Origin of the sequence: Gardnerella sp. DNF00038 (genome assembly GCF_049262855.1) — a bacterium.
Taxonomy (GTDB): Bacteria; Actinomycetota; Actinomycetes; order Actinomycetales; family Bifidobacteriaceae; genus Bifidobacterium; species Bifidobacterium vaginale.
The window spans coordinates 230,686-461,371 of sequence record NZ_CP058407.1; the positions used below are offsets into that span (position 1 = coordinate 230,686).

General features: G+C 41.9%; 170 protein-coding genes and 7 tRNA genes (2 of these 177 running past the window's edge). 136 read left to right on the forward strand and 41 right to left on the reverse strand.

All coding sequences use genetic code 11. The features are described from left to right. From HXT19_RS00865 to HXT19_RS00880, 4 genes are all read left to right on the forward strand, one after another. A protein-coding gene (locus HXT19_RS00865; RefSeq protein ID WP_101888051.1) for a homoserine dehydrogenase crosses the window boundary here: on the forward strand, window positions 1-276 show its final stretch. 1,113 nt of this gene lie to the left of the window's left edge; only the last 276 of its 1,389 coding nucleotides appear in the window; the start codon falls outside the window, past its left edge; it ends in the stop codon at window positions 274-276. Window positions 277-333: 57 nt separating this feature from the next. Continuing rightward, window positions 334-1,365: a homoserine kinase gene (gene thrB / locus HXT19_RS00870; RefSeq protein ID WP_422119711.1), complete on the forward strand. Its 1,032-nt coding sequence runs from the start codon at window positions 334-336 to the stop codon at window positions 1,363-1,365. Between the two features lie 33 nt (window positions 1,366-1,398). Continuing rightward, window positions 1,399-2,832, forward strand: a complete 1,434-nt coding sequence (locus HXT19_RS00875) for a Maf family nucleotide pyrophosphatase (RefSeq protein ID WP_101888049.1) — start codon at window positions 1,399-1,401, stop codon at window positions 2,830-2,832. A gap of 548 nt (window positions 2,833-3,380) precedes the next feature. Beyond that, window positions 3,381-4,241, forward strand: coding sequence for a KilA-N domain-containing protein (locus HXT19_RS00880; protein WP_004118091.1), 861 nt, complete (start codon window positions 3,381-3,383; stop codon window positions 4,239-4,241). A gap of 38 nt (window positions 4,242-4,279) precedes the next feature. On the opposite strand, the gene HXT19_RS00885 is transcribed toward HXT19_RS00880, so the two are convergent. Beyond that, a complete protein-coding gene (locus HXT19_RS00885; RefSeq protein ID WP_032837398.1) occupies window positions 4,280-4,465 on the reverse strand; it encodes a hypothetical protein in 186 nt (61 codons plus the stop codon). Window positions 4,466-5,018: 553 nt separating this feature from the next. Between HXT19_RS00885 and HXT19_RS00890 the strand changes: the two genes are divergently transcribed. Continuing rightward, window positions 5,019-6,386, forward strand: a complete 1,368-nt coding sequence (locus HXT19_RS00890) for a hypothetical protein (protein ID WP_422119712.1) — start codon at window positions 5,019-5,021, stop codon at window positions 6,384-6,386. Window positions 6,387-6,695: 309 nt separating this feature from the next. Here HXT19_RS00890 and HXT19_RS00895 read toward each other — a convergent pair whose 3' ends face one another. Further along, window positions 6,696-7,637: an AEC family transporter gene (locus HXT19_RS00895; RefSeq protein WP_246979338.1), complete on the reverse strand. Its 942-nt coding sequence runs from the start codon at window positions 7,635-7,637 to the stop codon at window positions 6,696-6,698. Between the two features lie 343 nt (window positions 7,638-7,980). Between HXT19_RS00895 and HXT19_RS00900 the strand changes: the two genes are divergently transcribed. From HXT19_RS00900 to HXT19_RS00955, 12 genes are all read left to right on the forward strand, one after another. Beyond that, a complete protein-coding gene (locus HXT19_RS00900; protein ID WP_246979491.1) occupies window positions 7,981-11,388 on the forward strand; it encodes an Rne/Rng family ribonuclease in 3,408 nt (1,135 codons plus the stop codon). A 181-nt stretch (window positions 11,389-11,569) separates the two neighbouring features. After that, on the forward strand, window positions 11,570-11,878 hold the full coding sequence (gene rplU, locus HXT19_RS00905) for a 50S ribosomal protein L21 (protein WP_004111933.1): 309 nt from the start codon (window positions 11,570-11,572) through the stop codon (window positions 11,876-11,878). Window positions 11,879-11,911: 33 nt separating this feature from the next. Further along, window positions 11,912-12,163 (forward strand): 50S ribosomal protein L27, encoded by a 252-nt coding sequence (gene rpmA, locus HXT19_RS00910; protein WP_004106248.1) that lies wholly within the window; start codon window positions 11,912-11,914, stop codon window positions 12,161-12,163. A gap of 94 nt (window positions 12,164-12,257) precedes the next feature. Beyond that, the gene (gene obgE / locus HXT19_RS00915) at window positions 12,258-13,922 is read left to right on the forward strand and encodes a GTPase ObgE (RefSeq protein WP_004115954.1); all 1,665 of its coding nucleotides are present in this window, start codon (window positions 12,258-12,260) and stop codon (window positions 13,920-13,922) included. Continuing rightward, window positions 13,923-15,068 (forward strand): glutamate 5-kinase, encoded by a 1,146-nt coding sequence (gene proB, locus HXT19_RS00920; protein WP_014554788.1) that lies wholly within the window; start codon window positions 13,923-13,925, stop codon window positions 15,066-15,068. A gap of 469 nt (window positions 15,069-15,537) precedes the next feature. After that, on the forward strand, window positions 15,538-16,800 hold the full coding sequence (locus HXT19_RS00925) for a pyridoxal phosphate-dependent aminotransferase (protein ID WP_101888074.1): 1,263 nt from the start codon (window positions 15,538-15,540) through the stop codon (window positions 16,798-16,800). Between the two features lie 164 nt (window positions 16,801-16,964). After that, window positions 16,965-17,040, forward strand: a tRNA-Trp gene (locus tag HXT19_RS00930). A gap of 38 nt (window positions 17,041-17,078) precedes the next feature. Then, window positions 17,079-17,294 carry a preprotein translocase subunit SecE gene (secE, locus tag HXT19_RS00935; protein ID WP_004111941.1) on the forward strand — a complete coding sequence of 72 codons (216 nt, stop codon included), beginning with the start codon at window positions 17,079-17,081 and terminating at the stop codon, window positions 17,292-17,294. Window positions 17,295-17,322: 28 nt separating this feature from the next. Further along, complete coding sequence (gene nusG, locus HXT19_RS00940; RefSeq protein WP_004118345.1) at window positions 17,323-18,177, forward strand: transcription termination/antitermination protein NusG; 855 nt, start codon at window positions 17,323-17,325, stop codon at window positions 18,175-18,177. A gap of 481 nt (window positions 18,178-18,658) precedes the next feature. After that, a complete protein-coding gene (locus HXT19_RS00945) occupies window positions 18,659-20,068 on the forward strand; it encodes a metallophosphoesterase (protein ID WP_101888073.1) in 1,410 nt (469 codons plus the stop codon). Window positions 20,069-20,156: 88 nt separating this feature from the next. Continuing rightward, a complete protein-coding gene (murA, locus tag HXT19_RS00950) occupies window positions 20,157-21,515 on the forward strand; it encodes a UDP-N-acetylglucosamine 1-carboxyvinyltransferase (protein ID WP_180947172.1) in 1,359 nt (452 codons plus the stop codon). Window positions 21,516-21,672: 157 nt separating this feature from the next. Next, window positions 21,673-23,652 (forward strand): serine/threonine protein kinase, encoded by a 1,980-nt coding sequence (locus tag HXT19_RS00955; protein WP_101888071.1) that lies wholly within the window; start codon window positions 21,673-21,675, stop codon window positions 23,650-23,652. Window positions 23,653-24,092: 440 nt separating this feature from the next. Here HXT19_RS00955 and HXT19_RS00960 read toward each other — a convergent pair. Together HXT19_RS00960 and HXT19_RS00965 are read right to left on the reverse strand one after the other, a co-directional pair. Further along, window positions 24,093-24,165: transfer RNA gene (locus tag HXT19_RS00960), tRNA-Ala, on the reverse strand. A 163-nt stretch (window positions 24,166-24,328) separates the two neighbouring features. Beyond that, window positions 24,329-24,976 (reverse strand): hypothetical protein, encoded by a 648-nt coding sequence (locus tag HXT19_RS00965; RefSeq protein WP_004111953.1) that lies wholly within the window; start codon window positions 24,974-24,976, stop codon window positions 24,329-24,331. A 377-nt stretch (window positions 24,977-25,353) separates the two neighbouring features. Between HXT19_RS00965 and HXT19_RS00970 the strand changes: the two genes are divergently transcribed. The 8 genes from HXT19_RS00970 (at window position 25,354) to HXT19_RS01005 (ending at window position 35,349) form a co-directional block, all read left to right on the forward strand. Then, on the forward strand, window positions 25,354-26,034 hold the full coding sequence (locus HXT19_RS00970; protein WP_009994439.1) for a DedA family protein: 681 nt from the start codon (window positions 25,354-25,356) through the stop codon (window positions 26,032-26,034). Between the two features lie 145 nt (window positions 26,035-26,179). Further along, entirely contained in the window at window positions 26,180-26,449 is a 270-nt protein-coding gene (rpsO, locus tag HXT19_RS00975) for a 30S ribosomal protein S15 (protein ID WP_004111957.1), read from the forward strand. Window positions 26,450-26,883: 434 nt separating this feature from the next. Next, window positions 26,884-29,628 carry a polyribonucleotide nucleotidyltransferase gene (locus tag HXT19_RS00980; RefSeq protein WP_004115946.1) on the forward strand — a complete coding sequence of 915 codons (2,745 nt, stop codon included), beginning with the start codon at window positions 26,884-26,886 and terminating at the stop codon, window positions 29,626-29,628. Window positions 29,629-29,757: 129 nt separating this feature from the next. Further along, a complete protein-coding gene (locus HXT19_RS00985) occupies window positions 29,758-30,615 on the forward strand; it encodes an aldo/keto reductase (RefSeq protein WP_422119713.1) in 858 nt (285 codons plus the stop codon). 54 nt (window positions 30,616-30,669) lie between these two features. Continuing rightward, a complete protein-coding gene (locus HXT19_RS00990; RefSeq protein WP_004115943.1) occupies window positions 30,670-31,635 on the forward strand; it encodes a polyphenol oxidase family protein in 966 nt (321 codons plus the stop codon). A gap of 31 nt (window positions 31,636-31,666) precedes the next feature. After that, window positions 31,667-32,338 carry a pyroglutamyl-peptidase I gene (locus HXT19_RS00995; RefSeq protein ID WP_101888068.1) on the forward strand — a complete coding sequence of 224 codons (672 nt, stop codon included), beginning with the start codon at window positions 31,667-31,669 and terminating at the stop codon, window positions 32,336-32,338. Window positions 32,339-32,447: 109 nt separating this feature from the next. Beyond that, on the forward strand, window positions 32,448-33,839 hold the full coding sequence (locus tag HXT19_RS01000; RefSeq protein ID WP_004111967.1) for a cell division protein: 1,392 nt from the start codon (window positions 32,448-32,450) through the stop codon (window positions 33,837-33,839). A 175-nt stretch (window positions 33,840-34,014) separates the two neighbouring features. Further along, window positions 34,015-35,349, forward strand: a complete 1,335-nt coding sequence (locus HXT19_RS01005) for a C1 family peptidase (protein WP_004118354.1) — start codon at window positions 34,015-34,017, stop codon at window positions 35,347-35,349. 191 nt (window positions 35,350-35,540) lie between these two features. Here HXT19_RS01005 and HXT19_RS01010 read toward each other — a convergent pair whose 3' ends face one another. Continuing rightward, window positions 35,541-36,494: a hypothetical protein gene (locus HXT19_RS01010; RefSeq protein WP_101888592.1), complete on the reverse strand. Its 954-nt coding sequence runs from the start codon at window positions 36,492-36,494 to the stop codon at window positions 35,541-35,543. 221 nt (window positions 36,495-36,715) lie between these two features. On the opposite strand from HXT19_RS01010, the gene nusA reads away from it, so the two are divergent. The 17 genes from nusA to rplA all read left to right on the forward strand — a co-directional run bounded on the left by nusA (window position 36,716) and on the right by rplA (window position 56,002). Then, complete coding sequence (gene nusA, locus HXT19_RS01015; RefSeq protein WP_065189770.1) at window positions 36,716-37,765, forward strand: transcription termination factor NusA; 1,050 nt, start codon at window positions 36,716-36,718, stop codon at window positions 37,763-37,765. A 254-nt stretch (window positions 37,766-38,019) separates the two neighbouring features. Continuing rightward, window positions 38,020-40,953 (forward strand): translation initiation factor IF-2, encoded by a 2,934-nt coding sequence (gene infB, locus HXT19_RS01020; protein ID WP_075038801.1) that lies wholly within the window; start codon window positions 38,020-38,022, stop codon window positions 40,951-40,953. A gap of 2 nt (window positions 40,954-40,955) precedes the next feature. After that, a complete protein-coding gene (gene rbfA, locus HXT19_RS01025; protein ID WP_101888066.1) occupies window positions 40,956-41,528 on the forward strand; it encodes a 30S ribosome-binding factor RbfA in 573 nt (190 codons plus the stop codon). Between the two features lie 36 nt (window positions 41,529-41,564). After that, on the forward strand, window positions 41,565-42,767 hold the full coding sequence (gene truB, locus HXT19_RS01030; protein WP_101888065.1) for a tRNA pseudouridine(55) synthase TruB: 1,203 nt from the start codon (window positions 41,565-41,567) through the stop codon (window positions 42,765-42,767). An 89-nt stretch (window positions 42,768-42,856) separates the two neighbouring features. After that, window positions 42,857-44,170, forward strand: a complete 1,314-nt coding sequence (ribF, locus tag HXT19_RS01035; protein ID WP_032841433.1) for a bifunctional riboflavin kinase/FMN adenylyltransferase — start codon at window positions 42,857-42,859, stop codon at window positions 44,168-44,170. 113 nt (window positions 44,171-44,283) lie between these two features. After that, window positions 44,284-45,543: a 3-deoxy-7-phosphoheptulonate synthase gene (locus HXT19_RS01040; RefSeq protein WP_422119714.1), complete on the forward strand. Its 1,260-nt coding sequence runs from the start codon at window positions 44,284-44,286 to the stop codon at window positions 45,541-45,543. A gap of 335 nt (window positions 45,544-45,878) precedes the next feature. Continuing rightward, on the forward strand, window positions 45,879-46,355 hold the full coding sequence (locus tag HXT19_RS01045; protein ID WP_020759970.1) for a hypothetical protein: 477 nt from the start codon (window positions 45,879-45,881) through the stop codon (window positions 46,353-46,355). 8 nt (window positions 46,356-46,363) lie between these two features. Then, on the forward strand, window positions 46,364-47,065 hold the full coding sequence (mtnN, locus tag HXT19_RS01050; RefSeq protein ID WP_004121411.1) for a 5'-methylthioadenosine/S-adenosylhomocysteine nucleosidase: 702 nt from the start codon (window positions 46,364-46,366) through the stop codon (window positions 47,063-47,065). Between the two features lie 283 nt (window positions 47,066-47,348). Continuing rightward, window positions 47,349-48,536 carry a phosphate ABC transporter substrate-binding protein PstS gene (gene pstS / locus HXT19_RS01055; protein WP_422119715.1) on the forward strand — a complete coding sequence of 396 codons (1,188 nt, stop codon included), beginning with the start codon at window positions 47,349-47,351 and terminating at the stop codon, window positions 48,534-48,536. A gap of 82 nt (window positions 48,537-48,618) precedes the next feature. Next, window positions 48,619-49,581: a phosphate ABC transporter permease subunit PstC gene (gene pstC, locus HXT19_RS01060; RefSeq protein WP_004121417.1), complete on the forward strand. Its 963-nt coding sequence runs from the start codon at window positions 48,619-48,621 to the stop codon at window positions 49,579-49,581. Then, a complete protein-coding gene (gene pstA / locus HXT19_RS01065; RefSeq protein ID WP_422119716.1) occupies window positions 49,578-50,594 on the forward strand; it encodes a phosphate ABC transporter permease PstA in 1,017 nt (338 codons plus the stop codon). Before pstC ends, pstA begins: the two co-directional genes overlap by 4 nt. Window positions 50,595-50,645: 51 nt before the next feature. Continuing rightward, window positions 50,646-51,425 (forward strand): phosphate ABC transporter ATP-binding protein PstB, encoded by a 780-nt coding sequence (pstB, locus tag HXT19_RS01070; protein ID WP_004111995.1) that lies wholly within the window; start codon window positions 50,646-50,648, stop codon window positions 51,423-51,425. A 293-nt stretch (window positions 51,426-51,718) separates the two neighbouring features. After that, entirely contained in the window at window positions 51,719-53,113 is a 1,395-nt protein-coding gene (locus tag HXT19_RS01075) for an NCS2 family permease (RefSeq protein ID WP_004118365.1), read from the forward strand. A gap of 449 nt (window positions 53,114-53,562) precedes the next feature. Next, on the forward strand, window positions 53,563-54,084 hold the full coding sequence (gene rplJ / locus HXT19_RS01080) for a 50S ribosomal protein L10 (RefSeq protein ID WP_004112001.1): 522 nt from the start codon (window positions 53,563-53,565) through the stop codon (window positions 54,082-54,084). A gap of 95 nt (window positions 54,085-54,179) precedes the next feature. Next, window positions 54,180-54,563 carry a 50S ribosomal protein L7/L12 gene (gene rplL / locus HXT19_RS01085; protein ID WP_004112006.1) on the forward strand — a complete coding sequence of 128 codons (384 nt, stop codon included), beginning with the start codon at window positions 54,180-54,182 and terminating at the stop codon, window positions 54,561-54,563. Window positions 54,564-54,859: 296 nt separating this feature from the next. Further along, window positions 54,860-55,291 carry a 50S ribosomal protein L11 gene (rplK, locus tag HXT19_RS01090; RefSeq protein ID WP_004112010.1) on the forward strand — a complete coding sequence of 144 codons (432 nt, stop codon included), beginning with the start codon at window positions 54,860-54,862 and terminating at the stop codon, window positions 55,289-55,291. 15 nt (window positions 55,292-55,306) lie between these two features. After that, a complete protein-coding gene (rplA, locus tag HXT19_RS01095) occupies window positions 55,307-56,002 on the forward strand; it encodes a 50S ribosomal protein L1 (RefSeq protein WP_004112012.1) in 696 nt (231 codons plus the stop codon). An 87-nt stretch (window positions 56,003-56,089) separates the two neighbouring features. Here rplA and HXT19_RS01100 read toward each other — a convergent pair whose 3' ends face one another. Both HXT19_RS01100 and HXT19_RS01105 read right to left on the reverse strand, forming a co-directional pair. Continuing rightward, window positions 56,090-57,379, reverse strand: a complete 1,290-nt coding sequence (locus tag HXT19_RS01100) for a helix-turn-helix domain-containing protein (RefSeq protein WP_020759975.1) — start codon at window positions 57,377-57,379, stop codon at window positions 56,090-56,092. Continuing rightward, window positions 57,376-59,514, reverse strand: coding sequence for a DUF6020 family protein (locus tag HXT19_RS01105; RefSeq protein WP_422119717.1), 2,139 nt, complete (start codon window positions 59,512-59,514; stop codon window positions 57,376-57,378). Before HXT19_RS01105 ends, HXT19_RS01100 begins: the two co-directional genes overlap by 4 nt. Before the next feature lie 109 nt (window positions 59,515-59,623). On the opposite strand from HXT19_RS01105, the gene HXT19_RS01110 reads away from it, so the two are divergent. Both HXT19_RS01110 and HXT19_RS01115 read left to right on the forward strand, forming a co-directional pair. Beyond that, window positions 59,624-60,628 (forward strand): biotin--[acetyl-CoA-carboxylase] ligase, encoded by a 1,005-nt coding sequence (locus HXT19_RS01110; protein ID WP_422119718.1) that lies wholly within the window; start codon window positions 59,624-59,626, stop codon window positions 60,626-60,628. A gap of 615 nt (window positions 60,629-61,243) precedes the next feature. Continuing rightward, window positions 61,244-62,455: a hypothetical protein gene (locus HXT19_RS01115; protein WP_422119719.1), complete on the forward strand. Its 1,212-nt coding sequence runs from the start codon at window positions 61,244-61,246 to the stop codon at window positions 62,453-62,455. 342 nt (window positions 62,456-62,797) lie between these two features. Here HXT19_RS01115 and HXT19_RS01120 read toward each other — a convergent pair whose 3' ends face one another. Next, on the reverse strand, window positions 62,798-63,637 hold the full coding sequence (locus tag HXT19_RS01120) for an ATP-binding cassette domain-containing protein (RefSeq protein ID WP_004112032.1): 840 nt from the start codon (window positions 63,635-63,637) through the stop codon (window positions 62,798-62,800). Between the two features lie 55 nt (window positions 63,638-63,692). Next, complete coding sequence (locus HXT19_RS01125) at window positions 63,693-64,871, reverse strand: ROK family transcriptional regulator (RefSeq protein WP_004112034.1); 1,179 nt, start codon at window positions 64,869-64,871, stop codon at window positions 63,693-63,695. A 271-nt stretch (window positions 64,872-65,142) separates the two neighbouring features. On the opposite strand from HXT19_RS01125, the gene HXT19_RS01130 reads away from it, so the two are divergent. The 8 genes from HXT19_RS01130 (at window position 65,143) to HXT19_RS01165 (ending at window position 74,526) form a co-directional block, all read left to right on the forward strand. Next, window positions 65,143-66,297, forward strand: coding sequence for a sugar-binding protein (locus HXT19_RS01130; protein WP_004117014.1), 1,155 nt, complete (start codon window positions 65,143-65,145; stop codon window positions 66,295-66,297). A 99-nt stretch (window positions 66,298-66,396) separates the two neighbouring features. Beyond that, window positions 66,397-67,941 (forward strand): sugar ABC transporter ATP-binding protein, encoded by a 1,545-nt coding sequence (locus HXT19_RS01135; RefSeq protein WP_004112038.1) that lies wholly within the window; start codon window positions 66,397-66,399, stop codon window positions 67,939-67,941. Window positions 67,942-67,948: 7 nt separating this feature from the next. Beyond that, the gene (mmsB, locus tag HXT19_RS01140; protein WP_004112039.1) at window positions 67,949-69,169 is read left to right on the forward strand and encodes a multiple monosaccharide ABC transporter permease; all 1,221 of its coding nucleotides are present in this window, start codon (window positions 67,949-67,951) and stop codon (window positions 69,167-69,169) included. Window positions 69,170-69,305: 136 nt separating this feature from the next. Next, window positions 69,306-69,536, forward strand: coding sequence for a CDP-diacylglycerol--glycerol-3-phosphate 3-phosphatidyltransferase (locus HXT19_RS01145; RefSeq protein ID WP_004115879.1), 231 nt, complete (start codon window positions 69,306-69,308; stop codon window positions 69,534-69,536). 73 nt (window positions 69,537-69,609) lie between these two features. Next, window positions 69,610-71,223 (forward strand): xylulokinase, encoded by a 1,614-nt coding sequence (locus HXT19_RS01150; protein WP_004112043.1) that lies wholly within the window; start codon window positions 69,610-69,612, stop codon window positions 71,221-71,223. Window positions 71,224-71,313: 90 nt separating this feature from the next. Beyond that, a complete protein-coding gene (locus HXT19_RS01155; RefSeq protein WP_004115871.1) occupies window positions 71,314-72,006 on the forward strand; it encodes an L-ribulose-5-phosphate 4-epimerase in 693 nt (230 codons plus the stop codon). A gap of 51 nt (window positions 72,007-72,057) precedes the next feature. Beyond that, a complete protein-coding gene (gene araA, locus HXT19_RS01160; RefSeq protein ID WP_174142727.1) occupies window positions 72,058-73,572 on the forward strand; it encodes an L-arabinose isomerase in 1,515 nt (504 codons plus the stop codon). 93 nt (window positions 73,573-73,665) lie between these two features. After that, window positions 73,666-74,526, forward strand: a complete 861-nt coding sequence (locus HXT19_RS01165) for an aldo/keto reductase (RefSeq protein ID WP_048730883.1) — start codon at window positions 73,666-73,668, stop codon at window positions 74,524-74,526. 294 nt (window positions 74,527-74,820) lie between these two features. Here the strand turns inward: HXT19_RS01165 and HXT19_RS01170 are convergent, their stop codons facing one another. The 3 genes from HXT19_RS01170 to HXT19_RS01180 form a co-directional block, all read right to left on the reverse strand. Then, window positions 74,821-75,645, reverse strand: a complete 825-nt coding sequence (locus tag HXT19_RS01170; protein ID WP_075038788.1) for an amino acid ABC transporter ATP-binding protein — start codon at window positions 75,643-75,645, stop codon at window positions 74,821-74,823. Continuing rightward, a complete protein-coding gene (locus HXT19_RS01175) occupies window positions 75,645-76,538 on the reverse strand; it encodes an amino acid ABC transporter permease (protein ID WP_004112052.1) in 894 nt (297 codons plus the stop codon). Before HXT19_RS01175 ends, HXT19_RS01170 begins: the two co-directional genes overlap by 1 nt. Window positions 76,539-76,691: 153 nt before the next feature. After that, window positions 76,692-77,561 carry an ABC transporter substrate-binding protein gene (locus HXT19_RS01180; protein WP_004116998.1) on the reverse strand — a complete coding sequence of 290 codons (870 nt, stop codon included), beginning with the start codon at window positions 77,559-77,561 and terminating at the stop codon, window positions 76,692-76,694. A 264-nt stretch (window positions 77,562-77,825) separates the two neighbouring features. Between HXT19_RS01180 and HXT19_RS01185 the strand changes: the two genes are divergently transcribed. Then, entirely contained in the window at window positions 77,826-78,716 is an 891-nt protein-coding gene (locus HXT19_RS01185; protein WP_101887910.1) for a 5'-methylthioadenosine/S-adenosylhomocysteine nucleosidase, read from the forward strand. A 12-nt stretch (window positions 78,717-78,728) separates the two neighbouring features. Here the strand turns inward: HXT19_RS01185 and HXT19_RS01190 are convergent, their stop codons facing one another. The 4 genes from HXT19_RS01190 to radA all read right to left on the reverse strand — a co-directional run bounded on the left by HXT19_RS01190 (window position 78,729) and on the right by radA (window position 83,863). Next, entirely contained in the window at window positions 78,729-79,277 is a 549-nt protein-coding gene (locus HXT19_RS01190) for a cupin domain-containing protein (protein WP_004575034.1), read from the reverse strand. Between the two features lie 77 nt (window positions 79,278-79,354). Further along, the gene (locus HXT19_RS01195) at window positions 79,355-80,776 is read right to left on the reverse strand and encodes an amidohydrolase family protein (protein WP_004116990.1); all 1,422 of its coding nucleotides are present in this window, start codon (window positions 80,774-80,776) and stop codon (window positions 79,355-79,357) included. Window positions 80,777-80,868: 92 nt separating this feature from the next. Continuing rightward, window positions 80,869-82,383, reverse strand: coding sequence for an adenosylhomocysteinase (locus tag HXT19_RS01200; RefSeq protein ID WP_101887909.1), 1,515 nt, complete (start codon window positions 82,381-82,383; stop codon window positions 80,869-80,871). Window positions 82,384-82,417: 34 nt separating this feature from the next. Then, entirely contained in the window at window positions 82,418-83,863 is a 1,446-nt protein-coding gene (radA, locus tag HXT19_RS01205; RefSeq protein ID WP_020760185.1) for a DNA repair protein RadA, read from the reverse strand. 93 nt (window positions 83,864-83,956) lie between these two features. On the opposite strand from radA, the gene HXT19_RS01210 reads away from it, so the two are divergent. After that, window positions 83,957-84,586 (forward strand): hypothetical protein, encoded by a 630-nt coding sequence (locus HXT19_RS01210; protein ID WP_004574955.1) that lies wholly within the window; start codon window positions 83,957-83,959, stop codon window positions 84,584-84,586. A gap of 126 nt (window positions 84,587-84,712) precedes the next feature. Next, window positions 84,713-84,802, forward strand: a complete 90-nt coding sequence (locus tag HXT19_RS01215; protein WP_004268639.1) for a 30S ribosomal protein bS22 — start codon at window positions 84,713-84,715, stop codon at window positions 84,800-84,802. A gap of 194 nt (window positions 84,803-84,996) precedes the next feature. Here the strand turns inward: HXT19_RS01215 and rpiA are convergent, their stop codons facing one another. The 4 genes from rpiA to HXT19_RS01235 form a co-directional block, all read right to left on the reverse strand. Beyond that, on the reverse strand, window positions 84,997-85,695 hold the full coding sequence (gene rpiA / locus HXT19_RS01220; RefSeq protein WP_415694579.1) for a ribose-5-phosphate isomerase RpiA: 699 nt from the start codon (window positions 85,693-85,695) through the stop codon (window positions 84,997-84,999). Between the two features lie 116 nt (window positions 85,696-85,811). Further along, window positions 85,812-86,873, reverse strand: coding sequence for a ribonuclease H family protein (locus tag HXT19_RS01225; RefSeq protein ID WP_004112073.1), 1,062 nt, complete (start codon window positions 86,871-86,873; stop codon window positions 85,812-85,814). 34 nt (window positions 86,874-86,907) lie between these two features. Next, window positions 86,908-88,581: a phosphoglucomutase (alpha-D-glucose-1,6-bisphosphate-dependent) gene (gene pgm, locus HXT19_RS01230; protein WP_009994669.1), complete on the reverse strand. Its 1,674-nt coding sequence runs from the start codon at window positions 88,579-88,581 to the stop codon at window positions 86,908-86,910. A 30-nt stretch (window positions 88,582-88,611) separates the two neighbouring features. After that, the gene (locus tag HXT19_RS01235) at window positions 88,612-89,745 is read right to left on the reverse strand and encodes a diacylglycerol/lipid kinase family protein (protein WP_004112079.1); all 1,134 of its coding nucleotides are present in this window, start codon (window positions 89,743-89,745) and stop codon (window positions 88,612-88,614) included. 257 nt (window positions 89,746-90,002) lie between these two features. Between HXT19_RS01235 and HXT19_RS01240 the strand changes: the two genes are divergently transcribed. From HXT19_RS01240 to HXT19_RS01260, 5 genes are all read left to right on the forward strand, one after another. Continuing rightward, on the forward strand, window positions 90,003-91,592 hold the full coding sequence (locus HXT19_RS01240; protein ID WP_032834287.1) for a L,D-transpeptidase: 1,590 nt from the start codon (window positions 90,003-90,005) through the stop codon (window positions 91,590-91,592). Window positions 91,593-91,656: 64 nt separating this feature from the next. Beyond that, window positions 91,657-92,976, forward strand: a complete 1,320-nt coding sequence (locus tag HXT19_RS01245) for an App1 family protein (protein WP_004115839.1) — start codon at window positions 91,657-91,659, stop codon at window positions 92,974-92,976. A gap of 68 nt (window positions 92,977-93,044) precedes the next feature. Beyond that, a complete protein-coding gene (locus tag HXT19_RS01250; protein ID WP_101887908.1) occupies window positions 93,045-95,546 on the forward strand; it encodes a S9 family peptidase in 2,502 nt (833 codons plus the stop codon). A 30-nt stretch (window positions 95,547-95,576) separates the two neighbouring features. Then, window positions 95,577-96,296, forward strand: coding sequence for a Crp/Fnr family transcriptional regulator (locus tag HXT19_RS01255; RefSeq protein ID WP_004112109.1), 720 nt, complete (start codon window positions 95,577-95,579; stop codon window positions 96,294-96,296). 52 nt (window positions 96,297-96,348) lie between these two features. Beyond that, complete coding sequence (locus HXT19_RS01260) at window positions 96,349-98,739, forward strand: transglycosylase domain-containing protein (protein WP_101887907.1); 2,391 nt, start codon at window positions 96,349-96,351, stop codon at window positions 98,737-98,739. 118 nt (window positions 98,740-98,857) lie between these two features. On the opposite strand, the gene HXT19_RS01265 is transcribed toward HXT19_RS01260, so the two are convergent. Continuing rightward, on the reverse strand, window positions 98,858-100,012 hold the full coding sequence (locus tag HXT19_RS01265) for a quinone-dependent dihydroorotate dehydrogenase (RefSeq protein WP_101887906.1): 1,155 nt from the start codon (window positions 100,010-100,012) through the stop codon (window positions 98,858-98,860). Between the two features lie 209 nt (window positions 100,013-100,221). On the opposite strand from HXT19_RS01265, the gene HXT19_RS01270 reads away from it, so the two are divergent. The 3 genes from HXT19_RS01270 to HXT19_RS01280 all read left to right on the forward strand — a co-directional run bounded on the left by HXT19_RS01270 (window position 100,222) and on the right by HXT19_RS01280 (window position 103,814). Continuing rightward, window positions 100,222-102,216: an ABC-F family ATP-binding cassette domain-containing protein gene (locus HXT19_RS01270; RefSeq protein ID WP_101887905.1), complete on the forward strand. Its 1,995-nt coding sequence runs from the start codon at window positions 100,222-100,224 to the stop codon at window positions 102,214-102,216. A gap of 86 nt (window positions 102,217-102,302) precedes the next feature. Next, the gene (rph, locus tag HXT19_RS01275; protein WP_004112121.1) at window positions 102,303-103,067 is read left to right on the forward strand and encodes a ribonuclease PH; all 765 of its coding nucleotides are present in this window, start codon (window positions 102,303-102,305) and stop codon (window positions 103,065-103,067) included. 54 nt (window positions 103,068-103,121) lie between these two features. Then, window positions 103,122-103,814 (forward strand): non-canonical purine NTP pyrophosphatase, encoded by a 693-nt coding sequence (locus HXT19_RS01280; protein WP_004116970.1) that lies wholly within the window; start codon window positions 103,122-103,124, stop codon window positions 103,812-103,814. Between the two features lie 57 nt (window positions 103,815-103,871). Here HXT19_RS01280 and rfbA read toward each other — a convergent pair whose 3' ends face one another. The 5 genes from rfbA to HXT19_RS01305 all read right to left on the reverse strand — a co-directional run bounded on the left by rfbA (window position 103,872) and on the right by HXT19_RS01305 (window position 109,106). Then, on the reverse strand, window positions 103,872-104,771 hold the full coding sequence (gene rfbA, locus HXT19_RS01285) for a glucose-1-phosphate thymidylyltransferase RfbA (protein WP_004112125.1): 900 nt from the start codon (window positions 104,769-104,771) through the stop codon (window positions 103,872-103,874). 14 nt (window positions 104,772-104,785) lie between these two features. Then, window positions 104,786-106,228, reverse strand: coding sequence for a sugar nucleotide-binding protein (locus tag HXT19_RS01290; protein ID WP_422119720.1), 1,443 nt, complete (start codon window positions 106,226-106,228; stop codon window positions 104,786-104,788). A gap of 98 nt (window positions 106,229-106,326) precedes the next feature. Continuing rightward, a complete protein-coding gene (gene rfbB, locus HXT19_RS01295) occupies window positions 106,327-107,361 on the reverse strand; it encodes a dTDP-glucose 4,6-dehydratase (protein ID WP_174191000.1) in 1,035 nt (344 codons plus the stop codon). A gap of 57 nt (window positions 107,362-107,418) precedes the next feature. After that, window positions 107,419-108,090: an ABC transporter ATP-binding protein gene (locus tag HXT19_RS01300; RefSeq protein WP_373271522.1), complete on the reverse strand. Its 672-nt coding sequence runs from the start codon at window positions 108,088-108,090 to the stop codon at window positions 107,419-107,421. Between the two features lie 152 nt (window positions 108,091-108,242). Continuing rightward, the gene (locus tag HXT19_RS01305; RefSeq protein WP_004125563.1) at window positions 108,243-109,106 is read right to left on the reverse strand and encodes an ABC transporter permease; all 864 of its coding nucleotides are present in this window, start codon (window positions 109,104-109,106) and stop codon (window positions 108,243-108,245) included. A gap of 315 nt (window positions 109,107-109,421) precedes the next feature. Between HXT19_RS01305 and HXT19_RS01310 the strand changes: the two genes are divergently transcribed. Together HXT19_RS01310 and HXT19_RS01315 are read left to right on the forward strand one after the other, a co-directional pair. Next, window positions 109,422-110,264, forward strand: coding sequence for an NAD-dependent epimerase/dehydratase family protein (locus HXT19_RS01310; protein ID WP_422119721.1), 843 nt, complete (start codon window positions 109,422-109,424; stop codon window positions 110,262-110,264). Between the two features lie 65 nt (window positions 110,265-110,329). Next, entirely contained in the window at window positions 110,330-111,301 is a 972-nt protein-coding gene (locus HXT19_RS01315; protein WP_004112145.1) for a glycosyltransferase family 2 protein, read from the forward strand. A 39-nt stretch (window positions 111,302-111,340) separates the two neighbouring features. Here HXT19_RS01315 and HXT19_RS01320 read toward each other — a convergent pair whose 3' ends face one another. Beyond that, window positions 111,341-113,035, reverse strand: a complete 1,695-nt coding sequence (locus HXT19_RS01320; RefSeq protein WP_422119722.1) for a glucosyltransferase domain-containing protein — start codon at window positions 113,033-113,035, stop codon at window positions 111,341-111,343. Between the two features lie 162 nt (window positions 113,036-113,197). On the opposite strand from HXT19_RS01320, the gene HXT19_RS01325 reads away from it, so the two are divergent. The 6 genes from HXT19_RS01325 to glf all read left to right on the forward strand — a co-directional run bounded on the left by HXT19_RS01325 (window position 113,198) and on the right by glf (window position 120,868). Next, entirely contained in the window at window positions 113,198-114,484 is a 1,287-nt protein-coding gene (locus tag HXT19_RS01325; RefSeq protein ID WP_020759986.1) for a glycosyltransferase family 2 protein, read from the forward strand. Between the two features lie 88 nt (window positions 114,485-114,572). Next, window positions 114,573-116,486, forward strand: coding sequence for a rhamnan synthesis F family protein (locus HXT19_RS01330; protein ID WP_004115812.1), 1,914 nt, complete (start codon window positions 114,573-114,575; stop codon window positions 116,484-116,486). Further along, window positions 116,479-117,576, forward strand: coding sequence for an acyltransferase family protein (locus tag HXT19_RS01335; protein ID WP_004575007.1), 1,098 nt, complete (start codon window positions 116,479-116,481; stop codon window positions 117,574-117,576). Before HXT19_RS01330 ends, HXT19_RS01335 begins: the two co-directional genes overlap by 8 nt. A gap of 1 nt (window position 117,577) precedes the next feature. Then, on the forward strand, window positions 117,578-118,459 hold the full coding sequence (locus HXT19_RS01340; RefSeq protein ID WP_004116962.1) for a glycosyltransferase: 882 nt from the start codon (window positions 117,578-117,580) through the stop codon (window positions 118,457-118,459). A 10-nt stretch (window positions 118,460-118,469) separates the two neighbouring features. Further along, window positions 118,470-119,597, forward strand: coding sequence for a glycosyltransferase family 2 protein (locus HXT19_RS01345; protein ID WP_004116960.1), 1,128 nt, complete (start codon window positions 118,470-118,472; stop codon window positions 119,595-119,597). 56 nt (window positions 119,598-119,653) lie between these two features. Beyond that, window positions 119,654-120,868 carry a UDP-galactopyranose mutase gene (glf, locus tag HXT19_RS01350; RefSeq protein ID WP_004115795.1) on the forward strand — a complete coding sequence of 405 codons (1,215 nt, stop codon included), beginning with the start codon at window positions 119,654-119,656 and terminating at the stop codon, window positions 120,866-120,868. A 215-nt stretch (window positions 120,869-121,083) separates the two neighbouring features. Here glf and serS read toward each other — a convergent pair whose 3' ends face one another. Beyond that, window positions 121,084-122,370, reverse strand: coding sequence for a serine--tRNA ligase (gene serS / locus HXT19_RS01355; RefSeq protein WP_004115791.1), 1,287 nt, complete (start codon window positions 122,368-122,370; stop codon window positions 121,084-121,086). Window positions 122,371-122,448: 78 nt separating this feature from the next. On the opposite strand from serS, the gene trxA reads away from it, so the two are divergent. The 3 genes from trxA (at window position 122,449) to HXT19_RS01370 (ending at window position 125,833) form a co-directional block, all read left to right on the forward strand. After that, window positions 122,449-122,835 carry a thioredoxin gene (trxA, locus tag HXT19_RS01360; RefSeq protein ID WP_004112182.1) on the forward strand — a complete coding sequence of 129 codons (387 nt, stop codon included), beginning with the start codon at window positions 122,449-122,451 and terminating at the stop codon, window positions 122,833-122,835. Between the two features lie 133 nt (window positions 122,836-122,968). Continuing rightward, on the forward strand, window positions 122,969-123,973 hold the full coding sequence (locus HXT19_RS01365) for a G5 domain-containing protein (protein WP_004137936.1): 1,005 nt from the start codon (window positions 122,969-122,971) through the stop codon (window positions 123,971-123,973). Window positions 123,974-124,174: 201 nt separating this feature from the next. Continuing rightward, window positions 124,175-125,833: an MDR family MFS transporter gene (locus HXT19_RS01370; RefSeq protein WP_004116956.1), complete on the forward strand. Its 1,659-nt coding sequence runs from the start codon at window positions 124,175-124,177 to the stop codon at window positions 125,831-125,833. 291 nt (window positions 125,834-126,124) lie between these two features. On the opposite strand, the gene HXT19_RS01375 is transcribed toward HXT19_RS01370, so the two are convergent. Further along, window positions 126,125-126,352 carry a hypothetical protein gene (locus tag HXT19_RS01375; RefSeq protein ID WP_420028117.1) on the reverse strand — a complete coding sequence of 76 codons (228 nt, stop codon included), beginning with the start codon at window positions 126,350-126,352 and terminating at the stop codon, window positions 126,125-126,127. Window positions 126,353-126,630: 278 nt separating this feature from the next. On the opposite strand from HXT19_RS01375, the gene HXT19_RS01380 reads away from it, so the two are divergent. Both HXT19_RS01380 and HXT19_RS01385 read left to right on the forward strand, forming a co-directional pair. Continuing rightward, a complete protein-coding gene (locus HXT19_RS01380) occupies window positions 126,631-127,431 on the forward strand; it encodes a DeoR/GlpR family DNA-binding transcription regulator (protein WP_004112186.1) in 801 nt (266 codons plus the stop codon). A gap of 269 nt (window positions 127,432-127,700) precedes the next feature. After that, window positions 127,701-129,494 carry a DEAD/DEAH box helicase gene (locus tag HXT19_RS01385; RefSeq protein WP_422119723.1) on the forward strand — a complete coding sequence of 598 codons (1,794 nt, stop codon included), beginning with the start codon at window positions 127,701-127,703 and terminating at the stop codon, window positions 129,492-129,494. Window positions 129,495-129,764: 270 nt separating this feature from the next. Here HXT19_RS01385 and HXT19_RS01390 read toward each other — a convergent pair whose 3' ends face one another. Then, window positions 129,765-130,187, reverse strand: a complete 423-nt coding sequence (locus HXT19_RS01390) for a DUF3052 domain-containing protein (protein WP_004112197.1) — start codon at window positions 130,185-130,187, stop codon at window positions 129,765-129,767. 283 nt (window positions 130,188-130,470) lie between these two features. Between HXT19_RS01390 and nrdD the strand changes: the two genes are divergently transcribed. The 10 genes from nrdD (at window position 130,471) to HXT19_RS01440 (ending at window position 142,766) form a co-directional block, all read left to right on the forward strand. Beyond that, window positions 130,471-132,924 carry an anaerobic ribonucleoside-triphosphate reductase gene (gene nrdD, locus HXT19_RS01395; RefSeq protein WP_004112200.1) on the forward strand — a complete coding sequence of 818 codons (2,454 nt, stop codon included), beginning with the start codon at window positions 130,471-130,473 and terminating at the stop codon, window positions 132,922-132,924. Window positions 132,925-133,140: 216 nt separating this feature from the next. Further along, complete coding sequence (gene nrdG, locus HXT19_RS01400; RefSeq protein WP_004112206.1) at window positions 133,141-133,848, forward strand: anaerobic ribonucleoside-triphosphate reductase activating protein; 708 nt, start codon at window positions 133,141-133,143, stop codon at window positions 133,846-133,848. An 851-nt stretch (window positions 133,849-134,699) separates the two neighbouring features. Continuing rightward, entirely contained in the window at window positions 134,700-136,550 is a 1,851-nt protein-coding gene (locus HXT19_RS01405; protein ID WP_004116953.1) for an ABC transporter ATP-binding protein, read from the forward strand. A 2-nt stretch (window positions 136,551-136,552) separates the two neighbouring features. Further along, entirely contained in the window at window positions 136,553-138,604 is a 2,052-nt protein-coding gene (locus HXT19_RS01410) for an ABC transporter ATP-binding protein (RefSeq protein WP_004115774.1), read from the forward strand. A 102-nt stretch (window positions 138,605-138,706) separates the two neighbouring features. Continuing rightward, window positions 138,707-138,780 (forward strand) — tRNA-Asp (locus tag HXT19_RS01415). 43 nt (window positions 138,781-138,823) lie between these two features. After that, window positions 138,824-138,896, forward strand: a tRNA-Phe gene (locus tag HXT19_RS01420). Between the two features lie 166 nt (window positions 138,897-139,062). Beyond that, entirely contained in the window at window positions 139,063-139,962 is a 900-nt protein-coding gene (gene trmB, locus HXT19_RS01425) for a tRNA (guanosine(46)-N7)-methyltransferase TrmB (RefSeq protein WP_422119724.1), read from the forward strand. 74 nt (window positions 139,963-140,036) lie between these two features. Continuing rightward, a tRNA-Glu gene (locus HXT19_RS01430) sits at window positions 140,037-140,108 on the forward strand. 270 nt (window positions 140,109-140,378) lie between these two features. Then, entirely contained in the window at window positions 140,379-141,791 is a 1,413-nt protein-coding gene (gene glmM, locus HXT19_RS01435) for a phosphoglucosamine mutase (RefSeq protein WP_004112216.1), read from the forward strand. Window positions 141,792-142,112: 321 nt separating this feature from the next. Then, a complete protein-coding gene (locus HXT19_RS01440; protein WP_004115770.1) occupies window positions 142,113-142,766 on the forward strand; it encodes a peptide deformylase in 654 nt (217 codons plus the stop codon). Window positions 142,767-142,835: 69 nt separating this feature from the next. Here HXT19_RS01440 and glnA read toward each other — a convergent pair whose 3' ends face one another. Then, a complete protein-coding gene (glnA, locus tag HXT19_RS01445; protein WP_004112221.1) occupies window positions 142,836-144,272 on the reverse strand; it encodes a type I glutamate--ammonia ligase in 1,437 nt (478 codons plus the stop codon). Between the two features lie 173 nt (window positions 144,273-144,445). On the opposite strand from glnA, the gene HXT19_RS01450 reads away from it, so the two are divergent. From HXT19_RS01450 to HXT19_RS01470, 5 genes are all read left to right on the forward strand, one after another. Continuing rightward, a complete protein-coding gene (locus tag HXT19_RS01450) occupies window positions 144,446-146,038 on the forward strand; it encodes an AI-2E family transporter (protein ID WP_410313925.1) in 1,593 nt (530 codons plus the stop codon). After that, entirely contained in the window at window positions 146,035-147,261 is a 1,227-nt protein-coding gene (locus tag HXT19_RS01455; protein ID WP_101887895.1) for a glycosyltransferase family 2 protein, read from the forward strand. Before HXT19_RS01450 ends, HXT19_RS01455 begins: the two co-directional genes overlap by 4 nt. A 508-nt stretch (window positions 147,262-147,769) precedes the next feature. Further along, window positions 147,770-148,648 carry an ABC transporter ATP-binding protein gene (locus HXT19_RS01460; RefSeq protein WP_004115766.1) on the forward strand — a complete coding sequence of 293 codons (879 nt, stop codon included), beginning with the start codon at window positions 147,770-147,772 and terminating at the stop codon, window positions 148,646-148,648. A 15-nt stretch (window positions 148,649-148,663) separates the two neighbouring features. After that, window positions 148,664-150,316, forward strand: coding sequence for a hypothetical protein (locus HXT19_RS01465; RefSeq protein ID WP_014554748.1), 1,653 nt, complete (start codon window positions 148,664-148,666; stop codon window positions 150,314-150,316). 146 nt (window positions 150,317-150,462) lie between these two features. After that, on the forward strand, window positions 150,463-152,247 hold the full coding sequence (locus HXT19_RS01470) for a D-alanyl-D-alanine carboxypeptidase/D-alanyl-D-alanine-endopeptidase (RefSeq protein WP_422119725.1): 1,785 nt from the start codon (window positions 150,463-150,465) through the stop codon (window positions 152,245-152,247). 188 nt (window positions 152,248-152,435) lie between these two features. Here HXT19_RS01470 and tilS read toward each other — a convergent pair whose 3' ends face one another. After that, entirely contained in the window at window positions 152,436-153,527 is a 1,092-nt protein-coding gene (gene tilS / locus HXT19_RS01475; protein WP_103013080.1) for a tRNA lysidine(34) synthetase TilS, read from the reverse strand. A 463-nt stretch (window positions 153,528-153,990) separates the two neighbouring features. On the opposite strand from tilS, the gene hpt reads away from it, so the two are divergent. The 7 genes from hpt to HXT19_RS01510 all read left to right on the forward strand — a co-directional run bounded on the left by hpt (window position 153,991) and on the right by HXT19_RS01510 (window position 168,359). Continuing rightward, a complete protein-coding gene (gene hpt / locus HXT19_RS01480; protein WP_064622846.1) occupies window positions 153,991-154,545 on the forward strand; it encodes a hypoxanthine phosphoribosyltransferase in 555 nt (184 codons plus the stop codon). A 191-nt stretch (window positions 154,546-154,736) separates the two neighbouring features. Beyond that, a complete protein-coding gene (gene ftsH, locus HXT19_RS01485; RefSeq protein ID WP_075038503.1) occupies window positions 154,737-156,992 on the forward strand; it encodes an ATP-dependent zinc metalloprotease FtsH in 2,256 nt (751 codons plus the stop codon). A gap of 97 nt (window positions 156,993-157,089) precedes the next feature. Further along, on the forward strand, window positions 157,090-158,151 hold the full coding sequence (locus HXT19_RS01490) for a dihydroneopterin aldolase (protein WP_004112237.1): 1,062 nt from the start codon (window positions 157,090-157,092) through the stop codon (window positions 158,149-158,151). Further along, window positions 158,151-158,660, forward strand: a complete 510-nt coding sequence (locus HXT19_RS01495; RefSeq protein WP_004112239.1) for a DUF3180 domain-containing protein — start codon at window positions 158,151-158,153, stop codon at window positions 158,658-158,660. The genes HXT19_RS01490 and HXT19_RS01495 overlap by 1 nt, the downstream gene beginning before the upstream one ends. Before the next feature lie 142 nt (window positions 158,661-158,802). Further along, window positions 158,803-160,479, forward strand: a complete 1,677-nt coding sequence (gene ettA, locus HXT19_RS01500; RefSeq protein ID WP_004122991.1) for an energy-dependent translational throttle protein EttA — start codon at window positions 158,803-158,805, stop codon at window positions 160,477-160,479. A gap of 70 nt (window positions 160,480-160,549) precedes the next feature. Beyond that, window positions 160,550-161,548, forward strand: coding sequence for a lipid II:glycine glycyltransferase FemX (locus HXT19_RS01505; protein ID WP_004112243.1), 999 nt, complete (start codon window positions 160,550-160,552; stop codon window positions 161,546-161,548). Between the two features lie 556 nt (window positions 161,549-162,104). Next, entirely contained in the window at window positions 162,105-168,359 is a 6,255-nt protein-coding gene (locus HXT19_RS01510) for a sugar-binding protein (RefSeq protein ID WP_422119726.1), read from the forward strand. 630 nt (window positions 168,360-168,989) lie between these two features. Here HXT19_RS01510 and HXT19_RS01515 read toward each other — a convergent pair. The 3 genes from HXT19_RS01515 to HXT19_RS01525 form a co-directional block, all read right to left on the reverse strand. Further along, window positions 168,990-169,820, reverse strand: a complete 831-nt coding sequence (locus HXT19_RS01515) for a carbohydrate ABC transporter permease (RefSeq protein ID WP_422119727.1) — start codon at window positions 169,818-169,820, stop codon at window positions 168,990-168,992. Beyond that, window positions 169,820-170,764, reverse strand: coding sequence for a carbohydrate ABC transporter permease (locus HXT19_RS01520; RefSeq protein ID WP_004112250.1), 945 nt, complete (start codon window positions 170,762-170,764; stop codon window positions 169,820-169,822). Before HXT19_RS01520 ends, HXT19_RS01515 begins: the two co-directional genes overlap by 1 nt. Before the next feature lie 143 nt (window positions 170,765-170,907). After that, the gene (locus HXT19_RS01525; RefSeq protein ID WP_004112252.1) at window positions 170,908-172,161 is read right to left on the reverse strand and encodes an ABC transporter substrate-binding protein; all 1,254 of its coding nucleotides are present in this window, start codon (window positions 172,159-172,161) and stop codon (window positions 170,908-170,910) included. Window positions 172,162-172,471: 310 nt separating this feature from the next. On the opposite strand from HXT19_RS01525, the gene HXT19_RS01530 reads away from it, so the two are divergent. The 7 genes from HXT19_RS01530 to HXT19_RS01560 all read left to right on the forward strand — a co-directional run bounded on the left by HXT19_RS01530 (window position 172,472) and on the right by HXT19_RS01560 (window position 181,729). Continuing rightward, window positions 172,472-174,091: a glycoside hydrolase family 31 protein gene (locus HXT19_RS01530; RefSeq protein WP_101887891.1), complete on the forward strand. Its 1,620-nt coding sequence runs from the start codon at window positions 172,472-172,474 to the stop codon at window positions 174,089-174,091. Window positions 174,092-174,185: 94 nt separating this feature from the next. Further along, window positions 174,186-175,298, forward strand: coding sequence for a LacI family DNA-binding transcriptional regulator (locus HXT19_RS01535; RefSeq protein ID WP_101887890.1), 1,113 nt, complete (start codon window positions 174,186-174,188; stop codon window positions 175,296-175,298). A 46-nt stretch (window positions 175,299-175,344) separates the two neighbouring features. Beyond that, complete coding sequence (locus tag HXT19_RS01540) at window positions 175,345-176,079, forward strand: hypothetical protein (protein WP_101887889.1); 735 nt, start codon at window positions 175,345-175,347, stop codon at window positions 176,077-176,079. After that, window positions 176,066-178,867 carry an HAD-IC family P-type ATPase gene (locus tag HXT19_RS01545; RefSeq protein ID WP_373271618.1) on the forward strand — a complete coding sequence of 934 codons (2,802 nt, stop codon included), beginning with the start codon at window positions 176,066-176,068 and terminating at the stop codon, window positions 178,865-178,867. The genes HXT19_RS01540 and HXT19_RS01545 overlap by 14 nt, the downstream gene beginning before the upstream one ends. 145 nt (window positions 178,868-179,012) lie before the next feature. Next, window positions 179,013-180,515 (forward strand): L-serine ammonia-lyase, encoded by a 1,503-nt coding sequence (locus tag HXT19_RS01550; RefSeq protein WP_101887888.1) that lies wholly within the window; start codon window positions 179,013-179,015, stop codon window positions 180,513-180,515. A gap of 260 nt (window positions 180,516-180,775) precedes the next feature. Continuing rightward, window positions 180,776-181,183, forward strand: coding sequence for an FKBP-type peptidyl-prolyl cis-trans isomerase (locus tag HXT19_RS01555; protein WP_004112263.1), 408 nt, complete (start codon window positions 180,776-180,778; stop codon window positions 181,181-181,183). A gap of 66 nt (window positions 181,184-181,249) precedes the next feature. Further along, window positions 181,250-181,729, forward strand: a complete 480-nt coding sequence (locus HXT19_RS01560) for a GreA/GreB family elongation factor (protein ID WP_004112265.1) — start codon at window positions 181,250-181,252, stop codon at window positions 181,727-181,729. Window positions 181,730-181,893: 164 nt separating this feature from the next. Here the strand turns inward: HXT19_RS01560 and lexA are convergent, their stop codons facing one another. Beyond that, a complete protein-coding gene (lexA, locus tag HXT19_RS01565) occupies window positions 181,894-182,613 on the reverse strand; it encodes a transcriptional repressor LexA (protein ID WP_101887887.1) in 720 nt (239 codons plus the stop codon). A gap of 171 nt (window positions 182,614-182,784) precedes the next feature. Between lexA and HXT19_RS01570 the strand changes: the two genes are divergently transcribed. The 3 genes from HXT19_RS01570 to nrdR are packed head-to-tail and all read left to right on the forward strand — an operon-like array spanning window position 182,785 to window position 183,893. Then, window positions 182,785-183,153 carry a LysM peptidoglycan-binding domain-containing protein gene (locus HXT19_RS01570; protein WP_019261457.1) on the forward strand — a complete coding sequence of 123 codons (369 nt, stop codon included), beginning with the start codon at window positions 182,785-182,787 and terminating at the stop codon, window positions 183,151-183,153. A gap of 45 nt (window positions 183,154-183,198) precedes the next feature. Then, window positions 183,199-183,390 (forward strand): hypothetical protein, encoded by a 192-nt coding sequence (locus HXT19_RS01575; protein WP_004122321.1) that lies wholly within the window; start codon window positions 183,199-183,201, stop codon window positions 183,388-183,390. 53 nt (window positions 183,391-183,443) lie between these two features. Further along, window positions 183,444-183,893, forward strand: coding sequence for a transcriptional regulator NrdR (gene nrdR / locus HXT19_RS01580; protein WP_004116911.1), 450 nt, complete (start codon window positions 183,444-183,446; stop codon window positions 183,891-183,893). 74 nt (window positions 183,894-183,967) lie between these two features. On the opposite strand, the gene HXT19_RS01585 is transcribed toward nrdR, so the two are convergent. Beyond that, a complete protein-coding gene (locus HXT19_RS01585) occupies window positions 183,968-186,244 on the reverse strand; it encodes a HelD family protein (protein WP_101887886.1) in 2,277 nt (758 codons plus the stop codon). Between the two features lie 229 nt (window positions 186,245-186,473). On the opposite strand from HXT19_RS01585, the gene mraZ reads away from it, so the two are divergent. From mraZ to tuf, 16 genes are all read left to right on the forward strand, one after another. Further along, a complete protein-coding gene (mraZ, locus tag HXT19_RS01590) occupies window positions 186,474-187,247 on the forward strand; it encodes a division/cell wall cluster transcriptional repressor MraZ (protein WP_101887885.1) in 774 nt (257 codons plus the stop codon). 11 nt (window positions 187,248-187,258) lie between these two features. Then, on the forward strand, window positions 187,259-188,320 hold the full coding sequence (gene rsmH, locus HXT19_RS01595; RefSeq protein ID WP_004112279.1) for a 16S rRNA (cytosine(1402)-N(4))-methyltransferase RsmH: 1,062 nt from the start codon (window positions 187,259-187,261) through the stop codon (window positions 188,318-188,320). Further along, the gene (locus HXT19_RS01600) at window positions 188,320-188,952 is read left to right on the forward strand and encodes a hypothetical protein (RefSeq protein ID WP_004112281.1); all 633 of its coding nucleotides are present in this window, start codon (window positions 188,320-188,322) and stop codon (window positions 188,950-188,952) included. The genes rsmH and HXT19_RS01600 overlap by 1 nt, the downstream gene beginning before the upstream one ends. Then, window positions 188,952-191,045, forward strand: coding sequence for a peptidoglycan D,D-transpeptidase FtsI family protein (locus HXT19_RS01605; RefSeq protein WP_004112286.1), 2,094 nt, complete (start codon window positions 188,952-188,954; stop codon window positions 191,043-191,045). The genes HXT19_RS01600 and HXT19_RS01605 overlap by 1 nt, the downstream gene beginning before the upstream one ends. A gap of 28 nt (window positions 191,046-191,073) precedes the next feature. Continuing rightward, a complete protein-coding gene (locus HXT19_RS01610; RefSeq protein ID WP_004112287.1) occupies window positions 191,074-192,318 on the forward strand; it encodes a hypothetical protein in 1,245 nt (414 codons plus the stop codon). Window positions 192,319-192,411: 93 nt separating this feature from the next. Continuing rightward, window positions 192,412-194,142: a UDP-N-acetylmuramoyl-tripeptide--D-alanyl-D-alanine ligase gene (locus HXT19_RS01615; RefSeq protein ID WP_180947144.1), complete on the forward strand. Its 1,731-nt coding sequence runs from the start codon at window positions 192,412-192,414 to the stop codon at window positions 194,140-194,142. After that, window positions 194,139-195,242: a phospho-N-acetylmuramoyl-pentapeptide-transferase gene (mraY, locus tag HXT19_RS01620; protein WP_004112289.1), complete on the forward strand. Its 1,104-nt coding sequence runs from the start codon at window positions 194,139-194,141 to the stop codon at window positions 195,240-195,242. Before HXT19_RS01615 ends, mraY begins: the two co-directional genes overlap by 4 nt. Before the next feature lie 77 nt (window positions 195,243-195,319). Beyond that, window positions 195,320-196,897 (forward strand): UDP-N-acetylmuramoyl-L-alanine--D-glutamate ligase, encoded by a 1,578-nt coding sequence (murD, locus tag HXT19_RS01625; RefSeq protein ID WP_101887883.1) that lies wholly within the window; start codon window positions 195,320-195,322, stop codon window positions 196,895-196,897. After that, the gene (locus HXT19_RS01630) at window positions 196,884-198,212 is read left to right on the forward strand and encodes an FtsW/RodA/SpoVE family cell cycle protein (RefSeq protein ID WP_009994541.1); all 1,329 of its coding nucleotides are present in this window, start codon (window positions 196,884-196,886) and stop codon (window positions 198,210-198,212) included. Before murD ends, HXT19_RS01630 begins: the two co-directional genes overlap by 14 nt. Before the next feature lie 132 nt (window positions 198,213-198,344). After that, window positions 198,345-199,571 carry a UDP-N-acetylglucosamine--N-acetylmuramyl-(pentapeptide) pyrophosphoryl-undecaprenol N-acetylglucosamine transferase gene (locus HXT19_RS01635; RefSeq protein WP_101887882.1) on the forward strand — a complete coding sequence of 409 codons (1,227 nt, stop codon included), beginning with the start codon at window positions 198,345-198,347 and terminating at the stop codon, window positions 199,569-199,571. A 2-nt stretch (window positions 199,572-199,573) separates the two neighbouring features. Continuing rightward, a complete protein-coding gene (gene murC, locus HXT19_RS01640) occupies window positions 199,574-201,085 on the forward strand; it encodes a UDP-N-acetylmuramate--L-alanine ligase (protein ID WP_004112295.1) in 1,512 nt (503 codons plus the stop codon). Window positions 201,086-201,149: 64 nt separating this feature from the next. Beyond that, window positions 201,150-202,283, forward strand: a complete 1,134-nt coding sequence (locus HXT19_RS01645) for a cell division protein FtsQ/DivIB (protein WP_415704998.1) — start codon at window positions 201,150-201,152, stop codon at window positions 202,281-202,283. Window positions 202,284-202,562: 279 nt separating this feature from the next. Continuing rightward, complete coding sequence (rpsL, locus tag HXT19_RS01650; protein WP_003813881.1) at window positions 202,563-202,934, forward strand: 30S ribosomal protein S12; 372 nt, start codon at window positions 202,563-202,565, stop codon at window positions 202,932-202,934. Between the two features lie 3 nt (window positions 202,935-202,937). After that, on the forward strand, window positions 202,938-203,408 hold the full coding sequence (gene rpsG, locus HXT19_RS01655) for a 30S ribosomal protein S7 (RefSeq protein ID WP_004112309.1): 471 nt from the start codon (window positions 202,938-202,940) through the stop codon (window positions 203,406-203,408). 42 nt (window positions 203,409-203,450) lie between these two features. Continuing rightward, window positions 203,451-205,580 (forward strand): elongation factor G, encoded by a 2,130-nt coding sequence (gene fusA, locus HXT19_RS01660; RefSeq protein ID WP_004112311.1) that lies wholly within the window; start codon window positions 203,451-203,453, stop codon window positions 205,578-205,580. Between the two features lie 170 nt (window positions 205,581-205,750). Then, window positions 205,751-206,950: an elongation factor Tu gene (tuf, locus tag HXT19_RS01665; protein ID WP_004112314.1), complete on the forward strand. Its 1,200-nt coding sequence runs from the start codon at window positions 205,751-205,753 to the stop codon at window positions 206,948-206,950. A gap of 774 nt (window positions 206,951-207,724) precedes the next feature. Here tuf and HXT19_RS01670 read toward each other — a convergent pair. Further along, window positions 207,725-207,798 (reverse strand) — tRNA-Lys (locus tag HXT19_RS01670). A gap of 437 nt (window positions 207,799-208,235) precedes the next feature. Here HXT19_RS01670 and HXT19_RS01675 point away from each other — a divergent pair. From HXT19_RS01675 to murI, 10 genes are all read left to right on the forward strand, one after another. Continuing rightward, on the forward strand, window positions 208,236-214,259 hold the full coding sequence (locus tag HXT19_RS01675; RefSeq protein ID WP_422119728.1) for a S8 family serine peptidase: 6,024 nt from the start codon (window positions 208,236-208,238) through the stop codon (window positions 214,257-214,259). 152 nt (window positions 214,260-214,411) lie between these two features. After that, the gene (gene xseA, locus HXT19_RS01680) at window positions 214,412-215,767 is read left to right on the forward strand and encodes an exodeoxyribonuclease VII large subunit (protein ID WP_101891856.1); all 1,356 of its coding nucleotides are present in this window, start codon (window positions 214,412-214,414) and stop codon (window positions 215,765-215,767) included. Window positions 215,768-215,876: 109 nt separating this feature from the next. Beyond that, window positions 215,877-216,185 (forward strand): exodeoxyribonuclease VII small subunit, encoded by a 309-nt coding sequence (locus HXT19_RS01685; protein WP_004112318.1) that lies wholly within the window; start codon window positions 215,877-215,879, stop codon window positions 216,183-216,185. A gap of 49 nt (window positions 216,186-216,234) precedes the next feature. Further along, window positions 216,235-216,307 (forward strand) — tRNA-Arg (locus HXT19_RS01690). 256 nt (window positions 216,308-216,563) lie between these two features. Further along, complete coding sequence (gene ileS, locus HXT19_RS01695) at window positions 216,564-219,974, forward strand: mupirocin-resistant isoleucine--tRNA ligase (protein WP_101891857.1); 3,411 nt, start codon at window positions 216,564-216,566, stop codon at window positions 219,972-219,974. 282 nt (window positions 219,975-220,256) lie between these two features. Beyond that, window positions 220,257-221,144, forward strand: a complete 888-nt coding sequence (locus HXT19_RS01700) for an ABC transporter permease (protein ID WP_004115676.1) — start codon at window positions 220,257-220,259, stop codon at window positions 221,142-221,144. Next, window positions 221,141-222,148 (forward strand): ABC transporter permease, encoded by a 1,008-nt coding sequence (locus HXT19_RS01705; protein ID WP_174142743.1) that lies wholly within the window; start codon window positions 221,141-221,143, stop codon window positions 222,146-222,148. Before HXT19_RS01700 ends, HXT19_RS01705 begins: the two co-directional genes overlap by 4 nt. A gap of 142 nt (window positions 222,149-222,290) precedes the next feature. After that, entirely contained in the window at window positions 222,291-224,039 is a 1,749-nt protein-coding gene (locus tag HXT19_RS01710) for an ABC transporter substrate-binding protein (RefSeq protein WP_020760559.1), read from the forward strand. A gap of 16 nt (window positions 224,040-224,055) precedes the next feature. Further along, a complete protein-coding gene (locus HXT19_RS01715) occupies window positions 224,056-225,681 on the forward strand; it encodes an ATP-binding cassette domain-containing protein (protein WP_004115670.1) in 1,626 nt (541 codons plus the stop codon). Window positions 225,682-225,731: 50 nt separating this feature from the next. After that, window positions 225,732-226,514, forward strand: a complete 783-nt coding sequence (gene murI, locus HXT19_RS01720; protein ID WP_004115668.1) for a glutamate racemase — start codon at window positions 225,732-225,734, stop codon at window positions 226,512-226,514. A 77-nt stretch (window positions 226,515-226,591) separates the two neighbouring features. On the opposite strand, the gene HXT19_RS01725 is transcribed toward murI, so the two are convergent. Then, a complete protein-coding gene (locus HXT19_RS01725; RefSeq protein WP_004115666.1) occupies window positions 226,592-227,296 on the reverse strand; it encodes a vitamin K epoxide reductase family protein in 705 nt (234 codons plus the stop codon). An 81-nt stretch (window positions 227,297-227,377) separates the two neighbouring features. Between HXT19_RS01725 and HXT19_RS01730 the strand changes: the two genes are divergently transcribed. After that, entirely contained in the window at window positions 227,378-228,265 is an 888-nt protein-coding gene (locus HXT19_RS01730; protein ID WP_004115664.1) for a PHP domain-containing protein, read from the forward strand. Window positions 228,266-228,273: 8 nt separating this feature from the next. On the opposite strand, the gene HXT19_RS01735 is transcribed toward HXT19_RS01730, so the two are convergent. Both HXT19_RS01735 and HXT19_RS01740 read right to left on the reverse strand, forming a co-directional pair. Beyond that, the gene (locus HXT19_RS01735) at window positions 228,274-228,498 is read right to left on the reverse strand and encodes a DUF3107 domain-containing protein (protein ID WP_004112344.1); all 225 of its coding nucleotides are present in this window, start codon (window positions 228,496-228,498) and stop codon (window positions 228,274-228,276) included. An 82-nt stretch (window positions 228,499-228,580) separates the two neighbouring features. Continuing rightward, window positions 228,581-230,116, reverse strand: a complete 1,536-nt coding sequence (locus HXT19_RS01740; protein WP_101891863.1) for a phosphotransferase — start codon at window positions 230,114-230,116, stop codon at window positions 228,581-228,583. Window positions 230,117-230,267: 151 nt separating this feature from the next. Here HXT19_RS01740 and HXT19_RS01745 point away from each other — a divergent pair, with 151 nt between their 5' ends. Then, window positions 230,268-230,686, forward strand: partial view of an ATP-dependent helicase gene (locus HXT19_RS01745; protein WP_020759874.1) — the 5' portion only. Its footprint extends 1,165 nt past the window's final position; only the first 419 of its 1,584 coding nucleotides appear in the window; it begins with the start codon at window positions 230,268-230,270; its stop codon lies beyond the right edge, outside the window.

Genomic DNA, 230,686 nt, shown 5'->3' on the forward strand with positions numbered 1-230,686 from the left:
GTGCGATGCAGCATGGAGGATACTTCACTTGCTCTTTGCAGCGAAGTGATGGATGTGTTTGATGCGCATGGAGTTAACGCGGAACGATTGCCTATGCTTTGCCAAACTCAATATGAGGGCGAGGGCGATTGCCCAGCTTGCGGAATCGGCGGTCCTGGCGATTTGCGCGTGCTTGTAAAAGATTGCACAGAGGCTGATTTGCGCGCAATTCTTGCTGATTTGCAAAAAGTGGATGTTGTGTGTGCAAAGCCTCTTGCATTGCGAATTATTGAGTAATTAAGTAATCGAATAATTAAGTAATTTAGTAGGCTGCTCGAGTGGAAAAGGTGCGAAATGAAACCAGTATGTAACAGTGTGTCAGTTTGCGTGCCAGCAACCAGCGCAAATCTTGGGTCAGGATTTGACGTTGCAGGAATTGCACTTGATTATGCGGATTCGCTAGTTTTTACGCTTGATGATTCGCTTGATGATTCGCAAGATGTTCGCGTGATTATTCATGGCGAAGGAGAAGATACGTTGCCCAAAGACGAGACTCATCTTGTTGTTCGCGCGTTCCGCAAAGCGTGCGAAGTGTTTGGCTTGCCGCATTTGCGCTTTACTCTAGAAGCGCATAATCGCATTCCTCAAGCGCGCGGAATGGGGTCTTCCGCCAGTGCGATTGTTTCGGGCGTAGCTGCAGCTTGGGCTTTTGCGCATAATGGAAATCTTAATAAGCAGGCGATTTTTGAGCTTGCATCTTCGATTGAAGGTCACCCAGATAATGTTGCTCCAGCGGTTTTTGGCGGATTGACAACCAGTTGGAAGAATGGCGATGAGTTCCACACTGTTCGATACGGCGTTTCTAAGCAAATTCGTGCAACGATTTTTGTGCCAAACTTTACTCTTTCAACTCAAATGGCTCGCCAAGCGCTTCCAGAAAAAGTGCCATATGTAGATGCCGTATTTAACGTTTCGCGCGCTTGCTTATTGCCGATTGCGTTTGGTGATTTTGGTGATTTTGGTGATTCTCGCGATTCTGCCAACTCTTGCGATTCTTGCGTAAAATCCACTCTTTCTAGAAACGATTTGCTTTTTACAGCTACTCAAGACGCTATTCACCAGCCATACCGAGCAAGTCTTATGCAACCAACTTGGGATTTAGTAAAAGCTTTGCGAGACAAGGGGTTTGCGGCTGCAATCTCGGGAGCTGGATCTTGCGCGGCGGTGTTCTATGAGGAAAAGTCGCCAGCAACCGTAGATGAAAATAACGCTACTAATATAAGCGAAAAAATAGAAAAAATTGCAGAACCGCTTTTAAGCGGCTGCGATTGGAAAGTTTTGCACGTGCATGTTGATTCTATTGGTGTTGCAATAACTCGCGAATAATTTGTGCGAAGTTGTAAAAAGGAAGAGTAAGGTATGACAGTTTCGTTGATTTTGGCTTCTCAATCGCCATCGCGTAGAGCAGTGCTGGCTGCTGCAGGCGTGATTCCTGTGATTCATGTGAGCGAGGTAGATGAGCCAGCGGCGTTGCGTAATGCTGCAAATGCGCAAGGTGTTAGCGTGGAGCAGATGAGCGCCGAGGAGCGCGTTTCGATTTTGGCGCAAGCAAAGGCTTTTGCGGTGTATGAGTCGTGGAAGCTTGTTGCAAATGCGGCGGCTTCGGCTAGTGGTGATTTGGTTGTGGGGTATCCGCTGGAGGCTGAGGCTGAGTCTGCAGAATCTGAATCTTCTGAAACTGCTAGTAGCGCTTTAGCAAGTGATTCGCAATCGCATATAACGCATAACGTAGATACTGCACAGACTCGCGATTTTTCGGGCGTAAAAGTTCCTACTAAGACTTTTGATATTCACGATTTTGCGCATATGAATGAATCTTGTAAAGATTGCAACAGCGTGCTTATTGTTGGCTGCGATTCCATGTTTTTGCTAGACGGCGAATGCTACGGCAAGCCGCATACTCCTGAAGTGGCATTTGAGCGGATTAAGCGAATGAGCGGAAAAACTGGAGAATTGTTTACTGGTCATTGCTTAATCGACGCAAAAAGCGGCAAAACCGTGTGCAAAGTGAGTCGCGCAAGCGTGACTTTTGCACATATGAGCGATGAGGAGATACGCGCGTACGTAGAAACTGGCGAGCCGCTGGAAGTGGCAGGATCCTTTACGCTAGAAGGCTTTGGCGGGGCATTTATTGAGGGAATTCAGGGCGATCCGCATGGAGTTCTTGGGATTAGCTTGCCGCTACTAAGGCAGATGGTTTGCGATTTTGGGTACGCTTGGCCAGATTTGTGGAATAGTCGCAAGTTAGAGGGAGAGGCGATTAAGGACGATCCTGCTTCCGCGCAAGTGCCTAAAGAAAACGTGCACCAGCCTGGAGACGGATGGGTTATGTGCGATTGCGGGCGCAAGCATTGGGGCCATAATGGCGCGGCTGGCGTGTTGCTCGCTAGGCGAGATGAGACCACTGGGCGCGTGACTCATGTTGTTATGCAACATCGCGCGCTTTGGAGCGCGGAAGGTGGAACGTGGGGGATTCCTGGTGGTGCAATATCTGATGGCGAAACTGCGATTGAGGGTGCGTTGCGAGAGTCGTTTGAAGAAGCGAACATAACATCTCAAGACATTGATGTTGTTGGAGCATATTGCGAAAGTCACGGAAATTGGCGGTATACAACGGTTTTCGCGTTTGAAAAGCCGGGTCATTGTGTGAATCCGTGCGCGCATGACGACGAGAGCATGGAAATCAAGTGGGTGCCGATTGATGATGTGCCAAAGCTGAAGTTGCTTACGGCAATGCGCACTGATTGGCCGTCTTTCCGTGCGCGCCTTGATTCTCTTGCCTCGCAAAGGTAGCGTCGCAAGGCTGGCATTGCGACGGCCTGCCTTTTCGTTTAGAGTGCTCGAGCGCTTTCCTATTTGGTGTTGCGCGAGGTTTGAGTATTTCTCTCCTCGCAAGTCCCGTCGCTACGCTCCTCTTTTATTGCTCGTAGAGAAATACATCAAACCTTCTGAATGTCTAGAACTTTTACGTGATTTTCATCGCCGAGATTCTCGATTTTTCTTGCTACTTCAGCGAATCACCATTTCATGCTGAGGTTCGCTTCATCCGCTGCGAAAAATCTCGAATCTCTACCTCAATTGGTGTGACCTATGCAACCTTGTAGTGTGTTTGTATCATAATCCGAGTTTGTTGATTCTTATCTGTGAAATCTTATAGAATTATGTTTATGTGCTGATGCATGCTAGTTTTCTACTAGTTGTTAGATGTTATATGGCTTGTGCTTGATTTTGTAATTTTGCTTGTGATTCATGGGTTTTGTGTTAAGCGCATAGAAATAAAGTAAACAAATCAAATAAAGCAACTATTTGCGTAGATTTGCGTAAAAATTAGGGGGGAAATTATGTCTAATGCGTCAAATATTAAAAAAGATATTATTAAGGCAAAAGGCTTTACAATACAGGTTTATACGGAAGATTTTAGGAATGATTACGTTAGTTTAACCGATATTGCGAGATATAAAAACAAAGAAGAGCCTAATGTGGTTGTTGCAAACTGGATGAGAAATTACAGTACAATAGAGTATTTAGGCATATGGGAGAGACTAAACAATCCGAATTTTAAACCCGTCGAATTCGAGGGGTTTTTGAAAGAAGCTGGTAGCAATGCTTTTACACTATCTCCTAAAAAATGGTCAGAAATCACGAATGCAATAGGTTTACTTGTAAAATCCGGTAGAGGTGGTGGAACTTACGCTCATAAAGATATAGCATTTAAGTTTGCGGCTTGGATTTCAGCAGAATTTGAACTATATATTATCAAAGATTATCAAAGACTTAAATCTGATGAGAACTCAAGGCTTTCGCTGAATTGGAATTTGAATCGTGAGATTTCGAAGATTAATTACAAGATTCATACGGATGCTATTAAAGAATATTTGTTGAAGGATTTGACTCCTGAGCAGTTGATGTATAAGTATGCAAATGAAGCAGATTTGTTAAATGTTGCACTGTTTAATAAGACTGCTAAACAATGGAGAGATGCAAATCCTAAGTCAAAAGGCAACATTCGAGACGAGGCGAGTATTAATGAACTTCTTGTATTGGCGAATATGGAAAGCTATAACGCTGTTTTGATTTCTAAGGGTTTGCCACAGGCAGATCGAATGGTGGAACTTAGAAATTTGGCGCGAACGCAGATTTTATCTCTTGAGAATTTGAATAATTCTGGAATAAAGAGTTTGGATTCCGCGCTAAAAAATTGAGTTTAATCACTTTTTAATTCTGCGCTTAATACTGATATTTACCTCGTTTTAGTGTATGCGTGCAGTACAGTTTCTGCGCGCTGATCGATTTCTTGCCTGGATTCGCTAGTTGCGCGACGACCTGCCTTATCGAGTTCAGCGAATTGAAGTGACTTCTCTTGTTTTGTTTCTTTTTGCCCGAGTTTGTTTCCAAAATCGCCAAATGCGTAAACAATCTCGGGCAAAAAGAAACAAACACGGGCAAGTGTTCCCGCTTTTGTTTACCAAAACACCAAAAATGGGAACAAACGCGGGAATTTAATTGGGTGCGATTATCTTGTAGCGTGGCATTTGATGTGGTGTCGGTGTGGCGCCGGCGTGGTGTTGGTGTGGCGCTGTGTGGTGTCGGCGTGTTGCGTGTGTGGGTTGTGTGGAATGTTGATTTTTCAATGGTTTAGTAGTGCTAGTGTTCTTGTCTGAGTAGTTTCCTGAGAAAAGTCTGGGAAAATTCTTTAAAAACCTTGAAATAATGTGTTTTTACGGTTTTATTAGTGTTAATCCGCAAATATTATGGTGAAAATAGTTTTTATTGTGGATTAGTTTGTGTGTGACATTATTTTTTTCTGTTTGTTTTATGTGGTTGCCTCTTGACTTTTTTAAACGGGGGGGGGGTATGTTAATAACAGCTGCTAGCTAGATGCTCTAGATGGTGGTTATCCACAATGTTTTGAATGTTGTTGGATGTTTAAGATTTTTCTTCGTGTACCTGCGCGGAGGAGAAGAAGAAAGGAAATTAAAATGATGAATAAGAAGGCTATCGCCGCTTTCGCTGCTGGCGCAACTTTGCTTGCCGGCTTCGCAATGGCAACCCCAGCAATGGCTGCAAAAGTTCCTGCTACTGATACTGAGCGTACTCAGTTAGCTCAAGAGGCAGAACAGCGTGGACTTGGTTTTGTAACAAATAATATTCGCACCTCTAAAACAAGCTCTTACCAAGAGCTTAAAGCCATGTTGCAAAAAGCTGAGGATGAACAAGACGCTGCAGAATCTCACCGTCTTCTTGATTATCCAAACGATACATTGAATAATTCTTCTGCTGAGGGCGTTGCTGCTGAAGCTCGTAAGCGTGGTATTGCGAATCCTACGGTAGATGAGTTCCAGCCTGATTTGCTTGCTCAGTATGCTGGTACTCGTGCTGAGAAGCTTGGTAAGGCATACAATGATTTGCTTGATGGCAAGATTACTGAGGCTCAGTATCAGGCTGTGAAGAAGGCTGTGTTTGGTAGCAGCGAGTACACTGAGGATTCATTGGATTCAAAGCAGGACGACAAGCAGGCTCCTAAGAAGGATGATAAGAAGGACGATACTACCACTCCTGATCAGAAGATCAAGGATCTTGGTAAGTTGAACTTGTCTGATGCTGCTAAGAAGAAGCTTGCTGTTCATTACGTGTATAAGGCTAAGCTTGCTTTGGATGAGGCTGATAATAATCTTGCTGAGAAGAAGGCTGATTATGCTGCTAAGAGGAAGACTCTTGTTGAGACTATGACTGAGCTTGCTGCTCGTAAGGCCGCTGCTGAGAAGGCTAACCAGGATTTGACTGATTTCTTGGCTTCTGGTGAGAATAATTCTGCTAAGGAAACTGCTCTTCGTGATGCTTTGAACCGTGCTCATGCTCATGAGCAGCGTGCTTTTGACGCTGAGCAGAAGGCTGAAGCTGAGTTTAATGCTGCTCGTGATGCTGCTTTCGCTGCTGTTGCTGCTTATAACAAGGCTTTGGCTGAGTATAAGGATGCTTATAACGATGCAGTTCGTTTGGGTGTGAATCCTGCTGCTCTTCCTCCTGTTGTGACTTCTGATCCTTTGGCTGCTGATTTCCCAGCTGTTCCTGGTACGAAGCAGATTTATGCTGATGCTTTGAATGGTAAGTTTGGTCCTGCTGCTCAGGCTTCTGCTAAGAAGACTGAGGCTGCTAAGGCTCAGGCTGCTGCTCCAGCCGCTGCTGGTAAGGCTGCTGCTAAGGGTGAGCTTGCTGCTAAGGGTGCTAAGGGTCATGGTAAGGCTGGCGAGAAGCTTGGTAATGCTGGTGTTGGTGTTGCTTTGACTGCTTTGGCTGCTTCTATGCTTGCTGGTATGGGTGCTGCTGTTCGCAAGATGCGTCACTAAGCATTATTTACCACCTTATTTAGGGTTTGCGCTCAACGACTGGTGTGGTGTTTTGTAGGGAAGCATCACACTGGTTTATTCCCGATTCTCTTTGGTTTTATTGTTTTAACATTGGTTTGCTATTGTTTTTCTTTTCTTCCCAGTGTTGATTCGTTTAGCTTGTTGGGTTTGGGTGTTGAGTGTTGTTGCTTTCGGTTTTGTTTGCTACTAGGGGCTTTCAAAACCGGAAGCATTTTTTTGTGTTTGTTTATTTTTGCCAGTGTTTGTAGTTATATTTGCTTAAATAGGGAACAAATGCGGGAGGATTAGTCACCCTAAAACTGCTGCGATTAACGCAATACAAATCGGACTCGTAACCGTAGAAAACAGGATTCCATCGCGCGCAAAACTCAAGCCAACATTGTATCTTGCAGCGTAATTGTACACGTTTTGACCAGTCGGCAGCGCCGCCAGCACAACACACGCGTAAAGAGTGGCACCTCGGAAACCCATAACAAAATAAGCCAATAAAAACGCAATAATTGGCATAATCAAGTTTTTCAGAATAGCAACAGTCGCAATAGCAGCACGATTAGAATCTTTTTGTAGCGGCTTGCTGCCGTAAAGTGACATTCCAAAAGCCATTAAAATCATAGGAACCGCTGAATCGCCAATCATTTTAATCGGGTCATAAAGAAAATTCGGAACAGGAAAATAGCCAATTTTTGCGGAAATTGCCGAAATAATAATTCCTCCAAGTGAACCAATTAAAAGTGGTTGTTTAAGCGGCTGTTGAGCAATGCGTTTAAGCGAGCACTTTCCAGTAGTTGTAACATCTAAAACCGTTAGTCCAACAGGCGTAAAAACAGCTTGCTGCATAACTAAAATTGGGGCAACAAGTGCAGGGTTTCCAAGAATATAAGTTGCAACAGGCAAGCCAATGTTGTTTGAGTTTAAGTAAAGCGAGTTAAGCGCGCCAATTGTGCAATCCGCAGCAGGAAGGTGGAAAAACAGGCGATTAAGCAGAATAAATGCAACGCCAACAATCATTGCGGAGAAAAACGCAACAAAAATTGACGAGTGGAAAATCTCAAAAATTGGCTCTTTTGCAAGGATTGCAAACATTAAACAAGGACTAGATACGAAGAAACTCACGCGATTAAGCACCATTTGTGCTTGCAATCCGCCGATGCGAAGACGCGCGGTTACGTACCCTGCGGCAATGACGATGCCAATTACGCAAAAGCCTTGCATAGCACTGATTAAACCCATGAAAACGATTTTAGCGCTGATTTTTGGATTGTGGGTAATGCGCAATCGACTTTTATTGGCGTATGTTACTTTTATTGGCGCATGTTATTTGACGTTGCAATATGGCATACTAGAAAACGGTGGCGCTGCAAGCCGCCAGAGCATTCGACGGCGTCGATCCCCTCACGTGATTTTCACGCATGATTTTGGGCGAGGCTGGTGTCCGCTGTCGTGCAGCTAGACTTTATTGATAGCCTTAGGGGTGGCTCGCATAAGCGTGTGCATTCTTCAGGCTAAGAGCGCGAAACTATTGCAGAGTTTCGCTAGGAGCATAGTGCCCAGAGTAACACGAGAAGGCTTCACCGTGCCCGAAGCCAATAATGATAAAAATGAAGATAAAAATCTTTCATTCGTAGCAGCAAATTCAAGCGCGAACGAATCTACTAACGCAGCTGACGATCAAAGATCAGCAGCTGCTTCAACTGTTACATCACCCGTTACAGCAGGTGTTGTCAATGTGGTTTCAGGTTCGCAAGACGCAGCGTCAAGCACAAGACGCAGGCGTGCTGGAAGACGCGTTGTAAGAGTTGCAGGAGCAGCTGGCGAATCGATGAAACTACACGTACAAGGCGGAAACGATTACGATACACGCTCTGAGGAAACTGAATCTGAAAGTGTTGTTGAGCACCAAACTCCTGTAAGGCCGATAACATCGCTACTTTTTCAGGAGCCTGTTTTACCTCATCGTTTGCCTGAAAACAATAGTCGTATGCGCGATTTAGATTACGACGATGATGCAAATGAAAGCGATAGAGAAAACAGTCGAGATGATTTAGACAAAGACAATAGTCGCAGTTCACGAAAGTTGCGTAAAACGCGTTCTGGCAGGAATGACAGGAAGAATCGTAATGAAGACGAGGATTTAAGTAGAGTACGTAGTCGCAAAAATCGCAATAATCGTAACAATTTTGACGATAACTATGATTCTGAATCTGACGATGATACACGTGTTATTCGTGTGCGTTCTAGAGTAAATCGTGCAGATCGCACAGATCGATCCAATCGTGCAAATCCTGAAGATTTAAACGAAATTGATAATAGAAGCGATAGCAGAATAAGTAGAAATAATCGAGATTATCTGGATAAGGATAGCTTGGATAAGTCTAATTTTGATAAAGCTAACCTTGACAAAGATAATGGTGACAAATATAGCGAGAATAACAATAATGGTCGTAAGAATCGTGACAATCAGGATAATTACGATGATCAAAATCATAGAAAGTCACGCAAGAATCGCAGACTAAACGCTGCCGAAAGACGCGCCGCCGCAGAAGTCGAGCAAATAGAAGAAGACCTTGAATACGACGACATAGTTTATTCTCCAATCGATGATGTAATTGACGAAAGAATTGAAAATAGTGTTGAGTCAGATAATGATGTAGATTCTAAATCAACCCGCAAGTATACAAAAACTTCTGATTTAGAAAATAATGATGATGAAGACGGAGAAATGATAACCCGTCGTCGCCGTCGTCGCAGACCGTCTCGCGCAGATAAGGAAGATAGGACAGATAAGTCTGATAGATCAAGCCGTAGAACAACATCCGGCCTATCTTCGGATGATTCTTCATACGCTGACGATTATGACATAAACGAAATAGAAGTTTCTCAAGAAGACCGCGATTTAATTCCAGATCCAGACGAGTTGCGATCTCAAGATGACGAGGAAGTGTACACTCGTCGTCGCCGTCGTCGCAGGTCGAAATCTTCTGACGATTCGTCTCAAAGTTCCTCAAGTTCGCAAAGTTCGCAAAATTCACAAAGCACACAATCGCGTTTTGTGTCAATAGACTCCGATTCATCTAGTCGAAGATCTAGAAAACAGCAGTATATTGATGAGATTACGGATATTGAAGGTTCTACGCGACTTGAAGCCAAAAAGCAGCGTCGTCGTGACAATCGCAGGGAGCGTAATCGCCAAAACTTGCTTATGGAGCAAGACTTTTTGGCAAGGCGTGAAAACGTTGACCGACTTATGGTTGTGCGTGAACGCGATCGTCACACGCAAATTTCTGTAATCGAAGACAATATTCTTGTAGAACACTATGTTTCTGATATTCAAGAAGTTGCAACAGTAGGAAATATTTACCTTGGTCGTGTACAAAATGTGCTGCCAAGCATGGAGGCTGCATTCGTAGACATTGGTCAAGCCCGAAACGGCGTGCTTTACGCTGGCGAAGTCAACTGGGATACAACCCGATTAGAAGGACAGCCGCGAAGAATGGAGCTTGCGTTTAAGGCAGGAGACCCTGTTTTAGTGCAGGTTACTAAGGACCCTATAGGCCATAAGGGTGCGCGACTAACATCTCAAGTAACGCTTGCTGGTAGGTTCCTTGTGCTTGTTCCGTCTGGAGCTATGACGGGCGTAAGTCGCAAGCTATCCGACCGTGAACGCAGCCGACTTCGCGCAATCGTAAGCAAAATCGCGCCTAAAGACATGGGCATAATCATTAGAACCGCCGCAGATGGTGCTAGTGAAGATGCGATTGAAAAAGACCTTGAATCGCTTGTAAAACAGTGGGAACGAATCGAAGCGAAGCGAGAAGAGTTCTTGCATGGCAAGCGGCCAAAGCTTTTGCAAGGCGAGCCAGATGTGGCAATTCGTGTTGTTCGAGACATATTTAACGATGACTTCCAAAAGATGATTGTGGAAGGCAAGGGCGCGTATGACCGCATTTGTGAATACTTGGAGATGATGGCTCCTGATTTGCGCAGCAAGATTGAGTATTGGGATCCTGCTGAGCATGAAGGCAAAGACGTGTTCGACAAGTGGCAAATCGACAGCCAGCTTAGAAAGGGCATGGAGCGCCAGGTTTATCTTCCTGCAGGCGGTTCGATTGTTATTGACCGAACGGAGGCAATGACAACGATTGACGTAAATACGGGTCGTTTTATTGGTCGCGGTAAGTCTTTGGAAGAAACTGTGACTCGCTGCAATTTGGAAGCTTCCGAGGAGATTGCGCGTCAGCTGCGACTTCGCGATATTGGCGGCATGGTTATGATCGATTACGTTGACATGGTTATGCCAGCGAACCGCGATCTTGTTTTGCGCCGTCTTGTTGAGTGTCTTGCGCGCGACCGCACAAAGCATCAGGTTGCGGAGGTTACATCTCTTGGTCTCGTCCAAATGACTCGTAAGCGCGTTGGACAGGGTTTGGTCGAGGCGTTTTCGGAGGAGTGCCCGACTTGCAAGGGTCGTGGGTTTATTCTTCACGACGAGCCGACTGTGTCTTCGGAGTATGCGGATCCTTACGCGCTTAAGGGCGGTGATCCGTTTATTAAAACCAATAAGCATGGTCATGGAAGTATTGCGGACCCTATGCCTGTGGTTAAGCAGGAGTCCAGTGCGGATGTTCGCGCCAAATTAGCGCGTATTGCTGCCGCTGCAGCGTCGTCGGCTTTCTTGGAGGAGTCTTTGCGTAAAAGTGACGAAAAAGACGGTAACGATAATAAAGACGATAACAATAATGATGTGAATGCTGTAGCTGCAGATGACGTTGCTAATAATGGCGATGCAGGTGATAGTGTTGTTGACAGTGTTGACAGTGTTGATGAATCTTCGGTTGCTGGCGACTTTTCTGCAGTAGATGCGAGTAATGAATCTGCAGAAAGCAGTGAAGAATCGCAGGTAGTCGGGAAAATTGAGGAATCTGATGATTCGCAAGAATCTCAAGAATCCACAGAAAGCTCTCAAGAATCTAGTGAAAACTAAAAAATAGACGCAAAGTATACGGCTCGAGTACAATAATGTCTATTGCTTATTTCGACTTTATGAATTAAGACTTGACGTTAGTACAGGGGTCGGTGTAATTTTGATAGTCGGTGTCTTGCCGCAGGTTCAACGCTGCGCGTGAGGCAATAGTAAAGCTTTCAATTTAGCTAAGGAACGAATTATGTACGCGATTGTGAAGGCCGGTGGCCATCAAGAGAAGGTTGAGGTTGGAGACGCCATCCTCGTAAACCGTCTCGATGCAAAGAAGGGCGATACCGTGGAATTCCCGGTCGCGCTCGTTGTTGACGGTGCTAAGGTGACCTTAAGCGCTAAGGATCTTGCAAAGATCACAGTTAAGGCAGAAGTTCTTAACGACGAAGCTAAGGGTCCAAAGATTAGCATTATGAAGTATAAGAACAAGACTGGCGTGGCTCGCCGCAAGGGTCATCGTCAGAAGTTGACTCTCGTCAAGATCACGGCCATCGCCTGATTGACGGTGTTATAAACCTGAAAGGACAGCAAGATGGCACATAAGAAGGGTGCGTCTAGCTCGCGCAACGGTCGCGACTCACAGGCGCAATATCTTGGCGTTAAGAAGTTCGGTGGAGAAGCTGTTGTGGCTGGAAACATTATTGTTCGCCAGCGCGGCACCAAGTTCCATGCAGGACAGAACGTTGCTTTGGGTAAGGATCACACGCTGTACGCTTTGGTGGACGGCAATGTGAAGTTCGGCATTCGTCGCGATCGCAAGGTTGTAGACGTAGTTACCGCCTGAGTAACTCATTAATCTTCTAGCCGCACCCCGTTCGGTGCGGCTTTTTTGTTTTTGCAAATCTGGCGAGTATTGAGCATCAAGTAAGGTAAAAGTTATGAGCGATTTTGTAGATCGAGTAACAGTACACGTTAAAGGCGGCGACGGCGGCAACGGATCCGCAGGCGTGCGCAGAGAAAAATACAAGCCACTTGCAGGTCCAAACGGCGGAAATGGCGGAAATGGCGGAAGCGTTATATTCGTAGCCGATCGCAACGCTAACAGCCTACTCGACTACCGATTCATTCCACATCGCGTAGCGCAGAGTGGCACAATGGGTTTAGGTGATACAAAGGACGGCTCCAAAGGAGAAGACCTTATGTTGCCAGTGCCAGTCGGAACCGTAATTTTTGAGGCGAAGGGTGCATCGGGCGCGCAAAAAAAGCCAGGCAATGTTTTGGCGGATTTGCAACATGTAGGCGACACATTCGTAGTCGCAGCAGGAGGTGCTGGAGGCCTTGGAAACGCCGCTCTTGCCAATAAAACTCGCCGCGCTCCAGGTTTTGCACTACTAGGCGAACCTGGCGAAGAACGAGACGTAATCCTAGAACTAAAGTCGATAGCAGACGTCGCGCTAGTGGGCTTCCCGTCTGCAGGAAAGTCAAGTCTTGTAGCTTCAATCAGCGCTGCAAAACCAAAAATCGCAGATTATCCGTTTACAACGCTTGTTCCAAACCTTGGTGTAGTCAGCTTTGGTGAATACCGCTACACAATCGCAGACGTGCCAGGATTGATTCCAGGAGCTTCCGAAGGAAAAGGGCTTGGTCTAGAATTTTTGCGCCACATTGAGCGCACGGAAATAATCGCCCACGTAATCGACTGCGCAACGCTTGAACCCAATCGCGATCCAATCAGCGATTATAAGGCTTTGGAACACGAGCTTTCGCAATACGCAAACAAGTTGGATTTGCCGCTTGGAGCAATTCCGATTCCAGAGCGTCCGCGAATTATCGTGCTAAACAAGATTGATGTGCCAGAGGCAAAAGAGTTGGCAGAATTTGTGCGAAGCGACTTTGAAAAAATGGGCTTTCCAGTTTTTGAGATTTCTACTGCGTCTCACGAAGGCTTGAAAGAGCTTGGTTTTGCGCTTGGAAAGATGGTGGCTAGTATGCGCGAAAAGCTTGCTGAGCAAGAGGCAGCGCGAGAAGAAGAGCGAGTTGTTATTCAGCCGCTTGAACAGCCAGCATTGAGACGACGCAGAGATGATGGCCGCGGAAGTGCTAGCGACTTTACAATCGAGCGCGAAGAAGACAAAAATGGCGACTTCTGGTTTACTGTTACGGGCGCTAAGCCAGAGCGTTGGGTTGTGCAAACAAACTTCGACAACGACGAGGCAGTTGGCTATTTGGCGGATCGCTTAGCAAAACTTGGTGTGGAAGACGAGTTGCGCAAGAAGGGTGCACGTCCAGGAGACGAGATTAGGATTGGTCGCGGAAACCGCATGGTTTGCTTCGACTGGGATCCAAGCATTGCAGCAGGTGCGGAAGGTTTGGACGGCGCTAGCTTGGGCGCGCGTGGAAAAGACTTGCGACTTGAAGCAAATGACCCTAGAGGTGCAAGACGCACGAATGCGGAGCGCAGACGCGATTATCACATGATGATGGATGCAAAGAGCGCTGTGAGAGATGCGATGATGGCGGAGAGAAAGCAAGGTCATTGGGCAGATCCATCGGTAGATGACGACAAACACGATGAGCAGAGTTTATTTGGACGTGGTGAGTAAATGATTAATAAGGCAGTTGAGCCTACCGAAGATGAGATTCGGCGTTCAATTAGCAATGCGAACACAATAGTCGTAAAAGTTGGCTCTAGCTCGCTTACAGACTTATCTGGTCATTTAGACGTGCAAAAATTACGTGCTCTTGTTACGGCTATTAGCCGTGCTCAAATGTCTGGAGCTAATGTAGTTTTAGTATCTTCTGGTGCTATCGCAGCGGGATTTGGACTACTTGGTTTTAATGAACGTCCTAAAGATGTGCCTACTCAGCAAGCAACAGCATCAGTTGGACAAGGCTTGCTCATGTACCAATATGAGTCAGCATTTGCGGAATTCGGCATAAGAGTAGGGCAAATGCTACTAACGGCAGACGTTACTATAAGTCCTTCGCGTTACCGTAATGCCCAACGCACAATGCTTAGGCTGCTGGAATTAGGCGTTGTGCCAATCGTAAACGAAAACGATGCTCTGTCTAGCAACGAAATACGTTTTGGTGATAACGATAGGCTTGCGGCGCTTGTGGCGAACATTGTGCGAGCAGATGCGCTGGTTCTTTTAACAGATGTTGACGCGCTTTACACGGCTCCGCCTAGCGAACCAGATGCTAAGCGGATTGGTTTTGTTCCCGATGTTACGCGCGCGTTAGATGATGTTAAAGTTGGCTCCAGCATTTCGGGTGTAGGCACAGGCGGAATGATAACCAAGATGGATGCAGCGCACGTTGCTGCTGTTTCTGGAATCCCAACGCTTTTGACATGTGCTAGTAACGCGGAGGGCGCACTATCGGGGAAAGCAGTTGGAACCGTGTTCGCGCCACTAAATTCGCGCGCGTCTTCCAGAAGACTTTGGATTGGTTTTGCGTCTAATCCGCATGGCTCGATTATTGTAGATTCTGGTGCAGCTGCAGCTGTTCGAGGAGGGAAAGCAAGCCTGCTGGCTGCTGGAATCGTAGGGGTTGCTGGTGACTTTTCTGCAAGTGATCCAGTGTGGATTGATGACGAGCATGGCAATCATTTAGCCAAAGGGCTAGTTGCATTTGATTCAGATGAGATACCGCAGGTAATGGGGCTTACAACAGACGATTTAGAGGCGACTTTGGGGCGGCAATACGCGCATCCTGTGGTGCATCGCGACAATCTTGTGCTTTTATAATCTTCTACTTGCTAATCGATTTGCATGTGCGCTTAAAGCTTCGCCAAGTGAGGTGGAGATTCGAGATTTTTCGCCCTGAATGAGATGAACCTCAGCATCTTTGATGGTGATTCATCGAATGAAGAAGAAAAATCGAGAATCTCGGTGATTAAGTGGTACGCAATTGTTAAGACTTGTAAGAGGGATGGGTGATTCTTGGTCGAACAATATAAGAGCGGCAGCCGATACCAAATAATCCAATGAGTCACCACTACAAACAAACTTCAACCCAAAAACAAAATTAAAGACAAAACGGAACAACCGCAACAACAAGCAACGCGTAAGAGGCAGAGCGTTGTGAGACAAGAATTAGCCAGCCCTCGCGCAACACCAAACAAGGAAATGCCTCGATTCGCCCGCGTTTGTTTCCCAAATTGCAAAATATGGGAACAAAATCGGGAAATAACGTGTAATGGTTACACTGTAGAGTATGGCAGAAAATATCGCAGCAAATACGGCAGCAAACGCATCAAACTCTCAATGGCGCTCTATGAGCAATCGCATTAACAAAGTGGCACCGAGTGCAACGCTTGCTGTAGATGGCAAAGCAAAAGCAATGAAAGCCGCAGGAATCGACGTTATTAGCTTCGGCGCAGGCGAACCTGATTTTCCAACGCCGCTCTACATTGTTGAAGCCGCAGCCGCCGCATGCAAAGACCCAAAAAACTACAAGTACACGGCTACAGCTGGTCTTCCAGAGCTTCGCGAGGCGATTGCGCGCAAAGTCAAGCGCGATTCTGGCTACGATGTTTCCCCAAATCAAGTTGTTGTAACGAATGGCGGCAAACAAGCTGTTTACGAAGCATGCCAGATTTTGTTAAACGATGGCGATGAAGTTATAATCCCAGCGCCATATTGGACAAGCTACCCAGAGGCAGTAAAACTTGCAGGTGGCGTGCCTGTGCCTGTTATGTCTGGCGCGGATCGCGGTTTTGAGCCAGATATTGAGGCGATTGAGGCGGCTCGTACCCCACGCACGCGTGCGATTATTGTAACTTCGCCTTCTAATCCAACAGGCGCTATTTGGAGCGCACAAACGATTCGCGCGATTGGCGAATGGGCTGTAAAACACCATATTTGGGTGCTTTCCGACGAGATTTACGAGCACTTGCATTACGACGGCGTAAAAACGTCGTATATTGGCGTAGAAGTGCCAGAAGTGCGCGACCAGCTGCTTGTTTTGAACGGTGTTGCTAAAACGTACGCAATGCCAGGTTGGCGTGTTGGCTGGATGGTTGCGCCGCTTGATGTCGCAAAAGCTGCGATTAAGCTTCAAAGCCACATGACGTCTAACGTTTCCAATATTTCACAGCGAGCAGCTCTTGCAGCGGTTGGTGGGACCTTAGATGAAGTTGCAAAAATGCGTGATTCCTTCGATGCTCGTCGCAAGGCTATTGTGCAGGCGTTAAACGATATTGATGGCGTGACTTGCCCTCTTTCGCACGGAGCTTTCTACGCGTTTGCAAACGTTGAGGCACTACTTGATCGCCCGATGGGCAAGGATTCTAAGATTCCAGGCACGTCGTCTGTGCTTGCGCAAATGCTTCTTGATGAAGCGCATGTTGCCGCTGTTCCTGGAGAGGCTTTTGGTGCGCCTGGCCACTTGCGATTCTCGTGTGCTTTAGCAGACAGTCAGCTTGCCGAAGGTATGAGGCGTATGAAGCAGTGGATTGAAGGCGGCAGTGCGTTTTAAAGGCGCCAGCGCGTTGTTTACGCGCGCAAAAGTCGCCAGCAACCGCGCGTTTAGCGACACTCGCTAATCATAATAAAACCCTTAAATCTTGCCCTTCCGCTAACATATCTATTTGGCGGTTTTGCCAAGTCAATCTTTTTAAGGTATGATTAGCAAGTTCACCTAGGGATGTGGCGCAATTGGTAGCGCAACGGTCTCCAAAACCGTAGGTTGTGGGTTCGAGTCCCGCCGTCCCTGCCAGTTTTATTGTTAACAATTTTCAAACGAAGGATTCAAGCATGGCCAAGGCAAAAGAGAAGAAGCCGAATTTGTTCATGCGTATTGGCATGTTCATTAAGCAAACTATTGATGAGACTCGCAAAGTCGTTGCTCCTCACGGCAAGGAATTGTTTGCTTGGTCAGCTTCCGTGTTTATTTTTGTTATTTTCTTGATGGTTTTCGTCACTGTTATGGACTTCGGTTTGGGTAAGTCTGTTATGTGGCTGTTTGGCTGATTTCAACGAATTTTGAGGGTGTGCGAATATGACTGACGAGTTGAATCTCGAAAATGTTGATTCTGTGAATGATCTTGCGGATTTTGACGCAGCTGATATTTCGGTTGATGCTGCAAATGTTGAGAACGCAGATGCTGCAGATACTGTTGTCGTAGAAGATGCTTCTGAAAATAGTGAAAACGTAGCTGGTGAGACCGAGTCTCCTGCTGAGCCTGCTGAAACGGTTGCTGGCGATTCTTCCGCTGCGCAAGAAGTTGATCCTACAGATGCTGGTGCTGCCGCTGTTGCGGAATTCTCTAAGACTTTGCGCACTCTTGAAGGCAAGTGGTACGTTCTCCACACCTATTCTGGCTACGAGAAGCGCGTTAAAACTAACGTTGAATCTCGTGTACAAAGCTTTGGTTTGGAAGATAAGATTTTCCAGATTGAAGTGCCAATGGAAGAGGTTGAAAAGCACACCGACAAGGGTAAGAAGGTTATTACCCGCGTTCGCGTTCCAGGTTATGTGCTTATTCGTATGTGGCCAGATGAGAATGCTCGTCGTATTGTGCGCGAAACTGAAGGCGTTACTGGTTTTGTTGGCCCATCTAAGGAGCCTGCTCCTCTTAGCCGTAAGGAAGTTATCGATATGATGGCTCCTATGATTGCGTCTGAGGCTTTGAAGAAGGCTGGAGATAAGCCTGCTGCGGCTCGTAAGCGTACCGTTGAGGTGGCTTACAAGGTTGGCGATCAAGTTACAGTTACCGATGGCCCATTTGCGACTATGGCTGCCGTGGTATCGGATGTGGATCCTACAACGCAGAAGCTTACGGTTCTTGTTTCTATCTTCGGTCGCGAAACTCCTGTGGAGCTTGGATTTAACCAGGTAGAGCCTATTGTTTGATTTTTAATGCGCGTTTTGTGATTGTTGCGCGTATCTGATTTTATCAGTGCATAAGTCGGGGTGTGGTGTTTGCTGCATCCCGACTTTTGTTTTGCTTTGTTTTTTTTGGGGGGGGGATAATCCGTAATTTTGTAATGTAATTTTTTATAATGTAATCAAAAACCCCGAGCTATTAACCCGGGGTTATGAAAGAGAAGAGAAGAAGAGAGGTTCAGTTATTAGTTCTTGCAAATCATTCGTTATGTTGATTTGCTTTTTCCTTGATGTCTCTATAATAGGCATCCTTTACTTAAGACAAAGATGTTATTGCCTGTGAATTACCTGAAAATCTTGTAAAAAATCTCTACGTTTCGCCATTTTTGTGTATATTTCTTTATTTTTCTGTAGTTCGAGTGCAGTCTTAATAATTTCGCGTTAAATTCTTTGAATTTTGTTAAATCTTTTGTTGATACTGTTCTCTGATGTGCCGTATGCTTGAATCATGTCAGAAATTGCAGAATCTACGAATAGCGATGAGTCTAAAGTTTTACCCACTTCTGAATCGGCTAATTCTTCTGAATTGGCTAATTTGCCGATGTCTATTTCTGCACGATTAGGTAAATTGCAATTCCATCTTTCTGGCAAATTTCGTGTTTTGCAGTTTGCAGATGTTCAGGATGCTCCAAAAATTAGCAAAGATACAATTAGGCTTATAGAGTCCGCTTGTGATGCTGTTAAGCCAGATATTGTGATTTTTACGGGTAATCAAATTGCTGGATATGTTAAAGATTTTGCGGATACATTTGTACGCAGACGCTGGTCTTCGGAGGCTTTCGACTCTTCCTCAGGACGATTTTCTGATAATTACTCGCCTAAGGATGAGTCGTATGCAGAAAAACTAGATGCAACGCGAAAAAAAGTTATTGAGCACATTAAGCGTATGGTGAAGCCTTTGGAAGATCGTTCAATTCCATGGGCGCTGACTTACGGAAACCATGATTTTCAATGTGGGTTAAGCAATGAAGAATTGGATTCTTTGTATCAAGAGTTTAAGGGTTGCATGAACCGTTCTTCGCAAAACAAGTCGAATAATTATGATTCTTCTAGTTGCAATGTTGCAGCTTTGCAATCTACTAAATGCATATTGCCAAATCAAATTATTTTTCCTTGTGAAGCTGGTACGTTTGCGCTTCCAGTTATGGATGTGAATCAGGAAAATGTTATATTTTCATTAGTTTTGGTTAATTCTGGAGACTATGAGAAGAGTGGAGGTTATGGGAAACCTTCGGATAAGGCACTTGATTTTTTGAGAAATTTGCCAAAGTTATCGCCTCCAAAATTCTGTGTTTTCCAGCATTTTCCTCTTCCTCAATACTATGGTTTAATGCGTGAAGTTTCTAAAGATTATGCGTCTCAGGAACATGCGATCGAGGGGTACAGGCGTTTTGCTGGGAGATATTATGCTTTAGACGATAATCGCATTTTGCCAGATGGTTATCTTGGAGAAGGTGTGAGTTGCCCAGATAAAGACAGTGGGGAATATGATATTTTGCAAAAGATTGGCACTTTCGCTTTCTGCGCAGGGCATGATCACAGAAACGCGTTTGCTGGACGTTGTAAAGATTCGGATATGCTACTTATGTCTACTGCAACGTGTGGTTTTGGATCTTATGGGCCAGCTGCATCTAAATGTGGTGCAAGACTTATCGAATTTGACATACGTCACCCATACGAGCCTAGAACGCAAATGCTTGAATTTGGTGATTTAGTTGGAAAACCTTCGTCTAAAAAGGCGTATACTTATGGTCTAAACGCGGATTGCGATCACGATTTGCCAGAAGTAGATTTATTGCAAAAACCTTCGCTTTTTGCAAGGCTATTGAGAAGATGGCGGTCTCGCGCAGCAAAGTAGCTTGGTTAATGCTCGAATTGGTATGTGTTATTGGCACGCATGTCGGTATTATAGTGATTAGTTTTAGTTGCAAACGAAAGAGGTAAATGTGTCTGCGCATAATACGGCTGAACAGAACGAAAGTGGCATTGACGCTGCAGACGTTTTGCATGTAGAAGGTGGCAAGCCGCTTAACGGAGCTATTAAAGTTCGTGGTGCAAAAAACTTTGTTAGTAAAGCAATGGTTGCAGCTTTGCTTGCTCCTGGGAAATCCGTGTTAAAGAATGTTCCAGAAATCAGAGATGTTCACGTTGTTTCTGATTTGCTGCGTTTGCATGGAGTAAACGTAGATGTCGATGGTGCTGCAGGCGTTGTTAGTATTGACGCAAGCAATGTTCAGCTTGCTGATGTTGCAGACGTAGATACATTATCTGGATCTTCTAGAATACCTATTCTCTTCTCTGGTCCGCTTCTTCATAGACTTGGTGAGGCTTTTATCCCAGCTTTAGGTGGGTGCAATATTGGAGGGCGTCCAATAGATTTCCATCTTGAAACTTTGCGTAAACTTGGTGCGAATGTAGATAAAGATCATGAGGATGGTATTCATATTACTGCTCCTAACGGCTTGCATGGCACTAAAATTCATCTACCTTATCCATCGGTTGGTGCCACTGAGCAAACTCTTCTTGCAGCCGTGCTTGCAGAAGGTAAAACAGAGCTTTCGGGTGCTGCAATTGAGCCAGAAATTATGGATTTGGTGGCTGTTTTGCAGAAAATGGGCGCTATTATTTCTGTTGACGTTGATCGCACATTTAGGATTGAGGGTGTTGATAAGCTTCAAGGCTACAATCATACGGCTTTAACAGATAGGATTGAGGCAGCATCTTGGGCTTCTGCTGCGCTCGCAACTCATGGTGACGTGTTTATTAAAGGGGCTACTCAGCCGGAGATGATGACCTTCTTAAACGTGTTCCGTAAAGTTGGTGGTCAGTTTGACGTTACTGATAACGGTATTCGCTTCTGGCATCCGGGTGGTGATTTGCATCCTGTTGCTATTGAAACCGATGTCCATCCTGGTTTTATGACTGATTGGCAGCAGCCTATTGTTGTTGCTTTAACTCAAGCTAAAGGTTTGAGTATTGTTCACGAAACTGTTTATGAGAATCGTTTTGGGTTTACAAAACCACTTGTTCAAATGGGCGCTATGATTCAGTTGTATCGCGAGTGCTTAGGTTCTCTTCCTTGCCGATTCCAGCAGCGAAATTACAAGCATTCTGCTGTGATTTTTGGTCCGACGCCTCTTACTGGTCAAGATATTGATGTTCCTGATTTGCGAGGCGGTTTTAGTCATCTTATTGCGGCTCTTGCAGCTAAGGGTCCATCTAATGTTAAGGGTATTTCGCTTATTGACCGTGGTTATGCAGATTTCCGCGGTAAGTTGACTGCTCTTGGCGCGGATATTGATTGAGCAATGTGAGCAATGTGGATAACTTTTCCCTTATTTTTCTAGGGTTTTGATGGCTTTGGTACACATTGTTCTATAAGTATTTTCAATACGCAAATTAGTCTATAAAGTTTGCAGCACAGGATTATTGTCATTTTGATTTTATGAAAGTGCGGCAAATATGGTTTGTGTGGGCGGAAGATATCAGATTCTCGGAAAACTTGGAGCTGGAGGAACATCTACTGTTTATCTTGCGGTAGATAATGTTCTTCATAAGCAGTGGGCTATAAAAGAAACTGCTACTGATTTTGATGACGATAAAAAAGCCTTGATTTTGCAGTCTTTGCGCGCAGAAGTTGAGGTTTTAAATCATTGCAATCATCCTTCTATACCTAGAATTGTTGATTTTTTTGAGGAGAATGGCAGAGCATACGCTGTTCGCGACTATGTTGACGGATTTTCTTTAAAATCAATGATTTTACAAGAAGGTGTTATGAGTCCTGCCGAAGTGTGTAATTTAGGTATACGATTGTGTGGCTTATTGCAATATCTTCATTCACTTAATCCTTCTATTGTTTATTGTGATTTAAAACCATCTAACATTATGCTTTGTGCGGATTCAAAAGTTTATTTAATTGACTTTGGATCTGCATTAGAAATTAAAAATAAAGATGGTGTGTTGGTGCAACCAAGCAGATTTAAACAAGATGCGCGTTTTGCTACTCGTGGATTTGCTGCTCCAGAACTTTTTAAGCCTGAATCCAAAATAGGCGTTTTTACTGATGTGTATTCTCTTGGTGCTACATTGTGGTTTGCTCTTACGGGTAAATGTTTTTCTGATAATAAGACTATAGACTCAGAAAACTCAGAGCATTATGATGCTACAAAGCACTTTACTAACTTCGACTTAGCTGATGGTGGTTTTGCTAACGATCTTCAAGCTGTTTTAATGCGCGCCATGTTAGAAAATCCTTTGGAGCGTTATGCGGATTGTAAAGAATTTGCTCAGTCGTTAGAGGATTGCTTAGAAAATTATTTAGGTGACAATTTAGATTCCGACGTAGAGGGTATAGAAAATATCAGGTCGCGTGTAAATCATTATAAGAATAATCGTCGCGATAGGCGTAAGAGTAGCCGTAGGAGTATCCGTAAAAATAGTCATAAAAAGAGTAGTGGAAATACTCATCGAAATATTGTAATCAAAATTATTTGCTGCATACTAATGGTGATTATTGGCTGCTTTTTGATAGGAACATCGTTGCATTCTTTAACATCAAATAGTCAAATAAATAGTCGAAAAAATGATTATGCGCGAGTGGCTCGTGACAATCGTGAAAAAAGAAACAAGAATGCTATAGAGAAAATAAGTGATGTTGAAAAATATAAAAACTACATGAGAACAGCGGCAAAATCAATGGATTCTAAGCAGGTGATTCAAAATGTTAAGCAAGCCATGCGATTGCAAATAAAACTTTTTAATGCCAATATTCAGCCGCTTTCCATTCAACCAATACTCAGACTTTTAGTGCATCAAATTGAAGATTTTCGGTGGACTCTTGATGAAAGAGAAGATTTTACAGCATTGATCAATGAGTATAAAAACATGCTTAAAAAATCTGAAGATTGGTATGAGTTGTGCTTATCCGTGGGCAAAGCATATTGGTACTATAGCGTTGAAAACGGGGAAGAAGTTAGTGATTCAAATAGAAAAACTCGCATAACAGCAGCGTCTGAATGGTTTAAAGAAGCGTTAAAAGGTGTTAAATCAAGAGACTATGAGTTGGCATCAATGTATTATTCGATTGGAAGTGAGTATTTAGGCTTTGCATCTTATGCGGAAGGAAAATACAAGCCGCAAAATGTTGATTATATTACGAAATTGCATAATTTTATTGAAAATGCTAAGAAAAATCAGAACGAGATTGTAAAAATAGATGCGTGTGAACTTGTTTTTAATTCGCTAAAATCGTGGATTAGTTTATTTAAGTCTTATGCTGTTAGTCAAGATAGTATTGAAAATATTTTTGACGACGCGTTAGATTTAGCGCGATCTATAAAGTCGCAAAATAAAAACGTTGACAATAGAGTTAAGCAAATAATGAGCCAAGCAGATCCGTTAATTGATTCAATTGAAAATATATTTGACAATGGCGATATTTGATGTTTAAGGATTCACTAGGTGCGGTGGAGATTCGAGATTTTTTGCAGCGAAAGAGGTGTATCGCTCGCGCGTTACAGCGCGCTCACGTCTTCGCTTGCGTTGAAAGCACACTGTGCTTTCAACTTTGAGCAAGCTCAGCGAATCGAAGTGCATTCGCGCGCTACGCTTTAAGCGCTCATGCAGATCGATTCGCAGCATGAAATGGTGATTCGCTGAAGAAGCAAGAAAAATCGAGAATCTCGGTGATGAAAGATACGCAAAAGTTTTAGATATTCAGAAGGTTTGATGTATTTCTATACGAGCAATAAAAGAGGAGCGTAGCGACGGGACTTGCGAGGAGAGAAATACTCAAACTTCGCGCAACAGCAAACAAGGAATCGCGCAATAGTAAGTAAGAAAAGAAAAAGCCCACTGCGGTGGAATGAATGCAGTGGGCTTAGTGGAGCTAATGGTAATCGAAACCACGACCTCTTCGATGCGAACGAAGCGCTCTACCAACTGAGCTATAGCCCCATTGTTCTACAACAACTCTGCACACTGTACTACAAGGTGCGTAAAAGTACAATGCTAAACCAGTATGGAGTGTTGCAAAAAACGTTTAAATGTCAATAATAATGCGCCTAATGCTTATTTGTATTTTCATATAGTGCACACATTTAGTATGCATATGTGGAAGCTACATTGCTGTCATAAATCCGCCAAAAATCACCACAAGAATCGCTAAGACTTCAATAGTATAGAACATTATAAATGATGCCCAGCTGCAAGTCAGCACATTTAAGCGTGATGTTTTAGGCACTATTACAAGTAGTCCTACGAATAAAACAGCGTATACAGCAACGCCAAATCCTGCAGATATTATTCCAAGGTTTGCTGCATTAGCTAGTCCAGCTGCAGACCCATAAACGACGTATGTTGAGTACCAAAAGCTTAGTCTTAGCAAGCATAAGCCGCTTATAAATTGTTCAATCGTTAGAAAAATAACGAATAAAAATCTCCACAGCCATTTTTTAGACTCTATTAATGCCATTGCTAGTGTTGTAGCTGTTGCAACGGTTGTAACCCATGCTATAAACACAACGCCTTGTGGTGTTAAACCAGAATAATGTTGAACAACCCATGAAGTGTGTTGTACTGCTAATGTTCTACCTATCCAATATGGAATGACTATTGCTGCTAGAAGCACTGCAAAGTAGAGTATCCAGCGTTTAGGATTAGAGTGACGTTTGGAAATATCTGCTATCGATAGCTCAGATTCCAATTCGTTAGGTGATTCAAGTGTTTTATCTGCGTTAGCATCAGTGTTTGCTTTACGCTGATCCATCTTTTGCCACTCTCCTTTAAACGCGTTAAACACTTTAAAGCTAGATCAAATTTGTAATATCAAATTCTCAATGACTACATTACCAGCAAAATAAAATATACGCGAAAAACGCCTGATTGTCTGTAAAAAATCTCGAATCGTTAGCTTGTTAATCATCTTGTTAATCAGCATGTTTAATCGTTAGTCTGTGTTGCGTGTGCACGGTAAGTGCGCTAGCGTTCTTGGTTTTGTAGTCAAATATCGGTTTTAAGGAAACAAATTCAGGATTCAAATCATAATCTCATAATCTAAAGCGTGCAATATAATTGTTAATCCGCGCAAAATGCGTGCATAAAAAGTGCAACACGGCACTACAAAACAGGATTTTAGGTATTCTTATGGGATTTATTCATTTTATTCTTAATCTTCTTAAAGACCCGCGTTCAGCTATAGCTGGTTGGATTGCTATAGGTACAGCTCCTGCTTTGGGATTGATATTCTTAATCGTTTTTATTGAAACAGGCGTTGTGTTTTTCCCATTTTTGCCTGGAGATTCTTTGCTTTTTGCAGCAGGATTCTTTGCTGCTCCAGATTCGCAAACTGGTAAAAGTTCTCTTCCGCTTATGCTTTTGCTCGCGGTTGTGTGGATAGCACCTATTGTTGGCGACCAGTGCAATTATTTCATCGGACACTTTTTCGGCAGAAGAATTGTTGAATCTGGTAAAGTTAAGGCATTGACTCCAGAACGCGTTGCTAAAACAGAGAAGATGATTGATAAATGGGGTCCTCTTGCTGTGTTTTTAGGTAGGTTTTTCCCGTTTATACGAACTTTTATGCCTTTTATTTCGGGTATTTCTGGAATGCGTTGGACTCGTTTTACTCCTTTCTCGATTCTTGGTGGAGTGGTATGGTCGTCGCTTTTTACAATGCTCGGATATTTCTTCGGCAATATTCCTTTTGTTCAGAAGAATTTTGAGCTTGTTATAGTGGCGATTCTGCTGATTTCTCTTGTACCAACGTTTATTGGACTTTATAAAGCTCATGCTGCTAACAAAGCTAAGAAATGTTTGGAGAAGTAGGGTATTAGTAGAATTACGAGTATTCAATCGAATTAATCTTGTTAACACGTTGTTGTAGAATCAACACTTGGCGTGTAACGCCCGCGGATTGAGAGCGCTGCATCATAAGGTTGCAGCACCGCGCAGTGATATTAAGGAGGACGCCGTGGCATTGACGGCTGAAGATAAGAAGAGCATCATCAACGAATACGCGACACATGAGGGTGACACGGGTTCCCCAGAGGTCCAGGTTGCTTTGTTGAGCAAGCGTATTGCTGACCTTACTGATCACTTGAAGGAGCATAAGCATGATCACCACTCTCGTCGTGGTATGATGCTCATGATTGGTGATCGTCGTCGTCTTCTTGATTATTTGAAGCGTGTAGACATCAACCGTTATCGTTCTTTGATCGATCGACTCGGATTGCGTCGATAAGTCTTTTTTGCCCGGGCATAAGCTCGGGCTTTTATATTTTCATGATGAATATTTTCATTATGTATTTATCGGGTTTATCGGTTTTAGTGGGTTTGAAGTAGAATAGAAAAGCTTGAATTAAATCTATTAGTTTTAAACAGACTTATAGTGTCTAATTTGTAGAGTTATGGAAAAACTATAGAAAATATTGTAGAGACTTATATTTTTGGATTTTAGAATTTAGGATTCATAAGATTTATAACTGAAGATTTAGAAGCATAATTGAATATGGATGATTGAAGTAGCCGAAACAAAAAACACTACGAAAAGAAACATTGGCATATGCAAATTTGCAAATTCGCGTGGATGTTAGAGGTAAACAAATAACAAAAGCGAAGTTGTCAATGTTATTACGCATGTTGGTTGATTAGGTAAGTTAAGAAAAGGAGGAACCCGTGGAGGGTCCCGAAATTAAGGCTGTAGAAGCCGTTATTGATAATGGTTCATTTGGAAAGCGTACGCTACGCTTTGAAACTGGTCGCCTTGCTCAGCAAGCAGACGGTGCTGTTGCCGCATATTTGGATGATGATTCCATGATTTTGTCGACGACGACTGCAGGATCTAGCCCAAAGGAAAATTACGATTTCTTCCCATTAACTGTTGATGTGGAAGAAAAAATGTATGCTGCTGGAAAGATTCCAGGATCTTTCTTCCGCAGAGAAGGACGCCCGTCAAATGAGGCAACACTTGCGTGCCGTATTATTGACCGCCCATTACGCCCATTGTTCCCACACACTTTGCGTAACGAAGTGCAAGTTGTTGAAACAATTTTGGCAATTAATCCAGATGATGCATACGATGTTATTGCTTTGAATGCTGCATCTGCATCTACTATGATTTCTGGATTGCCATTTGAAGGCCCAGTTTCTGGTGTGCGTTTGGCTTTGATTGATGGTCAGTGGGTTGCTTTCCCACGTTGGAGTGAGCGCGAGCGTGCAGTATTTGAGATTGTTGTTGCTGGTCGTGTTATTGAAAATGGCGATGTTGCTATTGCAATGATCGAAGCTGGCGCTGGCAAGAACGCTTGGAATTTGATCTATAACGAGGGTCAAATCAAGCCAGATGAGGAAGTTGTAGCTGGTGGTTTGGAAGCTGCAAAGCCTTTTATTAAGGTTATTTGCGACGCTCAGAATGAGTTGAAGCGTATTGCAGCTAAAGAAACCAAGGAATTCCAGCTGTTCCCAGAATACACTGACGAACTTTATGCAAGAATCGATGAGATTGCTCATGCTGATTTGAACGAGGCTCTTTCTATTGCTGAAAAGCTTCCACGCCAAGACCGCATTGCGGAGATTAAGGAAGGCGTGCGTGCTGCAATCGCAGAAGAGTTTACTGATATGGACGATGAGGAGAAGGAAAAGGAACTTGGTAACGCCTTCAAGGAGTTGCAGCGCCAGATTGTTCGTCGTCGTATTTTAACGGAAGATTACAGAATTGATGGTCGCGGTTTGCGCGATATTCGTACGCTTAGTGCAGAAGTTGATATTGTTCCTCGCGTTCACGGTTCTGCGCTATTCCAGCGTGGTGAAACCCAGATTTTGGGCGTAACTACTTTGAATATGCTTAAGATGGAGCAGCAAGTGGATGCGCTTTCTGGTCCGCAGACTAAGCGCTATATGCACAATTACGAAATGCCTCCATATTCCACTGGTGAAACTGGTCGCGTTGGATCTCCAAAGCGTCGCGAGATTGGTCATGGTGCTTTGGCGGAGAAGGCTTTGGTGCCAGTTTTGCCAAGTCGTGAAGAGTTCCCATACGCTATTCGTCAGGTGTCTGAAGCTATTGGTTCTAACGGTTCCACTTCTATGGGATCTGTTTGTGCTTCTACGCTTTCTTTGCTCGCCGCTGGTGTGCCTTTGAAGGCTCCAGTTGCTGGTATTGCTATGGGCTTGGTTTCGGGAGATGTTGATGGAAAGCATATCTTCAAGACTTTGACCGATATTCTCGGTGCAGAAGATGCTTTCGGAGATATGGACTTTAAGGTTGCTGGTACTTCCGAGTTCATCACTGCTTTGCAGCTTGACACTAAGCTTGATGGCATTCCAGCTGATATTTTGGCTGCCGCTTTGCAGCAGGCTCACGAAGCTCGTGCAACGATTCTTGAAGTTATCAACGAGTGCATTGATTGCCCAGCTGAGATGAGCCCATTTGCTCCACGCATTATCACAACTACGATTCCTGTAGATAAGATTGGTGAAGTAATCGGACCTAAGGGCAAGATGATTAACCAGATTCAAGAAGAAACTGGTGCCGAGATTGCCATTGAAGATGATGGTACTGTTTATATTTCTTCTGAAGGCGGCGAAGCTGCTCAGAAGGCGAAGGAAATCATCGACTCTATTGCAAATCCTCGTATTCCAAAAGCTGGTGAAACTTTTACTGGCAAGGTTGTTAAGACAACGAGCTTTGGTGCTTTCGTAAACTTGACTCCTGGAAGTGACGGATTGCTGCATATTTCTCAGATTCGTAACCTTGCTAATGGCGAGCGCATTGATACTGTTGAAGATGTGCTTAAGGAAGGCGATAACGTAGAAGTAATCGTACAAAGCGTGGATGAGCGCGGTAAGATTTCTTTGGCTATTCCAGGTTTTGAGAATCAGGAATCTTCTGCTCCAGCGCCTCGCGAAAACCGTGGTCGCGCTCCTCGCGAAGATCGTGATGATAGGGATGATCGCAGAAGCGATCGCCGACGCGCTCCACGTGACGATAGGGATGATAGGGGCGATAGGGATGAGCGCCCTCGCCGCCGTAATGTTCGTGATGATCGTGATTCGCGTTATGACGATAGGAATGATCGAAACGATAGAAGCGATCGTTCTGACCGTTATGAGGATCGTTCTTCCAGAAGGGATGATCGCAGGGATAATCGTTACGATAACAACGATTTTGAAGATCGTCCTCGCCGACGCGCTCCACGTGAAGATCGTTATGATGATAGGGATGATCGCAGGGATAATCGCGATGATCGCCATGAAGATAGGTCTGCTCATCGCAATGCCGATCGTCGTGGAAACGACCGTAATCCACGTTACGCAGCTGATGACGATCACTATGATGAGTATCGCGCGTCTCGCGAAGAGCGTTCTGAGCGCCCTCGTCGTAGGATCCGTCGCGATTTTGACCCGTTTGACGAGGATTAATCTTAAGTCAAATAGATGAACGCACAAAAGCGTAGTCGCATAAAATAAAAATAATTCTAAATGCCTTCAAGTAGCTTTTGCACTTGGGGGCATTTTAAAACGGCTTAAAATAAGGGAAATATTAATATTATGGATCGCACTTTAGGGTCATTTAAAACCACTTCTATTGGTTTTGGTGAAATGCCATTGACGATTGAAAACAATCTTGGACACGATATGGGTATCGAAACTATTCATGCAGCTCTTGATGCAGGCTGCACTCATATCGATACAGCATGGGCATACTATTGTTCTGGCGGCGAGGAACAAACTGGAGAAAAGCTTGTTCGCGAAGCTTTAGAAAGTTGGAATGGAGACAAGTCCTCTATTTTAGTTGCAACAAAAGTCGGACACTTCCGCAACTTTACTGACGGACGACCAACATGGGGTAAAGATGGTAAGCCAGAGCATTTGATTGCGCACGCTAAAGAGTCAGCAATGGCTCTTGGCGTAGATACGATTGATTTGCTTTACTTCCACAGGCCAGATCCAGAAGTTCCATACAATGAGTCGATTGAAGCAATGCAACAGCTGCTCGATGAAGGAGTTGCGCGCGAAATTGGCATTTCTAACGCATCTGTTGAGCAGATTGACATTGCGCGCGGAATTCTTGGAGAAAAGCTTGTGGCTGTGCAAAACCAGTATTCTCCAGTGCATTTAGAGAATGAAGACACGTTGCAATATTGCAAGCAGCTTGGAATTGCGTTTGTTTGCTGGAGTCCTCTTGGAGGGTTCCGTCACCCATATGACGAGCATCTTTTTGACCCATTCCGCAAAGTGGCAGATGCTCATAAAGTTAGCTATCAGCAGGTTGTTTTTGCTTGGGAGCTTGCTAAGGGAAATAACGTTTTTGTTATTCCAGGCGCTCATAGACCAGCTACAATATTGGATAGTCTAAAAGCTGCGGATTTGCAGTTAAGCGATGAAGAATTAGCTTATTTGGGCTAACTTTTACGGCAAATAACTTGTTACAGCAAATAAAACAAAACGAAAGCGAATAATATGCAGGAAACTAGCGTAGCAGGAATGCCACTTGCTCATGAAGACGAGCATGGGTTGCCAATTCCAGTGACAATTCCAGTGCCATTGGGATCGCACGCTCACGCCGTTTTTACAACACGATTAGGTGGCATTTCCGAAGGTGATTTTGCGTCGCTTAACCTAGGTGGCAAAGCTGGCGACGATGCTAAAGCTGTGTTTAGCAACCGTTGTGCTTTGCAAAATACTCTTAAAGCCGACTTGTGTCTTGTTAGCCAAGTGCATGGAAATAGCGTATTTGATGCAGATTCAATAGTTGATTCGTGGAACACTCAGTACGGTTTCGATGCAACAGGTTTTGCAGATTCAAAAGTGCGAATTGAGGCTGATGCGCAAGTTTCAACAGCATGCTCACTCGCTTTAGGAATGTTTGCTGCAGATTGCCTACCAGTTTTACTTGCCGATAGTGAATCTGGAGTAATAGCTGCAGCGCATTGCGGACGAAAAGGCTTAATGGCTGGAGTACTTGATTCTACCATTGAAGCAATGTGTGAAAAAGGAGCCGAACGCTCGAATATAACAGCTGTTCTTGGACCATGTATTTGTGGCGATTGCTATGAAGTTGGCGAAGAAATAGCTAGCGACTTTGAGCGACGCTACCCACAGACTGCAACGCAAACGCGTTTTGGTGGAGTGGGAATTGATATTGCTGAAGCTGCCCGCATTGATTTAGCGCTGGCAGGAGTTGCAAACGTTGTTGACGCTTTGCCGCGAGTTACAGCTGCAACTCAATATTTGGCAGAAGACGAAGAATTGAGTACAGTTTGCGATGTTGATTGCGAAGGTGGAACGCTGAAAAGTCGCCTTCAGGCGTTGCAAAACCCAATGTGCACGTTGGAAAATCCACTCTGGTATTCTCATAGACGCGCAGGTCTTGCTGGAAAATCACATGAAGGACGATTGCTTGCGCTTATAGTCAAAGATAAGTAAAAAGCAAAGCTATTCGTAGAAAGCTATTGTTATGAAGCAAATTAACGTAGTTATTTCAGGATTTGGACCATATGTTGATCTTAGCGTAAACCCGTCTTACGAAGTGCCATTGGCTTTAGAACAATATTCAAGTCAGGAGCTTGATCTTCCAGAAGATGTTAGCGTAAATATCAAGTCTGTAATGCTGCCGATTAGCTTTGCAAACGCATGGCCTCAGCTTTTAGAAATGATTAATGCGCAAGATGCGGATATTGTAATAGCAACAGGGGTAAAACATACTGCTCGCGGAGTGCAATTAGAACGGTGCGCCACAAATATTATGGATGCAACTAAACCAGACGTAGATAACCACACTCCACAAAGTGTACAAATTGTTGAAAATGGACCATCTGCATATTGGACTAGGTTGCCATTGCGAATGATTCTGAACGATTTTGCTCACGACGCAATAGCGTCAACACTAAGTTCGGATGCAGGAACATACGTTTGCAACTCACTGTTTTATAGGCTATTAAATTGGGCGTCCAATAATTCTAAAAAGCAGATAATCGCAGGATTTGTAAGTTTTCCTCCAGTTGTTGCAACTCATGACGCTAGGCATGGGCTGCCGTTAGATTCGCAAATAAAAGCTGGTCAAAACATAATTCGTGAAGCCGTAAAATACTATATGAAACCTTCATCTTTAAGCATATTGCTCGAGTAGTTCGCTCGACACGCCCGAGTGTTTTTGCGTCTAAAGTGATAGCGTTATTGCTGATGGAGTGTGCACGATAAGTTAGTGAATCGTGCGGGGGTTTGTGAAAGGAAAAACTATGGTGCCAGATCGTTTCCCAACTGCTTTGCGCGGATACGACAAAGATAAAGTCAACGAAGCCTTTTCTAACTACGAGCGCACAATATCGCGTCTGCGTGAACAAGTGCGATCTAGTGACGAATCTATTCTTCAATTGCAAGCACAATTGCAAGAAGAAAAAAATAATGTTAAACGTGCAAAAAGCGGGAATACTTTTGCATCTTTGGGTGCAAATGCGCAACAGTTACTTGCGTCGGCAGAACAGACGAGTTCGCAGCTAATTGAACGCGCAAAGCAAGACGCTGCGTCGATTAAAAAAACTGCTCAAGCGCAAGCAGGAACCTTGCTAAACAATGCAAAATTAGACGCAGAGCATTTGCTGCAAGAAGCTCAAACAAAAGCGGATACGCTGCTTTCTACAGCAAGCAACAAGGCAAGCCAGATGACGAGTGCGGCAAAAGAAGACTCGCAGCGTTTGCGTGAAACAACAAACAAAGATGTTACTGCACAAAGAGATGCTGCAACGCTGGAAATAAACAACGCTAGAGAAGAACACACGAAGCGAATGGCATCCGAAAAATCCGAGCAGGAGCGAGCAATTGCACAGCTAAAAGCGGATGCAGCGCAGAAAATCGCGGAACAGAGGTCTGCGGCAAACGCGGAAATTGCTCATGCTAAAGCAGAGACAAATGATCAGATTGAGTCGGCTTTGGCAGAAGCAAACAAGAAACTTGCAGACATGCAGGAGCGAGCAACAAAGATGATGGCGGATGCGCAGCGCAAGGCTGGAGAAATTACAGATGCTGCTGCTGCGAAAGCCCAGGAGATTGCAGACGAAGCGCAAGTTGAGCGCACGCGCACGCTAAGCCAGGTTAGTGCAGAAGTTGAGCAAATTAGAAACGATATTGCAGCTCAGCAAGAAGAAGCAACAAAAAAGGTGAACGAACTTATATCTGGATTGAAAGAGCGAGAACACGCTGCTCAAGAAGAGGCTGATGCGCTTGTTGCTAGGGCAAAAACTATTCATCAGGATGCGGATAATTATGCTGCACAGGCGCATAAGGATGCGGATGCTCAGGCTGCACAAATCGTTCGTAAAGCTATGCAAGATGCTACGGCTCAAGTGGAAGAGCGTAGGGCAGCAGCTCAGCAGGAGCTGGATGGTATGACGGCGCGCCTAACACAGCTGCAGCATAGGGAAGCGCAAATTACGCAACGTGTTACCGAGCTTAGGTCTTTGTTTGCAAACGCTTTTTCTGGATTTGATTTTGGTGATGCTGTTTCTGGACAGGGGCATTCTGGCGATTCTGCAGATGCGGATGCTTCGGATAATAGCGATGCTGATGCTCAAAAACAGGCGAGGAAAGACGCACAAGCCCAAGTTGAAGAAGCTATCGCTCAGGAATCCTGAGTGGCGAGTTGTGAGTAGCGAATTGTGCTGTGTGGTGGATTTATAGAAAACTCATAAAGAAAAGTAGTAAATAGATTCCACGGAAAAGTCGCAAGCATCCGAAGATTTGCGTAAAAAGCTAAAATAAACTATAAAAAATAAAGATAAAATAAGGAAAAACAAGAAAGGTTAGACAGTGACTGAGATCTCTGAATTAAGTGCCGAGGCTTTGCAAGGTTTGCGTGACGATTTTGACGCAAATCCATTGAATCGTTTAGCAATGAACGGTGTTACTGCCGCTGGAATCGACAAGGTAGCGCGCAACTATGACCGCGCGCGTTTATTGCAGCGCCGATTCTCAACGGTTGTGGATAATGGTGACGCAAGGCATCAGGATCATTCTGGTCGCTGCTGGCTATTTAGCTCTTTGAACGTTGCGCGATTTGTGGCTAAAAAAACGCTTAAAGTTAAGGATTTTGAGTTTTCGCAAAATTACGCAATGTATTTCGATAAACTTGAGCGAATCAACTATTTCTTAAAGGATGTTGCTGCTCTTGTTCGCTCTGGTGAACCAGCTGATTCTAGACTAGTACAGCATTTGTTGCACGACGTTATGGGTGACGGCGGTCAGTGGACAATGGCTATGAACGTCTATAAGAAGTATGGTGCCGTGCCTAAAGACTTGTATCCAGAAACGGAGTCGTCTAAAGATACGGACGCTATGAACACTCAGCTTCGCCGTTTGTTGCGAACGGCTGTTGCACACATGTACGCTAATGCTGCAGATATTGACGACATAATTGCGGAAACTACTGCTGCAGGTCATAGGATTCTTACAATCCACTTGGGTGAGCCGCCAAAGAGCTTCGACTGGGAATGGACGGATGAGGACGGAAAGTTCCATCGCGATGGCGAGATTACGCCAGTTGAGTTTTGGAAGAAGTATGTTACGGCTGGGCTGGAAGATTACGTTTGCTTAGTAGACGATCCGCGTGCGGAGCATCCAAAGGGCAAGAAGATTGCGATTGAGCACTTGGGTAACGTTGCTGGTGGAGACGCTACGGAATATTTGAACGTACCAAATCAGTTTATGAAGGATTGTGTGCGTAAGATCCTCGTTGAGCAGGGCATTCCAGTTTGGTTTGGTGCGGATTGCCATCCTATGATGGATCGTGTAAACGGTGCTTGGGCTACGGATTTGTTTGAGTATGATCGCGTTTATGGCGTTGATTTTGATTTAAACAAGGAGCAGCGTGTGCGTTTTGCTGATTCGGCGATGAACCATGCGATGGCGTTTGCTGGGGTTGATGTTGCGGAAGATGGCACGACTACTCGCCGCTGGCGCGTTGAGAACTCTTGGGGCGCGGATATTGCCGACAAGGGTTACTTTACTATGAGTGACGATTGGTTTACTGAGTACGTGTATGAGGTTGCTGTGCCTAAGGCGCTTTTGCCAGAGGAGTATCGTAAGGCGCTTGAAGAGCCAGCAATTGTTTTACCGGCGTGGGACCCAATGGGCGCTTTGGCTTAACGCGAAGCTGCATAATGCGCTTCGCGTTAAGCCAAAGCGCCCGAGCTGCTTAGGGCAGAAGCATTGCTTCTGCTGCAGCGAAGACATTCGCGCGCTTAGACCGCGCGAATGTTGTAGCTTAGGTTAATTTCACTAGGAAATTAGCCTACTCGAGTGCGCCTAGCTTGCTCGAAGTTGCTAGGTTAGTGCGCTTATTGTTCAAAGATTGCAGAATCGTCAGTTGGATATCCGTTTGAATACGCGCTTATTATGTGTGAAACTACGATATCTGCAAGTACACCTATAAAATCTTGATTTTCGATACTTGCAATCGCGTCATTGTTGATTTTTTCATCTTTGTTTACTGGGAAAATCATTTGATTTAACGCGTCTAGTTCTTCTCTTGCACAATCCATATAGGCTATTGCAACAATAGGGAGTTCTTTTCCTGTGGCGTTGTCTTTAGCAACTCCTGATTCCAGGTTTTGCTGAGGTATCTCATAGACTTTTTGACGCAAGTCACTTCCGTTTGAAGCAAAATGCATAAGTGTGTTTGAAATTGTAGCCGTCATGTCACTTTGTCGAAGTGAAACGTTTTTTGCATCTCTAGCAGCTAGCGTTTGCAATAGAAATGCGAGTTTATCTTGTGCTACAGCTGCTTTTGCTAGCGGATCATGATTCCAGTATAGGTTTTTGTTATTGTCTGCAAAGTCTTGGATTTTTTTGTAAGCGTTTAATTCTAGTTGCTCAGCTAGCTTAATTGTTTCAGCATTTCCAGTTTGATTTAAATTGGCTAATTTCCAAATGTTTTGGGCACTGAACACAACGCCTTGAGCGAATCTACTGTTACATTGAACTGCGACTTTTTTCCATGTGTCAGAAGCATTCTTTAAGTCTTTAGATGTTAAGTTATTTATTTTTTTATCCACTTTTTCTTGGCTTGATTTTGCTTTTTGCATAATTTTGTAGCAAGGTTCGTGGTTTTGCAAAGAATGCAGATTGTTGTTTTTTAATTCTTTTGTACTAGAACATGCACTGAAAAGCATTGTTATTGTCATTAATGCTGCAACTATTAAAAGATGATTTTGCGTATGCTTTTGGTTGCGCTTTTGATTGTGTTTTGTGCGCTCTAATAGGCTTCTTAACAAAACAAACTGTGTCTGCATAATCTACTAAAATAGTCCGTGACTGTGACCAATGTTTGCTTGTTTTGCGTTTGGCATTGTATGCTTAACATTTTCAATTGCAGTCATAAGATTTTGTGCTTTACAACCGTTGTTAGATTTAGATTTTAACGCGTTTGTTGTGTGCTAATCGCGATAAAAGAAAAATAAGTTAATTTTATAAGTGAATTTATAAATGAATTTTCAACAGGAGGACATGCACGATGGAATTGGATTTGGCGGGAATGCATCAGCTTGCGGCGCAGCAGGGGATTAATGCCGAGGAGCTGGACGAGGCACTCGCCGAGGCCTTGCGTCTTGCATACATGAAGACTTCTCACCCAGCTAGGCATGCTCGCGTTGAATTAGATGAGCGTGCTGGCAGCTTTACAGTGTGGGCAAAAGACGAGATTCCTGGAGTTCCTACGGAAGATAATCCTCATCCAGCACCAACTCTTGGCGAAGAATACGATGATACACCTCGTGATTTTGGACGTCTTGCTGCTGCTACGGCACGTCAGGTTATTACTCAACTTTTCCGTAAGGTAGAAGATGACCGCGTATTTGGTGCTTTTTCTGGACAAAAAGGAAAGTTGATTAACGGTATTGTACAGCAGGATTCTAAAGATCCTTCTAACATTCATGTTGCTGTTGGAGATGTTGAGGCGATTTTACCGCGTCGTGAGCAGGTTCCAGGCGAAAGATATCGTCATGGTGAGCGTATTCGTGTTTACGTTGTGAACGTTGCTCGTGGTTTGCGTGGTCCAGAAATCGTTGTTTCTAGGTCTCATCCTGATCTTGTTCGTAGACTTTTTGAGCGTGAAGTTCCAGAACTTGTTTCTGGAGCAGTTTCGATTATGGCTATTGCTCGCGAAGCTGGCGCTCGCACTAAGATTGCTGTTCGTGCCAACACGGAAGGTGTTAATCCAAAGGGTGCTTTGATCGGTCCTGGTGGTTCTCGTGTTCGTGCTGTTATGGAGAATCTTGGTCCAGAAAAAATAGATATTGTTGATTGGTCGGAAGATCCAGCGAAGTTTGTTGCCGCTGCTCTTTCTCCAGCAACAGCAACACAGGTTCATGTTGTTAGTGAAAAGAGCCAGACGGCTGTAGCGTTTATTCATGATTCTCAGCTTTCTCTTGCTATCGGTAAGGAAGGTCAAAACGCAAGGCTTGCAGCAAAACTTACTGGTTGGAAGATTGGTATTGAGTCTGCGGAAGAACATGCTAAGAAGCAGGAAGAAATGAATGCTGATTCTAAGGTTTCAGCAGAGTAACATCCCGTGTATTAGCATTAGCGACACTCCCGAGAATCCAACGTTTCGAGTATGCTGAAAGCTGCAATTTGGGCTTATGCGCAGCTTTCTGCCTAGTGGGAACGAGGTACGGAAAATCATGGTTGAAATCATGGTCGCACGATGAGATATCGCGTTATGAGGTATCTCACTAAAGAGCATAAGAATAAGAATCTTATAAAAATATAAAGTGGCTGCGTTCGTTTTGCGCTGCCACAGACTGAGGAGAACACTGAGTGGTAAAAAAGCGCGTATACGAACTAGCTAAAGAGTTTGGTGTAGACAGCAAAACCGTGTTGGAGCGGTTGAAGAGCATGGGCGAATTTGTTAAGTCCGCGTCTTCAACAGTAGAGGCTCCTGTTGCACGTAGATTAAAAACAGAGTTTGCGTCCGCTGGATCATCTTCTGGATCGTCTGCTGCAAAGAATGATGCGAAACCTGCTGCAAATAAGAATGCTGATAATTCTTCGAATAAGACTAATCATTCTTCTAATAAATCGGAGTCGTTGGCTCAGAATAATGCTGAAAAACGAAATTTGGATAAGTCTTCAGAAAAAGCTTCGGAAAAACAGCATTCTTCGCAAAAGCCACATGATAATCATGATAATAGTGACAATAAAGAAAATCATTCATCTTCCACTCCAAATGGTGTAATTCCTAAGCCTTCTGCTGGTCACGTAAAGCCACATGCTATCGCTAACGCTGATTCTAAGCGTGGAGGCGATAAGCGTGGCGAAAATCGTAACGATGCACGAGGCGATAAGCGCGGCGAAAATCGTTCTTCTAAGTCAGATCGTTCTTCTCAGATGCCTCCACGCCCTCGTCCGCATCAGGGTGCTGGTTCTGGTTCTGCTCCTCGTCCAGGTAACAATCCGTTCAGCCGAAAGCAAGGTATGCGCGCGCCTACACCTGGTGATATTCCTCGTCCTCACCCAATGTCACGTCCAGGCGCTGCTGCAGAAAATTCTCGTGGAGCAAAGCCTGGTCAGGGCGGCGGTAATGGCAACGGCGGTGGTCGCGGTCGCGGTGGTCGCGGAGGCGCTCGTCAGGGCGGCGGTAATGGTTCGAACCGCTCTTCGCAGTGGTCTGGTTCACATCGTCAGGGTGGCGGTAATGGCGCAAGCTCTCGTCCGTCTGCAGAATCGCGCTTTAATGCAAATCAGGCTGCAAGCTTCCAAGCTGCAGCTGCTGGCGCTCCAAATGCTGGTCCATCTCGTGGCAGTGGTCGCGGTCGCGCAGGTGCTGCAGGCGCATTTGGTCGTCAGGGTGGAAAGTCTTCTAAGGCTCGCAAGAATCGTCTTGCAAAGCGCAGAGAATACGAAGAGCTTAAAGCACCAGTGATTGGCGGCGTGCGTATTCCTTCTGGAAATGGCGCTACGATTCGACTTCGTCAAGGTGCAACGCTTTCTGATTTGGCAGAAAAGATTGATGTAAATCCAGCTGCTTTGGTGACTGTTTTGTTCCATCTTGGAGAAATGGCTACAGCTACTCAGTCTTTGGATGAAACAACATTCCAGATTCTTGGAGAAGAAATCGGTTGGAATATTAATCTCGTTTCTGCAGAAGAAGAAGATAAAGAGCTTCTTCAACAGTTCGACATTGATTTGGATGAAGAGGAACTTCAAGAAGACGATAATCTTGTAACTCGTCCTCCAGTTGTTACCGTTATGGGTCACGTTGACCATGGTAAAACTCGCTTACTCGATACTATTCGTAAGTCGAATGTTGTAGCTCGAGAAGCTGGTGGAATTACTCAGCGTATTGGCGCTTACCAGGTTACGGTTACTTTAGACGGAGACAAGCGCAAGATTACGTTCTTGGATACCCCAGGCCACGAAGCATTTACTGCTATGCGTGCTCGTGGTGCAGAGCTTACAGACGTTGCAATTCTTGTTGTTGCAGCAGACGACGGCGTTATGCCTCAAACTGTTGAGGCAATCAACCACGCTCAGGCTGCTCATGTGCCTATTGTTGTGGCTGTAAACAAGATTGATGTTGCTGGAGCAAACCCAGATAAGGTGCGCGGTCAGCTCACAGAGTACGGTCTTGTGCCAGAAGAATACGGCGGCGACACAATGTTTGTGGATATTTCTGCAAAGCAGGGAACTAACGTAGATAAGCTTCTTGAGGCTGTTCTTTTGACAACTGACGCTGAGCTTGATCCTAAGGCAAATCCAAACATGGATGCTCGTGGTGCAACCGTTGAAGCTCGACTCGATAAGGGTCGTGGTGCTGTTGCTACTGTTCTTGTTCAGCAAGGCACTCTTAAAGTCGGAGATTCTATTGTTGCAGGTACGTCTTATGGTCGTGTTCGCGCAATGCTCGACGAAAATGGCAACCACTTGCAAGAGGCAGGTCCTTCTACGCCAGTTCAGGTGCTTGGTTTGACTTCTGTTCCAACTGCAGGAGACTTGTTCTTGGTTACTTCCGACGATCGTTCCGCTCGTCAGATTGCCGAAAAGCGCCAGGCTACAGAGCGCGCGGCTCAGCTTGCAAAGCGTCGTAAGGTTGTGTCTCTTGAAAGCCTTAAGGAACAGTTTGCTAAGTCCGAAGTGGATATGCTCAACATTGTTATTAAGGGCGATTCTTCTGGTTCTGTTGAGGCTTTGGAAGATTCCTTGATGAAGATTGAGGTTTCCGACGAAGTTGGAATTCAGGTTATTCACCGCGGTGTTGGTGCAATTACTCAGAACGATGTGAACTTGGCAACAGTTGATAAGGCTGTGATTATTGGATTCAATGTGCGTCCAAACCGTCAGGTTGCCGATTTGGCAGACCGCGAGGGCGTGGAAGTCAAGTACTACTCGGTTATTTACAAGGCTATCGAAGATATTGAAGCTGCTTTGAAGGGTATGCTTAAGCCAGAGTTTGAAGAGGTTGTTACTTCTCACTCTGAGATTCGTGAAATCTTCCGTTCTTCCAAGTTCGGCAATATTGCTGGTGTTATGGTTCAAGACGGCGAAGTCAAGCGCGGTACAAAGTGCCGTATCTTGCGCAACGGTGTCGCTACTGTCAACGATCTTGAAATCTCCAGCTTGCGTAGATTCAAGGATGATGTGCAATCCGTCAGCGAAGGCTACGAGGCAGGTATCAACCTTGGCAGCTTTAACGACATTGAGCTTGGCGATATAATCGAAACCTTTGAAATGAAGCAGATTGAGCGCAAGTAATTATGGCAGGAACAAACCCTAGAGCCGCGCGAATTGCGGCTCTGATTCACAGAGTAATTGCGTCCAACATGGAGGCTCATTTACACGATAAGCGACTAGTTAATGTGACTATTACAGAAGTGAGAGTTACTAACGACTTGCAAATCGCTAAAGTGTATTGGACACAGCTTGGTACTGTTGGCAAAGAGCAGGGTGAACGTCAGCGTGCAGCCCAAGCTTTGCAGCAAGCTAAGGGGCGTTTGCGCACTCTAGTTGGAGCTAAGGCTGGCTTGCGTTTAACTCCTCAAATCCAATTTGTTTACGATGAGGTTCCTAGTGAAGCTCATGAGATTGAAGACATTTTGGTCGCCGCGCGTAAGCGTGATGAGGAATTGGCTAAAGCGCGAGAAAATGCTCGCTACGCTGGTGAAGAGGATCCGTATAAAAAGCCTCGTGAAGATGAGGATTTTGACGATTTCGATGATTCTGATGATTTTGACGAGTATGAGGATTATGAGAACAGCGAAAACGATTTTGTAGAAGATAAGTCGCCAGCAACCGACGATTTAGATGATTCTGCTCATTTGGAATTATAGTTTTAAATCAAATAATTAATCAAATAAAATTTAGTAATGAGTAGTTCTCAAACATCATCTTCAGGCATTTTATTAGTAGATAAGCCGAAAGGCGTTACCAGCCATGACGTTGTGTCTTGTGCAAGAGGATTGTTGCACACTAAACGCGTAGGTCATGCGGGAACGCTTGACCCAATGGCTACAGGATTGCTGATTCTTGGTTTTGGTAACGCCACTCGCTTGCTTAACTATTTGCTTGGTCACGATAAGACTTATGAGGCTGTGATTCGTCTTGGCGAATCAACCAATACGGATGATGCAGACGGTGATGTCGTTTCAAGTGTTGATGATGAAAATAGCATTCTAAACTCTGCAAATACTGATGATATTCTTAAAGAATTGCGTTGCGTAATCGCTAAGAATTTTACTGGGCACATTATGCAAACTCCAACGGCTTTTTCGGCTATCAAAATAAACGGTGTGCGTGCTTATGACTTAGCGCGTGAAGGTAAAGATGTTCATTTAGAGCCGAGAGAAGTTGTTATTCATGACTTTTCGCTACTGGATGCGCGTTTTAATGTGGGTGTAAGCGGTGCAAAAGTTGTTGATGTGCGTGCGAGTGTTTCTTGTTCTAGTGGCACGTATATTCGCGCACTTGCTCGCGACTTAGGGCGTGTTCTTGGTGTAGGAGGACATTTAGTAAGTCTTAGGCGAACGCGGATTGGCGAATTTTCGGTAGAAGATAGTAGGGTTCTTAAGCTTGAAACTAGGATTCGTACATTTACGGACAAGAATGGCGTTACTCAGACTCGCGCAAAGGCTGTTGTAGCTGACAGACACGATAGTGTTTCTGACTATTTTTCTGACAGTGTTTCTAACAGTTCGGTTGCTGGCGACTTATCTGGAGATGCTTCTTGCAGAAAATCTGCACAAAAAAATTATGATTTACAAAATCGTGTTCTAAGTATGTTTGAATCCGCAAAATTAACCATGCAAACAGTTGAAATCAGCGAAAATCAGGCTAAAGACTTGCGTTTTGGTAGAAAAATAGTGATTCCTGCGATTAGCGAAAAAAATACTATTGCATACGTAAAAGCCGAAAAAGATGATCAAAACGATGTTGTTGCAGTTCTGGAAACCGCTGAAAAGTCGCCAGCAACCGCAGAGGGGAGCAGTACGTTCTCCAAGTCACAAGAAAAAAATGAAAAAAACATAAATCAAATAGAAGCTAAACCTATTGTGGTATTTGTACAAAGCTAGTTTGCTGGTAAAATAGTTAATAGTGTGAAAATAAGGGTTCGCGGCAGGAATGCTGCTTATTTCGGATAGTTGCGAATAGTAAGGATATGATGAAGGTCATCAACATTCGACCAGATGCCAACGGCATGATTAATTGGCCAACATTAAGTGCTCAGCGTAAGGCGATTGTTACGATAGGTGTGTTTGACGGCATGCACCTAGGGCATAGAAAAGTTATTGAACGCACCGTTGATCTTGCTCGCAAAAACAATGCGTTTTCTGTGGTTATAATGTTTGATCCGCGACCAAGCGTGGTTCATGAAAACCCAGATTTATTCGACGATTTTGGAGATAACGCGCAGATTCCAGTGGATTCGCAGGCGTTAACAAGTGTTCGTCAGCGTCTTAGGGTTTTGCAGCAGCTAGACGTGGATCATGTGATTATTGTTCGATATAGCTTAGCTTTTGCTGCAAAATCATACAGATTCTTCCTAGGGCAGCTTGTTGGAAAACTTGGTATGCGTGCACTTGTACTCGGGTCGGATGCAGCCCTTGGAGCGCGTAGAGCTGGGAATGTTCATGCGATTAAGGAGCTTGCGCAAGCTACCGGCGTTTTTGATCTAGTTGTGGTAGACGATTTTGGTCCAGGGGATGTTCGTGTTCCAGACCCAATTGTGCCAGAAGTTCCGTCTGAAGATGGAGAGCCAAAAGACCCTGCAGATGGTATGAACAAGGCGGAATATCGCGCTTGGAGTAAAGGTATGCCGAATAAGAAGGTTCGTGCTTGGAGCTCTACGAATGTGAGATGGATGCTCGCGAATGGTAGGGTTCGCGATGCTAGGGATGTTCTTGGTCAGCCGCATAGAGTTGAGGGTATTGTGGTTCATGGTGCCGAGCGCGGTCGCGAAATCGGTTTCCCAACAGTGAATTTGGGTGAGCGTATTGATGGGTATGTGCCTGTTGATGGAGTTTACGCTGGTTGGATTGTTGATTTAGATGCGGACGAGGCTAGTGCTGATAATTTGCATTCTTCTAGTATTCCGAGTGTTGGCGTTTTGCGTAAGGATGAGTTGCATCTTGGAGTTCATTCGCCATGGCGTTGGGCTGCTGCGATTTCAATTGGAACTAAGCCAACTTTTGCTGAGTCGAATGAGAGTGCTTCTGCTAACGGTGTAGTTTCTGGTGATTTTATCTCTGATTTTGGCGCAGATTCTTCTACGTATCCTAATGATAGTGAAAATCGTGTGGTTGAAGCTTATGCTTTAACGGATAAGTGGCAGGATTTGTATGGTCATCGCATTTGCATTGAATTTGCGCAATTCTTACGTCCTCAACATGCTTTCGATTCTGTTGAGACTCTTAAGGATGCCGTTAGACACGATGTTGAGAAAGTGCGAGAAATAACTGATGCTGAAAACCGATAAGCTGGTTTAGATTAGTTTAGGATGATTTTTCTTGATCTAGCTTGATTGGAATCTGATTTAATCAGATTATTGGCTACAGCTGTGGTGTTTTGTGCTTAAGATTGGCGGTGATTATGGAGTTGGATATTAATAGCAGCGATATTAGCGGCATCGAACCTAGTACAAGTGATCTTAATTGTAAATCGTTTAACGGCAATGCTTTAAATCACTCGGATGCTCGTGCTGTTAAAAAAGCTGTTGAAGAAGGGAAAAATCCACTCGATTCATCCAAATTCGAGCGCTGGGAAGACCAGGTTGGAGTAGATCGTATAATCAACCGTCGCGTGTTGGAGTTGGAGCCGCTTCCCACTCCTGCGCAAGTTCTTGGTGAGTTGCCACTTTCTCCGTATGCGCAAGATATTGTTGCCGAGTCACGCGATGAAATCCGCAGATGCCTTAATGGAGACGACGACCGCTTGCTTGTAATCGTTGGACCTTGTTCGGTTCACGACCCTGCTGCGGCTCTTGACTACGCGTCTCGCTTGGCAGATTTGCGCGCAAAGCTCGAAGGCGAGCTTTTGATTGTTATGCGCGTTTACTTTGAAAAACCGCGCACAACAGTTGGTTGGAAAGGTTTGATAAACGACCCAGATATTGACGGTACGCACGATATTCACAAGGGTTTGCTTTTAGCGCGTCGCACACTTCTCGGCGTACTAGACGCTGGTTTGGCTGCAGCAACCGAGTTTTTGGAGCCGACTAGCCCGCAGTTTATTGCGGATGCGGTTAGCTGGGGGGCGATTGGCGCGCGAAACACGGAATCGCAAATTCATCGCCAGCTTGCTAGCGGTCTTTCTATGCCAGTCGGATTTAAAAACGCAACGGATGGCTCTGTTACGGCCGCCGTCAATGGATGTTTGGCTGCTAGCCAGCATCACACTTTCTTTGGAATCGACCATCTTGGACGCGCTTGCGCTGTACAAACACTTGGAAACCCTGATTGTCATGTTGTTTTGCGTGGCTCTAGCAAGGGTCCAAACTACGATGCGGCTTCTGTTGCTGCTGCTGTTGCATCGGTTCGTCTGAGGCTCGGCGCGGATTGCGTGGCGTCTAATGGCGTTGTAATCGATTGCTCGCACGGAAATTCGGGCAAAGATGAGAATCGCCAGATTCAAGTTGTGCGAGATATTGCGGATCGTTTTGCGCACGGGGAAAAAGGCATTAAAGGCGTTATGATGGAAAGCTTCTTGCAAGGCGGAAACCAAGATCCTGCGCCTTTGAGTGAGCTTGAGTACGGAAAGTCGATTACGGATCGATGCATTTCTTGGGAAGATACCGAGCAATTGCTTAACACTCTTGCGCAGTCTGTTTCTTCTCGCCGACTTAAGTCTTGATTTTCCCGAAAATGTTGCTTTAATCGGCGTGTCGAGCTACAAAAAGCGGAACCAATTGACGCACTTTGTATCACATTCGACCCAAAACACGTACAAAAAGCGGAATAGAAGATCATGTCGTTAGCGCGGTCTAAGCGCGCTAACGACTTCGCTTGCGTTGAAAGCACACTGTGCTTTCAGCCTTAAGCAAGCTCAGCGCTCCGAATTGCCTTTTCGCGCTACGCTTTAAGCGAAAAGGCAGGTCGTCGCGCCCGCGCATTATGCAGCTCGAAGTCGTCGATTCGCATTACAATAAATCCTCAAATATGCAGCATTTTTGAACAAAGGAGTGCAAAATGTGCGAATCGCCAGCCCCCGAGCGTAACAGTCTTCCCCAAGATAAAAGCGTTTTAAGCCGCGCCCTGACGATCGCGCGATACGCGATTTTTGCGCTTCTGTTTGTTGGCGCGTTTCTTCTGGCGTTTGCGTGGTATCGTGGAACTCACAGCAAAGGCTACACTGTTGTTACCTGTTCTGCACTATGGTTTAGCGTTATTGTTCCGTTTATTACGTTGATTGTGCTTTGCGTTTTTGTGCGCGGATGGCGTCTTGTTGTTGGCTCTATAATTTGCGTTTTGCTAATAGCATCTTTCTTCGGGTTTATGGCGCTTCAAGATCAAATCATGGAGTTTTTGAATGTTCCTGTTACAAATCCTTGGTTTGAATTCACGTGCAGCTCTTTGCTAAAAATCGCAACCGCGTCTTTTGTTATTATGTGTTATGTAAGCGTATTTTTGATTAAACGCAATGCAACACACAAGATTAAAGGATGATTTGACGAATGCCTAAATTTACAAAAATTGCCATTATTGGCGCTATGGAAGAAGAAGTTGCGCACATTGCCGCTTCTCTTAGCAATGTTAAGCACGATAAGGCGGCTAGCCTTGACGTATCTTGCGGTGTGCTTGAATGCGAAGATGGTGGAAAAATCGAAGTTGCTGCAACAGTTGGCGGAATGGGACTTGTAAATGCCGCTGCAACAACGCAGTATTTAATTGATGCGTATAAGCCGCAGGCTGTAATCTTTTCTGGAATTGCAGGAAATCTCAATAAAAATTTGCATACGAATGATGTTGTTCTTGGAAAAACATTAAGATATTTAGACACCGACATGCGCATGATTAGTCAGTGGAAACCGTTTACAAACGAGTATCATTCAGACGATTATCTTCTTAAAACAGCAGACAATGTTTTAACAAAGATGGGCATTAATCACATTTTAGGAACAATTGCCTCTGGTGGATATTTTGTAGACACGCCCGAAAAAGTGGCGGAAGTAATTGAGGCGACTCAAGCGGATGCTGTAGAAATGGAAGGTGCTGCGATTCTTCACGTTGCTGCAAGAAACGACATTCCAGCGTTAGTTGTGCGCGCAATGAGCGACAATGCAGACACAAAATACGAAGAGTTTCACACTTTCGACATATCCGAATACGCGGATACAGCCGCAAAAATGACGGTAAATATTGCTAGAAATTTGTAGAATGCAACACGCCGATGTGGTCGCCGACGCGTTGCATTGTCAATCAAAAGGCGAGTAGCGCTAAATGCCGCCATTTTTTAGGTGTAACTAGATTTTGGCGGCAAGGTTTTTACCCCCCTCTTAATATTGGCATCGTTAATAGAAGAAAAAGGTAATAAGAAATAAAAGATGCCAGTTTTGAACATTAGTTTAATTAATTTAAGAGGAAAGATTTGCGGTAGGTTATACGAGAAACGCGAATCGACTGGCATAATGGCAATTCTTCTTGAAAGGAATGAAGAATATGCGTAAAAATGCAGTAAAAAATGCAGTAAAAAATCAATCAATAAAATCTAACACAAAGTGGAATATGCGCGCGGTTGCAGCAGGATTGTTAGCGTCCGCAACTTTAGTGAGCTTTGCAGCTTGCGGAGATAATATTCCTGCAAGTAGTTCACAATCCTCCACAAATTCTTCTGCAAAAATCGTAGGAAACTTCCAAGGATCTGGTGCATCTTCCCAGCAGGTTGCTGTAGAAGCGTGGATTGCAGGATTCCAATCTAAAAATCCTGGCGCCAAAATCGCCTATAATCCAACTGGCTCAGGCGCAGGAGTAACAACATTTATGACGGGAGCCACAGCATGGGCTGGATCCGATAAATCGCTAAGCGATGATGAGCTAGAAAAATCAAAGTCGGTTTGCGCTAATGGCACTACAGCTTTCGACGTTCCAGTATACGTTTCTCCAATCGCAGTAATCTTTAATCTAAAAGGCGTTTCGGATGCTGGAAAACACATAAATATGGACGCTTCTACAATCGCAAAAATCTTCGACGGCAAGATTACGCGTTGGAATGATGATGCGATTAAATCGCAAAATCCAAAGCTAAAGCTTCCAGATAAGCCGATTACAGTTGTTCACAGGTCCGATAAGTCTGGTACAACGCAGAACTTCTTAAGCTACATAAAAGACGTTGCTCCAAGCGATTGGTCCTACAATCTTAGCGAAAATTGGCCAAATAGCGTGGGTCAGGGCGCAAAAGGCACGTCTGGCGTTGTTTCCACAATCCGCATGGCAGACGGAGCGATTGGATACGCGGACTTCTCGCAAGTTGGAAAGCTTGGAACTGTGGCAGTAAAAGTGGGAGATTCTTACAACGAGATTAGCCCAGAAGGTGGTTCTATAACCGTTAATGATTCAAAGATTGACGAAGATGCTGCAGCAAAAGCAAAGCACCGCGTTGTTGTTAAAATAAACCACAAAACAGAAGAAAAAGGCGCCTATCCGATTGTGCTAGTTTCTTACGATATTGTGTGCAATGCGTACAAAGACGCTGCAACAGCGCGATTTGCAAAGTCGTGGCTTAGCTACGTTACTAGCAAAGATGGTCAGGCTGCGGCTCAAGGTGCTGCTGGAACCGCGCCTTTGCCAGAAAAACTTATGGGCAGGATTAACAAGTCGATTCAGTCGATTCAGTCGATTGGCAAGTAAAAATAGTATTTTGCCAAGATTTTAGAGTAGTCAATATATTGCTACTGATAGCATTTATATAATGACTACAAAAGGAGCATGAGTGAGTTCTAAACAGAGAACTGAAATCAGTAAAGATGCGCACAAAAGTGGCCATTTTGCCGACCGCGTGTTCAAAAGCGTAGCGCTTTTATGCGGATTGCTGATTTTAATGGTGCTTACAGCTGTGGCGCTGTTCTTGCTGTTTCAAGCGTGGCCGATTCTAGGCGCAAACAAAAGCCAAGTAAGTCAAGTATTTTTGGACTTTACGGGTGGCAAAGCGCATGATTTTCTGAGCTACGTAGCGCCGATGGTTTTTGGAACTGTTCTTATGTCTGCACTCGCTCTGCTCCTTGCATTCTTTGTTTCGATTGGAATCGCGCTGTTTATAAGCCACTATGCTCCGCCAAAAATAGTGCCATTTTTAAGCGGTGTGGTTGATTTGCTTGCTGCAATTCCGTCCGTAATCTACGGTCTTTGGGGCGGATTGGTGTTGGTTCCAGCAGTATACCCGTTCTGGAAGTTCATTTCGCACATTTTTGGCTGGATTCCGCTTTTTGCAGGCCCAGCGGCAAGTCCTTCGCGTAGTGCTGCAACCGTTAGTATTGTTCTTGCTGTTATGATTTTGCCGATTATAACTTCTATGGCTCGAGATATTTTCCAGCAAGCTCCGCGATTGCAGCAAGAAGGCGCGCTCGCTCTTGGTGCCACAAAGTGGGAGATGATAAAGCTAGCGGTTTTGCCGTTTGCAAAGTCGGGAATTGTTTCCGCGTCTATGCTTGGTCTTGGTCGCGCGCTTGGCGAGACAATGGCAGTTCTTATGATTTTGTCTCCAGGATTCACCTTTAAATTCAACATTTTGCAAGCTTCACAAAACCAGACGATTGCAGCAAACATAGCAGCGCAATACCCAGAAGCCAACGGATTGGGTGTTAGTGCGCTTATTGCTACAGGTTTGGTGCTGTTTGTTATTTCATTCGCTGTAAACCTTATTGCTCGCAAAATCACGGGAAAGGCGAGTGCATGATGCAAAATTCAGAATCGTTACAAGTTGGGGTTGATCAGGCTATTGGAGACAGCTGCGAATCTCCAAAAATCGACTTTAACAAGTTCCGCCCAACGCGCTCTAGAATCGCAAGTCGTAAGCGAAAAGACGCGTTTATGCGCGTGTTAATCTTCCTGTCTTTTGTAGTTGCGCTAATTCCGCTTCTTTCTTTGCTTTTTACGACTATTGTAAACGGCATTAAGCGACTAAACCTTGACTTTTTAACGCATAATATGACGTATGTAGTTGGTGGTGCGGCCACTGGCACAGGCGGTTATGGCGGTATTTTGCACGCAATTATTGGAACGTTGGAGATTACTCTTGGCGCAATGCTGATTTCGATTCCGATTGGAATTATGTGCTCCGTGTATTTGATTGAGTACGCGCGAGGAAGTCGCTTAGCTAGGGTGATTAATCTTGTTGTAGACGTTATGAGCGGAATTCCTTCGATTGTGGCTGGCTTGTTTGCGTTTTCTAGCTTTACGATTTTTGTGGGTCCTGGCACAATCAACGGTTTTGAAGGGTCGGTTGCGCTTTCGCTGCTTATGTTGCCAACTGTTGTTAAGTCGTGTCAAGAAATGCTAAAAATTGTGCCGAATGATTTGCGAGAGGCGGCTCTTGCTCTAGGAGTTACAAAGCAGCGCATGATTACAAAAATCGTTTTGCGCACTGCTTTGCCTGGCATTGTTTCTGGCTGTATTCTTGCTGTTGCGCGCGTGATTGGAGAGACGGCTCCGCTTTTAATGGCAGCTGGGTTTATTGCGTCTACGAATTTCAATCTTTTTGACGGACAAATGACCACTTTGCCAGTGTACGTTTACCAAGAGTATTCAAAGCTTTCGGCGAATTGCCCAGCTAACGCGCCATCTTCGTGCGTTACTACGATTCCAATGGAGCGCGCGTGGGCGGCAGCTCTTGCCTTGATTGTGATTGTTTTGCTATTGAATATTGTTGGGCGAGTTGTGGCTCGCGTGTTTTCAGTAAAAGCAAAATAGAGCGAAATAAGTCGAAATAGAGCGAAATAGATTTTAGAAAGTGAGGCGCAAATGGGTCAGCGCATTGATGTTAAGCATTTGAACATTTACTATGGCGATTTTCTAGCAGTAGAAGACGTTAACATAAGCATTGAGCCAAACAAGGTTACGGCTTTTATTGGACCTTCGGGATGTGGAAAATCAACGGTTTTGCGCACTTTAGATCGCATGCACGAGATTACTCCAGGCGCTCGCGTGGAAGGTCAGGTGTTGCTTGAAGGCCGTGATTTGTATGGCAAAGACGTGGATCCTGTGGCAGTTCGCCGAGATGTTGGAATGGTGTTCCAGCGCCCAAATCCTTTCCCAACAATGTCTATTCGCGAAAACGTTCTTGCAGGAGTTCGCTTAAATAATCGCCATATTTCAAAGCAAGATGCCGACGACCTAGTTGAGTGGGCTTTACGCGGCGCGAATTTGTGGAACGAAGTTAAAGATAGACTAGATAAGCCAGGAATCGGGCTTTCTGGCGGTCAGCAGCAACGACTTTGTATTGCGCGAGCAGTGGCTGTGCATCCGCAAGTGCTTCTTATGGACGAGCCTTGCTCTGCTCTTGACCCGATTTCTACTCTTGCTGTAGAAGATTTGATTAACGAGCTTAAGCGCGATTACACGATTGTGATTGTAACGCACAACATGCAGCAGGCAGCGCGCGTTGCCGACTACACTGCGTTCTTTAACCTTAAGGCGGTTGGAAAACCAGGGCATCTTGAGTATTTTGCAGATACAACCACTATGTTCAACAATCCGCGCAACACGGAGGCGGAGCGCTACATTTCTGGCCGCTTTGGGTGATTTTTGCATTCGTGCGATCCGCTACACGTTTTCTTTGCATGGTTCTTTACATGATTTTCTTTGGTCAGCACGTGCGCGTAAGGTCGAACCTGTTCGGTTGTTCAAAGTTCTATAAGTCGTTTCAAATTTCGTGAGTTTTCTAGCGTGTTTATTCGGCTTTTGCTTTGTGCGTCGAGCGAGTCGCAGTAACCTCTGCGTGAATGCCCAAATGTAATTGCGTCCGCGATTGCTCAAGTGCTCTCGCCGCGCTTTTTATGGTCTTTTGCGCTGTAAAACCAAGGAACAGAGAGTTTATGGAAAAGTTCTTCCATCTCAAAGAAAACGGCACGAATGTATCAACGGAGATCACTGCAGGTCTCACTACATTCTTTGCAATGTCGTATATTATCGTCGTAAACCCAATGATTTTAAGCCAAACTGGCATGCCTAAGGGTGGCGTTTTCCTCGCTACAATCATCGCAGCAATTATTGGCACGCTTGTTATGGGCTTGTTTGCCAATGTGCCTTACGCTCAAGCTGCTGGCATGGGTCTTAACGCATTCTTCACATACACAGTTTGCTTTGGCTTGCATTTTACGTGGCAAGAAGCCATGTGCATGGTGTTCTTGTGCGGTTTAATTAACATTATTATTACCGTTACTAAGATTCGTAAGATGATTATTCGCGCCATCCCAACTTCGTTGCAACACGCGATTGGTGGTGGCATTGGTTTATTCGTTGCATACGTAGGCATTATGAGCGTTGGCTTAATAACCTTTACTTCCAAGGATCCTGCTGCCGCTGCTAAGAGTAAGCCAACCGCTGCTATTCCAGGTCTTGCAGTTATTAACAATCCTGTTTTGTGGCTATTCCTTATTGGACTTGTTTTGGCTATTGTTCTTACTGTTCTTAAGGTTCGCGCAAGCTTGCTTATTACGATTATTGCAACCTCTTTGATTGGTATTCCGCTTAGCTTGACTTCGTTAAATAACGCTGTTTCTGTTACAGATGCTTTTGCTCAGCTTCCAACCACCTTTGGTGCTATTTTTGGTCCGCAAGGTTTCCCTGCTCTCTTCTCTAATCCAGCACGCATTCCGCTTGTTTTGGTAACTATTTTCGCCTTCTCTATGTCGGATACTTTCGACACTCTTGGCACGTTTATTGGTACTGGCCGTCGTACTGGCATTTTCTCTGAGGCGGATGAGAAGGCTTTGGAAAACGGTTCTGGATTTAGCTCCAAGATGGATCGCGCGCTGTTTGCTGATTCGATTGCAACTTCGGTTGGCGCAATTTGCGGTACTTCTAACACCACTACTTACGTTGAGTCTGCTGCTGGTATTGGTGCTGGTGGTCGCACTGGTTTGACTTCTGTAGTTGTTTCTGTGTGCTTTGCACTTTCGATTGTGCTTGCGCCTTTGGCTAGCGCTGTTCCTGCTGCTGCTACGGCTGGCGTGCTTGTAGTTGTAGGTTGCATGATGGCAAGCTCGTTGAAGGAGATTGCTTGGGATGATATTTCTGAAGCTATTCCTGCGTTCTTCGCCGCTGTGTTTATGGCGTTCTCTTACTCGATTTCTTACGGCATCGCCGCTGGATTTATCATGTATTGCTTAGTTATGACTTGCAAGAAGCGTGCTAAAGACGTTCATCCAATGCTTTGGATTGTTTCGCTTTTGTTCATTCTTGATTTTGTTGCTAACGCAGTTTTGTAAATCTGTTAGTTTGTATTAGTTAAGTTAGATATTAGTTAGATATTAGTTAGATATTAATTTAATTAATTATTTTAAGAGCGTATTTGGTGCGTACGGTTGCTTTCGACTTTTCCGCGTTAGTTTGGGATAAGTCGCCAGCAACCGCGCGTGTTGAGTACGCTCTTAAATAATCTTAAATAAAAATAAATTATAAAGTTTGCGAAAAATATTGACATTGTCGCGTGTGGGTATTAAACTTGCCCAACGTAAACCACAGACCGTTGGTGGAGTCGTAAGATTCCTGAAAATGATGTGTCATGCCAGCACAGGTTGAGCAGTGATTGTTGCAATTTATTTGCGATTTTTCACAAACTTTTTAACACTATGTGTTTTTTGGATGCTCTGCCGTGCGCAGGGCTTTTTTTTGATATGTTATTTCCATTCCGACGGCCAATTTAGGAAGGAACGCCATGAAGAGGCCCGAAAAGGAAGCGGTAGTTGCAGAGCTTACGGATTTGTTCCGTAACGCCGACGCTGTCTACCTTACCGAGTACCGCGGGCTTACAGTTCCGCAGATTTCTTCTCTGCGCGAAAAGCTAGGCCGCGATACTTCCTACTCTGTGGCTAAGAACACGCTTGCTCGCATTGCCGCTAAGGAAGCGGGCATTGAAGGTCTTGATGAGCTTCTTGCTGGCCCAACTGCAATCACCTTTGTAAAGGGCGATTTCATTGAGGCTGCTAAGACCTTGCGTGATTTTGCCAAAGAGAATAAGACCCTCGTCATCAAGGGCGGTTTCGCAGATGGAACCGTTTACGATGCCGAAGGCGCCAAGCAGCTGGCAGACCTCAAGTCTCGCCCAGAATTGCTTTCCGAGATGGCTGGCGCGCTCAAGGGCACCATGTCCAAGGCCGCCTACTTGTTCAACGCTTTGCCAACCAAGGCAGTGCGTACTATCGACGCTTTGCGCGAGAAGCAGGAAAAGGCCGCTTGATTCCCTTGCAGCTTGCTGCATGAGACCAAAAATAATAAAAATGTTATGGCTCTAAGGCACAAGGTGTGTCTGGCCAAGTAAGAAAGGAAGCCATTATGGCTAAGCTCACTAGCGAAGAGCTTCTTGAAGCTTTCGGTGAAATGACCCTCGTCGAGCTTTCTGAGTTCGTCAAGGCCTTTGAAGAGAAGTTCGATGTTGAGGCTGCTGCTCCTGTAGCTGCTGTTGCTGCTGCTCCAGCCGCTGCCGCTGGCGCTGCTGAGGAAGAGAAGGACGAGTTTGACGTTGTCCTCGCTTCTGCAGGTGCTCAGAAGGTTGCCGTCATCAAGGCTGTTAAGGCTTTGACTGGCCTCGGCTTGAAGGAAGCTAAGGACATTGTTGACAATGCTCCAAAGCCAGTCCTCGAGAAGGCTAAGAAGGAAGATGCCGACAAGGCTAAGGCTGCTCTCGAAGAAGCCGGCGCAACTGTTGAACTTAAGTAGTTCTAGGCTCTTTTGTTAACGCAGGCGGCTGGTTGCTGGTGCAATTTGCTAGTGCACTAGTCGCGAATGCGTTTTTAACGCGGCAAGGTTTTCGTGGTTTCACGGATTCCTTGCCGTTTTTGCTTTTGTTTCCAAAATCGTCGCGGCAAAGTGGCATAATAGGAAAGCTTGTGACTGGAGGAGTAATCCGCTAGCACAGCACAGCAATATAAGTTGCGGGAGGATCCTTAAAACGGCTTAATATCAACGTTTTAGGGCGCCGAATGAACCGCTTCAAAAGAAAGAAGAACCATATTATGGCTCCAAAAAAGAAAGTCTCTGCGCTTATTAAGCTCGAGATTCAGGCTGGTAAAGCAAATCCAGCCCCACCACTGGGTCCTGCTTTAGGCTCCCACGGCGTAAACATCATGGACTTCTGCAAGGCCTATAACGACCAGACGAAGGACAAGATGGGTCAGATTGTCCCAGTAGAGATTACTGTTTACGAAGATCGTTCCTTTACATTTATTCTTAAGACTCCACCAGCTGCTGCTTTGTTGCTTAAGGCTGCTGGTATTCCTAAGGGCACCGAGAACCCATTGACCCACAAGGTTGGCTCTGTGACTAAGGCTCAGGTGCGCGAAATCGCCGAAATCAAGATGCCAGATCTTTCTGCACGAGATGTTGAAGCTGGTATGAAGATTATCGCGGGCACTGCTCGCTCGATGGGTATTACCGTTACCGACTGAAAGTGAGTGGAAAAAATGGTGAAGCGTTCTAAGAAGTATCGTGAAGCGGCTGAGAAGATTGACCGCAACAACCTCTACACCCCAGCTGAAGCTATTGCTTTGCTTAAGAGCATGCCAAAGCACGCTTTCGACGAGTCTGCTGAGGCTGTTATGCGCCTTAATGTGGATCCTCGCAAGGCGGATCAGTTGGTTCGTGGCGTTGTGAACTTGCCTAATGGCACTGGTAAAACCGCTAAGGTTTTGGTGTTTGCTCGTGGTCCAAAGGCTACTGAGGCTCAAGAAGCTGGCGCAGACATCGTTGGTGATGACGAGCTTATCGAGAAGGTTGCCGGTGGCTTCCTTGACTTCGATGCCGTTGTTGCAACCCCAGACATGATGGGCAAGGTTGGTCGCCTTGGTCGTGTGCTTGGTCCTCGTAGCTTGATGCCAAATCCTAAGACTGGCACCGTTACAATGGATGTTGCAAAGGCTGTTGCCGATATTAAGGGTGGTAAGATTGAGTTCCGCGTTGATCGTCAGGGCAATCTTTCCTTCCTCTTTGGCAAGCTTTCCTTCGACGAGAAGGCTCTTGAAGAGAACTTCAAGGCTGTTGCCGATGAGATTCGCCGCTTGAAGCCTACTACCATCAAGGGTCGTTACATCACTAAGGTAACGATTACCTCTACGATGGCTCCTGGTGTTCCAGTGGATATTGCAAGCATTGCTGCGTGATTTTAGCCAAGCATAGCTGAGTAATTTTATTAGCGCTGAAAATAGTGTGTTCTTTTATAGAATGCGTTGTTTTCGGCGCTTTTTGCTTTAGCGCGCAGAATCGCGGATGCGCCCAATCGTAATAGCAGTTTGTAAAACGTATGCTTCACGCGGATCGGTGGCGTCCCAGCCTGTTGTTTGTGCAACTTTGCGCAGTCGATATCGTATTGTGTTTGGGTGCACATTAAGGTTGTGTGAAGTTTGGTCTAGTGCACCGCCAAATCGCAAGAAAGCATCTACAGTTTGCAAAGTTGGGTCGTCTGGGTTGTATGGTGCCAAGCTCTGATACACCTTAGTATATAAGGTTTCTACGGCGGTTTCGTCGCCTATAAGCGCGCGCTCTGGCAGAACGTCGTCGCAGCGTATTATTTGTGGCAAATGTGTTACAGAAGGTGCAACAGCAAGCGCTGCTAGAGTTGCTGTGATTTCTTCGCATATTTCTTGTGCGCCGACTGCAATTTCGCTTATGCAAATTGGCTTACCTGATTTTGTAAATACTTCGCAAAGTTTGTTTAGCGCGTCTTGGTTTGGGTTTTCTTTTAAAGCTAGGATGATTATGTGTGACGGGGCAGGAAATTCATCGTTTTCTTTTGCTTGAGGTTTTGCGGCTATTTTCCATGTTTTTGTTCTAGATGTAATTGCGTCTTTTTGAACGCGGTCTACTATCGCATCGTATGCTCCACATGCGCCAAGTTGCGTCCATATGGTTCGTCGTAAAGTGTCTGTGTTGTTTTGCGGCGCGTGAGTTGTTGTTTTTCGTGTTGGACTGTCTTCGTTTATATCGAGTGTTTCGTATGTGCCAGCTATTGCCATGAGTCGCGTATTTTCTTGCCATTGTAAGAGGTGCATTAGTGCGCTTACGCGGCTGTCTGCAATGCCATTCATCAGGCACGCTCCAATTATTGTGTGTAGTCGCAGGCGTGTTGCTGAGTCGAAGATTTTTCCGTCTCGATTGTCAAATATTCCACTTGTGTCTTCGTTTTTTGGCGCGCATGGCAGTGGCGTAAATTGTGGTGTTTTGCTAGTAGCTTTTTCTGTAGTTTCGTTTGATTGTTTTCTGCGCCATAAAAGATGATGTTTTTTATGTGTTTCTGTTTGGTTTTGGTCTTGAGTTTCTTCGGCTTTTTCATCGCTGGTTGCTTGCGATTTTTCCTTAGCTTCGTTTGAGTTCCTATTATAAATATTGTTTCCGTTTGGCAATATTCCTGTAAGAATTGTTAGAAAATCAACATCTTCTGTGATGTTGCTAGTAGTACTATAGTCTACGTCATAAAGCTTGCTGGTTGTGTCAGCAGTAGAGTCGCCAGCAACCGCGCTATCGTAAAGTTCGTTGTTCATTTGTCACCTCCAATCGTTTCTATATTTAATTTTGGCAACTGTGGCAACTGTGAAGTATTTTCTATTTTTGTATTTGACGTTATATCTATAATATTATCTCTGCCAAGCAATTTAGACTCTCTTAAAAATGTTAGAGCCGTAAAGAAGAATACGAACGTAATAGGGAGCATATGTCGTTCAAAATTGTTTGCAGGAGCCAGCACCATTACTCCCATTAACAGCGCAAGAGGAATATGCAAAACGAGTGTTTTCCAACGTTTAAGAACGATTTCTGCAACTCCGATAAGCAGTGTGCCAACAACATACAGGTTTCCGTGAATCAGCCAACCTAAAATCGGCGTATTACTCCACGATTCAACAGTATTTGAAACACCTGCACGCCATTCTGGTAGCCAGTAGCGTATCCACTCTGAGTTTTTTATGTTGTCAGTATTTATGTAGTATTCTGGTCCAACATAAGGGATGTCTAGAATGTCAAAATAACCGTAGGATTTGGCTAAGAATGCGTCCGTTGCAACAATTGGACTGTGTTTAACCATAAGCCACCATGCGTGGTTAAACTTTTTCATGTCGTCTTTTGTAATGTAACGCCAACGGTAGCTCACTTTTTTAGACTGTAAGCCAGAAGATTTTACAGGATCTGCGTCTTGAGGTGTGTATGCTTCAGCGGTTTGGTTGAGATTAAAAATTGGCGCAATTTCTCGTGCTGCTTTATGAGGTATGCTTTTTGGATCTAGTTTTGCGATTCTGGCTATTTGCTGAAGTTGTACTCCGCGGCTTTCAATAGGATCTCCATTTATTATGGCTCCGCTAGATATGGCTATTATTATGGCTCCGTGTATAAGAATTGTTGGGAGCAGAATGCATAAAACCCATATTTTCCAACGTTTTATGCTGTAAAACATTAGAAGTACAAATTGAATTACAAGAATATACCACGCGTATTTTGCTGCGATTAGCATAATGCAAACGCTTATTATCAGTTCAAGAATCGTATGTTTGCGTGAAATTTTTGTGTTTTGTATTGTGCAGTGTAGTTCATAAGATATTCCAAACCACCATACGAATGCAAATGCGAATAATGGTGATTTTGTTAGTGCGATTGTTGAAAAAACTACAAGTGGACTGAATAAAAATGTGATTATTACGGCTGCGCGGAAGAAGATTGGTGTTGGCAAAGCAGCTTGCGTTCCGCTTGTTTTAGATTTAGCCCACGGTGTGTTTAGGAATCGGTTTGCTGTGGCGGCACAACACCATGCTGCAAGAATGAATTGCATAATTGCAAGTAGTATGATTCCAGCATCGTTTGATTCGGTAAAATATCGCGATACTGCTGCTACGGCACCGTAAATTAATGTTAAAACAATGTTGTGTTGGTCGCTTAAATACGTAGGTTTTGCCGGCCAAAGATAGTGTGCTGTTGGGTAGATGTCTGCTGGAACAAAGCTAAAGAATCCAATGTATGGTTGTTTTATGCCAGTTATTTGGTTCCATGTCCAGCTGTATTCTCGGATTTGTGAGCAAATATCGGCTCCATAAGCTGCTAGAAGTGTTATTGGTGCCCACAGCCAGCCGATAATCAGTGTTAGGAAAATGTTTCGTTTTCTACAAGTTGAATGGTAAAAACACCATTCTAGAGTACGTTTTATTGAAAAAATTATCTTAGGCTTTTTAGCGGCGATGCTCTTAAATGGGTGAAAAAGTGGTTTTGTGATTTTATAAGTTGTGATTTTTAGTATTTTTAGTATTTTGTCGTTTTTGTTATTTTTCCCAAAATGAATGATGGATCTTAAAATAGCGTAATAAACGCAGAATACTGCTGCAAAAATAAGTGCGTTAACCCAATTAAAATCGGTTAAAGATCCCTGATTGCGGTAAATCACGCCTAAGCTTGTGCAAAGAGCGAGCCATATGCAAGTAAATAGTATTAGTGCTTGAGTCGCAAGTTGACTTACGAGATTAAATACTGATGTTTTTGTCAAGCTTGTTTTTGATGTGCTTGTTTTTGGATCGATTTTCATTTCAGATTTTGTATCTGGTTTTATATCGTTTTTCGTATCTGGTTTTGCATTGCAAGTATCAGTAGGTTCTGCGACTGTTTTTGCGCTCGCATAGTCATTTTTAATGAATTTCATAGTGACCTACTGATTTTAATCCTAATAAGTAATTTGTGTAAAGTACTTGTGTAAATTATACCTGTTGCACAATCTTTTTAAATTATATTAAAATTTCTATAATTTCTGTATGAGTAATTTTTTTGAACGCACTAAAAATGTTGCAGACGGTTTTGTTTATTTTGACGTTATTGATTCAACGCAGAATTATGCGCGCAAAATTCTCGCTGATGGGTGCGCTGATGGGTGCGCTGATGATTGCAGTAATATCTGTTTTGTAAAAAGACAAGACGAATTGCCTTCGATTTATGTTGTTGCTGCTTGCCATCAGACAGCTGGCAAAGGAAGATTGTGTAGAAAATGGGTTAGTAAGCCTTTTGAGAGTTTACTAGCTTCTTTTGCCACGATTTTGCCAAGTAGCATTGTTAAGAATCCAAGTTACAATGGCTGGCTGCCTATAATTGCTGGTCTTGCTGCGCGAGATTCGATTATTGGCGCGCTAAAAGAGTTTGGCTCTACGCAGATTGCAAATGGGGAATTGCCAGATTATAGCGAGATCAGTCTTAAATGGCCTAATGATATTTTTATTGGTGACTGTAAAGAAGGTGGAGTTTTAACGGAGATTGTTTTGACTCCAAAAACGGTTGCTGGAGATATTGCCGATCCTAATGTTGGAGTTATTTTCGGGATTGGTTTAAATCTTTTTATGGATAAGCAGTCGCTTCCAATCGAGGAAGCAACTTCGCTTAAAATGCATTACGATAATCTGCCAGATTTTGCTGAGCTTGGGGATAATATAGCTGCGCGATTGGTGGAAAATCTTAGGATTAGGTTGGGGAAGTTTGTAAAGAATACGAATGAATACTCTTTGGATCTGCTTAAAGAAGCGAGTGAAGCATGTTGGACGTTGGGGCGCAAGGTGATTGTTCGCGCGCCGAATGATGACGGTTTGGGGATTGATGCTGGAGTTGACGATTCTAATCACGCTGATGCTTATGATGTTGGTGCAAAAAGTTTTACTAGTGTAGAAGGAGTTGCTCAAAATCTTATGCGTGATGCTTCTATTCAAGTGCGTAAGGATTCTGGGCAGATAATAACTGTTCGCACTGGCGATGTTTGTGCTGTGCGAATCTAGGTGCATTCGCGCGCTTGGACTGCGCGAACGACATTTGCGCTTTTTGTAGTTTGACACGCCATGAATCAGCTACAAACTCGGGAAAACTTTCCGCATTTTGTTGTTGATTTTGTGGTTTTAAGCAACATTTTCGGGAAAATGATTTTGCGTTTGTTTTCAAAATTGCCAAATACGTAAACAATCTCGGGATAAGAGATAGGCAGAGTGAAGAGTGGTGTGGTGTCGGCGTGTTGCGTGTGTGGTGTGTGTGGAATGTTGATTTTTCAATGGTTTTATAGTGTTAGTGTTCTTGCTTGAGTAGTTTCCTGAGAAAAGTCTGGGAAAATTCTTTAAAAACCTTGAAACAATGTGTTTTTACGGTTTTATTAGTGTTAATCCGCAAATATTATGGTGAAAATAGTTTTTATTGTGGATTAGTTTGTGTGTAACATTATTTTTTTCTGTTTGTTTTGTGTGGCTGCCTCTTGACTTTTTTAAACGGGGGGGGGGTATGTTAATAACAGCTGCTAGCTAGATGCTCTAGATGGTGGTTATCCACAATGTTTTGAATGTTGTTGGATGTTTAAGATTTTTCTTCGTGTACCTGCACGGAGGAGAAGAAGAAAGGAAATTAAAATGATGAATAAGAAGGCTATCGCTGCTTTCGCTGCTGGCGCTACTTTGCTTGCCGGCTTCGCAATGGCAACCCCAGCATTCGCTGCTGATGGCGGTGCAAATACTCAGTCTCAGGAAGTTAAGAAGTCTAAGGCTGATTTGAAGAAAGAATTAGACGCCGCTCGTACTGCATATGAGGCTGCTTCTAAGGCTGCTACTGATGCTGATGCTAAGGCTACTGCCGCTGCTGAGGCTTTGAAGGCTGTTGGTAATAAGCCAGCTGATGCCGCTGATCAAAGCGTGAAGATTGAAGATGATGCTAATGGTCATCTTAAGGTAACTACTACCGATGCTGCAAAGGTAAAGGAAAAGGAAGCTGCTGAAAAGTATGTAAATGCTTACAACGCTAATGCTGATGCTCAGGCTGCTAAGACTGCTGCTGAGCAGGATAAGAATGTTAAGGCTACTGCTTATCTTGCTGCCGAGCAGGCTTATTCTAAGGCTCCAGAACCAAAGGCTGCTCCATCTGATGATCAGAAGAAGGCTGAGGCTGTTGAGGCTGTGAAGACTGCTAAGTTGCATCTTGATGATGCTTTTGCTGCTTATACTAAGGATTATGCTGAGTATGAGAAGGCTAAGGCTACTTTGGCTGGTAAGGTAGCTGCTCAGGAAGCTGCTGAGAAGGCTTTGAAGGCTGCTCAGGATGCTTTGGAAGCTTACAAGGTTTCTGCTAAGGATGATTCTGCTTTGGCTCAGCGTCTTACTGATGCTGTAGATCGTGCTCAGGCTAAGGTTGATTTTGCTGTTGCTGAGACTGCTAAGGCTAATAAGGATTATGCTGAGGCTAAGGCTAAGGCTGTTGCTTCTACTGCTAAGTATAATGCTGCTTTGACTAAGTACAAGGCTGCTTATAATGATGCAGTTCGTTTGGGTGTGAATCCTGCTGTTCTTCCTGCTGTTGTGACTTCTGATCCTTTGGCTCCTAATTTTGAGGATGTTCCAGGTGCTGCTAAGGCTATGAATGATGCTGCTAGTGGCAAGCTTGGTAAGGCTGCTCAGAAGGAAGCTGCTAAGACTGCTCCAGCTGCTGCTAAGGGTGAGCTTGCTGCTAAGGGTGGTCATGGTAAGTCTGGCGAGAAGCTTGGTAATGCTGGTGTTGGTGTTGCTTTGACTGCTTTGGCTGCTTCTATGCTTGCTGGTATGGGTGCTGCTGTTCGCAAGATGCGTCACTAAGCATTATTTACCACCTTATTTAGGGTTTGCGCTCAACGACTAGTGTGGTGTTTTGTAGGGAAGCATCACACTGGTTTATTCCCGATTCTCTTTGGTTTTATTGTTTTAACATTGGTTTGCTATTGTTTTTCTTTTCTTCCCAGTGTTGATTCGTTTAGCTTGTTGGGTTTGGGTGTTGAGTGTTGTTGCTTTCGGTTTTGTTTGCTACTAGGGGCTTTCAAAACCGGAAGCATTTTTTTGTGTTTGTTTATTCTCGCTCGTGTTTGTGCGTGTTTTGTAGTCAGATTTGGTGTTTTGGTAAACAAACGCGGGAATAGGCTCTTATGTTTTGACCTTGATAGCTTATTTTGCACTTCTACTAATAAGCGCATTTCTTTTATGACTTAGTTTTTGATTCTCATTTATGTTGTCTATTATTGATGAAGATATTGTATCGTCTTCCTCATCCTCTATTCCAGTCATTTCTCTGATTATTTGGACATAATTTGTTTCACTAACATCATGATTTCCAACGATTTTTCCTTGTCTTAGTACAACTATCCTAGTTGCAACTGCAAATACGTCTGGAAGATTATGGCATACCAATATAATTGTGCGACCCTGTGATCGTAGGCGTTTCATATAAGATAAGGTTTCAGCTGTTTGTGTTAAAGATAATGAAGCTGTAGGTTCGTCTAATAGTATGAGTTTTGGATCCGATAGTAGCATTCGTGCCAATGCGACAGTTTGACGTTGTCCACTTGATAGTAATCGTATTGGAGTATGTATTCTTATGGCACATGTTAGTTCTTGTAATGCCTTTCGGGCTTCACACGCCATTGCATCTTTATTGAGTGTATGACATGATTTATTTCGCATCTCTTTGCCTAAGAATAGATTTGATGTAACGTCCAAATTATCGCAAAATTCTTGTCCTTGAAAAACTGTTGCTATTCCAAGATCATTTGCTTCTCGTATGGAGTGCAAATTCACTTCTTTATCTTCAAAGATCATTCTTCCTTTTGTTGGTTGGATCAAACCAGATATTGTTTTAATAAGAGTGGATTTTCCGACGCCATTGTCTCCAACAATTGCCACTATTTCTTTGCTATAAATATCGAGTGTTATTGATTTAAGCGCTTCGGTAAAGCCAAAGTTTACGCTAATATCTTTTAGCTGTAGGAGTGGATTTTGTCCGTACATTACGTCTCCTTGTTGATATTGCTAATCATATTGCAATCGATATTACAACCTATTTCTATAGGTGTTGAGATGTTTTGTGATGTATTTTTTCTGCAGCATCAATTCCTTCTAGTGCTGCTCCTAGTGCAGAACAATTAGTAAGATTTGATGCAACCACAACTTGTATAGGAGTTAAAACATCAGGGAATAGTAAGCGGTGCAATGACTCTCTAAAAGCATCGACGAAAACTGATCCACTTTGCACTAGGAGTCCTCCTATAACTACAATTTCAGGGTCTACTGATGTGCATAGTTCTGCTGCTACTGTTCCTATTCGTATTGCAGTATCAGCTATGATACGTCTGCATCCTGGGTCTCCTTCATTTGCTAAACGTACAAGATCTTCTACAGTTAGATCTCCATGGGTAACTCTTAATAACGATGTGATTCGTTCTTCATTTATAAAAGTATTAAGGCATCCACGGTTTCCGCATGCGCAAATGCTTCCGAGTGGATCAACTTGAATATGCCCTATTTCGCCTGCCATTCCAGTTACGCCGCGCCATATTTTCCCATCTGCCATTATGGAGGCACCAGCTCCGTCATCGGTATTTATGTATATGAAATCTGTGGTTTTTGTAACAGATCCTGCTCTTGATTCCCATACTGCGCAACAGTTTGCATCGTTATCTAAAGTAACTGGAATATTAAAAATTGATTGTAAATACGAAATAATGTCGAAATTGTTCCAATGTGGCATAATGCCAGGTATTGCTATTGTTTTTGTACGTTTATCTATTGGTGCTGTTATAGATACGCCTATTGCTATTAGTTCTTTTGCAGATGCGTTTATGTTGGATAAAGTTTCATTTATGAGTAATGTTGCTCGCTCGAGAGTTACATCTGGAATATGTTGTTTTGGTAATAGTAATGTTCGTTCCGCGATTATGTTAAGTTCGTAGTCAATAAAAATTAGATCTAGAGAGTGTCTACTAATTTTTAGTCCTGCGCTTATTCCTTTTCTACGAGCTAAAGCTACGAGTGTTGCTCTTCTTCCGTTATGTATTGTGTTTTCTGTGTACAACCGCCCTTCTTTTACAAGTTGTCTTACAAGAGTTGATACGGTTGCAGTTGATAATCCTGTCGCTTCAGCAAGCTCTATTTGCGTAATTGCACCAAATCTGCGTATGTAAGAAAGTAATGCAGATCGATTAGCTTCTCGCAATGAAGTTTGGGATCCGAATAAATGCGACATAATATAAGCATATCTGTATTTTAAAGAATTGTCATTCGTTGATTTGATACTTTTGTTCTTTATTGGTTAAATTAACTGAATTTATATTAAATAATTGGTACAAGTAGTTGATTCATGTACGTTAAGAATTGTGTTAAATTTATATATTAAACAAAAAAATAGAAAAATTTGATTTATGTGTTTGACAACTTAACACAATAGTTTATAATAAAAAACTAGATAGCGTTGTAGCTGTCTATATCAAATAACCTTTTGATGCAAAGGAGCGTCGATGAACATAGGTAAGAAAGCAATCGCTTTATTTGTAGGTATTGCTGTAGTTGCTGGTTTATCAGCCTGTTCAGGTTCAAGAGGTGGTGCATCCAAAAACGTAAGTCAAGGAATTGAAAAAGGTGCCACCATCGGTGTCTCTATGCCAACAAAGTCAGAGGAACGTTGGAATAAAGACGGTAATAACCTAAAGAAGAAGCTAGAAGATGCTGGATATAAAGTTATATTGAACTTTGCAGACGATAAACCAGCTCAGCAAAATGCAGATATTGAAAATATGATTAACAACGGCGCTAAGGTTGTTGTTGTTGCTGCAAAGGATGGTAGTGCTGTAGGACCTGCAGTAGAGAAGGCTCATGATGCTGGAGCTAAAGTAATTGCCTACGATAGATTGATTATGAATACAAAGGCTGTTGACTATTATGCAACATTCCAGCTTGAGCAGACTGGTATTCTTGAAGCAAATTATATTATTGATAAGTTGGGTCTTAAGAATGGTGCAAAGGGACCATTCAATATTGAGCTTTTCACTGGTTCTCCAGATGATAACAATGCTAAGTACTTCTTTAAGGGTGCATGGGATTTGCTGCAACCATACTTTAAATCTGGTGCCTTAGTTTCCCCATCTAATCATGGTGGTGGCGTGAATAAAGACTTTAAGGTTCAAGATTGGCAGAAGATTTCTGTTCAAGGGTGGAAAGCTGAACAGGCTCAAAAGGATATGGAATCAATTATTGATTCTGCATATGCTAAAGGTCAGCCACTACATGCAATATTAAGCCCTTATGATGGTATTTCGACTGGTGTTATTAACGCAATTGAATCTAAGCGTCCAGATTTAAAGCCAGGTACAGATAATTGGCCAATTATAACTGGACAGGATGCTATGGAGTCAGCTGTATCTTCAATTGCACGTGGAAAGCAGAGTCAGACAGTATTTAAGAATGTCAATAAGCTTGCTGAAGCCGTTTATCAGATGGTATTGGAAATTGCTAAAGGCAAGAAGGTGTCTGGTATTAACGGAAAGTTCAATAACAACAAGATAGACGTTCCTTCTAAATTGCTAAATCCACAAGATATTACTAAGGATAATCTTACTGACTTAGTGAAAGATGGTTATATAACACAAGAACGCTTTGATAAGTTAGTACATTAAAAATTAACTATCAATTTGAACTAATATGGGGGCACGATTAGTGCCATAGTTGTGCCTCCATTAGTTGAAACTGTGCGTTGTAATGATTGGAAGTAGATGATGTCGCATAAAGACACGATATTGAGTATGCAGCACATCACAAAAACGTTTGGTTCACTAAAAGCTCTTACTGATGTTAATCTTTCGGTTGATCGCGGTGAAATTCATGCAATTTGCGGCGAAAATGGTGCTGGTAAATCTACGTTAATGAATGTGCTATCAGGTGTTTATCCTTACGGATCTTACACGGGAAAGATTATATTTAACGGAAAAGAGTGTAAATATAGTAATATTAAAAATTCAGAACGTGATGGAATTGTTATTATTCATCAGGAGCTGACTTTAAATCCATTTCTTTCAATTTCTGAAAATATTTTCATGGGAAATGAATGCTCCAAAAATGGAGTAATTGATTGGAGTGAAACTCGCGCTAAAGCTGCAGAACTTCTTGAACGTGTTGGTTTGCCAGAAGATCCAGATACAAAGATTATGGATATTGGTGTTGGTAAACAGCAGCTTGTAGAGATTGCTAAGGCTTTGTCTAAAAATGTAAAGTTGCTGATTCTTGATGAACCAACTGCAGCATTAAATGATGAGGACTCTGCGCATTTACTACAGCTTGTTCGTCAATTAAGAGATGAACATGGTGTTACAAGCATTATAATTACGCACAAGCTTAATGAAGTTGCTGTAATAGCAGATAACGTTACTATCATTCGTGACGGATCGACAGTTGGTGAAATGTATATTACACCAGAAACGCCATTAGATTACGATGAATTAATTCGTAAAATGGTAGGTCGAGAATTAACCAATCTGTATCCTAAGCACGAAACAAATCAATCTGGTGAAGAATATCTTCGTATAACCAATTGGACAGTTCATCATCCAATGGATAATAGCCGAATAATAGTCGATAATGCTAATTTGTATGTTCGTTCTGGCGAAATTATTGGATTGGCTGGATTGATGGGTGCTGGCAGAACCGAATTGGCCATGAGTGTTTTTGGACGCTCATATGGCTCCAATATAACTGGTGATCTTTATATTAAAGGTAAAAAAGTCGAATTGCGCAATGTGCAAGAAGCAATTAATGCTGGTTTGGCTTATGCTACAGAAGATCGTAAAGGTTATGGTTTAAATCTTTTGCAGAATATTCGCGAAAATTCATCTATTGCTTCATTGTCAAAAATGAGCAAATTAGGTGTTGTTGATGGAAACATTGAACGAAAAGAAGTTGATGCATATCGAGAGAACTTTAATATAAAATGTCAAAACATTGATGTGCAAGTTTCTACGCTTTCTGGCGGAAATCAGCAAAAGGTTGTATTGGCAAAATGGGTTCTTTCTGATCCAGACATACTCATTCTCGATGAGCCAACTCGTGGTATAGATGTTGGTGCAAAGTATGAAATTTATGAAATCATCGATAAGCTTGCCGATCAAGGTAAAGCTGTTGTAGTTATTTCTTCTGAACTACCAGAATTGATTGGTATATGCGATCGTATTTATACCGTAAGTCAAGGCATTATTACTGATGATGTTAATAAGAATGGGTTTACCCAAGAATATCTGATGAAATGCATGACTAAGGAAAGGAATTAGCGTTATCATGAGCAAAAACAGATTAGCCCAAGATACGAAGGGTGAACAAAAATCAAGTATTCTTTCGACAATTACCGATAATGCAAGACAATATGGAATCGTTGGAGCTTTAATCGTTATTGTCGTTGTGTTCCAAATACTTACAAAAGGTGTTCTTTTAACTCCTAACAGTTTTGTTTCTTTAATTCAGCAGAATGCATATGTGATTATCTTGGCAATAGGCATGGTGATGGTGATTATTGCTACACACATTGATCTTTCTGTAGGATCTTTAGTTGCATTTATTGGTGGTGTTTGTGCACTGTTGATGGAACGTTATGGTGTTAATTGGGTATTAGCGATTGCTATATCAATTGTTGTTGGTTTACTTATTGGTTGCTGGCACGGTTTCTGGGTGGCTCGAATGGAGATTCCTGGATTCATCACCACTCTTGCAGGTATGCTGATCTTCCGCGGTTTATCTACGGTTATAGTTGGCGAATCTGTGCCTATCACTTCAGACGCGTTCCGTGGAATTGCTCGTAACTATCTTCCTAATATTCTCGGTTGGTGGGGTCCGTTTGATGGTCTTACGATTGTTCTTGGTCTTATGTGCATCGCTTTGTTTGCTTGGAGCCAAATTAATAAGCGTAAGCATGTAGAAAAAGTTGGATTAGTCCCAGAACCACTATCGATTACTGTATGCAAGATCGTATTTGCTGCTCTTGCAATCATATTTGTAACATATTTGTTAGCATCCTCTGGCAATTCCGAGATGGGTGGAACTCCAATTATGTTGGTGATTGTTGCGATTTTGGTAGTTGCATACAACTTTATTCTTACAAAGACAGTTTTTGGACGTCACATATATGCTGTTGGAGGTAACCGTAAAGCTGCAATACTTTCTGGTATTGATGTTAAGCGTGTAGATTTCTGCTTGTTTGTTCATATGGGATTCTTGTCTGCTATTGCTGCTGTGGCTATGCTTTCTCGTCTGGCATCTGCTACTGCACAAGCTGGTATGGAATTTGAAATGGATGCAATTGCATCCTGCTTCATCGGTGGCACTGCTGTAACTGGTGGTGTTGGAACTATACCTGGAGCCGTTGTTGGTGCTTTTGTTATGGGAGTAATCAATCAAGGCTTGTCTATCATGGGCGTTGACACTGCAATTGTGAAGACAATTAAGGGTCTTGTGTTACTCGCTGCAGTGGCTGTTGACATAATGAGCAAGCGTCGTAAGCGCTAAAAATGCCGTATATATTGGGCGTGCGCTTCAGATATTACACAAGCGTTGTGAACGAAAAGTGTACGCCCAGTTTTGTTAGTTATTAATAGATATTAACAGGTGTTAATCAGAATAAAAGAACAATAAGGAGGAATATATGCCAAAAAAATATATTCAAAAGACTAGAATGTACGCTCTAACTACCTTTTTTATGTCGATTTGGTTATTCCAGTCTTTATATGGTTCTTATAAATCTGGTGATTTATTCGCTTGGTACACTCTTATTTTTTCATTGTGCTTATTAATTGTAATCGGCTATTGCGGTTACAACGCTTTTAAAGGATTCAGTCAAGAGCGTAAAGATAAGAGCGAGGATTCTAAAAAGTAATAAATGATTGGGTATTCAAGATTTTCTACATATTTGAATAAATGAATCTTATAAAAGCATGCAAAGGAGCATCATGTGTGATATTTCGAGCGTATCATCTAATAAAAAAGATATTATTAATGCAAACACATATCTTGGTATTGAGTTGGGTTCAACTAGAATTAAAGGTGCTTTAATTAATGGACAATATCAAGTTATTGCAGAAGGATCTTATAAGTGGGAAAACAAACTAGAAAATGGTTTGTGGACCTATGATCTATCTGATGCTTGGCATGGAATACAATCTGTTTTTTCTCAGATAAGTAATCAAATTAATAAAGACTACCAATTGCGTTTAAATAATATTGGCGGCATTGGTATTTCAGCAATGATGCATGGTTATTTAGCCTTTGATAATAGAAATAAGTTGCTTGTGCCATTTAGGACTTGGAGAAATACCAATACGCATGATGCTCACAGAATTCTTTCTAGCGAATTAAGTCTTAATATACCAGAACGCTGGTCGATAGCTCACTTGTATCAATGTGCGCTTGACAAAGAAGAGCACGTACATAATGTAGCATTCTTTACTACACTATCTGGCTATATTCATTGGAAGCTTACTGGCAAAAAAGTATTAGGATTGTCGGATGCTTCTGGAATGTTTCCTATGGATTCAAACATTTTAAGCTGGGATGAGAATGCGCTAAATAAAATTGAGAATCTTCCTGAAATATCTAATCAGCCTTGGAATTTGAAGGATATTTTACCTACACCTCTTTCCGCTGGAGAATTTGCTGGTCGATTGACAGTTGATGGTGCTTCTCTTCTTGACCCTAGTGGCATTTTGAATCCAGGAATACCATTTGTTCCTCCTGAAGGAGATGCGGCAACCGGTATGGTTGCAACCAATACATTAAAGCCTGGTACTGGTAATGTTTCGGCTGGGACATCTATTTTTGCAACTGTTGTTTTAAAGCGCCCTTTGTCAAAAGCTCATAAAGAGTTAGATATAGTTATGACTCCAGATGGTCATTTATCTGCAATGAGTCATGCTAATAATTTCACTACAGATTTAAATGCTTGGGTTAATTTATTTGCTCAATTTGCAGATGCAATAAGAAAACCAATATCAATGGATTTGTTATATACAAGCCTGTTTAATTCTGCTGTTGATAATGGAACTGAATTTGATGCTGGAGGAAATATTAACTACTGTTTTTCTTCTGGAGAGTTTCAAGCAGGTTTGGAAGAAGGACGATTTGTATTTGCTCGCGGTCCGCAAGCAAAACTTTCACTCGGAAACTTTATGCGTGCTCAACTATATGGAGCATTTTGTCCAGTGACTATTGGAATGAATGTTTTAACAAAAGAAGAGCATGTTGAAATTGATTCATTGCTTGGTCATGGTGGTATTTTTGCCACCCCTGAAGTTTCTCAGCGTATTGCTTCGGCGGCGTTTGGTGTTCCAGTAACCACTATGCCTACGGCTTCTGAAGGCGGATCGTGGGGAATGGCGATTTTAGCATCATATATTAGGCGAAAAAATATAACATTAATAGACTTTTTGCAAAATGAAGTATTTGCTCATGTGAATTCAGTTACCGTTTTCCCTCGTAAGGATGACGTGGAAGGATTCCAGAGATATTTTGAGCAATTTATGAGGTCATTGCCAATAGAACATGCAGCAATAACTACGATGCCGTAAAAATATTGTGCAAAAGATTGCTTAAGCAAGACTAAAAATAGTGTTTTCTCATCATATTTTTAAAAAATTTATTAGAAAGAAATAGTAATTATGAAAACTTTAAAAGATTATTCACAAGAAACTCAATCTGAGGTAAAACAGGTACGCGAATTAGTATCCAATTTGCATGATCAACTTATTAAATGGAATTTAGTTGTGTGGACTGCGGGAAATGTTTCTCAACGTTTGCATACTGCTGATTTAATGGTTATTAAGCCTTCTGGAGTACGATACGAAAGACTAACTCCTGAATCAATGATTGTTTGTGATCTAGATGGGAATGTTGTTGATGGATCCTATTCTCCAAGTTCTGACACAGCTTCGCATGCTTATATTTATAGAAATATGCCTGAAGTATTTGGAGTAGTACACACTCATTCGACTTATGCTACTGCTTGGGCTGCTATTGGAGAAAATATACCGTGTGGATTAACAATGATGGGAGATGAGTTTGGTGGTCCTGTTCCAGTTGGACCATTCAGGTTGATTGGCAGTGAGGCCATTGGGCAAGGCGTTGTTGAAACATTACGCAAATATCCTAAGTCGCCAGCGGTTTTGATGCAAAATCACGGTCCTTTCGTAATTGGAAAAGATGCAGAAAGTGCTGTGAAAGCTGCTGCTATGACAGAAGAAGTAGCCAAAACAATGTGGGCTGCTAGGCAAATAGGGAAAATAATCGATATAAAGCAAGAAGATATCAATTCTCTTAATAAACGATATCAAAATGTTTATGGACAAAACTAATAAAAAATAATCTAAAAACAATTACATATATAAGTCTTATAGGAGTAAATAATGGCTATGGAAAATCCTTTTGAGAACAAAGAAGTGTGGTTTGCCGTAGGTTCGCAAGAACTATATGGTCCAGAAACACTAGAACAAGTGGCAAAACAAGCTGGCGAAATCGTAGATTATTTAAATAATCAACATTCGATACCTGTGAAAATTATTTTGAAACCAACCTTAAAATCATCTGACGCTGTGCGTAATTTTATGGTTGATGCGTCTTCAAAAGAATCTTGTATCGGTGTTATTGCTTGGATGCACACGTTCTCGCCAGCAAAAATGTGGATTCGCGGATTAGAACTATTGCGTAAACCTTTGCTTCAGTTGAATACCCAGTATCATCGTGAAATACCTTGGGAAAGTATTGATATGGATTTTATGAATTTAAATCAAGCTGCTCATGGAGATAGAGAATTCGGTTATATTGTTTCTAGACTTGGTATTAGAAGAAAAATAGTTGTTGGTCATTATACGAATCCAGAAGTTTCGGATCGCATAAATACTTGGGTTCGTGCGTGTTTAGGCTGGTGGGCGTCTAACAATATGAACGTTATGCGTTGGGGAGACAATATGCGTAACGTTGCTGTTACTGAAGGAGATAAAACTGAAGCTGAGAAAATCTTTGGTGCATCTATTAATACTTGGTCTGTAAACGAATTAAATTCATATGTTAATCGTGCTACAGATAAGCAAGCTAAAGATTTGATAGAAGATTATAAAAATAAATACAATATTGATCCAGAATTATTAAATCAAAAATATGATTCTCTGTTAATTGCAGCTAAGCAGGAAGTTGGAATGGTATCCATGATGTGTGATTATGATGCTACTGCTGCAGTAGATAATTTTGAAGATCTTGGTGGTCTTTCCCAACTTCCAGGAGTTGCTGCTCAACGTTTTCCTTCCGAATATGGATGGGGTTTCTCGGCAGAAGGGGATTGGAAAACCGCAATATTGGTTCGTTTGGGATTAGTTATGGGGTATGGTCTTGAAGGTGGAGCTTCTCTTATGGAAGATTACTCGTATCATTTTGAGCCAGATAACGAAATGATATTAGGATCACATATGTTAGAAGTTTCGCCTTCTATTGGAAGTATTCAAAAACCTCGTCTTGCTATATATCCATTGGGTATTGGAGGAAAATCAGATCCTGTTAGACTCGTGTTTACTGCTGCTCCTAAAAAGGATGCTGTTGTGGTTTCTCTTGCGGATATGTGCAGTAGATTTAGACTTTTAATGAATATTGTCGATGTTGTAGAGCCGTCTGGAAGCCTAAAGAATTTGCCTTGCGCTCGCGCCATGTGGAAACCGCAGCCAAGTCTATCTTTGTCTGCGCAATGCTGGTTATTAGCTGGTGGATCCCATCATACTTGTATGACAACGTCAATTGGTAGAGAAGTTTGGGAAGATTTTGCGCGTATCTCTGGTGTCGAACTAGCTGTGATTGATAAAAACACTAATACCCAAGATTTTGAGCGCAATCTACAGATTTCTCAAATGTATTACAAGCTTAATGTTAAGTAATATTGGCATTATTACGTCTCTAGTGATGAGTGTTTGTTGTGTTATTATTTCCTTTGAAAATAATGGTCAATTTTATAGCGAAGGGGTGCTTTAATGAATGAAAATATGCACATTGTGCCTAACATTTTATTATCGGATGGCAATTCTATACCACAAGTTGGTTTAGGTGTACTTCGAGTTGATAAAGTAAGTATGCATGATGTTGTAGAAAGCGCTCTTTCGTTAGGATACAGACATATTGATGCTGCAGCTGGATATAACAATGAGAATGAGCTAGGTGAAGTATTGCGCGAAACTGGTTTTAATACTGGCGAATTGCGAGAAAACCTATGGGTGACTACAAAGGTTAGAGATTCACAGCAGGGGTATGACAGTACTTTGAAGGCTTTTGATTCTCAACTTGCGGATCTTTGCTTGAACTATGTGGATATGTATATGATTCATTGGCCTACACCATTTAATTGGCGTTCTGCAGAAACATGGAAAGCATTTGTTAAGTTGAAAGAGGAAGGTAGGGTACGTTCGCTTGGTGTGTGTAACTTTATGCCTTCTGATTTGCAGCGTTTATATGATGAAGTTGGTCAGTGGCCTCAAGTGAATCAGATTGAATTGCATCCGAGCTGGCAGCAGTCTAATGTAGTTGATTTTTGCAAGAAGCATAATATTGCTATTGAAGCGTATTCTCCATTGGCGCGCGGACGTGATTTGAATATCGGCGATGGTGTTTTGGAAACTATTGCTAAGAATCATGATGTTACTTGTGCGCAGGTGATTTTGCGCTGGCATATTGAGCATGGATACATTATCATACCTAAATCTGTTTCAGAAAATAGGCAACGTGAAAATATTAATGTTTTTGGATTTAGTCTTAAGGATGATGAAATACGTGCAATAGATGATTTGAACACTAATGAGCGAATGGGGCATGACCCTGCAACGTTTAGTTATGCATAATTGTGTGGCGTTTGTTTTATTTGTATTTGTGAAGGGGTTATATATGTGACTTATTGATTCCTTGTCATCGAGGCTACGAGTGATTAATGGTGGACAGTATAAGTGAACAAAAAATTTTCGTAGCTTTCTCCTATAGAGCGGCATGAAGTTTGTGTTTTACATGAGCTTCATGCCGCTTTGCCCGTGTTTGTTTATTTTTGCCAGTGTTTGTAGTCAGATTTGCCCAAAAAGGGAACAAACGCGGGAATGGGGTTACGCTTATGTGAGCGCAATTACTGCGTAGTTCACAAAAAATCAATGTCGGAAAGACTTAAAGAAGTTTTGCGTTTCTGGGTCGCTGCAAGCGTCCATAACTTCGTATGGTGTGCCATTTTCTGCAACAACGCCGTTTCGTAGCAAAACCACTCTGTCGGCAGCTTTGTGAGCAAAATGCATCTCGTGAGTGGCCATTAAAATTGTGGTTCCTTGCTCTTTTAGTTCCGCAACCATGTCTAGAACTTCACCAACAAGCATTGGGTCTAGCGCGGAAGTAATCTCGTCTAAAAGCAAAAGTTGTGGGCTTGTCATAAGCGCGCGTGCAATAGCCACTCGTTGCTGCTGTCCGCCCGAAAGCTGATCCGGATAAGACTTTGCTTTATTTTCTAGCTTAATCCTAGATAGAAGCTCCATTGCGCGGCTTTCTGCACGGTCTTTGCTCCAATGATGAACTTTTCGCGCAGCAAGAGTCACATTATCTAAAACGCTCATATGCGTAAAAAGATTGAATTGCTGGAACACAACTCCGATTTGAGATCTAATTTGATCCTGATTTATACGAGGATCTGTAATATCTGTGTTTCCAAGCCAAACTTGGCCGTCGTCTACTCGCTCAAGCAGATTAATGCACTTCATAAGAGTGGATTTTCCGCTTCCAGAAGGTCCTAAAAGAGCCACCACTTCGTGAGGTGCAATATCAAAAGAAATGCCTTTAAGAACAGGTGTTGAGTTATACGATTTTCGAATATTGCTTAAGCGCAAAACTGGGGTTGAATCCGTGTAATCACTTGCATTTGTTTGATTGTTTGCGTTTATTTGCTCGCTCATTTGCTGACTTACCTTCTGGTTTGTTAAGTTATTCATCACACGGTTCCTCCGTTTAGCTCGCGTTTGCGCAGTCTTGCCGTATACCAATCGTTTAGAACAATAAACGGAATGCTCAGCGCTATAAATACAACGCTTGCTACAACGTATGGAGTGAAGTTATAAGAAGTTGCAACAGATATTTGCGCGGCTCGAACAGCGTCTACAGCGCCCAAAACCGATATGAGTCCTGCATCTTTTTGCATTGATATAAAGTCGTTCATTAAGGCAGGAGCCACTTTTCTTAAGCCAAGAGGAATTACCACTAATCGCACAGTTTGACCAGATGTTAAGCCAAGTGATCTTGCGGACGCTCGCATAGACGGATGCACGTCTTCAAATCCTGCGCGCAATACCTCTCCAACGTATGCGGAGTAGCTCATAACAATGGCAATTGTACCGAGTATTGCTGGTGGGATTCGCCCAAAAAGCTGTAATCCTGGTATGCCAAAGCCGATTAAGTAAAGCACAACAAGCATTGGTATGCCGCGCATAATAGTTGTGTAGAATTGCGCTATAGCTCGCAAAGGGAAAAGCATTGGGCTTACGCTTGTACGGATAACTGCGATTAAAGTTCCAAGTATTGCTACTCCAATAACAGCGAAAACAAGCACCTGCAGATTAAGCATTAAGCCTTGCAAAACGGATGGCAAAGATAACATAAAGTACTTGCCAGAAAAGAACGTTTCGCGCACTCTTGGCCAACCAGGGCTCATTGCAAGTGCCGCAACGCACACGCCAAGTAATACTAAAGTGCTTATTATGCTTGTTAAAACTGATTTAAGATTTTGCTTTTTGCGGATTGACCTACGCTCAAGCTCGATATTGCTTAAAGCGTATTCTCCAGCGTTGTTTGATTCACTGTTTAATGCATTGCCGTTAAGTACTGTCATTGGCGGCACTCAAGCCTTTCGACATAATGAATGATACGCACTATTGTAAGCACTTTTATGTGACGATTGGGTTACAAGTTGCTTACAATAATGCGTATTGGTAATGACGTTAGTACGATTTTTATTTATTTTTATTTATTTTTGGTTTAGTTTTTACTTAAGAACTGGCAGATTAGTCGTGTACTCTGCAAGCCACTTTTCTTGGAGCTTCTTCAAAGTACCATCTTTTTCTAGCGCATTCACAGCCTTAGTGACGTCTGCAGTAAGCTTAGAGCCTTTTGGAAGTACCAATCCAGTTCCTTCCTTATCTTCCGATCCTGCAATCTGTCCAAGAACAACACCTTCTTTAACCTGCTTGCTGCGCACAATGTTTACGGAAGATGGAGTATCTATAACAAGTGCGTCAATCTGCTTAGAATCAAGAGCCTGAACCAAAGCGTCATTATCGTTAAAGGTTTGAATATCGCTCTTAATCTTGTCTTTAGCAAAGCTGTAGCTTGTTGTTCCAACCATTGCGCCAATTGTAGCGGTTTTAAGGTCTGCTAAGGTCTTTGCGTTAGCAAACTTGCTATCTTTTTTGACCACAACACCCTGAGTTGCGTTGTAGTAACTTGGCGAAAAGTCTACTGCCTTCTTGCGTTCCTCCGTAATAGAGAACTGCTGAAGGTTAAAATCAAAGTCTTTTGGTCCTGGGGTTACTGCGGAGTCGAAGGTTGTGCGAACCCACTTTACTTTGTCTTTATCGTATCCGAGTTTCTTTGCAACAGCGTATGCTACTGCAGATTCGTAGCCCTTGCCGTTTTCTGGCTTGTTATCGTACATCCAAGGTGTGTAAGTTGGCTGAGCTGTGCCGATTGTCAAAACGCCTGGAGTAATCGTCTTTTGGTTTGTATCTTGTGCGTTTTGGCTGCCGCATGCTGCTGTGCTAACCATTGCTGCCATTGCTAATGCTGCTGCTGCAATTTTTGCAGCAGCGATTGCTACGCGGTTGGTGTGCAAGTTGTTGTGTACGAAAATAGCCATTTTTTCTCCTTGTTTTTGCTAAAACCTTAAAATTTTTCGCTTACTCGTTTTTAAGCGATGTAAGTAGGTTTTGCGGCCGTACATTTGATAGTTTATAAGACGATAGATGCATTTAAGGCTTAATTGTTACAGAATTGTTATCGTGATTGTTTATAACGCGCTATATTTTGTTGATTTCATACATGGTTTTGTGGTGATTAGACTTAAGTCGTAGTATGTTAAGTGTCAGTTACATACGGTGTGTTGTTTTTTGAGGAGTGTTTTATGTTAAATAATTTTGAACATAGCGTGGCTGACGATTTTTCTGAAAGTTCTAAAGATTTTAGTCATCTTTCAAAACTTGCTGTTATAGTTGCACTTCAAAAAGAAGCTCAGCCTATTCTTCAAGCATTTTGTGGGGATTATAAAACTTGGGATTCGTATGGGGTTACTTTTATTCAGGGCAAAATCGCTTCTAATAGCAAAGGCGAAAATCCTACTCTTACAATATGTGTTGCTGGAATGGGAAAGTGCGCTGCCGCAGCTGCAGCTCAAGCGTTGATAATCGAATCCAATCCACAAGTGTTGATTTTTAGCGGAATCGCAGGTGCTTTAAATCCGCGTCTTAGTGTTGGAGATATTGTTATAGGCAAGAAACTTCACTATTTAGAAACAAATACGCAAATTATTGCAGAGTGTGCTCCGTACAAATCTGTTTTTGAATCAGATTCAAAATTATGCGATTTAGCTGTTAAAGAGGCGCAATTATTAGGATTTAGGCTTGAGAAGTCTTTGGAAGAATCCTCTTCGGTTGCTGGCGACTTATCCTCGGACTTTAAGCAAAGCGCGTCTAATGAAAATAGCGTGTCTAACGAAAATTCAAACAACGTTGCTTATTTGTGTGGAAACATAGCAACAAGCGACCAATTTAACACAGATCCTAATATTTTAGACGCTGTGCGAGCAACGGTTTTTGGCGATTGCGAAGAGATGGAAGGCGCTGCTGCTGCACATATTGCTGCTAAAAACGGTGTTCCATTCCTTGCGATTCGCTCAATGAGTAATCGTTGTGGAGAATCATACGAATCTGTGGACTCGCATAAGGATGATTTAGTTCTTGCAGCTAATCAAGCAGGATCGTTAACTTTGCGTGTTTTGAAGGCGCTTGTTAAATAACTGCAGACTAGTTTACTTATTTGAATCGTTTTGTTCTGCTAAATCAAATCCGCTGAAAGTAAACCCAGGGCTTACTACGCAAGAAACAAGAACATCGCCATCGCTTGGTATTGTTCTCTGCCATGTCCCAGCAGGAATTACAAGATGTCCGCGCGTGGATAAGCCATTGCATTCCTTAGTGTTTCCAAGAGTAAAACGCTGCAAATCTGCCTCATCACAAGGGGTTTGACCACATCCACCAAGTTCAATCGTAAGATTTGACGGTCCATGCCATAGCCAAATCTCGTCTGCATCAACTTTATGCCATGCGCTTGAATCGCCAGAAGGCAAAAGGAAGTAAATAAGAGAGGCCAATGGTCTTGGTGCGTCTGCGCCAGCGTTTTCGTCAATTTTCGTATTGTTTGTGCTCGCGTTTGAAGTATTTTCATTGTTGGTTGCGCTATATAGTTGCGCTGCTTGCCAGTCGCGGGTGTACCATCCGCCTTCTGGATGGGCTTCTAGCTGTAATTCTTTAACAAGATTTTTGGCGTAATCACTCATATTTTCTAAACTGACACTCATAATGCATGCTCCTTTTATTTTTCATATTTGCGTTAAATGTGTTCGTTAAACGTGTTCTTATCTGTGCTTGCATCAGATTATTGAGCAAAAGCACCATTATTGTATACAAGATTTCCAGAAATAACTGTTGCTTTTGCACTACCTGCACCGTGACGCACAAAATTGTGCAAAGTCTCTTCAACTCCTTGTGGCGAGCTTGTGTCTGTTGGAATATCAAAGAACGCAAGGTCGGCTGTTGCTCCAGCATTAATTTGACCAATTCTGTGCGGTCCTACGTGTAAGCCCATAACGCTTGCGCCGCCTAAAGTAAGCATGCGAATAATTCGATGTGTTAAATCATCTTTTCTATACCCTTGCGCTGTTGCTAAATCATAGACTTTTGCAGCGTCGTCTAAAACGTCTAAAGATGGGGAAGAAGATAGTGAATCCGTACCAATCGCAAGCAAGTTTCCTTCTTCCATGTAGTCGCGAATTGGCGCGTCTCTTTCCGTAACAGTAATGCGGTTGGATCTTGGGCACACTGCCACTCCCACTCCGCGTTGACGCAAAATTCTTCGGTCTTCGCCATCTGCCCAAACTCCGTGCGCAATATGTACGTCTGGTCCAAGGGATCCGAGCTGATCCAAAAACTGAATTGCGGAAGCTGTCATTCCATGTGCTTTAAGTTCGCTGTAGCTCGCCCAAACGTTAGCATTCCAATCTGGTGCGGAATACGTGGTGAGTGTATCGGCGTGATTTCCAGCCTCCATAGGTGTTTCTGCTAAGTGTATGTGCAAGCGCATGTTTAGCTGTCTTGCAATGTCTGGCAAATCCACAAAAGGTTCGGTTTCTAGACTGTAAGGTGCGTGTGGGCTAATTCCTATACTCGGCACTCTGCCGTTGTCCATCATGTGCCCAAGCATCTCGAGCAGCTTAGCGTAGCCTTCTTCCTTCCAGTCAACGTTTTTCCAGCCCATTACCTCCCAATAGGCTATCCCGTGCATGCCTTGGCTTGCAAGCGCTCCAACTGCTTCGATATCAGTTACAATGTCGGCAGCTGCAGTAGTGCCAGCTTCCACCATCATTCTGGCACCTTCGTATGCAGAAGTTTTCCAAGTCATCAATGATGGGTTATGCTGTTTTTCTTCTTGTAATTTGTCATAAACAACATTGAATCCTTCTTCCCAGTCTCTAAAATTGCGGTATTCGCCGCGGCCTACGCTTGCCATATTAGTGTATTGCAAATGCGTGTGTGCGTTTATAAGACCTGGTGTCATAAGACCATGCCAATGTCGTTCGTTGTTAAACATTTTCCTATAGGAATCGTTTGACATTTCATCTTTTAGAATGTCTAGTACCCACTGTCTTGTTCCAACGTGTACAACGCGTCTATTTGATACTGCTACGGCTCCTTCGGGAATAATAGGACCTGTTACTGGAATAACCATTGCTGCACTGTATAAGGTTACTTCGCTAAGCGGCGTTGGGTGTGCAAGTGCGCGTATTGGATCTGTAAACATTGCTTTCCTTATGGAATTATCGTTTAACTAATTTTGCTTCTGTTACTCTATTATTGCTTAGATTTGTTATGATTCGGTTAATTGGATTTCATCTAAATATTTTCGTCTTCGGCAAATCTTGTTAAATCCCATCTATAACCATTATCTTTATTGGATTCGCTAGCACTATATCCGCGTTCTGCTAATGCAATACTTGCTATTTGATTATCGGAGCTTTCTGGCAATTGGTAAATTCCAGAATCAAGCCGATTTTTGTCGCTATTTTTCTTGTTTTTCCCATTGTGATCTAGCAAATACGCTACTGCGCTTACTTGAACAGCAAAACTAAAGTCCATAATCTCAATAGGATTTCCACCGCCAGTAGTGTAATTTGTGCCGTCTCCTTCACTTATTAGTGTGATTTGCGGACCGCACGGAACTTGGATTTTTCTTTGTGAAGTTCCAACAACTGGCTTAAAATCAGGGATTTCGTCTAGTGCAATCTCGTTTGCAATTCCGCCAATAACAGCCAAAATCGCGTTTTCTTGCATGTTTTGCATGTGTTGCAATGTAATCGTGTGTCTAACGCCTGTTGCAGAAACAATCATATTGCTTTTTTTAACAACGCATTCAAGATTATGAGCTTCAAATCCATCGAAAACTGCGCGTAAGGATTGGACAGGATTTGTATCGCAAATCGTAACTTTTGCACCCAATGCGCGTATTCTTAATGCGAATCCGCGACCAACTGGACCGTATCCAACAACAGTTACTTTAGCGTTTTTAAAGCATTCGCTTCCAAGAATTTGCTGCATAGTAGTAACGCAAGTTTCGCCAGTTCCATGACGATTGTCAAAATCGGTTTTTAGAGCGCTGTTATTTACTGCAATCACAGGGTAGTGCAAGTGTCCAGCTTTTTGCATTGCTTCAAAAGCGCGCACTCCACTAGTTGTTTCTTCTGCAACTCCTATTAGATTAGCTGCGATTTGCGGGCGTTCCAGGCTTGCTAGGCGCGCAAAACTTGCACCATCGTCGATTATTATGTCTGGCTGTATTTCGTCTAAGAGTTTTAGCGCACCTTCATGAGTTTGTTCAGGTGTCCAATCTCGGTTTGCTTGTACTAAAATGCCTTCTTTTGTAAGCTGATCTGCCACTCTCTGGTCAGTTTCATCTGGACCGCAAAAAACGCCAATAATCGCTCCGTGCGCGTGCAATTCTCTAAGCAATACAGCTGTTTTTGGCTCCAACACAAGGCAAACAGCTATTCTAACGCCTTTTAAATCAAGTCCATTTTCTTTCAAGTTGTTAAGTAGCGTGCGCATTACTGGCATATGTTTTTGCGCGTAATCTATTGCGTCTTTTCCGCTTAAATTAGGTGCATTAACCATAGTGTCTTCTATATTTTCGTAAGATTTAGTGGCGTCAAAATCTGCATATTGTTTACAAGTTGTAGGAATTATTCCCCAAGATTGCGCGCTCTGTAAGAATTTTTCCACATCACTATTTTGGTCACTATTTTTAGCATTCTCATTTTGAATATTGTTATCTCCAATAAACACGCGTGCCCCAGCAAGAGATTGGTTAGTTCTCTGCGAAGTAATAGCAACCCATTCGCTAAAATCAATCATATTAAACTCCTAAAAGCTCTTATATTTATTATCCCTATAATCCAAGCGCGTTCAAAGCTTCTCTTAAATTCTCTACTTCGATTATGTCAATACCGGGAATGCTAATTTTCTTTCGCATATTACACACGATCGCACGCTTATAGCCGATCCTAGATGCTTCTCTAATTCTAGGTTCCATTCTAGAAGCTGGGCGAATCTGACCAGTAAGACTAATCTCACCAATCGCACAAGTTAAAGGTAAAACTGCCTTATTTTTGGCTGCGCTCGCCAAACTTGCTACTATTGCTAAATCGCAAGCAGGTTCTTTCGCCTTAGCTCCAGCAATCGTAGAAACGTAAATGTCTTTAGACAAAAGATTTAATCCACCATGTCTATATAAAACAGCGGTAAGCATGGCAATTCTGTTTGTATCTACTCCAGAAACTGCGCGTCTAGGGGCTGGCAGAACCGAATCTGTAACAAGAGCCTGAATTTCAATAGGTATGCTTCTGTGTCCTTCTAAAGTAAAAGTTACGCACGTTCCTTCGTTTTTACAATCTCCATTAGAAGACAGGAACAGTCCAGAAGGATCTGGAACCTCTTCAATACCATCGCCACTCATGTCGAAGCAGCCAACTTCGTCTGTAGGTCCAAAACGATTTTTAACAGCGCGAAGCATGCGTAATGCGGTTTGACTATCTCCTTCAAATTGGCAAACAGTGTCTACAAGATGCTCAAGCGTGCGAGGACCTGCAATCGATCCGTCTTTTGTAACGTGTCCAACAAGAAGAATTGGAATATCGCAAGTTTTAGCAACGTCTATAAGCGCGCTAGCTACTTCTCGAACTTGAGTGGAGCCTCCTGTAATTCCTTCAACATCGCTAGAAACAATAGTTTGAGCCGAATCAACAATTGCAAGAGTTGGCTTATATTTTTCGATTAGCGCTAAAGCTGTGTTTAAGTCTGTTGTAGAAGCAAGAAGAAGATTTTGACTTATGGCATTTATGCGTGATGCACGCAATTTTACTTGCGACTTTGATTCTTCGCCAGAAATATACAGGACTAAATTTTTTGTGTATTCGGCAGTGTTTTTCGCAGATTCGTTGCAATTCTTGGCAATTTTCCCTGCTGTTTCTAAAAGTAGAGTAGATTTTCCGATTCCTGGTTCGCCTGCTATAAGCGTGACTGATCCTGGAACAAGCCCTCCTCCTAAAACGCGGTCAAATTCGCTAAATCCTGTGTGGATTCGCATGCCATTATCTGCCGTAATTTCACTGATTGGCTGAGCATCTACGCTAGAATCAAGATTTGTTATTGTAGAAATGTTATTTTTTGCATTTCTAGATCTTGTGGAGGCTCGTGAAACTCCGCTTGTAGCTTTAGACTCGTGAAACTCGTTTAATGTTCCCCATTCGCCGCATTCTGGACAGCGACCATACCATTTTGAACCACTCCAACCGCATTCGGAGCATAAGTAGTAAGTAGTAGATTTTGCAGCCATGATTTGACGCTAGCTGCATTTGTAGACATTTTACCGTCATACTTTTGTGAGATAATCCAAGTATGTTGAACAGTGTTATGTGGGGTAAAAAATATGAATTCTTATGCGAATAATCCTTCTAACTCGACTTCATCTGTATCTGCTTCTCATAACAACTTACGAAAAGTTCTTATAGTTGCCGTAATAGTGGTCGTTTTAGCTATAGTTTCCGCATTCATATGGCCTGGCTGGGCATTAAATCGCCAGCAACCGCAGTCTGCTAAAACTCAGGTGTCTTCTGCAAAAACTCCGTCAATTAAGTCTAAAGATTTGCCTAGTACATCTACTGCACTGTTAAGATCTATGCCAGATAGTGTTCTTGATTTTGCGCGTGTTGATGCTTCTCCTAGTGCTAAATGGTCTTCCGCATCTCCTTTGGAAGAATACACTGTTAGATATTCTACGGGAGAATCTGGCAGTGATGTTTCAGTCGTTGTTGCTCAATGGAGTAGTCGTGATTTAGCAAATAAGCAATATGAGCTTTTAACTGATGCATTAGCTGGAAGTGATATTGCTTCTGGAAAGATTCAGGTTGCTGGTAAGACCACTGGAAGCTATGTTTTGAAGGCAGATGATAATAGCAAAACTAAAGCTAGTGCCATCTGGCAAAATGACACTGTTGTATTTGAAGTGACTGGTTTAAAACAGTCTGTTGAAAGATTCTATAAGCAATTCCCAATGTAACTTTCGTAGTGATATAGGCTGTTTTGTACGTGTTTTTGTAAAATTTTGTTTTAAAATTTTCCAAAGTCGTCAAAACGGTGTAACATTAGGCAAGTTGCACACTTTACATATGAATGGAGGCTTCAGATGGGTTCTGTCATCAAGAAGCGCCGCAAGCGGATGAGCAAGAAGAAGCACCGCAAACTGCTGCGTAAGACTCGTCATCAGCGTAAGTAGTAGCTGCTTGGCGCGCCTGCCCGTTTGGGCACGTAACACTTTTGAAAGCGTTGGATTTTTCCAGCGCTTTTTTTTTTATTGCGATTGAAGACTGCAATGATTGAAGAATGTAAAAAATTTCCCGAAAATGTACGTAAAACAGTGGATTTTACGTACATTTTCGGGAAATGATTGGTTAAATTTAGATATGCAGTTTACTTATTTGGATTTGTGAGTGTGCGAGGTCCGTTTGGATCGCCAACAATCACAGTATCGACCATGTTTAAGAACAATCCGTGTTCTACAACGCCAACTGTTTCAATCAAATCTTTAGCAAGCTCTTGTGGGTGGTCAATGCGCTCCAAGTGCAAGTCAACAACAAAGTTATTTTCGTCTGTACGCACTTCCTTGCCATCTGCATCAAGACGCAAAACTGGCTTGTATCCGCGCTTTTCAAACTTGCGAATCACTTGTGCAGATCCGAATGGAATTACCTCAACAGGAAGTGGGAACTTGCCGATTGTATCAACTACCTTGCTGGCGTCCACAATCCACACAATGCGGTCGGAGTTAATTGCAACAATCTTCTCCCAGAGCAATGCTGCACCGCCGCCCTTAATACCGTTAAAGTTCTTATCGACTTCATCTGAACCATCAATAGTAACGTCAATATGGTCAACATCGTTAATGTCAAGAATCTTAATGCCGTAGCCCTCTGCCTGCTCTTGCGTGCGTCGAGAAGTTGTGACACCAGTGAAGCTCAAGCCTTCTTCTTTTACTCTGCGACCGAGTTCGTCTACAAGAAAACGAACAGTAGAGCCGGTTCCAAGTCCAACCATCATGCCATTTTGTACAATCTTTGCGGCCTCAATGCCAGCTGCCTTCTTAAGAGCATCTTGCTGTGCTTTATCCATTTGTGCCTACTTTCTTATCTTTCTTGTTGGCGTGGCTAAAATAACAGCGCGTTTATAGCGTTTTTACCAACCGCCACTTATTTCATACATACTACATATTAGTCTGCGTTCAGATTTTATTCTGTTTGGTTTGCAGCTTTTGTTTGAATATAAAACTCGGTTGGATCTAGTTTAAGAGTGCCGTCTGGCTGAACATATCCGCTTACTTGTATGTTTCCTAATACGTATCGTGGTTGACCATTAAAGCTTTGGCTCGTATTTGGAGCAGGTGTGAATTGTAATGTTCCAGATACACATAATCCTGGCACTACTTGATATTTTTGTTCTGATTTATTTTGAGATTGTTTATTTTTACGCGACTCGTCGGATGCTTTCGATTCATCCTGTGTATTACTGTTACGCGTAGTTGAATCGTTAGCAACGCTGTTATCGGCGTATTTAATGGCATCATCATCGGATGTTTCACGTTTTGTTTCACGATGAAAATCGCCTTTAAAATCAGGATTAATATCCTTACCAACGCATCTTCCTATGTGATATTCTGCATTAGAAATCTTGCCGTCTAACAGCATTTTTGCGTCTTCTGGTACATCAACACCGTCTGCATATGTAGAAGAAATCAACGATTTCCATCCTTCTAGTGGCAGGTATCCATCCTTCAATCTGCTGCGGCAATCTTCAGCATAAGTTCTAGCCAGCTCATCAACTTTTTCGTTTCCAGCGTTTCCAGCGTGTCCCTTAACCCAGACGAACTTAACGGAGCCTTCGCGTTTAGTAATCTCCGAATCGATTGCGCGAATCAAATCTGCGTTTTTTACAGGCTCTTTTTTGGAGTTCTTCCAACCGTTCTTCTTCCACCCGTGAATCCACGTGGTTGAGCAGTTTATAGCGTATTGCGAATCAGTTTCGATTGTAAGATCCTCGCTTCCAGGGTGTGCTCTCAACGCTTCTAGTACTGCGCATAACTCACCAATTTGATTCGTGCCATTTGTGGCTCCGCCTGCATCCGCGTTTCCTGCATGTTGATGCTCGTGCGTGCTTCCTGCTTCATCAGTGTGGTCTGCCCAAGCCCAACCCATTGATCCATTTGGATTTCCAAGTGCTGAACCATCGGTAGAAACAACAATCATCACAAAACCTTTCAAAAATGCGCCGGTTGCAGATTGCAACCAGCGCAATTAGTAGATTCTTTACTTACGAAAGATTATTACGTTACGCTAAAGCCTTGTCTACTACAGCAGTAGCTTCCTCAAGCACCTTGTCAAGTGCCTCTGGAGAAACGAAGGACTCAGCATAAACCTTGTAAATGTTCTCGGTACCAGATGGGCGAGCAGCGAACCAATTGTTCTTGGTCGTAACCTTCAAGCCGCCAATCTTTGCGCCGTTTCCAGGAGCTTCCGTAAGCTTTGCGGTAATATCTTCGCCAGCGAGCTTAGTTGCTTCAACATCGTTGCCACTTAGAGCAGCAAACTTCTGCTTCTGTTCAAGAGTTGTTGGAGTATCTACGCGCTTGTACCAGCTTTCTCCAAAGCGAGCAACCTGATCTTGGTGAAGCTGAGCAGGGTTCTTACCAGTCTTTGCAGTAATTTCTGCAGCGAGCAAATCAGGAATCAAACCATCCTTATCGGTGGTCCACACGCGTCCGTCTTTGCGCAAGAAGCTCATGCCAGAGCTTTCCTCGCCGCCGAAAGCAACTTCGCCGCTAAAGAGTGGGTCAACGAACCACTTGAAGCCAACAGGAACTTCCACAAGCTTAGCGTTAATAGAAGCAGCTACGCGGTCGATCAAGGAAGAAGACACAAGCGTCTTGCCGATAGCAGTATTCTTTGGCCAATCTGGGCGAGCGCCGCCGAACAAGTACTCCACGCACACTGCAATGTAGTGGTTCGGGTTCATAACGCCCCAATTCGGGCACACGATACCATGGCGATCGGCATCTGGATCAGTGCCTCCAACCAAATCGTACTTATCCCAAGCGCCAGCGTTAAGCTGATCAACTAAGCCCTTCATTGCGTAAGGGGAGCTTGGATCCATACGAATCTTGCCATCGTGGTCAATAGTCATGAATCGCCAAGTTGGGTCAACTTCTGGACGCACAACGCCAATGTTTAAACCGTACTTTTCGTTCATAAGTGGCCAGTAGTTTACGCTTGCGCCGCCGAGTGGGTCAATTCCCAAACGCACGCCGCTAGAGCGAATCACATCGAAATCGATTACGTTAGCCAAATCGTTAACGTAGTGCTCGCGGTAATCGAAGCCTTCAACCAAATCAGACTTGATTGCTTCCTCGAAAGGCACGCGCTTAACGGACTTGTAGTTGTCGAGCAATTCGTTTGCGCGAGCTGCGATTGCGTTAGTTACGTCTGCTGGGGCAGGGCCGCCTGTTACAGGGTCGTACTTAAAACCTCCGTCGGTTGGAGGATTGTGCGATGGAGTGACGACAATGCCATCTGCCAAGCCGTCTCCGCTAAAGCGTTGAGTGCCGTCGGCTGCGCGATTATGCGTCAAAATAGCCTGAGAAACAACAGGAGTTGGCACGAAATCGCCGCGAGAATCCACGCGAACGTGAACTCCGTTAGCAACCAAAACCTCGATAGCGGTTTTTTGAGCAGGCTCAGAAAGAGCGTGCGTATCGCGACCAATATAAAGAGGACCAGTTACGCCAGCCTTCTTGCGATATTCAGCAATAGCTTGAGTAATAGCCACAATATGAGCTTCGTTAAACGAAGTTTTTAAAGCAGAACCACGGTGACCGGACGTACCGAAAATCACGCGCTGTTCTGGAATATTGGAATTTGGAACTTCATCATAGTAAGCGCCAACCAAAGCGTCGACATCTACTAGATCTTCTGGGGTGGCGGGCATTCCCGCATTTTTTGCTACCATAATTTTTTATTTTGCCACGGCGACGGTATTTTAACGTAAGTTAGCATTATTTTGAGTCAAAGAAGATTGTAAACTCTCTGGTATGCGCACGCATAAAGCCTGTTTGTCTACGCTAAAACGCAAGTGTTTTGTGTAGCCTAAAATATCTCCATCAACTTGCACAGGAGCAGGTCGTTCTATCTTGACTTCTGCTTCAACACCTTGCGATTGGTCGATTTTAGAGTTTGTAGAAAGCGGACTTTGCTTTGCTTTTCCTGTAACGGTTTGGTGTACAACGTCTCCAAATAGGTTAGCCCATCCAATTAATCCGCCAGATGTGTCAATAATTTCGAAGTCTAATATGCCATCATCGTAAACGGCTTCTGGCATTAAAGAAAGCATTGGTATTTGTCCACAATTACCAGCCATAAGTGTGCGGAATGATATTCCTCTTGCTGTGTGATTTGTACCGTTTTCTCTAATAAAAGTAACGTCTCCGCGATATTTTGGCGCAAATAAGTGTTTAACGCCAGCAACAAAGTATGCAAGCCAGCTTATGTTCTTTTTAAGCGCAGGATTAGTGTCGTCTATCATAAGAGCGTCGAATCCAATTCCTGCAATAATCAAAAATGCGTGACCATGGTCTTCATACGGCTTGTCGAGTATAAAAACACGCCCAACGTCAACTTTTTTAGATCCGTGGCTTGTTGCAACTCTTAGTGCTGCTTGAACATCATCTACTGGAATGCCCATGTTGCGCGCAAACAAGTTCCCTGTGCCAATTGGAATTATTCCCATCGCGTGGTTCGTGCCAGAAACCGCGCTTGCAACCGTTCTAACAGTGCCATCTCCACCAACTGCCACAACAACATTTGCCCCGTTTTCTAAGGCTTCGAGTGCGCATTCTCGCCCGTCTTTATTTAATTGAGTGTCTATTATTTCGTATGTGAAATTGTGTGATTTGCAATATTCTTTAATGTCAAGTCTATATTGTTCTGCTTGAGGTTTAGACGGGTTTAGTATGAAAGCGTAATGTACACTATCTCCGTGTCGCTCTGCGAGTTTTTCTGCTAAATGATGCTTTTTCAAGGCGCGCGTAACTATCATAATGATGAATGGTGCAAGTACTAGCGCAAAAACAATCACCATTAACGCAATCGTCGCTTGAATTGGCATATCTGGCATATTTATTATTCTTGCACATATCTTTAATATATGGTGATTATTTTTAGAATATTTGCGAATATTTGATTACTTTTCACATTTTCATCACGTATTGAGCATATTTTTTATTTTTGGCTCGCATTTCTATTATTTATTTCTATTATTTCTATTATTTCTATTTATATGTTTTACATTCCTTATGTGAGTTATATGCTAAGCAAGTGCTAAACTTGCCACATGCGATTTTTGTGCCATTAATCGAGCAGGGGTTTAAGAGTATGTCCGAGTTAGAACATAATAATCCAGACGCTTTTGAGTCTGAAAATATTGATAATATTGCTAATAATATAGACGTAAACAGTGTAGATAATTACAATATTGACAATAACGATATAAATCAGACTGCTGTTTTAAAGAATCGCCATAAGTCGAACAAGTCTGCACTGGTTCTTTTATATTCTTTGGTCATATTCGTTATACTCTTAGTCTGCGCTTTTCTTGGCACACAAGCGTATTTCCATGATCGTGTTGCCCCTGGTGTACATTTTGCTGGAAGTAGTCAAATTGTTGGCGCTCAGTTGGCAGCGGTTTCTAAAAATGTAGATAATGCTGTTGATAGCACCAAAATAGAAATTAAAGATGATCGTGGTAAAACAATCAACGCGAATTTTGAAGACTTGTACGTCAAAGTAGATAAGAGCGCAACGGTTAAAAATATAATGCGATCTAAGCATGATAACGCGTTTACAATGCTTATGCCTTGGGTTCAGAAGACTGTCGCTTTGCAAGCAACTCGAAACGACATGGATATGGATGCGTATATCATCAAGAAATTTGTTAACGATAAAGATCGTGCAATGCCTTATACGGCAAAATACGATTCTGGTTCTGAATCTTATGTGGTGGAAGATGGTGTTCCAGGTCGTACAGTAATAACATTGCCTGTTCGTGAGGCTGTTAAAAAATCGCTTGAAAATCCTGGTAAAACAGTAAAAGTTACTATTGAGTCTCGTAGGATTGAAGCACCGATTAAGCGTGATGTTGCTAAGAAAACTGTGGATCAGCTTAATAATATTCTTACTAAGAAAATCACTTTAAGTAATGGCGATTCAAAAGATTTTACGATACCTAAATCTGCAATCGCTTCTTGGATTAAGGTTAATGCTGATGAACAGAGAAAGCAGATTTCGTTTACTGTAGATAGGGAAGCAGTAAATACTTGGCTTTCAAAAGAGCTTGCTAAGAATCTGAACCAGCAGAAAATAGATCAGGAAGACACTTATAGTAAGAAGGGTCAGTTCATAATGACCACTCTTAAAGGTGTTAATGGCGTAGAGGTTCGCTATTCAAAGGATGTAGCAAACAAGGTTGTGGATGCTATCGAAAAGGGTACAGATGCAAAGATTACGGTTCCAACAAATGTAGTAAAGTTTGCTGTTGAAAAGAAGATTGTTGAAATGCGTATTGTGGTTGATAAAACCACGCAGACAGTAAGCGTTTACAAAGATGATCAATTAATACGAACAATGCCAGTTTGCACGGGCTCCAATGGATATTACGAGACGCCAAATGGAACATTCCACATTTACTTACGTTATGACGTTCAAGCTATGCAAGGATTTAATAGAGACGGTTCTAGATACTATTTGCCTGGAATTACTTGGGTTAGCTACTTTAACGGTGGAATTTCATTCCATACAGCAAGGTGGAATGATGTTGGTATAGCACAAGGATACCCAGCAAAGCATGGTTCTCACGGCTGCATTAATATGTACGAGCAGGATTCTAAGTGGGTGTACGACAATTGCCCGCGTGGAACAATCGTACAAGTGGTTGGCGAGCAGCCAGATGGTCCAGTTCGTCAATAATTCATTGTAATAGTGAGTTATAGGCTTTATAAAAGTTATAAAATTCATAAAAGCGAGTAACAATTTGGCTAAATTGGATGACAATAACGCTGCAAAAGGCGGCGAACAAGCCAAGCAAGAATGTGATTCTCCAGCTGTAGCTAGAAGAATAAGCAGTACGCCTATTCAAGTGCGAGTTACAGCCACGCTTTTTGATGCTCCTTCGGATGAAGAGCGTATAGATAAAAAGCCGCCTTTTATTCGATTGGTCAGAAAACTTGTTACATCAAGCGTTGGATTTTGGATGCGTGTAAGCGGTAAGATTATGCGCCGTTTGGGTTGGTTCCCAAGCGTTGAGCCTTATATTGGTTATGGAACTGATAATTATGCTCGTCTGATTTGCCGTACGGTTCTTGCTCCTAAAGCTGGGCATCATTCTGTTTTGAAGCGCGGAATATATGCGATGCTTGTTGTTCCTGCTGTTAGGATTCGTGTTTCTTTAAGCATTGATGGTGTTCCTGTTGAATCTGCGCAAGTTGGTGATTCGTCTGTGTACGATAAGCCAGATGCTAGTTTCAACAGTGGTGCTGAATATTGTGTTTCAGACTGTTCTGGTTATCTTGATTTGATTACCGAAAGATCACTTAATGTTGGTGAACATAAAGTGTCTTACAAAGTAGATAATCGTGAGCCTGTTGATGCAAGCATGTTTGTTATTTCTGAAAAATCTACTTTGGGAATAATTTCCGACGTTGATGACACTATTATGGTCACTCAGGCTCCTTCTCCGCTAAGAGCAGCTTACAATCTGCTTATTATGAATCCAGAGCACAGGCATGCTGTTAAGGGTATGAATCATTTCTTTAATAAGATTCGTGATTTTGTTCCTAACGCCCCGTTTTTCTATCTTTCAACTTCTCCTTGGAATGTGGAAGCTTCTATACGACACTTCATTTCGCGTGAAGGTTTTCCATCTGGACCACTTCTTCTTAGAGATTTAGATCCTAGACCTAAGACTTTTGTGCCGACTGGTCCTCAGCATAAGCTTGAGTTTGCTCAGCAGCTTATGGATGATTTTCCAGGTATGAGATTTGTGCTTATTGGTGATGATGGTCAGAAGGATCCAGCTACTTATGCGAGTATTATAAAAAAATTCCCTAATCGAGTTTTAGCGGTAGGCATAAGACAGCTTAAGGTCAATTCAACTATGACCGATTTTAGGAGAGCAATGTCTAAGGATTTTGGGGTTACTCTTGCGTCTTCTAGAATTGCAAGCGTTGGTGATGGTAATTTTGTTAATGCTAAAGGTGCTGCTGGAACTTTTGAAGGTGTCCCATTTTTTGCAGCTCCAGATGGTGAATCTTTGAAAGATATTATGATTCCATTTATTATGGATGCTGTTTAATGTTGTGTAGTTGATATTGTGTAATTGTGCAGAATTTTTATGTTTTCTATGTGTTGTAAAGGTTATAAATGCAAGATAGTTCGCTAAAAGTCGGTGAGTTTGATTCTTTAAATAAGGCTGCTGGTTGTAAGCCTATGACCGCTACAAAAATTGATTATGTTCGTGAGTTTCACAATGATGTGTTTGTAGATGAATATGCTTGGATGAAAGACAAAGAGAGCAAAAGAATTCGTGAATATATTGATTCTCAAAACAAGTACACTGAACAACGCGTTTCTAGGTTAGATTCTTTACGTAAACAACTGTTTAATGAGATGAAATCGCGTATTCAAGAAACGGATATGTCTGTTCCAACAAGAATGGACGGATATTGGTATTATGTGCGTACCGTAGAAGGTAAACAGTACGGGATTCAATGCCGAATGCCTGTTAAAAATGAGAATGATTGGGATCCGCCAGTTATAGATGAACGCGCAAATCCTGGAGAAACAGAAGGCGAAGAAGTTATTTTTGACGCCAACAAAGAGGCATCGGAATTTGGTGGAGATTTCTTCCAACTCGGAGGAATGGATATTAGTTTAGACGGCACGAGAATGTTGTTTGGTGTCGATACTAAGGGTGATGAAAGATTCGATTTTTATATTCGTGATTTTTGCAAAAGTAGCAATGATTTTATAACGCTTCGAGATTGCATAAAAGGCATATCTTCTGCGCTTTTAACACCAGACGGGAAATGGGTTTTTTATGTGACTTTAGACGGCGCATGGCGACCATACCAAGTGTTTAGACATAAAATTGGAACTTCTGTAGAAGATGATGTAAAAGTTTTTGAAGAATTGGATGCGAGATTTTTTGTTAGCGTTTACGAAAGTTTCGACGAACGTAGCATTATGATAAACAGCAGCTCCAAAACGACTTCGCGCGTATTAATGCTTCCATTAAGCACTCCAGAAGCAGATTTTAAGATGGTGTTAAAGCCTATAAAAAACGTGGAATACGATGTTTCTTTCGCATGCTTTGAGAATGCTGGAGATGATGGTAAAGATATTCCACTCATGTTTGTAAGCCACAATCTTAAAAATCCTAATTTTCAGATTGATGTTATAGATTTGCGAAAGCGATCTATGGAATCAATGCCATTTAACATTGGCGAAGGCGATTGTGTGGTTCAGGGATCTCCTTACGGCTGCAAAAATGGTGATTTATTAGAACCAGGAGCCAGCAAAAAAGCAGTTAGTGAACCGTATTATAACAGCAAGAATCCTAAGATTTTACAGGGAACTTGTGGATTGAGCATTGATGGTTTAAGCGTTTATAAGAATTATGTGGCTCTTTCTTTCCGCGCGAATGGCTTGCCTCAGCTTGCTGTTATGCCTAAAAGCAATGCTGTTGAAGATTTTAATGCTGGGCGACCTTGGCGTTTTATTAGGGTTGGGGCAGAAGGTTTTATAAAAGAAACAGCGGAAGAGTGGCAACCAACCGATGTTGTAAAAGATAATTTGTCTGATTTATCTAATTTATCTATCCAAAATCAAAATCAAAACACTGCTCGAATTGAACTATCTAAAATAACCAATGAACAAGCTAAAAATAGTCGTGTTTACCTTATTGGAGCAACTGGTAATCCTTCTTACGAAGCTCCAAGAATGCGTTATTCTTGTTCAAGCTATGCGACACTAGGGTCTTTGCGTGAAATAGATCCTATTACAGGCAAAAACGTTTTGCTTAAGCGTGGGAAAATTCTAGGCGATTTTAACGAAAATGACTACGCAGAAAAACGAGTGTGGATTACTGTCCGAGATGGAGAGCGCGTACCCGTATCCCTAGTGTGGCGTAAAAACACTGTGGCTAAATCACAAGCAATGTTCATCACCGCTTACGGAGCTTATGAAATAAGCAGCGATCCGTATTTTTCTGTGGCGCGCCTAAGCATGCTGGATAGAGGAGTGCTGTTCGTACAAGTGCATGTGCGAGGCGGTGGAGAAATGGGTCGTGCGTGGTATGAGAATGGTAGGCGTCGCAACAAAAAACACACGTTTGAAGATTTTGTAGACGTTACGCGCGCTTTGCAACAAGCGGGTTATGCTTCGGCAAATCAGACTGTTGCAAATGGCGGTTCTGCAGGCGGTCTTCTTATGGGAGCTGTAGCAAATATGGCTCCGCAATACTACGCGGGAATCGAAGCGGATGTTCCGTTTGTTGATGCGCTTACGTCTATGCTAGACGACTCGCTGCCGCTTACTGTTACAGAGTGGGACGAATGGGGAGACCCATTGCATAATGCGCAAGATTACGCGTATCTAAAGTCGTACACGCCTTACGAGAATGTGCCTGAACATGTTGAGCCAGGTGAGTTTCCAAAGATTCTTATAACTTCTTCGATTAACGACACTCGCGTTCTTGTTACGGAGCCTCTTAAGTGGCTTGCTCGCTTGCAGGCTGCAGGCGCGGACGCGATTGCGCGCATTGAAACAGATGGCGGTCACGGTGGAAGCTCTGGCAGGTATAAAAAGTGGGAGGAAGTTTGCTATGAAAACGCATGGTGTTTAGATGCCATGGGTATTTCGTAGAATATTTTTAAAACACATTGGAGGCTGATTGTGGTAAGAATTAAGCCAGATAAGCCCTACACGGAAGACCTTCCTTTAACGCATACAGCGTTATTTAAGCAAGTGCCACTCGATCAAGCGAGGGAGCTTCTCGAGCATTTGCATGAGTCGGTTTTTTCTAAGGGGCAGGCGATTTTTAACGAAGGAGATACTGATCGCCGCATGTATCTGCTTGAGCGTGGACGGGTTAAGCTTGTACGCCATTCAAGGGATAATCGTGTGCAATTGCTTAGTATCCACACGCACGGTGAGATTCTTGGAGAGATTCCTGTTTTTGACCCGTTCGGCGGTCCGCGTACAGCTTCTGCAATAGCAATTACAGATAGAACTCGCGTATTATGGCTAGAAAACGAAGTTCTTTTTAAGTGGCTTGGCCATCATCCTAGGGTTGCTGTAGACATGCTTCAGGTTTTAGCTGCACGTTTAAGAGCAAATAATGAACATATTTCTGATCTTGTTTTTATGGACGTTCCAGCTAGATTGGCTAAAACGCTTTTAAACCTTGCTTCTAGGTTTGGAGAACCTGTTAGGGAAGGTGTGCTTGTTCCTCACGATTTAACACAAGAAGAACTTGCTCAACTTGTTGGGTCTTCTAGAGAAACAGTTAATAAAGCGTTGATGGATTTTGCTCAGAGGGGTTGGATTAAAAGGCACGGTAGGTCAATTATTATTTACCAACCTGGAATGTTGATTCGCAGAGCAGAAAGATAAATCGCGATTTTTGCGTGCCGCAACGTAGAGGCAAACCTCTAGAATAGTTCGCATGCCTAAGAAGAAATCCCTCACAACTCGTCGCGTGTTAGCACTGTTCCTTACGTACATCACATTGTGTGTTGCAGGTGGTGTAGTATCAAGTATTTTATTTGTGCCAGGAGTGATGAGCGTAAACAGCGTGGTCAAGTCTGTTGTGCCTTCTCTTAGAGTTGATGGCATTGATTTTGACGTTACGGCTTTACCTCAAAAGTCGCGTTTATACGCTTCTGATGGCAAAACAGTTATAGCAACATTTTATGCTCAAAATCGTACTGTTGTGCCATTAAGACGCATATCGCAATACATGCAGCAGGCAATGGTTGCGCGTGAGGATCGTAGGTTCTTTGAACATTCAGGCGTTGATGTGCAAGGCGTTATGCGTGCGTTTGTGCAAACGTTTATTAAAAAGTCTGATATGCAAGGTGGATCGTCTTTAACACAGCAATACGTTAAGAATGTTCTTATGATCAAAGCTAGAGAAGACAATGATCCTATTTCGGAATATCATGCTGCAGAAAGTACTGTTGCTAGAAAATTGCGAGAAATGTTAATCGCAATACAAATGGAGAAAAAATACTCTAAGCTAGAGATTTTACAGGGATATTTAAACGTTGCACAGTTTGGTAGTAATAATCTTTACGGTGTAGAAACTGCTGCAAAACGCTATTTTAATACCACTGCAGCCAATCTTAATCTTGTTCAAGCTGCGACTATTGCATCAATCACAAAGAATCCTTCTAGGTACGATCCTTCTATTGAAGAAAATCAGCCTGAATCGCAGAAGCAAAGAAATATAGTTCTTGATTTAATGCTTCGACAAAACTTTATAAGTCAAAAAGAACATGATGATGCGGTTACAACACCAATTAAAAGCACTCTTAATATTCAGCATGAAGTTGCTAACGTCGGTTGCCAGGCTGCTGGAGATGCAGCATTCTTCTGTGATTATGTTACTAAGAAAATCTTGAATTCTAGAGAATTTGGCAAAACAACTGTAGCAAGGCAGAAGCTGCTTAATGAAGGTGGCTTGGATATTTACACCACAATGGATATAACAGCTAACACAACCGCCATGAATACAGCTAGGGCCACTATACCTGTTAATGATCCTAGTGGTTTTGAAGTCTCTATAGCTGCTATAAAGCCTGGTACTGGTGAAGTTCTTGGTTTTGGAAGCAATCGTATTTATGATGCGACCGATGCGGCGAGGTCTGACCCTACTCACACAGCTATTAACTACGCTGTAGATGAACAAGACGGTGGTGGCTTAGGCTGGCAGATTGGTTCTACTTGGAAGCCAATCAATCTTGTTGCATGGATGCTTGCTGGAAAATCAATTAATCAGCCTGTACGAACAAACACGTTCTATAACAATACTGAATTTTCGTGCGCAAGATATAAAGGTATAGGGCGTTGGTCTGTGAGAAATTCAGATGGTGGAACTGTTAATCCAGAAACACCGTTAATGGGTTTGGTGCATTCTCACAACACGATTCAGGCTGCTATGGGTGCTCAGCTTAAGCTGTGTGCAGTGGCAGAGGCTGCGAAAACACTTGGATATCACAATTCTCCAATAGGCCAGGAAGACGTATTTTCTAAGAATTCTCTAAATCCTCCTATGGTGATTGGTGCAGTTCAGGCTTCTCCACTAACAATGGCAAATATTTACGCAACATTGGGTGCTAATGGTGTTCAATGTGACCCTATTGCAATCAAGCGTGTTATTGATAAAAACGGTAGACGTTTGCGAGTACCAAGCGCTAATTGTCATCAGGCTATACCGAAAAAAATTGCTCAAACTGTAGCCTATGCTATAAATCAAGGTGTTGCTCAACCTAGTGGTGTTGCGCATGCTGCTCAATTAGCTGGTGGTCGTAAAACTTTTGCAAAAACTGGTACTAACGAACAGTATTACATGACTACTGCAGGATTTGTGCCAAATAAGATTAGTGCTTTTGTTGCAATTGGAAACGCTGAAGTGCAAAAGAGCTTCAACAACATGAGAATTAATGGTGTTTATCGAAGCGCTTGGTACGGTGTTTACATTGCAACTCCAGCTTGGAAAAAGTTTATGGACGATTATCTAAAAGCGGCAAACGTTCCTATCGACAATGAATATGGTAAGCCAGATTCAAAGTATATGGCTGGTGGAAAGATGCCGTCATTAACTCCGCAAATGCGTCAGGAAGATTATGCAGAGCAACAGCGTAAGCGCGATGAGGATGCTCGTAGACAGGCGGCTCAAGATCAGGCTCAGTCTCAGGCAAATCAGGGTGCGGCTTCGATAGATCCTGCGACTGGTGGATCGTCGGTTACTGGCGATGGAAGAACGAGTACATCTTCTGGTTCTACGTACGGTAATACAGATGGAACAGGAGACGCATCTTCTGACGATAATTAAGATTCATCTGGTTAGTTGAAAATATTATTAAAAAATCAGCTGGCATTGAGGTATTGTGCGAATACTTCGATACCAGCTGATCTATTGTAATTTATTGTTATCTATTCTGGTTTTTTTTTTAATCTACATCAGCTGAAACTGCATCTTTAACTGTTTCAAACCCATCTTTTCTGAGTAAATCAGCAAGTCCGCGCTTTAGAACAGTTATTTGTTGAGGACCTCTATACATAAGAGAAGAAACGAACATCACTAGGTCAGCTCCACTTCTAATCTTTTCATAAGCTTGTTTTGCAGTAAATACGCCACCTATTCCAGCAATAGCAAACCTGTTGCCAAACTCTTTACGAGTATTTTTAATAAGATCATTACTCGCGGCGAATGTAGGCGCACCAGAAATTCCACCCTTCCAATCTTCTGGAATATTCAATCCTTCGCGGTTCTTTCGCAGATTTGCAATGCTCACGCCATCAACCTTATGTGCGCTTAAAACGTCTAACAAAGACTTAAATTGAGGCCATCCGCCTTTTAGATTCAAAGGCATTTTTACAAGAGTTGGCTGAGGGCGATCAACTTTATCTAAAACATTAAAAAGCTTATCTAAAGCTTCTGGCTCGCTAAAAGGCTCGCCAGCCATAGTGTTTGGACAAGAAATGTTAACCTCAATCATGGAGCTTTTGCCACTTGCTCGCTCCATAGATATGCGATAATCTTCAATACCTTCGTCTAAATCACCAACAAGATTATCATTGGTGCGCGCAATGCTCACAGAAACGCGCATGCTTTTAGCATTAGTCCACGCTTTTTCCACTCTAGGAATCACAAACTCGCTGCCATCGTTAGCAAGACCCGCATGAACAAGAAGAGAATCATATTGCGGAAGCCTATGATACCAAGGTTTAGCGTTTCCTTCGCATGGGCGGGCAGTTGTGGAGCCAACTGTTTCAAAACCAAAGCCAGCGTTGTCTAGAACTGTGCACAAATCGCAGTTTTTATCGAGTCCTGCGCTTAAGCCAAATGGATTCGCAAAATCCACTCCCATAACTCGCGTTTCTAAAATTGGATCCGTGTAATTGAGCATTTGCCGCAAAAGCCACATTAATCCAGGAATGCGCTCGCTTGTTTTGCAAAATGCAATCATTCTATCGTGAGCTTCGTCTGGTGGAATGTTAAACACTAAGTGCGGCTTAATAATGTGCTTGTAGCTAAAAGTAAATAAGTCTGTTGTAGTTTTGTTCACAGCATTGTGTAAAGAATTTTCAGATACATAACTCATAACTCAATATTATACGACATTCAATATTATGCGACTTTCCGCTTTTTGTTGTTGATTTTGGTGTGTTGAGCTACAAAATGCGGAGTTGTTTTTCCGAGTTTGTACCAAATTTGATCTAAATCACGTACAATCTCGGGCAGGTCCTGTCGTTCGCGCGGTCTAAGCGCTTTACCGCGCATAGTATAGTAGCACAGCTATATTTGTGAGTTATGCCTACTTATGATTTGGGACTAGAACGCGTATCGCTTGAATTTGCAACAAAAACTATTTTTAGAAATGTGACTCAAGGCGTTTTTGAGGGAGACCGTATAGGAATTGTTGGAAAAAACGGAGACGGAAAATCCACGCTTCTTAAGCTTCTTGAGGGTAGTATGGACCCAGATTCTGGCAGAGTTACGCGTAGAAGCGGATTGACATTTGGCATTTTAAGCCAGCGAGATCCGCTGGACGATAATGCTACGGTTCGCCAAGCTGCATTGGAGAATCGCCAGGATTATGAGTGGGCTGCTGATTCAAAGTCTCGCGAAATTGTTGAGGCTCTTCTTGGCGGAATCAATCTTGAAGCTAAAGTTGGTACGCTTTCTGGAGGTCAGCGTAGGCGTGCGGATTTGGCTAGGTTGCTGTTGCATGATTGGGATATTTTGGCTTTGGATGAGCCTACGAATCATCTTGATGTGCTTACAATTCATTGGCTCGCAGAGCATCTTTTGCACAGGTGGCAAGACGGGCAGGGCGCGCTTTTGCTCGTTACGCACGACAGGTGGTTTTTAGACGAAGTTTGCTCTTCTATGTGGGAAGTTCACGATGGTGTGATTGACCCATTTGAAGGCGGATACAGCGCGTACATGATGCAGCGCGTTGAGCGCGAACGCCAGGCGGATGTTCGCGAGGAGCGCAGGCGGAATCTGGCTCGTAAAGAGCTTGCGTGGCTTTCTAGAGGTGCTCGTGCGCGTTCTACCAAGCAAAAGTTTCATGTTAAGCAGGCTCGTGAGCTTATAGCAGATGTTCCACCTATGCGAGATACTCTTGAGCTAAAAAGAATGGCAACTTCACGTCTTGGTAAGCAAGTTGTTGATTTGATTGATGTTACGCAAATTTTTGAAGATTCGTCAAAGCCTGCTGGAGCCGATGCAGATATTGTAAAATCACCATTTTCTCAGCCTACACATGTTGGTAGCGTCGCGATTTCTGTAGAAGAATCGCCAGAAGCACCATTAAAAGAAACATGTGCAGCATCGCAAAAAACTATTACAGGTCGTATGCTTTTAGACAATCAAACGTGGCTGATAGGTCCAGGAGACAGATTTGGCATAGTTGGTGCGAATGGTGCTGGAAAATCAACGCTTTTGAACATAATAGATGGCTCTTTGCATCCGACTAAAGGTCACGTAAATATTGGTAAAACTGTAAAATTTGCTGTGCTTTCTCAGCGCTTAGAAGAGCTGGAAAAGCTTGGAAAATATAAGGTTAAAGAGGTTTTGAGTAGATATAAGCCAAGTTACATAATCGACGGCAAAGAAGTGACTCCTGGTCAGCTTATGGAGAGGCTTGGTTTTAAGCCAGAGCAGCTTATGACACCAATTGCAGATCTTTCAGGCGGCCAGAAACGCCGCATGCAATTGCTTTTGATTCTTCTAAACGAGCCAAATGTGTTGATAATGGACGAGCCTGGAAACGATCTAGACACAGACATGCTTGCAGTTATGGAAGATTTACTAGACACATGGCCAGGCACTTTGATTGTTGTATCTCACGACAGATACTTGCTTGAGCGAGTGACTGATCAGCAATTTGCATTGATTGACGGCAAGATTCGCCATCTTCCAGGCGGAGTTGACGAGTATTTAAAGATTATGGAAGACTATGAGCGCGCAAATATGCAAGAATCTAAGGCAGATTTTGAGGCGAGTTCTGGGGCGGTTGCTGGCGATTCGTCAGATGTGGATTCTGCGAAAAAATCCAATCAAAAATATGAAGCAAAATTAAGCGGAAAAGCTTACTACGATGCTACTAGAAGAGTTTCAGCAATAGAGCGAAAACTAGAAAAGCTTGAGGAAGAAAAAAGCGAGATTGAGCAAAAAATGGCTAGCCATAATCCTAGCGATTTTGTTGGCTTGCAAGAGCTTAACGAGAAGTTACAGGCGAATCAAAGTGAGTCGAGCGCGTTAGAAGAAGAGTGGCTTGCGCTTAGTGAGCAAATTTGATGCAAAAGTCTACAGTTTTTGCATTGCGATTTTGCTCAAGATTAATGCTGCATGCTAGTTAATGCCGCGTGCTAGATTGTTGAATTATGGCTCAAATTAAGGATATGTTGGAATCTGTAAAACCTATTCGCTTTGATGGCAGAGATGTAGACGAGTTGCGACCAGTAAAAATCACGCGCAATTTTACAAACGTGCCAGAAGGCTCCGTTTTAATCGAGTGTGGTAACACGCGCGTTATGTGCACTGCCACTTTTACTATTGGAGTTCCGCGTTGGAGACGAGACACTGGTTTAGGTTGGGTTACAGCCGAATACTCAATGCTTCCAAGAGCCACTGCCGAGCGCACTGATCGCGAGTCTGTTAAGGGCAAAATCGGCGGCCGCACGCACGAGATTAGTCGCCTTATTGGTCGCTGCCTTAGAGGTGTTATAGATATGAAGGCAATGGGCGAGTGTTTGATTCAAATTGATTGCGATGTTCTTCAAGCAGATGGCGGCACGCGTACAGCTTCGATTACGGGCGCATATGTTGCTCTTGTAGATGCGCTAAATTGGGCAGAAAAGCACAAGCATATTCGTAGTGCTAAAAACGTTCTTAAAGACTCTGTTTCTGCTGTTTCTGTAGGCGTGATTAATGGCACTCCAATGCTTGATTTGCCGTATGTAGAAGATAGTCAAGCAATGACAGATATGAATGTTGCTATGACTGGTTCTGGCAATTTTATTGAGATTCAAGGCACTGCGGAACATCGCCCGTTTAATCGCGATGAGCTTAATGTTTTGCTTGATTTGGCAGCTAAAGGTAATCGTGAGCTTCAGGCTGCTCAGCGCGCTGCTTTAAGTCAAAATTAAATAAAGTTTATATCTATATCTGTTTATTCGATAAATTACTAAGGAGTGGCGAGCGTGAAACTTGTTGTGGCAACGCATAATGAGGGTAAACTCGTTGAAATTAAGCGGATTCTTAACGAAGAGTTTGTGGAAATGTCGGAGCATATTGAGCTTGTTACTGCTGGCTCTTTGGGGCTTCCAGATCCAGTAGAAACAGGCGTGACTTTTGAGCAAAATGCGTTAATCAAAGCTAGAGATGTTTCTTTAAGAACTGGTTTGCCTGCAATAGCAGATGATTCAGGTTTGATTGTAGATGTTCTCGGAGCTGCTCCAGGAATATTGTCTGCGCGTTGGAGCGGTGTTCATGGAGATGATAAGGCGAATAATGAGCTTTTGCTTAAACAGCTTGAAGACATTCCAGATCAGTGTAGAACAGCACGATTCCGCTGTGCTGCAGCTTTAGCTATTCCTAAGGGTTGTGGTGAAACAGAACTTGAAAACAGTATGTGGAAAACAAATGGTTTTGAAACTGTTCGCGTTGGAGAAATGGTTGGTAGACTGATTAGAGTTCCACGCGGAGAGAATGGTTTTGGTTACGATCCGCTTTTTGTACCAGATAATCAGCCTGTTAGAAATGGCATTCAAATGCAGGATTTGACAAGTGCTCAGCTTAGTCAAGAAGAGAAGAACGCCATTTCACACAGGGGCAGTGCGTTACGAGCGCTTTTGCCAGAGTTAAAAGCTATGTTCCTTGGGCAAACTAAGTAAATAAACTAAGCAAACCAGAAGTAAACTATCTGATTTGTAAAATTGGATTTGCGATTTTTAATCTGTGAACAAATCTTTAGATATGATAATGCGATTTTCAGCAACCTGCTTTAAATGCTTGCCATAATTGCTTTTACCATATTTTTCTGCCGACTCAAGCAAACGCTCGCGACTAATCCACTGGTTTTCGTACGCAATCTCCTCAAGAACTGCGATTGGCAGCCCTTGCGCTCGCTCTATTGTGCGCACAAATTCGCCAGCTTCGTAAAGCGAGTCCATTGTGCCAGTGTCTAGCCACGCGTATCCGCGACCAAGAGTCATAACGTTTAGTGAGCCATTTTCTAAGTACATTTTGTTAAGGTCCGTAATCTCAAGCTCGCCGCGTGCGCTCGGCTTAACTTGTTTTGCAAACTCTGTAACTCTGGAATCGTAGAAGTATAATCCTGTAACAGCATAGTTCGATGCTGGGTGTTCTGGTTTTTCTACTATGCTAACGGCTTTGTGATTTTCATCAAATTCCACAACGCCGTATCTTTCTGGGTCGTCTACGTAGTAGCCGAATACTGTAGCACCGTGTTCTACGCGTGCAGCGTGCTTTAAAATAGCTCCCAGGCCATTTCCGTAGAATATATTGTCTCCAAGCACGAGCGCGCAAGAATCGCCGTTTATAAACTCTTCTCCGAGTATAAATGCTTGAGCAAGACCGTCTGGCGATGGCTGAACTTTGTAAGATAAGTTGATTCCAAATTGTTCTCCGCTTCCAAGTAGCCTTTCAAAATTCGGCAAGTCTTGAGGAGTAGAAATCACAAGAATATCTCGGATTCCAGCCATCATAAGCACGCTAAGAGGGTAATACACCATTGGCTTATCGTAAACTGGCAAAAGCTGCTTAGACGTTACTGTAGTAAGTGGGTATAGGCGTGTGCCAGAACCGCCAGCAAGAATAATGCCTTTCATCTTTGAAACATCCTTTACTTGTTGTTTTGTTCAATTCTATTTACGTAAGACTCAAGCAAATCTTCCCAATCGCATGGCGTAAATCCAACGGACTCGATTTTTTGCAAGTCAAGTGCGCACTTGTGTGGTCTAGGAGAGCCATTAGATATGCGCGTGTAATCGTCTACGCGATTTGCTTCGATTTTGCTTGTGTCTACATTAAGTTGTGTAAACACTTTTTGAGCAATATCGTGCCAAGACGCGATTTTTCCTGAACCTGTAAGATTGTATGTTCCGTATTGTGCTTGAGTGTTTAGAAGATGGAACATGCCTTTTACTAAGTCGCTTGCAAAAGTGAGTCTGCCAGTTTGATCTATTGGCGCTTGAACACTAACAGATTCGCCATTTTTTAAACGGTTTGCAAAGTCAATCATGCGCGTTACAAAGTTTCGTCCTTCTCCGACAATCCAGCTTGAGCGAATAATATAATGCTGTGGAACGTTTGCTACTAGAGAATCTGCTGCAGCTTTTGTTTCGCCGTACACGCCTAGTGGTGCAAAGTCTTCGTTTTCTTTGTGATTTTCTTGAGTGCCGTCGAAAACATAGTCGCTTGAGATGTGCACAAGAGTAATGTGGTGTTCTTGCGCTATTTTTGCAAGATTTGCCACTCCTTTAACGTTGCTATTCCACGCGGCTCTTCGCCCTTGTGGCGTTTGCGCGCCATCTACAGACGTGTATGCTGCTGTGTTAATAATCGTTCCGTACAAATCCCAGTCGTAGCGGCTGTAATCGTCTTTATTTGCTATATCGAAGCTATCTAAGTCTACGTACTCAAATCCTTCTAAATCATGCTCTTGAGCATAATTTTGTATTGCGCGACCAAGTTGACCGTTGCATCCAGTTACAAGAGTGCGTTTTGATGCCATTGGCTTTGCGTTTTTTAGCATTGGGTGGTGTAAGTCAGCTTCGCTTCGCTCGGATTCTTCTAAAGGTATTGGCCAATTAATGTGTAAATCTGGGTCTGCAAGGTTTACAAAAGTGTATGTTTTCTTTTGCTCTAGTGACCAATGTGCGTTTACTAAGTAAGTGTATGCCGTGCCATCTTGCAAAGCTTGGAAGCTGTTTCCTACGCCTCTAGGAACGTAGATTGCTTTGCTAGGGTTTAGTGTGGTTGTGTACACTTGACCGAAGCTCTGCCCTGGTCTTAAATCCACCCATGCGCCAAATACTTCGCCAGTAGCAATGCTTATGTATTTATCCCATGGCTCTGCGTGGATGCCTCTGGTTACTCCGCGTTTTTCGTTGAACGAAATGTTGTTTTGTACGGGTCCAAAGTCGGGGAGACCTAGAGCCGTCATTTTTGCGCGCTGCCAGTTTTCTTTGAACCATCCGCGGTTATCTCCGTGTACTGGAAGATCAAACACGATTAAACCTAGAATATTGGTTTTTGTAACGCTTAGTTCTTTTTCAAATTCCATAGCATCCTACAAATTCTTTATTTTTGATTAGATTTATGACTATTTTTGGCTAGATTTGCATACAATTTGTATACAAGCAGACTTGACTTTTAGGCGATTCACTGCCCTTGAGCTTTGTACTTTGCTTCGGTTGCGCTTTTAGAGCCTTCCCACCATGCTCGATTTTCCGTGTACCATTTGATTGTTTGCTCTAAGCCTGTTGTAAAGTCTGTGTGCTTTGGCTTCCATCCAAGCTGCGTTTGTAGCTTTGTGCTGTCGATTGCGTAGCGGCGGTCGTGGCCTGGGCGATCTTTTACAAGGTCAAAGTCGTCTGCATCTTTGCCCATCATTTCAAGAATCATGCGCAAAACTGTTATATTGTTTTTCTCGCCATTTGCGCCAATCAAGTACGTGTTTCCAAGCTCTCCCTTTGTGAGGATTGTCCAAACAGCACTGCTGTGGTCTTCTGTGTGAATCCAATCTCGAACGTTTAAGCCTTGACCATACAACTTTGGCTTAATGCCTTCTAAAATATTTGTGATTTGGCGCGGAATAAACTTTTCAACATGCTGATATGGTCCATAGTTGTTTGAGCAATTGCTGATTGTTGTGTGCAAACCGTATGTGCGAGTCCATGCGCGTACCAACATATCGCTTGCCGCTTTTGTGGAGCTGTATGGGCTGGATGGGTGGTATGGCGTCTCTTCTGTAAATTTAGCTGGGTCGTCTAATGCCAAATCTCCGTACACTTCATCGGTAGAGATGTGGTGGTATCGAATCCCGTATTTTCTAACTGCTTCGAGTAGTCTAAAAGTGCCTTCAACATTGGTTTTAAGAAATGGTTCTGGGTTTGCAATGCTGTTGTCGTTATGAGATTCTGCAGCGTAGTGCACAATAGCGTCGTGCCCTGGAACAAGCTTATCTAAAAGCTCTGCATCGCAAATATTGCCGTGAACAAAGTCAACTCTATCTTCTGGCAATCCTGCAATGTTTTCAATATTTCCGGCGTACGTTAACGCGTCTAGTACCGTTACGTGCGTTTCTGGGTGATTGTTCACTACGTAGTGCACAAAATTAGACCCAATAAAGCCGCATCCGCCAGTTACAATTATGTTTTTTGGCTCAAAGTTTGTTGTGTTACTCATGTTTTCCATAATATCCTCTTATATGCCTTTTGCTTTTTAGTTTTGATTATTGTTTAAGATTGTTGTTTATGCTTTATTGTTTAAGCTTTCTCGCATTGCGTTAAATGCTGGCTCGGCTTGACCGTCGTAAATCATGTGTGAATGAGACAGCACTATGCAGCGAGAACAAAGTTGCTTAATTTGATCTTCGCTGTGCGAAACAATTACCATTGTTTGCCCTCGTTTTTGCTGCTCTTTAAGCCTAGTAATGCACTTGTGTTGGAAAGCTTCATCTCCAACTGCAAGAATTTCGTCGATTAAGAATATGTCTGGATCGCTGTGCGCTGCTACAGAAAACGCCAATCGTAAGAACATTCCAGAAGAGTAGAACTTAACTTCTGTATCCATAAAAGGCTCTATTTCGCTAAAGTCTACTATTGATTGGTATTTATCGTCTATTTCTTCTTTTGTCATTCCAAGAATTGCGCCGTTAAGATACACGTTTTCGCGACCAGTTAAGTCGGCAGCAAATCCTGCTCCAACTTCGATTAGTCCTGCGATTCTTCCGCGCGCACAAACTTCGCCTTCGTCTGGTTGCATAACTCCAGAAAGCATTTTAAGCATAGTAGATTTTCCAGATCCGTTCATGCCTATTAGTCCAACAGTTTCGCCGCGTTTAATAGTAAAACTAACATTGCTTAAAGCTGTAAAGTTTTGTGTCTCGTGCTTTTTAGACGGCGGTGTTAGCAAGTTTACAATCGACTCTTTAATCGAATGATTTGCTCGCAGCGAGAATCGTTTAGTAACGTTGGAAACGCTTAACACAACGTCTTCTGGAAGTGTGTTATAAGGCTTATTCATATATAACTCCTGCTGCTCTTAAAAGTAAAATCCACAAAATCTTAGTAAGCTTAAATTTCTTGAGCAAACTTGCCTTCAAGATGTCTAAATGTAACTTCGCCAATAAGTAATACAGCAAATGCGACTACAAGGCTTTCGCAAAGTCTTAAAGACCAAGCTCCTGCAAATTGGAAAGTGCGATCTGTGGCATTTAGCCAGAATCCGCGGTGGAATGCTTCAACGCTTATTGCAATAGGATTTGCATAATACATCTCTAAAACCCATCGTGGTGCGTGAGCTGCAACCATTTGCCACGTGTAGAAGCACGGCGCAAGCCATACGGCAACCATTGCTACTAAGTCTGTAATATTTTCTGCATCTCTGTAAAAAACGTTGATTGCTCCAAAGAATAATCCAAGACCAAACGCAAACGTACACACGCTAATAAATCCGATTATTGCTATTATTATGCCTGCAAAATCTGGAATCCACCCCATGCATAAAGCTCCGATTATAAGCACGATTACTTGTGGGAAAAAGTGCACAAAAGCAACTCGTAGCGATGCAAGTGGGAATAGCTCTCTAGGAAGATAGATTTTTTGTATTAAGCCAGCATTAGAAAGTATTGATCTTGTGCAATTAGAGAATGCTTCTACAAAAAAGTTTGTTACTATAATTCCACTAAAAAGGTACAGTGGGTAGGCTTGAATTCCGCCTCCGCGGCCAAGTCCTAAGAAAATTCCCATTGCAACGTAGAACACTACAAATTGCGTTATTGGCTTTACGTACGTCCAAGCCATACCGAGCCACGAACCGCGATATCTTATTCGTACTTCTTTTTTTACAAGTAAGTCAAGCAAATAAAGGTACCTTGGAATGTCTATCAAACCTTTGCTTCTACCAGGGTGATAGATGGCGTCAGACTTTGTTGTCATCGCTGCCTTTCTTACAAAATTTGCAGTGTGTATGCACATATAACTTTGTTAAGTTTACATTTGGGGATTGATTTGATTCAATATTTGGCTAAATAGTTGGTTAAATATTTGGTTAAATTATGCGCAGTATTGTGAGCAGTATTATGCGAGATATTATGTTCAGCATTATATGTAATAATTTTAGCTTTTAGATTAATTGTTAATGTGATTATGTTGTGATTATTTTGTGATTTTTATGTGATTATTTTGTGCTTATGTTGTTCTATTTATTTTGGCATGTTTGAAAGTTTTTATACGCTGCTAAACTGAAAAATTATGAGTAAGCGAATTCTTGTTACTGGTGCTGGTGGGTATATTGGTCGTCACGTTGTTAAAGCTCTTTTAGATGCAGGTGCTAGCGTAATTGCTTCCGACTTGCGTTTAGACGGTGTTGATGAGCGAGCAACGCGTATTGAAGCGAATATTTTTAGCGATGATGCTGATTTGTTTGCAAAGCTTGGGTCTCCAGACGTTTGCTTGCACATGGCTTGGCGCAACGGTTTTAAGCATGCTGCAGACACTCACATGGAAGATTTATCGAATCATTATCGATTTATTCGTCTTATGCTTTCGGGTGGCTTAAAGCAGATTGCTGTTATGGGTTCTATGCACGAAGTTGGCTACTGGGAGGGTGCTATTGACGAGAACACGCCTTGCAAGCCAGCTTCTATGTATGGCATTTCTAAGAATGCTTTGCGTGAAGCTACTTTGCTTTTGGGCAAAGAGTATGATGCAACTGTTCAATGGATTCGCGCATACTACATTGTTGGCGACGACGCTCGTGGAAACTCTATTTTCTCTAAGCTTCTTCAAGCTGCTCAAGAAGGAAAGAAGACTTTTCCGTTTACTACTGGAAAAAACAAGTACGATTTTATTAATGTAGACGTGTTGGCTAAGCAAATTGCTGCAACCGTTTTACAAGATAAAGTAAATGGCGTAATTAATTGCTGCACGGGGGAGCCTGTTTCTCTGGCAGATTGCGTTGAGCGTTACATTCGCGAGAATAATCTTGATATTTCGCTTGAGTATGGCGCATTCCCAGATAGACCATACGATTCTCCAGCAGTTTGGGGAGATAATAGCAAAATCCAAAAGATTATGAGTGATTTTCTAAAATAGTTATTGCAAATCGTAACTTTTCTGGATTTTTAATGCTAAATTATGGTTTTTAGAAAGGATTAACATTGCGTGAAACATTGCAAAACAGCAAGTGCCCATGCATATATTTTGTTCTTCCTTGCTACAACGAGGAGCCTGTTCTTTCGCAGACTTCTAGTATTATTTTAAGCAAAGTTACTTTTCTTATTGAAAATAAGATTATTTCGGATTATAGCCGTATTCTTTTTGTGGATGATGGTTCTAGAGATTCGACTTGGAATATTATTTGCGATTTGCACCAGTCGAATCCTTCGCTTTTTGGCGGTGTAAAGCTTGCGCATAATCGTGGTCATCAAAATGCTTTGCTTGCTGGCTTAACTACAGCATATAAATCGGGTTGCGATGCTGCAATTTCCATGGACGCCGATTTGCAAGACGATGTTGATGTTGTTGATCAATTTATTGCAAAATATGTGGAAGGCTACGAGGTTGTGTATGGCGTTCGCTCGTCTAGAGAAACAGACACGTGGTTTAAGCGCAACACTGCATTAGCTTTTTACAGTGTTTTCAGATGGATGGGCGCAGAAACAGTTCCGAATCATGCCGATTATAGACTTATGGGCAAGAATGCGTTGAAGGCTCTTTTGGAATATAAAGAAGTTAATCTTTTCTTGCGTGGTATAGTGCCATCTATTGGCTTTAAGTCAACAAAAGTTGAGTATGTGCGTGGTAAGCGCAAAGCTGGTGTGTCTAAGTATCCGCTTAAAAAGATGATTTCGTTTGCTATAGATGGCATTACATCTTTTTCTACTAAGCCTTTGAGTTTTGTAACATTTGCAGGATTCGCGTCTATTTTAGTTTCACTATGCGTATTTGTTTATGTAATAGCTTCTGTTGTGCAAGGAAAAGCAGTTGCTGGCTGGGGCTCTGTTATGTTCTCAATGTGGTTTATTGGTGGATTGATTATGCTTTCAATCGGCATTGTGGGCGAATATATTGGAAAGATTTACATGGAATCTAAGCATCGCCCACGTTACGAGATTGAAACTACTATTTAGATATTTATATATTTAGGTATCTAAATTCTTAACTACTATTTAGTGCTTATTTTGCATTGGTTCAGAGAATTTTACGACTATATACTTGTTATCTAAAACAGTAGTGCATTTATCCGAAGGCCAAGAAGGCAGATTTTGTGCGGCCTTTTCTGCGTTTATATAAACGGATTCTAATACAGGATTTTTCATTTTAAATCCAGTAGTTGAGCGTATGAAACCAGTTTTTACCCATGTGCCGTGAAGAGTTGAGAATCCAATCTCAAACATTGATCGTCCAATAAGTTCAAGCTGATTTGACTTAAATTCACTAGGATTGTAGTCTGCTATGTGATTGCCAACGAATATTACTTTAAGAGGATTTTTATGATTTGCTTGTAGTACTTCTATTCTTCTAGCAACATCTTGAGCAATGTAATAGTCTTGGTTATAAGTCATGTATTCCGTGTAATACAAGCGATTTACTGTAAACGACTGACTTAATCCAATAATTGCAAGAAGAATGCATGCAATAATCGTTGTTAAAGTCTTTTTGCTAAATTGCATAATGTAATGCAACAAATACATGCATGAAAAAGCGCCAGCAAGCGGGTATGTTAGTTCCGTTCTAGCCGTGCCTGCTGTGCCGAGTATTACGCTCATCATCATAGGGCTTGCAACTATAGCAATAGCAAAAATAATAGTAAAAGCGTTAAGCTCTTTACGAATCACTTGAACAATAGTTAATAACACTAAAGCGATTAATGCAATTGTTATAAATACGCTATGGAATATTGTTCTTCCTAGATACATGTTTTTTGCATGCAAAAATATAGTATGAATGATTTTTGCTATAGGGTCTTTACCCCAACGCATTTGTTCTTTAATGTACGGATCTGTGAAGGTGTGGTTGGTAGCGATAACAATTTTATTCAAAATCACATAGCATGCATAGCTTGCTATAAACACGCAAATATACGTAAAAATGTAGCTTACTATGTTCTTAAATTTGTACGCATAGTCGCCCTTAATTATTAGTGCAATCATGGCTGTTCCAGCAATAAAAACAGTAGTCATTGCTAAGTAGAGAGTAAAACCAAAAATTGCAAAAATAAGTGCCATTAATGCGTATGCTAAAAGAGTTTTAAGTTCTTTACGATTTTGGTACGCGTTATGCGCACACATAAGCGATATGCTAACAAACATTAGCGCACAAGCTACGTCATCTCCCATAAGCAAGAATCCAAGCATTTCTGCAAGAATAGGAGCGCTTATAAAAGGAATCATAAATAAAGCTGGGTGGAATTTTGCGCCCAAATTGTGCGCTTTGCTAAACAAGTATGCCCATGTTGTTGCGGAAGCAAAAAGCGCAAGAATCATTAAGATTCCAGCTAATGAATTGTTATACCAGTATCTTCCTGTAACGTACTTAAAAGCTAGCAATCCAAAGCGTTCTAGGCGAATCCAAGAATTGTAAAGAGCCTTAGATCTAGAGATCATTTCTTCTGTGTCTATAGAAAAAGTGTTAGAAAAAGCTTTTTGACCGTATGCAATAATCAAAAAAATCGCGCTTATTGCAAGTTCTGCAACATTAGATTTGCAAAAATCAATGAAGTCTTTAAAGGAATACGTTTTTTCTGCAACAACACCAATTGTGTTACTTACGCTTCTTTTTCTTACGTTTTTTGCGAGTGCAGCTGAATCGTTCAGTTGATTAGTATTTAACGTTTTAATACCACTAGACTCCGTTTGATTCATGCTATACCCTTCTATGCGTTTAACATGCATGTGCTACTTGTCACTAAAAAATATACTATAAGATTTTAATGCGTGACAACAATCTAAAAACTGATTGTGTCTAGTAGTACAATAGATATGATTTGTGCTATTTTACCGATTAGTGTGCAATGGAGACGATTTATGAATCCTGCAATTTCCGTGGTGGTTCCTGCGTACAACAAGGAGCCGTATATTAAGCAGTGCATGGATTCACTTGTTAATCAAACTTTTAAAAACATTGAGATTATTGTTGTTGACGACGCTAGTACAGATAATACTTTGCAAATTTTGCGCGATTATGAGCTTAGGGATTCTAGAGTAAAAATTATTGCTAAAGATCATAATTGCGGTAGACATGTTGCGCGTAAAACTGGTGTTCAGTCGACTAGCGGTGATTACGTTCTTTTTGTTGACGCAGATGATGAGATTGATCTTAAAGCTTGCGAAGTTCTCTACTCATACGTTACTAATAATCCTGCAGATATATTGCATTTTGGTGTTTCTATTCACCCAGAAGGCAAATCAGATGAAGATTTTGCATACAGCTACGATCAAATGTATGCGCAAAATAATGGTGATCAAACTGGCGATAATATTATTAAATCAACGTTTTCTAGTGATTTTCCGCATTGGACACCTTGGAATGTTATAACAGCGCTTTTTAAAGGTGACTTAGTTCGAGATGCGTTTAAAAAAACAGTTTCAACACGACTTTCTAAAGCAGAAGATGCTTACGAATATTTCGCTATTGCAGCCTTTGCTCAAACTTTAAAAGACTTAACAGCGTTTCGCGCGCTTAAATACCATATTGGCAGAGGAATTTCTGGAAGATCTAAGATAAGCGTTGAAAAATTTACTGTAGAACAACGAAGTGTTAAAGATGTTGTAAGCGCTGTTTACGATTTTGCTAATGATTTTGCTAAAGAGCCTTCGATGAAAAGTCGCAAGCAAACCATTGAAGAAGCCTCACGCTGGTTTGATAATCGTGGATTAAAAATAGTAAAAGATGAGTTCTTTACAAGACTAAAAGTCGAGGATTTTCAAGAAGCCATAAACGCTGTTATTGAAGCATGGGGATTAGAGCGCGCGTGCTTGATTGTGCTCGAAGAGCTTGTAGACCTTATGAATCAAGTTGTAGAAGGCGATTGCATAATAAAACACGGTTCAGTGTGTGATGTTCTTCTTAACGTTTATAGAAATATTAAACCAGATAGTTTTAAAGATCCGCAAAACACAACTTACGATAAGCAAGTAGACTTAATGTCTTTGCATATTATGCAGGTTCATCAGCAAAAATATGAAGAAGAACAGAAACATTTGCAAATTGAAGCGCAAAAACGTTACGATGCAATGCCAGTGTATAAGCGTTTTGCAAAAAAGATAAAAAATATGGTTAAAAACTTAACTAAATCAAAGAATGATAAATAAAGTCTAAAAAATAAATTTGAGATTAAACAAAATACAAAATTACACAATAGAATAATCAAGGATAATTAAGGGTAAATCAGGAGATAACATGATTTTGGAAAATCCAAAGCGCTTGGGCATTTTCTTCTTCTACGATGCGCAAGGTCACGCAGACCATTATGTGTCTACGCTGCTTGACGGATTCAAACCATTCTTTAACGAGCTTGCGATTGTAGTTAATGGCAAAATCGACGAGTCAAGCAAAGCGATGCTTAAAGGTTACGCGAACAAGTTTATTTTGCGCGAGAACAAGGGTTTTGACGTGTGGGCGTACAAAACTGCAATGGACTCTTACGGTTGGGCAGAGTTGGAAAAGTTTGACGAAGTAGTGCTATTTAACGCTACGATTATGGGTCCAGTTTATCCGTTTAGCGAAATGTTTAACGCTATGAACGCAAAAGACCTTGATTTTTGGGGCATAACAAAGTTCCATAAAGTTAATGGAGATCCGTTTGGATACAGTCCGTACGGATATTTGCCAGAGCATATTCAATCGCATTTTCACGCATACAGGAAAAGCTTTGTTCAATCCAAAGATTTTCAGGATTATTGGAACAATCTTCCACCAATCAACAGCTACTTTGAGTCTGTTGGATTGCATGAATCAGTATTTACAAAGCGATTTGCAGATAAGGGATACAAGTGGTCTGTATACGTTGATACGAGTGATTTAGAAGGCTATTCTTATGGCCCAATAACGTATGCTGCAAGGCAGATTGTGGAATACAAGCGATGCCCGATTTTTAAGCGCAGGTCTTTCTTCCACGATTACTCCGACGTTTCTACGCAATCTGTTGGAAACCAAGCATTAGACTTATACGAGTATTTGAAAGACCACACAGATTACAACACGGATTTGATTTGGGAAAATGCTTTGCGAAGCATGAATATGGCAGATTTGATGAAGAATCTTCATTTGCGATACATTTTGCCGCAAAATCATGTTGTAGAAAACTCGTCAACAGCTACATCAGAATCTACGGCTAAGCCAAAAGTCGCGTTGTGTATGCACTTGTATTACATGGATTTGCTAGATAAAAGTTTGCACTATATTCAGTCTATGCCGCAAGGATGTGACGTTATTTTAACTGTAGGATCGAAAGAAAACCAGCAAATTGTGAAACAGCGTGTGGAACATCTTCCATATGACGTAGACGTGCGGTTAATTGAAAATCGCGGTAGAGACGTGAGCGCATTCTTAGTGGGCGGCGGCGCAGATCTTATGAAGTACGATTACGTATGCTTTGCTCACGATAAAAAAGTCACGCAATTATCGCCTCGAAGCATAGGCGACGGATTTGCTTACAAGTGTTTTGAAAATATTCTTGCAAGTAAAGAGTATGTGCAAAACGTTATAAATCTGTTTGAAACGCATCCGCGACTTGGAATGGCAATGCCAACGCCGCCAAATCATGCAGACTACTTCCCAGGATTTACATACACTTGGGGTCCAAACTTTGAAGGCACGAAGAAATTCCTAGAAAAAACGTTAGGAATTAGCGTTCCGCTAGACGAAAACAAAGACGCTATAGCTCCGCTTGGCACAATGTTTTGGTTCCGTACAAAAGCTATGCGTGGGCTATTGGATAGAAAGTGGACTTACGAAGATTTTCCAGCAGAACCGCTAAAAATAGACGGAACGTTGTTGCACTTTATAGAGCGAGCATACGGGTATGTGCCGCAATCCAACGGATATTATGACGCATACATATTCTCGGATCACTTTGCGCGAATAGAAATGACTAACCTAGAATTCGATGTTCGAGAACTATCAAAATCTGTGAGCACGCCATGGATTAAACGCAATTTGGAAGAAACTTGTAGAGAAGTAATGCGCGGAAAGCGATTCCGTTACGCTGCTTTAAGAGTATTAAAGAGTATTGCAAAGCGAGTTTTCTATAAAACACTGTACATAGGTCAAAGAATTGTGCACATTGGTCGTAAAGGTAAAGAAGATGAGTGATATAAGCGTAAATACAGCTGCGACAAAACTTACGCGCGCAAAAAAACCGCGACTTTTCTACTTGGATTGGATTCGCGCAATAGCTGCGATTTTGATTGTTGTAACTCATTTTAACAATCCATATTTGGAGCCAATGCGGTTCTTCGTAAATAGACCGTTTGGAATCTACATTGGTGGATTAGGAGTATCGCTATTTTTGATTATTTCTGGCGCTGCTCTTATGTACAACTATGGCGATAGAGAAAGCCTGGATTTGCGCACATTCTACACAAAGCGCGCAAAAACACTATACCCAATGTTTTGGGTAGCATTCATAGTGGCGAATATTTTATTGTTTATTCGCAATAATGGATATATTTTTGTACCAAGGCATAAAATAACAGCAATTTTTTCGCTTTTTGGAATGGATGGTTATGCTTCTGCATTCGGCGTAGGTACTTTTTATGTTCTAGGCGAATGGTTCTTAGGGTTCATAATACTGTTTTACATAGTGTTTCCACTTTTAAGAGTTGGCGTAAATAAAATGCCAATAACAACTGTGTGCGTTGTGTTGGCTCTATACGCTGCAACAGTTGTGTTCTTTACTTTTTACCAGATTCCGCGAGTACCGTCTGATATTCTTTTAACAACAAGATTGCCAGAATTAGTATTTGGCATGATTTTTGTAAAGTTTATTAAAAAAGTGCCTTGTTGGCTTGCTGCAGTATCTTTTGTGATTCTTGCATTGCAACAATTAACGCATGTTTTACAAGGAAATATTGCCGTTACGATTGTAGGAATATTAGCATTTTTGCTGCTTTCTTATATTGGTGAACTTGTTAAAAGTTTTAAGCCATTAAGCGCGTGTACAAAATTTATATCCGCATATTCGTACCCGATTTTTTTGGTACACCATGTGTTAATAATGCAAGTGTTTACAGTAATATATCCAGTGTGGCTTAATCGCTGGCAAGCATACGGATTGCTAATCGCAGAGTTTGCGGTGATTCTTGTGCTTTCTGTAATACTCAAGCGTTTTACAAACTTGATTGTTGGTTTTGTGAGCAAATGTTGGGTGAAAATCGGCAGCAAGAATCGCAGTTTGGACTAACATGCGTATTTGTTCTGGAATAATCACCTATAATCCAACTTTAACAGACGTAAGCACGTGTTTAGAAGCGCTATGCAATCAAGTAGAGCGTGTAATAATCGTAGACAATGCGTCTAAAAATGTTAAAAGTTTGCAAGAAGTTGTAAGCAAATACGCAAACGTGACTTTAGTTAAAAACAGTCAAAATATTGGTTTTGCAAAAGCATTAACGCAAGTGTTTGAATGGGCAAAATCGCAAGGTTTCAACTGGGTTCTAACGCTTAACGACGATTCTGTTGTGCCAAGCAACATGATTAGCGAATACAAGAAAATCCTGGAAAATCAGGGAAGTCTTGTAAATCAAAAAAATTCAAAAAATTCCAAAATCGCAATTGTATGCTCTTTGCTAAAAAACCGTTTAGACGGCACGATTTTACACAGCAAATGCCACGAAGACGAATGCATAACGTCTGGAAGCTTAACAAGCGTAGAAGCGTGGCAGAAAATCGGCGGATTTGACGAATGGTTGGAAATTGACGGAGTAGACTTCGACTTTTCAAGGCGACTTGCGCGCGATGGCTGGCAAATCGTAGAGTGCCAAAACGTTATAATGGAACACCAAATCGGCAAAGCGCGCTCAATAAACTTGATTATAAAACACCCAATCGTGTGGAATCACAACGCAAATCGCAAGTACTATATAGCGCGAAATATGCAAGTAGTGGATTACAAAATGGGAACATACTCGTATGCTAAGTCGTTGCGTGCAGTTGTGCGAGATATGATTTTCGTTGCGCTGTGGGAAAAGAATAAATTTGCGAAAATTCGCGCGATGATACGCGGATTTAAGGATGGGCAGCAAAAGATTCGTCAAATGCGCAAAGCAGAACAGAACGCGGTTTGAAAGGATAGCAATGGAAAATTACGCTAAAAACGAAAATCCGCTAGTTTCTATAATCGTGCCAGTCTACAATTCTGCAAAATATTTGAGCGGATGCGTGGACTCGATTCTTGCGCAAACGTACAAAAACATAGAGCTGATTTTGGTAGACGATGGATCAAAAGACGACTCGGGTAAAATTTGCGATTCGTATGCATCAAAAGATTCGCGAGTTAAAGTAATACACCAACAAAACGGCGGAATATCGCGTGCGCAAAACGCAGGGCTTGATGCAGTGAGTGGGGAATTTATAGCGTTTGCAGACAATGACGATATTCTAGATTGCAAAAATATTGAGATTTTACTAAACGCTATTTTGCAAAGCGGAGCTAGTATGAGCAAAGCAAAATGGCGTCAATTTGGGCTAAGTAGCTTAGAGCAGATTAAAAAAGAATCTGGCTTGAGTGCGCGCGGATTTGGTGCGGAAAAGTCGCAAGTAACCGCGCGTTTAGAGAACGCGACTCAAATAAAAATCGTAAAAAATCCTCTAAAAGCGTATCAAACTGTATTTTGCAAAATATTTAGAATAATCGGAAATAAGCTGGGCAAAAACAGCGAAGCGCGCTACTTTAACGAAGCGAATTGGTGCAGGCTTTACAAGCGAGAAATCTGGCAGGGAGTGCGATTCCCCGAAGGAAAGTTTGCGCAAGACACGGCGATGGCAAGCGTGCTGTACTCGCGCATGAATTGCGTGGCACATGTGGATGAAGTGCTGTATTACTGGCTGCAACGCGAGGATTCCGTAACGCATAAAATGCGAGACGCGGGCTTTTATCACGATCATATAGATGCAGTTCGAGCAAATTGGGATTTGTGCTTAAAGCACAATGTTGTGCCAGCAAGAAGCTACTACACAATGGTTGGAAACTTAAGGTATGAGCGATGCGCGCTGAAAAGCGGAGAAAATAAGCTTAATGGCGGAAAAAGTAGCGACGCAGAAATCCAAAAAATATACGAAAAAAATTATGTTAAAGACGTAGAATTTGCTAAATCAGCTGTTAAAAAGCTTACGATTTTGCAACGCGCGCAATGTTTTACTATGGCGTGTGTGAGAAATCTTGAAAAAATAATCTACGATTACAAAATCAAAAATATGAAGTAATGCAATTAAAAATCGAAGAGTAAGTGCAAATCAGAAAGCAAGAAATGAGTGGGAAAATGAGCGAATACCCAGATTTAGTAGTTGTTGGAGCAGGATTGTTTGGCTTAACTGTAGCTCAGCAGGCTGCAGAACGCGCTGGCGCAAGCGTTGAAATTATTGACGTGCGTAGTCACATTGGCGGAAATGCTTACTCGTATTTTGACGAGCGAACGGGAATTGAAATTCACAAGTATGGCGCACATCTTTTTCACACAAGCAACAAGCACGTGTGGGATTACGTGAACCGCTTTACAACGTTTACTAACTACGTGCATCGCGTTTACGCAACTCACGACGGCGAAGTGTATTCGTTGCCAATCAACTTAGGTACAATTAACCAATTCTTCCACGCGCATTATACGCCAGAAGAAGCTAAGGCTTTGATTGCAAGCCAAGCGGGGGAGTTTGCTGGCAAAGATCCGCAGAATTTGAACGATAAAGGCATTAGTTTAATCGGGCGCCCGCTTTATGAAGCGTTTATTAAGAATTACACGGCAAAGCAGTGGCAAACGGATCCTTCTAAGCTGCCTGCTGGAATTATCAAGCGCTTGCCTGTGCGATTTAACTACAATAATCGCTACTTTAAAGACACTTGGGAAGGATTGCCAACGGACGGCTACACAGCTTGGATGCAGCGCATGATTGACGATCCGCGTATTCACATTTCGCTTGGCGTGGACTTTTTCGACGAATCGCAGCCGTTTAATAAGCACGCGTTGGCGGAGGCTGGAGTGCCGGTTGTTTATACCGGTCCGGTTGATAGGTATTTTGACTATGCGCTCGGCGAGTTGAAGTGGCGCACTGTGGACTTTAAGGAAGTGCGTTACCAGGAGAGCGACCACTTTGGCTGCCCAGTTATGAACTATTCGGATGCAGATGTTCCGTTTACGCGCGCAATTGAGTTTAAGAACTTTAATCCAGAGCGCGAGGAGGTTGGCGGGGAAGCTAGCTGCGATGCTGATTTTGTGCCAGGCAAAAGCGTTAAAGCTGGGGAAACTGTTGTGTGGCAGGAGTATTCTCGCGCTGCAACTCGCGACGACGAGCCGTATTATCCAGTGAATACTGAGGAAGATAAGGCATTGTATGCGCGCTATGCAGAGCTTGCTGAGGCGCAGTCTAACACTGTTTTCGGTGGACGTTTGGGCACTTACAGCTATTACGATATGCACAACGTGATTGATATGGCTTTGCGTGCTTACGAATCGCAAGTAGCGCCACTTATTGCTCACTAAATGCAAAATATAAATTAATAAAAATAAATAAAAATAAAGAGCTATACATCAAAAAGTGTATGAAACTAAACTGACTAAATTCTATTTCAAGAACATACATCAGAACAGTTTTATACACTTTTTGACATATAACCCAAAAGGAGAAGATTATTTGATACTAAACTAAATGATCTCGCGTGTCAAGATACAAAATTTAGACTCAAACTATAGTAAAGTCACGCTTCCCACTTAGTAGGCTCAATAACTTCTTTGCCACCCATATAAGCCTGCATAGCCTTTGGAATATCAATCGAACCATCTTCATGCTGATGATTTTCCAAAATAGCCACAAGCCAGCGAGTAGTAGCCAAAGTGCCATTAAGCGTGCTAACTGGGCGAGTTCCGCCATCTTCCATGCGTTCGCGAACATTCAAGCGGCGAGCCTGATACTCAGTGCAGTTAGAAGTAGAAGTAAGCTCACGGTAACGACCCTGAGTTGGAACCCAAGCTTCGCAATCAAACTTACGAGCAGCAGAAGAACCAAGGTCACCAGCAGCAGTATCAATAATGCGGTAAGGCACTTCCACCTTAGCAAGCATTTCCTGCTCCATACCAAGTAACTTCTGATGCTCAGCGTGAGAATCTTCCTGCTTGCAATAAACGAACATTTCTACCTTATCGAACTGATGCACGCGAATGATACCAGAAGTATCCTTTCCAGCAGCACCAGCTTCACGACGGTAGCAGCTCGACCAACCGCAATAACGCAAAGCACCATTGCTTAAGTCAAGAATCTCATCCTCGTGCATACCAGCGAGCGCAACCTCGGATGTGCCAACCAAATACTGATCATCTGGCTCACGAAGGCGATAAATCTCGTCCGCGTGAGAATTCAAGAAGCCAGTTCCGCGCATTACTTCTGGACGCACAAGCGTTGGCGTAATTGCAAGCGTAAAACCGTGCTCTTCGGCTTGGTCTACAGCCATAGTAAGCATTGCGATTTGCAATCTAGCCACAGCACCGCGCAAGAAGTAGAAGCGAGAGCCTGCAACCTTTACGCCTCTGCGCATATCAATTCCAGCAACGCCAGTTCCAAGAGTCAAATGATCCTTTGGTTCAAAGCCTTCTGCAGTAAAGTCGCGAGGTGTGCCAACTTTCTTAACTACAACATAGTCGTCTTCTCCGCCTTCTGGCGCTTCATCTTCAACGATGTTAGAAAGCTTCCACATTGCTGTAGTGTAGTCGGCAGTAGCCTGCTCAGATTCAGCCTTGTATTCTGCAACCTTTTGAGCAAGTTCTTTAGTCTGAGCAATAAGTGTGACTTTCTCGCTATCTTGAGCAGCTGCAACCTTTTTTCCTATTGCTTTCTGCTCTGCTCTGGCTGCTTCAAAAGCCTTTAAACTGTTGCGGCGCAAGTCGTCTGCACGAAGCACCTCATCGACGAGCTCAACGGACTCGCCACGCTTGCGCTGCGATTCCTTAACTACGTCGGCATGTTCACGAATAAATTGGATATCAAGCATGTTTTCTAGCCTAGTGCCGCAAGGCGACAGATACATATATAATGGCATGAATAAGTGATTGCACTAAAAGGGGTAAAAATGGCGGTTATTCATGCTACGCAAGATAATTTTGAGAAAATTGCTGGTACTAATGAAATAGTTGTTGTTGATTTTTGGGCAACTTGGTGCGGACCATGCCGAGCTTTTGGTCCTATTTTTGAACAAGTTAGCGAAAAGTTTGACGATGTTCCATTCGTTAAGGTAGACATAGACCAGTCTCCTGATTTGGCAAGTGCTGCGGCGATTAAAGCGGTTCCAACGGTTATGGTTATCAAACGTGGAGATGTTATTTATCGTCAGGCTGGTGCTTTGTTGCCAGCCGATTTAGAAGATTTAGTCAATCAAGCTAAGGCTTACGATCCTAGTAAAGATGATGAAGGTAATTCTGTAAGCGAATCAAGTGAATCTGAAAATGATGGGGAATAGTAGTAAGAACCTTGATTTTAAGCCATTCTCTTTGCATGAGTCTACAATTATATATACTTTGTGCAAAAAGCTGTATGAGGATTATTTATTTTTAGATTTACGCTTTGTGCATTAACTTCTACCAAGGAGAGTTATGACAAGTCACCGAAGGAAAACTGTTACACTTACCTCATTGAGTGTTCGTCAGTGGGCAAGAATTGTAGCGATTTTTGTTGGTTTTGTGTCTGTAGTAACTCTTGGTATTGCGTCTAGGAACTTTTATTCGGCATCAAAGAATCATTCTGCGAAGCCTTACATAACTGCTTATTCTGCTACAGATTCCGCTAATCAGGTTTCGCGTGGTACGTATCGTAATTCGCTTAAAAGTGTTAAAAAAGGCGCTACTTCTTACATAACTGTGAATATCAATGGGAGTCATCGTACTGTTCTTGGCACGGATTTTACAAACGTTAAGTCTGTTCTAGAAGCTGGAGATATTACTCTTGGGCCTAATGATGTTGTAGAGCCTGCACTTGATTCCAAGGTAACTGAATCAACAGTTATCAACATTAAGCGTGCAGGCGCAAAGCTTGAAACTTCTGATGAACCGATTGCTTTTAACACGGTTAAGAAGGAAACTGCAGCTCTTCCAAAGGGCACGGAAAAGGTTAAGGATCAGGGTGCTCCTGGCGTGATGGAAACAAGTAAGATTGTTACTCGCGCAGGTGATAAAGTTGTTTCGTCTAACGTTTTTGTATCGTTTGTTAAGCAGGCTCCAAAAGATAAGGTCATTCTTGTTGGCACAGGTGGAGCTAGCGTAGATTCAGATTTTGCATCTTCTATTGGTACTACAGTTCCTGCTGGTGAAATGCAAGAGTGGGCGCATTCTTGGCTTCTTTCTAACGGTTACAGTGAAGCTGATTTTACTGCTACAGTGTTTATTATTTCACATGAATCAGGTTGGCGCGTAAACGCTATGAATCCTTCTGGTGCATACGGTTTGCCTCAGGCTTTGCCTGGAAGAAAGATGTCTTCTATGGGTGCTGACTGGGCGACTAATTATCAGACTCAGCTTCGTTGGTTCTGGAATTATTGCAATGGTCGTTACGGTTCCATTCAGGGTGCCTACAGGCATTGGTTGTCTCATAGAAGCTACTGATTTGTATTATACTTGCTACTATTATGAATTTTGCGGCAATTGTAAGTTTGTGAGGATTATAGATTTATAGACGCACAGACTCATAGTGTGTACTTATAGATTTGTTTTAAGGCGATTATCGTAGAGTCAAGTATGTTTCTTGGTTTTACGATAATCGCTGATTATTTTATGCGTGTTGTGTGAATATGGAAGGAAATTTAAGTGACAATATTGCCTAGAAAATCATGGTTTAATAAGGGTGATGAATTTGCTAGTGAGCATGCTAGCTGCAAGTCTTTCGTGAACTTGTCTAAACTTAGTCATGCTCTTGTTGGTGAAGAAGCGTATAAAAACAATCGTCTTACGCGTGCAGCCTTGGTTTCTCTGGCGATTCTAACTTTTATAACTTTTATTGGCAATTTTGCGCAATTGCAGCTCACTGCTGCATTACCTACTATTGTGCGTGAGTTTAACATAAGTGTTACTACGGGACAGTGGCTTACGTCTATTTTTCAGCTGATTATGGCTATTATGGTGCCGCTAACAGCATTTTTGACTAGACGATTTTCTACTCGTCAAATTGTTATTACTTCCATGATTCTTTTTACTCTAGGCTCAGTTATGGCGTGGCTGAGTAATGATTTTATTATGGCGTTAGCTGGGCGAACTCTAGAGGCTATTGGCACTGGAGTTATGTGGCCTGTTCTACAGATTACTGTGTTTTCTGTATACCCAGTTACTCGTAGAGGAATGGCTATGGGTAGCGTTGGTATGGCAATGAGCATTGCTCCAGCAATTGGACCAACAGTTGGTGGTATGCAAACTGATTTTAATGGTTGGCGTTCTATATTCTTATCTCTTACAATTATCGGCGTAATTTCTATTATTCTTTCCATACTTTTCTTACATAATTTCGGTGAACATGATCGCTCTGCTAAGGCGGATTTTTTCTCCGTTGGACTTTCAATTGTTGGCTTTGGTGGAGTTATGTTTGGTTTCACAAACATTGAGTCTTATGGCATTTCAAATCCGCTTTCGTGGTCACCTATGGTTGTTGGAGCATGTGGAATAACGTGGTTTGTGATTAGACAATTGCGTGCGCGAGTTAAAGGAAAGCAGCCGTTGCTTGGAATAAGCGTGTTGAAGAATCGCTATTTTACGATTGGCACCGCTTGCGCATGTTTAACATTCTTTGCGTTTAGCTCAATTATGGTGGTTATTCCGCTGTATATTCAATCAGATCGTGGTTTTTCAGCTACTATGAGTGGTCTGGTATTGTTGCCTGGCGCGTTTGGAATGGCAATTTCGCAATATTTTGGTGGGCGTATGCTCGATCGTTTTGGTGTGCGACCTGTAGCAATGGCAGGCTCTCTTATTTTGCTTTTTGGCACAGTTATGATGAGCCTTATCGATAAAGACACATGGATTTGGTGGATTTCAATCTGGCAGTTTACGCGACAAATCGGCATGGGATTTTTGCTTATGCCTGTTACAACATGGTCTTTAAATTGCTTGCAACCTAGTGAGTTGGGCGATGGTTCTGCAGTCACTAATACAATGAGACAGCTTTGGGGTGCTATTGGTGCTCCAGTACTTGTTGTTACTATGGCTACTTTTACTCAGTGGTATCATATGCTTACTGGAGTTGGTTCTGCAGATAATTTGGCAGCCAGCATTTTTGGTGTTCAATGGACTTTGAGAATTAGTGCGATTATTACGGCTGTTATGGCTTTAATTGTGATTTTTGGGGTTAAAGGTGATGGGGCTGGTTCTGCTCATCAGCTTGCGCGTAAGGCGATTGATCGTATGCGCGTTTTGCATATTCCTCATGCGTCGGAGCATAAAGACGTTATGCACGATCACACGCATCATCAATACTGATATATTGCACGCTCTTTGACTTGTTTGCTGTTGCGCGCTTTCTTGTTTGGTATTGTGCATCTTCCTTGTTTGTTGTTGTAGGAGGGCTGGCTAATTCTTGTCTCACAACGCTCTGCCTTTTGTGTGTTGGTTGTTGTTGCGGTTGTTCCGTTTTGGTTTTGATTTTGTTTTTTGGGTTGAAGTTTGTTTGTAGTGGTGACTCATTGGATTATTTGGTATCGGCTGCCGCTCTTATACTGTTCGACCAAGAATCACCCAGCCCTCTTGTATGCTTGAACAATTGCGTATTGCTTAATCGCCTGAGATTCTCGATTTTTCTTCTTCATTCGATGAATCACCATCGGAGGACTGCGGATCGACTTGCATGAGCGCTTTGACTGAGCTTGAAATTGCATAACGCATTTCAAGCTCCTTCAAAGCGTGATTTGGCTTAATGCATAAAGTCCAGTGGACTTTATGCGCCAAATCAGCCGAACGGCTACTAATAGCCGTGAGGAATAGCGTAGCGCGCGAATGCACTTCGATTCGCTGAGCTTGCTCAAAGTTGAAAGCACAGTGTGCTTTCAACGCAAGCGAAGACGTGAGCGCGCTGTAACGCGCGAGCGATACATCTCATTCGCTGCGAAAAATCAAGAATCTCTACCTAACTTGGTATTGGTAAATTTTGCATAATCATTTGTTCGTTTTGTTGAATTTTGCAAAATTTTCTTATGAATTTTGTTAACTACCTAATGTTTTTCACATAGAAACGCTCATTTGAGTTTGTTTTTTGCGTTTAGTTGTGCGATAATGTTCACATGATTTCTTCTCAGCGTCAGCAGTTGATTTTAAGCCGTCTTCGCACTAGAGGGGCTGTGCGTATTACTGCTCTTTCTAAAGAGCTAAGTGTTTCGGCAATGACTATTCGTAGGGATATCGCCGAGCTTTCAGACAAAGGTCTTTTAAAAAGAGTTCATGGTGGTGCTGTTACAACTAACACTCTTCTTTCTGAGCCTCTGTTTTCGGTAAAGTCGCAGATGGATATGGGCTTAAAGGACGCAATCGCCAGCAAAGCTGTTGATTATGTTCAGCCTGGAGATGTTATAGCTATTGGTGGTGGCACCACTGCTTATGTATTTGCTCAGCATCTACTTGAGTCTCGCAGAGCTTCTGGTATTACGATTTTAACCAATTCGATTCCTGTTGCAGAGCTTGTTCAGGCGCTTGAGTCTAAAGATATTGAGGTTATTGTTACTGGCGGAGTTATTACTAGATCTAATTCTCTGGTTGGTCCTATTGCGGATAAGGTTGTTTCGTCTTTGCGCGTAAACACCGTGTTTTTGGGCACTCATTCCGTGAGCCTACCTCGTGGATTCCTAATGCCTAATTCTCTTGAAGCTGCTACAGATATGGCTTTGATGGATATTGCGGATCGTACGATTATTTTAACAGATCACACTAAATGGACTTGCACATCGCTTTCACTGTTTGCTCGCTTCGACCAAGTGGATACTGTTATTACAGATGATTGTCTGGATGCGGATTCTCAGCTTCGTACGCGTGAGCTTGTTAAAAATTTGGTTCTTGCTCCTACAATAGATTCTTTGGAAGAAGAGTAGCTTGTAGATCAGTATTGCATTACTTATTGCGTATTGTGTGGGGCTTGTGTTAGGCTCAGTTAGTTCATGACTTTGTAGTGATTACACATTAAAGTTGCGCGGCTTATGCTTGCGATTCACGGTTTGCTTGTTTTGCGCACTTTTGCTGCTTTGCAGTCTGTAGATTAATTTTGTGCAATTACATTTGTAATTGCGCCTTTGAATGTTCGTAATTACGCATTGTCAACATTATATGTCAACTATGTTGAAGTAATTTACGAAAGGCTATTGTGCCACATACTCATTATGCTGCGTCTGCTAAAACGCAAGGTGCTAAGAAATCTGCTGGTAAAAAATCTGCTGTAAGTCAGGGAACTAATAAGAATTTTTCTAAAAAAGGCTATAAGTCTAATAGAAACCCATTTGAATATCAGGGAAATCGTAAGAATAACGAATTTAATGCGCGTAAAGCACGTAATCGCAAGGCAGACAAAGCTAGAAGTCGTGCTCGTGAAAAGGCTTTGCAATATGAAGAGATTGCAATTCAAGAAGCTGAACAAGATTTTGGCAAACGCGATTTAAAAAAGCGCGATTTTGATTTTGACAATCGCAATATGAAGAAGAGTAGAGATAGTCGCCACAATAGACACCAGACAAGTCGCCAGCAACCGACGACTATTGATACTGAGTCTTCAATAAAGAAAAATCTAGAAATTACAAAAAATTCCATAATGATTCCAGATACAGCTGTGGAATCTCGAGAAAACTATAGTGATGATGTTACTTTTGCACAGCTTGGCGTTCCAGAACCATTGGTTAACGTTTTGCGTGCAGACGGCAAAAACACGGCTTTCCCAATTCAGCAGGCTACTCTGCCAGACTCTTTACAGGGTGCAAACATACTTGGTAGAGGGCGTACAGGAAGCGGTAAAACTTTAGCATTCTCGATTCCTCTTGTAGCAAGATTAGCTGAAAACTTTGTTGATTTAATAAATTCTGGTCGTACTTCTAGAAAAAACAAAAATCGCGAAGATAGTAATATTCCAGCACCTCATGCGATGATTTTGGCTCCAACACGAGAACTTGTTCATCAGATTGATGAGGTGATTGCTCCTCTTGCAGCAGCATATGGTATGCATACTGTTACTATTTACGGCGGAGTAAGATATCAGAGGCAAATTGCTCCGTTAAAGCAGGGTGCTCAGATTATAGTAGCGTGCCCAGGGCGATTAGAAGATCTACTAAAGCAGGGCGCGTTAACGCTTGAAAACATAGAAGTCAGTGTTTTAGATGAGGCTGACGAAATGGCTGATATGGGATTCTTGCCAGCTGTAACAAGGCTTTTAGAGCAGACAAATCCTAATGGTCAGAGAATGCTGTTTTCTGCAACTTTGGATAAGCAAGTTGCTGCTATAGTAAATCGCTTCTTGCCGAATGCTGTTGTGCACGCTGTAGATGATGCGGATTCTCAGGTAGATACAATGACTCATCATGTGTTTGGTGTGTCTGCAGGAGATAAGTATGAGGTTCTGCGCAAATTAGCGTCTGGTAAAAAACGCTCTATATTCTTTACTCGCACAAAATACCAAGCTAAGAACATGGCTAAAAAGTTCATTAGTCAGGGTATTCCAGCCGTCGATTTGCAAGGAAACTTGTCTCAGAATCAGAGAGATAGACACTTGGCTGTGTTTTCTGAGGGGCTAGTGCGCGTGCTAGTAGCTACAGACGTTGCGGCTCGAGGCATTGATATTAGCGATGTGGCGCTTGTGGTGCAAACCGAGCCTCCAGAGGATCCAAAATCGTTCTTGCATAGATCTGGGCGTACTGCGCGCGCTGGAGAGTCTGGCGATGTCGTAACTCTTGTGTTGCCGAATCAAAAGCGCATGGCGCACACTATGCTTCGACGCGCTGGAATTCATGCTAAGGCAGAAGACGTTAAGCCAGATTCGCCTGTTTTGCAAGAAATTGTTGGGGATTTGGCGGATTTGCAAGAGGGCTGGAGTATGCCAGAGCCAGAGCAGCCAAAGCGCAGAGTTAGGCGCTACGACCTACCTTCGCGCTTTAAGCGTAGCGCGCGAAGGTAATTCGTAGCGCTGAGCTTGCTTAAGGTTGAAAGCACGGTGTGCTTTCAACGCAAGCGAAGACGTGAGCGCGCTGTAACGCGCGAACGATTTTACGCTTTATGTACGTGATTTAGGTCGAATTTGGTACAAAGTGCGGAGTTGTTTTCCGCTTTTTGTTGTTCAACACGCCGTAAATCGCTACAAAGTGCGTCAACTTTTCCCGAGAATGTACGTGATTTAGGTCAAATTTGGTACAAAACCCGTCAACTAACTAATCGCCGACTATTTGCGTTACTTGCTTTGACCTTTGCCAAATGCGCGCAAGCGGATTCCGTTCCAATCTTCGCTTACGGTTAAAGGAGTAGCAGCATTCATGCCAGCTGTTTTAGCAGCGGATTGCACTGTGCTGGAGCTTGGAGAGCCTTCGCGACCAGGCTTAGGCGTTAGAACCCACATTGGAGCCTCGTCGTCTAACATGTTTGTGGCATCCATAATCGTGTCTGCCAACTCATCCTCATCGTCGCCATCGCGCCACCAAATAATGACGCCGTCAACAGATGAGTCGTAATCTTCATCTACCAGATCTTCTCCAGTAAGATTTTCGATATTGTCGCAGATTGCATCGTCAACGTCATCGTCCCACAGCCACTGCTGTACGATATCTCCAGGTTGGAAGCCAAATTCTTCTGCATGTTGAAAAGCTGTCTGTTCCACGTGACTCAATATATCAAAGTGCCACGAATTTGTGCGATTTTTAAGTTTAGTGCGTGTTTCTTGATAACGGAATGCATATATATTCGGGTTACATCGAGACACGCCTCAAAAATCGCGAAAATATCCAAAATCACTATATATAGTTTGTTTTTTGAATAAAGTTCCCTAGATATTGTGCAGAGGTTGGGTTATAGTTGAGCAAGTTGTTTTGAATAATGGTCATTATTCAAAACAGGATGGATAACAGGATAAATAAACTGTAGATGTAAGAAAGGTCTGTAGGATGCAGGTCTCTGGTACGACTTTAGAAGACATGACTTTAGAATCGCAGCTAAGCGATGTTGATGTAGAAATGGCTGATTCTATCTCGGATAGTGATTCTTCTAAGAAGTCTCGTGTGCAGGTCGAAAAGCGTGATGGTCGCGTTGTCGATTTTGATCAAATGAACATTATTATGGCAATCAAAGCAGCTTTTAAGGACTTGCGCAAAGAAGTCGGTCCTCAAGAAGAGCAGATGATTCGCGATATTACGGACCATATAGAAGCTGAAATTCAGGATCGTTACAATGGACCTGCAAAGATTGAAGATATTCAGACTCTTGTCGAGCATGGTCTTATTGAAAATCACCTTTACGAAGTTGCGCGTTGCTACACAAGCTATCGTCTAAACCGAGATATTGACCGCGCTAAGGCAACCGATATTAACGAAGCAGTAAATCGTCTTGTAAACCGAGATGAGTCGCTTGTTCGCGAAAACGCCAACAAGGATTCCAACGTTTACGCCACTCAGCGCGATCTTCTTGCAGGTGCTGTTTCTAAAGCTTCTGCTTTCTCTATGCTTCCTCATGCAGTTTCTAACGCGCATATGAAGGGTGATATTCACTTCCATGATGCTGATTATTCGCCATTTACTTGCATGAGCAACTGCTCGCTCCCAGATTTTGGTGATATGCTCGCTAAGGGATTTGCTCTTGGTAACGCAATGATGGATAGTCCAAAGTCTATTGGCACTGCTGCAACTCAGGTTACGCAGATTATTAAGGATATTGCAGGCGCACAGTACGGCGGTCAAACAGTTAATCGTGCAGACGAGATGCTTGAGCCTTATGCTAAGTGTGATTATGATAAGAATCTTGCTATGGCTCATGCCATGATTCCTGATTCTACGCCGATCGAAGTTGCCAAAGATATGATTGACGGCTTGAAGGCTCAGGAGCCTAAGAATCTTCATTGTTCGGATAGGGATCCGCTTCCTGCTGATACTCCTTTTGATGAAAACTTGAGTGAGCTTGATCAGATTCGTGAAATTTACGCAAAGATTATGACGCGCAAGGCGATTTACGATGCTATGCAAACAATGGAATATCAGATTAATTCCAACCGCGTTTCTAACGGTCAGACTCCGTTCGTAACTGTTGGATTTGGTTTGGGTACTTCTTGGTTTGCTCGCGAAATTCAGCGCGCTATCTTACTTAACCGTATTCGTGGACTCGGCAAAGATCGTCATACTGCAATCTTCCCTAAGCTTGTGTTTACTATTAAGCATGGTGTAAACGCAGATGCTGGCGATCCGAACTACGATTTGAAGCAGCTTGCGCTTGAGTGCTCTACTAAGCGCATGTATCCAGATGTTGTGTTCTACGAGAATATTATTAAGATTACTGGCTCCTTTAAGGCTCCTATGGGCTGCCGATCCTTCCTTCAGGGTTGGATTGATCCAAAGACTGGCAAAGACGTGGAAGACGGTCGTATGAATCTTGGCGTTGTGACAGTTAACGTGCCGCGTATTGCGCTGGAGTCTCATGGAGACGTGAACCGATTCTGGAAGCTTTTTAACGAGCGTATGGAAGTGGCTCATCAGGCTCTGCGATTCCGCATTATGCGTTGCAAGCAGGCAACCCCTGTGAATGCTCCAACGCTGTTCCGCTACGGTGCTTTTGGTCGTTTGGAAGCTAACGAAAGCGTGGATCAGCTGTTCCGCAATGAGCGTGCAACGGTGTCTTTGGGCTACATTGGCTTGTATGAGGCTACATCCGTTTTCTTTGGCAAGGATTGGATGCAAGATCACAGTTGGAATGAGGATGGCAAGCAATTTGCGCTTTCTATGGTTCGCCGAATGAATCAGCTTTGCCAGCAGTGGTCAAAGGCTGAAGGCTACCATTATTCCGTTTACTCAACACCTGCTGAGTCTTTGACGGATCGCTTTAACCGCATGGATCGTCAGAAGTTTGGTCGCATTGAAGGCGTTACTGATCACGACTTCTACACTAATTCCTTCCATTACCCAGTGTGGTTGCAGCCAACTCCTATGGAGAAGCTTCGCTACGAGGTTGACTTCCCGTATCTTGCTTCTGGCGGATTTATCAACTACTGTGAGTTCCCGTGCTTGCAGGCAAATCCTAAGGCTTTGGAAGCTGTGTGGGATTATGCTTATAAGATTGGCATTGGCTACTTGGGCACGAATACTCCAATCGACCATTGCTTCGTTTGCGGATTCCAAGGCGATTTTGAGCCGACTAAAGAAGGCTTCCGCTGCCCAGAGTGCGGAAACAGTGACCCAGATAAGTGCAATGTGACTAAGCGCACTTGCGGATACTTGGGCAATCCTGTTCAGCGCCCAATGGTTCATGGACGCCACGAGGAGATTGCTCATCGCGTAAAGCACATGTCGGGCGAAACTGGCCATGTTGTTCTTAATAATGGCGAGTCGCGCGAGTGGTACGAGGAAACCAAGTAGTAGCGTAGAATCGCTTGAAATAACGTTTTAGTTTGTGTTTATTATTTGGTGATATGCAATATATCTAGCCGTTAGAAAATGTTAATAGCATTTTTTGACGGCTGGATTTTATTTTATTTAACAAAAGTGAATACAATCTAACAAAAGTTACTATAATTCAACAAAAGTTTATTTAAGATTATTTAATAAAATATTTAAAGCTAGAGGAGGTGGACTATGGCTCGCATAAGTTTACATGATTTTGCTCCATCAGACGTTAACCGTGGACCGTGGATTCCAACCTCTCTTTCTAACAATCCTCGCGCAGGTCAATGGTCTAGTGAGCGCATGAGCAAGGGGATGGTGGCAGATTATAAGCGATTTCTTATGACAGATGGCGAAGGAATCCGCTGCTCGCTTTACGTTTCTGGCTGCCCATTCCACTGCGTTGAATGCTATAACGAGTCAATTTGGGATTTTCGCGCTGGTCACCCTTATACTCAAAAGCTCGAAGACCAAATTATGGAAGATTTAGCGCAACCATATGTACAAGGATTGACGCTTCTTGGCGGTGAGCCGCTGCTTAACACTGGCATATTGATTCCACTATGTGAGCGTATTAGAAGCGAATTTGGCAATACAAAAGATATTTGGAGTTGGACTGGTTACACCTGGGAAGAGCTTATGCGACCGGGCGAGACTCCTGACAAGCTTGAGTTATTGCGGTACATTGACATTCTTGTTGACGGGCGATATATGAAGAATCTTCACGATTCGCTATTGCAATTCCGTGGCTCTAGTAATCAGCGAATTATCGACGTGCCAAAGTCGCTGGAAAATCCACAAAATCCGCCTGTAATCTGGGAAAAGCTTCACGATCAAGAGCGTTTTATTCCATCAATCTACGGCAAGGATCGTGCGCAAGGCGAAGGTGACGCTTCGTAATCCTATTGAATGCGCCACTCATACGATATATTTAACAATGTTTGCGGACGATTATAAGAATGCATACATATACACATGTTAAGCTAAATATAATTAACCTAGTAACATCTGTATTGCAAACTGTCAAAAGAATTATACTAAATATGCTAATAAATACTGTAAGTAAACGATATACAGTTGGGTATGTTTTTTCTTTGCATAAATATAAAAGATAGATTATTAATATTAATAGGACGAATGCTTGAATGATAAGACTAACAGTATTAACACAAGTGTTATCGTCTTTTAAGTCCTTTAATTGTTTAAAGAAATAAATAGCTGACGAAATATAACAAAGCAGCGTTATTGGCAGTAGAACTACGTGTTTGCTGTTCATATTGTTCCTCACATAATTGTTGATATTAATGTGGAAATTCTCACTGCAAGTCGACACGAATGCCTTTCTGCTGTGCTACAGCGCCAACTATCTTTGTGTTACTCATAAGTTTCTTCTTGGGTGTTGGCTTGAACTTGCAATGGTAGTAAAAAAGACATGGATAATGCTACTGAGCAAGTAAGTATTCTATTAATAGATTTTTATATTCATGACAGTACCTCTTTATACATGCGAATATACATTCTTTCATTATATAATTTTTTATAAGATGAAATCAATCGTTGTTTATAATTTGAATGTGTAGAAGCACTTTTTCGTATGTGATTTGTCTGTATACTACTATGTCAAAGATTCATCTATTTATGCATTTGGTAATGAAGTAACTCAATACGGAAATGCGCCATGCGCAATAGTTAAAATTTGAGAAGTGATATTATTAAACCTACACATTACGTTATATATGGGGAGGAGCACAATGGCGGGGAATTTGAAGGACAATTCGCGAAAAATTAAAAATAATCCTCCTTGTGCATTGCGTACGATTCTATCATCTTTAAAAAAGTACCGTTTTCTTGGCGTTTTAACAGCTGTTACTATTCTCGTTGAAGCTGCTATGCAAATTGAGATCCCTACAGTAATGTCAAATCTTATTGATTTTGGTATTATGTCACGTTCTCAAGAAGCTGTGCAATATTATGGTTTGCAATTGCTTATTTTTGCTGCAATTGCAATGATTGCAGGCGTTGTTTCTGGTATTTGTTGCGCTCATTCTAGTGCTGGTTTTGGTAAAAATTTACGTCACAACATGTTTTCACGCTTACAAAGTTTAAGTTTTTCTGATTTAGATAAGTTTTCTAGCGGTACTGTTGTTACGCGTATGACTAGTGATGTGTCAAATGTGCAATTTGCTTACCAAATGATTATTCGCTCTGGTATTCGCAGCGTTATGATTATCATCACTGCTTGGTGGTTTACTTTTTCAATTAGCCCTGCTATCTCGTGGGTTTTTCTTTCATTTGTGCCTATTATTGGTGCAATTGGCGCTGTTGGAGCTAGTATAGTTGCTCCAGCATTTTCTCGAATTTATCGAATGATTGACGAGATGAATAATAGAGTTGGCGAGAATTTGCATAATATTCGCGTCGTAAAGTCTTATGTGCGTTCTGATTATGAAATAAGTCGTTTTACGCGTATTTCACATAAAATCTATGATTATTTTATTAAAGCTGAGTATGTGTTAAATTGTAGTATTCCTTTGTTTAACTTATGTTTTTATTCTGGCATGCTACTTATTGCGTGGTTGGCTTCGCACGAAATTGTGGCTTCAGGAAATAATCCTGCTTTTGGTTTAACAACGGGAAATCTTGCTGCATTAGTAGTGTATGCTTTGCAAATTTTGTTTGCTTTAGCGAATTTAGTTGCAGTGTTTGTAATGTCGTTAACAGCTCGAGCTTCGATGCATCGTATTTCACATGTTTTGCAATCTCGAAATACTGAAGTTGTTTCCAAGCATCCACTTACAAAGCTTTCTGACGCTTCTGTGCGTTTTGAAAATGTTTCGTTACGCTATCCTCAATCAGATAATACAGATGAATCCACTCCAGCAGAACAGGAAATTTTACATGATATAAATATATCTATTCCTTCTGGAGCAACTGTTGGAGTTGTTGGTGCAACGGGATCTGGAAAATCAAGTTTAGTGCAATTAATTGCAAGACTTTATGACGTAACTTCTGGTGCTCTTTTTGTAGGCGGAAAAGATATTCGCGATTATGATTCTTCTAGTTTGCGTGAAGAAGTTGGTGTTGTTCTACAAAAAAATATTTTGTTTAGTGGCACAATTGCAGAAAATCTTCGCTGGGGTAGGGCGGAAGCAAGCGATAATGATTTGCGTCAAGCTTGCGAAATTGCTTGTGCTGATGAGTTTATTAAAGATTTACCAGACGGCTACAATACGCATATTGACCAGGGTGGTAAGAATGTTTCCGGTGGTCAGCGACAGCGTTTGTGCATTGCGCGCGCACTTTTGAGGAAGCCGAAAATTTTAATCCTCGACGACTCGATGAGTGCGGTTGATATGAAAACGGATAGTAAAATTCGCGATGGCTTGAAAAAGTTTATGCCTGATTCTACGCAAATTATCGTTGCTCAGCGCATATCTTCAATCGAACATGCGGATATTATTGTTGTTCTTAAAGATGGTCGTGTTGTTGCTAACGGTTCGCATGATGAATTATTTAAATCTTGTGAAATTTACAGAAATATGGCGGTTTCTCAAGAAAAAAGTCGAATAACTAGCGCAACTAAAGAAGAAGGAGCTAAATAACAATGGCTAATAATAAAACGGCTCACTCTTCTAAAAATGATTCAGCTATTAGTTGGAAAACTCTTAGCAGACTTGCCTCTTATGTGCTTGTGTATCGAGTTAAAATTTGCGTAATTATTGCATCAATAATAGTTAGCGCAATCGTGCAAGCTGCAAGCGCAATGTTTTTGCAATCTCTTGTTGACTCGTATATTCTTCCGCTTGTCGGTAAGCATAATCAGGATTGGACGCCTCTTGTTCGCATGATTATTCTGATGGCAAGTGTTTACGCTGTTGGTGTGTTTTGTTCTTGGCTTTGGAGCAGGCTTGTTGCGAATATATCTGAAAGTGTTATGCGTGATTTGCGAGATTCTATGTTTAAGCATCAGCAGAAGCTTTCATTGCGTTACTTAGATTCTCAAGGTTACGGCGATATTATGAGCCGTTACACAAACGATACTGAGGTTCTTCGTGAGGCAATTTCGTGGGCATTTCCGGACTCTTTTTCTGCACTAATGTCGATTTTGGCAGCGTTTATATCTATTATGTGTCTATCGCTTCCGGTTGCAGTTTTTGTAGCTATATTTACTGCAATGTTGCTTTATTTAGTGCGTTTTATGCTAAAGAAATCTGGCAGTTTATTTGAGCAATTCCAGCATGCATTAGGCGAGTTAAATGAGTTTGTTGAAGAATCTGCAACAGGCAGCAAAGTGATTAAAATTTTTAATCATGAGACAGATTCTATTGAAAAATTAGATAATTGCATAGAAAAAGTGCAAAAAATTTCTGCAAGTGCCAATTCTTATGCGAATAATGTAATGCCTGTTATTAGTAATGCAAGCTATTTGCTTTATGTATTAATTGCTTTACTTGGTGCGTGGGCTGCTTCAGCTGGTTTGCCAACGCTGGGATTATCTGGATCTAGTACTCTTACATTAGGTACGCTTATATCTTTGCTGGCACTTTCGCGCGCATTTATTAACCCTATTGGCGAAATTACAATGCAAGCTAACGCACTTATGATGGCTCTTGCAGGAGCTTCTCGTATTTTTGAGTTACTTGATGAAAAGCCAGAACTTGATTCTGGCAGTGTGCAATTAGTTAAAGTGCGTGTACTTCAGTCTGCTGAAGATCTTGGAGAAAAATCAGCATTTGATGTGCTTGAAGAAGTAGACGAACAATCTGAAGGAAACAATATTTATTGGGCTTGGAAAAGGTCAAAGCAAGATAATGGCACTAAAGCTAAAAAGTGCGCTCAAAACTTAAGTGAAATGGCTCAAGAGATTGTGTGCCATGCAAAGCGAGATGCTCGCACTTCTAAGGATGGCCGCTATACTTTGCTTCGAGGCGACGTGCGTTTTACGGATGTTGTGTTTGGCTACAAAGAAGATCATCCAGTTTTGCACGATATTACGTGGTTTGCAAAACCTGGTCAAAAAGTTGCTCTTGTTGGAGCTACAGGTGCTGGAAAAACTACTATTGCTAACCTTCTTACGCGTTTTTACGACATTGATGATGGGCAAATTTTGTATGATGGCATTGACGTGCGCGATATTTGCAAAACGGATTTGCGTCACGCTATTGGCACTGTTTTGCAAGATGTGAATTTATTTACTGGCACAATAATGGACAATATTCGTTATGGAAATCTTGATGCTAGCGACGAAGATTGTATTCAAGCTGCAAAATTGGCTCATGCTGACGCGTTTATTTCTCATCTTCCTGACGGATACAATACGCAGCTTAACAATGGCGGTGAAGGGCTTTCTCAAGGTCAGAAGCAGCTTATTTCTATTGCTCGTGCTGCAGTAGAAAATCCGCCTGTGTTGATTCTCGATGAAGCAACTTCATCGATTGACACGCATACTGAAGAATTAGTTCAGCGTGGAATGGATTCTTTGATGGAAGGGCGCACTGTATTTGTAATCGCTCACAGACTGTCCACAGTGCGCAATTCTGATGTGATTATGGTGCTGGATCACGGTCGCATTATTGAACGCGGTTCGCATGAGGAATTATTGGCAAAACGTGGGGAGTATTATCAGCTTTGCACTGGAGCTGCTGAGCTTGAATAATAGCTTGATTTTGTGCTGCAACACGCCGAACACGCGCGGCACTTGCATTTTGCTAAGGATTCTGTAAGATAGTGACTCGGCTGTTCGAGAGAACAAAGCCACGGCCCCGTAGCTCAGTTGGTTAGAGCGCCGCCCTGTCACGGCGGAGGTCACCGGTTCAAGTCCGGCCGGGGTCGCGATTAATAGAATACCCGGTTCGCCGGGTTTTTTATTCATCATGGCTCTGTAGCTCAGTTGGTAGAGCGAACGACTGAAAATCGTTAGGTCAGCGGATCGATCCCGCTCGGAGCCACTGTCAAAATAAGCATTAGAAGTGTTTGATTGCTTCTAGCGCTTTTTGTTTTTGCGTCTTACCTACATTATCCATCCTCACCCTGTTTTGCTGCTTTGATACCATACGATGAGTTGATATTATGAGTCGTAGTTTAACAATTTTATGTGAATAGAAGTGGAATAAAGTGGAAGAATCTCAAATAGTAAATTTGCAATCTGACGAATTAGAATCCAATATTTTGGAATCTGATGAATTGAATTGTATGAATAAGCATAAAAACAATAAAGATGATAAAGACAATGGTTCTGCTAGAGTAATTCTTTCTTTTGTAAGAAGGTCTGCTCGTTTGGACGCGCGTCTTGAGCGAGCAAAAGAGCGATATTCAAGCCAATATTTATTAAATGTTGAAGATAGTTTAGGGTCTTTACGTGTAAAAAGCGATTTGCTGGTAGACTCCAACTGGGTTGCTAAAAATTGGGGTAATTCGAATCCTCTTATTGTAGAAATAGGATCTGGTCAGGGCGAAAATATTGTAGCTGCAGCCGAATCAAATCCAAATATTAATTTTCTTGCACTAGAAGTTTATGATCCAGGAGTGGCACACACAATGCTATTAGCTGGAAAACAGGGTGTAGAAAATCTTAGAATAGCGCAAGTTAATGCACCTGATTTTCTAGCTTCATGCTCTAATGGTGTTTTGAAAGAAGTTTGGACTTTCTTCCCAGATCCATGGCCTAAAATGAGACATCACAAGCGTAGGATTGTGCAGCCGTCTTTGGCAGATGCGGTGCATAACGCACTTATTGATAAAGGCATTTGGAGAATTGCTACGGATATTGAGGATTATGCACTACATGTTCATGAAGTTATGGATGAACGAGAAGATTTTGAAAATACTGGAAAGTTACAAGTAAGTTTGCCGATTGAGCATGTTGGTAAGGGCAATGCTCAAGATGCTAAAGATTTACATCATGCTGATTTCGCGGAATCTGTAAGATTTGAAGGTAGGGTTTTGACGAATTTTGAGCGTAAAGGATTAGAAGCAGGTAGAAAAATTCATGATTTGACTTATGTTGCTAAATGAGTGACAAAATGATTCAACACGCCGTAATTTGCTATGTGAGTTTATGAGTGTTAATATCATATGGTTTGGTTAAAGCCCCCTTCGTCTAACGGTTAGGACACCAGACTTTCAATCTGACAACAAGAGTTCGACTCTCTTAGGGGGTACAAATTCTAAGCCACTTAGTTTGCTAAGTGGCTTTTTGATTATCAATGTATTGTTGCAAGTAGTGATTTCAGGGTAGCGATTACCCCGATTACCCGTAATTCAACCAAAGTTAATTGCAAATAAGAAATAAGATTATGTCAGTGGTCAGTGGCGCGTTTAGTGGCATGCAGGGTAAAATAATGAACAGCGTGTGTTTACAAGATTATTTGTAGATAATATACAAAATGTGTAAATAGCAATGACTATTAGTTAGACGAAAGAGGCTGGTTATGCCAAATATGTTCGGAACAGATGGTGTTAGGGGATTAGCCAATCGAGATTTAACCGCGCAGCTTGCGTTGGATTTAGGAGATGCTGCAGTACGTGTTTTAGGTGAAGCAACGCATAGTAGCGAGTCGCATAACGAAGATGCAGGGAAGAAAATGCATGCTCGACGCAGAGCGTTGGTTGGGCGAGATACTAGAGTTTCTGGAGACTTTTTAGCATCGGCTTTGGCTGCTGGAATGAGTGCGGGCGGTTTTGATGTGATTGATGCTGGCATAATACCAACTCCTGGCGTGGCTTTTCTAACTTCTGTGCTCAATGTAGAAATGGGAGCTGTGATCTCTGCTTCGCATAACCCAATGCCAGATAACGGCATTAAGTTCTTTGCACGCGGAGGCTTCAAACTTCCAGATAGCAAAGAAGACGAGATTGAGGCTGTTTTAGGCAAAGAATGGCAGCGTCCTACAGGCAGCGGCGTTGGACGAATCAGCCATGACACTATTACCGCAACAAACCTTTACATCGATCACCTCGTTTCTTCTGTTGCTCCATTAAACAGCGAAACATCAACACGTCCAAAACCTCTTTCGGGATTAAGAGTTGTGGCAGACTGCGCAAATGGTGCAACGTCTGTAGTAGCACCAGAAGCATTGCGCAGAGCAGGCGCAGAAGTAATAGTAATTAACGCTTCTCCAGATGGATACAATATTAACGATCACGCAGGTTCCACACATCCAGAACAATTGCAAGCTATGGTTAAGGCGTCTAACGCCGATTTAGGAGTAGCTTTCGATGGTGATGCAGACCGTTGCCTAGCTGTAGACGAAAAAGGAAACATGGTTAATGGCGACCAAATTATGGGCATTCTTGCGCGTTCTAAGAAAGCCGAAGGAAAGCTGAATCACAATACTCTTGTTGTTACAGTAATGAGCAATCTTGGATTAAAGCTTGCGCTAAAAGACATGGGTATTTCCACTGTTCAAACAAGCGTCGGAGACCGCTACGTTCTAGAAGAGATGCTTAGAGGCGATTATTCTCTTGGCGGTGAACAGTCGGGTCATGTGATTAATCGCGAGTTTGCAACCACGGGAGATGGCACACTTACAGCACTTACGCTGTGTCGCGAGGTTGTGCGCGAAGGCAAGAAGCTTTCGCAAATGGCTGCCGACTTCCCTCAGCTTCCGCAATGCTTAGTCAATGTGCCGAATGTAGATAAGATGGCAGCTAAAACTAATGCTGCTGTTCTTAAAGCGGTAGAAAAAGAAAGCGCGCTTTTGGGAGATACGGGGCGCGTTCTTCTTCGACCAAGCGGAACAGAACCACTTGTGCGCGTTATGTGTGAAGCTGCAACGCAAGAGCAAGCAGATGAGGTTTGTGCACGACTTGCGCAAGTTGTAACTGATAATCTTAAGCTGTAGCGCGCGACGACCTACCTTTTCGCTTAGAGCGTAGCGCGAAAAGGTAATTCGGAGCGCTGAGCTTGCTTAAGGTTGAAAGCACGGTGTGCTTTCAACGCAAGCGAAGACGTTCGCGCGGCTAATCCGCGCGAACGACATGATTAACTTTTCAGCTTTTTGTAGCTCGACACGCTGATCATGACTACAAAAAACAGATAACCTTGATATACTAATCCTTTTGGTATTGTTGTTTGAGCGTATGTGATTTAGCAACAATAATCAAAGTTGGCTTTGTAAATTACTTTAGAAGTTTTGTAGAATTAGCCTTGGTAAAGGAGCCCTATGTTTACGCATCACGCAAGTGTTGATACTAAGCTTAGCCGCGCGGTGGAGCGCCTTTTAGATTCCGCTACAGACGATGGCGTGCTATCTATAGTTCAAGCAGGAGAGCCTGTGTTAAGACAACGAACAGTGGCTTACGATGGTCAGCTAACGCGTGCTACTCTTAATAAGCTTATTTCGCTTATGCACAGCACTATGTTAGATGCACCAGGAGTTGGCTTAGCTGCTCCGCAAATTGGTTTAGGTCTTGCAATTGCTGTTGTAGAAGACCATGTTCGAGACGATGCAGATGATCCTAGGGATATTGCAGAATTGCCATTTAGGGCGATCATAAATCCCCACTATGAACCAATTGGAACACAAACACGCAGTTTTTACGAAGGATGCTTGAGTGTTGCAGGATATCAGGCGGTTCGTCAGCGTTGGTTAGATATTCAAGCTACATGGCAAGATGAAGATGGTAAGCAGCATTCTGAACGTTTACATGGTTGGCCAGCGCGAATCTTCCAGCATGAAACAGATCATTTACGCGGAGAGCTTTATATTGATCGTGCTGAGATGCGCTCGCTTTCTACAGATGAAAATCTTGAGGATTATTGGTCTGATGAGGCTGTTCCTGTAACTGCTGCTAGAACACTCGGTTTTGCGATTTAAAATAAAAGACGAATGCAAAATAAAATCCCCCACAAGTTTTCTTGCGGGGGATTTTATTAATCACAAATATCAGATATGGAAGTAAAGCTCATACTCGAGTGGCGTTGGAGCCAAACGAGCCATATCCATCTCTTCATGCTTTAGATTAAGCCAAGTTTCAATCAAGTCGCTAGTAAACACATCTCCTTGCATAAGGAAGTCGTGATCTTCTTCCAAAGCTTGCAAAGCTTCACCAAGCGAAGAAGGAACTTGCTTAATGCCGTCATGCTCTTCTGGAGGAAGCTCGTAGAGATCTTTATCAACAGGAGCAGGAGGCTCAATGTGGTTCATAATGCCGTCTAAGCCAGCCATAAGCTGAGCAGAGAACGCTAAGAATGGATTGCAGGAAGGATCCGGAGCGCGGAACTCAATACGCTTAGCAGAAGGAGCCTCACCAGCAAGAGGAATACGAATAGCTGCAGAACGGTTACGAGCAGAGTAAACCAAGTTGACTGGGGCTTCGTATCCTGGAACAAGGCGGTGGTAAGAGTTAAGTGAAGGATTTGTAAAAGCGAGCACAGAAGACGCGTGCTTAATTAAGCCGCCAATGTACCAACGCGCAATATCGGAAAGCTGAGCATAACCAGTTTCCGCATAGAACAATGGCTTACCATCCTTCCAAAGCGACTGATGGCAGTGCATGCCAGTGCCGTTATCTCCAGCAATTGGCTTTGGCATAAATGTTGCAGCCTTACCAGCCAAAGCAGCAGTCTCGTGAACAACGTACTTGTATTTCATTAAGTCGTCGCCAGCATGAACAAGCGTATTGTAACGGTAGTTGATTTCCTGCTGACCTGCGCCGCCAACCTCATGGTGAGAACGCTCAAGAATCAAGCCAACCTTTTGAAGGTTGTAAACCATGTCGTCGCGCAAGTCTTGATTATGATCAACAGGTGGAACAGGGAAGTAGCCGTGCTTTACGCGATTCTTAAAACCAATGTTGTTGCTGCCATCATCTTCAGTATCAATGCCAGAATTCCATGGAGCTTCGTTGGAATCCACCTCGTAGAAGGAGCGTTGCATGTCGTTTGCAAAACGCACCTTGTCAAAAATGAAGAACTCGGCTTCTGGAGCAAAGCTTGCGGTATCGGCAATGCCAGTTGCCTTTAAGTAGGCTTCGGCTTTAATTGCCACTTGGCGAGGGTCCCTAGAATAAGGCTCGTCTGTTACAGGATCCACAATCGAAAAAGCAACATTCAAAGTCTTATGCTTGCGGAATGGGTCAATGTATGCGGTGTCTACGTCTGGAATCAGCTTCATATCGGACTCGTTAATAGCTTGGAATCCTTGCATAGAAGAGCCGTCGAAAGCCATCCCATCTGTAAAAGCGCTGTTTAAGAACTCGCTTGCAGGCACAGTAAAATGCTGCTGAACGCCAATCAAATCGGTAAATCGAACTGATACGTATTCAATGCCTTCTTGCTTAATCAAAGCTTCGGCATCTTCTTTAGTTTGTAAAGTGGTCATGCACAATCCTTTCGTAAAAATCTCAGTAAATAGTTTAGATTGTTGCATAAGATTTTGGATTTCAGCGACTCGACTATCTGGTTACGATTGTGTTACACGCTACTTATTTGTGTTTATATGCACAAAACATGCAAGCGGCTCGTGCTCTCACGTTATAAAGTACAATGTATTTTATGAATAATAAAGAACAACATGAAGGCAGTATAGATAATCACAGCACAAGTGCAAAGCTTGATTTATCCGCGATTTTCCCAGCCAAAGGGGATGATAGGCGCCCGCCAGATTGGCTTAGCCGCGCGCTTATGTATGCTGTTATTGCAGCGTTCGTAGCGATTTTTGTGTGGTTTGCTTGGGGAAATATCGCCTTTATAGTCTTCGATGTTGTAGTATCCATTTTTATAGCGTTGGCAATTGAACCTCTTGTTGTGCGGCTCATAAAACACGGGTGGAGTAGAGCTTTTGCATCTTTGGCAAGTTTGTTTGGGCTGCTTGTAATAGTTATTTTGCTTCTTGTGCTTTTTGGTAATCTTTTTGTGCAACAAGCAGTTTCCATGGTTTTAGGTCTACCTGATTTATACAACCAGTTTGCCCATTTTGTACTAAATTCCACTGGTTTCAAAATGCCAAACATTGAGCAACTCGGCATGGAAATTCTTAAACACGTTCAAACCTCTTGGGTTGTAGATTTTGCTGGACAAGCAATTAATACAACGTGGGGATTATTGGCGGTTTTGCTTGATTTACTCACTATTCTTATGGTGACCTATTACATTTCTGCAGCTGGTCCTTCTATGCGCAGAAGTGTGTGTAGGCTGTTGAATCCTAAGTCTCAGAGGCGATTTTTATTTATCTGGTCCGTTGTACAGGAGCAGATATCAAGCTTCCTATTTTCGCGCACAATTTTGGCAGCTATTAACGCAACGGGCACTGCGATTTTCCTAATATTCATGAATGTTCCATATTGGCTTCCGCTTTCACTGTTTTGTGGAATCGTTTCGCAATTTGTTCCGACAATAGGAACATATTTAGGTGGAGCACTGCCAATTTTATTTGCGTGGGGATCTAATGGTTTTGGATCAGCTATAGCAGTTTTGATTTTTGTGACAATTTATCAGCAGATTGAAAACATGGTGATTTCACCTAAGATTTCCGAAAAAACCATGGACTTAAATCCTGCCGTAGCCTTTTTATCGGTGTTGATTATGGGTGCCGTGTTTGGTGCTCTCGGTGCATTCTTAGCACTTCCAGTAACCGCTAGTTTGCAGGCAATTCTCAAAGTTTGTACAAAACAATACAATCTAGTTTCTTCACCTTTAATGGACGATCCAAAGCCTAATCGTAAATCAATTATGGTTACGAGTGTTGAAACTATAAGAAACAGTTTTGTTAAACCTGTTAAAGATAGTGTGCTTAGAGTTATGAAAGGCTCTTCATCTCGAGTATCTATTAACGAAGACATTATGTATTGGTATAAGCAAGCCTATAATTCTTCAGACGAAACTATTGATAATGAAAATTCAGTTGACGATTCTGGGTATGTTGAAACTATGGCAATTTCACGCGATATTTTAGACGCGGTAAATAAGGATATTGCTAAAAAACGCGCAGAAAATTCAGATTCGGATAAGTCGCAAGCAACCGATCAAGATAAGGAAGAACTAAAGTCAAAAACAAATAAATCTGGTACAATTCCAAACGAAAATAAAAAAGAAAATAAAAAAGCAACAAACTCAAATAGTAATCCACGAAGTGGGTGGAATAAATGATTCTTTTGTCTATTTTCGACGTTTTAGTAATCATAATTGGCGTAAGTAGCGTTGTATATCAAGGTGTTTGCGCAGTCGCATCGCTTGTAGCAAAGCCTATTGTGTTTCCGCAAGCACCAATGGACAAGCATTACGCTGTTCTAATATCCGCGCGCAATGAGGAAGCTGTAATAGGAAACCTCATAAAATGCATACAATCCCAAACTTACGATCAAAAATTAATCGACATTTGGCTAGTCGCCGACAATTGCACCGACAGCACGGCGCAAGTTGGAAGAGAATACGGGTGCAATGTTATAGAGCGATTCGATAAGCAGCATATTGGCAAAGGTTACGCTTTAAGCTACCTGCTGGATCACATAATGGAGCTTGGAAAAGACAAAGATTACGACGCGTACTTTGTTTTCGATGCCGATAATAAGCTGGATTTGCACTATTTTGAAGAGATGAACAAAGGATTCCATGCAGGATACCAGATTCTAACAAGCTACCGAAACTCAGTGAATTTATCGGATAATTGGGTGTCTTCTGGGTCGGCATTGTGGTTTATACGCGAATCGCGATTTACCAACAATTCGCGCATGCTTTTTGGGTCTAGCTGCCATGCAGGCGGAACAGGATTCATGTTTTCGCGCGAAATCATGCACAGAAATCGCGGGTGGAAATTCCATCTGCTTACAGAAGACCTTGAGTTTACGATGGACTCGATTTTGCACGGCGACAAAGTGGGTTATTGCGGATCGGCGGTTCTCTACGACGAGCAGCCGGTATCGTTTAGGCAAAGCTGGAGACAGAGGTTGCGCTGGAGTAAAGGCTTCTTGCAAGTGTTCCGCTATTATGGAGCAGCTCTTATACGTCACGGAATCCGCGAACGCGATTTTTCGTCAGTTGACTTTACGCTTATGCTATGCCCGTTTATGGTGCTTGCGATTGTGCGACTCATACTCGGATTTATTTTTGCCGCGTTTGGATTCGTCACTTGGACAAGTCAGATTTACTCAACGCTTAACTTTATAACCACTACTGTTACAAGCGTTTTGGGCATGATGGTGTTTGTTTCGCTTACCATTCTTGTAGAGCACGATAAGCTTGGGGCCACTAACAAAGAGCTTTTTGCATATGCACTTAGCTTCCCGATTTTTATGCTTTCGTATGTGCCGATTGCGTTCCAAGCTGTGTTCTCTAAGAGCGAGTGGAAGCCGATTCATCACACGGGGCGGTAAATCGGAGCGAGCGCGTGAAATTCTCTGTTTGGTGTTGCGCTACTTCCTGTTTGGTGTGTAGGAGGGCTGGGTGTTTCTTGTCTCACAACGCTTCGCCTCTTACGTGTAGTTTGTTGTTGCGGTTGTTCCGATTTGGTTTTGATTTTGTTTTTTGGTTGAAGTTTGTTTGTAGTGGTTGATCATTTGGATTATTTGGTATCGGCTGCCGCTCTTATACTGTTCGACCAAGAATCACCCAGCCCTTTTACATTCTTGAACAATTGCGTATTGCTTAATCACTGAGATTCTCGATTTTTCTTGCTACTTCAGCGAATCACCATCAAAGATGCTGAGGTTCGCTTCATTCGCTGCGAAAAATCTCGAATCTCTACCTAGCTCGGTGTAATTTATGCAATCTCGTAGTGCGTTCATACGCAATATATGAGATAATAGAAGCCTTGATGTAAACGTGCGATTGCGCAATAATGTGGCGCAATACGTGCGTTTATCTGTGTATTGCGAGGTTTTTATGGTAGATTCTGTTCCTTCTGCAAATGCGTCTGGCAGTGTTCCAGTTTTTGGCGTAAACGCTTACGACGCTACTAATGAAGAAGTTCCAGCGGTTTCTATTCGCGGATTTGTTAAGACTTTTGGAAAAAAAGTTGCTGTAGATAATCTTTCTTTAGACATTCCAGCAGGCTCTTTCTACGGATTGGTAGGTCCGAACGGTGCTGGCAAAACCACTACGATTAAAATGCTTACGGGCTTGCTTATGCCAGATGCTGGCTCGGCTTCGATTTTTGGCAACGACGTTTGGAGCGACGTAAATAGCGCTAAGCGCTCAATCGGTTTAATGCCACAAGCAGATGAGATTTTTAAGACGATTACTGGTCTTCAGCTTTTAACTTACGCTGGCATGCTTCGCGATATGAGTCGCGCGGAATCCGTAAAGCGTGCAAACGACTTGCTTTCTGCTTTCGATTTAACAGAAGCTGCAAATACTATTGTTTCTGACTATTCAACTGGTATGACTAAGAAGATTTGCCTTGCAACAGCTATGATTCACAGCCCGCGCGTGCTTGTGCTCGATGAGCCTTTTGAGGCAGTGGATCCTGTTTCTAGCGCAAATTTGAAGGATATTCTCGCCGAGTATGTTTCTACTGGCGGTACGGTTATTATTTCTTCGCACGTTATGGAATTGGTTGAAAAAATGTGCTCGCACGTGGCAATCATTAACGAAGGTCATGTTGCAGCTTCTGGCACTCTTGAAGAGGTGGCTCAGGGCAAAGATCTTGAAGATCGCTTTATGGAGCTTGTTGGCGGACGTCACGCTGCTGCACGCATCGACTGGCTTAATGGCGGTAAATCTGATAATGCTCCTGCATCTTCCACCGATCTCAACGCTTAAAAAAGGAGAGCCGTAATGTCTATGATTTTCACAATGGTTCGCCTTCGCTGGGCGCTTACTTTTTCTGTTATGCGAAAGTCAATGTGGCAAAAAATTGGCTTTGGTATAGTCATTGTTTTTGGGCTTGCGATTATATGCGCTCTTGGTTTTGCCGGCTGGCAAACTGGCAAGTACATTGATCCAGGAATGCTTGCAGACGCTAAAAATTGGCAGGAATTCCAACTTGCTCCAATAATGGTTATGTCGATTGTGTCAATTTTTACGCTGTTTATAAACCTGTTTATGTTAGGCAGCGACACAACACTAAAATCGCGCAGTTTTGCGCTTTATGGCATTCCTTACGTAAAGCAGCAAGCTGGCATGCTTCTTGGCTCTCTTTTTGGAGCATTTTCAATAAGCTGCACAATCGCGCTTGCTTTGTGGTCTTTAGCGTACAGAAGCTTTGGAATTGTGCCGGTTTTAGTCAGCGTAATTGCAGCTCCGCTTTACGTTGCAACAATCGTGTCTTTAAGCAAAATGCTTATTGAACTTTTGGATACTATTTTAATAAACAAGCATTCAAGAAACATTTTCTACTTTGCCATTTTTATAGCGTACATGATTTTTGTTGCCACTGTGAATATTGGTAACAAAAATCCAAGCGGAATTGTGCTCGGCTCAAGTTTCTGCGCTGCGTCTGCTTTTACGCCGTTAAGTGCGGCTATGGCTTTGCCTCTTGACGCCATTAATGGCAATTGGCTTGCGCTTGTTATTCGCTTCTTTATTTGCGTTGTAACGATTGCTGTTTGCTTTGCAATATCCGTATTTTGCGCAAAATTAGAGCCGAAGCTACTTCGCGGCGAGCAAAAAACAGTTGTTAAAACTAAAGGAATCGGCTTATTTGCAGCAGTTCCAGACAACACAGTTGGTGCGATTATTGCGCGAATTATTAGCGTTATGAGAAGAGACATGCGTCAACTGTTTTTGCTTCTTACGCCGCTTTTTATGCTGATAGTTGCAGGAGGAGCTACTTTCAAAACTAAAGGATTTGCTTCTATGGCACAGGACTTAGGTGTTTCTTGCTGGCTTATCTATGCTGCTTCGCTTATGGGCATGGTTGTTGGAAACAATATTGCATACGATGGCACAGCTTTTACTATGCACGCGATTATTGGTGTAAAAGGCTTGCACGATCGCTTAGCGCACGCAATAGTTTGGTCCGCCATTTGCGCTGTGTATTTTGCGATTCTTGGAGTAGGAGTTTACGTTTTTCTTTTCTTCGTATTAAATGTTCATCAAAGTGTAAATGCAATTCTGTTCCAAACTCTTTCACCAATCGGAATAGCTTTTGCTACCATAGGAATCGGCTTAATCTCTTCGTGCATTGCAATGTACCCTGTATCATCAATCGAAAAGCCATTTTCTAGGCCGCAAGGCTCTGCTGGCGCTAGATCTTTTGCTCCAATAGGTTTTATGCTGCTATCTTTCGTATGCATGATTCCGTCTATTGCTTTGGCTATTGTGTTTGTGGCTATTAACATGAATCTTTTGTGGATTGCAAGCATACTGTTTGTAATAAACGGTGCAATCGTTCTGGTTGTTGGCGTTATTTTGGGCGGTAAAGTGATGGATAAGCGCATAATTCGCATTGTAGAAAACTTGCGCAGATTCGCATCGATTACTGCTTGAGTATTACTGCGCACGCCTTTAAAAATTATGCGCACAAACTTACTCTCGGCATATGCAAGTGTATAGTTTGTATAGTTGTAAAGAATTGCAATTAACTTAAGTACATACACATACAACTTAAGTACATACACATAGGCGGCGTGCGCATGCAAGACGATGAAGACCTTAAGAATCTAGATAACATAGTCGAGATTCCAGAAGATGCTTTCACGTCGAAAGAGGCTAGGGAAAAAGCTGGTTTTAAGTCCAGTTTGCAAACAGTATCGCAAAAAGTATCCTCGCCAACAGTATCGCAAAAAAAGCAAGCCGAAACATTGGATGAATCGCCAGCAACCGAATTTAGTGTAGAAAACCACGCCAATGGCTCTAGGCTAAAAAACCGTTTTCTAGTCTGCTTAATATCGGTAATTGGCGTAATTTCTTTAATGGGTGGCTATATTCTGTTTGATTGCCAAGATATTTTGCAAAATCGTTTTATTAATCAGTTTGAAATTGCTGCGCGTGATCATAAGATTTTTCAAAAGTTAACTAGCCCCAAACCTAAGAGATTAGCTAAATATGCTAGCTTGATTAAGCAGGTGGATAAGAATAAGCCTGTTGACAAGTCATCTGCGGAAAAGATTTTGAAGGAATTTTTTGAATATCCAGGTCTTGGTCCTAATGCTTCAGCTGTTATTGCTGATGCAAACGGAAAGATTATAGCTGCTAAAAATGAAAATCTTGCTTTGCAGCCGGCGTCTACTATGAAAACGCTTACGGCTCTAGCTGCCTCGCATGTTCTAGACATGGGATCGACTCTTTCTACAACAGTTTACGCAAACTATGTTGGAAGCTCTAGAAATGCTGATTCTGCTGTATCTGGAGTGAAAAATGGTTTTGCTAGGCTCGTTCTTCATGGCGGCGGCGATATGCTGATGGGTGCTGCAACCAATGATCCAAATCATGTAAATGGTAGAGCTGGTCTTGAAACCCTTGCTATCAATACTGTGAATTCGCTTAAAAAACAAGGTGTAAAAGTTGTTGAGCTTGCTGTTGATGATTCCTTGTTTGGAGAGAAACGCTATCCTGATTTGATTCATGAAAATGATGAAGAAGGACGTTTTTATGCGCCAACATCGTCTTTAGCTGTTGATGAAGGCAGAGATCGTAATTTTGCAGCATGGGTGGCTGCTGGCAATGATGCTGATGACCCAGATGATTATCCACTTTTAGATCGGCATCCAGCTGTAAGTACGGGATTAATTTTTGCGAATCTACTCAAAAAATTTGGTATTGACGTGAGAACTTGGAGCACTGATTCTGCAAAAATTGGCAAAACTTCCAAGATTGATGGATTATCATCCATATATGTTAGCTCTAGAAAACCGATGATTTCCTCTGATTTTAAGCAAATAGCCCGCGTTTCTTCTGCTCCACTTAACGAAATTATGGCATATATGCTAAGGCATTCGGACAATTCTATTGCGGAAGAATTTGGTCGTCTTACTGCGCTCGCTATGCGTAAAAGTAATTCTCCAGAAGGTGCCACAGATGCTGTACGCGACGTTTTGCGCGATTTAGGCGTTGATATAAACGGATTACACATGTCTGATTGTTCTGGGCTTTCGCCTAAATCCGCTGTTCGTGCTGTGACTCTTGTGCAAGTTCAGGCCCAGAATCTTAAAATCGGTAAAGGTGCTGCAGCAGCAGAAGGCTTAGCTTTGCCTGGTGTATGGTGCACTTCGGCACGCCATCGTTTGTCAGATTCTTCGGCAGCTGGCTTGCTGCGTGTTAAAACTGGTTTTCTGGGTGATGTGTCATCTATGGTTGGCAATGTTTCTAGAAAGTCGGGAGGTGCGCTAACCTTTGCGGTTGTTGTTAATCCTCCTGGAGATGTTAACTACACTTATGTTGGCATTAATAAGATGATGGCCGAGCTGACTAATCTTTAGTGCGCGCCAACCTGCCGGAGCGCTTAAAGCGTAGCGCGCGAAGGCAATTTGGCGCGCTACGCTTGCTTAAGGTTGAAAGCACTGTGTGCTTTCAACGCAAGCGAAGACGTTCGCGCGCTGTAACGCGCGAGCGACTTACCGAGAATGTTGTTCAAAATGGAAAAATCAGCAACAAAATCGGGAAATCGCTAGCGTTCACAAATAGTTATAGTCTGTGATTTCCTGCTTGCCGCATATCCGCCAGGCAGCGCTACAGGTTTTTGACCATGCCATTTTGTAATTAATTCGTCGATTGATTCTATATGATTTGACGAAAAACGTATTCCGGCGGCGGTTAGAGCGCGGGCGATTATTCTGCGTCTTATCGAAGTGTGTTGTTTTGTTAAAGGTGATATTGCTATTTTTACTTCGTGTGCGCAAGAATCATAATTTTGCTTTAAAATCGTCTCTTTTTCTATTATGTCAACTTGAGAATTAATGTAATCTAAATCGTCTTGTGCAAATTTGGCACCTTTGGCAAGTAGTAAAGTCATGTCTGTAGCAAAAAACCGTGAAATATAAGGCATTAGAGTATGTCTTATTCTTGAGCGAAGAGGGTATGACTTTGGCAGTTCAACATCGCTTTGTGTTAAATCGCCGTTTGTTGGGTCATCCCACCACTCAATGCCCAAATCTTTGCAAATATTAGTTGTTTCAAGCCTTCTAATATTAATTAGCGGCCTAGCAAAACGTATTCCACATCGAACCGTAATATTTTTCATTCCAGCTACAGCCTCAAGACCTGCAGAGTCTCGTAAACCTATAATCACTGTTTCTGCTTGGTCGTCAGCTGTGTGCGCTAAAAGAACTGCGGATGCACCCAAATCCTTAGCCATGCCAATAATAGCAGCGTATCTAGCGTCTCTTGCTGCAGATTCTTCTCCCTTTTCGCCATCTTTAACTTGCACAGACTTAACGAATATAAGTGATTTATCTATTCCTAAACTTGCAACAGTGTTAGCAGCGTTTTGTGCAACTTTTGCGGATCCTTCTTGCATGTTGTGGTTCACTATAATCGCCGCACATCGAATACCTCTGCTCGCGCATACTTTGACTGCCAGCGCTGTTAATGCTAGCGAATCGCGTCCTCCAGAGCATGCTACCAGCACGATTGGTGCGTTTGGTAAAGCCAAATGTTGCCCGTGCTGCAAGAATTGTGGACCTTGCACTTCTAGCCCAAGATTATCGAAGCAGCGTTTTACTTCGCCAATTCCTTTACGCCAACTAGGTGAGTAAACCATGCTTATAGTCTAAATCATAATGCGTAAGTTGCGTAAATGTATACCATGTTGAAGCTTGTTGAACTTCCTTGTTTGGTGTTGTGTGAGGGCTGGGTGTTTCTTGTCTCACAACGCTCTGCCTCTTACGTGTTGTCCGGTGTTGCGGTTGTTCCGATTTGGTTTTGATTTTGTTTTTTGGTTGATGTTTGTTTGTAGTGGTTGATCATTGGATTATTTGGTATCGGCTGCCGCTCTTATATTGTTCGACCAAGAATCACCCAGCCCTCTTACGTACTAAAACAATTGCGTATAGCTTAATCACCGAGATTCTCGATTTTTCTTGCTACTTCAGCGAATCACCATTTCATGCTGAGGTTCGCTTCATTCGCTGCAAAAAATCTCGAATCTCCACAGCGCTTGGCATCTAAATCATAATGCGTAAGTTGTAACACGTCCGTCATTCGTTTATGCAATCATAGTTAGCATGCAGATTGCTGATATAAGAGATGATATTGATTACGAATTGATCAGTCACGAAGAACTTATGAAGCGTATTCGTGAGGTTGCGGATCAAGTTAGTAAAGACTACGAGAACCGCGATATTTTGCTTGTTGCAGCTCTTAAGGGTGCTGTTAACACGCTTGCTGTTTTCTCGCAGGAGCTTAGTCTTAATGCTCCTATGGATTTCATGAGTCTTTCCAGTTATGGCAGTGGCACTAAAAGCAGTGGTCAGATTACGGTTCGTGAGGACTTGACTACTGATGTTCGCGGACGAAACGTGCTTATTGTTGAAGATATTGTTGATTCTGGCAAGACTTTGGATTGGCTCGTTAAAGAGCTTAAGAGTAGAGGCGCTGCGAGTGTGAAGGTGTTTGCGCTTCTAACTAAACCTGCTCGTCGCGAAGTTGAAGTTGATATTACTTACGTTGGATTCGAGATTCCAGATGCTTTTGTAGTTGGTTTTGGAATGGATTACGACGAAAAGTATAGGAATCTTGATTCTATCGCGGTTCTTAAGCCATCTGTGTATGAATCTTAAGTATTCTTTATTGATTTTGAGTAGTAATCTTAAGAAACTTTGGTTAGTCTTAAAAAATCTTGATTAATTTTAGGTAATCTTGAATAATTAAGTACTGGATAATAGAAACCAAATAGTAGGATTTAATCCTAGTTTTAAGCATATTTCTATGTAAGGAGCCTTCAGAAGGATCCTGAAAGGAGCCTGATTATATGGGCGCTTCTCCAATGTCGCCTCGCGGACCTATGGGTGGACCTATGAAAAGTCCTTTGGGAGGTAACGGGAATAATCCGTTCCTTCCGCCTAATTTTGGAAAAAATCCAGATAGGAATAGTGGGAATAATAAGAACAATAAAAACAAGAACGGCAATAAGAATCAGAATGGTAATGATTCGCAGAATGATAATAATCCTGATTCTCGTCGTAAGTTCTTTAAATCTCCTTGGACTTGGATTGTTCTTCTTGTGATATTGTCTGTAGCAGGATTCCAGATGTTTGTGCATAACGGTACACAGACAATTGATACGCAAGATGGCTTGGAGTTGCTTCATAAGCGTAGTGCAAATTATGTGGAGGTTATTGACAACAAACAGCTTGTAAAGCTTACGCTTGACAAGAAGTATGTTAAGCTCGATAAGCGCGATAAGCAGAAGCACGATTATGGAAAAGACGTGCAATTCTACTATACGATTGCTCAGAGTAAGACTGTTGTTCAGGATATTGAAAAAGCTAAGCCAGTTAATGGTTGGACTGTTAGCATGCAGTCTTCTAGCATAATTTCTTATCTGATCACATCTATGCTGCCGATTTTGATTCTGCTTGGGCTTGTTTGGTTCATGTTTGGCAGAATGGCAAGCGCTGGCGGCGGAATGCTTGGAATGGGTGGCGGCCGTGGACGCGGAAAGCTTTTGGAAGGTCAAACACCTAAGACTAAGTTTGCGGATGTTGCAGGTGAACAGTCTGCTGTAGAAGAAGTTGAGGAAATTAAGGAATTTCTTAAGGATCCTTCTCGCTACAAGGCTTTAGGCGCGCGTATTCCGCGCGGTGTGCTGCTTTATGGCCCTCCAGGAACTGGTAAGACTCTTCTTGCGCGTGCTATTGCAGGCGAAGCTGGTGTGCCGTTCTATGCTATGGCTGGTTCGGACTTTGTTGAGATGTTTGTTGGTCTTGGTGCTTCTCGCGTGCGCGAGCTATTCGATGAGGCTAAGAAGAACGCTCCAGCAATCATCTTTATTGATGAGATTGATGCAGTTGGACGACGCCGCGGAAGTGGTATGACAGGCGGCCACGATGAGCGCGAGCAAACGCTTAATCAGCTGCTTGTAGAGATGGACGGCTTCGATAACGACACTAATTTGATTATTATCGCTGCTACGAACCGCCCAGATGTGCTTGATTCTGCGCTTTTGCGACCAGGACGATTTGATCGTCAGGTTGCTGTGGAAGCTCCAGATTTGGAAGGTCGCGAGGCGATCCTTAAGGTTCACGCTAAAGGCAAGCCTTTTGTTCCAGACGTTGATCTTCATATGGTTGCTGTTCGAACTCCTGGATTTACAGGCGCGGATTTGGCTAATGTGCTTAATGAGGCGGCTTTGCTTTGCGCTCGTTCTGGCGCTCAGCTTATTGACAATCGTGCTATTGACGAGGCGATTGATCGCGTTCAGGCTGGTCCTAGAAAGAAGTCTAAGGGCATGGCTTTGGATGAGTTGCGTAACACTGCGTATCACGAAGGTGGTCACGCGCTCGTTGCTGCTGCCTTGCATCATACGGATCCTGTTACTAAGGTTACGATTTTGCCTCGTGGACGCGCTCTTGGATACACGGCTGTTATGCCAACTAGTGATCGCTATTCTCAGTCGCGAAATCAGTTGCTTGATCAAATGGCGTATGCTATGGGCGGCCGTACTGCGGAAGAGGTTGTGTTCCACGATCCAACTACTGGCGCTTCTAACGATATTGAAAAAGCTACAGCAATCGCTCGTAAGATGGTTGTTGAATATGGTTTCTCCTCTAAGCTTGGTGCCGTAAAGTGGATGGACGCTGATCAGGATTCTTCTGGTTCTTTGGATTCTTTGCAATCGCGTAAGTTCTCTAATAAAACTGCCGAAGTGATTGATGAAGAAGTTCACAAGTTGATTGAAACGGCTCACACTGAGGCGTGGGAGATTATTAATAATAATCGTGATGTTTTGGATGAGTTGGTTCGTCAGCTTCTTGTTAAGGAAACGCTTAACGAGAAAGAGCTTGAGCAAATCTTCTCTAAGATTCGTAAGGCTCCAGAGCGCGATTTGTGGCTTTCTAATTCGGATCGTCCAGATTCGCCTCTTCCTCCTGTAGAGATTCCAGAAAGCTTGAAGCGAAATATTGGTGTTATTAAGGATGATGCCTCTGAGGGTAATTCTTCTAAGGATAATACTGAGGATAAGTCGCCAGCTGATTCTACAGATGAAAATAAAAGTCTAAAATAATAATTTAATTTAAATAATAATTTAATTTAACAATTTTACGCGCGGTGTTTAGCGATTATGCAAAGCATCGCGCGTATAATATTTTTGGGAGGCGATTATGGACACAATTAAGTTAAGTGGTATTAAACCGAGTGATACTGATGCTTTTATTGGCTTATATACTCGCCTTAGTGTTGACGCTGTTTTGAGTTTAGATTTGAGGGCAGCGGTTGCTGGTGACTCTACCCAAACGGTTGATATTGCCCAGATTTCTAAAAGGCTTAGCCGCGTTTTGGACTCGTGTGTTCAAGATGATGATATTGCTAAGAATTCTTCGATCTGTTTGGAGCTTACGGCTGGAAGGCTACTAGATTCAGCTATGAAATCTTGGCTTGTTAAACAGGCAGAGATTACTGTTAATGCGCAGTTTAAAGCTGATTTTAACGATGCTTCTTATGATTTACCTAATGCAGATGGCGTGTCTATTACGATTCGTAGGGTTGCAGACGATGTGGAAACATCGCAGATTTTTGGATTGGCGAATCCTACGGACGCGTCGCTTTTTGCGGCTGAGCAGAGGGAAAAATTACAAGATGAGACTTCGAAAGATGAGTCTAAAGATAAGTCGCAAGCAACCAGCGATTCTAATTCTTCTTTAGATTCTGTCTATAGCCAATCTGGCTATAATCCAATTATCACAACTGCAGTAGTGTCAATGCAGGGAGAAAAATCAGAGTCAACAAAATTCGCCATGCTAGATGTAATCACGAGTTTGGAGCAATCGAAAGAACCTATTTCAACTCAATTAGACGGCGTTTCGGCGTTATATCAGGTAAGCTCTGATAAAGGCGAAGAATATTCTGCAATAATAGTGGTATCTAGTACAATGGTAGAAGATGATTTAGCGCTTAAGATCAAAGAAATGCAAATTTCTCAAGAACAAAATTTGCGATTGAGAATTTTAGGCACGAGGCAATACGGATCTGATAGTTCAAACACAAAGACTATGGATTCAGATAGGCTTGGTTCACAGCTAAATGCTGCACAATTGGAGCCATGGATGCAAATTGAGCCAGATGCTTCAATTGACGGAGAACCACTTGCGTACAAACTTGCGTTTGCACCAGATGCAGCGCGAGTCGGTATTTATTCAGAACGTTGGATTATGGGAGAGTGTTGATGAAAGCTTACCGCACGCCTTGGTGGTACTTTGTACTCGGGGTGCTATTTGGATTTGTATTCGGCGCATTCCTGGTGTCTATTACGGAATCAAGCGCAATATCGCTTTCTGGTGCGCCGTGGGTTGTTCTTGCGTTTATGACAATTGGTGGAATAGTTACCTTTATTCTTACTTGGCAGACGCATCAGTATGTTACTGCAAAGCCAGAGGAGCATAAGCATTTAAATATGCAGCTTGCTGTTGCAGCTCTTATGCTTGCAAAAGCGCTTGGAATGGCTGGAGCGATTCTAACTGGCTGGTATGCTGGGCAACTATTCATGTGTTGGCCGCATGCAAATATTCCGCTCTATTCCAACATTATTCGTGAATGCATTATAGCTGGAATAGTATGTCTTGTAGACATGATTATTGGTATTGTGGGTGAGTGGATGTGCCAGCTTCCTCCAGAAGATGGTGCGGATGCATCAAGTGGTACTTCCGACAGGGCACAGTCAGCTGCTGCGATTTAAAATTATTTAAAATATAAAATTTAAAAATATAAGTATAAAACCGAAATACAAAACATAAACACAAACCTAAAATTTAAAAATCTGCTGTAATAATTTAATTTTAATTCAATTTAAATTCAATTTTTAAGGATGGTATATTACTTTGGCTGAATTTATTTACCAAATGATTAAGGCACGCAAGTCTTACGGGGATCGCGTGATTCTAGACGACGTTACCTTAAGCTTCCTACCAGGCGCAAAGATTGGCGTTGTAGGGCCTAACGGCATGGGTAAATCAACGTTGCTGAAGATTATGGCTGGTTTGGAGAATGTATCAAACGGCGAGGCTTCGATTACGCCAGGTTATACCGTTGGAATTTTGCAGCAGGAGCCACCTCTAGATGAAACGAAGACGGTTGGCGAAAACATTAAGATGGCATTTGGTGAGATTGCGCAAAAAGTAGCGCGTTTTAACCAAATCGGCGAAGAGATGGCAAATCCAGATGCTGACTTTGATGCATTGATGGAAGAAATGGGCAAGTTGCAAACAGAGATTGATGCTGCAAATGGTTGGGATTTGGATTCTCAGCTTGAGCAGGCGATGGATGCTTTGCAATGCCCAGATCCAGATTCGCCTGTTTCTGTGTGCTCTGGTGGAGAAAGGCGTAGAGTGGCGCTGTGCAAGCTTCTTCTTGAAGCCCCAGATTTGCTGCTGCTGGACGAGCCTACAAACCATTTGGACGCTGAGTCTATTCTTTGGTTGGAACAGTTCTTACACAAGTATGAAGGCGCTGTTATTGCTGTAACCCATGATCGCTACTTTATGGATAACGTAGCAGAGTGGATTTGTGAAGTTGATCGTGGTCAGCTTTACCCATACAAGGGCAATTACACCACTTACTTGGAAACCAAGGCTAAGCGTATGGAAATCCAGGGTGCTAAGGATGCCAAGCTTGCTAAGCGCTTAAAGAATGAGTTGGACTGGGTGCGTAGCTCGCCGAAGGCTCGTCAGGCTAAGAACAAGGCTCGTTTGGAGCGCTACGACCAAATGGAGCAAGAGGCACGCAATTCCAAGAAGCTTGATTTTTCGGAGATTCAAATTCCTGCAGGTCCACGCTTGGGATCGCAAGTTTTGGAAGCGAAGCATATTCACAAGGCTTTTGGAGATCGCGTGTTAATCGACGATTTGTCGTTTACTTTGCCTCGTAACGGTATTGTTGGCGTGATTGGTCCAAACGGTGTTGGTAAGTCTACGCTTTTCAAGACGATTGTGGGCTTGGAGCCACTTTCTGGTGGAGAGCTTACAGTTGGAGATACTGTGAAGATTTCTTATGTGGATCAGAATCGTGCAGGATTGGATCCTAATAAGAACTTGTGGGAAGCTGTTTCAGGCGGACTTGATTTTATTGAAGTTGCAGGCGTTGAAATCCCTACTCGCGCATATGTTGCAAGCTTTGGATTTAAAGGTTCGGATCAGCAGAAGCTTACGGGCGTGCTTTCTGGCGGCGAGCGTAATCGCTTGAATTTGGCTTTAACTCTTAAGCAGGGCGGCAACTTGCTGCTGCTTGATGAGCCTACTAACGATTTAGATGTTGAGACTCTTGAAAGCTTAGAGAACGCTTTGCTTGACTTCCCAGGCTGCGCTGTAGTGGTGAGCCACGATCGTTGGTTCCTTGACCGCGTTGCCACGCATATTCTTGCGTGGGAAGGCGACGATGAGAATCCTGCAAAATGGTACTGGTTCGAAGGTAACTTCCAAGCTTACGAAGAAAATAAGATCGCACGCCTTGGTGAAGAAGCTGCTCGTCCTCATCGCTTGCATCGTAAGCTTACTCGCTAAATCGCGTATAACTCGTGCTATCAGAGTAAAACTGAATTAAAATCACGTATTGAGCTAAAAAGGAGAACAAATGCCGATACTTGATAAAAATGATTCTTCTAAAGTCCAAGAATATGAGGAATTCATAAAACATTCGCCTTATGGAAACGCTATGCAAGATATGCGTTGGGCAGATGTGAAAAGCAACTGGATTAGTGAATACGTTTATCTAGAAGAAAACGGTAAGATTACAGCAGCAATGTCTGTTCTCGGCATAAAAGCTGTTGATGATAAAATGTTCCTCTATGCTCCTCATGGACCAGTAAGTGATTTTTATGATATAGAAACCACTAAGAAGCTGATTGAAGAAGCTAAGCCTCTTATTGAAAAGTACAATGCGTTTTTGCTGCGAATGGATCCTTGCGTTAAAAACGATCAAGATCTTGTTAAGAAGTATAGAGAGCAAGGTTTTACTTTTAGGAGCGATGGGGAAAAACTTCACTCTTTCTCCAATCCTCGATATGAGATGATGCTAGATCTTGAGGGTAAGTCTACGGATGATCTTCTTGCTGGGTTTAGTGCGATGACAAGAAGGCACATAAGGGCTTCTTTAAAAGCTGGCGTTACATCTAGGTGGAGTCGTTCTCAGGAAGATATTGACAAGTTCTATGAGCTTACTGAGATTATGGCAAAAAGACACGGTATTACATACAGACCTAAAGAGTATTTTGAGAGATTGCTTGCAGCTTATCCAGAAATGAGAATTTATAGCACGGACTATGAGGGTAAGACTATTGCGTGCATGATTGGTTTGCCTTATAACGGTGAATTATGGTACATGTATGGTGCTACTGCGACCATGCAGGGCAAGGTGAGCCCAGGGTATTTGTCTATATGGGATTTGATTCAGTGGGCGCATGAGCTTGGAATGAAGTACTTTAACATGGGTGGTGTGTTCTCACTTGATGTTAGCGATGGTCTTTATTTCTTTAAGTATGGTTTCTGCAAGGCTACTGATCCGTTTATTTGGATTGGTGAGCTTGATGTCGTTGCAGATGAGGATGCATACAGCAAGTTTGTTAATAGGTGATCTCCTGAAAATTTGCTATTTCTAGAGTGCTATAGTGCGCGAGTTGGGGTGAATCTGGTGCAAAGTACATCATGTCGTTCGCGCGCTACGCTTTAAGAGCTCATGCAGGTCGCGTCTCCCGTGTTTGTTTCTATTTTGCTCAAAAAGGGAACAAATGCGGGAATATTCTTACGTGATTTTGATTATCTTGTAGTGTTTTTCTTATCCCGCGTTAGTTTACTTGTATTCGAGTGTAACGGCATGTCGTGTATAGCTTATGCTTATCAATATCATTAATAAAAAATATATAGCGAAAATTTGTGTAAACCTTATTTTGTTAATGTTTAGTAAGGAAAATCAGTAATTTTTTAAAAAATAATATAAATCTGTGATTAAAATCACTCAACAAATTCTCTCAAAATTATTGAATTTTTCCACGGGGGGGGGGTAGATTACTCTAATTGGCAATTTGCTATCTCTGTGCTTTGTTTTGTTAGTTATTCTACATTTTATGAACAAATATTTGCCTGTGATGCAAAAAGTCGAAAAGTATAGACGTCCTAAAAGGGTGAAGTATATGACGAGTAAACAAAATAGCGCGAAACACATATCCATATCTAAAAAGTGCACAAAATCTTCGTACCTAGATAATTCTGTTATCGATTCAATGGCGAAATCGATTACGTCTACAAACTTTGAGGCAACTTCTTCTAGAAGGGTCTCTGTACTTCCTAAAATTGCTTTAACAGCAGTGCTAGCAAGTTTGCTTGCATGTGGAGCAGGATTGCCATCTAACCATGCATGGGCTAATGGCGTGAATATGCCTGACGGCAGCTATAGGTATGCGAATCGTGATTCTTCTACAAAGGCGCAGAGGTATGTTGATATTAAAGCACTTCCTTGCGATAAGAATCAGGTAACTGATAAGAATAAGGCTGATAGAGAAACTTACGGACAGTATTACAAGGTCGAATACCAGTTTAATTCTCAGGGTGAATGGTGGGGTGGTCGACCATTTTGGTGGGCGAGCGTGCCTAAGGATGTTGACATTGTAGATAATAAAGTTACTTTGCATAAAGATGAACAGTTGACTGGTGATGGCGGTTCCAAACAAACAGGTGCAACATATGGAAAGGATGCTTGGAATCAGTCTGCAAGCCGTTTCTGGTTTAGTAAGAATACGGAGAAAACTGAGTTTGAGAATAACTGGAAGAGGATGACTGGTGAAGCCGGCGGTTATGACAACTCAGGTGATACTTACAATACTTCTACAGCATATATGAACGATACGAGTGCACTAATTATTAACTGGGAGAGTAGGGGCAATAGAAAATCTAAGATTAGCTTTGTTATCAAACTGAAAGATAAAACGGAGCCTTTAAAGTTTGCTGCAGGTGTGTACCAGGTGATGGGCAACTGGCATTACACTGTTGGCAAAGTTGAGATTGCTCCAACGTTGCCAGAGTATTCCAAGGAATTGGAACTTAATTATCCTCAGGCTACAGAAATTGCTACATTTGGACAGCCAACAGAGTCTGAGCGAGATAAAATACTCAGCAAGCTGTGGGATGCTAATAAGAGTAATACCGATGTGCTTAAAAAGCTTAAAGGTATGGAACAGACTCAAACTGAAGCGGCTTTCAAACAGGCTGTAAAAGTCAATAATGATGGTAGCGCGACTATTACGTACAAAGATGACTCTAAGGATACTATTTCTAAGGAGAATCTAACTAAGCGCTACGTGCCATTGTCAGAGCGCACAAAAATTACGTATCCAGCTTTGACTCCTGTGAAGAATACGTCTTCTCTTGATTCAACAGAGAAGACGCAAGTTGAAAATGCTATTAAGAATGCTAATCAGAATAAAAATATCAAGAGTGTAACTGTTGATGGTAACGGTAAAGCGACTATCACGTTTGATGATAAAATTGGCACTCCTTCCACTAAGACAATTGAAGGCCAGTATCTTGTAAAGAAGCAGCGTTCACTTGCGGATAAGTTTACCCCTTACTATCCAGTGCCAATGGCAGTTGGGAATCCAAGTAAATTGTCTGCATCTGAGCAAAAAACATTGTTAGAAAAAATCTATGAAATTAATCAATCTAACAAAGAATTCATGGATGCTATAGGAAATCCAAATACAGACGATGCTAAGAAAAAAGCTATTTCTGTTAGTAGTAATGGTGATGTAACTATCACTTATACTGATAAGTCTAATGATAAGCTCGATGGCAGCAAGATGGTGTATAAAAGTAAGCCACTCGCTGATTTGACGAATATTACACTTCCAGCTCGTACAGCAGTTGATAATGCTAAGAGTTTAAAAGAGGAAGAACAGAATAAAGTTAGAAAAGCTATATTAACAGCCAATAATGGTCTTAAAAGCAAGCTAAAAGGTAATAATGAAAATAGTGCTATCACATTTGATAATGATAAGCATATTATGACTGTTAAGTTTAATGATGATTCAACTTCTACCTTCGACTATTCTGAGTTGGCGTATACCAATGGTAATCCAGAAAAGCCAAAAACTGAAACAAAAAATAATAATGGGTACAAGTACAACATCACTAAGATTGCTATTAACGATAAGGATAAGCCGCAGGTTGCTGATTGGAATAGTTTTGTCATAAAGTTCATTCAAGATAATTGGAAAGTTAAATCAGGAAATGCTGAAATAACTACAGATTTTATAACTAAGACTGATGGCTTACTGAATAAACTTACCACTACTGGTGACAGTATAGGTAATGGAATGCAACTTTACAGATATAGTGGACAGTGGATTGAAAAAAATGGATCTAATCTTAAATTGGTTAGAGGTGGATTTGGTGGTGAAGATGGAATTGTAACAATTTATTTAGGCGACTCCATTGAAGTTAGAAAATCTAGTAAATATGGTGGTTCTGATTTAGCATTCAGTCTTACTAAGAACGACTGCTTCGTATCTAATGCTGCTGCTCCTCAGCCTGAAGAACTTAAGAAGGAAGCTGGGAATCTTATTGACAAGATTCTTAAGAAAAATGGCTTGAATGATCAAGAGATTAAGAAGTTCAAGGAAGATCATAAGAACGATATCAACAATATTACTAAGCCTACGGATGTAGACAATATCATTAAGTCTGCTGACAAGCATGGTAAAGATGAGAAGAAAAAGAAAGATGCTCAAAAGCAGATTGAGAATGCTCAGGATAATCTTGGTTTACCTGAAGATCAGAAGAAAGAACTCAAAAAGAAGATTGGTAATGAGACTGATCCTGAAAAGATCCGTGAGAAGATAAACGAGTTCCAAAAGGATCAGGATCAAAAGAAACAAAAGGAAGCTGATCAAAAGCAGCAACAAGCTGATCAGCAGGCTGAGCAACAACAGAAACAGCAGCAGCAGAAAGATAATACGAAGGTTGATACTGATATACAAACTCAGAATCAGCAAGAACAGCAAGACACAGGCAAGGCTGAAGAAGCTAAGAAGAAAGCTGAACTTGAGAAGCAAAAGCAGGCTGCTATTGATGAAATTCGCAATAATGATAAACTCAAGCCTGAGCAGAAAGAGCAGTTTATTAAGCAAGTTGATGAAGCTCAGGATACTGATGGTGTAAACAAAGCCAAGAATGACGCTACGTTAAAAGGCAATCAGAATCAGACTGCTTTTGATAACAGTAATAATAATGGTCTTGATACTGCTAAGCAAGCTGCTAAGGATACTATCGGTAAGCTTACTAATCTTAATGATACTGAAAAGCAGAAGTATCAGGGTGATATTGATAAAGCAAATAGTCTTGATAAAGTTGCAGAGATTCTCAACAAAGCTGAGTTTGAGGATGCTAAAGCTGCAGCTAAGAAGAAGATTGCTGATCTGAAGCAGAAAGGTGATCTTACTGATCAAGAAGCTACAGATCTAAATAATCGCATTGATAAAGCTAATGATTTGCGAGAAGTTGAGGGTATTCTTGAGGAAGCTGAGTTAAATAAAGCTAAGAGTGATGCTAAATCTGATGTAGATAAGCTCACGAATCTTAACAAAGCTCAAAAGGATGCTTTGAAGCAGAAAATTGATGATGTTGAAACTGATCCTACCAGCGATAATTTGAAGACTGTTGATCAGGCTAAGACTGCCATCACTGCTGTTGTTGCTAAGGCTAAAGAGCTTGACAAGAAGATGAGTGATCTTAAGACTCTTGTTGATTTGGTCAATAAACAGAAAGAAACTCTTAAGAAGTCTGATGGCTACAAGGATACATCTAAGAAGAATGCTTTTGACACTGCATTAACAAATGCATCTACTCTTGTTGATCTAACTAAGGGTACGAATGCTGATGGTGCCAAGGTTGATGAGACTAAGAACACATTAGAAAATGCTGTTAAGGATCTCGGTGGTAATACTGTTGACAAGTCAAAGCTTCAGCGTGAAATTGAGACCGCTTATGAATGGCAAGGCAAGAATAAGCAGGGTAAAGATGATTCTTCTATAAAGAAGAATCCAAAGTATGAGAATGCTTCTAAAGATAAGAAGAATGATTTTGATACTGCTCTGTCTAATGCAAAGAAAGTTTATGACCAAAAAGATGCTTCACAGGTGTCTATTAATGAGGCTGAATCTAAGTTAAGCAAAGCAATTGATGCTCTTGATGGTCATAATAAATCTGATTTGAATGATGCCATAAAGAAAGCAAATTCAAAGAAATCTGAAATTGTTTACAATAACGCGTCAGAAGATAAGAAATCTGCTTTTGATAAAGCGTTAAAATATGCTGAGGAAATCGAAAAGAAGCTTGGCGCATCAGATGTTGAGATCAGTAAAGCAAAAGACGACTTGGATAAGGCACTTAACGATCTTAATGGTAAGGTTAAAACTTCTGATTTGGAAGCTGCTGTAGAAAAAGCAAAGAAAATGAAGAAGTCAACAACTGATCCTAAATCTGATGGCGATCCTAAGTATGAGAATGCTTCTCAAGAAAAGAAGCAAGCTGTTGATACGGCTCTCAATCGCGCTGAGTCTGCTCTTGCTGACGCTAAGAAGGATAAGTCAAAGAACACTCCTGAGCAAAAGCAGAAAGCTATTGATGAAGCATTAAATAAACTTAATGATGCTATTAGTAATCTTGATGGTGTTGACAAGACTAAGTTGACAGGAAAGCTTACGGAGGCAAAAGGTAAGAAGGATACTCCTGCTTATAAGAATGCTTCTAATACCAATAGTAAAGCGCTTGATGACGCTATAGCTTCTGCAGAAAATATCGTAAATAAAGCTGGTGCAACAGAGAAGGAAATTTCTGATGCTATCAATAAGCTTACCAAAGCTATCGATGGTTTGGATGGTCATGATATTTCTGATTTGCATAACGCTGTTGATAATGCCAATACTAAGAAGTCTAAAGTGTCTTACAAGAACGCCAATCAAGATAAGCGAGATAATTTTGATAAGGCTCTGAAAGCTGCTGAAGAAATCTTGAAGAACCCTAATGGTAAGACTGAGCAGGCAATAAAGACTGCTAAGGATAATCTTGAAATTGCATCGAACGAGCTGGATGGCGTTGTTGATACATCTAAGCTGCAGTCTGAAGTTACTAAGGATACTGATATAAAGGATAAGCCGCAGTATAAGAACTCTGATAAAGATAAGCAGACTACTTTTGATCAGGCTCTTATCGAAGCTCAGAATGCTTTGAGTGAAGCGAAGAACAATAAGTCTCAGAAGTCTCCTGAGGATAAGCAGAGTGCTGTTGACAATGCTTTGAAAAATCTTCAGACTGCTGCATCTTCGTTGAATGGTGTTGATATTAGTGCTTTGCAGGAAGAGATTGCTCTTGAAGGCACTGTGAGAATGTCTTCTGCGTACCTCTATGACACTTCGGATAAAAAGACTGCATATAATGATGCTTTGCAAGATGCGCGAGATCTCGTTTCAAAGTTGGCTGATATATCTGGTACTGGTAAAGATCTTGCTTCTAAGACTCAATCAGAGCGTCAAGCTCTTGTTGATTCTGCTTTGAAGAAGCTCCAGCGGGCTAAGAATGCGTTGACTGGTGTAGCTCCTGCTCAGTCTCTGTCTCCAGTTATTCCTGTGAATCCAGAGTTTGAGCAAAAGCCTGTTCCAGTTCCAACTCCCGATACAACTCCAACTCCAGAGCAAACTCGTGATTCTGGTTTTGGTGTGAATGATAATGCGCCAGCTATTGTAGATAAGGGCGAGTTGCATTTGCAGATCGAGGGTGCTGAATCCGATTTGCAATCTAGCGATAATGCCAATGGTTCGCAGCAGAACAATGTGGATGATAACTCTAGCAATTCTATTAATTCAGGGAATGTTAGCAAGAGTACAAATAGTGGTAATGGTGTCACCAGCAGTTCTGCTGCTAAGCAAGATAATGCATCCAATGATAATGGATCACATGATGCAAATATCGATTCTGGTGTAGAGAATTCTCCAGCTGTTAAGCAGGCGGATATTGATGTTTCTAAGGCAAAATCTAATGTTGATAGTGCTTTGGCGGAAGCTAAAAAGGTAGCGGCCGATCCTCATAGCACTCAGGAACAAGTGAATGCTGCTGTTGAGAAGCTGAGTGCTGCGCGTAAGGCTTTGCTTGCTGCTAAGTCTCGTGCTTCGCAGGTTCGTGATGAGGTTCGTGCTCAGGTTATTAAGAATTCTAAGTCTGCTGGTATGCGTGCTTATTCGAATGCTGAAATGAGTAGTGATAGTAATAAGCGTGGAGAAATCAGTGGCATGAATACTGGTTCTGTTGTTGCTCCTACTGGGCTGCTGGCATCGCTTCTCGCTGCTGCTGGAGCGCTATTTGCTGCTCGTCGTGGTGGATTGCGCAGAAATAAGTAAGCAGTTTTAGCAGTGTAAATTGGTTGCTCGGTTTTATAGCTTTTTGCTTGTAGCTGAGCAACTTTTTTATTCTCGTAACCTGTATGGCTGACTAGTTTATAACCGTATGCACTTATGCAGGTCATTTTTTACTTGTATTTGTACGTGCTATGGGGTGAATATGGCGTAGGGTGTGTTTCGACGTTAGCGCGGTTTAAGTGCGCTAACGTCTTTGCCTGTGTTTGTGTATTTTCGCCCGTGTTTGTAGTCGTTTTTGCTCAAATGATAAACAAACTTGGGAAAATATTCCTTTAGGATGCACGTAAATTAGGTCAAATCTGGTATAAAGTGCGCAATAGTTCGCGTATATTATGTAACGCTTATGTAATAAATGTTTTTGCTTATAGTCGAAAGCGCATCAATCTTTTAATATTTGATTTGGATCAAATATTAATAAGTACAGTGTCTCTATTCTCAAATGTACGGCTATGCTTAGAATTGATTTCTAAACTGTTTGCCACCGAAAACCAGTTACTTTGTACAACACATGTACTTATACATATAGCAGAAAATATGCACATGCACTTTTTATTAAAATTGATTATCTTCATTGATTATCCTAATTATGTAAAAACATTTAGCTATAAATATTTAGCCCTTTACTGATCCAGCTAAAAGACCAGAAACTATCCACTTCTGGCAGAAGCAGAAGAAAATAAACACTGGAATCAAAGCTAATACAGTCGTTGCCATGAACAAAGGCCAGTTTGTTGTGAATTGTTGTACAGCATTGTAAACCTGTAAGACAACAGTCTGTTTGTCTGTTGATGATAAGAACACGCTTGGTAAAAGAAAGTCATTCCAAGTGCCCATTGTTTGGAAAACAACTACGGCTACAATAATTGGACGTATAAGAGGCAGAACTATAGTCCAATATATTCGGAATGGTCCTGCGCCATCAATTTTTGCTGCTTCAAATAATTCTTGTGGAAGAGCTTTCATATAGCCAACAATAAGAAAATAGCAAAAGACGCAGCTACCCATATATAGCGCTACAAGACCTGTAAGAGTATCTGTTAAACCTATTGAAGATTCCATACGGTATAAAGGCAATAAAGTCGCTTGTACTGGTATTGCAAATGTAATCATTAGGATTGACCCAATAATCATAGTAAAAAGAGATTTTTTCTGTACTACACCATAAGCTGCAAGTGATCCGATTAATACTTGCAAAATAACAGAAACAGCAGTCACAATAATTGTGTTTATAAATGCTTGAATGATTGTTCCATCTGCAAACGCATCTATGTAATTATTCCATAACCATTGTGTTGGTAGCTGCAATGGGTGTTTAATCATGTCGATAGGTGTTTTGAATGAACTAATTACAACGTAGTACAGGGGGACAGCGCATATTAGAGCAATTGTCCAAACAACTATAGTTCGAACTGTTTGAGATACGATTTTGTGACGCTTGTTCATTATTGGAATCTCCTTGCAACTGTGCTTGATACCTTCATTTGGATTGCAATAACAATTACGCAAGCAATCGTGAATAATGTAGATAATGCTGATGCTAAACCAACGTCAGATTGTCCCATGCCGCGCATAATTATCGCTTGAGTTATGGTATTTGTGGAATGACCAGGACCTCCAGCGGTCAATGTGTATGGTAAGTCGTATATTTTCAAAGCAGTTGTCATCAATAAAAATGTTGAAACAACCATTCCTGGAATTAACTGTGGCAAAGTTATATGAACGAATCGCTGTAAACCATTCGCACCATCTACTCTCGCTTGTTCATAGAGATCTGCTGGAATTGCCTGAAGCCATGCGATGTATAAAGTAGCATGCCATCCAACTTGCATCCATACTGCTACGAACATTACGCAAAAACGTGCCCAGTTATCTTGAGAAAGCCATTGAATAGAAGGTAAGCCAAATGTGTGTAAAACTTGATTGGCGACTCCAGAATCTAAAGGAGAAAAAATGTATTGCCAAATTAGACCAATTACCGCTTGTGCTGGTACTCCTAGGAAGAAGAATAATGATCGCAAAAAACTCTTACCAATCATTGCTTGATTTAAAACAACGGCTAGAGGAATTGCCAGACATGTAACTACGATGGTAACGATGAATGAATACATCAATGTAAAAATTAATGCTGAAAGTAATGATGTGTCAGAAAAGACTTGTTGATACTTTTGCAAGCCGATGAAGTGAAAATTTAAATCGTAGCCATTGAAATCAGTAAATGAGTAAAAAATTGATTGCATTAAAGGAATTAAAGTTAACACAATAAAAATAATCACTATTGGCAATAGGAACCAAAATGAAGTTAAATTATCTTTAAAGGCAGCTGAAGATACAGAAAACTTATGTCTTATTTGCTCAGAATTGCTGTTATTGTTTGGTGAACACCTCATAGTAATGCCCCCTCTATGATCTACAAATCTGCTATTGCTAACAGGATTACAGATGCAAATTACTCTTGTCAATGAAAACGGGTTGCACTCTGTAACAGATTTTACTGATTTAAAATTTCAGAGTGCAACCCATTCTGCTTATACTATTTCATCGAATTCCATTTATCGTCTAACAACTTAGTGAATTCTTTTGGAGTGATTTTTCCTTGAACTAGCTCTTGTTGACGAGATGCCATCTCTGTCATCATTGCGCTAGGAGACTTGGAGAAGTTCACCCAGTAGAATTTGTTATTTTGGAAATAATCTTTAATAACTCCAGCAAGTTCAGCAGGAGGATCTGCGCGATACTTATCAGATAATGACAAAGTTCCAGCATTTGTTGTGAACGTCTTAAGACCATCCTTGCTGTTCAAATATGCTAAGAATGTTTTTGCTGCTTCTTGCTGAGCTTTAGATGCTTTAGCTGCAATAGCGAATCCTTGGTCAGGGCCACCATTAATCCACTGCTCTCCATTCTTATAAGAAGGCATAGGAGCAACACCAAAATTAATTCCAGAGGCTTTTACATCTGCCAAATCCCAAGGACCAGAACGCATAACTGCAAGATTTCCAGTGACAAATTCTTGCTTTACCTGATCTGCTGTTAGGCCAATGCTCTTATGAGGAATGACTTTTGCGTCTATAGCTTTAGCCCATTCGCTCAATGCTGGAGTCCACTCTTTACTAAATGTTGAAGATCCGTTCCAGATTACTTCGTCTTGCTTATCGTTTTTGTCAGAAGCATATTTACTTGCTAATAATGCCTCGAATGTGCCAGATGGCTGTGTGTTAAAATCTTCCAAGAATGCGACTTTACCAGAATCATTAATCTTCTTGCCCATAGTAATAAAGTCGTCCCATGTCTTAGGGAATTCAGTGTATCCAGCTTGCTTCAAAATATCTTTATTGTAAAACATTGCACCAACCCAAGCAGAAACTGGCATGCCATATGTTTTACCGTTGTGTTGGAATAGCTTGAAGTTTGATTCATCAATTCCAGAGAAGAATTTTGATCCTGAAATATCCAGAGCTTGACCAGATTGCATTATGTCAGTGCGGTTATCCATTGTTAAATTGAAAATCGTCGGAGGAGTGCCGCCAGCTAGTCGAGTTTGCAGAGTTTGGATGTATTGCGTTGAATTTTGACCATATTGCGCATCAATCTTAATATTTGGATGTGCTTTTTGAAATGCTGAAATTACATTGCCTATCTGATTTTTCTTGAAGTAAGAATAAAACGAAATAGATACTTTTCCAGCAGAATTTCCATTGCCACATGCTCCCAATGGTAATAACACTGTGGCGAGTGTCACCAGTGCCACCGCCGTGCGCTTTACATTTCGAAACCCACACCTCATTGTGATTTCCTTTCTTTGTGATAGCAAATCTTCTACCATCTTTTCAATACGTATTAGTACTGATAGGTACAGTATGACACATATCTTATAAAAATGCAACTTAAATATAGTTATATGTGTTTTTAAAAAGATATATAACAAGCGTAAAAATAGTGATTTATTAAGGGATTTCGTTATTTATGAGCAGGATAAACTTGTATGGATAAAGAATATTTTATATATATTAGACAATATCCATTATTAATATTATAGTAATAATACGTATTAGTAATAATTGAATGTATACAGATAATATTTTTTAGGATGCAAGATGAACGTGGAAATTAGTCGCACAATGGATGTGCTAAACACAGCAGACGCAACAAAAACAGATGTAGTTTCAAATGTAGTCGATAAATTTGTAACCACAATTAGGTTGCTCGAAGGGGAGCGCTGGTGGGGTGGAACAGTAATTGATGGGATATATGAACCATTTGGGAAACAAGTATTTACAAGAGATTTGTCTGAATGGACTCAAAAACTAAGAGAAGTTCCTGAAGCCTCAAATCAATCTTCTCCGCTACTAATATCTACGTGTGGACGATATGTATGGTGCAAAGAACCTTTCAAATTTACATTCGCAGATAGAACTCTATCGATAGAACATTCATCATCTCTAACGTTTACCAAAGTTGGAGATAAATTATCTGATGCTTATAAGTATGCTTGCAATAAATATTTTCCACCAAGCGGTAGAAGTATACCTGCAGATCTTATTGATAAGCCGCAATATAATACTTGGATCGAAATGCCTTATGCTCCAACGCAAAATAAAGTAGAAAATTATGCGCGTCAGATTCTTGAATTAGGAATGCCATCTGGAATCATTATGATTGATGACAAATGGTCACCTGATTATGGTGATTGGACATTTGATATTTCGCGTTTTCCAAAACCTCGTAAAATGATTGACTCATTGCACGAACAAGGCTTTCGTGTAATGCTTTGGCTAGTGCCTTTCATTAGTCCTGATTCTGAAAATTTCCGTTATTTGGAAAAAGAAAATCTTTTATTGAGAAGTGTAAATGGGGAAATAGCAATACGACGATGGTGGAATGGCTTGAGTGCTGTTTTGGATTTGTCGCATCCAAAAGCAATCTCTTGGTTAGAAGAGAAGCTTGATGCTCTTAGACAAATAGGTGTTGATGGGTTTAAATTCGATGGTGGTGATTTTTATGAGTGTCATAACGATGACATTTCATACGAATCAATGACGTCTGCAGAATTTTGTGAGCGATGGGCGAAATTCGGGTTGCGCTACTCTTACAACGAGTTTAGAGCATGTTGGAAAATGGGTGGTCAGCCTTTAGCGCAGCGCTTACGAGATAAGCCACAATCGTGGGGGGTTGAAGGTCTACAATCGCTTATTCCAGAAATAATAGCTCAAGGTCTTATTGGTCACGCATTCACATGTCCAGATATGATTGGTGGAGGCGAAATTGAATCTATGCAAAATGCTAATAGTATAGATCAAGATTTCTTTATTCGGTATGCACAGATTGCAGCATTATGTCCTATGATGCAATTCTCTACTTTACCTCACCGTGTTTTAGATAAAGAGCATATGAAAGCTCTAATTTGTGCTATAAGAACAAGAGAAGCACATTTGCCGACGATACAAAAGTTTGCATTAAATGCTGCTAATACTGGTGAGCCAATAGTACGACCAATGTCTTACCACTACGATCATTGTGAAGATATAATTGATCAATTCTTACTTGGAGACAGAATTATAGTGGCTCCAGCTCTTAATAAATATCAAAAACAGCGTTCTGTTTATATTCCTGATGGAAGTTGGGAAAGTGATGATAAAATTATTTTTAATGGACCAACTACTATCATTGTTGATACGCCGTTGGATCGAATTCCAATATTCACAAAAAAAATGTAGAGTATATTTTGTATATAGTATATATTCTGTATATTTTGGGATTGATGGCAAGTAGTACAAAGGTTGTAATTGCTTAGCGATAGGTTGTAATGCAATGAGAATTTCACAAGACGGTTTTGCCTACAAAGCTCCTACAAGTAAAGATGTAGCGACTTTAGCCGGAGTTTCGCAAACAACTGTTTCGTTTGTTATTAATGATAAAAACGGGATTGCTCCTGAAACACGTAACCGTGTACTCAATGCAATGCGCACACTTAACTATCATCCTAACGCTGGCGCTCGCATTCTTCGAACATCTAAGACGAACATTATTGCACTATTTGCAGAGATGCGTAGCAATAAAGATGCAAATGAAACTACTCCTTACATAGATACCATAGTTCGTTATGCTGAAGAACATGGATATGATGTTATTCTTAACACAACTGCACATGATTCAAAGAGTATACAAAGATTAGCTAATAAGACACTTTGTGATGCTTTTATCCTTATGGATATTGAGACTAATGATCCTCGTATACCAGTAGTTTGCCAATTGACTCAGCCAACAGTGCTAATTGGAAGACCTAGAAATGCTCAGGGCTTGGATGTCGTAGATTTAGATGCTCGTATTGCAGGACGTATGGCAGTTGATGAACTATACGAGACAAATCATCATCATATTGCTGTAATAGGTGAGCCTGTGAGTAACCCGTACTCTATAGACTTTGAAGAGCCTGAAAACATGTTCTTTATTCACGAGTTCCATATGGCTATACGTCAAGAATGTGAAAAGCTTAATATTCCGTATTCTATAGTCCCAAGAAAATCTCCAGACTGGACAGGTTTTGTTGAATGCGCTGACAGATTATTGAAGTACAAAGATGATAGGCTTGGTATTATTGTTCGTCAGCCTAGTGTAGCTCAGTGGTTGTTATGGTATTTGAAAGAACGAAATATTCAGCCTGGGAAAGATTTATCGGTTATTTTACATTGTTCTGATGATTATGCAGAGAGTTTCCCAACGCCTATTACTAATATTTCAACTGTTCCAAGAAAAGTTGCAAAGACTGCGATTCAACTAGTACTTCAGAGACTAGATAGTGAATCCAATCAACAGCATTCTGAATTTAAACAAAATAAGATTATTCCTAATTGCACTAATCGTGAGATACTTGTGGCTCCATCTAATATACATAGGAGAGCAACGACTGTTACATCATGGTAATACGCCTTTTAAGTATTTCATATGCAATTTGTGATATAAAAGTCTTATGTCTCTTATGCGCAAAACAAAGCACGTGCTTATGAATAAACTTAAACGCGTGATATGTTTATGTGCAGCTGCGTCGATTTCTCTATTGGCGGTAGCGTCTTTGAGTGGGTGTGAGCCTAAGAATCACGCGGTTGGGGATACGGGTAAGGCAGACGACATAGTTCACGATGGCATTGACGTAGAAGATATCAAGCTACTTATAGTTGGGTCAAAATCCGCATCTCTTGATTCCAAACTCCTTCATTTATGCGAAAAATCTGGTTTGAGTGCAGCTTATGCTTCTGTGTCGGATGTTAAGAACGCTAATGAGGCTGCAAGTGATGCGATTAAGTCTGCTTCCGAGCAGCCTGTTTCTATGATATTGATTAACAGCATCAATATTGATGCTTCAGATTCTACAGATTTAGGTGTTAAAAGCAATGCTGGTGGAGCACATGTAGATTTAAAGGCTCGTGAATCTTGGATTGATGCGCTTAAATATGCTCGTTTTGCTGGAATACCAGTAGCTCTTGTGAATCCTAAAAATCCTCCGAAGGATTCAACTTTGTATGCTGCAAAATTGTATATTTTCAAGGATTTAGACAATCAAGCTTTGTTTGAGTTTAATAGGGATAATAAGTCGAATGTAGATAAATTGGGAAAAATTCAACATTCATCTCTTCTAAAAATCGTTCAATCGTTAATAGATAATACGCCTCACAGCAGGGATGTGATTATAAATGACAAGAACTAGCGTAATTAAGAAAGATTTGCCAGAGACTTCGCGGAGGCTGCAGATGCGTGATTTGGATAATTTGCGTGACATAAGTGACATGTCTGATTTGCCTGATTTGCCAGAAGTTAACGAATCTGGTTTAAATGCAGATGAAGTTTCTTATGCTGTGGAAAATGGCGACGTTAACATTACGACTAATCGAACATCTAGGTCTGTGCTTTCTATTGTGCGTGCAAACGTGTTTACACTTTTTAACGCAATTATCTTTGTAGCAATGGTGGTTGTTCTCGCTACTGGATCTTGGAAAGATGCCGTTTTTGGTTTTGTTATTTTGATTAACACTGGTATTGGCGTTGTTACTGAGTTGCGTGCAAAACACACGCTTGATAGGCTTTCGATTCTTGTGGCTTCGCGATCGATTGTGCGACGGGGCGGCAAGAACGTTTTTATAAACCATTGCGATATTGTGCTTGGTGATTTGTTATGGGTTCGTGCTGGAGACCAGGTTCCTGCAGACGTGCAAGTGCTTGAATCTTGGGGTTTGGAGATGGATGAGTCAATGCTTACGGGCGAATCTGCAACTGTACGTAAGGCTGCAGAGGATCGCGTATATTCTGGCTCTACCGCTGTTTCTGGTGTTGCTTTGACTCGTGTTACGGCTGTGGGTGGCAACAGTTATGCTGCTAAATTGGCTGCTCAAGCAAAGGTTTACACTAAAACAATTTCGGATTTGAGCCGCGGAATTAACACGATTTTAAAGTGGATGACGATTGTTGTTGTGCCTCTTTGCGTCTTGCTTGTATGGTCTCAGATTAGTAAGGTTGGTGGTTTTGCGCTTGCGTGGCAAACTGGCCATTGGCGTAGTGCTGTGGTTTCTGCTGTCGCTGGTGTTGTTGGCATGATTCCAGAAGGTCTTGTGCTTTTAACTTCGCTTAATTTTGCTGTTGCTGCTATGCGCCTCGCTCGAAAGAAGACTCTGATACAAGAGCTAGAATCTGTGGAAACTTTGGCGCGAGTGGATTGTTTGAATTTGGATAAAACTGGCACTATTACGGATGGTGGAATCGCATTTGTAGGCGTGGATTTGCTTGATGACAATTTAAGTGATGTTGCAAAGCAGAGCAGCGCGGACGCTTTCGACTTGAATGATGGTTTGCGCGGTTTTGTAAATCAAGCTTTATTTGATTTGTCTAATGAAGAAAATCCAAATGCTACTGGTATAGCAATTATGGAAGGTCTTGGTAGTAAAGATACTTTTAGCAAAGGTCTTAATGATAAAAACGTTGAAAATCAGGGTGTCTCCTCTGGTTGCGTAATAAATAATCGTCTTCCGTTCTCGTCTTCTAGAAAATGGAGTGCTATTAATTACAAGCATAAAGATGGTAGTTTTGAAACTTGGTACATGGGTGCTCCAGAAGTTTTGATTAGTGCGATCCGTGAGTTTCGTGATTGTTCTGACGGCAATTCTGATTCTAACTATTCTAATATGCGCTCGCATGAGCAGTTTGATCGTATTTTGCATCGCGTAAATGAATATGCTCAAAAAGGTGAGCGTGTACTTCTCCTTGCTTTAGATGACAGCGATTCATGTGATTCTACTTTTTCTGATTCTCCTACTATTTCTTCTAATGCACGTCCTGTTGCCTTGGTTCGCTGTTCGGAGAAAATTCGTTCGGATGCTAGACAAACGCTCGCATGGTTTAGGCAGCAGGGAGTTAGATGCCGTGTTATTTCTGGCGATAATCCTATAACAGTTGCTGCAGTGGCTGAAAAAGTTGGATTAACCGGCGATTCTAAGCCTATTGCTATGGATGCTAGGAATCTTCCTAAAGATGTTAATCAGCTTTCTCAGGTGCTCGAGAATGTTGATGTTCTTGGTCGTGTTTTGCCAGATCAAAAGAAGGCAATTGTTCAGGCTCTGCATGCTAAGGGTCATGTTGTTGCTATGACTGGCGATGGTGTTAACGATACTCTTGCGCTTAAAGAAGCGGATTTGGGTGTAGCTATGGGGAATGCTGCTCCTGCAGCTAAGGCTGTGGCTCAAGTTGTGCTTGTTGATTCGCGTTTTTCACATCTTCCAGACGTGGTTGCTAGGGGGCGTCAGGTTATGGCAAATATGGAGCGTGTTGCAGGATTGTTCCTTGTTAAAACTGTGTATTCTGCACTTATTTCGGCTGGTGTTGTTCTTCTTGGTCTTCACTTCCCGTATCTGCCTCGTCACATAACTTATATTGGCTCGTTAACAATTGGTATTCCAGCGTTTTTGCTGGCTTTGGCTCCTAATTCAAGACGTTATATTCCAGGGTTTTTGCATCGCGTTGTGCGTTTTGCTCTTCCTAATGGTGTGGCTGTTGCTATATCTGTGTTGGTTACGGCTGTTTTTGCTCCTATGATGTTGGCGCGTGGTTTAGATGCTTCTGGTGTGAGTGCTTCCAAGCTCATTGTTGGTGCAGCCAAGTCTTTGGGTGTGACTCGTAGTATTTGTGCGGTTGTTGTTTTTGCGCTTGGCGTAGTGGTTTTAGCTACTGTTTCTAAACCTATTTTTTCTTGGCGTGGAATAATGGTGTTGTGCTTTGCGCTGGCTGGTGTTGTGGGCGCGTTTATACCGTTTGTCGCTCATTTCTTTGATTTGCACATTCCAACTAATGGAAACGATATGTTTGTTATGATTTGTGCAGTAATGTTTGCCCTTGTTGTGTGGATGCTTTTACACTTATTTAGCAGACTAATCGTAAGTTGGTTAGATAACAGTCATTCTTCTGATATTTCTGCTGCAGATATTTCTATGGATGAAGATGCTGATTAGCTTTTATTAGCTTTTATCAACTTTGGTTGGTTTTTGGGTTTTGTAGTGCATTTTATTTTTATGTTGTATGAAACGTATATCGAATCGCTGCGTGTCGTGACTTTGAAATTATGCTTACAATGTATATGTGTTCAGTATTTTAGAAATGTTTTCGATTGGTGTAGGACCTAGTTCTTCTCATACTGTTGGTCCTATGCGCGCTGCGAATGCTTTTGTTACCTCGTTGAAGGAAAGCGGAAAGCTTAATAATGTTGCGCGAGTTCATGTTACATTGTACGGTTCTTTGTCTCTTACAGGTTTGGGCCATGGCACGGATCGTGCTTCTGTTGCAGGCTTGGAGGGTAATTTACCTGACGATGTTGATACAGAACACATGATGACTATTCGCGAATATTGTAAGAAAACTGGTACTTTGACTCTTGCTCATAGTCATACTATTGAATTTGATTACGATTCAGACGTGATTTTTGAAAAGTGGAAGCGCATGGTTGCACACCCTAATGGCATGAGGTTTGTGGCTTTTGATTCTCAAGGTGATACTGTTGACGAGCAAGTTTGGTATTCAATTGGAGGTGGTTTTATTCGCAAAGGTAACGCGAATGATGCAATGGTTGGGTTGCATGATCGCGTTTTAGACGATGCGAATAATGTTGATGATTCTAAGTCTGACTCGACAAATGATTCTGTAAATGGCGATTCTACGGCGGCTGGCGATTCTTCCGTAAATTCTTCCAATGATTCAACTGTTCCTTATCCTTTCTCGACTTGTAAAGAGCTTATTTCAATTTGCAAAAAAGAGCATAAGAATATAAGTGATATTGTTTGGCAAAATGAGCTTGCTTTGCATGAGGGGGATGCGCATTACGTTCGCTCCTATTTGCTACATGTGTGGAAGGTTATGAGCAAGTGTGTGGAAAATGGTTGTAATTCTAAACAGGAGATTCTCCCTGGAGGACTTGATGTTCCTAGACGTGCTCCCAATATGTATGCGCGTCTTGCCGCTAATTCAGATATGCTTCGTCAGAATCATCGCAGGTCTGATTCAGCTTTAGAAAGCTCCGATTCTGCGTGGGTTAATCTTTTTGCACTAGCTGTTAGTGAGGAGAATGCTGGTGGTGGTCGTATTGTTACGGCCCCTACTAATGGTTCTGCCGGAATTATTCCAGCTGTTTTGCAATATTATTGGCGGTTTGTAGATAGTGCTAGTGAAGATGGAATTGTAAGATTCCTTCTTGCTTCTGGCGCTGTTGGATACCTGTTTAAACGCAATGCTTCGATTTCTGGTGCAGAAGTTGGATGCCAGGGAGAAGTTGGTTCCGCGTGTTCTATGGCTGCTGCTGGATTATGTGAGGTGCTTGGCGGCACCCCTGAACAGGTTGAAAATGCTGCGGAAATTGGTATTGAGCATCATCTTGGTTTGACTTGTGATCCTGTTGGCGGTTTGGTACAGATTCCTTGCATTGAGCGCAATGCTATGGCTGCTAATACGGCGATTAATGCTGTAAGAATTGCTCTGCTAGGTGATGGTTCGCATATTGTTAGCCTTGATAATGCGATTAAAACAATGAAGGAAACTGGTCAAGATATGATGTCTAAGTACAGGGAAACATCTAAAGGTGGACTCGCCGTAAACGTTGTTGAATGTTAGATTGAATTTTAGATTGAATCCTAAATTAAATTTTGGATTAGATTAGGATTTAACTTAGGATTTAACTTTATATTATTGGCATAGGTAGCGGTTGAGTGCTAATCTAAATCACGCTATAAGATTACAGAACTGTTATAATGTTCGAATATAATGTTCGAAGTTTTTGGATAATGCTATTAAACATTAGTTGATTTTTGCAAATGTTTTAAGCATTTACATATGGCTGTAAGGGATTGGAAAAGGTTATAAAGGAGGGCAATATGGCACAGGATATGCCAGAAGTAGTTGCGGAATTTGGTACTACGCCAACGGTGACGTTCCCAGCGTCTGAGCCGCCAGCGGGGCTTAAGGTTGTTGAGTTAGTAGAAGGTAATGGTCCTTTAGTTCGCGCTGGAGATACTGTGACTGTTAATTATCATGGTGTTGTTTGGGGTGCGGATAAGCCGTTTGATTCTAGCTTTGATCGTCATAGGCCAGCAAGTTTTGGCATTGGTGTTGGTCAGGTGATTCAGGGGTGGGATCGTACTGTTCCAGGTCATAATGTTGGCTCTAGGCTTCTTGTTTCTATTCCGCCTGAGTATGGTTATGGTTCTCGTGGAGTTCCTCAGGCTGGAATTGGTGGTTCAGACACTCTTGTGTTTGTGATCGATATTATTTCTACGCGATGAATATTGCGTGTGATTGATTTTTAATTTGCTGTTTTATTCTTTGTTCTTTATTAAGGAGATTACAAAATGGCTGAAGAAAAAACGATTTTGTTGACTAAGGAAGCTTACGATAAGCTCAAGGAAGAATTGGCTCATCGCGAAGGCGAGTATCGTGATGAAATTACTGAACGTATTGCTGCTGCGCGAGCTGAGGGCGATTTGTCTGAAAATGGCGGTTATCAGGCTGCGCGTGAGGAGCAGGGCAAGAATGAGGGTCGTATTAATGAGCTTATTGTTAAGCTTCGTAATGCTAAGATTCTCGAAGCTCCAGAAGCTGGCAGTGTTGGAAATGGCTCTCTTGTAACTTTGGAGCTTGCTGGCCGAGAAATGACTTATGTACTTGGCTCTCGCGATATTGCTGTTGCTACAGATTACGATGTTATTAGTCCAGAATCTCCAATTGGTGCTGCAATAATGGGCGCTAAAGCAGGTGATACTGTTAGCTATTCTGCTCCAAATGGTCGTGAGATTTCTGTAACTATCAAGGATTCTCATCCTCTCGCATAATAAATTTTATGTGACAGGAAAGTTATTTCTTTAATCGCTGTGATTTTAAAGCTCTTATAGCTGCTAATCACAGCGATTTTTTTTATTGTTTGTTTTACATATTGAGAGAGTATTTGTAATGTTTTGCGTTTGCTAGAAATTTAGTTCTAGTTCTGCTTAAAACATTAAATTTTTCTTAAGATAGTAACAACTTTACCCATTATTTTTGCGTGTGATCCATCAATAGGTGAATACGCTGGATTGTGTGGCATAAGCCAGACGTGACCATTGTCTTTTCTAAACGTTTTTACAGTAGCTTCATTATCTAGCAGTGCGGCAACTATATCTCCATTTGTTGCTTCATTTTGTTCTCGTACAACAACGTAATCTCCATCGCAGATTGCTGCATCGATCATTGAATCCCCATGCACTTCTAGCATAAATAGATTTCCGCTTCCAGTAAGTCTTTCTGGCAATCTCATAACATCTTCAACGTGTTGCTCTGCTGTTATAGGTGTTCCAGCTGCAATTCTCCCAACAAGTGGTACGTCGTGTGAGTGAATCAATGAGTCGTTGTTGTATATGCTCACGTCTACTGCTGATTTTGTAATCAGTGTATGAGCTTTCTTCTTATTTTTCTTTAAGAAATCTCCAATAACCTCAATGGCACGCCCTTTATTGGCGCTTATTCTTATTAGTCCTTTCATTTCTAAGGCTCGCAATTGATGTTTTACGGAAGAAGGACTTCTTAAGCCTACAGCTTCGCCTATTTCTCTAAATGATGGAGGAAATCCGTGTTCTTCAAGGCAATTTTGTATGGCATCCATGATTTTGCGCTGACGATCTGTTAGCGGTTCTGTGTTGTGCGCCGCGGAATCACTAATCTCGTTTGTGTTGATATTCATGGGGTCTCCTTTCGATGATTTTATTCTATGACAAACTCGCAAAAAAATCAAACATATGTTCGACACGCCGTTGCATCTTTAGAACAGATGTGTCAAGATTTATACACCTGTTCGATAGAACAAATGTTCATACGGATTTATATTGATTTAAATTTGTGAGAAAGGGTAATTATGTATAAGAGATCAAAAGCAACTGGTGCTTTATATAGTCAGTTTGCGAACAACGGTACTTGCGTAGATAAAACTTGTTTAAAGCGAAATAAGTATAGTAAATCTTTTATTAGATTTATTGTTTTTATTGCTTTAGTGTGTTTTGCATGGATTATTTTTATTCCAAAGCCAGCAGTTTCTGCAGTGTCAAAATCTTTTGTAACATACACTGTTCGTCCTGGAGATACTTTATGGAGTTATGCAAAAACTATAACAAACAAAGACGGTAATATTTCTGATTCTGTAGATTATCTCATGCAAATTAATAATTTAGATTCAGCAGATTTAGAAGTAGGTCAGTCTATAAAAGTGCCGTTTATAGACGATTAATCAATGTAGATAATTTTATTCGATAGTTAAAATATGGAGGTTTATATGGATTGGACTTGCGAATGTGACTCGTATGATGAAGATTATAACAATGTTGTATTTATGGCTTCGTCGATCTATGAAACAAGGGTACGAGTAGTTGCAGATATGGTTTTATATCCATCAATTCAGGTATTTATTGGTAAAATTTATCAAGAATATGGACAAAAATATGAAAAAATCGATTTATTTATATAACAAATATTAAAGCATATATAACATATTTTAATAATTTTTAGTATGCTAGATGTATGCATTGTCCTTTTTGTAAGAATTCCGATACTAAGGTTATCGATACGCGAATTAGTGAAGATGGATATTCGATTCGTCGCAGACGTGAATGTCAGATGTGTGGCAACCGCTTTACGACAGTTGAAACTACTCAACTGCTTGTTATGAAACGATCTGGTTCAATTGAGCCATTCGACCGAGCAAAGGTGGTTGCTGGTGTAGGAAAAGCTTGCCAGGGTAGGCCTATAGACTCTGAAGCTTTAAAGACGTTGGGAATGGAAGTTGAAGCTGATTTGCGTGCTCGCGGATTAGCGCAGGTTACATCTGAAGAAGTTGGAAAAGCAATATTGAAACCATTGCGAGAACTGGATGAGGTAGCTTATCTTCGTTTTGCTAGTGTATATCAGAACTTCGCTGGCTTGAAGGATTTTGAACAAGCCATTGAGGATCTTAAAAAGAGTAAGCAATAACCCTTCTTGTTTGACCCATATATTTCAATAGGTCAAACAATGTACTAGGTTATTCGGGTTTAGTGTTTTCGTGTTTATTTTGAAAAATCAGCATCATCTTGTGTGCGCAAGATGACTAATCGCTGTGTTGGTCTTGTCATAGCAACGTACAGATTTGCTGCTGCTGTAAGCATAGATGCTGCCTCTTGTTCTATTTTAGAAGGTTGCATCAGAATTACGGCATCGTATTCTAATCCTTTAACGTCTTCAGGCGTGCAAACGCTAATCTGACTATCGTCTGAATTCTGTTGAAGTATACGATTGTATTCTTTATCGGAAAGATTTTTACGAAGAGTATCTTTAACGATTTTATCAGTATGGTCTAATAGTTCATTAGGAACTATTATCGCTACGCGACCACTTCCATCTTCTGATACGAATTCTTTAAACAAATCAATGCAATATTTTGAAAGTGTTCTATCTAGTTCATCTTGATGCTTAAGTGTATGGGTAACAAGAGAATCAGGAACAGATCGTACAGCATTAACTGTGGAAATGTACAATCCAGAGTTGTTTGCCACTTTTCCTGCAGCATCTGAAACTTCTTTAGGGTTACGATAATTAATGGTCAACTCGTAAAGATCCCAGTTTGCATCTCCAAACAGTGAGCTCATATTCTTTTGCCAATGATGCGTTCCACCTAAAGCAGATGTTTGAGCAACATCACCAACGATTGTAAATGATCTAGAAGGGCAGCGACGGATTAGCATTCGCCAATCCATTGCTGTAAGCTCTTGAGCTTCATCTACGACCACATGACCATAAGTCCACTCTCTATCTGACGCAGCAAGATTGGCTACCATGCTTGTATCGTCACCTTGAATGTTCTCTATGAGCATATCTGCGGTAACGATTCCATTTCCAATGCCATTTTGAGCAAGTGTTTCAGAAGCGTATTGCTGCTCTTCGAGCTTTTTGCGAGCATTTGCAGCATTTTGTGCCTCAACTTTTGGATCTGCACCTAGAAGCTCCATAGCCTCATCAAGAAGCGGTATATCAGAGCGAGTTAGAGGACTACCTTTTGGTCTAGTTAATACACAAATATCGTCTTCACTTAACCAAGGAGCATATATGCGAAGTTGTTCAGGTTTAGAAAACAGCTGGTCAATAAGCCACGTGGCAGTCATAGGGAGCCAAGCAAGATTCAGAGTAATCTTAAGTTTCTCTTCCATACGAAGCTGCGATGTAATATCGGATATTTCAGACTGCGAAGGAGTATAATCTAACTGTTCCAGGTATCTATTTCTAAGTGAACTTATAACTGACTTTACGAAAGTTTTGCGAGCCTGATTATGAGGTTGGTGTGTTCGTTGAGCATCTGATTGTGCAAGCTCAATATCCTCTTTTTTGAGTTGTACAGCAAACCCGTTTATGCGTAGCGTTGGTAAATCTTTAGGAACACGTATTCTTGCACAAACAGCGTTCTGAATAACGTTTTTCATGCGATACATTCCCTTAAGCTTTGCCGCATGTGGAGTATCTTCTGCAACAGCATGAACATTTGGGATCAAATCAGAAATTGTTCTACTTACAACACCAGTTTCACCCAAAGAAGGCAAAACTTGATCTATATATCTTAAGAATGCCGAGCTTGGTCCTACAATCAGAACGCCTGATTTTTCAAGTTTTCTACGATGTGTATAAAGAAGATATGCTGCCCTGTGCAATGCTACGGCGGTTTTGCCAGTACCAGGTCCACCTTGTACAACAATAGTATGGTCAAGAGGAGCGCGAATAATGCGGTCTTGTTCAGCTTGAATAGTTGCAACAATATCCGTCATTTTTCCAGTTCTACGAGAACCTAGTGAAGCTAGTAAAGCACCTTCGCCTGTTAGAGTTCCCTGCTTAGAAGCCTTGTTTACCTCGTCTGCATGAATATCAAGAATCTCGTCTTCAACTCCAACAACTTCGCGGAATTTAAGAGTTATATGCCTACGCATAACGATGTTTCCATGGTGACGTGGCGTCGCCTCATAGAATGGTCGCGCAGCTTCTGCTCGCCAATCTGTAAGAATAGGATCGTGATTTTCACTGAGTAGACCAATCCTACCTATGTAGTGTCTTGTTCCTTCGCGATCGTCCAGTCTTCCAAACACAAGCCTGTCTTCTACGGCTCTAAGTTGAGTTAACCGATCCTCATACATTGTTGCAAATGAATCACGTTCGGTGCGCTGAGTAGGCGACCCGTGTGATCCTGCAGCTCGTACAGCGTCAAGTCTTGTACGAACCGTAGAGCGCAAGTCATCTAAGCGTCCGTAAGCGCAATCAACTGCTTGTTGTTCTTCGCTAAGTTGTGAGGAGTACGTAGACATTTGTGTCCGTTCTTCTTAAATGTTGAGCTAAAAACTAGGCGTTTAAGTATATCTCGAGGCTTATACACGGTATTTTCTAAGAAAGTTTTTGCGACGAATGCATAAAGTGGCACTTTTATGAAAAAAAATATTATTTTTTTATAAAAAGTGGGGATTTTTGGTGAGGAATGGGGTAAAATGGTGAACGATGTGCAAGTGGCATATTGCATGTTGAAAAGGAGGTGGAGTTATGGCTCGTAATAATGCGGATGATAATGCGCAGAATAAAGCCAATTCCTCCTTTATGCATGCTCAAAATCTCTCTGACAGTGATTCTCAAAATATTGCTCAAGCTAATGCTCAGGAAATGCATATGCCAATGCAAAATCCTCAAGCGTACGCTCAGCCTTATTATGTGATGCCACAGATGTATCAGCCACAGCAGATTCCGCCAATGCAGCAGATTCCTTTTGCGCAATCCATTAGCCAGGCTCCATATTCGGCTTTTAATTCCACTCCTTTACCGAATAATGAAGATTCTCGTGGTAATGGCATAAGCAATCAGAATCAGCAGCAGAATCAAACCCCAATTCTTCTTGGTACATATGCTCCAAAAATTGATGGAAAAGGTCGTGTAGCTTTACCAGCGAAATTTAGATCTCAATTAGGGAATGGTTTTGTTATGGCGCGCGGTCAGGAACGTTGCGTATACGTACTGCCAATGCAAGAGTTTCAACGTATTACAACGCAGATTCAGCGCACATCTATGAGCAATAAGTCTGCAAGAGACTATTTGCGAGTGTTTCTTTCTGGCGCTGTAGATCAAGAACCAGATAAGCAGGGACGCATAGTAGTTCCACCAATGTTAAGAGATTACGCAAATCTTGGAGACGAGATTGTTGTAATTGGTGTTGGCACTCGCGCAGAAATATGGAATAAGTCTGCTTGGAACAAATACCTTGCAGATCGTGAGCAAGATTATGCAGATATTGCAGATGATGTTCTTCCGGCGGTGATCCAATGAAAGGTGATCCGATGAAGGACTTATCTACAATACACGCACCAGTATTGCTCGACGATTGTGTAAATCTAGTATCTCCAGCGTTAAACCACAAGAATTCTGTTGTTGTGGATTGCACGCTGGGTCTTGCTGGTCATGCAACAGCTTTTCTTAAAGCTGCTCCTCTTGCAACGCTTGTAGGCATAGACAGAGATGGCGAAGCTCTTGAGCTGGCTACGAAAAGAATGCGTGAAGAAGGATTAGACGAACGTTTTATTCCAGTACATGCAGCATTTGATGAAGTTGACAAAGTTCTTGAAGATTTAGCAATCTACCATATTGATGCAGCATTTATGGATTTGGGACTTTCTAGCTTGCAAATAGACGAAGAAGATAGAGGATTCTCATATTCTCACAACACTGCATTAGATATGAGAATGGACACTACACAAAGCATAACAGCTGCGACTATTCTCGCGACTTATGATTCGCATAAGCTTGCGAATATTTTCCGAGAATATGGTCAAGAGCGTTTTTCTGGTCCAATAGCTCGCAAAATTGTTCAAGTTCGTGAAGAGACTCCGATTACCACATCTGGTCAGCTGGTTGAATTAGTTGATAACGTCATTCCTCGTTTTCATCGTGCTCCAGGAAACCCAGCTAAGAGAGTTTTCCAAGCTCTTCGCATTGAGGTTAATGGAGAATTAGACAAACTTGCTAGGACACTACCAAAGTTGGCTCTGCGTTTAAATCAAGGTGGCAGGATTGTTGTTGAATCTTATCATTCGCTAGAAGATATTGCGGTTAAAAGATTCATGAACAATGGCTTAGAAGTAGATGTTCCAGCGAATATGCCTATTGTTCCAGCAGATGCACAGCCTTTCTTTAAGGCGCTAACTAGAGGAGCTGTAAAAGCATCTAAGGAAGAAATAGCAAATAATACTAGGTCTTCGTCTGTTCGCTTGCGTGCAGTGGAACTGATTCGAGATATTCCAGAACGTTGGATTAAGGAATTTGAATCTATTTCTAGAGGTATTGAAGAATCATCTAATTCTTCGACTATACGATTTGCACATAAAAAAGGGGGTAGGTTCTAATGATTAAACCATTAAAAAACCGTGCTCCTGGATTGTCTACTGTTACTGCAACAGCAGCTCCTGCAGGTCGTGTAAAAGAAAAAGTTGTTGGAGATTCAAGGAAAAATCGTGTTCTAAAATCCCTTCCATTGGTATTTAGCGCATCAGACCGCAGATCTTACACAGTAATGAACCGCTTGCATAAGGTTATAGAGTGGAGCAATACTCGTAAAGCGCCTCTTTTTAATGTGATTATCGTTGTTTTGTTCTTAGTAATCACTCCTACAACATCTCTATTGTTGCGCACAAAAATGGCAGAAATATCTTTTGAACAGGCTGCTACACAATCGAGTATTTCTAGGCTTCGTCAAGATGTAGAAACAGCGCAAACAAAATTAGATACTTTAGAGGCGGATCTTCCAGCAAAAGCGCAAACGATGGGAATGGTTCCGCAGCAAGGTGCAATAACCGTTGATTTAAGCGATTATGCAAATAAAAAGAAAGCTGAAAAAGCAATGCTTGATGCTAAGAAAGCTCAAACACAGGCTAGTTCTAAGAATCAAAAGTCGCAGCCCAAACAGCAGGCGCATGATTCACAACAATCTAAACAACAATCTAAACAACAAAAACCAAAGGATAAGGAGAAACATTGATGAGCCGCCAAATCAAGCAACGTTTCGCCAAATATTCAGGCAAAGTTAATGGAGTTGTTAATTCTATTAAAGACAAAGTTAATAGAACAAGCAATTCCAGTGGATTTTCAAAAACCAGTAAGTCTCTAAAAGATGGTATTAGTCGCGTTTTTAGCTTACTGAAGCTGATTAAAAGAAAATCGCAATTTACAAGGTTTAAAAAGGCCAGCACATACAATGCGAATTCTTATGAGGCTTACGGATCCTATAATCGGTCTGCTGCTAATAAGACTGCTGCGATGAATAGCACAGTTTTTGCAAAGAAGTGCGTAATTGTTGCAATTATTTTTGCGTTTGTTGCAACATGTGCAATAGTAAAACTTAGTTTTATACAGCTTATTAATGCTCGTTCTACTGCTCAGGCGGCTCAAGCAGAACGTATTAGGACAAAACCAATTCTTGCTAGAAGAGGTCGTATTTTAGATACAAACGGTTCAGTTCTTGCTCAAAGTGTTGAAAGATACAATATAATTGCTGATCCTATGAATGCGCAGGCGTTTAAACCTACTCCTTGCACAAAACAAACTGCTGGTAATTGTCATTCGATTAATGGTAAGGATGTTGAAGGTACTGGTGCCGTGGCGGTGGCACGTCTTTTAGCTCCAATTCTTCATATGAGCTCTGTTGAAATCGGCGGAAAGATTTCTGGATTGGGTCGTTACGCAGTTATCAAGAGGAATGTGAAGCCTTCTGTTAAGCGTGCAATTGACAAACTCAACCTTTCTGGTTGTGTTTATGCAGAAAACAGTAGTGAACGAGTGTATTCAAGTGGTCCTATTTTGGGTGCCCTAATTGGTTCTGTCAAAGATGCCGAAGAAAGCTCTAGACCAGAGGCAAAGGGTAGAAGAGGCGAAATAGGTGAATCTGGATTAGAGCTTTCGCAAGATAAAGTTTTAACTGGTACAGATGGATATCAAAAGTATCAGGGAAACAATGTTGGAAATGAGAAAATTCCTGGCACTGTTAGCGAATATAAAGATGCTGTAAATGGTAATGACATAAAGTTAACCATTGACAGCGATGTAGATTGGTACGTTAAAAAAGTTCTTCTTGACGGAATGAAGCAGTACAAAGCTGGATGGGGAATTGCTGTTGTTCAGGATATTCGCACTGGTGAGATTCTTGCGTTAGAAGATACTGACGATATTAAAGCTGGTTCTTCAGCTGCTAGAGCATCTGTTTCTAAAGCGGTTAGCCAGATCTTTGAGCCAGGTTCTATAGGCAAAGTGTTTGCCATGGCTGGAATGGTTCAATCTGGTGCGCGTCAACTCAGCGACAAATTCTCAGTTCCAGGGACAATAGACAAACAAGGTCAGGTTTTCCATGATTCTCACAGTCATGGTATTGAACGTTTAACATTAGCTGGAATTTTAAAGGAATCTTCTAATGTTGGCATGATTTTAGCTGGCGAAAAATATCCTAATAACAAGCGTTATGAGTTTTTGTCTAAGTTTGGAATTGGGCAATATACTGGTTTAGGTTTACAAGGTGAATCTCCTGGTCTTCTTCCAAGCGTACAAGCATGGGATGGTCGTAAGCAAAACACTGTTTTGTTTGGTCAGGGTTATGCCACTAACGCTTTGCAAATTACTAATGCTATTGCGACTATTGCGAACAAGGGTGTAAGGCTCCAACAGTCAATAATCAAATCTGTAATAGATCCTCATGGACGTGTTTCAGAGCACAAGAGACCTCAGGCAACTCGCGTTTTGGATGAACATGTAGCATCGCAAATGTTGAATGCTATGGAAAGCACAGCGGAATCTTACAAGAACTTTATATCAATTAATGGATACCGTGTTGCTGCTAAGAGTGGTACTGCAGAAGTAGCGGGATTCGGTGGAGGATTAAGTTCTATCGTTGCAGATTGTGCTGGAGTCATTCCTGTGGATAATCCACGATTTGCTATTACAGTGGCATTAAGTAATCCTCAGGGAACTTTCGGCGTTGTTGCAGCAGCACCTCTTTTGAAAGCAATTGGAGAATTCTTGATGCAAAAGTATGATGTTCCAGTTTCTACTCCTCGTAGCAACCCTATTGCTGTAGAATGGTGATATACAACAAATAAGGGCGAGTGCGAGTATGAATGCTGTTGATGAATTTTCCAGAACCAGAGTGACGCTTGGTTTTGCTGCTGAACAGTATGGTTTTGAGGTAATTCCTTCCTTTGCATCTGGTGTGACTATTACATCATTAGCTTGTGATGTTAGAAGTGTTAAACCAGGTTGTCTTTTTGTTCCTTCATCTCGAGTAGATAAGAGACAATTAGAGGCTGCTAGAGATGCTGGAGCGTATGCTGCAATGGTTCCTCCAGAGTTTAGATCTGAAGCAATGAGTGTAGGCATTCCTCTGCTGGTATCTTCTAATAATCCAATAACTCTCGGTAAGCTAGCTTGTGATGTTAATTGCGATCCGTCATCTTTTATAGCAACTTTTGCAGTTGCAGGAGATAGTGATGATGAGATTTACGCAAATGTTATACGTTTGGCTGATTTTCTTCATATGCTCGGCAATCCAGTTGGTATTATTAGTGCAGCTGGGTCTAGCTCTCTTCAAAGAGAGTTAGATTTAGAGTATCCTATGGGAATAATTGATATACAGCATAACTTGTCTGTGTGTGTAGAAGATGGCGCTGCAGCTGTTGTAATAGCATTAAATTCTGCAACTCTTAGTAAAGATGCATTGCAGTCTGTTAACGTTGATGTCCTTGGAGTTGAAAGCAATAATGCTTTAGCAATGGCTGGAAGCCTTGACTTATATGCAAGCGACTCTTCTTATTCTGATCCTTACTCTAATACTTCAAAATTTGATAGTCATGCAAATCATGCAAGTCATGCAGATGATAATGCAGATAATCATTCATATAATAAAAAGAAGTATGATTCTGATACTACATTAAATCAGAATTCAAAATCGCAGCAAAAAGTCGAATCACTTAATTCCGATAGTGAATCTCATAGTGAATCCGATAGCGTATCTGATATTTCTTCTTATAGAACTTCTGCTAATAAATCTGATAAACATTACGAAAATAGTTTTATCAAAAATCAAAATGATGATTCCGCTATAGATGAAGAAAGTATGAAGTCCGCGCGACCAGTAATAAGTTTTTATACTCTTCAACAACGTTATGGGTTTGTAAGTCATGAAAGATCTTATTGCGTTATGCGTTCCCGTGAATCAGATGAGTTAGCTGCTTTAGCAGATCAGATTGGTGGCAAGGATGTTCACAAACATCTTTCTCTTTCAATAGCGATGGTTCTTGCAGCTGGAGTTAGAAGAGGAACTATTAAAAGCGCGTTACGAGTGTCTCATGAATTAAAGTAGTGTTAATTAAAGTAGTGTTCAGAAACGTGTTGATGATTAATAGATTTGTTGCAAAGCAAATGAAACCAATGTTGGGAAAATAACGAGGTTATGATGCAAAATAAGACTTTGGGCAATAATACAACGACCAATAATATGCGTATGATGCCTATGAGTGTTAGAGAAGTAGCTGCTGCGGTTAATGGCAGACTTTTTATAGGTGGTTGTTTAGTAAAAGAAAACCATAGTATTACTTCTGAGAAATTTTGCATAACAGATAATGATGTTGTTATTTCAGATAATGATGTTGTTATTTATGCAACAAGTGATTCTCGTAAAGTTGTGGATTCTTCCATATTTGTAGCAATACCAGGCGATCGTGTTGATGGTCATGATTTTGTTCAAAAAGCTGCAGAACTTGGTGCAAAAATTGCAATAGTGGAGCATTTTGTAAAGTTAGATGAGTCTAATAATAGTAAAATTGCTCAAATAGTTGTTGAAAATTCGGTTGAAGCTCTTGGACTTTTAGCAAAACACAATCTTGAGCGTCGCCGCGCGTTAAATACACCATTTAGTATTATCGGCATAACTGGTTCAGTAGGAAAAACCACTACAAAAGATATGCTCAAGGCTCTTCTTTCAACGCTCGGTAACACTGTTGCACCAATTGGATCTTTTAATAATGAAATTGGTTTGCCGTTAACATCTTTGCAAGTAAATGAAAACACGAGATTCCTTATTGCAGAAATGGGAGCAAATCATGTTGGCGAAATCGCAAAACTAACCACAATAGCTCCTCCTGATTTAGCTGTTGTATTGAAGGTGGGTGTTGCGCATTTAGGTGAGTTTGGTTCTGTAGAAAGAATTGCTCAGGCAAAAAGTGAGATTGTTAGAGGTCTTGTTGCACACGGAATAGCAATTTTAAATGCTGATGATTTTCGAGTATCTGCAATGCGTTCTTTAGCTGATCAAGATAAATTGCGTTGGTTTGGTAAAAACACCAATACGGAAGGTGATTTTGACGCATCTAACAATGGCAATTACCAATTGTCTGCAAGTGATATTTCATTAGATGAAATGGGTTGTGCAGAATTTGTTCTTAATGAGAAGAATGAGGATAAGTTTAAAAACTCAGTTAGAGTCCATCTTGCTATACAGGGACAGCATAATGTTATGAATGCAATGGCTGCTTCTAATGTGGCAAGATATTTTGGAATGAATCTTGAGAGTATTGCTAAAGTTTTGCATGAAGTTTCGCATATTAGTCCGCATAGAATGCAGCTTTCTAAAATTTCTAACAATAATAATGTTTTTACGCTTATTGACGATTCATTCAATGCAAACCCTGATTCCATGAAGGCTGGAATTGATGGATTGTGTTCTTATGAAAATCATGACTTACATGATTTAAACGTTAATACTGAAGAAGATCTAACAAGTAAAAAGAATAATATTTTTAGAATAGCAGTTCTTGGATCTATGTTAGAGCTTGGTTCTAATGAGAATAATATGCATGAATCAATAGGCGAATATGTTGCAAAGCATAATATTGATGCACTAATAGCTGTTGGTTCTAAATTTGATAAAAAATTAGATGAACTAGCTGGTTGCATTTATAAAGGTGCTAAAGATAATTGGCAGAATAAGAGCCTTGATGTTGAAAATGGCGTATATTTTGTTCATGATTGCACTGAGGCGGATAACGTTGTGTGGAATCTTGTGGCCGCGCATTCGAGTAGTGTTGTGTTATTGAAAGGGTCTCATGCTTCGGGCTTGAGCGTGTTAGCTGAACGCTGGTCTAAACTTAATGAGAGTCTTAGTGAACATACGGAGGTTAACCTGTGATTGCGCTTATCGTGGGAATCGTGGTATCGCTGATTGTTACTATTGTCGGTACGCCGCTTTTAATCCGCTTAGTACACCGTTTAAATTACGGTCAGTACATTCGTCAGGACGGTCCACAATCTCATTTAGTTAAACGTGGAACTCCTACAATGGGAGGTGTTGTTATAAACCTTGCTGTTGTAGTTGGTTGGGCTGCTTCTGCTCTTTACAGATACTTCTCTGTTGGACGTACTCCATCCTGGTCTGCGGTTCTTGTGCTTTTTGCAATGCTTTCTATGGGTTTTCTTGGGTTCATTGATGACTTTGCAAAAGTTCGTAAAAAACAGAATCTTGGTCTTTCGGTTCGTGCAAAGCTGATTGGTCAAATTATTTTTGCAAGCATTTACGCACTTTTGGCTCTAATGCTACCAACTCAGTCTGGTATTGCTAGTGCTCAGGCTGGTATGAGCTTTATTGAAAAACCATTTCTTGATTTTTCAATGTTTGGGCAAGTCGTAGGAATTGTGGTTTTTATTATTTGGGTTAACTTCTTGATGGCGGCTTGGTCTAATGCTGTAAATCTTACAGATGGTTTAGATGGTTTAGCTTCTGGCTCTTCAATGATTGCTTTTGCTGGTTACGCTATGATTGCGTTCTGGGAAAGTTACCACGTTAAAGGTGGCGGTCATTTTGGTTTCTCGTACGCAGTATCTGACCCTCTTGATTTGACTATTATTGCTGTTTGTGCAGCTGTTGCCTGCTTTGGATTCTTGTGGTACAACTCAAATCCTGCTCAGGTATTTATGGGAGATACGGGATCATTGGCATTAGGTGGTCTTTTTGCTGCTCTTTCTATAGCTACTCATACAGAGTTCTTAGCTGTTATTTTGGGCGGATTATTTGTTATAGAAGCATGTAGTGATGTAATTCAGGTTGGATGTTTTAAGCTTACGCATAAGCGAGTGTTTAAAATGGCTCCTATACACCATCATTTTGAGCTTGTTGGCTGGGCAGAAGGTAAAGTCGTTGTCCGTTTTTGGATGATTGAGCTTATGTTTGTACTGTCTGCATTGATGATGTTTTATGCGGATTGGGCTGGTCATTCTGGGTTACTGATTTAACGATTAGTTCTGACTTAACGATTAGCATTGACTTAGTAATTGAGTATCTACTTGGTAATTGGTGAGGGTTAAATAATATGAGCAGCGTTGCAGAAGATTGTTTGCTTAGGGAATTGTCGTTCCACAAGAAGTTCCCATTCAATAATGTTCTTGTGGCGGGTCTTGGTGTTTCTGGCATTGGTGCTGTAGAAGTGCTTAAATCCGTTGGTGCTACAGCGATTACTGCAGATGAGCGTAAGGAAGAGGCTCAGGTACACGATTTTTCCAAGATTGATTGGGATAATATAGATGCTGTAGTAACATCTCCTGTTTTTAATCCTCGTACACCTTTTATTCTAGAAGCGCAGAAGCGTAATATTCCAGTTATTAGTGAAGTGGAGCTTGCTTGGCTTGTTCGTGTAAACTCAGATAAAACCAATAATCCTGCACCTTGGGTTGGAATCACTGGTACGAATGGAAAAACTTCCACTACAGAGATGACTTCCGAAATGCTAACTGCTTGTGGTTTTGATGCTCCTGCAGTAGGAAATATTGGAAAATCGGTTTCTCACGCTGCTATGGAATCAGAACATGATGTTTTGTGTGTAGAATTAAGCTCTTTCCAGCTTCATTTTACTAATTCTATGAGATTAGATTGTGCAGCTATTACTAATATTGCTGCGGATCATTTAGATTGGCACGGTGGGATTGAAGCTTACGCAAAAGACAAGTCTAAAGTTTTTAATGGGGTTAAAAAGGCTCTTGTTTATAATGCTCAGGATTCTAGAGTAAGTGAACTTGCAGCTAACGCTCAAGTAGAAGATGGTTGTAAGAAAATTGGCTTTACACTTGAACCTCCAGAATCTGGAGAAATAGGTGTTGAAAATGGTTGGATTGTAGATAAGAGTGGTGTTGCTGGCGGAAAAGTTGGAGATCCAGTTAAATTAGTGGAGCTAAGGGATCTTAAGCATTTATGTGAACCAGACGGAAGCGTATATCCTCATCTTCTTGCAGATGCTTTGACTGCTTTAGCTCTTACATTAGGGTTGAATCCAGATGTTGAAAATGCTGTAAAAACTTTGTGTAACTTTGCTCCAGGAGGTCACAGGATTCAAACTGTTGCAACTTTAAATGCTGACGATAATCTTTCTGAACACTCGATTCGTTTTGTAGATGATTCAAAGGCTACTAACGCTCACGCTGCAGCAGCATCTATTTCTAGTTTTGGTAAAAAATCTGTAATTTGGATCGCTGGGGGGCTTGCAAAAGGCGGTTGTTTTGAAGATCTAGTTAAAGATAATAGAAGTATTATAAAGGCTGCTGTTGTGATTGGTGTAGATCAAAAACCGATTATAGAAGCTCTTAATGCTAATGGAAAAGATATTCCAGTAACTATTGTTTCTCCAGATGGAACAGGTTGTGAATCTTTTGATTATGCGGATGATTCTGTTCTTAAAAAAGTGGAAAACGATAAGACTATTAGCCCAGATCCTTCTCTAGGTCAAAAAGTTATTTCTACAGCAGTTGATGCTGCCGGACGCTATGCAAAACAAGGAGATGTTGTGTTGCTGGCTCCAGCGTGTGCATCAATGGATCAGTTTGTGTCTTATGCGGATCGCGGATCTAGTTTTGCTAAAGAATCTGAGCGATGGGTTAATAGTCATGAACGTGAATAGCAAAAAATCTAATCCTAACAATGCTAATAAAAAGCCTTTGCGATTGTTTTCTTCTAGTAAAAAACAGCGTTCTACTAAATCGTCAAGAGCGTATGAAACTTTTAATGAAAACAGTCATGCTTTTAAACAATACGTTGGTATTCGTAGCATATTTAATCCATTATGGTGTTTGTATGGTTTAAGAATATCTGTTGCAATGCTTTCTGTTTTCGGCTTATTTATGGTTTTTTCAAGTTCCTCAGTGACTATGATTACTTATGGAGCAGGTCCTTGGGGTTCTGGAATAAGTCAATTGATTTATTGCATTATTGGATTTATTGGTTATTTGATTGTTTCTCGTCTTCCAGTCGATTTCTATAAAAGTAAGATTATTGTTATTTACGCAATATCTGTTTTTATGCAATTTTTGACTTTTGTGCCAGGAATTAGACATGAGGTTAATGGTAATGCTAGCTGGATTAAAATAGGTCCTTTTACAATGCAGCCCGCAGAAATAACCAAGTTAGCTATATGTATTTGGCTTCCTATGGCTCTTGTACTGGCTAAAAAAGCTTATGAGCGTGTTCAAATGCGCGCATACATTCCGTCTGTAGTGGCTCTCGGAGTTTCATTGCTTCTTGTTGTTGCTGGTAAAGATCTTGGTACTGCGTTGATTATTCTTCTTATAGCCGTAGTCGCATTTTATATAGGAGGATTCCCTACAAAGTGGCTCGTTATCGCTCTTATATCTGCATCTGCAGCTGTTTTATTGTTGGTTGTTACTAGTCAAAATCGTATGAGGCGTATTCTTGCGACTATCCATGGTTGTGATGCTAAGTCTATAAAAGGCGTGTGCTTCCAAGCTATTCATGCGCAATATGCTATGGCTTCTGGTGGTCTTATGGGTGTTGGCATAGGTAATTCTCGAGAAAAATGGAATTATTTACCTTATGCTCATAATGATTTTATTTTTGCGATTATCGGCGAAGAAATGGGATTTTTTGTAGCGTCTTGTGTGATTCTTCTTTATATTGTTATTGGATGGTGTTTGTTAACTTCCGCATTGCAATCTCATAGTAAGTTTGTTTCGATATCTCTTATAAGTATTGCTACATGGATTGTAGGTCAGGGTTTAATAAACATATTGGTTGTGGTTCAAGTTCTTCCTGTTATGGGTGTTCCTATGCCGTTTATTTCTGCTGGTGGTTCGTCTTTAGTTATGTGCTTGTTGAGTATTGGTGTTGCGGACTGTTTTATTAGAAGTAACCCTTATATTAAGCCTAGTGTTAATAGCAGTATTAAGTCAGTTTCTAGTGAGGATGACAATAAACGTTAAAGTCTGGTTATTGTCTAATTGTTTAGTCTTAGATTAAAGTTTTAGATTAGGTTAGAAATTATTATAATTAGTGGTTTTAGATTGATTTAAATTTATTTTAGATTCACTCTAGCTCGAATGTAGGTGGTTTATATGGAAGATGTGAACTCTGATTCATCTGTCGATAATGTCGATGAAGATTATTTGCATGTTGTTTTAGCAGGGGGCGGAACAGCAGGTCATGTTAATCCTCTTCTTTCTGTAGCTAGCGCGTTAAAAGATTTAGATGAATCTGTAAAAATTAGTGTTATTGGAACTAATGTTGGATTAGAAAAGACTCTTGTTCCACAAGCTGGTTTACCGCTTGATGTTATTGAGAAAGTTCCTTTTCCTAGAAAACCTAATTTATACATGTTTAAGTTTCCTTTTAAATGGGTTCGTGAAAAGAATAAGGTTCGTGAAATACTGAAAAAAAGACGCGCTGATGTTGTTGTTGGTTTTGGTGGTTATGCTTCTGCTCCTGTTTATTCGCAAGCTCACAGCATGAGATTGCCTATTGTTATTCATGAGCAGAATGCTCGTGCTGGAATGGCAAATAAACTTGGTGCGCGTTGGGCTAACATGATTGGTTGTGTTTATGATGGCACTGGTTTATGCTCAAAATTAGGTTCGTGCACAAAAGCGTTACGAGTCGGTTTGCCTCTTAGAAAAGTGATATCTGATTTATGCGCACAAATTACACAAGATTCTGATTTAGCTAGGATAGAAGGTGCTAAAAAGCTTGGATTAGATCCAAGTAGACCTATTGTACTTGTTACAGGTGGGTCTTTAGGTGCTAAAAGTTTGAACGATTCTGTTTCTATTGCTGCTGGCGATTTGCTTAAGTGTGCTCAAATAGTTCATCTTACGGGTTCTGGAAAGTCTAAAGAAGTTAAAGATAATGTTGCGCGAGTGGCTGGTCTTAATCAAATAAACGACGTTAAGCCAGAGCATGCAGGTTTAGGTGATTATCATATTTGTGAATATTTGGAGAGGATCGACTGGGCTTTTGCTTGTGCAGACTTGGTGATTTGTAGGTCTGGCGCTGGTACTGTTGCAGAAATATCTGCTATTGGTCTTCCTGCAATTTACGTTCCGCTGCCGATTGGTAATGGTGAGCAGCGTTTTAACGCACAGCCTGTTGTGGATGCAGGAGGAGCGATTATGGTTAGCGATTCTGATTTTACTGTTGATTGGATTCGTGACAATGTGTTGAAATTGCTTGACAATACAAATCGTCTTGAACAAATGCGTGAAAAATCTTGGAAATATGGCATTCGTGATGCTGCGAGTGTAATGGCAAAATATATTCTTGATATTGCAAAAGAAAGCAGAAGATAATTATGGATATTAATATGAATCCTATGCGCTCAGCATTTGAAGCAGACCAGACTATATCTTCGTTAGGCTCTGTTCACTTTATTGGAATAGGCGGAGCTGGAATGAGCGTTTTGGCAGAAATGCTACACGAAGAAGGGGTGGAAGTAAGTGGATGTGATTGTCAAGAAAATGACCACACAAGACGCTTAGAAGAACTTGGAATAAATGTAAAAATAGGTCAAAGTGCAAGTCATATAAAAAATTCCGATATTCTTGTGTATTCTAGCGCGATTAAGCCGAGTAATCCTGAAATTATTGCTGCTTATCAAAATGGTGTGAAACTTGTACACAGAAGCGACATCTTATCCTTGCTTTTAAGTGCTAAAAGGGGAGTAACTGTTGCTGGAGCGCATGGCAAAACTACAACAAGCTCACTTTTAGCACATATTTTGCGAGTTTGTGGTAAAGGTGATCTAGCAGACCCGAGTTATGCGATTGGTGGATCTATTCAAGCACAAGATGGTGGTGAAATAGACGGAGGGCATGCTGGCAGCGGAATCGTTATGGTTGCAGAGGCGGATGAATCCGACGGCAGCTTTGAAAAATATAATCCGTATATTGCAATTGTTACAAATGTTGAAGCGGATCATTTGGATCATTATGGAAATGCGCAAAATTATCGCTCGGCTTTTGTTGAACATTTAAGCCATGCTCTTGGGCATATTGTGATTTGTGCAGATGATGATGGCGCTCGTGCCGTTTTAGATGCTTTAAGCGATGATTCTCTTAAAAAAACAATCGTTTACACAAGTAATAAAGATAATGTTTCTTTGCTGAATGATCGAGTGAAAAGTTTTGTAAAATTTGCCTTTATTGAGCATGAAAGTGAAAAAACGGGTAGCGGAAGTGAATCGTTTGTTATTGAATTTAATGGCGATTTTATAGACGTTAATCTTATAATTCCAGGATTGCATAATGCTAGGAACGCATGTGCTGCTATTATTGCTGCGATGCTTTTAGGCATGAGCCCTAAAGATGCGGCAGATGGTGCTTCTAGTTTCCGTGGGGCTTCTAGGCGATTCGATATTCGTGGGTGTGTTAATGGAGTAACGGTTGTAGACGATTACGCGCATCATCCTACGGAAATAGATGCTCTTTTGCGCGCTGCAAGAAGAAGATATCCGAATGCTAGTATTCGTGTTCTTTTCCAGCCGCATCTGTTTTCTAGAACTCGCTCTTTTGCGCATGAATTTGCATCTGCATTATCTCTTGCAGATGACGTGATCGTCACTGGAATTTTCCCAGCTAGAGAAAAACAGGAAGATTTCCCAGATATTCACGCGTCAACTATTGTTGATGTAGCTAGGAAAGATGATATTACGTCTAATATCGAGGCAGTGGAAGATATGCGTGAAGGTGCTCTAAAATTGGCTAGTCGAGCAAAAAATGGCGATGTTCTGTTTACTGTTGGAGCAGGAAGTATCACAGCTATGACATCTGTTATGCTTGAAGCATTGAGTTACAAAAGTTTGTGAGTTTATAAGAGTTTATAAAATTTTAAAGCAGATAAAAGTCGTAAGCTGATTTAAGAGGTAGTGTATGGGGCGTGTGATTTTTAGCAAGTCTGAAGGTCGTACTGTATCTAGTACGACTGGAAACGATGCGGAAAATCGTAACCTGATTTCTAAAAAATCATTGCGCAAAAAAGGTAGAACAGCAAAATCGAATTTAACTACGTCTGATAGTTCTATTGATTTTGTTACATCTTCCGTGCCTACAACTGCATCTAAATCTTCTGCGTCTTCTGTAACTGCAGAGTTTTCTGTATCGGGTGAATCTACAAAAAATAATGCTTCTAAAAACACTTTTGTAGATGCTAGGAGACTTTCTGTAGTTGATTTTGTAAAACAGACTTTGCGTTCAACTAATGGACCATTGGGTATTGTTTCTAGGCCTAAAGTTATAGATTTCAGTGCTAGAGAAAAAGAAAAAAAGTTCGCTAGTTTACGTACGATTCTGTTGAGATTTCTCTATAGTTTTCTGATAATTGCATCTATAATATTGCTATGTTGGGTTCTATTCTTTTCTCCTGTATTTAGACTTAAGTCTAAAAATATTAGTATTTTTGGCTCTAACGAATGGGTTAGTGAGCAAAAAATTTCGTCTATTGCATCTAATCAGGTAAATAAATCGCTGTTTTTAGTGTCATCTCAAGAAATAATTGAGCAACTTAATAACATACCTGGTGTTACAGAAGCTAAGGTTTCAAAAAAATTCCCTCAAGGATTGCAAATAACGGTTAGAGCGCAAAAGCCTGCTGCGATACTTAAATCTCACGGTAGTGAAAAATTAACAGCTGTTGACGTTAAAGGTAGAGTTCTTAATGCAGTTGAAAATGTTCCTACTACAGGAATTCCAGTTATTGAAGTTACAGACGTTCACAAGAGTTTGAGCAGTAAGGCTGTACGTGAGGCGTTGAAAATTGTAAGTTCTTTGTCTGAAGATTTTCGTTCACATGTAATGCGAGTAAGTGCCAGAACTCAGGATTCTGTTGAAACTGAGATTTCTTCCACTGTTTCTAACGTAGAAATTCATCGTGTAATTGTTTGGGGTGATTCTTCAGATTTAGATCTTAAAAAGGCGATTGTAGACGTGATTATCAATGATCCTAGCAAAATTGGAAACAGGCAACGTCTTGATGTTTCTGCTCCCGCAAGACCTATTTTAAAGTAGTTCGTTTAAGCGGATCTTATTTAAGCGTATTTTAATTGTCAAGCAAGGATGTATAATAGTAGTTCGTGTGTGCCAACGGTGCGCCTTATGTTATAGGTGTTCTCGTTGGGATATCCCAAGTGCCAAGGATAGCGCGCAGTAATGCGTGGCTGGAGGCACGAGGGCCATCGGGCCGGTGGACTGTGGCTTTTACTCTTTTAACCGATTCATGGTTTAAGGTGTGCTGCAGTGTGGCGGTTTTCACCAAATAGAAGATAACAATGAATCGGAGAACTTAAGTTGCCTACGATTGAACAACTCGTCCGTAAGGGACGTCAGGCCAAGCCTAAGAAGTCAAAGACTTTGGCCTTGAAAGGTAGCCCGTTGCGTCGTGGCGTGTGCACTCGTGTGTACACCACCACTCCTAAGAAGCCAAACTCTGCGCTTCGTAAGGTTGCTCGTGTGCGCCTCAGCTCGGGTATTGAAGTAACCGCCTATATTCCAGGCGAAGGTCATAACTTGCAGGAGCACTCCATTGTGCTCGTGCGCGGTGGCCGTGTGAAGGATCTCCCAGGTGTGCGTTACCACATCGTGCGTGGTGCTCTCGATACCCAGGGTGTTAAGGACCGCAAGCAGGGTCGTTCCCTGTATGGAGCAAAGAAGGCGAAGTAAAACATGTCACGTAAAGGACCTGCAAAAAAGCATCAGCTGCTTCCTGATCCAATCTACGGCTCGACCGTCGTGGCTCAGTTGATTAACAAAATTCTTCTCGATGGCAAGAAGTCCATCGCAGAAAACATCGTCTACACTGCTCTTGAGCAGGTGAAGGCAAAGACCGAGCAGGAGCCAGTTTCTGTTTTGAAGCGCGCTCTCGATAACATTCGTCCAAGCCTTGAGGTTCGTTCCCGCCGCGTCGGTGGTGCAACCTACCAGGTGCCAGTCGAAGTTAAGCCTGCTCGTGCAAACACTTTGTCCTTGCGCTGGCTTACAGACTTCTCCCGCCTTCGTCGTGAGAAGACTATGGCTGAGCGTTTGGCTAACGAAATTCTCGATGCCTCCAATGGCTTGGGTGCTTCTGTAAAGCGCCGCGAGGATACCCACAAGATGGCAGAAGCAAACAAGGCTTTTGCTCACTATCGCTGGTAATCCACAAGATAATCGGTATCTTAAAGAGCTAAGGATAATAATATGGCACAAGATGTGCTTAACGACCTGAATATGGTTCGTAACATCGGCATCATGGCGCACATCGATGCTGGTAAGACTACTACCACCGAGCGTATTCTTTACTACACTGGTAAGAATTACAAGATCGGTGAAACTCACGATGGCGCATCCACCATGGACTTCATGGCACAGGAGCAGGAACGCGGTATTACTATTCAGTCTGCTGCAACCACTTGCTTCTGGCAGCGTCAGACTCATGACACTGACGATCGCTACCAGATCAACATCATCGATACACCAGGACACGTTGACTTTACCGCAGAGGTTGAGCGTTCTTTGCGTGTTCTCGACGGTGCTGTTGCAGTGTTTGATGGTAAGGAAGGCGTGGAGCCTCAGTCTGAAACCGTTTGGCGTCAGGCTGATAAGTATAGTGTTCCACGTATTTGCTTCATCAACAAGATGGATAAGCTTGGCGCAGATTTCTACTATTCTGTTAAGACCATTAAGGAAAAGCTTGGTGCTAAGCCTCTCGTTATTCAGCTTCCAATCGGTGCTGAAAACGACTTCCTTGGTGTTGTTGACTTGATTCGTATGAAGGCTTACGTCTGGAATGACGTTAAGGACGATATGGGTGCCCACTACGACACCGTTGACATTCCTGCAGACCTGCAGGAGCGTGCAGAAGAATATCGTGCCGAGCTTATGGATCAGGTTGCAGAAGCTGACGAAGAGTTGCTTGAGAAGTACCTCGAATCTGGAGAGCTTTCTGAAGAAGAAATGCGCGCGGGTATTCGCAAGCTTACTATTGCTCGCGAAGCCTTCCCAGTAACTTGCGGTTCTGCATTCAAGGATAAGGGCGTTCAGCCAATGCTGGATGCTGTTGTTGACTTCCTTCCAAGCCCAGAAGATGTTCCATCTATTAAGGGCTTTGATCCAAGCGACGAATCTGTTGAAATTGATCGTAAGCCAGTAAACACCGATCCATTTGCAGCTTTGGTGTTCAAGATTTCAACCCATCCATTCTATGGAAAGCTTGTGTTCGTGCGCGTGTATTCTGGTGAAGTTAAGCCAGGCGATTCTGTGTACGATTCCACCAAGTCCAAGAAGGAACGTGTTGGTAAGATCTTCCAGATGCACGCAGATAAGGAAAATCCTGTAGATTCTGCAGAAGCTGGAAACATTTACACCTTTGTCGGTTTGAAGAATGTCAGCACTGGTGATACTTTGTGCGACGAAAAGAACCCAATTTCTTTGGAATCCATGACCTTCCCAGATCCTGTTATCGAGGTTGCTGTGGAGCCAAAGACGAAGGCAGATCAGGAAAAGATGAGCTTGGCTTTGGCTAAGCTTTCTGATGAGGATCCTACCTTCCAGGTTAAGACCGATGAAGAGTCTGGTCAGACTTTGATTTCTGGTATGGGCGAGCTTCAGCTCGACATTATTGTGGATCGTATGCGCCGCGAGTTCAAGGTCGAAGCGAATGTTGGTAAGCCACAGGTTGCTTATCGTGAAACCATTCGTAAGGCTGTTATGAACCAGGAATACACCCACAAGAAGCAGACTGGTGGTTCTGGTCAGTTCGCAAAGGTTTTGATGAACTTCGAGCCAATCGATCCAGAATCTGGCGAAGTCTATCAGTTCGTTAACGAGGTCACTGGCGGCCACATTACTAAGGAATTCATTCCTTCCATCGACGCAGGTGTGCAGGAAGCTATGGAATCTGGCGTTTTGGCAGGCTTCCCAGTGGTTGGCGTTAAAGCAACCGTTACCGACGGTCAGACTCACGACGTTGATTCTTCGGAAATGGCCTTCAAGATTGCAGGTTCCATGTGCTTCAAGGAAGCTGCTCCTAAGGCTCACCCAGTAATCCTCGAGCCAATTATGGCAGTGGAAGTTCGTACTCCAGAAGAGTACATGGGTGACGTTATGGGCGATTTGAACTCCCGTCGTGGAAACATTCAGTCTATGACCGACGCTACTGGCGTTAAGGTTATTGACGCTAAGGTTCCACTGAGCGAGATGTTCGGCTACATTGGTGATCTTCGTTCCAAGACTCAGGGACGTGCAATGTTCACCATGCAGATGGACTCTTACGCGGAAGTTCCAAAGGCTGTTTCGGACGAGATTATTAAAGCCCAGCGCGGCGAGTAAAAGCGCACGCTACTTCGGTGTTTTGTGTCCCTAGTCAACGCTAGAATTTCGTACGTTGACTGGGTTCTGGCACCGAAGTGGCACCTAACCCAGAAACCCAGTAAATATGTAGCGAGAGGCTTCACATAAGGTTGTGAAGCAAACTACGAGACGTCCAGGAGGACAAACACATGGCAAAGGAAAAGTACGAGCGTACTAAGCCGCATGTTAACATTGGTACCATCGGTCACGTTGATCACGGTAAGACTACCTTGACCGCGGCTATTTCTAAGGTGCTGCATGGCGAGTATCCAGATCTGAACCCTCAGTATGACTTCGATCAGATCGACGCCGCTCCAGAAGAGAAGGAGCGCGGCATTACCATTAACATCGCCCACATCGAGTATCAGACGGCTGCACGCCACTATGCTCACGTGGACGCCCCAGGCCACGCTGATTACGTTAAGAACATGATCACTGGTGCCGCTCAGATGGATGGCGCAATCCTCGTGGTTGCTGCTACCGACGGTCCAATGGCTCAGACCCGTGAACACGTCTTGCTTGCTAAGCAGGTCGGCGTTCCAAAAATTCTTGTTGCTTTGAACAAGTGCGATATGGTTGACGACGAAGAGCTTATCGATCTCGTTGAAGAAGAGGTCCGTGACCTCCTCGAAGAAAACGGCTTCGATCGCGATTGCCCAGTCATCCGTACTTCCGCTTACGGCGCTTTGCATGATGACGCTCCAGACCACGACAAGTGGGTAGAGACCGTCAAGGAACTCATGAAGGCTGTTGACGAGTACATCCCAACCCCAACTCACGATCTTGACAAGCCATTCTTGATGCCAATCGAAGATGTGTTCACCATCTCCGGTCGTGGTACCGTTGTCACCGGTCGTGTTGAGCGTGGTAAGCTCCCAATCAACACCCCAGTTGAGATCGTTGGTTTGCGCGATACCCAGACCACCACCGTCACCTCTATCGAGACCTTCCACAAGCAGATGGATGAGGCAGAGGCTGGCGATAACACTGGTCTTCTTCTCCGCGGTATCAACCGTACCGACGTTGAGCGTGGTCAGGTTGTGGCTGCTCCAGGTTCTGTGACTCCACACACCAAGTTCGAAGGCGAAGTTTACGTCTTGACCAAGGACGAAGGTGGCCGTCACTCGCCATTCTTCTCCAACTACCGTCCACAGTTCTACTTCCGTACCACCGATGTTACTGGCGTTATCACCTTGCCAGACGGCATCGAAATGGTTCAGCCAGGCGATCACGCAACCTTCACTGTTGAGTTGATCCAGGCTATCGCAATGGAAGAGGGCTTGACCTTCGCAGTTCGTGAAGGTGGCCGTACCGTTGGTTCTGGTCGTGTGACCAAGATTCTTGCCTAGTATTTTTTCTAACTGAAGATATTAGTTAAGTCTTAGAAAAGACCCCATGAGGAAAATCGTGGGGTCTTTTTGTATTTTCTGTTGAAGAATTACACATAGATCGTTTTGTGTTGTTTGGTGTGTTGTTTGGCGTTGTTTAGCGTGTTTTGAATTTTTACTTTTTTATAGTTATCACAAAAATTATCACAACATTGTTTTTTTTTTAAATGTTATTGTGTAAATGGCGAAAGTGTGTCTGAGAGTCAGTCTTTTGTTGGAATATTGGGGTTATAGGCCAAAAAGTGTGTAATAAATCATGTCTCACGCATTGCAATACAAGGGTTTTGCGGTAATCAAATCTGTTTTCTGCACATTCGCCACCCGGATAAAAAGTGTGTAAAAAATCAGTTCATAACCCTTATAGCAGTACGGCTCGCGGCATATCGAATGTGGGTTATTTCTTATGTTCTTTGGTGTTCGAAACATGTATTAGCTGAATATTTAACAATAAATCGTCAAACGCTGTTACTGTCGCAGATTACGTACTGCACTAGTAACATATGACCCTTACTTTCTCAGTTGGCTGACTGAGTTATTAACAGTGTCGTGCCTATTACCGTTATTTTCTCAGTTCGTTAACTGAGTTATTAACGGTGTGTGTACTGTGGCTTATACGCCAGAAGATTAATCAGCTTAGCTTTACACACTTTTTAGCCTATAGCCCATAAATCATATGTGAATAATGAAAAATCTAAATACGAAAAAACCCAAGCCGCAAAGCTTGGGTTTTGTTTGTGCCCCCTCAGGGATTCGAACCCTGGACACGCTGATTAAGAGTCAGCTGCTCTAACCAACTGAGCTAAAGGGGCGTTGGTCATTTCTTGAGCCGAGTAATAACTATACTCAGAATCGATTTATTTGCAAGTTACGGCGTGTCGTGTTTTGTTATTAGTGCTATAACACTTTTTGGTTTCACATTTTATATTTCGGAAAAATTTCGATAAGAAGTTTATCTAAAGTAACATATGTTTATAAATATAAGCAATATTTATAAAAAATAGTAACAAAAAACGAGTTTTGAATCTTTTGTGTGAACAACATGTTAATTTATAGTTGTATAATCAACGCAATTCTGAAAAATTTTCTCTTTAGAAATGGCTATATTTAGCCGTTCTTTGTGGGTTGATTCGTATTTTTTAACTGTTTATGCATAAAAATTTACATATTTATGTTTTTTTTTTATTTTCCTCAATGCTAGGCTTGTGAAAAATATTTTATAAGTATTTCATTGAAGGAGAGCGTATTTATGAAGTTCAAAAGAGCATCATATTTAACTCGCTTAGCTGCATTAGGAGTTGCTACAGCAACCCTTATCGTGCCGCTTTCCGGATTAACTACAGCATACGCAGAAACTGTATCAAACGTAAATGTTAATAAAAAATCTGATAAAACCACAATTTCTGGTGCAAATAAATTGCTCAGCAAAGCTGCTGATTCAGGTCATGTGCCTACAGAAGCAGAAATTAAAAGAGCTATTAAAGATTTTGCTGAAAATAAAAAGAATGAAGGTACGGAAGAATCTTATAAAGGTTCATTGCTTGAAAAAGCTATAGAAGATTATAAAAAAGCGTATAAAAACGAATTTGACTTTAATTCTAAAGAAGAAGTAAATGTTGTAGTTACTCTTAAAGGTAAAGGTGGCATTGGAAAAAGTATTGCTTCAGAACGTAAGAATCAACAAAATAAACTTCTCCCTCAATGGTGCAAAAAATATAAGATGAAGGTTCGCCGTCAGCTTGGATACTTGGTGAATGCATTTGAGGTAACCATGCCTCAGAATATGGTATTAGAACTTAGAAAAGAGCCTGAAATTGAATCTGCTCACAAAGCACGTAAATTCCGGACAATGGAAAACAATGCACGTGTTTTACAAGGTGTAGGTGAGGCTTTTAAAAAGTATAAGCTTGATGGCACTGGTATGCTAGTTTCAATTATTGATACCGGTATTGATATGAATCAGCCAGATATGAAGCTCGATGAATCTGCAAAAGCTCATATAAAAATGAAACCTAAGCCTGGTTTTACAGATAAAGTTCCTGATGGCTATAATTTTGCAGATCAAAACGATAATGTTAGAGATGATATTAGTGAAGAACAGCATGGCATGCATGTAGCTGGTATTGTGGCTGCTAATGGAGATGAGACAGGTAAACCAGCAGACAAGAATTGGCGTGTAGATGGTGTTGCTCCAAACGCACAGCTACTTGCTATGAAAGTGTTCTCGAATGAAGCTAGCAGATCTGGCGGTGCTGATGATGCTGATATTGCTGCTGCTGTTGAAAAATCCGTTGAGCTTGGTGCGGATATTATAAACATGTCGCTTGGTTCTATCAACGGCTTTAGTGGAGCCTCAAATATTACAGGTTTGGCATTAAAGAAAGCTAGAGCTGTTGGTGTGCTTCCAGTTATTTCTGCCGGTAATTCAGGTTTGAATTTTTCGTCTAATGGTGAAATAGATGATGTTTTTGGAAAGTTAGATGATGCGACTCTTGGCACGCCTTCTGCATTCCCTGAAGCTTTCAGTGTTGCTTCTGTTGAAAATTCAGTTATGACAGAGAAAAAAGCAACTTATAAAGTAGATGGTTCTAGTAAAGGTACAGATATACTTTATAGGTTGGCTACAGGCAAACCTGATGGTCAAGAGCGTGAAGTCGTTTCTGTAGGATATGGAAGATCATACGATGATGATTCAGATGATCCTGATATAGATGAGTACGATAGCGTAAATGTTCACGGTAAATATGTATTAGTTGAGCGCGGTAAAATCAATTTTGCTACAAAATTCAAGCATGCTTTTGAAGCTGGTGCCGCAGGTATACTTGTTTACAATAATGATAAAGGTACAGAACAATTCCTTGGTATGGCTGGTATTGAAGGATTTGGCAAAAAATTTGGAGTGTCGATTAGGCGTACTGACGCTTTAAAAATGCTCGATGATCTTAAGCAAAATAAGAAAGTTAAGATTTCTTTCAGCAATGATTATGTAAGCGCTCCAAATCCTGATAGCATGCATCCTTCAGGATTCTCTTCGTGGGGTTCAACGCCAGAGCTCGACTTTAAGCCTAATATCGCTGGTATCGGTGGTAACGTATTTTCTACTCAGAACGGTAAAGGCAATTATGTAAACATGTCGGGTACCTCTATGGCTGCTCCAAATGTTTCAGGTCTTTCTGCACTTATGGTGCAATATTATAAGAATCGTTTTCCTTCTATTAGTAGAGTAGAACGCGCAAAGAGAGCAACTCAAGCGTTGATGAATACTGCGAAGGTTCTTACTGATGATGGTAAAGATACGGGCGTTCCGTATGTTCCTCGTCAAATCGGTGCTGGCTTGGCACAGGTTGACAAAGCTATGGATACAAATGTTATTGCTACTGTTAACGGTGAATCTTATGTTCCTCTTCGTGAAGTTAATGGTGAAAGAACTATTAAAGTAGATTTGCACAATTACGGAAGCAAAGATTTAACTTTCAACGTTCCAACTCAACAAGTATTAAATGAATCAAACGAAGCTAATAAAAATACTGTTACAAATATAAGTAAGAATGAGGATTTGACTCCTCAAAATTGCAATGGCAGTATTTTAGTAAAAGCTAATAGTGTTGCAACAGTTGAATTTAAGCTTAAGCCAAACACTAGTAGGAATCACTATATTGAGGGTTATATTCGATTTGAATCAAAAGATTCTAATCAACCAAACATCTCAGTTCCATATCTAGGTTTCGTTGGAGATTGGAATAAAGAGCCAATTCTTGTTGATCCTAGTAAGGAGTATTCTTCAGATATTAAAGCAAGTACAACTCTTGTTTCTGCGGTAAGTAATACTAATAAAGTAAAGGTGAATCGTGAGGGTGAAGCTACTAAATTAGGTTCATTCTCTCCTAACAAAGATAAGCTTTTAGACACTATCATTCCATCTGTAATGATGTTCCGTAGTGCTGAAGAAGTCAGATATTCTATATATGACAGTAAGGGCAACCTTGTTAAAGATTTAGGTTATGACAATTATCTTAGCCGTAGTGATTACAGGAGCCTTAAAGGAAATGCTCATGGTAATGAGAGTTCTACTGGTGAATGGGATGGTAGTGAATACGATCCTAAAACCGGTAAAGAGGTAATTGCTCCTGATGGAATATATACGTACAAGGTTACAGCAAAATTGTCTAAGAATTCTGATCGTTCACAAACCTACACTATGAAGGTTGGTCTTGATACCAAAGCTCCTAAGATTAAGGTTTCTGACCGTGACTCTAATGGTGATGTGATTATTACTGTCACTGACGATTTGAGCGAAACTTATGTGCCTGATATTCATATAAATGGCAAATGGTCTGCAGTTAGAAATGTAGATAAAACATGCCAGGAAAAAGATGACAAGGGTGCTTGTAAGTTAAACTTTGATCCTTCTAATCCTGCGACAAAGCATACTTATAAAGTTCATATTGGGTCTGATGCTAAATTCCTTTATGTCTCAACTAAGGATTCTGCTGAAAATAAAAGTGGTTATGTTTATAAGATTTTTAAGGATTCTAAGGATTCTAAAGATGTTGTTATAAATGGAGCCTCTAAGCTTGCAAGTAAGACTATGGCCATTAGATTCATGTCTAAATTCGATGGTGACAATAATCTTTATCTTCCTATCGGCGGTTATGCTTCCGATGATGTGAAAGATATTAAAGTTTCGGTTACCTATAAAGATAATGGGAATAAGACTGTAACTGTTGATGATGAGCATAAGAAATTCTTCAAAGATAAGTCAGCTTTTGCCGCCTATGTTCCTCTTGAGAACGGTGTTAATCATATTGTTGTTACAGGTTTAAACAATGAACGTAAGCCAATTGGTAATGATGAAGTTGATGTAACTTTCAATGCTCATGCTCCAAATATAACAGTAACCAATTTGAACAAAAATAATAATCTCGATGTTCTTAAAAACGGTGAGGTTACTATTAAGGGCAAAGTTACTGATGATAAAGGTGACAAGCTTTCGATGCATTTGGATTATGTTAAGACAGCGCAAACTCCTGATGGTGGTGTTTCCGTTGGTAGCGGTTCTTCTTCTGGAGAATTTGTAGATCCTGATGATGTAAAGCTTAATGATGACGGTTCATTCGAAGTTACTATTAAACCTGATGCTACTGCTTATACAGTTACTTTAACTGCATCTGATGGTGCGAATGATTCTTCTAAAGTGTTTGCTTTAGAAGGTCGTACGAAGCCAGTAGATAAGTTTGATAGTGAAGTTCATAGGATATTCAGCAAGGATTATGACTTTGAAATAGATAAGGAATCCGCAAATAAGTTTGAAGGAATTAACACTTATATAATTCAACCAAAATTGAAAGACGGTAAGCCAAATCCTAATATAAGTGGTAATTCCTTTACAGTAACAGGTAAAGTTGGACCTAAGATTTCAAACATAGTGTTCACGCCTTCTGCTGAAATAGTTGACGATCATATGAAATTGAAAGATCCTATTGTTGCTGTAATTAAAGATGGTCGTTTTTCTGTGACGCTTCCTATGCATGTTGGAATAAATGATTTCCGTATGCAACTTAAAGAAAAAGTTAAGAAAGAAGGGTCAACAGAGGAATTAGAGAGAAGCTTCCTTGATACTAAGGCAAGATTCTACTTTGACGTAAATCCAGCTAAGGCTGTGTTTAACGCACCTATTGTTTACGGTAATACATTGTTCACCAATAAAGATTCTGTGGACTTCAAGGGTTCTATGAGCCAGGATTGCTTTGGGTATTCTCTGTTTATAAACGGAAGTATAGTTAGTGAATTCTTCTCAACAGATGGTGGTGGTGAAAAGGTAAACAAGTCATTGTTTAACAAGAATTTTGCTGTAAAAGATAAGGATATTATTCATGTAGAAGTGAATAATACAACTGCTTCATCTTTGGAAACCTTCATACCTGTAGTTGTTGATAAGAAGGATCCTGAAGTTAATATTGGTGTGGAAAGCAATGAAACTATTAGTGATAATAGATCCATCAAGGTGAAGGTCAAGGATAATAATCTTCAACTTGCAAAAGTATATGTTGATGGAAAAGTTGTCGCTTCTGCTAAAAATAATCTAGTTAAGAAGAATATAGAAGATATTCTTGTAGATTCTGATAATAGTAAAGATAATGCTGCTGTTGTTGCTAGCAAGCCGGGTGAGACTGAATTCAGTCTTGATATTCCAACTGCTGATTTAAATAACGGTAGTCATACTATTAGAGTAGAAGCTGTTGATTACGCGGGTAATATTACGACTAATACGAACGCTGATAGTGATACGGTTTCTAAGGTAATTGTGATTGACAGAAAGAAAGAAAAGAAAGATACGCCTCAAGGTCCATCTGAACATTCTGGCTCTTCTAATACTTCTGTAAATCCACCTGCTGAGTCGACTTCAGCGCCTAAGGCTCCTGAATCAATAGCAGATCTAAAACAATCACTTAAAGGTGATCTTGTAGTTGGTAATCGCTTGAATAACGTTGCTCGTGCTGGTAAGAGCAATCCTGTTGTTATGCTGATTGCTGGAATGAATGATTCTGCTGAATCTGGTTCTGAGTCTCCTAATGCTAAAGTTTCTAGTGATACAAGTGCATTCATTAACCAACTTAAGAAGAATAAGTTAGCTTATGCTTATGCTTACATTTATTCTTCGCCTGTGCTATTGCATGGTAAAGATGGATCTAAGTATGTAACGGTAACGTTAGGTGATGATGGGTTGCCTCGCTTCGACGCTAAGATCCCAGAAGGATATTCAGGTGAGTATACGATTGTTCTTCTTGATGAAAATGGTTCGCAGATTGCATGGACTACTGTGTGGGTTATTCCAGCTAATGCAACTTCATCTGAAGAAACAATTGCAGAATATAATCTGAAATATTCTGAAAATAATTTCGGAAGTTCTTCAGGAAGTTCTTCAGGATTTGGATTTGGTTCAGATTACGAGAATTATGGATATTCTAGCAATGCTGACAATGATTATTTGAGCTCTGGTTACGCAAATGCTAGTGGATCTGCAAATGCAAGCAATGCTGATGCTAACGGTAGCGGAAGTAAGAACGGAAGCGGATCTAAAGCTAATGGTGCTGCCAATTCTGGTGCAAGCAATTCTGCATCTTCAAAGGAAACTAATGCAAGTAGCATGCTTTCAAAGTTAAGTGCAACTGGTGTTGGAACAGTTTCCACTCTGGTTACAGTTACTTTGTTGATGCTAATTAGTGCTTTTGCGTTAATTGCTAGCAGATTGCGGAATCGAAGCATTAAATAATTGAATTTTAGATTCTGAAGTTGAATTTTAGATTCTATGATTCTAAATAATTAAATACTCCTCATGCTTAATCGCATGGGGAGTATTTTATTGTGGGCACTACTGTCGAGAGTTATCGCGTGTTTGTCCCTCTTTGCAGTCAAGCTGTAAACATGACCTCGTCAAATATGATGCCGCAATTATTCCAGGATGATGCTTCGCAAGATATGCCGCAAGATTCGCAGCAGACGATTATGTCGCAGCCGCGCCAAACGTTCGTTCAGTCGCAGTCGCAGCCGCGCCAGCTTCCTCTGAAGGCAGCCGACACGACTGCCGAAAATCCTTGGCCAGTAAGCGTTATAAGCCAAAAGTTCCATGGTGCTGTAGAAAAGTGGCCTGCAGCTTGGGTAGAAGGTCAGATTGTTGAAATCAATATGAGAAGGTCTACGTCTGGCTACATAACGCTCAGAGACAGTAACGAAGACATTTCAATCTCCATAATGGGCTTTAGCAAGTTTGTTCAGCAAGCGAAAGATTTGCGGCAGGGCGATAGAGTAGTTGTTCACGGCAAGGCAGATATTTGGGTAAAAGCAACGCGATTGAGCTTTGTTGCAGACGAAATTAGACGTGTTGGCGCTGGCGACTTAAAAGCGCAAATAGATGAGTTGCGCAAAAAGCTTAAAGGCGAAGGCTTGTTTGACGTGGAGAATAAAGTGCCTCTGCCTGAGTTCCCAAAGTGCATTGGTCTAGTGTGTGCGCCTCAAGCTCGCGCCGAGGGGGATGTTATTACAAACGTCAATTTGCGCTGGCCTGTAACGCGTTTTAAGGTGGTTCACGCTCATGTTCAGGGTGTGCAATGCCCAGCGGACGTAATTGCGGCCATTAAGCAGCTAGACGCAGACCCAGAGGTTGATGTGATTATTGTTGCGCGCGGCGGCGGTAGTTTTGAAGATTTGATTGGTTTTTCGGACGAAGGCGTGGTTCGCGCTACGGCTGCTTGCGTAACTCCGATTGTTTCTGCGATTGGTCACGAAGACGATTGGACGCTTATTGATTTGGCTGCAGATATGCGAGCTTCTACGCCTACAGACGCAGCAAAGCGCGTTGTTCCAGATGTTAACGAGCAATGGCAGTTGATTGATAACGCTTTGCAACACGCGCGCATGAGGATTTCTGCGCGAGTTGACAATGAGATTCGACTTGTTGAAGGCTACGCGAACCGTCCTAGCCTTACTAGACCGAGCACTATGCTGGAGCCGCATGAGTTGTTTGTGCAGCAGGCCGTTGAACGCATGAGGCATGGTTTGGTGCGGCTGCTTGACGACGCTAGTTTGACTGTTGAAAAAGCGCATGCCAGTATTACGGCTCTTAGTCCGCAATCAACGCTTAATCGAGGTTACGCAGTTGTGCAAATTAGCGGTGGGAAAGTACTCGATGATTCTAGTCGTGTAAAAACTGGCGATGATATAACTGTTACTCTTAAAAGTGGATTGATTACAGCTAGCGTTACTTCTGTAGAACAGTCGTAAAGTTGTAAAATCTAAAGCTGTAAAGTCGTAAAATCTAAAAGTCTTAAAAATAAAAACGCAAAAATTTTAAATAAAAAAATCTTAAATAAAAAATTAGAAAAGGATAATTATGAGCGACGAAACAAAAGACGCAGGTGCAAAAGTTGACGCTATTAGCACGCTTAGCAGTGAAGAGCGGGCTGCGATTAACGCAATGCCTTACGAAGAGGCGCGCGAAAAGCTTGTGCAAGCTGTTAAAGCACTTGAGGCTGGCGGTTTGACTTTGGATCAGTCTATGCATCAATGGGAGCTTGGAGAAGCGCTAGCAAAGCGTGCGCAGGGCTTGCTTGCATCGGTTCGCGCTAAGTTGGACGCGGCTCAAGCGGAGCAGTCTGCTACGGCTGCAACTGCTGGAACGCAGTCTAATCTTGAATCTTGAGCAGGTTATAGCGTGTAAACCACGCTATAGTGTATAATTGCCATTTGTTGCCTCGGTAGCTCAGTGGATAGAGCACCACTCTCCTAAAGTGGGTGTCGTCAGTTCGATTCTGATCCGGGGCACTTTTTGCTAATGTTAGGGGATAGTGTTAGATTGTTTCTAACTTAAGCGATGATCCGTTATCGGCGGGGAGTTTTCGGAAGAACGGCGAGGATTCGTAAGATCCTCGCTTATTAGAACCGACGGGGTTGGCCCGTATAGCCAAACACGAGAGGCTGCAAGAGTTGCGTAAGCATCTTGCAGCAAGCGAGGTGGTACCGCGGCAATAACTGTCGTCCTCGCAGGGAAATATTCACCCTGTTGAGCGAGGAGAGCACAGTGAGCGAATCCACTAATCCAGCAACTAGCGCGTGCGCAAATACGTCTGCAAATCACGTATATCCGAAAGCAAATGTAACTGCATCAACGCAAGAAAACGCCGGCGCGCAAGTTGCACCAAATCCTTCCTTCCCAAAGCTTGAAGAATCAGTTCTCCAATACTGGGATGCAAACAACACTTTCCGCAAGTCAATCGAATACCGCCCGTCTGGCAAAGGTAGCCAAAACGAGTTTGTGTTCTTCGATGGCCCTCCATTCGCAAACGGTCTTCCTCACTACGGCCACCTTCTCACAGGCTATGCAAAAGACGTGGTTCCGCGCTATCAGACTATGCGCGGACGCAAAGTAAACCGCGTTTTTGGTTGGGACACTCACGGACTTCCAGCAGAGTTGGAAGCGCAGAAGGAACTCGGCATCGAGTCGGTTGAGCAAATCGAAAAAATGGGCATCGCGAAGTTCAACGATGCTTGCCGTGCCAGCGTTTTGAAGTACACGAACGAGTGGCAAAACTACGTACATCGTCAGGCTCGCTGGGTTGATTTCGAGCGCGGCTACAAGACACTGAACATTCCATATATGGAATCCGTAATGTGGGCATTTAAGCAGCTTTACGATAAGGGCTTGGCTTACAAGGGTTACCGCGTGCTTCCGTACTGCCCGAAGGACCAAACTCCACTTAGTGCCCACGAGCTTCGCATGGATGCGGATGTGTACCAGAATCGTCAGGACACTACCGTTTCCGTGGCTGTTAAGCTTCGCGACGAAGACGATGCTTACGCAGTATTCTGGACCACTACTCCTTGGACAGTTCCAACAAACTTCGCAATCGTAGTTGGTGCAGATATTGATTACGTGGAAGTTCGCCCAACTGAAGGCAAGTTTGCTGGCAAAAAGTTCTACATTGGTAAGCCTTTGCTTGGTTCCTACACTAAGGAACTTGGCGAAAACTATGAGGTTGTGCGCGAGCTTAAGGGCGCTGAGATGGCTGGCTGGCGCTACTATCCAGTGTTCCCTTACTTTGCAAGCGATTCTGCGCTCGCTGAGGGTGGCACTCCTGGTCCTAACGCTTTTACGATTTTCACAGCAGATTATGTTGATACCGCTGAAGGTACTGGTCTTGTTCACCAGGCTCCTTATGGCGAGGACGATATGAACACGCTTAACGCGCACGAGATTCGCAGCGTTGACGTGCTTGACGCAGGCTGCAAGTTTACAAGCGATTGCCCAGATTACGAAGGCTTGTACGTTTTTGACGCGAACTTGCCAATTTTGCGTAACTTGCGTGCAGGAGACGGTCCGCTTGCTCAAATGCCGGAAGATCAGCGCGCGTTGCTATTCCAAGAAAAAAGCTACGTGCACAGCTATCCTCACTGCTGGCGTTGTGCAACTCCGCTTATTTATAAGCCTGTTTCTAGCTGGTTTGTGTCTGTTACGAAGATTAAGAAGCGCTTGCTTGAGCTTAATCAGGAGATTAATTGGATTCCTGGAAACGTTAAGGACGGCCAGTTTGGTAAGTGGCTTTCTAACGCTCGTGATTGGTCTATTAGCCGTAACCGATTCTGGGGCTCGCCAATTCCAGTGTGGGTGAGTGACGATCCAAAGTATCCTCGCGTAGACGTTTACGGTTCGTTGGATGAGCTTAAGGCTGATTTTGGCGACTATCCTCGCGACGACGACGGCAATGTGAATATGCACCGCCCATATATCGATCGCCTTACTCGACCAAATCCAGACGATCCTACTGGAAAGTCGCAAATGCACCGCATTACGGACGTTCTCGATTGCTGGTTTGAGTCTGGTTCTATGCCTTTTGCGCAATTCCATTATCCTTTTGAAAATAAGGACTTCTTCGAAGAGCACTTCCCATGCGATTACATCGTTGAATACATTGGTCAGACTCGTGGATGGTTCTACACGCTTCACATTATGGCTACGGCTCTGTTCGACCGTCCAGCTTTTAAGAATGTGATTTGCCACGGCATTGTGCTTGGCTCCGACGGTCAGAAGATGAGTAAGCATTTGCGCAATTATCCGGATGTGAACGGTGTTTTCAACGAGTATGGTTCAGATGCTATGCGTTGGTTCCTTATGTCTTCGCCAATTTTGCGCGGTGGCAATTTGATTGTGACTGCAGACGGCATTAGGGATACGGTTCGTCAAGTTATGCTTCCAGTTTGGAGCTCATATTACTTCTTTACTTTGTATGCGAACGCTGCAAACGGTGGTAAGGGTTACGATGCTCGAAGGCTTCGCGCGGACGAGGTTGCAGGACTTTGCAACATGGATCGTTATTTGCTTGCTCGCACGCGTTTGCTTGTTGAGCGCGTAGAAAAATGCTTGAACGAGTTTGCAATTAGCGATGCTTGCGCGGCAGTAAGCGATTTTATTGACGTGCTTACGAATTGGTATATTCGCGGCAGCCGCGACCGATTCTGGAATGAAGACGAGACTGCTTTCAACACGCTTTACACTGTGTTGGAAGTGTTTATGCGCACGATTGCTCCTCTTGCTCCTATGGAAGCAGAGGCTGTGTGGCGTGGTCTTACTGGCGGCGAATCCGTGCATTTGGCTGATTGGCCTTATTTGGTTGAGCCGCAAATGCTTTCAGATGGCGAGAAGAACCCTAAGGCTGGCGAGGTCACTGAGCTTGGTGCTGTTCTTGCGCACGACGATGCTTTGGTTGCTGCTATGGATAAGGTTCGCGAGGTTGTGTCTTCTACGCTTTCTTTGCGCAAGGCGGAACAGTTGCGTGTGCGCCAGCCGTTGGCAAACTTGACTGTTGTTGCAGAAAATACTGCTGCTGTAGAGCCTTACGAGCAGGTGCTTGAGCGCGAGCTTAACGTGAAGAATGTCACATTCTGCACTTTGCAAGATGCAAGCGAACACGGTTTGAAGATTGTTCACGAGCTTAAGGTTAACGCTCGCGCGGCTGGCCCTCGTTTGGGTAAGCAAGTGCAGTTTGCTATTAAGGCTTCTAAGAGTGGCGATTGGCGTGTTAACGAGTCTGGCGCTCCTGTTGTTATGACTCCAAACGGCGAAGTTGCGCTTGAACAAGGCGAGTATGAGCTTGTTAATCGCGTTGAGTCTTCGGATGCTCAAGCGGCTGCAAATACGGCTTCTTCTGCAATGCCAACTGGCGGTTTCGTTATGCTCGACACTGCTTTGACTAGCGATTTGCTTGCTGAAGGTTACGCTCGCGACGCTATTCGCGCTGTTCAAGATGCTCGTAAGGAAAACGGTTTGGATGTTACAGACCGAATCGCTTTGACTTTGAATGTGCCTAGCGTGGACGTTGCTAAAGTTGAGCAGTTCCGTGATTTGATTGCTAACGAAACTCTTGCTACAAGCTTAGAAGTTACTGAGGCTGATTCTAGCGCAACTGAGCTTAGCGTAAGTCTTAAGCGCGCGTAAAAAACACAACTAACAGCTAATTAACTAAACAAAAAACGTGCCGTTGTATGATTCATACGTCGGCACGTTTTGTTTGTCTTCGTATTTCGCATAAGTGTAGGCGAAATCGGGGTCGCGATACGCTCTAAGCGAAAAGTGAAGCAATGCGACACTCTGATTTTCTACACTTCCATACCTTCATATAAATTCGTTATGACAATAATACAAATTTATTCATGTTTGTATTTGTTAGTTTTATAGAAAAATTGCAATACGAAAGTGCAGGTAACGAAATGAGTGGCGATGAAAAGGGGCGGTGTATTTTATTCGCGTAGTAAGCGCGACTTATCAAGTGTTACCGCAATTGTTGGAATTGCAATAATATCACTGTTTGTTTTATTGGCGATTTTTGCCGACCTTTTTACTCTTATTACAGGTAATGATCCATATAGCGAAAATCCCGATGTTTTGTCGGATTCTTCGTTGCCTACAGGCATAGGCGGAATAAGCTCAAAACATTGGTTTGGCGTAACGCCATTGCGCGGAATTGACTTATTTGCAATCATCTCTCACGGCGCAAGAATCTCTCTTGGAATTGGCTTAGCTTCTACTGCAATCTCCGTTGTTTTAGGCGTTGTAATTGGCGTTATTGCTGGTTATTTTGGTGGTTTTGTTGATTTTGCAATTTCTCGCATTATGGACGTGTTCTTTGGGTTTCCGTTCCTAATCTTTGCGATTGCGCTTTCTGCGATTGTGCCTCAAACTTTCCCGCGTCCGCTTCTTTTAACTCTTATAATCGGCTTTTTTGGTTGGCCTAGTATGGCGCGATTGGTTCGCGGCGAAACACTTAGCCTTAAAAATCGCCATTTTGCTGTGGCTTCTAGAGTTATGGGCGCTAGTGCTTTTCATGTTTTGCGCAATCAGATTTTGCCAAACATGCTTCCAATAATCATTGTTAATACAACACTTTCTATACCAGGCCGTATTGCACTTGAAGCGGCACTTTCATTTCTTGGCGTTGGCATGAATCCGCCTTCGCCTTCGTGGGGACGCTCAATATCCGACGCAGTGCAGTGGGCATTGGTAGACCCGTGGTATTTAATATTCCCAGGTTTATCTTTGTCCCTGCTTGCGCTCGGGTTTAATATGCTGGGCGATTGGCTTTCTTCAAAAATGGAGATAGCAGCATGAGCGTTTTTCTTTACATTATTAGGCGCGTTGCAAGCGCTTTGGCTGTTATTGCTGTTATTGCAATGGCAATGTTTTTGATTTTCTTTATGACTCCAACAAATCCTGCTCAGCTTATGTGCGGCAAACCTTGCACGCATGAGCGTTTAGCACAAGTTTCTGCGTTTATGGGAACTGATTTGCCTTGGTATAGTCAGCTTTTTAACTATTTACAGGGTATTTTTGTTGGCCGTACTTTTGGCGATTCTGCATCTGCCAGCGCAATTGTTTGCGCGGCTCCTTGCTTAGGATGGTCTTTTGCGCTTAATGAACCTGTTACTGGTTTGATTTTTAGTCGTTTTCCAGTTACAGCATCAATCGCCATTGGCGCTGCTGTTTTGTGGATGATAATTGGCGTATTTGCAGGCGTTTTGCAAGCTGTTAAGCGTGATTCGTGGATTGACCGCTTAATTGTAGCAATATCTTCGATTGGTATTTCGTCTCCTACCTACTTAATTGGTTTGCTGGCGATTATTGCTTTTGCGGTTTACATTCCCGTTTTTCCTACGGGTGGATATGTTAGCTTCTTTGCTAATCCTTTTGACTGGGCTTGGCATCTGCTACTCGCTTGGATTGTTTTAGCGTTGATAAATGGCGCTTTTTATGCGCGCATTACTCGTTCTACAATGATTAGGGAATTTGGTAAAGATTATGTGCGAACTGCAATAGCAAAGGGCATGCCCGATTCACATGTTGTAGTAAATCATGCTTTGCGAAATGCGATTTTACCAATATTTACAATGTTTGGTTTAGATCTTGGCGGTCTTCTTGGTGGAGCGGTTATAACTGAGCGTGTGTTCTCTATGCACGGGTTGGGTTCGCTTCTTTTAGACGCTGTTAAGACTTTTGATTTGCAAGTTTTGGTTGGAGTTACGCTGTTTTCGGCCGCTCTTGTAATAATTGCAAATCTTATTGTTGACGTCTGTTATTGTTTGCTTGATCCTAGAGCGGCTAAAGTCGCCCTTTAAAGTGGTGATTAGTGAGCGATTAAAATCGCCAGCAAAATCGCCATTAAGGTTGCAACTAAAGTCGCTACTAAAGTCTTCTTTAAATCACAATAATAAAAATTTTTAATAACTTTATAACTTTATAAAAAATTAAGGAAAAATCATGCAAAATACACAAAATATACAAAATTATTATCAAATCATCAAAAAATTTAATCGCGGTTTTGCTCTAAATATATTAAGAGCAATTGCTGTAATTCTAGTGTTTTCGCTGGTTTATGCATTTTCTGCTTGCGGAACTGCTGTGCAAAGTGGTCAAAACCTACAAAAAAGACTACCAAATGCTTCTGTGCTTAATAGCAATCCAAAAAAGGGCGGAACGCTTACGATTCTAAGCTCTGAATCAAAAATGGATTTTGATCCTGCAAGAAGTCAGGGTTTGCCAATAACTTCTAATAGCCTAGTTTTCCGCGCTTTAACAACGTGGAAAGTAACGCCAAGTGGCAAAACGCGTGTTGTTGCCGATTTAGCAACAGATACGGGAACTGCTTTAGACGGCGGAAAAACTTGGAAGTACACTCTTAAAAAAGGCATTAAATACCAGGATGGAAGCCCAATAACGTCTAAAGATATTAAATATGGTCTTGAGCGTTCTTTTGCAAACTCGCTTACAGGCGGATTCGGTTACCACAAAGCGCTTTTGGAAGGCGCTAAAGACTATGCCGGTCCGTTTAGTGGCAAATCTTTGGATTCGATTGAAACTCCAGACAATCAAACAATCATTTTTAAACTAAATGCTGCTTTTGCTAATTGGCCTTGGGTTGCGTCTTTGGCGGCCTTTGCTCCCGTTCCGTTAAATTCTGGGAATGCGCAGGATTATGGTAAAAGCCCAGTTGCTTCTGGACCGTACAAAATTGTTGAAAACGAAGTTGGCAAGCAAATTGTTATGGTTAGAAACACTAATTGGGATTCCAGCGCGGATTCAATTCGAGCTAATTACCCAGACAAGATAATTTGGAAGCTTGGTGTTGATCCTTCTGTTGCTGCCCAATCTATGATTCAAGGCAATTCTGGCGCAGACAATGCTATTCTTGCAGATTTTGTGCCTCCAGCTCAACGCGCACAAGCTAAAGCAAGCTACAAGTCGAGCAATCTTTTAGTTACAAGCTGTGACGGAGCGTTGGAATATTTGGCCATGAACAATCGCCGTATTAAAGATGTTAAGATCCGAAAGGCGATTCAGTACGCTGTAGATAAGCAGTCGTATCAGCGAGCAAAGGGCGGTGCGGTTGCTGGCGGTTTTGCAACAACGCTTATTACTCCAGGCGTAAGCGAGCGCAAAGTCTATAATCTCTATTCTGCAAATCCGCGTGGGGACGTAGAAAAGGCTAAACAATTATTAAAGGAATCGGGTAAATCTAAACTAAAGTTTAGTCTTATTGCTCGCCCAGATCAGGCGCAAGTGGCATCTTCTATTCAAGCAAGCTTAAAGCGCGTTGGAATTGATGTTTCTATACGAACTGTGGATTCGCAGATTTTTACCGATATGATTACTGGCGATTCTGGCGACTACGATTTAGCTTTGTCTAAATGGCAGCCTGATTTTCCTTCTGCGTATGCAAATATTGGTCCGCTTTTTGACTCTTCGCAAATAGGCGGCGGCAATTGGAATATATCTCGCTACTCGAATCCAAAAGTGGATTCCTTGATTCGCCAAGCTGTTGGCGTTATAGATAAGTCGCGTGCAGATTTGCTTTGGCAGCAGGTTGATAAAGAGATTATGCGCGATTCTCCAATCGTTCCGCTTATTTACTCTAAGAACACTTATATTCACGGAAGCAATGTGGAAAACTTCTTTGTTGGGTCTTTCCCGGCTTATCCAAACTATGCGCGAGTTTCGCTTAGAAACTAGAAAAGGATTTAAGAAAATGTTGGAAAATCGCGAAAACCCAGTGCTTAGCGTTAGTAACTTGTCTATTGCGATTGGCAAAAATCAGATTACGCATAACGTATATTTAAACTTATATGCGGGCAAAATTAGTGCGCTGGTTGGCGAATCTGGTTCGGGAAAGTCCTTAACTTCGTTGGCATTAATGGGTCTTCTTCCAGACGATTTTAGTGTTTCTGGCAAAGCGGTTATTAATACAAGCGCTAATGACAGTTTGGATTTACTAAGCAATAATGCTCCGTATTCTTATATTCGTTCGGGGCTTATTTCAATGGTATTCCAAGAGCCATCTACAGCATTTAATCCAGTTATGCGCATTGGCAAGCAAATTGAAGAGTCATTAAAATATCATCACGAAAAGTTTGGCAAGACGAGCGCTCGCGCTAAAAAATCGCGAGTTCTTGATTCCCTTAGCGAGGTTGGCCTAAAGGATGTAAATCGCGTTTATAGGTCTTATCCGCACGAACTTTCTGGAGGGCAGCTTCAGCGCGCAATGATTGCAATGGCAATTATTAATCAACCTTCTTTGCTTATTGCAGACGAGCCTACAACAGCTTTGGATGTTACAACTCAGCGTAAGATTTTGCAGCTTTTGCGCGATTTAGCTAAAAAGCATAATATTGCGGTTTTGATTATTACGCATAATATGAGCGTTGTTAAGGCTGTTGCAAACACAGTTTATGTTATGAACAGTGGCAGTATTGTTGAAAGTGGGCTAGTTAAAGATGTGTTTTCTAATCCTAAAAACAGCTATACGCGATCTCTTTTAGACTCTATTGTTGATTTTGATATTAGTAATTTAGCTAGCGAATCAACTAGTTCGGAGGCTGGCGATTTTTGCGTAAACATTCAAAATGTTTCTGCTAAATATGCTAAGTATTCTAAAATTTTCAACCCTTCTAAATACGCAATAAGTGATTTGAACCTTAATATTTTAAGGGGGAAAACGCATGCGCTGGTTGGCGAATCTGGTGCTGGAAAAACAACGATTGCAAAGCTTATTTCTGGTCAGCTTAAGCCAGAATCTGGCAGCATAAGCATAGAGGGTCTTAATTTATACTCCGATTGCAAAAAACGCGCAAATCGCAAGATTTTAAGCAATATTGGGTTCATTTTCCAAGATTCTGGCTCGGCGCTAAATCCTTTAAAAACTGTAGGTTGGAGCATTGCCGAGCCTCTTATTGTCAATAAAAGTCTTAGCGAAGAAGAGCGCAAAAAGCGCGTGGAGCTTGTTCTTAATCAAGTGCATTTGCCATTAAGCTTAATAAACAGGTTCCCGCACGAGCTTTCTGGCGGTCAAAAACAGCGAGTTGGCATTGCGCGAGCGTTAATAAATCGTCCTTCTTTGATTATTGCAGATGAGCCAACTTCGGCGTTAGATGCAAATCATTGCCTAAAAATCCTAAATCTTTTAAGTAGCTTGCAAAAGCAGTACAACTTTTCGTGCTTGTTTATAACGCATGATTTGGCTTTAGTAAGCCGCATTGCTAGCCAAGTTAGTGTTATAAAAGGCGGAAGGATTGTTGAGCAGGGAAGCGTTAAAGATGTATTGCGTTTACCTAAAAATCCATACACGCGCAGTCTTATTGATGCTGTTTTGCAATGATTATGTTTGTGCTAAAAAGTACCATTGTAAGAGTTTATTAGGAGGTTTTTATGTCTTCGTGCGCTCCAATAGGTGTATTTGACTCTGGGTTAGGTGGTATTTCTGTAGTTCGTGAGCTTCGAGAAGCAATGCCAAATGAGCGCATTATATACTTTGGGGATTCTGCTAATGCTCCATATGGCATAAAAACTCCGCAAGAAGTGCGTGAGCTTAGTTTTAAGATTGTTGAGCATTTTGCAAGTCTTAATGTTAAAGCTATTGTTATTGCTTGCAATACTGCCACTTCTGCTGCTGTTAAAGATTTGCGTGAGCACTATAGTATGCCGATTATTGGCATGGAACCTGCTCTTAAGCTTGCTTGCGATTTAGGTGGCGGCAAGCCTCAGCGCGTGATTGTTGCTGCTACTCCTTTAACGCTTAAAGAGCGCAAGTTTGCGGAACTTATGAATCGTTTTACGCAAGATCACCAAATTTTTTCTAGACCGTGTCCAGATTTGGTAGAAATTGTGGAAAATGGTGATTTAGGCAATAAAAATATTGTTATGAGTGCTTTGCATAAGTATTTTGATTCTTATGATTTAAACAATATTGATTCAGTTGTTTTAGGCTGTACTCATTTTGTGTTTTATAAAAGTTATTTTCGCGAGTTTTTGCCTGATTGCGTGAAGATTGTAGATGGTAATGCTGGCACTATTCATCATCTTAAAAGCGTCTTAGATTCAATGAATCTTCTTGCGGATAAAGATGACGAGGGGAGTGTTTTGCTCACTAACTCCGATTCAAGCGATCGTATTGCTAAGCTATCGCAATCTCTGCTTAATAGTGACTGCTGATTATAACTTTAATTTAAATTGCAGCTTATAAATATGTGATGAAATATGTGATGAATTTAGTTGTATAAGCTTTTGATTCAACTAAATATAGCATGACCGTATTTGCTTAAAATTAATAGCACGATTACGAATATCCATAGTGAGTCTACGATTAAATCGTAGTTAATTCTGTAATACGCGTTTAGAATTTTATTTTTTAATCCAATTCCTTGCGCGCTAACTGTTGCGTGGCTAAGTGACATGAATTGTATAGTAGTGCAAAACATTAGTACTAAGCACCATGGGCAAAGAACTTGTATTACGAACATTGATTGAGAAAACAGCCAATACGCGTACAAGAGTGCGCATAATCCGCCTATCCAACTAAATATCGCTAGCCATTTTGGAAGTTTTACTTTTGCTATTCCGACTACAGCAAGTGTTACAAATACGCTTTCGGCTGCTATTCCAAAGAAGGCGTTAGGGAAGCTTAGTTCGCCAAATCGTATGAATTCTGCTTGCCATGTTTGAGCTACTTTAGAGCATGATACGAGAGTGTTTATATCGCATCCAAGCGCTTTGTGCGGTGTGCGCGCAAGAGCTAAAGTCTCAGAAGATAATATTAGAGATGTTAGAAGGGCTATTGCAGAAGTAACTAGCATAATAGCGTAAACCCAAGTAGCAGAATGTCTCCAGCCTTTTAATGAGTTTGTTTCGCAAAGTGTTTTTCCGTCTACATTGTTTTCCGTTTTAGATAGCTCATTTATATTTGTGAGTTCTGTTTGTGAATTACAGCTATCCATAAGTACTCCTGTAAACGCTAATAATGTAGGGATTAATCGTTTATAAGATAAACGTTACATGCCACAGTTTACGATAATTGTATGACTGTAACTAGCACTAGCGCTGATATTGATTTTTTTGCAAACCCTGATGAGAATAATTCTGGTTGGGATTTGCATTGTCATACCTTTTATTCCGATGGTACAAAGTCGCCAGAAGATTTGGTAAATGAAGCTAAAACTATTGGTCTTAAAGGTGTGGCTATTACAGATCACGATACTACTGCTGGTTGGAGTGATTTTAAAGAAGCTGCTAATATTGCGGATTTTCCAGTTATTTTTGGATCCGAAATCACATCTGTAGAAGGTAATATATCTGTTCATATGCTTGCTTATCGTTATAATCCAAACGACGAGTGCATTATTGAAATGTTTGATTTAACAAGGAAACGTCGTTTAAATCGTACGCGTAAAATGGTGGAGCTTATGTCGCACGATTTTCCGATTACTTGGCAAGATGTTCTTGATCAAGCAGGTAAAGGGAATCTGACTACGATTGGCAGACCACATATTGCAGATGCATTGGTTGCTGCAGGTGTTTTTGAAACAAGATCTCAGGCTTTTGCAGGGCCAGTAGCGCCTCATGGACCTTATTACATTCCTACGCCATCTCCCAGCGTTGATGAAGTTATTAAAGTTATTAAACATGCTGGGGGAGTAAGCGTTATTGCACATCCTGCGGATTATAGTAGGAATCTTGTTATTCTTTCAGACTCTCAAATTGCTCATTACGCTAGTTTAGGTCTCGATGGTTTAGAAGTGTATCATCGTGGTAATTCTTTAACGCAAAGACAAAGACTATTTGGATTAGCAAAAGACTTGGATTTGCTTGTTACTGGCGGCTCTGATTGGCACGGAAGCGGGAAACCAAATAGTCTTGGTGAAGAAACAACTAGCGACGAAGTAGTGAGTAAAATCCTAAATCGCTAGTTTTGTAATTACAATGCGTTGAAACCAACAGTGTGTGTTGGGGTATCTCCGATTATTGCATAGGCAAAAGAGTTGCTAGGTACAACAATTTTCCTGTTATTTTTATCTGTAATGGTGATTAATTTTTCGTCTTTGATTGCATTGGTTATAATATTCTGCACGTCTTCTTCGCTTTGTTCTGATTCAAAGCTGATAGTGTCGTTTACGTGTTTAACTCCGATTGTTACCTTCATTTTGTTTCCTTTAATACTTTTGATACTTTTAATAATTGGTTTCTTTGATTTTACTTAATATTTAGCATCTAATATTTAGCATTTACGAATTACTCAGTTTGTCTTTAGCATCTTTAATAGCTTGATCTGCATCTTTTAGCATTGGGATAATAATAGTTGCTGGCTTATCTAAATCTTCATTGTTATTTTTGCCAGTATTTTCTACATTGTTATCTTTGCTTTCGATGCTGTTATTGCTCTCGAACTTGCTTTCGATGCTTCCGTCACTATTCTTGTTACTATTATTGGCGTTATTGATAATGCTATTTATAACTTGTGTTTCTAGATTATCAGCAACAGATGTAGTTTTAGTAGCATTCGTATTATCAGACTCTTTGTAAGAATCTTCTTGCGCTTGTGAATTTGAATAGTTCACTTTTGTAGGGTTTTCACTCGTGCTGTCGTTATTGCTGTTTAAAGCAATTGTCTGACTTTTAGCACTTATATTGCTCTCATTTGTGGCATCAGAAGATTCAATAGTATCGTCTTTAACTATATCTCCTACAGTTAGAGAAGACGCAGGATTTGCGCTTGAATTGTTGTTTTGATTAGCATTTGCGTTTCTAGAATTGTTTATACGCGTAAGCTCGTGAGCAAGACGTTCTACTTGTGCTTTAAAGCGCATGATCCCAGTTGTATCCGCACGCTGCAAAGCTTGAACAAAGTCGCCAACCTGCTCCATTTGAAGCCATAGGTTTGCGCGAAGCATAATCATGCTGTCTAATCTGGCTCCTAGCATTCTTCCGTAAGCGCTAAGAAGTGCATTCCTATGCTGTTCATTAAGTTTTGCAAAAATCCACGCTAAATCTCGCGCAGGATCGTTGATTTGCATGCTCTGCCAATTGGTTATTGCAGTAATCGTAGATCCAGAAAATAGAAAATCTCCATCTTTAAAACCGCCGTGAACAGGGCAAGTGTCAAATGCCCACAATCCATCGGTTTCAAGCACTCTGGACCAGTTATCGGTGATTTCAGTAGGAATGTGACCAGCTTGACGTAGCCTTTTAATCCAAGATGTTAATTGTGCTCGAATCTGACCAGTAGTAAAAGTCGGGTAGCCGCCTTTTGTTAAAAATGCTGGGCTTAGTCGGTGAATTGCGCCCATGGCTGTGCCAGCGTTTACGCAATCGTCTGTTGTAAGAAGGCTTAATTCTCTAGCGCTTCCGTTTAAATGTGGGCAAATCAATACTGTTGGATTATTAAAATCTGCCTGTCCAAGTCTTTCGCCATATAAGCTGTTTGAATCAGATTGGTTATCTTCTTGTGTAGATTGTGTAGATTGCGCAACTTTTGTATTTTGCGTATTTTGATTGTTCTGGTTTGAAAGGGAGCCAGGAACAAACTTAAGCATTTCTTCGTGTGCAAATCCAAGAGCTGCAAGTCCTTTGGTTTTTTGCAGCACCCATGCTGCTCTCGCTCTGTCGTGTAAGCGTTTTTGCCCTTTTTCCTCGGAGCTTACAAAAATGTCATAAAGGTTACCAGAAACGTCTTGAATAACGGCATGAGATATTCCCGCAGCGGCATCGGTGGCGTTTGCCTGCTCACTTTGGCGGGTTCCGGCGAATTGTACTTCTGGCATGACCGATGAGGCCAGCGCTACCAACTTGAATCTGCTTATCTGTGTCACAGTTCAACAGTAATACAAAGCAGCGAGATATAGTCAAATAACCTTTAACCACATTTGTGTTTTAATCTTTTATTTTTTCTTTGTTTGCTGTAACAATAGAAATATGATTTCTTCTCCAGAGTCATTATTGAATGATTTAGATGATTCACAGCGTGCAGCAGCCATTGCGTTAAATGGTCCTGTTCGCATTGTGGCGTGCGCTGGTGCTGGTAAAACTCGCACTATTACACGCAGAATAGCGTATGCGTGTGCTAAAGGAGAATGGGATGAAAATCGCGTTTTAGCGGTAACTTTCTCTGTAAAGGCTGCTAAAGAAATGCAAGAACGTCTTAAAAAATTAGGTGTTAATAATGCGACTGTCGCAACTTTTCATTCTGCAGCATTAAAACATTTACGTAAGGTATGGGATTCAGTGTGCTCAGCTCCTTTTCCAAGAATAATGGATGATCCTAAAGAAGTTACAGAGCAAGCATTGATTCATTACACAGATCTTGCAAATATGACGTCTGTGCAAATAAGAGA

Coding starts and splice junctions, on each gene's coding strand:
- thrB (WP_422119711.1), top strand. CDS start 334: ATGAAACCAGTATGTAACAGTGTGTCAGTTTGCGTGCCAGCAACCAGC.
- HXT19_RS00875 (WP_101888049.1), top strand. CDS start 1,399: ATGACAGTTTCGTTGATTTTGGCTTCTCAATCGCCATCGCGTAGAGCA.
- HXT19_RS00880 (WP_004118091.1), top strand. CDS start 3,381: ATGTCTAATGCGTCAAATATTAAAAAAGATATTATTAAGGCAAAAGGC.
- HXT19_RS00890 (WP_422119712.1), top strand. CDS start 5,019: ATGATGAATAAGAAGGCTATCGCCGCTTTCGCTGCTGGCGCAACTTTG.
- HXT19_RS00895 (WP_246979338.1), bottom strand. CDS start 7,637: ATGGGTTTAATCAGTGCTATGCAAGGCTTTTGCGTAATTGGCATCGTC.
- rplU (WP_004111933.1), top strand. CDS start 11,570: ATGTACGCGATTGTGAAGGCCGGTGGCCATCAAGAGAAGGTTGAGGTT.
- rpmA (WP_004106248.1), top strand. CDS start 11,912: ATGGCACATAAGAAGGGTGCGTCTAGCTCGCGCAACGGTCGCGACTCA.
- obgE (WP_004115954.1), top strand. CDS start 12,258: ATGAGCGATTTTGTAGATCGAGTAACAGTACACGTTAAAGGCGGCGAC.
- proB (WP_014554788.1), top strand. CDS start 13,923: ATGATTAATAAGGCAGTTGAGCCTACCGAAGATGAGATTCGGCGTTCA.
- HXT19_RS00925 (WP_101888074.1), top strand. CDS start 15,538: ATGGCAGAAAATATCGCAGCAAATACGGCAGCAAACGCATCAAACTCT.
- secE (WP_004111941.1), top strand. CDS start 17,079: ATGGCCAAGGCAAAAGAGAAGAAGCCGAATTTGTTCATGCGTATTGGC.
- nusG (WP_004118345.1), top strand. CDS start 17,323: ATGACTGACGAGTTGAATCTCGAAAATGTTGATTCTGTGAATGATCTT.
- HXT19_RS00945 (WP_101888073.1), top strand. CDS start 18,659: ATGTCAGAAATTGCAGAATCTACGAATAGCGATGAGTCTAAAGTTTTA.
- HXT19_RS00955 (WP_101888071.1), top strand. CDS start 21,673: ATGGTTTGTGTGGGCGGAAGATATCAGATTCTCGGAAAACTTGGAGCT.
- HXT19_RS00965 (WP_004111953.1), bottom strand. CDS start 24,976: ATGGATCAGCGTAAAGCAAACACTGATGCTAACGCAGATAAAACACTT.
- HXT19_RS00970 (WP_009994439.1), top strand. CDS start 25,354: ATGGGATTTATTCATTTTATTCTTAATCTTCTTAAAGACCCGCGTTCA.
- HXT19_RS00985 (WP_422119713.1), top strand. CDS start 29,758: ATGGATCGCACTTTAGGGTCATTTAAAACCACTTCTATTGGTTTTGGT.
- HXT19_RS00990 (WP_004115943.1), top strand. CDS start 30,670: ATGCAGGAAACTAGCGTAGCAGGAATGCCACTTGCTCATGAAGACGAG.
- HXT19_RS00995 (WP_101888068.1), top strand. CDS start 31,667: ATGAAGCAAATTAACGTAGTTATTTCAGGATTTGGACCATATGTTGAT.
- HXT19_RS01000 (WP_004111967.1), top strand. CDS start 32,448: ATGGTGCCAGATCGTTTCCCAACTGCTTTGCGCGGATACGACAAAGAT.
- HXT19_RS01010 (WP_101888592.1), bottom strand. CDS start 36,494: ATGCAGACACAGTTTGTTTTGTTAAGAAGCCTATTAGAGCGCACAAAA.
- nusA (WP_065189770.1), top strand. CDS start 36,716: ATGGAATTGGATTTGGCGGGAATGCATCAGCTTGCGGCGCAGCAGGGG.
- rbfA (WP_101888066.1), top strand. CDS start 40,956: ATGGCAGGAACAAACCCTAGAGCCGCGCGAATTGCGGCTCTGATTCAC.
- truB (WP_101888065.1), top strand. CDS start 41,565: ATGAGTAGTTCTCAAACATCATCTTCAGGCATTTTATTAGTAGATAAG.
- ribF (WP_032841433.1), top strand. CDS start 42,857: ATGAAGGTCATCAACATTCGACCAGATGCCAACGGCATGATTAATTGG.
- HXT19_RS01040 (WP_422119714.1), top strand. CDS start 44,284: ATGGAGTTGGATATTAATAGCAGCGATATTAGCGGCATCGAACCTAGT.
- HXT19_RS01045 (WP_020759970.1), top strand. CDS start 45,879: ATGTGCGAATCGCCAGCCCCCGAGCGTAACAGTCTTCCCCAAGATAAA.
- mtnN (WP_004121411.1), top strand. CDS start 46,364: ATGCCTAAATTTACAAAAATTGCCATTATTGGCGCTATGGAAGAAGAA.
- pstS (WP_422119715.1), top strand. CDS start 47,349: ATGCGTAAAAATGCAGTAAAAAATGCAGTAAAAAATCAATCAATAAAA.
- pstA (WP_422119716.1), top strand. CDS start 49,578: ATGATGCAAAATTCAGAATCGTTACAAGTTGGGGTTGATCAGGCTATT.
- pstB (WP_004111995.1), top strand. CDS start 50,646: ATGGGTCAGCGCATTGATGTTAAGCATTTGAACATTTACTATGGCGAT.
- HXT19_RS01075 (WP_004118365.1), top strand. CDS start 51,719: ATGGAAAAGTTCTTCCATCTCAAAGAAAACGGCACGAATGTATCAACG.
- rplJ (WP_004112001.1), top strand. CDS start 53,563: ATGAAGAGGCCCGAAAAGGAAGCGGTAGTTGCAGAGCTTACGGATTTG.
- rplL (WP_004112006.1), top strand. CDS start 54,180: ATGGCTAAGCTCACTAGCGAAGAGCTTCTTGAAGCTTTCGGTGAAATG.
- rplK (WP_004112010.1), top strand. CDS start 54,860: ATGGCTCCAAAAAAGAAAGTCTCTGCGCTTATTAAGCTCGAGATTCAG.
- rplA (WP_004112012.1), top strand. CDS start 55,307: ATGGTGAAGCGTTCTAAGAAGTATCGTGAAGCGGCTGAGAAGATTGAC.
- HXT19_RS01100 (WP_020759975.1), bottom strand. CDS start 57,379: ATGAACAACGAACTTTACGATAGCGCGGTTGCTGGCGACTCTACTGCT.
- HXT19_RS01105 (WP_422119717.1), bottom strand. CDS start 59,514: ATGAAATTCATTAAAAATGACTATGCGAGCGCAAAAACAGTCGCAGAA.
- HXT19_RS01110 (WP_422119718.1), top strand. CDS start 59,624: ATGAGTAATTTTTTTGAACGCACTAAAAATGTTGCAGACGGTTTTGTT.
- HXT19_RS01115 (WP_422119719.1), top strand. CDS start 61,244: ATGATGAATAAGAAGGCTATCGCTGCTTTCGCTGCTGGCGCTACTTTG.
- HXT19_RS01120 (WP_004112032.1), bottom strand. CDS start 63,637: ATGTACGGACAAAATCCACTCCTACAGCTAAAAGATATTAGCGTAAAC.
- HXT19_RS01125 (WP_004112034.1), bottom strand. CDS start 64,871: ATGTCGCATTTATTCGGATCCCAAACTTCATTGCGAGAAGCTAATCGA.
- HXT19_RS01130 (WP_004117014.1), top strand. CDS start 65,143: ATGAACATAGGTAAGAAAGCAATCGCTTTATTTGTAGGTATTGCTGTA.
- HXT19_RS01135 (WP_004112038.1), top strand. CDS start 66,397: ATGTCGCATAAAGACACGATATTGAGTATGCAGCACATCACAAAAACG.
- mmsB (WP_004112039.1), top strand. CDS start 67,949: ATGAGCAAAAACAGATTAGCCCAAGATACGAAGGGTGAACAAAAATCA.
- HXT19_RS01145 (WP_004115879.1), top strand. CDS start 69,306: ATGCCAAAAAAATATATTCAAAAGACTAGAATGTACGCTCTAACTACC.
- HXT19_RS01150 (WP_004112043.1), top strand. CDS start 69,610: ATGTGTGATATTTCGAGCGTATCATCTAATAAAAAAGATATTATTAAT.
- HXT19_RS01155 (WP_004115871.1), top strand. CDS start 71,314: ATGAAAACTTTAAAAGATTATTCACAAGAAACTCAATCTGAGGTAAAA.
- araA (WP_174142727.1), top strand. CDS start 72,058: ATGGCTATGGAAAATCCTTTTGAGAACAAAGAAGTGTGGTTTGCCGTA.
- HXT19_RS01165 (WP_048730883.1), top strand. CDS start 73,666: ATGAATGAAAATATGCACATTGTGCCTAACATTTTATTATCGGATGGC.
- HXT19_RS01170 (WP_075038788.1), bottom strand. CDS start 75,645: ATGAATAACTTAACAAACCAGAAGGTAAGTCAGCAAATGAGCGAGCAA.
- HXT19_RS01175 (WP_004112052.1), bottom strand. CDS start 76,538: ATGACAGTACTTAACGGCAATGCATTAAACAGTGAATCAAACAACGCT.
- HXT19_RS01180 (WP_004116998.1), bottom strand. CDS start 77,561: ATGGCTATTTTCGTACACAACAACTTGCACACCAACCGCGTAGCAATC.
- HXT19_RS01185 (WP_101887910.1), top strand. CDS start 77,826: ATGTTAAATAATTTTGAACATAGCGTGGCTGACGATTTTTCTGAAAGT.
- HXT19_RS01190 (WP_004575034.1), bottom strand. CDS start 79,277: ATGAGTGTCAGTTTAGAAAATATGAGTGATTACGCCAAAAATCTTGTT.
- HXT19_RS01195 (WP_004116990.1), bottom strand. CDS start 80,776: ATGTTTACAGATCCAATACGCGCACTTGCACACCCAACGCCGCTTAGC.
- HXT19_RS01200 (WP_101887909.1), bottom strand. CDS start 82,383: ATGATTGATTTTAGCGAATGGGTTGCTATTACTTCGCAGAGAACTAAC.
- radA (WP_020760185.1), bottom strand. CDS start 83,863: ATGGCTGCAAAATCTACTACTTACTACTTATGCTCCGAATGCGGTTGG.
- HXT19_RS01210 (WP_004574955.1), top strand. CDS start 83,957: ATGAATTCTTATGCGAATAATCCTTCTAACTCGACTTCATCTGTATCT.
- HXT19_RS01215 (WP_004268639.1), top strand. CDS start 84,713: ATGGGTTCTGTCATCAAGAAGCGCCGCAAGCGGATGAGCAAGAAGAAG.
- rpiA (WP_415694579.1), bottom strand. CDS start 85,695: ATGGATAAAGCACAGCAAGATGCTCTTAAGAAGGCAGCTGGCATTGAG.
- pgm (WP_009994669.1), bottom strand. CDS start 88,581: ATGGTAGCAAAAAATGCGGGAATGCCCGCCACCCCAGAAGATCTAGTA.
- HXT19_RS01235 (WP_004112079.1), bottom strand. CDS start 89,745: ATGCCAGATATGCCAATTCAAGCGACGATTGCGTTAATGGTGATTGTT.
- HXT19_RS01240 (WP_032834287.1), top strand. CDS start 90,003: ATGTCCGAGTTAGAACATAATAATCCAGACGCTTTTGAGTCTGAAAAT.
- HXT19_RS01250 (WP_101887908.1), top strand. CDS start 93,045: ATGCAAGATAGTTCGCTAAAAGTCGGTGAGTTTGATTCTTTAAATAAG.
- HXT19_RS01260 (WP_101887907.1), top strand. CDS start 96,349: ATGCCTAAGAAGAAATCCCTCACAACTCGTCGCGTGTTAGCACTGTTC.
- HXT19_RS01265 (WP_101887906.1), bottom strand. CDS start 100,012: ATGAGTTATGTATCTGAAAATTCTTTACACAATGCTGTGAACAAAACT.
- HXT19_RS01270 (WP_101887905.1), top strand. CDS start 100,222: ATGCCTACTTATGATTTGGGACTAGAACGCGTATCGCTTGAATTTGCA.
- rph (WP_004112121.1), top strand. CDS start 102,303: ATGGCTCAAATTAAGGATATGTTGGAATCTGTAAAACCTATTCGCTTT.
- rfbA (WP_004112125.1), bottom strand. CDS start 104,771: ATGAAAGGCATTATTCTTGCTGGCGGTTCTGGCACACGCCTATACCCA.
- HXT19_RS01290 (WP_422119720.1), bottom strand. CDS start 106,228: ATGGAATTTGAAAAAGAACTAAGCGTTACAAAAACCAATATTCTAGGT.
- rfbB (WP_174191000.1), bottom strand. CDS start 107,361: ATGGAAAACATGAGTAACACAACAAACTTTGAGCCAAAAAACATAATT.
- HXT19_RS01305 (WP_004125563.1), bottom strand. CDS start 109,106: ATGACAACAAAGTCTGACGCCATCTATCACCCTGGTAGAAGCAAAGGT.
- HXT19_RS01310 (WP_422119721.1), top strand. CDS start 109,422: ATGAGTAAGCGAATTCTTGTTACTGGTGCTGGTGGGTATATTGGTCGT.
- HXT19_RS01320 (WP_422119722.1), bottom strand. CDS start 113,035: ATGAATCAAACGGAGTCTAGTGGTATTAAAACGTTAAATACTAATCAA.
- HXT19_RS01325 (WP_020759986.1), top strand. CDS start 113,198: ATGAATCCTGCAATTTCCGTGGTGGTTCCTGCGTACAACAAGGAGCCG.
- HXT19_RS01330 (WP_004115812.1), top strand. CDS start 114,573: ATGATTTTGGAAAATCCAAAGCGCTTGGGCATTTTCTTCTTCTACGAT.
- HXT19_RS01335 (WP_004575007.1), top strand. CDS start 116,479: ATGAGTGATATAAGCGTAAATACAGCTGCGACAAAACTTACGCGCGCA.
- HXT19_RS01340 (WP_004116962.1), top strand. CDS start 117,578: ATGCGTATTTGTTCTGGAATAATCACCTATAATCCAACTTTAACAGAC.
- HXT19_RS01345 (WP_004116960.1), top strand. CDS start 118,470: ATGGAAAATTACGCTAAAAACGAAAATCCGCTAGTTTCTATAATCGTG.
- glf (WP_004115795.1), top strand. CDS start 119,654: ATGAGCGAATACCCAGATTTAGTAGTTGTTGGAGCAGGATTGTTTGGC.
- serS (WP_004115791.1), bottom strand. CDS start 122,370: ATGCTTGATATCCAATTTATTCGTGAACATGCCGACGTAGTTAAGGAA.
- trxA (WP_004112182.1), top strand. CDS start 122,449: ATGGCGGTTATTCATGCTACGCAAGATAATTTTGAGAAAATTGCTGGT.
- HXT19_RS01365 (WP_004137936.1), top strand. CDS start 122,969: ATGACAAGTCACCGAAGGAAAACTGTTACACTTACCTCATTGAGTGTT.
- HXT19_RS01380 (WP_004112186.1), top strand. CDS start 126,631: ATGATTTCTTCTCAGCGTCAGCAGTTGATTTTAAGCCGTCTTCGCACT.
- nrdD (WP_004112200.1), top strand. CDS start 130,471: ATGCAGGTCTCTGGTACGACTTTAGAAGACATGACTTTAGAATCGCAG.
- nrdG (WP_004112206.1), top strand. CDS start 133,141: ATGGCTCGCATAAGTTTACATGATTTTGCTCCATCAGACGTTAACCGT.
- HXT19_RS01405 (WP_004116953.1), top strand. CDS start 134,700: ATGGCGGGGAATTTGAAGGACAATTCGCGAAAAATTAAAAATAATCCT.
- HXT19_RS01410 (WP_004115774.1), top strand. CDS start 136,553: ATGGCTAATAATAAAACGGCTCACTCTTCTAAAAATGATTCAGCTATT.
- glmM (WP_004112216.1), top strand. CDS start 140,379: ATGCCAAATATGTTCGGAACAGATGGTGTTAGGGGATTAGCCAATCGA.
- HXT19_RS01440 (WP_004115770.1), top strand. CDS start 142,113: ATGTTTACGCATCACGCAAGTGTTGATACTAAGCTTAGCCGCGCGGTG.
- glnA (WP_004112221.1), bottom strand. CDS start 144,272: ATGACCACTTTACAAACTAAAGAAGATGCCGAAGCTTTGATTAAGCAA.
- HXT19_RS01450 (WP_410313925.1), top strand. CDS start 144,446: ATGAATAATAAAGAACAACATGAAGGCAGTATAGATAATCACAGCACA.
- HXT19_RS01455 (WP_101887895.1), top strand. CDS start 146,035: ATGATTCTTTTGTCTATTTTCGACGTTTTAGTAATCATAATTGGCGTA.
- HXT19_RS01460 (WP_004115766.1), top strand. CDS start 147,770: ATGGTAGATTCTGTTCCTTCTGCAAATGCGTCTGGCAGTGTTCCAGTT.
- HXT19_RS01465 (WP_014554748.1), top strand. CDS start 148,664: ATGTCTATGATTTTCACAATGGTTCGCCTTCGCTGGGCGCTTACTTTT.
- HXT19_RS01470 (WP_422119725.1), top strand. CDS start 150,463: ATGCAAGACGATGAAGACCTTAAGAATCTAGATAACATAGTCGAGATT.
- tilS (WP_103013080.1), bottom strand. CDS start 153,527: ATGGTTTACTCACCTAGTTGGCGTAAAGGAATTGGCGAAGTAAAACGC.
- hpt (WP_064622846.1), top strand. CDS start 153,991: ATGCAGATTGCTGATATAAGAGATGATATTGATTACGAATTGATCAGT.
- ftsH (WP_075038503.1), top strand. CDS start 154,737: ATGGGCGCTTCTCCAATGTCGCCTCGCGGACCTATGGGTGGACCTATG.
- HXT19_RS01490 (WP_004112237.1), top strand. CDS start 157,090: ATGGACACAATTAAGTTAAGTGGTATTAAACCGAGTGATACTGATGCT.
- HXT19_RS01495 (WP_004112239.1), top strand. CDS start 158,151: ATGAAAGCTTACCGCACGCCTTGGTGGTACTTTGTACTCGGGGTGCTA.
- HXT19_RS01505 (WP_004112243.1), top strand. CDS start 160,550: ATGCCGATACTTGATAAAAATGATTCTTCTAAAGTCCAAGAATATGAG.
- HXT19_RS01510 (WP_422119726.1), top strand. CDS start 162,105: ATGACGAGTAAACAAAATAGCGCGAAACACATATCCATATCTAAAAAG.
- HXT19_RS01515 (WP_422119727.1), bottom strand. CDS start 169,820: ATGAACAAGCGTCACAAAATCGTATCTCAAACAGTTCGAACTATAGTT.
- HXT19_RS01520 (WP_004112250.1), bottom strand. CDS start 170,764: ATGAGGTGTTCACCAAACAATAACAGCAATTCTGAGCAAATAAGACAT.
- HXT19_RS01525 (WP_004112252.1), bottom strand. CDS start 172,161: ATGAGGTGTGGGTTTCGAAATGTAAAGCGCACGGCGGTGGCACTGGTG.
- HXT19_RS01530 (WP_101887891.1), top strand. CDS start 172,472: ATGAACGTGGAAATTAGTCGCACAATGGATGTGCTAAACACAGCAGAC.
- HXT19_RS01535 (WP_101887890.1), top strand. CDS start 174,186: ATGAGAATTTCACAAGACGGTTTTGCCTACAAAGCTCCTACAAGTAAA.
- HXT19_RS01540 (WP_101887889.1), top strand. CDS start 175,345: ATGTCTCTTATGCGCAAAACAAAGCACGTGCTTATGAATAAACTTAAA.
- HXT19_RS01545 (WP_373271618.1), top strand. CDS start 176,066: ATGACAAGAACTAGCGTAATTAAGAAAGATTTGCCAGAGACTTCGCGG.
- HXT19_RS01550 (WP_101887888.1), top strand. CDS start 179,013: ATGTTTTCGATTGGTGTAGGACCTAGTTCTTCTCATACTGTTGGTCCT.
- HXT19_RS01555 (WP_004112263.1), top strand. CDS start 180,776: ATGGCACAGGATATGCCAGAAGTAGTTGCGGAATTTGGTACTACGCCA.
- HXT19_RS01560 (WP_004112265.1), top strand. CDS start 181,250: ATGGCTGAAGAAAAAACGATTTTGTTGACTAAGGAAGCTTACGATAAG.
- lexA (WP_101887887.1), bottom strand. CDS start 182,613: ATGAATATCAACACAAACGAGATTAGTGATTCCGCGGCGCACAACACA.
- HXT19_RS01570 (WP_019261457.1), top strand. CDS start 182,785: ATGTATAAGAGATCAAAAGCAACTGGTGCTTTATATAGTCAGTTTGCG.
- HXT19_RS01575 (WP_004122321.1), top strand. CDS start 183,199: ATGGATTGGACTTGCGAATGTGACTCGTATGATGAAGATTATAACAAT.
- nrdR (WP_004116911.1), top strand. CDS start 183,444: ATGCATTGTCCTTTTTGTAAGAATTCCGATACTAAGGTTATCGATACG.
- HXT19_RS01585 (WP_101887886.1), bottom strand. CDS start 186,244: ATGTCTACGTACTCCTCACAACTTAGCGAAGAACAACAAGCAGTTGAT.
- mraZ (WP_101887885.1), top strand. CDS start 186,474: ATGGCTCGTAATAATGCGGATGATAATGCGCAGAATAAAGCCAATTCC.
- rsmH (WP_004112279.1), top strand. CDS start 187,259: ATGAAGGACTTATCTACAATACACGCACCAGTATTGCTCGACGATTGT.
- HXT19_RS01600 (WP_004112281.1), top strand. CDS start 188,320: ATGATTAAACCATTAAAAAACCGTGCTCCTGGATTGTCTACTGTTACT.
- HXT19_RS01605 (WP_004112286.1), top strand. CDS start 188,952: ATGAGCCGCCAAATCAAGCAACGTTTCGCCAAATATTCAGGCAAAGTT.
- HXT19_RS01610 (WP_004112287.1), top strand. CDS start 191,074: ATGAATGCTGTTGATGAATTTTCCAGAACCAGAGTGACGCTTGGTTTT.
- HXT19_RS01615 (WP_180947144.1), top strand. CDS start 192,412: ATGCAAAATAAGACTTTGGGCAATAATACAACGACCAATAATATGCGT.
- murD (WP_101887883.1), top strand. CDS start 195,320: ATGAGCAGCGTTGCAGAAGATTGTTTGCTTAGGGAATTGTCGTTCCAC.
- HXT19_RS01630 (WP_009994541.1), top strand. CDS start 196,884: ATGAACGTGAATAGCAAAAAATCTAATCCTAACAATGCTAATAAAAAG.
- HXT19_RS01635 (WP_101887882.1), top strand. CDS start 198,345: ATGGAAGATGTGAACTCTGATTCATCTGTCGATAATGTCGATGAAGAT.
- murC (WP_004112295.1), top strand. CDS start 199,574: ATGGATATTAATATGAATCCTATGCGCTCAGCATTTGAAGCAGACCAG.
- HXT19_RS01645 (WP_415704998.1), top strand. CDS start 201,150: ATGGGGCGTGTGATTTTTAGCAAGTCTGAAGGTCGTACTGTATCTAGT.
- rpsG (WP_004112309.1), top strand. CDS start 202,938: ATGTCACGTAAAGGACCTGCAAAAAAGCATCAGCTGCTTCCTGATCCA.
- fusA (WP_004112311.1), top strand. CDS start 203,451: ATGGCACAAGATGTGCTTAACGACCTGAATATGGTTCGTAACATCGGC.
- tuf (WP_004112314.1), top strand. CDS start 205,751: ATGGCAAAGGAAAAGTACGAGCGTACTAAGCCGCATGTTAACATTGGT.
- HXT19_RS01675 (WP_422119728.1), top strand. CDS start 208,236: ATGAAGTTCAAAAGAGCATCATATTTAACTCGCTTAGCTGCATTAGGA.
- xseA (WP_101891856.1), top strand. CDS start 214,412: ATGACCTCGTCAAATATGATGCCGCAATTATTCCAGGATGATGCTTCG.
- HXT19_RS01685 (WP_004112318.1), top strand. CDS start 215,877: ATGAGCGACGAAACAAAAGACGCAGGTGCAAAAGTTGACGCTATTAGC.
- HXT19_RS01700 (WP_004115676.1), top strand. CDS start 220,257: ATGAAAAGGGGCGGTGTATTTTATTCGCGTAGTAAGCGCGACTTATCA.
- HXT19_RS01705 (WP_174142743.1), top strand. CDS start 221,141: ATGAGCGTTTTTCTTTACATTATTAGGCGCGTTGCAAGCGCTTTGGCT.
- HXT19_RS01710 (WP_020760559.1), top strand. CDS start 222,291: ATGCAAAATACACAAAATATACAAAATTATTATCAAATCATCAAAAAA.
- HXT19_RS01715 (WP_004115670.1), top strand. CDS start 224,056: ATGTTGGAAAATCGCGAAAACCCAGTGCTTAGCGTTAGTAACTTGTCT.
- murI (WP_004115668.1), top strand. CDS start 225,732: ATGTCTTCGTGCGCTCCAATAGGTGTATTTGACTCTGGGTTAGGTGGT.
- HXT19_RS01725 (WP_004115666.1), bottom strand. CDS start 227,296: ATGGATAGCTGTAATTCACAAACAGAACTCACAAATATAAATGAGCTA.
- HXT19_RS01730 (WP_004115664.1), top strand. CDS start 227,378: ATGACTGTAACTAGCACTAGCGCTGATATTGATTTTTTTGCAAACCCT.
- HXT19_RS01735 (WP_004112344.1), bottom strand. CDS start 228,498: ATGAAGGTAACAATCGGAGTTAAACACGTAAACGACACTATCAGCTTT.
- HXT19_RS01740 (WP_101891863.1), bottom strand. CDS start 230,116: ATGCCAGAAGTACAATTCGCCGGAACCCGCCAAAGTGAGCAGGCAAAC.